At 43.1% G+C, this 217,316-nt stretch carries 154 protein-coding genes and 1 pseudogene (1 of these 155 only partly in view); 85 read left to right on the top strand and 70 right to left on the bottom strand.

Annotated elements, in window-relative coordinates; translation table 11 throughout:
- From tssD to BUC20_RS28850, 10 genes are all read left to right on the top strand, one after another.
- Nucleotides 1-399: type VI secretion system tube protein TssD (gene tssD, locus BUC20_RS28895; RefSeq protein ID WP_262497440.1), on the top strand; the 399-nt coding region annotated here is incomplete at its 5' end.
- A 192-nt stretch (nt 400-591) separates the two neighbouring features.
- Nucleotides 592-2,427 (top strand): beta-N-acetylhexosaminidase, encoded by a 1,836-nt coding sequence (locus tag BUC20_RS28890; protein WP_073236647.1) that lies wholly within the window; start codon nt 592-594, stop codon nt 2,425-2,427.
- A gap of 286 nt (nt 2,428-2,713) precedes the next feature.
- Nucleotides 2,714-5,815: a SusC/RagA family TonB-linked outer membrane protein gene (locus BUC20_RS28885; RefSeq protein ID WP_084529392.1), complete on the top strand. Its 3,102-nt coding sequence runs from the start codon at nt 2,714-2,716 to the stop codon at nt 5,813-5,815.
- A 35-nt stretch (nt 5,816-5,850) separates the two neighbouring features.
- Nucleotides 5,851-7,497, top strand: a complete 1,647-nt coding sequence (locus tag BUC20_RS28880) for a RagB/SusD family nutrient uptake outer membrane protein (RefSeq protein ID WP_073236644.1) — start codon at nt 5,851-5,853, stop codon at nt 7,495-7,497.
- A gap of 682 nt (nt 7,498-8,179) precedes the next feature.
- A complete protein-coding gene (locus BUC20_RS28875; protein WP_073236641.1) occupies nt 8,180-13,381 on the top strand; it encodes a beta strand repeat-containing protein in 5,202 nt (1,733 codons plus the stop codon).
- Nucleotides 13,382-13,429: 48 nt separating this feature from the next.
- Nucleotides 13,430-16,516, top strand: coding sequence for a tail fiber domain-containing protein (locus BUC20_RS28870; RefSeq protein WP_073236638.1), 3,087 nt, complete (start codon nt 13,430-13,432; stop codon nt 16,514-16,516).
- Nucleotides 16,513-17,946, top strand: a complete 1,434-nt coding sequence (locus tag BUC20_RS28865; RefSeq protein WP_084529390.1) for a redoxin domain-containing protein — start codon at nt 16,513-16,515, stop codon at nt 17,944-17,946. Before BUC20_RS28870 ends, BUC20_RS28865 begins: the two co-directional genes overlap by 4 nt.
- Before the next feature lie 81 nt (nt 17,947-18,027).
- A complete protein-coding gene (locus tag BUC20_RS28860) occupies nt 18,028-18,786 on the top strand; it encodes a T9SS type B sorting domain-containing protein (RefSeq protein WP_084529388.1) in 759 nt (252 codons plus the stop codon).
- A 10-nt stretch (nt 18,787-18,796) separates the two neighbouring features.
- The gene (locus BUC20_RS28855; protein ID WP_234994617.1) at nt 18,797-19,705 is read left to right on the top strand and encodes a PorP/SprF family type IX secretion system membrane protein; all 909 of its coding nucleotides are present in this window, start codon (nt 18,797-18,799) and stop codon (nt 19,703-19,705) included.
- A gap of 41 nt (nt 19,706-19,746) precedes the next feature.
- The gene (locus BUC20_RS28850; protein WP_073236633.1) at nt 19,747-33,810 is read left to right on the top strand and encodes a fibrobacter succinogenes major paralogous domain-containing protein; all 14,064 of its coding nucleotides are present in this window, start codon (nt 19,747-19,749) and stop codon (nt 33,808-33,810) included.
- Between the two features lie 59 nt (nt 33,811-33,869).
- Here BUC20_RS28850 and BUC20_RS28845 read toward each other — a convergent pair whose 3' ends face one another.
- Entirely contained in the window at nt 33,870-35,606 is a 1,737-nt protein-coding gene (locus BUC20_RS28845) for a peptidase domain-containing ABC transporter (RefSeq protein WP_073236631.1), read from the bottom strand.
- Nucleotides 35,607-35,714: 108 nt separating this feature from the next.
- Between BUC20_RS28845 and BUC20_RS28840 the strand changes: the two genes are divergently transcribed.
- The 3 genes from BUC20_RS28840 to BUC20_RS28830 all read left to right on the top strand — a co-directional run bounded on the left by BUC20_RS28840 (nt 35,715) and on the right by BUC20_RS28830 (nt 37,944).
- Nucleotides 35,715-36,350: a rhomboid family intramembrane serine protease gene (locus tag BUC20_RS28840; protein WP_073236628.1), complete on the top strand. Its 636-nt coding sequence runs from the start codon at nt 35,715-35,717 to the stop codon at nt 36,348-36,350.
- 210 nt (nt 36,351-36,560) lie between these two features.
- Complete coding sequence (locus BUC20_RS28835; protein WP_073236626.1) at nt 36,561-36,839, top strand: helix-turn-helix domain-containing protein; 279 nt, start codon at nt 36,561-36,563, stop codon at nt 36,837-36,839.
- 457 nt (nt 36,840-37,296) lie between these two features.
- Nucleotides 37,297-37,944 carry a TetR/AcrR family transcriptional regulator gene (locus BUC20_RS28830; RefSeq protein WP_073236623.1) on the top strand — a complete coding sequence of 216 codons (648 nt, stop codon included), beginning with the start codon at nt 37,297-37,299 and terminating at the stop codon, nt 37,942-37,944.
- A 1-nt stretch (nt 37,945) separates the two neighbouring features.
- On the opposite strand, the gene BUC20_RS28825 is transcribed toward BUC20_RS28830, so the two are convergent.
- From BUC20_RS28825 to BUC20_RS28805, 5 genes are all read right to left on the bottom strand, one after another.
- Nucleotides 37,946-38,629, bottom strand: coding sequence for a Crp/Fnr family transcriptional regulator (locus tag BUC20_RS28825; RefSeq protein WP_073236621.1), 684 nt, complete (start codon nt 38,627-38,629; stop codon nt 37,946-37,948).
- An 81-nt stretch (nt 38,630-38,710) separates the two neighbouring features.
- Nucleotides 38,711-38,923 carry a hypothetical protein gene (locus BUC20_RS33830; protein WP_143166959.1) on the bottom strand — a complete coding sequence of 71 codons (213 nt, stop codon included), beginning with the start codon at nt 38,921-38,923 and terminating at the stop codon, nt 38,711-38,713.
- Nucleotides 38,924-39,244: 321 nt separating this feature from the next.
- Nucleotides 39,245-39,544 carry a hypothetical protein gene (locus BUC20_RS28815; RefSeq protein ID WP_143166958.1) on the bottom strand — a complete coding sequence of 100 codons (300 nt, stop codon included), beginning with the start codon at nt 39,542-39,544 and terminating at the stop codon, nt 39,245-39,247.
- 5 nt (nt 39,545-39,549) lie between these two features.
- Nucleotides 39,550-39,969: a MauE/DoxX family redox-associated membrane protein gene (locus BUC20_RS28810; RefSeq protein ID WP_073236612.1), complete on the bottom strand. Its 420-nt coding sequence runs from the start codon at nt 39,967-39,969 to the stop codon at nt 39,550-39,552.
- Nucleotides 39,970-40,148: 179 nt separating this feature from the next.
- Nucleotides 40,149-41,144, bottom strand: a complete 996-nt coding sequence (locus BUC20_RS28805) for a zinc-dependent alcohol dehydrogenase family protein (protein WP_073236609.1) — start codon at nt 41,142-41,144, stop codon at nt 40,149-40,151.
- 123 nt (nt 41,145-41,267) lie between these two features.
- Between BUC20_RS28805 and BUC20_RS28800 the strand changes: the two genes are divergently transcribed.
- Complete coding sequence (locus tag BUC20_RS28800; RefSeq protein WP_073236606.1) at nt 41,268-41,612, top strand: winged helix-turn-helix transcriptional regulator; 345 nt, start codon at nt 41,268-41,270, stop codon at nt 41,610-41,612.
- Here the strand turns inward: BUC20_RS28800 and BUC20_RS28795 are convergent.
- Together BUC20_RS28795 and BUC20_RS28790 are read right to left on the bottom strand one after the other, a co-directional pair.
- A complete protein-coding gene (locus BUC20_RS28795; protein ID WP_143166957.1) occupies nt 41,591-42,106 on the bottom strand; it encodes a GNAT family N-acetyltransferase in 516 nt (171 codons plus the stop codon). The two genes, BUC20_RS28800 and BUC20_RS28795, sit on opposite strands and share 22 nt — an antisense overlap.
- 11 nt (nt 42,107-42,117) lie before the next feature.
- Nucleotides 42,118-42,918 (bottom strand): PAS domain-containing protein, encoded by an 801-nt coding sequence (locus BUC20_RS28790; protein WP_143166956.1) that lies wholly within the window; start codon nt 42,916-42,918, stop codon nt 42,118-42,120.
- 216 nt (nt 42,919-43,134) lie between these two features.
- On the opposite strand from BUC20_RS28790, the gene BUC20_RS28780 reads away from it, so the two are divergent.
- Nucleotides 43,135-44,049, top strand: coding sequence for a DUF6268 family outer membrane beta-barrel protein (locus BUC20_RS28780; protein WP_073236595.1), 915 nt, complete (start codon nt 43,135-43,137; stop codon nt 44,047-44,049).
- A gap of 98 nt (nt 44,050-44,147) precedes the next feature.
- Here the strand turns inward: BUC20_RS28780 and BUC20_RS34485 are convergent.
- The 5 genes and pseudogenes from BUC20_RS34485 to BUC20_RS28755 all read right to left on the bottom strand — a co-directional run.
- Nucleotides 44,148-44,339: pseudogene (locus BUC20_RS34485) on the bottom strand (JAB domain-containing protein); the annotation flags it as partial.
- A gap of 246 nt (nt 44,340-44,585) precedes the next feature.
- A complete protein-coding gene (locus BUC20_RS28770) occupies nt 44,586-45,128 on the bottom strand; it encodes a GyrI-like domain-containing protein (RefSeq protein ID WP_234994615.1) in 543 nt (180 codons plus the stop codon).
- Between the two features lie 230 nt (nt 45,129-45,358).
- Nucleotides 45,359-46,102 carry a LytR/AlgR family response regulator transcription factor gene (locus BUC20_RS28765; RefSeq protein WP_073236592.1) on the bottom strand — a complete coding sequence of 248 codons (744 nt, stop codon included), beginning with the start codon at nt 46,100-46,102 and terminating at the stop codon, nt 45,359-45,361.
- Nucleotides 46,089-47,165 carry a sensor histidine kinase gene (locus BUC20_RS28760; protein WP_073236589.1) on the bottom strand — a complete coding sequence of 359 codons (1,077 nt, stop codon included), beginning with the start codon at nt 47,163-47,165 and terminating at the stop codon, nt 46,089-46,091. The genes BUC20_RS28765 and BUC20_RS28760 overlap by 14 nt, the downstream gene beginning before the upstream one ends.
- A gap of 28 nt (nt 47,166-47,193) precedes the next feature.
- Nucleotides 47,194-47,781 carry a porin family protein gene (locus BUC20_RS28755; RefSeq protein ID WP_073236586.1) on the bottom strand — a complete coding sequence of 196 codons (588 nt, stop codon included), beginning with the start codon at nt 47,779-47,781 and terminating at the stop codon, nt 47,194-47,196.
- Nucleotides 47,782-48,000: 219 nt separating this feature from the next.
- On the opposite strand from BUC20_RS28755, the gene BUC20_RS28750 reads away from it, so the two are divergent.
- The 8 genes from BUC20_RS28750 to BUC20_RS28715 all read left to right on the top strand — a co-directional run bounded on the left by BUC20_RS28750 (nt 48,001) and on the right by BUC20_RS28715 (nt 59,398).
- Nucleotides 48,001-48,588, top strand: coding sequence for an RNA polymerase sigma factor (locus tag BUC20_RS28750; protein ID WP_073236583.1), 588 nt, complete (start codon nt 48,001-48,003; stop codon nt 48,586-48,588).
- A gap of 146 nt (nt 48,589-48,734) precedes the next feature.
- Nucleotides 48,735-49,787: a FecR family protein gene (locus BUC20_RS28745; protein ID WP_073236581.1), complete on the top strand. Its 1,053-nt coding sequence runs from the start codon at nt 48,735-48,737 to the stop codon at nt 49,785-49,787.
- Nucleotides 49,788-49,828: 41 nt separating this feature from the next.
- Nucleotides 49,829-53,239 (top strand): SusC/RagA family TonB-linked outer membrane protein, encoded by a 3,411-nt coding sequence (locus BUC20_RS28740; RefSeq protein WP_073236578.1) that lies wholly within the window; start codon nt 49,829-49,831, stop codon nt 53,237-53,239.
- A gap of 32 nt (nt 53,240-53,271) precedes the next feature.
- The gene (locus BUC20_RS28735) at nt 53,272-54,684 is read left to right on the top strand and encodes a RagB/SusD family nutrient uptake outer membrane protein (RefSeq protein ID WP_159441180.1); all 1,413 of its coding nucleotides are present in this window, start codon (nt 53,272-53,274) and stop codon (nt 54,682-54,684) included.
- 38 nt (nt 54,685-54,722) lie between these two features.
- Nucleotides 54,723-55,493: a DUF4843 domain-containing protein gene (locus tag BUC20_RS28730; RefSeq protein ID WP_159441179.1), complete on the top strand. Its 771-nt coding sequence runs from the start codon at nt 54,723-54,725 to the stop codon at nt 55,491-55,493.
- Between the two features lie 19 nt (nt 55,494-55,512).
- Entirely contained in the window at nt 55,513-57,006 is a 1,494-nt protein-coding gene (locus BUC20_RS28725; RefSeq protein ID WP_159441178.1) for a PKD-like family lipoprotein, read from the top strand.
- A 109-nt stretch (nt 57,007-57,115) separates the two neighbouring features.
- On the top strand, nt 57,116-58,381 hold the full coding sequence (locus BUC20_RS28720; protein WP_084529384.1) for a thioredoxin family protein: 1,266 nt from the start codon (nt 57,116-57,118) through the stop codon (nt 58,379-58,381).
- A 24-nt stretch (nt 58,382-58,405) separates the two neighbouring features.
- Complete coding sequence (locus tag BUC20_RS28715) at nt 58,406-59,398, top strand: aspartyl protease family protein (RefSeq protein ID WP_084529382.1); 993 nt, start codon at nt 58,406-58,408, stop codon at nt 59,396-59,398.
- Nucleotides 59,399-59,425: 27 nt separating this feature from the next.
- On the opposite strand, the gene BUC20_RS28710 is transcribed toward BUC20_RS28715, so the two are convergent.
- The 16 genes from BUC20_RS28710 to BUC20_RS28635 all read right to left on the bottom strand — a co-directional run bounded on the left by BUC20_RS28710 (nt 59,426) and on the right by BUC20_RS28635 (nt 81,702).
- On the bottom strand, nt 59,426-60,199 hold the full coding sequence (locus BUC20_RS28710) for a polysaccharide lyase family 7 protein (protein WP_073236563.1): 774 nt from the start codon (nt 60,197-60,199) through the stop codon (nt 59,426-59,428).
- Nucleotides 60,186-62,651: a polysaccharide lyase 6 family protein gene (locus BUC20_RS28705; RefSeq protein WP_084529380.1), complete on the bottom strand. Its 2,466-nt coding sequence runs from the start codon at nt 62,649-62,651 to the stop codon at nt 60,186-60,188. The genes BUC20_RS28710 and BUC20_RS28705 overlap by 14 nt, the downstream gene beginning before the upstream one ends.
- 3 nt (nt 62,652-62,654) lie before the next feature.
- Nucleotides 62,655-63,938, bottom strand: coding sequence for a hypothetical protein (locus BUC20_RS28700; protein WP_073236560.1), 1,284 nt, complete (start codon nt 63,936-63,938; stop codon nt 62,655-62,657).
- 15 nt (nt 63,939-63,953) lie between these two features.
- Nucleotides 63,954-65,534, bottom strand: a complete 1,581-nt coding sequence (locus BUC20_RS28695) for a RagB/SusD family nutrient uptake outer membrane protein (RefSeq protein ID WP_073236745.1) — start codon at nt 65,532-65,534, stop codon at nt 63,954-63,956.
- Between the two features lie 27 nt (nt 65,535-65,561).
- Nucleotides 65,562-68,765 carry a SusC/RagA family TonB-linked outer membrane protein gene (locus tag BUC20_RS28690; RefSeq protein ID WP_073236557.1) on the bottom strand — a complete coding sequence of 1,068 codons (3,204 nt, stop codon included), beginning with the start codon at nt 68,763-68,765 and terminating at the stop codon, nt 65,562-65,564.
- Between the two features lie 60 nt (nt 68,766-68,825).
- Complete coding sequence (locus BUC20_RS28685; protein WP_159441177.1) at nt 68,826-70,220, bottom strand: RagB/SusD family nutrient uptake outer membrane protein; 1,395 nt, start codon at nt 70,218-70,220, stop codon at nt 68,826-68,828.
- Between the two features lie 16 nt (nt 70,221-70,236).
- The gene (locus BUC20_RS28680; RefSeq protein WP_084529378.1) at nt 70,237-73,284 is read right to left on the bottom strand and encodes a SusC/RagA family TonB-linked outer membrane protein; all 3,048 of its coding nucleotides are present in this window, start codon (nt 73,282-73,284) and stop codon (nt 70,237-70,239) included.
- A gap of 145 nt (nt 73,285-73,429) precedes the next feature.
- Nucleotides 73,430-74,182 carry an SDR family NAD(P)-dependent oxidoreductase gene (locus BUC20_RS28675; RefSeq protein ID WP_073236549.1) on the bottom strand — a complete coding sequence of 251 codons (753 nt, stop codon included), beginning with the start codon at nt 74,180-74,182 and terminating at the stop codon, nt 73,430-73,432.
- Nucleotides 74,183-74,192: 10 nt separating this feature from the next.
- Nucleotides 74,193-75,479 (bottom strand): MFS transporter, encoded by a 1,287-nt coding sequence (locus tag BUC20_RS28670; RefSeq protein WP_073236546.1) that lies wholly within the window; start codon nt 75,477-75,479, stop codon nt 74,193-74,195.
- Nucleotides 75,476-76,357 carry an alpha/beta hydrolase gene (locus tag BUC20_RS28665; protein ID WP_073236543.1) on the bottom strand — a complete coding sequence of 294 codons (882 nt, stop codon included), beginning with the start codon at nt 76,355-76,357 and terminating at the stop codon, nt 75,476-75,478. The genes BUC20_RS28670 and BUC20_RS28665 overlap by 4 nt, the downstream gene beginning before the upstream one ends.
- Before the next feature lie 23 nt (nt 76,358-76,380).
- On the bottom strand, nt 76,381-76,716 hold the full coding sequence (locus BUC20_RS28660; RefSeq protein WP_073236540.1) for a cupin domain-containing protein: 336 nt from the start codon (nt 76,714-76,716) through the stop codon (nt 76,381-76,383).
- Between the two features lie 5 nt (nt 76,717-76,721).
- Nucleotides 76,722-78,857, bottom strand: a complete 2,136-nt coding sequence (locus BUC20_RS28655; protein ID WP_073236537.1) for a heparinase II/III domain-containing protein — start codon at nt 78,855-78,857, stop codon at nt 76,722-76,724.
- 59 nt (nt 78,858-78,916) lie between these two features.
- Nucleotides 78,917-79,654, bottom strand: coding sequence for a FadR/GntR family transcriptional regulator (locus BUC20_RS28650; RefSeq protein WP_073236535.1), 738 nt, complete (start codon nt 79,652-79,654; stop codon nt 78,917-78,919).
- A 144-nt stretch (nt 79,655-79,798) separates the two neighbouring features.
- Nucleotides 79,799-80,887 (bottom strand): hypothetical protein, encoded by a 1,089-nt coding sequence (locus BUC20_RS28645; RefSeq protein ID WP_073236532.1) that lies wholly within the window; start codon nt 80,885-80,887, stop codon nt 79,799-79,801.
- Entirely contained in the window at nt 80,887-81,204 is a 318-nt protein-coding gene (locus tag BUC20_RS28640; protein WP_073236529.1) for a hypothetical protein, read from the bottom strand. Before BUC20_RS28640 ends, BUC20_RS28645 begins: the two co-directional genes overlap by 1 nt.
- A 249-nt stretch (nt 81,205-81,453) precedes the next feature.
- Nucleotides 81,454-81,702 (bottom strand): hypothetical protein, encoded by a 249-nt coding sequence (locus BUC20_RS28635; RefSeq protein WP_143166955.1) that lies wholly within the window; start codon nt 81,700-81,702, stop codon nt 81,454-81,456.
- Nucleotides 81,703-82,008: 306 nt separating this feature from the next.
- Here BUC20_RS28635 and BUC20_RS28630 point away from each other — a divergent pair, with 306 nt between their 5' ends.
- The 6 genes from BUC20_RS28630 to BUC20_RS28605 all read left to right on the top strand — a co-directional run bounded on the left by BUC20_RS28630 (nt 82,009) and on the right by BUC20_RS28605 (nt 87,667).
- Nucleotides 82,009-84,237, top strand: a complete 2,229-nt coding sequence (locus tag BUC20_RS28630; protein WP_073236523.1) for a heavy metal translocating P-type ATPase — start codon at nt 82,009-82,011, stop codon at nt 84,235-84,237.
- 29 nt (nt 84,238-84,266) lie between these two features.
- Nucleotides 84,267-84,479: a heavy-metal-associated domain-containing protein gene (locus BUC20_RS28625; RefSeq protein WP_073236521.1), complete on the top strand. Its 213-nt coding sequence runs from the start codon at nt 84,267-84,269 to the stop codon at nt 84,477-84,479.
- 119 nt (nt 84,480-84,598) lie between these two features.
- Nucleotides 84,599-85,057: a hypothetical protein gene (locus BUC20_RS28620; RefSeq protein WP_073236518.1), complete on the top strand. Its 459-nt coding sequence runs from the start codon at nt 84,599-84,601 to the stop codon at nt 85,055-85,057.
- 143 nt (nt 85,058-85,200) lie between these two features.
- On the top strand, nt 85,201-85,704 hold the full coding sequence (locus BUC20_RS28615) for a helix-turn-helix domain-containing protein (protein ID WP_234994614.1): 504 nt from the start codon (nt 85,201-85,203) through the stop codon (nt 85,702-85,704).
- Nucleotides 85,705-85,784: 80 nt separating this feature from the next.
- Nucleotides 85,785-86,711, top strand: coding sequence for a hypothetical protein (locus BUC20_RS28610; protein WP_073236513.1), 927 nt, complete (start codon nt 85,785-85,787; stop codon nt 86,709-86,711).
- Between the two features lie 83 nt (nt 86,712-86,794).
- Entirely contained in the window at nt 86,795-87,667 is an 873-nt protein-coding gene (locus BUC20_RS28605; protein WP_143166954.1) for a hypothetical protein, read from the top strand.
- A 73-nt stretch (nt 87,668-87,740) separates the two neighbouring features.
- Here the strand turns inward: BUC20_RS28605 and BUC20_RS28600 are convergent, their stop codons facing one another.
- Nucleotides 87,741-89,309, bottom strand: coding sequence for a SusD/RagB family nutrient-binding outer membrane lipoprotein (locus BUC20_RS28600; RefSeq protein ID WP_073236507.1), 1,569 nt, complete (start codon nt 89,307-89,309; stop codon nt 87,741-87,743).
- A 13-nt stretch (nt 89,310-89,322) separates the two neighbouring features.
- Nucleotides 89,323-92,556, bottom strand: coding sequence for a SusC/RagA family TonB-linked outer membrane protein (locus BUC20_RS28595; protein WP_073236505.1), 3,234 nt, complete (start codon nt 92,554-92,556; stop codon nt 89,323-89,325).
- Nucleotides 92,557-92,912: 356 nt separating this feature from the next.
- Here BUC20_RS28595 and BUC20_RS28590 point away from each other — a divergent pair, with 356 nt between their 5' ends.
- The 8 genes from BUC20_RS28590 (at nt 92,913) to BUC20_RS28555 (ending at nt 101,332) form a co-directional block, all read left to right on the top strand.
- Complete coding sequence (locus tag BUC20_RS28590) at nt 92,913-93,317, top strand: HYC_CC_PP family protein (protein WP_073236502.1); 405 nt, start codon at nt 92,913-92,915, stop codon at nt 93,315-93,317.
- Nucleotides 93,318-93,413: 96 nt separating this feature from the next.
- A complete protein-coding gene (locus tag BUC20_RS28585; protein ID WP_073236499.1) occupies nt 93,414-93,782 on the top strand; it encodes a heavy-metal-associated domain-containing protein in 369 nt (122 codons plus the stop codon).
- A gap of 34 nt (nt 93,783-93,816) precedes the next feature.
- On the top strand, nt 93,817-95,115 hold the full coding sequence (locus BUC20_RS34350) for an efflux RND transporter permease subunit (RefSeq protein WP_073236497.1): 1,299 nt from the start codon (nt 93,817-93,819) through the stop codon (nt 95,113-95,115).
- Nucleotides 95,112-97,049: an efflux RND transporter permease subunit gene (locus BUC20_RS34345; RefSeq protein ID WP_073236494.1), complete on the top strand. Its 1,938-nt coding sequence runs from the start codon at nt 95,112-95,114 to the stop codon at nt 97,047-97,049. The genes BUC20_RS34350 and BUC20_RS34345 overlap by 4 nt, the downstream gene beginning before the upstream one ends.
- Nucleotides 97,033-98,286 carry a TolC family protein gene (locus BUC20_RS28570; RefSeq protein ID WP_234994613.1) on the top strand — a complete coding sequence of 418 codons (1,254 nt, stop codon included), beginning with the start codon at nt 97,033-97,035 and terminating at the stop codon, nt 98,284-98,286. Before BUC20_RS34345 ends, BUC20_RS28570 begins: the two co-directional genes overlap by 17 nt.
- Nucleotides 98,264-99,502, top strand: a complete 1,239-nt coding sequence (locus tag BUC20_RS28565; RefSeq protein ID WP_073236489.1) for an efflux RND transporter periplasmic adaptor subunit — start codon at nt 98,264-98,266, stop codon at nt 99,500-99,502. The genes BUC20_RS28570 and BUC20_RS28565 overlap by 23 nt, the downstream gene beginning before the upstream one ends.
- Nucleotides 99,503-99,506: 4 nt before the next feature.
- Nucleotides 99,507-100,733 (top strand): efflux RND transporter periplasmic adaptor subunit, encoded by a 1,227-nt coding sequence (locus BUC20_RS28560; protein ID WP_073236486.1) that lies wholly within the window; start codon nt 99,507-99,509, stop codon nt 100,731-100,733.
- A 44-nt stretch (nt 100,734-100,777) separates the two neighbouring features.
- Entirely contained in the window at nt 100,778-101,332 is a 555-nt protein-coding gene (locus BUC20_RS28555) for a DUF3347 domain-containing protein (RefSeq protein ID WP_073236483.1), read from the top strand.
- A gap of 40 nt (nt 101,333-101,372) precedes the next feature.
- On the opposite strand, the gene BUC20_RS28550 is transcribed toward BUC20_RS28555, so the two are convergent.
- Genes BUC20_RS28550 through BUC20_RS28540 form a run of 3 tightly spaced genes read right to left on the bottom strand, consistent with a single transcriptional unit; the run spans nt 101,373 to nt 103,378 of the window.
- Nucleotides 101,373-102,386, bottom strand: a complete 1,014-nt coding sequence (locus BUC20_RS28550; protein WP_073236481.1) for an NAD-dependent epimerase/dehydratase family protein — start codon at nt 102,384-102,386, stop codon at nt 101,373-101,375.
- 60 nt (nt 102,387-102,446) lie between these two features.
- On the bottom strand, nt 102,447-103,028 hold the full coding sequence (locus BUC20_RS28545; RefSeq protein WP_073236478.1) for a Crp/Fnr family transcriptional regulator: 582 nt from the start codon (nt 103,026-103,028) through the stop codon (nt 102,447-102,449).
- Entirely contained in the window at nt 103,025-103,378 is a 354-nt protein-coding gene (locus BUC20_RS28540) for a winged helix-turn-helix transcriptional regulator (RefSeq protein WP_073236475.1), read from the bottom strand. The genes BUC20_RS28545 and BUC20_RS28540 overlap by 4 nt, the downstream gene beginning before the upstream one ends.
- A 71-nt stretch (nt 103,379-103,449) precedes the next feature.
- On the opposite strand from BUC20_RS28540, the gene BUC20_RS28535 reads away from it, so the two are divergent.
- The 3 genes from BUC20_RS28535 (at nt 103,450) to BUC20_RS28525 (ending at nt 108,012) form a co-directional block, all read left to right on the top strand.
- The gene (locus tag BUC20_RS28535; RefSeq protein ID WP_073236741.1) at nt 103,450-103,899 is read left to right on the top strand and encodes a VOC family protein; all 450 of its coding nucleotides are present in this window, start codon (nt 103,450-103,452) and stop codon (nt 103,897-103,899) included.
- Between the two features lie 87 nt (nt 103,900-103,986).
- Nucleotides 103,987-106,575 carry a phosphatidylglycerol lysyltransferase domain-containing protein gene (locus tag BUC20_RS28530; protein WP_084529376.1) on the top strand — a complete coding sequence of 863 codons (2,589 nt, stop codon included), beginning with the start codon at nt 103,987-103,989 and terminating at the stop codon, nt 106,573-106,575.
- Between the two features lie 3 nt (nt 106,576-106,578).
- On the top strand, nt 106,579-108,012 hold the full coding sequence (locus BUC20_RS28525) for an AcvB/VirJ family lysyl-phosphatidylglycerol hydrolase (RefSeq protein ID WP_073236473.1): 1,434 nt from the start codon (nt 106,579-106,581) through the stop codon (nt 108,010-108,012).
- Between the two features lie 66 nt (nt 108,013-108,078).
- Here BUC20_RS28525 and BUC20_RS28520 read toward each other — a convergent pair whose 3' ends face one another.
- On the bottom strand, nt 108,079-109,014 hold the full coding sequence (locus BUC20_RS28520; RefSeq protein WP_073236470.1) for a proline dehydrogenase family protein: 936 nt from the start codon (nt 109,012-109,014) through the stop codon (nt 108,079-108,081).
- A 121-nt stretch (nt 109,015-109,135) separates the two neighbouring features.
- Nucleotides 109,136-109,690: a DUF1003 domain-containing protein gene (locus tag BUC20_RS28515; RefSeq protein WP_073236467.1), complete on the bottom strand. Its 555-nt coding sequence runs from the start codon at nt 109,688-109,690 to the stop codon at nt 109,136-109,138.
- Between the two features lie 430 nt (nt 109,691-110,120).
- On the opposite strand from BUC20_RS28515, the gene BUC20_RS28510 reads away from it, so the two are divergent.
- Entirely contained in the window at nt 110,121-110,426 is a 306-nt protein-coding gene (locus BUC20_RS28510) for a hypothetical protein (RefSeq protein ID WP_073236464.1), read from the top strand.
- 206 nt (nt 110,427-110,632) lie between these two features.
- Here the strand turns inward: BUC20_RS28510 and BUC20_RS28505 are convergent, their stop codons facing one another.
- Entirely contained in the window at nt 110,633-111,361 is a 729-nt protein-coding gene (locus BUC20_RS28505; RefSeq protein ID WP_073236462.1) for a DUF4397 domain-containing protein, read from the bottom strand.
- Between the two features lie 204 nt (nt 111,362-111,565).
- Between BUC20_RS28505 and BUC20_RS28500 the strand changes: the two genes are divergently transcribed.
- From BUC20_RS28500 to BUC20_RS28485, 4 genes are all read left to right on the top strand, one after another.
- On the top strand, nt 111,566-113,743 hold the full coding sequence (locus BUC20_RS28500) for an alpha-galactosidase (RefSeq protein ID WP_073236459.1): 2,178 nt from the start codon (nt 111,566-111,568) through the stop codon (nt 113,741-113,743).
- A 104-nt stretch (nt 113,744-113,847) separates the two neighbouring features.
- On the top strand, nt 113,848-117,000 hold the full coding sequence (locus tag BUC20_RS28495) for a SusC/RagA family TonB-linked outer membrane protein (protein WP_073236456.1): 3,153 nt from the start codon (nt 113,848-113,850) through the stop codon (nt 116,998-117,000).
- A 15-nt stretch (nt 117,001-117,015) separates the two neighbouring features.
- A complete protein-coding gene (locus tag BUC20_RS28490; RefSeq protein WP_073236453.1) occupies nt 117,016-118,719 on the top strand; it encodes a RagB/SusD family nutrient uptake outer membrane protein in 1,704 nt (567 codons plus the stop codon).
- Nucleotides 118,720-118,741: 22 nt separating this feature from the next.
- Nucleotides 118,742-120,106, top strand: coding sequence for a glycoside hydrolase family 28 protein (locus BUC20_RS28485; RefSeq protein ID WP_073236450.1), 1,365 nt, complete (start codon nt 118,742-118,744; stop codon nt 120,104-120,106).
- Here the strand turns inward: BUC20_RS28485 and BUC20_RS28480 are convergent.
- Nucleotides 120,096-120,596 (bottom strand): DinB family protein, encoded by a 501-nt coding sequence (locus BUC20_RS28480; RefSeq protein ID WP_073236447.1) that lies wholly within the window; start codon nt 120,594-120,596, stop codon nt 120,096-120,098. The two genes, BUC20_RS28485 and BUC20_RS28480, sit on opposite strands and share 11 nt — an antisense overlap.
- A 160-nt stretch (nt 120,597-120,756) precedes the next feature.
- On the opposite strand from BUC20_RS28480, the gene BUC20_RS28475 reads away from it, so the two are divergent.
- The 3 genes from BUC20_RS28475 to BUC20_RS28465 are packed head-to-tail and all read left to right on the top strand — an operon-like array spanning nt 120,757 to nt 124,372.
- Complete coding sequence (locus BUC20_RS28475) at nt 120,757-121,866, top strand: sensor histidine kinase (RefSeq protein WP_073236444.1); 1,110 nt, start codon at nt 120,757-120,759, stop codon at nt 121,864-121,866.
- Nucleotides 121,863-122,582: a LytR/AlgR family response regulator transcription factor gene (locus BUC20_RS28470; protein ID WP_200801085.1), complete on the top strand. Its 720-nt coding sequence runs from the start codon at nt 121,863-121,865 to the stop codon at nt 122,580-122,582. Before BUC20_RS28475 ends, BUC20_RS28470 begins: the two co-directional genes overlap by 4 nt.
- Before the next feature lie 35 nt (nt 122,583-122,617).
- Nucleotides 122,618-124,372 (top strand): CocE/NonD family hydrolase, encoded by a 1,755-nt coding sequence (locus BUC20_RS28465; protein WP_084529374.1) that lies wholly within the window; start codon nt 122,618-122,620, stop codon nt 124,370-124,372.
- Here BUC20_RS28465 and BUC20_RS28460 read toward each other — a convergent pair.
- Nucleotides 124,369-125,058: a YdcF family protein gene (locus BUC20_RS28460; protein WP_073236441.1), complete on the bottom strand. Its 690-nt coding sequence runs from the start codon at nt 125,056-125,058 to the stop codon at nt 124,369-124,371. The genes BUC20_RS28465 and BUC20_RS28460 overlap by 4 nt on opposite strands.
- A 385-nt stretch (nt 125,059-125,443) precedes the next feature.
- Between BUC20_RS28460 and BUC20_RS28455 the strand changes: the two genes are divergently transcribed.
- Together BUC20_RS28455 and BUC20_RS28450 are read left to right on the top strand one after the other, a co-directional pair.
- Nucleotides 125,444-127,975 (top strand): BamA/TamA family outer membrane protein, encoded by a 2,532-nt coding sequence (locus BUC20_RS28455; protein ID WP_143166953.1) that lies wholly within the window; start codon nt 125,444-125,446, stop codon nt 127,973-127,975.
- Nucleotides 127,976-128,053: 78 nt separating this feature from the next.
- Nucleotides 128,054-128,245 carry a cold-shock protein gene (locus BUC20_RS28450; RefSeq protein ID WP_062549601.1) on the top strand — a complete coding sequence of 64 codons (192 nt, stop codon included), beginning with the start codon at nt 128,054-128,056 and terminating at the stop codon, nt 128,243-128,245.
- Between the two features lie 88 nt (nt 128,246-128,333).
- Here BUC20_RS28450 and BUC20_RS28445 read toward each other — a convergent pair whose 3' ends face one another.
- From BUC20_RS28445 to BUC20_RS28420, 6 genes are all read right to left on the bottom strand, one after another.
- Entirely contained in the window at nt 128,334-129,386 is a 1,053-nt protein-coding gene (locus BUC20_RS28445) for a ligand-binding sensor domain-containing protein (protein ID WP_200801084.1), read from the bottom strand.
- Nucleotides 129,387-129,389: 3 nt separating this feature from the next.
- Entirely contained in the window at nt 129,390-131,177 is a 1,788-nt protein-coding gene (locus tag BUC20_RS28440; RefSeq protein ID WP_073236435.1) for a serine hydrolase domain-containing protein, read from the bottom strand.
- A gap of 210 nt (nt 131,178-131,387) precedes the next feature.
- Complete coding sequence (locus BUC20_RS28435) at nt 131,388-132,062, bottom strand: DUF4386 domain-containing protein (RefSeq protein ID WP_073236432.1); 675 nt, start codon at nt 132,060-132,062, stop codon at nt 131,388-131,390.
- A 102-nt stretch (nt 132,063-132,164) separates the two neighbouring features.
- A complete protein-coding gene (locus BUC20_RS28430; RefSeq protein WP_073236429.1) occupies nt 132,165-133,283 on the bottom strand; it encodes a serine hydrolase domain-containing protein in 1,119 nt (372 codons plus the stop codon).
- A 265-nt stretch (nt 133,284-133,548) separates the two neighbouring features.
- Nucleotides 133,549-135,198, bottom strand: coding sequence for a L,D-transpeptidase family protein (locus tag BUC20_RS28425; RefSeq protein ID WP_073236426.1), 1,650 nt, complete (start codon nt 135,196-135,198; stop codon nt 133,549-133,551).
- A gap of 1 nt (nt 135,199) precedes the next feature.
- The gene (locus BUC20_RS28420) at nt 135,200-135,583 is read right to left on the bottom strand and encodes a hypothetical protein (RefSeq protein ID WP_073236423.1); all 384 of its coding nucleotides are present in this window, start codon (nt 135,581-135,583) and stop codon (nt 135,200-135,202) included.
- Nucleotides 135,584-135,728: 145 nt separating this feature from the next.
- Between BUC20_RS28420 and epsC the strand changes: the two genes are divergently transcribed.
- The 3 genes from epsC (at nt 135,729) to BUC20_RS28405 (ending at nt 138,626) form a co-directional block, all read left to right on the top strand.
- Nucleotides 135,729-136,541 (top strand): serine O-acetyltransferase EpsC, encoded by an 813-nt coding sequence (gene epsC, locus BUC20_RS28415; RefSeq protein ID WP_073236420.1) that lies wholly within the window; start codon nt 135,729-135,731, stop codon nt 136,539-136,541.
- 2 nt (nt 136,542-136,543) lie between these two features.
- On the top strand, nt 136,544-137,416 hold the full coding sequence (gene cysM, locus BUC20_RS28410) for a cysteine synthase CysM (protein WP_073236417.1): 873 nt from the start codon (nt 136,544-136,546) through the stop codon (nt 137,414-137,416).
- 346 nt (nt 137,417-137,762) lie between these two features.
- Nucleotides 137,763-138,626 (top strand): endonuclease/exonuclease/phosphatase family protein, encoded by an 864-nt coding sequence (locus BUC20_RS28405; RefSeq protein ID WP_073236414.1) that lies wholly within the window; start codon nt 137,763-137,765, stop codon nt 138,624-138,626.
- Here BUC20_RS28405 and BUC20_RS28400 read toward each other — a convergent pair.
- The 4 genes from BUC20_RS28400 to BUC20_RS28385 are packed head-to-tail and all read right to left on the bottom strand — an operon-like array spanning nt 138,598 to nt 145,345.
- Nucleotides 138,598-140,199: a SusD/RagB family nutrient-binding outer membrane lipoprotein gene (locus BUC20_RS28400; RefSeq protein WP_073236411.1), complete on the bottom strand. Its 1,602-nt coding sequence runs from the start codon at nt 140,197-140,199 to the stop codon at nt 138,598-138,600. The two genes, BUC20_RS28405 and BUC20_RS28400, sit on opposite strands and share 29 nt — an antisense overlap.
- Nucleotides 140,200-140,206: 7 nt before the next feature.
- The gene (locus BUC20_RS28395) at nt 140,207-143,536 is read right to left on the bottom strand and encodes a SusC/RagA family TonB-linked outer membrane protein (RefSeq protein WP_200801081.1); all 3,330 of its coding nucleotides are present in this window, start codon (nt 143,534-143,536) and stop codon (nt 140,207-140,209) included.
- Between the two features lie 54 nt (nt 143,537-143,590).
- Nucleotides 143,591-144,637 carry a FecR family protein gene (locus tag BUC20_RS28390; protein WP_073236408.1) on the bottom strand — a complete coding sequence of 349 codons (1,047 nt, stop codon included), beginning with the start codon at nt 144,635-144,637 and terminating at the stop codon, nt 143,591-143,593.
- 54 nt (nt 144,638-144,691) lie between these two features.
- Complete coding sequence (locus BUC20_RS28385) at nt 144,692-145,345, bottom strand: RNA polymerase sigma-70 factor (RefSeq protein ID WP_143166952.1); 654 nt, start codon at nt 145,343-145,345, stop codon at nt 144,692-144,694.
- 177 nt (nt 145,346-145,522) lie between these two features.
- Between BUC20_RS28385 and BUC20_RS28380 the strand changes: the two genes are divergently transcribed.
- The 9 genes from BUC20_RS28380 to BUC20_RS33825 all read left to right on the top strand — a co-directional run bounded on the left by BUC20_RS28380 (nt 145,523) and on the right by BUC20_RS33825 (nt 161,212).
- Complete coding sequence (locus BUC20_RS28380; protein WP_234994612.1) at nt 145,523-148,660, top strand: SusC/RagA family TonB-linked outer membrane protein; 3,138 nt, start codon at nt 145,523-145,525, stop codon at nt 148,658-148,660.
- 21 nt (nt 148,661-148,681) lie between these two features.
- Nucleotides 148,682-150,337, top strand: coding sequence for a RagB/SusD family nutrient uptake outer membrane protein (locus BUC20_RS28375; RefSeq protein ID WP_073236402.1), 1,656 nt, complete (start codon nt 148,682-148,684; stop codon nt 150,335-150,337).
- A 144-nt stretch (nt 150,338-150,481) separates the two neighbouring features.
- Nucleotides 150,482-152,704: a GH92 family glycosyl hydrolase gene (locus tag BUC20_RS28370; protein WP_073236400.1), complete on the top strand. Its 2,223-nt coding sequence runs from the start codon at nt 150,482-150,484 to the stop codon at nt 152,702-152,704.
- Nucleotides 152,705-152,746: 42 nt separating this feature from the next.
- A complete protein-coding gene (locus BUC20_RS28365; RefSeq protein WP_200801073.1) occupies nt 152,747-153,700 on the top strand; it encodes an endo-beta-N-acetylglucosaminidase H in 954 nt (317 codons plus the stop codon).
- Between the two features lie 42 nt (nt 153,701-153,742).
- The gene (locus BUC20_RS28360; protein ID WP_084529372.1) at nt 153,743-154,690 is read left to right on the top strand and encodes an endo-beta-N-acetylglucosaminidase family protein; all 948 of its coding nucleotides are present in this window, start codon (nt 153,743-153,745) and stop codon (nt 154,688-154,690) included.
- 116 nt (nt 154,691-154,806) lie between these two features.
- Nucleotides 154,807-155,130, top strand: coding sequence for a DUF6660 family protein (locus tag BUC20_RS28355; RefSeq protein WP_073236397.1), 324 nt, complete (start codon nt 154,807-154,809; stop codon nt 155,128-155,130).
- A 94-nt stretch (nt 155,131-155,224) separates the two neighbouring features.
- Nucleotides 155,225-159,601, top strand: a complete 4,377-nt coding sequence (locus tag BUC20_RS28350) for a CusA/CzcA family heavy metal efflux RND transporter (protein WP_073236394.1) — start codon at nt 155,225-155,227, stop codon at nt 159,599-159,601.
- A gap of 58 nt (nt 159,602-159,659) precedes the next feature.
- On the top strand, nt 159,660-160,862 hold the full coding sequence (locus tag BUC20_RS28345) for an efflux RND transporter periplasmic adaptor subunit (RefSeq protein WP_073236391.1): 1,203 nt from the start codon (nt 159,660-159,662) through the stop codon (nt 160,860-160,862).
- 26 nt (nt 160,863-160,888) lie between these two features.
- Nucleotides 160,889-161,212: a four-helix bundle copper-binding protein gene (locus tag BUC20_RS33825; RefSeq protein ID WP_073236719.1), complete on the top strand. Its 324-nt coding sequence runs from the start codon at nt 160,889-160,891 to the stop codon at nt 161,210-161,212.
- Between the two features lie 249 nt (nt 161,213-161,461).
- Here the strand turns inward: BUC20_RS33825 and BUC20_RS28335 are convergent, their stop codons facing one another.
- On the bottom strand, nt 161,462-162,193 hold the full coding sequence (locus BUC20_RS28335) for a beta propeller repeat protein (protein WP_143166951.1): 732 nt from the start codon (nt 162,191-162,193) through the stop codon (nt 161,462-161,464).
- 354 nt (nt 162,194-162,547) lie between these two features.
- Here BUC20_RS28335 and BUC20_RS28330 point away from each other — a divergent pair, with 354 nt between their 5' ends.
- Nucleotides 162,548-163,387 carry a DUF6266 family protein gene (locus tag BUC20_RS28330; RefSeq protein WP_073236385.1) on the top strand — a complete coding sequence of 280 codons (840 nt, stop codon included), beginning with the start codon at nt 162,548-162,550 and terminating at the stop codon, nt 163,385-163,387.
- A gap of 72 nt (nt 163,388-163,459) precedes the next feature.
- On the opposite strand, the gene BUC20_RS28325 is transcribed toward BUC20_RS28330, so the two are convergent.
- Complete coding sequence (locus BUC20_RS28325) at nt 163,460-164,212, bottom strand: sterol desaturase family protein (RefSeq protein WP_073236382.1); 753 nt, start codon at nt 164,210-164,212, stop codon at nt 163,460-163,462.
- A 12-nt stretch (nt 164,213-164,224) separates the two neighbouring features.
- Nucleotides 164,225-167,308 carry an AsmA family protein gene (locus BUC20_RS28320; RefSeq protein WP_073236380.1) on the bottom strand — a complete coding sequence of 1,028 codons (3,084 nt, stop codon included), beginning with the start codon at nt 167,306-167,308 and terminating at the stop codon, nt 164,225-164,227.
- A 149-nt stretch (nt 167,309-167,457) separates the two neighbouring features.
- On the opposite strand from BUC20_RS28320, the gene BUC20_RS28315 reads away from it, so the two are divergent.
- Nucleotides 167,458-167,955 (top strand): tetratricopeptide repeat protein, encoded by a 498-nt coding sequence (locus BUC20_RS28315; RefSeq protein WP_084529369.1) that lies wholly within the window; start codon nt 167,458-167,460, stop codon nt 167,953-167,955.
- A 3-nt stretch (nt 167,956-167,958) separates the two neighbouring features.
- Nucleotides 167,959-169,020, top strand: coding sequence for an NAD(P)H-dependent flavin oxidoreductase (locus BUC20_RS28310; RefSeq protein WP_073236378.1), 1,062 nt, complete (start codon nt 167,959-167,961; stop codon nt 169,018-169,020).
- Here the strand turns inward: BUC20_RS28310 and BUC20_RS28305 are convergent.
- From BUC20_RS28305 to BUC20_RS28295, 3 genes are all read right to left on the bottom strand, one after another.
- A complete protein-coding gene (locus tag BUC20_RS28305; RefSeq protein ID WP_143166950.1) occupies nt 168,995-169,942 on the bottom strand; it encodes a lysophospholipid acyltransferase family protein in 948 nt (315 codons plus the stop codon). The genes BUC20_RS28310 and BUC20_RS28305 overlap by 26 nt on opposite strands.
- 263 nt (nt 169,943-170,205) lie before the next feature.
- Nucleotides 170,206-171,546: a sensor histidine kinase gene (locus tag BUC20_RS28300; RefSeq protein ID WP_073236375.1), complete on the bottom strand. Its 1,341-nt coding sequence runs from the start codon at nt 171,544-171,546 to the stop codon at nt 170,206-170,208.
- Nucleotides 171,536-172,882, bottom strand: a complete 1,347-nt coding sequence (locus BUC20_RS28295; protein ID WP_073236373.1) for a sigma-54-dependent transcriptional regulator — start codon at nt 172,880-172,882, stop codon at nt 171,536-171,538. The genes BUC20_RS28300 and BUC20_RS28295 overlap by 11 nt, the downstream gene beginning before the upstream one ends.
- Nucleotides 172,883-173,129: 247 nt before the next feature.
- Between BUC20_RS28295 and BUC20_RS28290 the strand changes: the two genes are divergently transcribed.
- The 5 genes from BUC20_RS28290 (at nt 173,130) to BUC20_RS28270 (ending at nt 178,336) form a co-directional block, all read left to right on the top strand.
- Nucleotides 173,130-174,386 carry an efflux RND transporter periplasmic adaptor subunit gene (locus BUC20_RS28290; RefSeq protein WP_073236712.1) on the top strand — a complete coding sequence of 419 codons (1,257 nt, stop codon included), beginning with the start codon at nt 173,130-173,132 and terminating at the stop codon, nt 174,384-174,386.
- Between the two features lie 96 nt (nt 174,387-174,482).
- Complete coding sequence (locus BUC20_RS28285; RefSeq protein WP_073236371.1) at nt 174,483-175,160, top strand: ABC transporter ATP-binding protein; 678 nt, start codon at nt 174,483-174,485, stop codon at nt 175,158-175,160.
- A gap of 1 nt (nt 175,161) precedes the next feature.
- Nucleotides 175,162-177,588 (top strand): ABC transporter permease, encoded by a 2,427-nt coding sequence (locus BUC20_RS28280; RefSeq protein ID WP_073236368.1) that lies wholly within the window; start codon nt 175,162-175,164, stop codon nt 177,586-177,588.
- 63 nt (nt 177,589-177,651) lie between these two features.
- On the top strand, nt 177,652-177,843 hold the full coding sequence (locus BUC20_RS28275; protein ID WP_073236365.1) for a hypothetical protein: 192 nt from the start codon (nt 177,652-177,654) through the stop codon (nt 177,841-177,843).
- Nucleotides 177,844-177,913: 70 nt separating this feature from the next.
- A complete protein-coding gene (locus BUC20_RS28270) occupies nt 177,914-178,336 on the top strand; it encodes a DUF417 family protein (RefSeq protein ID WP_073236362.1) in 423 nt (140 codons plus the stop codon).
- Between the two features lie 31 nt (nt 178,337-178,367).
- On the opposite strand, the gene BUC20_RS28265 is transcribed toward BUC20_RS28270, so the two are convergent.
- The 6 genes from BUC20_RS28265 to BUC20_RS34005 are packed head-to-tail and all read right to left on the bottom strand — an operon-like array spanning nt 178,368 to nt 182,308.
- Nucleotides 178,368-179,054: a 2,3-bisphosphoglycerate-dependent phosphoglycerate mutase gene (locus BUC20_RS28265; protein ID WP_073236359.1), complete on the bottom strand. Its 687-nt coding sequence runs from the start codon at nt 179,052-179,054 to the stop codon at nt 178,368-178,370.
- 3 nt (nt 179,055-179,057) lie between these two features.
- Nucleotides 179,058-180,404 carry a dihydroorotase gene (locus tag BUC20_RS28260; RefSeq protein ID WP_073236356.1) on the bottom strand — a complete coding sequence of 449 codons (1,347 nt, stop codon included), beginning with the start codon at nt 180,402-180,404 and terminating at the stop codon, nt 179,058-179,060.
- A gap of 3 nt (nt 180,405-180,407) precedes the next feature.
- Nucleotides 180,408-181,028: a peroxiredoxin gene (locus tag BUC20_RS28255; RefSeq protein WP_073236353.1), complete on the bottom strand. Its 621-nt coding sequence runs from the start codon at nt 181,026-181,028 to the stop codon at nt 180,408-180,410.
- A gap of 19 nt (nt 181,029-181,047) precedes the next feature.
- Nucleotides 181,048-181,497 (bottom strand): hypothetical protein, encoded by a 450-nt coding sequence (locus tag BUC20_RS28250; protein ID WP_073236350.1) that lies wholly within the window; start codon nt 181,495-181,497, stop codon nt 181,048-181,050.
- Nucleotides 181,498-181,514: 17 nt separating this feature from the next.
- Nucleotides 181,515-182,120: a superoxide dismutase gene (locus tag BUC20_RS28245; RefSeq protein WP_073236347.1), complete on the bottom strand. Its 606-nt coding sequence runs from the start codon at nt 182,118-182,120 to the stop codon at nt 181,515-181,517.
- Between the two features lie 17 nt (nt 182,121-182,137).
- Nucleotides 182,138-182,308, bottom strand: a complete 171-nt coding sequence (locus BUC20_RS34005) for a hypothetical protein (protein ID WP_159441176.1) — start codon at nt 182,306-182,308, stop codon at nt 182,138-182,140.
- A 290-nt stretch (nt 182,309-182,598) separates the two neighbouring features.
- On the opposite strand from BUC20_RS34005, the gene BUC20_RS28240 reads away from it, so the two are divergent.
- The 4 genes from BUC20_RS28240 to BUC20_RS28225 all read left to right on the top strand — a co-directional run bounded on the left by BUC20_RS28240 (nt 182,599) and on the right by BUC20_RS28225 (nt 187,338).
- Complete coding sequence (locus tag BUC20_RS28240) at nt 182,599-183,228, top strand: TetR/AcrR family transcriptional regulator (protein WP_234994611.1); 630 nt, start codon at nt 182,599-182,601, stop codon at nt 183,226-183,228.
- 16 nt (nt 183,229-183,244) lie between these two features.
- Nucleotides 183,245-183,469: a hypothetical protein gene (locus BUC20_RS28235; RefSeq protein ID WP_073236342.1), complete on the top strand. Its 225-nt coding sequence runs from the start codon at nt 183,245-183,247 to the stop codon at nt 183,467-183,469.
- A gap of 13 nt (nt 183,470-183,482) precedes the next feature.
- Nucleotides 183,483-184,739 (top strand): MFS transporter, encoded by a 1,257-nt coding sequence (locus BUC20_RS28230; RefSeq protein ID WP_073236339.1) that lies wholly within the window; start codon nt 183,483-183,485, stop codon nt 184,737-184,739.
- Nucleotides 184,740-184,896: 157 nt separating this feature from the next.
- Nucleotides 184,897-187,338 (top strand): ABC transporter permease, encoded by a 2,442-nt coding sequence (locus BUC20_RS28225; RefSeq protein ID WP_073236337.1) that lies wholly within the window; start codon nt 184,897-184,899, stop codon nt 187,336-187,338.
- Here the strand turns inward: BUC20_RS28225 and BUC20_RS28220 are convergent, their stop codons facing one another.
- Complete coding sequence (locus BUC20_RS28220) at nt 187,339-189,252, bottom strand: ATP-dependent DNA helicase (RefSeq protein ID WP_073236334.1); 1,914 nt, start codon at nt 189,250-189,252, stop codon at nt 187,339-187,341.
- A gap of 40 nt (nt 189,253-189,292) precedes the next feature.
- A complete protein-coding gene (locus BUC20_RS28215; RefSeq protein WP_073236332.1) occupies nt 189,293-190,018 on the bottom strand; it encodes an AcvB/VirJ family lysyl-phosphatidylglycerol hydrolase in 726 nt (241 codons plus the stop codon).
- A gap of 280 nt (nt 190,019-190,298) precedes the next feature.
- On the opposite strand from BUC20_RS28215, the gene dnaA reads away from it, so the two are divergent.
- Complete coding sequence (gene dnaA, locus BUC20_RS28210; protein WP_069377393.1) at nt 190,299-191,732, top strand: chromosomal replication initiator protein DnaA; 1,434 nt, start codon at nt 190,299-190,301, stop codon at nt 191,730-191,732.
- A 73-nt stretch (nt 191,733-191,805) separates the two neighbouring features.
- Here the strand turns inward: dnaA and BUC20_RS28205 are convergent, their stop codons facing one another.
- The 6 genes from BUC20_RS28205 to BUC20_RS28180 form a co-directional block, all read right to left on the bottom strand.
- A complete protein-coding gene (locus BUC20_RS28205; RefSeq protein WP_073236710.1) occupies nt 191,806-193,080 on the bottom strand; it encodes a hypothetical protein in 1,275 nt (424 codons plus the stop codon).
- Between the two features lie 28 nt (nt 193,081-193,108).
- The gene (locus tag BUC20_RS28200; protein WP_073236329.1) at nt 193,109-193,357 is read right to left on the bottom strand and encodes a hypothetical protein; all 249 of its coding nucleotides are present in this window, start codon (nt 193,355-193,357) and stop codon (nt 193,109-193,111) included.
- 1 nt (nt 193,358) lies between these two features.
- On the bottom strand, nt 193,359-194,741 hold the full coding sequence (locus tag BUC20_RS28195) for a RagB/SusD family nutrient uptake outer membrane protein (protein ID WP_084529396.1): 1,383 nt from the start codon (nt 194,739-194,741) through the stop codon (nt 193,359-193,361).
- Between the two features lie 7 nt (nt 194,742-194,748).
- The gene (locus tag BUC20_RS28190) at nt 194,749-198,342 is read right to left on the bottom strand and encodes a SusC/RagA family TonB-linked outer membrane protein (protein WP_159441175.1); all 3,594 of its coding nucleotides are present in this window, start codon (nt 198,340-198,342) and stop codon (nt 194,749-194,751) included.
- A gap of 210 nt (nt 198,343-198,552) precedes the next feature.
- On the bottom strand, nt 198,553-199,713 hold the full coding sequence (locus tag BUC20_RS28185) for a FecR family protein (protein WP_084529361.1): 1,161 nt from the start codon (nt 199,711-199,713) through the stop codon (nt 198,553-198,555).
- Between the two features lie 95 nt (nt 199,714-199,808).
- Nucleotides 199,809-200,399, bottom strand: coding sequence for an RNA polymerase sigma factor (locus BUC20_RS28180; RefSeq protein ID WP_073236326.1), 591 nt, complete (start codon nt 200,397-200,399; stop codon nt 199,809-199,811).
- Nucleotides 200,400-200,680: 281 nt separating this feature from the next.
- Between BUC20_RS28180 and BUC20_RS28175 the strand changes: the two genes are divergently transcribed.
- Together BUC20_RS28175 and BUC20_RS28170 are read left to right on the top strand one after the other, a co-directional pair.
- A complete protein-coding gene (locus BUC20_RS28175; RefSeq protein WP_073236702.1) occupies nt 200,681-201,640 on the top strand; it encodes a sulfatase-like hydrolase/transferase in 960 nt (319 codons plus the stop codon).
- 111 nt (nt 201,641-201,751) lie between these two features.
- Nucleotides 201,752-202,441: a uracil-DNA glycosylase family protein gene (locus BUC20_RS28170; protein ID WP_073236324.1), complete on the top strand. Its 690-nt coding sequence runs from the start codon at nt 201,752-201,754 to the stop codon at nt 202,439-202,441.
- A 97-nt stretch (nt 202,442-202,538) separates the two neighbouring features.
- Here BUC20_RS28170 and BUC20_RS28165 read toward each other — a convergent pair whose 3' ends face one another.
- Nucleotides 202,539-203,261: a Crp/Fnr family transcriptional regulator gene (locus BUC20_RS28165; RefSeq protein ID WP_073236321.1), complete on the bottom strand. Its 723-nt coding sequence runs from the start codon at nt 203,259-203,261 to the stop codon at nt 202,539-202,541.
- Between the two features lie 218 nt (nt 203,262-203,479).
- On the opposite strand from BUC20_RS28165, the gene BUC20_RS28160 reads away from it, so the two are divergent.
- From BUC20_RS28160 to BUC20_RS28125, 8 genes are all read left to right on the top strand, one after another.
- Nucleotides 203,480-203,842, top strand: a complete 363-nt coding sequence (locus BUC20_RS28160; protein ID WP_073236319.1) for a DUF1508 domain-containing protein — start codon at nt 203,480-203,482, stop codon at nt 203,840-203,842.
- 415 nt (nt 203,843-204,257) lie between these two features.
- Entirely contained in the window at nt 204,258-205,220 is a 963-nt protein-coding gene (locus BUC20_RS28155) for an AraC family transcriptional regulator (RefSeq protein ID WP_073236316.1), read from the top strand.
- Nucleotides 205,221-205,451: 231 nt separating this feature from the next.
- Nucleotides 205,452-208,589: a SusC/RagA family TonB-linked outer membrane protein gene (locus tag BUC20_RS28150; RefSeq protein WP_073236314.1), complete on the top strand. Its 3,138-nt coding sequence runs from the start codon at nt 205,452-205,454 to the stop codon at nt 208,587-208,589.
- 33 nt (nt 208,590-208,622) lie between these two features.
- Nucleotides 208,623-210,137, top strand: coding sequence for a SusD/RagB family nutrient-binding outer membrane lipoprotein (locus BUC20_RS28145; protein ID WP_073236311.1), 1,515 nt, complete (start codon nt 208,623-208,625; stop codon nt 210,135-210,137).
- A 26-nt stretch (nt 210,138-210,163) separates the two neighbouring features.
- On the top strand, nt 210,164-211,693 hold the full coding sequence (locus BUC20_RS28140; RefSeq protein WP_200801066.1) for a S10 family peptidase: 1,530 nt from the start codon (nt 210,164-210,166) through the stop codon (nt 211,691-211,693).
- A gap of 2 nt (nt 211,694-211,695) precedes the next feature.
- Complete coding sequence (locus tag BUC20_RS28135) at nt 211,696-213,330, top strand: S10 family peptidase (protein WP_200801064.1); 1,635 nt, start codon at nt 211,696-211,698, stop codon at nt 213,328-213,330.
- 6 nt (nt 213,331-213,336) lie between these two features.
- Nucleotides 213,337-216,243 (top strand): tetratricopeptide repeat protein, encoded by a 2,907-nt coding sequence (locus BUC20_RS28130; RefSeq protein WP_073236309.1) that lies wholly within the window; start codon nt 213,337-213,339, stop codon nt 216,241-216,243.
- Between the two features lie 22 nt (nt 216,244-216,265).
- On the top strand, nt 216,266-217,316 hold the 5' portion of the coding sequence (locus BUC20_RS28125; RefSeq protein WP_073236306.1) for an APC family permease. The gene runs 368 nt beyond the window's last position; 1,051 of the gene's 1,419 nt are visible here — the first part of the coding sequence; its start codon is at nt 216,266-216,268; its stop codon lies beyond the right edge, outside the window.

The raw sequence follows: 217,316 nt of genomic DNA, 5'->3' as shown, positions 1-217,316 counted from the left end.
ATCATGGCATTTAAAACCAGACTGAACTTAGGTTCAAAAGAATTCGATGTGTTGCAGTGCAGCTTTTCATTGAACAGAGACGTAGACGCAAAAGGTCGTCCGTCATCAGGCGTTTACGGTGGAACAATTCACCTTGAAGTTGAATCAACAGAAGATACTTCAGTGATTGAATCTATGGTGAACAACCAGTACAAGCCACTTTCAGGCAATATTGTCTTCAAAAAAGGCGAAGAAGATGCAAAGATGAAAGAATTGTCTTTCGAAGACAGCTACATCATCCAGTACAATGAGGGTATTGCAGTTAATGACAATACGCCAATGACTTTAAGTTTTGTAATATCGGCCCGTAAATTAAAGATCGGTAATGCAGAACATGTTAACGACTGGCCAAAAGCATAAGCTCAGGTAGTTTTTAAATAGAAAAACCGCAGAATCAATATTGGTTCTGCGGTTTTTTCACTTAATGACCTTTGGTAAAATTATATAAGGTAAACAATGTTAACAAACGTTAAACATATATTTGAAATCCAGTCATAATGGTTATCTTAGGGCTTCAGTGATGACACACTAAATTAAACCTAAACAAACCGCATGAACAGATTTTTTATTCTGGCATTTCTTCTGATTTGCTCCATCAAATTATCCGCACAATCCAAAATCTCCCTCGTTCCCTTACCTGTAAAAATGGAAGAAAGAAAAGGGAGTTTTTTATTGGATAAAAATGTATACGTTAGTTATCCGAATCCGGAATTAAAAGACCTGGCGCTTTACCTGCAGTCGGCGATCCAGGAAACCAGCGGACTGAAAGCAGGATTGCGTACAGGGAAGTGGATGCAAAAAGGGGCAAGGACTATTGCCTTGCAAATCGACCCGGCTGTGGTAGCCAAGGAAGGCTATGAATTGTTGGTGAGCCCGGCAAAGATCACCATCAAAGCAAGCACAGAAAACGGCTTATTCTATGGCATTCAGACCCTTCAGCAATTGATCCCGCTGAAAGGGGCAAAAAATATACCTGCTGTTCTTATCGAAGATGAACCCCGTTTCAGCTGGAGGGGAATGATGTTCGATAATTGCCGGCATATGTTCTCCGTTCCCTTCATTAAAAAGTTTATTGATCAGCTGGCCAAACACAAGCTGAACAAATTTCACTGGCACTTAACAGAAGATCAGGGCTGGAGAATTGAGATTAAAAAATACCCCAGGTTACAGGAAGTGGCGGCCTATAGAAACGGAACGCAAATTGGTCCTGACCGTAAAAAAGATGTAGATACGATCAGGTATGGTGGTTATTATACACAAGAACAGGTGAAAGAAATTGTGGCTTATGCTACGTCCAGATATGTAGAAGTGATTCCGGAAATCGAAATGCCGGGGCATTCTGTGGCGGCAATTACTGCCTATCCTTACCTGGCTTGTGGTGCAGTAAGTTTTGAAAACGGAAAACCATTTGAAGTGAGGAGGGTTTGGGGCGTATCAAAAGATTTATACTGTGCCGGTAATGAGCAGGTATTTACTTTTCTGGAAGATGTGCTCTCCGAAATTATGCCTTTATTCCCTTCCCAATACATCCACATTGGGGGAGATGAAGCGCCGCATGATGCCTGGAAGACCTGCCCTAAATGTCAGGCCAGAATGAAAACAGAAGGATTAACGGATGAGGCTGCTTTGCAAAGCTGGTTCATCAGAAGGATGGAGAAATTCATCAATAAAAAAGGAAAGAAAATTATTGGTTGGGAAGAGATTATGCAGGGAGGCCTTGCTGATAATGCAACGGTGCATTCCTGGTTAGGCGTAGAAAGTGGATTGAAAGCCGCAAAAAGTGGTCATGATGCCATCATGTCTCCGTATTCTCACCTTTATTTTGATGGTTATCAGGCAGATTCAAAAATAGAGCCGATGGCAATCGGTTATTGGGTGCCTTTAGATAGTGTGTATGCATTTGAACCCGTACATCCGGCACTGAATGAAAAAGAAGCGAAACATATTCTTGGCGCACAGGCAAATTTATGGACGGAGTTTATTGGTACAGAAGATTATTTCCAATACATGGTATTCCCGAGGATTGCCGCTTTATCAGAGATCGACTGGTCGCCGAAAGCATCCAGGAATTTTGAAGATTTTAACAACAGGCTCGTGGCTCAATACCAACGGTATGATCAGCAGGGAATTCAGTTCCGTGTTCCGGTGCCAAAATTGGCTGTAATCCGGACTTCAGGGATTACTTCTACCGTTGCTTTAACCGATCCTACAAAAAGTGGGAGCATCAGGTTTACCCTGGATGGTGGAGAAGTGACTGCAGCATCACCGCTTTATAAAGCACCGGTAACTTTAGAGAAAGATCAGGTGATCCGTTATGCTTTGTTTTTTAAGGATCAGCGAAAAGGATCAACAGACTCCTTTCCTAAAGTGAAGAAAACCAAAAAATAAGAGGGAATTCCTATTCCTGAAAAGCATCAGACCATTATGGCCTGGTGCTTTTTTTTTGTATCTGTTTTTATTTTATTGTAAATGAGTTTGTTAGGCTTGTTTTGGGTTAAGTAGGATCTCTTATAAACGAATTTATGCGTATAAAACTCAATAGTGGATATATCGGATAATATAGTGTCACTATTAGACAATCGATGTAGAGCCAGGGTCCGTTAATGGCTTTAACTTTAGTTTACCATCCCCCTCAACTTTTTATAAGCAATAACCTAAACTAAACCAACCAAGTATGATTCGTTTACATTTACTATTATTATTTGTTTTTTTAACCTGTGGCTATGCACAAGCTCAGGTAAACAACATTTCAGGGAAGACATTGGATAAAGCAGACAATTCCCCTCTGCCCGGCGTTACGATTATGATCAAAGGGACCAAAAAAGGCGCACAATCGGATGTCAACGGGAACTTTAAGCTGGATATTGGATCAGCGACTTCGGTCGTATTGCTCGTCAATTATGTCGGTTATGCCAGTCAGGAGGTCGTATTGGGCAATAAAACACAGCTGGACATCTATCTGGTTCAGGCAGACCGGGGACTGAATGAAGTCGTGGTGGTCGGCTATGGAACTCAGAAAAAAGTAAATCTGACCGGATCGGTAGCCAGTATCAGCTCTGCGCAGATTACCAACAGGCCCGTCACGTCTATGCAGAATGCCTTGCAGGGAATAACTCCTGGCTTAACGGTAAAGTCCAGAACAGGCGATGTGGGGAGTTTTAACTCCACTACCGGAGAAGGCGGTGCTGGTGGCGATATCGGTAGTTTATCCCTGAGGGGAAGTAACCAGATCACGCTTTCTGGTCAGGCTCCGGTATCTAAAGAGCCATTGATTGTGGTGGATGGAATTCCTGCAAGCCCTGCCGATTTTGCCCGGATTAATCCTAACGATGTAGAAAGTATTTCCGTGCTTAAAGATGCGGCTTCTGCCTCTATTTATGGTAACAGGGCCGCAAATGGAGTAATTCTGGTGACCACCAAAAAAGGAAAGGACGGCAGAATGAGCATTGAATATAATGGCTATTACGGACAGCAGTCGCCAACCAATATTCCTAAATATCTGGGCTCTCCACAGTACGCACGTTTGTTAAATGAAGCCTTAACCAACGCAGGCAGACCAGTTCGTTTTACAGAAGAAGAGATCCGGAAATTTGAGACCGGCGAAGACCCGGACAGGTATCCGAATACCGACTGGTACAAGGCATCGTTGTTAAAGAATGCTCCATTACAGGATCATCAGATCAGTGTGAGCGGGGGAGAGAAGATTAAATTCTATTCCGGTTTTGGTTATATGAATCAGGAGTCCCTGAAAAAGGGAAAAGATATGGACCGTTATTCCTTTCGCTTGAATACCAATGCGGCTGTCAACAAACGACTCAACCTAAGTACCACCAGCTCCTTTACGCAGGAGGCCTACCAAATGGATGGAGGTGATTATTCATTTACTACCCTGAACAGAAATGTACCTACCATTCCCATTCGCCATACGGACGGAACCTGGGGAAGTTTGAGTGGAGGGGTATTCGATCCTTTGGTGACCGGAAATACCGTTCGGACGCTGGAAGAAGGTGGGCGTAGCAGTTCAAAAGAACAAAGAATCAATACTGCTGTAAATGCAGACCTGACCCTGACAGAAGGATTGGTTTTGCGTGGAACAGCTTCTTATAATGCTTATAACAAAACGGGTTCTGTTTTTACAAATGATTTGGCTCCGATCATTAATTTTTTAACCAAACAACCGGTAGCGAGTACTGCGGTTACGCCAAACGCACTGGATGAACGTTGGGACCGGAACAACAGGCTGCTTTTGCAGGGAGTGGCGGAATATGAAAAAACGATTGGAAAACATTATGGTAAAATATTAGGAGGTACATCTTATGAAGAATTCCAGTCCAGGTTTATCCGTGCCGGACGTAAAGACTTTCCGAACAATGATCTTGGGGTGATTGATGCTGGTGCTAATAATCCAAATTTTAATACCAACGAGGGAAATTTGGGAGAATGGGCTATCCAGTCATTCTTTGGAAGGATGAATTATGCCTATAACGACAGGTATCTATTGGAAGCCAACATCAGATTTGACAAATCTTCCAGGTTCGGACCGGCTAACAGGCTGGCTGTCTTCCCTGGTTTTTCTGCCGGATGGAGAATCAGTCAGGAAAAGTTTATGAAACAGATCAAATGGATCGACGACCTGAAAATGCGTGCTTCATGGGGTAAACTCGGGAATCAGGACAATGTAGGGAATTACGATTATCTGGATCTGCTGGTTTCTAAGTTTGCTTATTCATTTGCAGACCAGACACAAAATGGCGTATGGCAGGAAAAAGGCTCAAATTCAAAAGTGAGCTGGGAAAAGACTACGGTTTCGAACCTTGGAATGGACTTAACCATGTTTAATGGGAAGTTGAATCTTACCGCCGACTATTACCTCAGAAATACCAATGATATCCTGCTTTCTTTACAAAGTGCACTGGAGTATGGTTTATTTGCACCGGCACAAAATGCAGGTTCGGTTCAGAATAAGGGATTAGAGTTACAATTGGGCTATAAGAATAACATTGGCGGCTTTACTTACGGGATTGGAGCCAATATGTCTAAGGTATGGAACAAAATTACTTCCTTGTCCAGTGCTGATGGAAACATCAATGATAAATACATTTATCAGGTAGGCAAGCCATTGGGCTCCTTCTTTATGTATCAGTCACAAGGTTTATTTGCCAGCGATGCAGAAGCAGCAGCTTCGCCGAAAATCAATTCAGCCTCCAAAGGTGGTGATATTAAATATGCAGACCTGAATGGTGACAATAAAATTGACGCAAATGACCGCACAATCGTAGGGAATGACCAGCCTTTTTTTAATTATGGTTTTAACCTCAATATGAGCTATAAAGGTTTTGATTTTTCAATGCTGGCACAAGGAGTGACGAATGTTAAAGTTTATTTAGGTGAGGAGGCTTCTCTGGCCTTCTTTAACGGATCAGGAGTGAAACCGATTCATGAACAACGCTGGACGATAGCCAATCCGGATCCTAATGCGGCATATCCAAGGTTATTGAAATCGGAAAACAATACTCAAAATACGGTATTCTCTGATTTTTGGTTATTTAATGCGGCCTATTTAAGAATCAAATCACTTTCTCTGGGTTATACATTTAATGATCCTCTGCTTTCGAAAATGCATCTTGGAGGACTAAGGATATACCTGAGTGCTACGAATCCTTTTACCATAAGAGGAGATAAACGTCTTAAGGATTTTGATCCTGAGGTACCTTCATTAAGGTCTTCCTATCCGGGATTGAAATCTTATGTAATGGGTTTAAGTGTTCGTTTTTAATTGTTGGTCATTCGTTTAATTTAGAAAATACAGAGATGAAAAGATTTAAATATATCCTATATCTGGGGCTGTTTGCCGCAGTGTTGTCAGGTTGTAAGAAAGACCTGCTGAATAAAATTCCACAAGACAGTGTTTCCAGTGAAACTTTTTGGAAAACAAGTAATGATGCCTTCCTCGCTGTGAACGGTTGTTATCAAAACCTTCCCGGCGATGCTTATCAATCCTATTTTGATGCTTATGCGGATAATGCTTATGCACAATACCCATGGGAAAGCATTGCCACGGTAGTGAGTTCAGGCGATGTGAACCTAACCGTAGATTTTGGTTGGGAAGCAGGATACAAGGCGATCAGGAGGTTTAATTATTTGCTGGAAAATATCGATAAAACACCAGAGGATAAAAATTTGCTGGAACGATATAAAGCGGAAGTCAGGTTTCTGAGAGCTTATCAGTATCTGAATATGATCTTACAGGTGGGGGATGTCCCTCTGGTGACGAAGACCCTTGCTTTTGGAGAGGAATTACCAAGAACAAAAGAAGCAGAAGTATTGGGCTTTGTCATCAAAGAACTTGCGGATGCGGCTTCGGTATTGCCTGTTTCGTATGCAGGTGGTAAAAAGACGGAAAAGGGAAGGGTAACCAAAGGTGCTGCCCTGTCGTTGAAAGCGAGAGCGCATTTGTATTACAGGCAATGGGCGGAAGCGGTAGCTGCGGCGAAAGAAGTAAAAGCTTTGGGCTATAGTCTGTTTAAGGTGACTGCAGAGACCAATGGCCAGGATTTAAAGGACGATTATAGTAAATGGGTGAATTTTGCCGATGCGGCAGCTGAGAAAAAATTCAGATTGGGTTTGCGCAGCTATGAAAAGCTGTTCTATACCGAGAATGAAGGGAATTCTGAAGTGATTTTGGAGCGTGAGTATACTCCTGAAAAGGATACCCATGGTCTGAATACCTTACTGTTGCCTGCTCAGGTTGGAGGTTGGGCATCGATCAGTCCGACACAGACCTTGGTAGATGATTATTGGATGAGCAATGGCCAGCCTCATGTGCCAGTGGCAGTGGCAACCCGTGCAGCCTTGTACAACGCGAAAGACCCAAAGTATATGGATGAATATAAAAACAGGGATCCCCGATTTTATGCTTCCATTGAATTTGATGGAAATCCATGGAATCTTCTCGTTAATGGTTATAGTTATGATTGGGGGGTGAATGAAAGTGCCTCTAAAACAGGTTATGGGTTCCGTAAACTGGTAGATCCCAATGAGCAAAGAGAGTATAAAGCGTTCAATAATACGATTTTGATTCGCTATGCGGAGGTCTTGCTGACCCAGGCAGAAGCGCAGAATGAGCTGACCGGACCAACTACGGAGGTTTATGATGCTTTAGACGAGATCAGAACCCGGGTGGGTATGCCGGTTATTGACCGGAGTACCTATAACAATCAGGATAAGGTTCGTTTACTGATTCAGCAAGAGAGACGAATAGAGCTGGCCGGAGAAGGACACCGCTATTTTGACATCAGGCGTTGGGGAATTGCCTCTGCAGTGATGAAAGATCTGGTAGACCTGAAAAATTCGCTGGTTCAAAAAAGATCATGGAGCAGCAAACTGATGAAGTTACCGGTTCCACAGGCTGCTGTAGATAAAAACACGAAGCTAAATCCGAATAATCCCGGATATTAAAGATCGTTAGGTCTGATATTAACCATTAGGCCCGATCTCATAAGTTACAATGGCTCTCCCATACAGGGAGAGCCATTTTTTTTGATTTAATCGTCTTATATCCAGTTTGTTTGATTCCTGTGTAACGCACAGGACTGCTGAACCGTGTTTTATAATTGAAAGTCAATGTTTTCATGTATGTCTGCTGTTTATGTTCTTCCCAGTTCAAAAAGTTTACTGTTTTTACTAAAATAATTTTAAATTAATCATTCTGATTTACAGTATGTTATGTCAATTAGTTGACTGTTTACGCAAATATTTTACTATGAACACAATAATATTGTGATTATGTATGTTAGCTTTGCTTCCAAATTGATAATTTTTTGTACCAACTGGCTTACCTATGCGCCTAAAAAAAGCAAATGCTCAATTGTTCACGATTGTTCCTATAATATGTTTCCAGAGAAGAAAAACCATCGACAGCGCTACAAAAACAGTATTAGTCCAGGGCTAATTATACCACCTAAGTGGTTAAATATCTTTAAACTACGAAAATTAGTACTCATTTAATTATTGAAATTCAGCCTGTAACGGAAAAGAAATAAATGGTTGATGCGTTGCTTTTTGCAGCCCGTCCTACTGTTTCATTTTGTTTTTGGCTCAAACGATATTATCAAGATCCAATCATCAATACAGTAATCTCATGAATAAAACAGTTAAGCAATATATTATGCTTATTGGGTTGCTATTTGCATTCGGTGCAAAAGCTCAGGTAGGAATAGGTACCAGCACTCCGGATGCAAGTGCACAACTGGAAATTCTTTCCAGTTCGAAAGGTTTACTTATCCCAAGATTGTCACTTATACAACGTGATGGTATCAATAATCCTGCCAATGGATTGTTAATTTATCAAACTAATAATTCTCCGGGTTTCTATTTCTACAATAATGGACAATGGCAACGTTTGGTTAATCATGCCGAATTGGGTGCCGGGGGGAATGGTTCAAACGGGAATACCATTCTCAGTGGGAATTCAAGCCCTTCTGCAACGGTCGGAAATAATGGGGATTTTTATCTGAATTTAGGGAATAATAGTCTGTATGGCCCAAAAACATCGGGCAACTGGCCTGTAAACGGGATCTTGCTGGTTGGTCCGAAAGGAGAAAAAGGGGATACGGGAGCTAAAGGTGATGCTGGCACAAAGGGTGATCAGGGCTTAAAAGGGGATTCAGGACCCAAAGGAGAGCCTGGATTGAAGGGAGACATTGGATTCAGAGGGGAAACCGGTGCTAAAGGCGATCCTGGTGCAAAAGGAGAAAATGGATTAAAAGGAGATATAGGGCCAAAAGGCGATAAGGGTGACATAGGTCCAAAAGGCGAGCCGGGAACTCCGGGGAATTCCCTTCCAGGTGTGGGGAAATCAGTCACATCTTCGGGAACGATTGCTATTGGAAACGGGAAAGAGGCAGTATTGACGAATCTGACACTTGATCTTGCAGATAACGCAGTAACTTCTGAAAAGATTGCCGATGGTTCCATTGCGAATGTGGATTTGAATAAGAGTAAAATTCCTTTAAGCGGATTTGGCCTGCCTTTAAAAAATATTTCCATGGGTGGCTTCAAGCTGACGAACCTGGGCGTTCCAACCAATAATCTTGATGCAGCAACGAAAAAATATGTAGATGATAAACTGATTGGAGGAGGGGGACAGCGCCCGGTGCTTAGCTTTGATAATGCCTATAACCTATCCATAAAAGGAAGCAACTCCGTAAGCCTTTCAGACCTTAACCAATCTTTAAGTCTGGCAGGAACCGTACTTTCTATCTCAGGTCCAAGACAAAGTCATGTAGACCTGCGTGGGATTTTAGGGAACGGACCCGGAGGTAATGGTATTGTGATTCATGACCACACGCTTGAAGGAGAAGGAACAACAACATTACCTTTAAAACTTTCCAATACAACGGTAACTCCCGGGAGTTATACTGCTGCGAATATTACCATAGATGCAAAAGGCAGGATTACTGCTGCTTCAAATGGTACAGGTGGCGGACCAGGTGCCGGGAACGGAACCGTGACCTCCGTAGAAGTCGTTTCTGCGCAGGGATTCACCGGATCTGTAGCCAATTCCAGTACCACACCGTCTATCATCCTGGGTACTTCGGTAACCGGGATTTTAGAAGGAAAAGGAGGGGCCATTACTGCTGCAACTACCACGGGAAGCGGTGCGATTGTCCTGGACAACAAGCCGACGATCAAAGATCCGATCATTACAGGAGTAGCAAAAGGAAATATCGATGGAACAGCCACAAATGTAACCGGAGTAATTGCTATTGTAAACGGAGGAACCGGGGCAACTACTGCAGCCGGAGCGAAACTGAACCTCGGACTGGACAAAGTAGACAATACCAGTGATGCAGAAAAACCATTGAGTGATGCTGCAAAAGCTGCTTTCCTTGGAAAGGTAGATGCAAATGCTACAATTACCGCAGGAACCCATACTAAAATTACTTATGATGCAAAGGGCTTGGTGCTTAAAGGTGAAGATGCGACCACTGCCGACATCAAAGAATCTGCGGATAAAAAATATATAACTGATGCACAGTTAATCTTAATTAATAATACCAGTAATATCAATACCGGGGATCAAATTGCTGTTACCGTTCCGGTAACGCCTAATGGTGCTTTAGTCTCCAGAAATGTACAGGCGGCACTGGAAGAATTGCAGGCAAAAATTACCAGTTCAGCAGGAGGAGGGATGACTGCAGTTAAGCATGATGCTACTTTAACCGGAGACGGAAATGCAACAGACTTAAGCTTAAATAATAAAGCCGTGACATTTGCAAAGATGGCTGATCTGGCATCCGGTTCCTTGATCGGAAGAAGCACTGCAGGTTCAGGAAGCCCTGAGCCAATCAATATTGGCGAGGGAATTTCTCTGGCAGGAGGAACGTTGTCGGCCAACATTCCTGTAGCAACCGGTGGAACAGGGGGGATTGGGGGAAAACCTGGTTTAATGGATCCGGCTGATAAAGCTAAACTTGATGGATTAACGAATTATACTTTACCCATAGCCTCTGATACCAAATTGGGAGGTGTTAAAATTGGCGCCAACCTGAGTGTGGATGTAAACGGAATCTTATCTGCAGCTTCGGGTACTGTGGCGGATGCAACAACAACTGATAAAGGTAAAATACAATTGGCTGGTGATTTAACCGGAACCGCTATTGAACCAAGAGTTGCTGACAACGCGATTACCACTGGGAAAATAAAAGATGGCAGCATTACTGATGCGAAAATCGTTGGGGTAAGCGGATCTAAAATTACAGGAGATATTCCCGGAAATGCAGGGAATGTAACAGGGGTTATCGGAGTTGCTAATGGAGGAACCGGTGCAACAGATGCTGCAGGAGCCAAACTAAACCTGGATCTGGATAAAGTAGACAATACCTCAGATCTGAGTAAACCTGTAAGTACAGCCACAGCATTGGCCCTGAATTCAAAACAAGATAAATCAAATTTAAGTTCGGATATCGTTACAGACTACAATTCGAAGGTGAAATATCCATCAGTAGAGGCAATTAAACTCTATGTTGATGATAAAGTAAATAAAGCGGTAATCGGTGCAGGAGGTGTTCCGGATGCAACAACAGTGGATAAGGGTAAAATACAACTTGCAGGCGACTTAACAGGAACGGCTTCCAATCCACTGATTGCAAATAATGCGGTGATCACAATTAAAATTCTGGATAAAAATGTGACCGATGCTAAAATAGAATCACTAACCGGTGCTAAAGTAACCGGTGATATTCCGGGCAAAGCGGCCAACGTGACGGGGACGGTTGCAATCGGTAATGGTGGTACAGGAGCGATCACCGCTGATGCGGCGAGACAGAACCTTGGGCTGGGCAATGTAGACAACACTAAGGACGTAGATAAACCGGTTAGCAATGCTGTAAAAACGGCCCTGGATGGAAAAATCAGCCTGACAGAAAAAGCGGCCGTAAATGGTGTGGCTACCCTGGATGGAGCTGGAAAAATTCCAAGCAGTCAGATTCCTGCCCTGTCTTTCTCTTCTGTAGATGTGGTCAGTACCCAGGCCGAAATGCTGGCCTTATCGGCTGCGGTAGTAGGTAGTACTGTGGTCAGAACAGATGAACGCAGGAGTTACGTATTGAGGACACTACCTTCTAATGTACTGGCAAACTGGGTGGAAATTCTTACGCCTACCTCTGCATCCGTACAATCTGTTAACGGAAAGAACGGTGCGGTCACGATTACGAAAGCTGATCTTGGATTGGGAAATCTGGACAATACCAGTGATGCGAATAAGCCATTGAGTACGGCGGCAACCACTGCGTTGAATGGAAAGGAAGACAAATCGAACAAAAGTACCGACATCAGTGCGGATGCCTCAATGGTCAATAAATATCCTAACGTTCCGGCTGTGGTTGATTATGTAGGTAAAGCGGTAACTGCTGCAAGCGTAGCTCCGGCGACAGGGTTAGCGAAAGGAATTCTTAAGCTTAGTAATGATTTAGGAGGTACTGCAGATGCTCCGGTAGTTACTGCGATTAATGGCACTCCTGCAGCAAACATTATTACAGCGATCGCTGCAGTAACAGCGGCGACCAATGCAAATACTCCAAATACGATTGTTAAAAGAGATGCTTCAGGAAACTTTTCAGCAGGTACGATCACCGGAAGTTTAAGTGGTAATGCGACCACTGCCACCACAGCCGGTGCTGCGTCAAAACTAAGTCCGGGAGCAACAATTAATGGTGAACCGTTTGATGGAACGAAAAATATTGTAATTCCTGTGACCGCTGATCCGGGCAAACAGGACAAATCAGCGATGCTGACTGCAGTTGCAGGTTTGCCAACGAATGGAATTATCGTTAAAACAGGTGTCGGTACAGCAACAACCCGCGCAATTGTAGCCGGTACAGGATTAACATTGACAAATGGAGACGGCATTGCCGGAAATCCAACGATTGCTATGCAAAGCGTATTTACAGGAAGTCCGGGAACTTATACTTCAGCGAATGTGAGCGTGGATGGAACCGGCCGAATCATTACGGTGACTAACGGTACAGGTGGAGGAAGTTCCTATACTTTACCTCCGGCAGCGGCAGGTACGTTAGGAGGGGTTAAAGTTGGTGCCGGACTTAGTGTGGTCGCAGACGGAACCCTTTCTACAAAAACAGACCTGGCTTATACAGCGAGTGCCACAGATGGTAAGGTAAATAGTAGTACAGGTTCACAAGCTATTATTCCGGTCGCTTCAAATTCAATTGCGGGGCTGATGAGCAACACCGATAAAAGTAAGCTGGATAAAATACCGGCTATTGCAGGTTCTGCAGACGCCAATAAGGTGCTGACCGTAAATAGTACCGGAACAACTGCCATGTGGGCTACTGCTACAACAGGTGGCGGCGGCGGCGGAGGAGAAACGGTTCAGTCTTATCACCCAAGCGGACACAGTGCAGTCATTGTCCGGGCAACGGGCCCCGGAGTTACTGTGCTTCAAAAACCTGGACGTAAATCAGATGGAACTCCATCAGGATTTCCTAGTTTATTTGAGATTACAGTCCCTGCAAACGTCTCTTTAAAATCTTTCCAGATCATTGGAGATAATGCCCTGTTAGGGGAATCAAATCCTCAGGGAAATACACCGAATATAACATTAGATATCATTTATGGCGACAAGACCATCAACAACAGTTTTGATGATTGTATTATGCCTACAAATGTGATGTTGTCGGATCGGGCAAATCCAGGCAAAAGCAGGTTTGTAGCTTTTGGGGCAGGAACGGTACAGATACTTATTGACGACCCGGCAAATAATACCATGAAGAGCCATGCCACGATCGGTTTTAAAAAATGGGCATTCGGGATGAGCTTTTAAGAAGGAGAATTCCGCAAATGATTATAAAAGATATTAAGGAGGAAGTAAATGAAAGTAGCTAAATACTTTGTTTTGATTTTTACAATGGGACTTTTTGCTTTGCAAAGTTCTGCGCAGACCCCCTTGAATGGTCGTTTTTTTATACGTGGGGTAAGTGACGCTCCTTCTTCGCCAACTTCAAATTTCTCTATTGAAGGAACATTTACTGATCCAAACTTTATTCATACAGCTGACGGGATTCTGAAAGGGGATATCATTGTCGATTTTGAAGGTAAATTGTATAGGATTGACAAGCTGACCAAAGAGGCAGGAGGAGGGTCGGATATCATTGCAGATGTGACCTATATGTCGGGAGCGGTTTCAGAATGGAATACAGCTCCTGCGGTATTTCAAACGGGAGCATTGTTTCATCCTACACCAAATGGCTATCCATTAATGACTTATGATCCGGAAAATAGCAATGATAACCTAAGGGTAGCCATTCAGAACTCAGCGGTGAAAGACATTGACCGGGATATCCGGGGTTTCAAATCCGGTACTGAAGGAGAGATTCCTAAAACACCCAAATTCGGAGATATCTTCTATAACGTAACAGAGAAAAAACTTTATGCATACACCGCGAATGGCTGGGTTCCTCTTGGAAGTGGGGTCATCGCCACGGGCACAAGCTCAGAATTTCCTAACCCTGCAAAAGCAGGGGAAATGTTCTACAATAACGACAACGACAATACTTTTATCTACAACGGAGTAGTATGGTTTAAGATTGCGACCAATGGCTCTACCCCGAGCGGAACGGTTAACCCTGATCCTTTGAAAACAAAGGTCAGAGAAGGGGATTTGTTTCATAACACCTCAGACCATAAGCTCTATGTTTACAATGGGAGCATCTGGGTAGCCACAGATAATTCCTTACCCAAGGGACAGATTTTTATTGGAAATGCTTCAAATGTAGCCGTACCGGTTACGCTGGGTGGCGATGCCACATTGAATGAGGTTGGAAAATTAACGATTAAAGACCTTGCGGTCAACAATGATAAACTGGATAAAAAGAATATTCCCTTAAGTGGTTTCGGCAGACCTATTGATGACGTTGAAATGGGGGATCCTATTACTAAATTCAGAATTAAAAACCTGAATTATCCTCAGGAGGCATCTGATGCTGCAACAATGGGGTATGTAGATGGCTTGTTCAAAGATCCTGCGGCCATGTTAAAGCTGAAGAATAATCACTTCTTCGTTGGAAATGGTTCCGATATGGCGATAGAAACGGCGAAAAATTTAATTCCCGTCTCTGGTTTCGACAAAGCGATGGATCACCTGAAAATGGGCGTAGATGGCCCTACGGGTTTAAAATATAAAATTATAAATATGGCCGATCCTGATGCGCCTCAGGATGCGGCTACCAGAAACTATGTAGATACAAAAAGCATTGCTCCGGGACAACTTAACCTCTTAAAGGGCAATCTTTTTATGGGTAATATCTCCAATAAAGCGAGTGCTACATTACCCGCTGACATCTCCTTAAGTGTATTTGGACTGCCCGCAAAAGAACTTTCCATGGGAGGATTTAAGCTGATCAACCTTAAAGATCCGGAAGTTCCACAGGATGCGGCTACAAAAATCTATGTAGATAACAAAGTGATTGTCCCTTCAAATCTTAGCTTAACTGCCGGAAATATTTTTGTTGGAGACATCAATGGAAAAGCAGCAGATGTGTTAGCAAGCACAGTTCCGCTAAATGGCTTTGGCGCACCAATGGCTGATATTTTAATGTCGGGCTTTACCTTTAAAAACCTTAAAGATCCAGAAGCAGATCTGGATGCGGTAACTAAAAAATATGTGGATCATCTGTTTAAGACCCCTTCCACACTACTTGCCCTTCCTGATCAGAACATGTTTGTTGGTGATCTTAATGGAAAGGCCATAGCGACCCACAAAAATAAGATCCCATTGAGTGGCTTTTCAAAAGCTCTGGGAGATATTGAGATGGGGGATGGGATGAAAAAAAACAGGATCGTCTTTTTGGCAGAACCTAAGGATGATACTGATGCAGCTACCAAAAAGTATGTAGACACCCAGACTTCTAAAACAGGATCTTTGATCTTACCTTCGGATCACCTCCTGGTAGGAGATCAGAACAATAAAGCAGAAGCAGTTGCAAAAGGAGCAATCCCCATCACTGATTTCGGTTCTCCGGCGAGAGATTTGTCTTTCAGGAACGGACTTAAAAACTTCAAAATCGTCAACCTTAAAAACCCTGAAGAAGCGCAGGACGCCGCGACTAAACATTATGTGGATTCCCTGGCTTCAAAAACGCAGGTCGGCCCAAACCCACCAGCAAACCCTGCAATAGGAGATACTTATTTCAATACCACAGATAAACGCTTATATGTTTACAATGGAACGGATTGGGTTCCTGTAGGAAATGATAAACTTGCAACAGGAAATTTATTTGTAGGGAATACATCAGGAGTAGCTACTGCAACTCCCAAAAACGAAGTCTCGCTGACTGGATTTGGAGTGCCTGTTGCACCTCTTCCAATGAATAATCAAAAGATCACCAATCTGGCTATACCAACGCTGGATATGGATGCAACCAATAAAAAATATGTAGACGATGGCCTGGCCATTGCAACCGCCGGAGGAAAGGATAACCTTGGAAATCATCAGGCCACTAAAAATCTGATGCTCTCGGTAAATTCCATCAGCAATGATGGCCTGAACGGAAAGGGCTTAAGCTTTGATGTTCCCGGAAACGCAACATTAGGACAAGACCTGACCATCAACGGAAATCTTTTTACCCCTTCAGACCGAAGGTTAAAAGACCATATCGAGACCCTGGGCAATGTATTGCAAAAGATTGATCAGATCAGAGGGGTAAGCTTCGAATATAAGAACAAACACAAATACCTGAGTGGTTCTAAAATCGGAGTCATTGCTCAGGAATTACAAAAAGTATATCCTGAAATGGTTACACAGGGAAAAGACGGCTTTTTGAAAGTCGACTATACCCAGTTGACAGGCATGTTGATTCAGGCAGTAAAAGAACAACAAAAAGAAATCGAAGCCTTGAAAATCCGCATGGACCGTCAACAGGAACAAATCAATCACATTCTAGAAAAAATGAAGAAATGATGCTTCAGCCAATAAAAAATATACTACTGACCAATGCCATTCTTGGATTCCTGAATTTCACGACACAGGCACAGGATGTCAGTTTGAAAATACATCTTTCAGGAGTCGCAAAAAGTAAAATTTCTGTGCTTTCTCTCTCCGGAGCTTCCATTAAAACGATTGTAGAAAATCCGGGAATAAATAATGGGGAAACCGCAGTGTTGAATATTCCTGCGGCGGAGTTGCCGGGAGAGTTTGTACTCCGGTTTGATTATCAGGAAAAAAAAGACAGCAATCCTTATCCTTCTGAAAAGCGGATTTTTGTGAACAAACAGCACCTGGAACTTTGGGCAAAACCGAAAGCTTTGGGCAACCCGGACAGCACTTATTTTCAAAAAGAAGAAACTGAAAATACCTTGTTTTCCCGTTTCTCGGCAGAGAATTTTAAGAAGAGGGAGCAACTGGGCCTGCTACAGAATTTCCTGATGAACTACGACCAGCCTGTGTCTAAGTTTTTCAGTTTAGGAACAGAAGAATACGAAAGCAGAAGACAACAATACAATAAATGGGTTACTGAACAGGTAAATGCCCATCAACGGTTTTTTGTAAGTAATGGTTTTGTCTTTCAGCACATTTCTCCCATCGTTTGGAAGGGAACGGAAGCAGAGCGGATGAACAGTGTCATCGCTCATTATTTTGATGGCATGGACTTTAAAAATCCAGCGATCATCAGGACTACAGAAATCAAGGAATGGATGAATAAGTACGTAAATATTTATGGAGCCATGTCTACTACCATTGCCCTTCGGGATTCTTTGTTTACGCTTGCCGGAAAACGGGCGATAGAAAAAGCAAAGCTTGGTCATCCGCAGGTATATGGCTGGATGGTGGACTATTTCTATAACGGATTTGAGAGTTTCAATATGACTGCCGGAATCAAAATGCTGGAGCCATACCTGAATGATCCGCTTTGTCTGACGGTAAAAAGAAAAGCAATTGAGCAAAGGTTGAAAGGGATGGAAACCCTGGTAGTGGGGACGATAGCTCCGGATTTTAAATGGAAACTCGGCTCGGGAAAAACGGTACCCTTTCATGAGTTTAAGACAGAGGCTAAATATAAGCTGGTGTTGTTCTGGTCTGCCGACTGCCAGCATTGCAAGGAGCTGATGGAGCAGTTACATCCCTGGTATCAGCAATCTTCAAGATCGGAAATGACGGATGTTTTTGCCATTAGTCTGGATGAGACAGAAACGGAAATCCCGGCATGGGAAAAGGCAAAACTGAAGCTTCCGGCGTTCAAACATAAGAGAGCAGATCAGGGCATCAGAAGTCCGGAGGCTGCGGCTTATTTCGTGCTTTCTACACCAACAATGGTTTTGGTAGATGCCAAAAGCAATAAGATCGTAGCGATGCCGGAAACAGTTGCCCAGCTGGAATCATCCATGAAATAAGGAGCTGAATCAGGAGAACTTACCGGATTCAAAAAAAGGACTAACGAGTCAATAAAAAAGCGAATAAAACAATAAATACTAATGAAACTAATCGCATCACTTTCCTTTGGCCTTTTGCTGTTTGGCAGCACGAGCCTGCAGGCGCAGTTAAGGATCAACTCCGAAGGTCTTTTCATTCAGAGCGGAACAGTTTTCAGTTCAGAAGGGTTAACACTTGTACCTGCCAATAACTGGGTGTTGAATAACCTGAGCCTGAACAGACAGCTTTCAGTAGTGATTTTTCCCAAGTTCAACAGCATCCAACGCATGTACCGGTTCAGCAGACCGGCGGTGTTCCAGGGAGAGCTGGCGATGAGTTATGAAGATATTGAACTGAATGGAAATGAGGCTAAAAATTTAGTGCTCACCTATTCAAAAATGTCTGGGGCAACGGCTAAGGATTTTACGCTGGTAAAGGAAAGTGTAGTGAATCCGGAAGAGCGCTTTGTTGGTCAGCTGTTCTCCAAGACGATCACTTTTTCCGATCTGACAGCAGTGAGTACAGAAGGTTCGGAGATTACCCCTTACGTGGATCTGGTAGCCAATAACATGATCACCCCGAATGGCGATGGGGTCAATGACACCTGGATCGTTAAAAATATCAACCTGTATCCGAACAATGAACTGAAAATTTTCGATAGGGAAGGAAGGGTGGTCTTCAGCATGTTTGGGTACGACAATTCCTGGGATGGCATGTTCAACGGAAACCCGCTAAAGGAAGATACCTATTATTACATCCTGACCATCGACTCAGGGAAATCGAGAAAAACAGGGTTTATCTCCATAGTAAAAGAAAAATAATCAAAGATTAATGATGATGAAATTAATGGGACGGAAGATTTTGATGATCGGCTTTCTGACAACAGGTTTGCTTACAAATGTGGTTTCCTTAAAAGCGCAGATCAGGCCAATGGGGAATCAGTATTATGAAAACCAATATTTAACAAATCCAGCATTTGCCGGGATCAGCCAGGGTTTGAATGTCAATATTGGCTACCGCAATCAATGGCGGTCCATTCCGGGTTCGCCGGTAACGATGGCGGCAACCGCCGATTATCAGTACGGTAAAGTGGGCCTGGGGGTGTCTGTGTATAACGATAAAGCAGGACTCATCGGAAGAACGCGGGTGATGGGAACTTATGCTTATCACTTACCACTGAACGGAGACAGCAGAAGTTTACATTTCGGGATTTCCCTGGGAATAATGAAAGAACGTCTGGATAACAATAAGATTATTGCTGCCCCCGATGATCTGCCAGCAGAACGTTTTAACCAGCGTAAGGGCTTTGTAGACGGGGATTTCGGGATTGCCTACACAGATCAGAGGTTTACCCTGCAGGCCGCCTTACCCAACTTAAAGAAATTCCTGCAAAAGGACGATCAGAATATGGTGGATGGATCTACCTATTTTGCTGCCGTTTCCTACAAAATAGGAACAGCGCTGGATGTGGTTTCTATAGAGCCTAAGATCAGTTTCAGGGGAGCAAAAGACATTGATAATATCTGGGACCTGGGCACTAACCTTAAGTTGGAGAACAACATCCTCTCTTTTATGGGTATGTACCATAGTGATAAGAGCAGCACTTTTGGCATTGGACTGAGTTATGATAAGTTTTTTATTCAAGGCCTTTACACGAGTCAGTTTGCAGGAGAGCGGCAGAACACAGGAGCTGATTTTGAGCTCAACCTCAAGATCAATCTGTTCAATCCTCAAAAATAAAATTACCCTTATAAATTAACGATCACCAATCGCGCACCATATTGAAAAGTCTCCTTTACTCTGCTTTTTTATGCTTACTGTTCATTGGGAATTCCGTTTCCGGGCAACGCTATTTTAGTGTGTTAAACGGTGTGCCTCAACTGGCAGTGCTGGACCATACCACCATCAGTAACCCAAAAACAGGAATGCTCATTTATAGCACTGTTGCCGGAAAACCACTGATCTATACAGGGATTTCCTGGGAAAACTTATGTACAAATACCAGCGGGACAGTAAGTGCAGAGGATTATTTTATGGTGAAGGAGGGGATTTCTTATCTGCCGGTTCTGGGCAGTCATCCGGAACAATCTAAACAGGCAGGTACGCTTTATTACTCTTCCACGAACAAGTCTACCATGATCTATGATGGCAGTGGATGGGTAAAGATTAAAGACCTTCAAAAAAGTAATTTTTCAGAAAATAAGGGGTTTACAGCAGGAAAGGATGCTAAAGCTTTTAAGCTTCCGGTATTGAATTCAGATCCCTCAGGAGCAAATAAAGGCGCTTTTTACATCAGTTCTTTGTCGGGATTAATCCGGTATTACGATGGTGCGGTATGGCAGGATCTAAGGTGTGGTGCTGAGGTGCTTACCCTTGCAGTAACAGATATTAAGGGGAGTACAGCAATTGGAAATGGAAATGTGATCAGCAATGGCGGCTCTGGAATTACCATGGTGGGTTTATGTTGGAGTACGAATGCCAATCCGGATATTTCCTTGTCTACCAAAACAGGTACAGCGCCAACTGGTGATGGTTTGGGTGCTTTTACGGGCATCCTGAAAGACCTGATGCCAAATACCATTTACCACGTCCGCGCCTATGCAACCAATACAGAAGGGACTGTGTATGGGGAAGACCTGATTTTTAAAACGGTCTTTGATCTTCCAACCATCATTACACTTCCGATATCAGACATTACCAGTATCACTGCTTTGAGTGGCGGAGACATTACCGATGATGGGGGAAGCCCTGTTTCTGCCCGCGGCATCCGCTGGAGCGTGAAAGGAGATCCGCTATTGGATAAGGATGCGGTCATTACCAACGATGGTGATGGTGTAGGTCTTTTCCCGAGTTCGGTGGTGGGCTTGCTGGGAAATACCACATATTATGTAAGGGCTTATGCGGTAAACAGTCAGGGTACTGCCTATGGCAATTTATTACAATTTACCACTCTTCCGGCAGTACCTCCGGTACTGAGTTCTGCAACGGTCAGCGTCACCGATGTGACCAATAATTCGGCAAAGGGTAGGGTCAATATTCTGAACAATGGTGGTGCCATCGTGACCGCCAGGGGTTTTGCCTGGAGCACCGACCGGAGCAACTGGATTCATGGCACATCGGCAACGGTAAATCCAACAGATGTTGGTGTCTTTATCGGAAACCTGACCGATCTTTTCCCCGGAACAACTTATTATGCCAAAGGATATGCGACCAATAGCGCAGGTACCTCATATACCAGTGAAACGAGCTTTACAACAAATTCACTGGCAAGGATGACCACGGCAAAAGTGACCAATGTCACAGGGATTTCTGCCATCGGTGGCGGACAAATCATCCATAACGGCGGTTCATTGATCAGCGTCCGGGGGATTTGCTGGAGCACAGCTGAAAATCCTACAATGGACCTTCCTACAAAAACAGAACAGGTCATTTCCGGAGATGGAATCGGTCATTTTGGGCTAGTCCTGAAAGATCTTGTTCCCGGAACTACCTATTATGTAAGGGCCTACGCGGTAAATGATGTCGGAATATCCTATGGAAACCAGGAGGTGTTCAGTACCGCAGGGTATCCACAGGTGCGGACGCTATCCGCAGGCTCATTCTTTAATAATACTGCAAAAGCAGGCGGACAGGTGCTTCGGGACGGAGGCGCAACAGTTACTTCGAGAGGAATCTGTTGGGGCACCGAAGCAAATCCATCTATAGGAAATGGGGCGGTCAGTTCCAACGGAAGCGGAATGGGAATTTATACCACCACACTCAGTGGCTTGTTGCCGGATGTGGTATACCATATGAGGGCTTATGCAACCAATGTGGTCGGTACGGTTTATGGAGAGGATGTTACGTTCAGCCTGATTCCAGGATTGCCTTCGGTGAGCACACAGGCCATAACGGCGATTACCAATATGACTGCAACAGGTGGTGGCATCGTGAGCAGCAATGGCATTGCGGATATTACTTCCAGAGGAATTCATTGGAGCATAACGGGTGATCCTGCAGATGATCCTTCAGCAGGAATGACCAATGATGGACCGGGTACAGGAAACTTCCAGAGTTTCATGAAAAACCTGTTGGGAAATACCACTTATTATGTCCGCGCTTATGCGACAAACAGGTTCGGAACGGCTTATGGTGACCTCATTGAATTCAATACCAGAGCTCCTCAACCGCCGGTTCTGGCTTCTTCTTCACTTTCAATTTACAACATCACTGATACCAAAGCAACAGGAGATGTGAGTATGCTGAACAATGGAGGGGCAAAAATCCTTTCCAAAGGAATTGCCTATAGCATCGACAGGATCAGTTACCTGAATGCAGAATCTGCGACGATAAACCCTGCAGACATAGGGAACTTCAGAACAGAACTGACCGGATTAATTCCTGGGACAGTATATTGCGCAAAAGGTTATGCTACGAATAGCGAAGGCACTGCCTTCACCGTGGAAACGAGTTTCATCACTCCATTAAACATCAGCCTGACCACCAAGCCGGTTACATTGGTCACCAGCAGTACGGCCGAAAGTGGTGGGATAATCCTCAATACCGGAAGCTCAGGAGTTACACATCGCGGTATTTGCTGGAGTACCAGTCCAAATCCGACCACCTCAGACTTCATCAGCAGTAGTGGTACATCAGCAGAAAACTTTACAGTCCGCATGACCGGGCTAAGCGGAAGTACCAAATATTATGTACGTGCCTATGCAGGAAATAATTCAGTAACCACTTATGGAAATACAGAAAGCTTTATCACCGCGCCTCCGGGGCTTGCCACAGTAAGTACCTTGTCGGTCGATCAGATTGGTGGAGTAACGGCATCTGCTTCCGGCGAGATTTCGGATGAAGGAGGAAGTCCGGTGAATGCAAGAGGAATTTGCTGGAATACCAGCCCTGATCCTACGATTACCAATGGTGCTAAAGAAAGTGGTTCAGGTAAAGGACTGTTCTCGGCTCCTTTGACCGGCTTAACACCATTGACCAAATATTACGTCCGTGCTTATGCAGTAAATGAAGTAGGTGTGGTTTATGGTAATGAGCTGATCTTCACTACAGCAACCACAGCCACCTTGACGACTTTACCGGCAACGGCAATCACTGCAAATACAGCAAGCAGCGGTGGAAATATTACCAGTGATGGTGGCACAGCAGTAACTGCCAGCGGAATCTGCTGGAGCACTGCAGGCTTGCCAACAATCGAAGACCCGCATACCAGCAGCGGGCCGGGAATCGGAAACTTTATTCATTCGCTGAAAGATTTATTTGGAAGCACAACTTATTATATCCGCGCTTATGCGATCAACAGTGCGGGAGTAGTTTACGGACAGGTAGAATCCTTTACCACAGCTCCGCCGGTACTGGCAAAATTGATCACAACTGCTCCCTATAGTGGGGCGAAAGGTGTCACGGGAATTAGTGGAGGTAGTATTCAACACAATGGAGGGGCTGTCATTACAGACCGTGGTTTGGTATGGAGTACGAACAGTGGTTTCGATCCTGAAGCAGCATCTACCAGGAAAATCACCGAACAGGGAAGTGGCAGTTTTGCCATGACCATGCCGGATCTGTTGCCTGGTACGACCTATTATGTACGGGCTTTCGCCACGAATAGCGTGGGAATCAGTTATGCCAACGAAGAAAGGTTTAACACTTTTAACCTGCCTTTGGTGAGTACCAGCCCAATTCAGCCTGCTACAATTACGAGTACAGAAGCCATTGCAGGTGGGAATATTTCTGATAACGGAGGAACTGAGGTGACCAGCAACGGGCTTTGCTGGAGTACTTCCACAAATCCGGTATTGACAGATGAACATACTTCAAACGCAACAGGTATGGGCAGCTTTGCAAACAGAATCGGAGAACTGCTGGGAAGTACCAGGTATTATGTCCGCGCTTATGCGACAAATGCCGTGGGAACAGCATATGGGGAAGTAGAAAGCTTTACCACACTTCCACCGGTTCTGGCTACCTTAATTACTACGGATGCTGAAGCTACTTCTACGACCACCGCTAAAAGCGGAGGCACAATTTTAACTCATGGCGGTGCAGTAGTCACTACCAGAGGGGTATACTGGAGCACACAGCCGGACTTTAATCCGGATACAATTACGTTAAACAAAACTGCGGAGACGGGATATTTTACAGGTAGTTTTACCGCTCAGCTGAAAGGATTAACACAACATACCACTTATTATGTAAGGGCTTATGTTGTCAATAGTGTAGGCATCGCCTATGGCAATACCGTAAGTTTCATTACCCCGCAGTTACCGACATTGACTACCGCATTTTCTAAAGCTACGGGAAGCACATCCGGACTTAGCGGCGGCGACATTTCTGATGAAGGTGGCTCTAACGTTTATAGTCGTGGGGTGGTCTGGAGTCTGGACCGTAACTTTAATCCGGATACCGTTACGATAAACAGAACCACGAATGGCAACAGAGGAGGTGCTTTTGCAAGTATCCTTAAAAACCTGAAAGCAAACAGTACGTATTACGTACAGGCTTATGCCAGGAATGTGGCGGGAACAAGCTATGGCAACCTGCTTAACTTTATCACCGATCCTCCGGTACTGGCTACTTTAACAACAAGAGGTATTTCAGGACTTGGAGGCACTACGGCCTGGTCTGGTGGTGACATTTCCGACAATGGTGGAGATGTGGTCAGCACAAGAGGACTGGTATGGAGTACACAACCAGGATTCAGACCGGATACATTGGTTGGAAATAAAACGATCATTTCAGGAAGCGGAAATGGAGGGTTTAACAGCAATATGACCGGTCTGTTGCCTGGAACAACCTATTATGTGAGGGCTTATGCCATCAACACGGTAGGTGTGGCTTATGGAAATGAACAACACTTTACCACCTTGATCATTCCAAGCCTGACGACCAATCCGGTCGCCGTTTCTTCTTCGGGAATCACGGCCACTGGTGGTGGAACCTTGTTAAGCAATGGAGGAACTACCATTACCAATCAGGGATTGGTATGGAGCACGCGTCCAAATCCGGCTTTAGGTAGCCCTCAGCAAACTGCAAATGACAGCTGGACAGGAAATACTTTCAGAAGTGTGCTGACCAGACTGGAACCGGTAACTTTATATTATGTAAGGGCATATGCTCAGAACAGCCAGGGAACAGCTTATGGAAATGAACAAACCTTTACCACACCTGCCATACTGCCTTCGCTGACCACAACTTATATCACCCCTTCTTCCAAATCTTCTGCCACCACAGGCGGTAACATCAGTAAAGATGGTGGAGCAGCAATCACGGCAAGGGGTGTGGTATGGAGTCTGGACCGCAATTTTAATCCGGAAGCTGAAACCCTGAAAAGGACCAGTAACGGCACCGGAACAGGCATCTTTACCAGCGAAGTGACCAATTTAAATTTAAGCATGGCTTATTATGTACGTGCTTATGCTACAAATAGTGTCGGGACTGCCTATGGAAATCAGGTCACAGTTACCTTGTTTCCTACTGCACCAATCCTGACCACAACCGAAGTCACAGACCTGACCGGATATGCTGCAAAAAGTGGCGGGATCATTACGAGTGACGGAGGGGCAGACATTACCCTTAAAGGCTTATGCTGGAGTACTCGTACCAATCCGACCATTAAAGACAGCAGAACAAACCTGGGTGTAGGTTTAGATCCGTTTACGGGTTCAATGACCGGCCTGGCACCAAATACCTTGTATTATGTAAGGGCTTATGCACAAAATAAAATAGGGGTAGCCTATGGCGTGGAGCACAGCTTCCTGACCAATGCTTTTCCTACACTTACCGTAACGGCTACGGTTACGAACATACTGGCCACCACTGCAACCAGTGGAGGAGACATTACGGATGACGGAAGAACAGCAATCCTCAGCAGGGGGATCACCTGGAATACAACGGGCAACCCAACAATTGCTTTGGGTACTAAAACCATAGACAATACCACCACAGGTATCGGTCAATTCGTTGCCAATTTAAAAGGACTGGCCGATAAAACCACTTATTATGTGCGTGCTTATGCCACCAATGCAGTGGGGACAACTTACGGTTCGGAGGTCGCATTTACCACATTGGAGGTGATGCTGCCAACCATCTTTACCAGTCCGGTTAAGGAGCTGACTGCCAATAGCGTATTGGCCGGAGGAGACATTACCGATGATGGAGGGATGCCGGTAACCAATCGTGGAATCTGCTGGAGCCTCAATCCAAATCCGGTGATCGTTGCAGGATCTTATCTTAATCATGCAACAGCGGGTACAGGGAATTTCCAGATCCCGATTACAGGATTGTTGCCAGGAACAAGGTATTATGTCCGCGCTTATGCCATCAACTCAAAGGGGACCGCTTTTGGCGCTGAGCAGAGTTTTGTAACGCTTGCCATTCCACCTGCGGTAACGATGGTGACCTTGAGTAATCCAACGATGACAGGCACAGACGGATCAGCAAGCGTAACGAAAAACGGCGGGGATGAAGTTACCGATCGTGGGTTCTACTGGAGTAAATTTTCTAAAACACCAGTGTTCCCTTTAGCTGCAGACAGCGTGATTTCTGTTGGAACCACCGCGCCTTTTACGATGAGCATTAATAACCTGACCCAAGGTACCAGGTATTATTTCTGGGCTTATGCAACCAATGCTGCAGGCACAGGCTTTAGTCCGGCCCCAGCGAGTCTGACCACGCCAACGCTGCCAACTGTGACCACTAATAAACCGACCGGAATCTTAAGTAATTCTGCGGTTTCAGGCGGATTTGTGGGGAGCGATGGCGGATTACCGGTAACAGCAAGAGGGCTTTGCTGGAGCACAGAAACTAATCCGACAACCGCGGTGCCGACAAAATCTGTTGATGGTGCAGGGCTTTCCGGCTTCGTCACAAACATTAAAGGCTTAGCCAATGGCACTAAATATTATATCCGTGCTTACGCCACAAACAGCCTGGGCACAAGTTATGGAAACCTGGATAGTCTGACCACACTGGATCTTCCAACACTAACCACGACTCCGGCAACTTCAATCCTGACTTCTTCGGCCGTTACCGGCGGGGAGATTACCAGTGATGGCGGTACAACCGTATATGCACGCGGAATCTGCTGGAGTACTGTAAAAGATCCAACCATTTTGCTGACCACCAAAACAAGCAATGGCCAGGGCACTGGAGTCTTTACAAGTAACATGACCGGACTGGTGATCGCAACAAAATATTATTTCAGGGCCTATGCCACGAATAGTGTGGGGACTGCTTATGGCGCATTGGACAGTTTAAATACTCCTGCAATTCCTCCTACAGTAGGGAATGTTAAGATTTCCAATATGACGGATGTTGCAGCCGATGGATCAGCAGAAGTGACTTCGGATGGAAAGGCCGAAATCACAGAACGTGGCCTGGTATGGAGTACAAAAAATCCGGTGCCAACGATCAATGATCAGAAAGTTAAAGATGCAACTGCCGGCCTGGGAATTTTTACTCTTTCTATGAAGGATTTGATAGAGGGGCCAACTTATTATGTCCGTGCCTATGCCACAAATAGTGCAGGTACGGGTTATAGTCCGGAAGTGATGAGCTTCAAGATTTGCCTTCCATTTAACATCATTCATAAGGCAGGACTGAATGGGGCACCTGTAGATAAAACCATTACCTATAAAACAGTGGCTACAAATATTTCAGGAGCGGCGCGTTGCTGGATTGCCCAGAATCTGGGTGCAGACCAGCAGGCAGTATCAGTTTCTGATGCAAGCCCGGCTGCTGCAGGTTGGTACTTCCAGTTTAACCGTGCTCAGGGATATGAATTTACTGATGCAAGGAATCCTGCAACCAATGCCTGGACGCCATGGAAAACAGATATCTCTGAAAATTCTGACTGGGCTGCAGCTACTGATCCATGTAACCTGCTTTTAGGTGGTGGATGGCGGATTCCTACAGGTACAGAATGGACTGCAGCAGATGGTGCTCCGCAAAACTGGAATAAGGATGTTGATGCTTACAATTCTGAACTGAAATTACATAATGCAGGATACCTGTCGCAGGGAGCTGGCTTATTGCTGGATACCCGCGGGAAAGCAGGTAGTTACTGGGCCAGAAATCAATATACTTCAAGTAATTATACTTTCGGAATGACTTTTATGATGGGGCCTAATACCAGTTCGGTGATCAACGGTGCTACAGGCAACAGTTACAAAGCACTTGGAATGCCTTTACGTTGTATCCGCGATACCGTAGTGCTGACCAAAGCAATCGTAAGCAATGTGAATGTTCCTGTTTCAGAAATGAAGGTTAGTTCTGCAGAAGGTCTGGCCACGGTAGTTTCTGATGGAGGAACAACAGTGACGGCACGTGGTCTGGTATGGAGCACTACAAATACGACACCAACACTTGCCGACGGGGTTATAGCGGCCGGACAGGGAGTAGGTAACTTTAAAAGCACACTCAGCAGTCTATCTGAAGGACCAACCTATTATGTACGGGCTTATGCCACGAATAAAGGTGGTACCGCTTACAGTACAGAGGTGAGCAGCTTTAAAATCTGTAATCCGTTTACCGTAGTGCATGTGGCGGGACTGAATGGTGCTCCTGTGAGTAAAACCGTGACTTATGGGACAGTGAGCAGCAACATTTCCGGTGCTGCACGTTGCTGGATTACACAAAACCTCGGTGCTGACGGTCAGGCAAAAAATGGCACGGACAAAGGGAATGATGTTTCCGGTTGGTACTGGCAGTTTAACCAGGTTCAGGGCTATCAGCATGATGGAACTACACGGACCCCATCCAATGCATGGACTCCTTGGATTAGCCAGATTAGTGAGTACCTCGGCTGGCTTCCTGCAAAAGATCCTTGTATGTTGTTGCTGGGTTCAGGCTGGAGGTTACCTACAATAGCAGAGTGGGCCGCGGCAGAAGCACCACCTCAGAACTGGGAGACGCCTGCGGATACCTACAACTCGGCATTGAAAATACATGCAGCGGGTTATATCAGCAACTCCTCAGTAACTGCCCCTTTAGCAGGGCGGGGTACTCAGGGATATTATTGGAGCAGCACGATGGGACCCTCTCCAACGATTGCAAAGGGACTTTATAACAATATGTCAGTAACCGTGGGCGACCTCGATAAGGCATCTGCATTGGCGGTACGTTGTATCCGTGATGAGATCACCGAAACGCTGCCTTCCGTGAGCAATGTGGAAGTTCCGGTTTCCGGGATGACTGCCGCTACCGCCAGTGGAACAGCTGGAGTAGGTATAGAAGGATCTGCCCCTGTGACTGAACGTGGTTTAGTTTGGAGTGATACCGAAACAGTTCCAACAATAGCAGATCACAAAGTGATGGACAATGGAAAAGGAATGGGCACATTTACTGGAATTCTTAATGGTTTAATAGAAGGGCCAACTTATTATGTCCGCGCTTATGCCGTAAGTGCTGTGGGAACAGTTTATAGTCCGCAGGTGAGCAGCTTTAAAATCTGTAACTCATTTACCATGATTCATAAAGCAGGATTGAATGGTGCGCCGGTCGACAAAACCGTTACTTATAAGACAGTGAGCACCAGTATTTCTGGTGCGCCGCGTTGCTGGATCACCCAAAACTTAGGAGCAGAACAGGAGGCCATATCGGTTGCTGATGCAAGCCCGGCTGCAGCAGGCTGGTACTTCCAGTTTAACCGTGCTCAGGGCTACGAATTTAAAGAGGCAAGGGTTCCTGCAGCCAATGCCTGGACTCCATGGAAGGTAGAGATTGCTGAAAACATAGACTGGACAGCTGCTAACGATCCATGTAACCTGCTTTTAGGAGGAGGATGGCGGATTCCAACGGCTACAGAATGGACTACAGCAGATGCAGCTCCTCAATTCTGGGCAAAAGATGCAGAGGCCTATAACTCTGTACTGAAATTACACAATGCCGGATACTTGTCGCAGGCAACTGGCTTATTGGCCGATACCCGCGGTAAAGCAGGTACTTACTGGACCAGCAATCAATATCCTGGAAGTGGTTATAGCTTTGGTACTACTTTTTTAATGGGTGCTACTGCCAGTTCGGTAGTTACCGGACCCACTGGAAACACTTATAAAGCACTGGCCATGCCTTTGCGTTGTATCCGCGATGCGGTGGTGCTGACCAAACCGATATTGAACAATGCGAGTATCCCTGTTCCGGCGATGAAAGAGACAACTGCCGAAGTATTGGCTACGGTTGTTTCTGATGGGGGATCAACCGTGACTGCACGAGGTCTGGTATGGAGTACCAGCAATTTGGTTCCAACACTTGATGACCATGTCCTGACCAATGGCCTGGACACCGGAAGTTTTAAAATTACGATGACCGGTCTGGAAGAAGGGCCTACTTATTATGTTCGTGCTTATGCGACAAATAAAGGTGGTACGGCTTACAGTGCAGAGGTCAGCAGTTTTAAAATCTGTAACCCTTTTACAGTAGTTCATAAAGCAGGCTTAAACGGTGCAGCTGTGAGTAAAACGGTTACTTACACAACTGTGAGCAGTAACATTTCGGGTGCTGCACGTTGCTGGATCGCACAAAATCTGGGTGCGGATCGTCAGGCAACAAGCGCCACTGATGCCAGCACTGAAGCGGCGGGCTGGAACTGGCAGTTTAACCAGGTTCAGGGCTATCAGCATGATGGAACCACACGGACGCCATCCAATGCATGGACTTCATGGATTATGCAGATTAATGAGAGCATTGGCTGGCTTCCTGCAAAAGATCCTTGTATGTTGTTGCTGGGTTCAGGCTGGAGGTTACCTACAGCGGCAGAATGGACCATGGCAGATGCCCCACCTCAGAACTGGATGACACAGGCCGATACTTATAACTCGGCATTGAAATTACATGGTTCAGGATACATCGGTAACACCACAGCAGCAGCTCCTTTAATAGGACGGGGTGTTAGTGGGTATTACTGGAGCAGTACGATGGGGCCTCATCCAACGCAGGGCAAAGGCTTGTTTAACAATGGCTCAGTAACTGTTGGTGATTTGGATAAGTCATTTGCACAGGCGATACGTTGTATCCGTGATGAAATTATAGAAACCTTGCCTTCGGTGAGTAATGTGGAAGTTCCGGTTTCCGGGATGACTGCAACTACTGCAAGCGGAACAGTTACGGTGGCTCCGGAAGGAACAGCTCCGGTGACCGAGCGTGGCCTGGTTTGGAGTAGTACGGAAAAGATTCCTACAATCGCCGATAACAAGGTGATGGATAAGGGTAAAGGAATGGGTGAGTTTACCGGAGTTCTTAATGGCTTAACGGAAGGACCAACGTATTATGTCCGCGCTTATGCCATCAGTGCAGTGGGAACCGTTTACAGTCCGCAGGTGAGCAGTTTTAAAATCTGTAATCCATTTACCATGATTCATAAAGCAGGATTAAATGGTGCACCGGTCGATAAAACGATTACTTATAAAACCGTGAGTAGCAGTATTTCCGGTGCGCCACGCTGCTGGATCACCCAGAACTTAGGAGCAGAACAGGAGGCCACATCCGTGTCTGATAACAGCGCTGCTGCGGCAGGCTGGTATTTCCAGTTTAACCGTGCTCAGGGCTACGAATTTAAAGAGGCAAGGGTTCCTGCAGCCAATGCCTGGACCCCATGGAAGGTAGAGATTACTGAAAACATAGACTGGACAGCTGCCAACGATCCATGTAACCTGCTTTTAGGTGGGGGATGGCGGATTCCAACAGCTACAGAATGGACCACAACAGATGCAGCTCCTCAATTCTGGGCAAAAGATGCAGATGCCTATAACTCTGTACTGAAATTACATAATGCCGGATACTTGTCGCAGGCAACTGGCTTATTGGCCGATACCCGCGGTAAAACAGGTACTTACTGGACCAGCAATCAATTCGCTGGAAGTGGTTATAGCTTTGGTACTACCTTTTTAATGGGCGCTGCTGCCAGTTCAGTAGTTACCGGACCCACTGGAAACACTTATAAAGCACTGGCCATGCCTTTGCGTTGTATCCGTGATGCGGTGGTGTTGACCAAACCGATATTGAACAATGCGAGTATCCCTGTTCCGGCGATGAAAGAAACGACTGCCGAAGTATTGGCTACGGTTGCTTCGGGCGGAGGATCAACCGTAACTGCACGTGGTCTGGTATGGAGTACCGGTAATTCGGTTCCAACACTTGATGATCATGTCCTGAGCAATGGGCTGGACACCGGAAGTTTTAAAATTACGATGACCGGTCTGGAAGAAGGACCTACTTATTATGTTCGTGCTTATGCAACCAATAGCAGCGGAACAGCTTATAGTCCGGAGGTCAGCAGTTTTAAGATCTGTAATCCTTTTACGGTGATTCATAAAGCAGGCTTAAACGGTGCACCTGTGAGTAAAACGGTTACTTATACAACCGTGAGCAGTAACATTTCGGGGGCTGCACGTTGCTGGATCGCACAAAATCTGGGTGCCGATCGTCAGGCAACAAGTGCCACTGATGCCAGCACTGAAGCGGCTGGATGGAACTGGCAGTTTAACCAGGTTCAGGGCTATCAGCATGATGGAACTACACGGACGCCATCCAATGCATGGACTTCATGGATTATGCAGATTAATGAGAGCATTGGCTGGCTTCCTGCAAAAGATCCTTGTATGTTGTTACTGGGTTCAGGCTGGAGGTTACCTACAGCGGCAGAATGGACCATGGCAGATGCCCCACCTCAGAACTGGATGACACAGACCGATACTTATAACTCGGCATTGAAATTACATGGTTCAGGATACATCGGTAACACCACAGCAGCAGCTCCTTTAATAGGACGGGGTGTTAGTGGGTATTACTGGAGCAGTACGATGGGGCCTCATCCAACGCAAGGGAAAGGGCTGTTCAACAATGGCTCAGTAACTGTTGGTGATTTGGATAAGGCATTTGCGCAGGCAGTACGTTGTATCCGTGATGAAATCATAGAAACCCTGCCCTCAGTGAGTAATGTGGAAGTTCCGGTTTCCGGGATGACTGCCACTTCTGCTGCCGGAACCGCTACAGTAGCTCCTGCAGGAACTGCCCCGGTGACCGAGCGTGGCCTGGTTTGGAGCAGTACGGAAACCATTCCTACAATTGCCCATAACAAAGTAATGGATAGTGGAAAAGGCGTTGGAGAATTTACCGGAACTCTTGCCGGTTTAACCGAAGGGCCAACGTATTATGTCCGCGCCTATGCCATCAGTGCAGTGGGAACCGTTTACAGTCAGCAGGTGAGCAGCTTTAAAATCTGTAACCCATTTACGATAGTCCATAAGGCTGGGGTAAATGGTGCACCAGTCGATAAAACTGTTACCTATAAAACCGTGAGTAGCAGTATTTCCGGTGCGCCACGCTGTTGGATCACCCAGAATTTAGGTGCAGAACAACAGGCAATATCTGCTTCTGATAACAGCGTTGCTGCTGCAGGCTGGTATTTCCAGTTTAACCGTGCCCAGGGTTATGAATTTGCTGCAAGCCGGATACCGTCTACACCGGCATGGAAAGTAGATATTCCTGAAAATCAGGATTGGATAGTTGCGAATGATCCATGTAACCTGCTTTTGGGTTCCGGATGGCGGATTCCGACAGCTACAGAGTGGACTACAGCAGATGCTGCTCCCCAATTCTGGGCAAAAGATGCAGATGCCTATAACTCCGTGCTGAAATTACACAATGCAGGGTATCTTGCACAAACGAATGGCTTATTGGCCGATACCCGTGGGAAAGCAGGCAGCTACTGGACCAGTAATCAATTTCCTGGAAGTGGCTATAGCTTCGGTACTACTTTTTTGATGGGGCCTGCTGCCAGTTCAGTAATTACCGGAGCTACGGGCAATACCTATAAAGCGCTTGGGATGCCCTTGCGTTGTTTGAAAAACTAATTTGAAAGAAAGAAAGAAAGAAAGAAAGAAAGAAAGAAAGAAAGAAAATTGTATTTAACTCAGGAACTAAAAGTAATGAACTTGTGAGGATCTTCCAGTAGACCCTCTCTGATCACATAAATCCGGTCTGCCAGTCTGATGGTTTCCGTTTTGTGGGTGATTAGGATGATAGCTGTATTCCTTTTGAACCGGGCGAGTAGTTCATGAGTGAATTTTTCCATACTGCTGTCCATAAAAGCCGTTACTTCATCTAATAGGAGCAATTGTGGTCTTCGGTAGAGCGCTCTTGCAATGCCTACCAGTTGTTTCTGACCTGAAGAGAGTTTTGATTTTCCTTCTCCGATCTGGGTGAGGTAACCTTGAGGCAGCGATTGAAAAAAGCGGTGAAGCCCGGTATTCAGGCAAAATTCTATAATAGAAGAAGGGCTTTTATGAGGGCTATCGAGTGCAATATTATCCATTAGTGTTCCATTAAAGATTTTCACTTCTTGTGGTACGATGGCCATTATATTGCGTAATGAAGGGGTAGAGATGTGTTTGATGGATTGCTCATTTAAGGCAATAGAGCCGGATTTCGGGGTGTAAAGCTTTTGTAATATCGAGAATACGGTGCTTTTTCCGGAACCACTTTCGCCCAGCAAAGCGATGCTTTCTCCGGCAGCTATCCGGAAAGAAATATCCCTTAAGATCGGGGGACTACCAGGAAAAGAGAAGTTTAGGTTTTTCACATGGAGGGATTGAAAATTGATCCACTGCAATTCTTCTTTTTCCTGTTGATGGTATTCCTTTTTTGTAGTGGAAAAATGATAGATGCGATCTGTTATGAGGTTAAAGTTTCCAAGTTTTGACTTGATTTGTGAAGAACGGTAAATGGTGGGGAATAAAGAAATGCAGAGGATGATGATGGCGGTCAGTTCCCCGGTTTTCAGTTCATGCCGGGAAACCAGTAAATAGGAAAGTCCGGTAATGACTATGGTAAATATGGCGGTCAGAAGATCAGCAATCAGTGCGCGGCAATTTTTTGATTGCAACAGGCTTTCTTCTTTGTGATGAAGTTGGTGTTGTATTTCTTCATTTCTGGCCATGAAATAGGTTTCCGCATTGTTGTTTTTAATGGTTTCTATATGCTGAAACAGTTCAATGTATTGCTCCTGTTCAGAATTGTCCGCATTGATAACATCCTGATGCCTGGCCTTTGACGGAGAGATGAAATTTAAAATGACAAAAAAGAAGATGGCGATTTCTATAAAAAAGGCAGCAGCGATTGCGGTAGAATACCAGCTGAGCAGGATGGCTGTTGATAAAATCAGCAGCACGTCCATGAAAAGCTGGTCGGTCAGATATGAAATGGTCTTTTGAAGGTCCTTATGTTCGTTGAGCCGGGAATAAAGTTGAGCAGTACTATGGGCATCAAAAAAGGATTTGGGCAAGTGTAATACGAGTCCAAGGAAGGCGGAGGTGATTTTACGGCTAATGCGCTTATGCTGTGAAAAAAGAAGCTTTCTGCGGATAAAGACCAGGCCTGTACGAAGGCTAAGGCAAATAAATAAAGAGATAAACCCTATAATAAGAAACTGAGGGTTTCCTTTTGGAAGCAACTCGTCAATTAATATTTGTGAAAAGATGGCAATAGAAAAACTGAGTATGGTGATGAACAATCCAATGGCCATATTGGCTACTATGATACCAATATCATTTTTTAATAATTTTGAGAGCCATATCCATTTAGCTGTACTTTTTTTAAGAGAGAAACAGTTAAATGTTCCGGCAGCGTTTAGAGATGGATTTCTGCTCATGATCTATACAAAAATCTGTCAATCGTTATCAAAATACTAAACCATCATGTTTTAATTTAGAGCTATAGGTTTTAAATTAGAAGTTATTTTTTTGTCATTATTGTCCTTATGTTATCATCCCTTAACGCACCTCTTTCTCCAGCCCCTGGAATCCTCCTGATTATACTTTCCACAGCGGTTGTGAGCATTTACGCCTTCTATCACCAGAAAGTTTATTTTTCATTTATTCTCCATCCATACAGCATTGTCAGAAAGAAAAAGCTATACACTTTAATTACCGCTGCACTGGTCCACACGGGCTGGTTTCATTTAGCCTTCAACCTGGCCATTATATATATTTTAGGTTCAATGGTGGAGCATGAGTTTGTCCGCCACCATCTCTTTGGACATCTTCAGTTTGTATTGCTATATATCTTTAGCACGGTGATTGGAAATTTTGGTTCCGCCTTCGTTCATAGAAAAGATTTTTCCTTTCGAAGTGCTGGTGCTTCGACAGGAGCACTGGCAATTCTGGGCAGTTTCTGCGTGATAAATGCCAATGAAAGTTACATTAGCCTTCCTTATCTCGGATCGGTTCTTAATATTCACTTTATATTGATTTTCATTCTGGGCTTATGTTCTGAGATCCGGTTTGGTAAGAAAGACCATATTGATCAATATGCTCATTTGTTCGGAGTCCTTTCCGGTATCATCATTACGATTTTGCTTTATCCTGATTTACTGAAGCTTATTCTGCTGTTTTAAGCGGAAAATATATTGAATTTCTGTTTATCATTTAACTATAATTTTCTCATTAGAATAAATTCACTTCGTTGTTTATTTTACATTTTATGTTATTGAGCTGTATTATTTTGTTTGACTAAATGTTTGTTGAAGACTAAACCGGATTTTTTATAATTGGTCTGGTATGTTTAACGTAATTCTTGTTATATTCGTAAAGATTGAAATGAAAATATGCAATTTGGTAACGCTATTAGGATACAGAGAGTGATTAAAGGTTACAGTCAGGAATATATGGCTTCAAGGCTTAATATTTCCCAAAATGCCTATTCCAAAATAGAGCGGGAAGAGACTGAACTAAGTGTTAGAAGGATTTATGAGATCGCGGAAATTTTAGAAGTTTCTGTTTATCAATTACTTCCTGAAGTCAGATCCAGTAGTGTGCTTAATCTTTCAGGTATTGGAAGATTGGTTACAAAAAGCAGAACCTTCCTCTACGGTTTATTCGGTTAAGCCTCAAAAGACAGGGATATTCCCTGATCTGCCAGTTTCTTTATGCTTATAGGTTAAAATGTTTAATCGTCCTTCTGATGCATTAACCTTTTGAGTCCTTTTCTCTTCAAAGGTTATTTTAAACGTTTAGGCTATAACTTAAAACCAAAGGTTTTAATGAATTAATAAATTACGATTTAATTTTACCTGAGTTCGGATTTTTGCTTAACGAAGACTTTAAGAGTTGGTTGTTTAAACGAAATGACAGCGTTAACCTATTGTCCCTAAACAATTAACACCCTCACTATGAAAATTAATTTACAATACCTCATCCTTCGGATTTTTGATAACAGTTTAGGTTTTAGGCTCTTCTAACCGTTTTTTGTCTGTTTCATCTTTATCAGCAATTGCTGTTTAATGGAATGGCCAGATTCGTAATTATTTGTCCGGTTTAATGAAAATCTAATAGGTTGTTTCAATGAATAATGAAAAAGAAACTGAAAAGTTAAGAGATAGTCGGAGGACTAAACGTAAACTTTATGATGCAGTAGGAGATATTTTAAAAGCTGAAGGCTTTAGTGGTCTGGGGCCTAATAACATCGCCAGGTATGCAGACGTCCATAAAAAATTGATTTACAGGTATTTTGTCGGACCTCAGGAATTGATTGAATCTTATATTCTGGAGAAAGATTACTGGACCAGGTCTTATAAGCAGATCCCCGAAATTGTAGCTGCTAACCGCCATGACTTTGGCCGGAATCTCGCGGGGAATATGCTGGCAGAAAATCTGGAGTATTTTTCCGATAGCCCTGAATTGCAAAACATCATTTTATGGGAGATCAACGGAAGAAGTCAGATGATGAATAAAATAGCCCGTTTCAGGGAAAGCATTAAAGCAGAATTATTTGAATTAACTGATCCTCATTTTGAAGGTTCATCGGTAAACTTCAGGGCAGTAGAAGCTTTGTTGATTTCGGGAATCAACTATCTGGTCTTACATTCGAAAAATAGTGGCAGCAATTTCTGTGACTTGGATATCAAGAAGGAGTCCGACAGAAGGGAGGTCGTTAAAGCGATTAAGCAGCTGGTTGGCTGGGCATTTGATGCAGCCGATAAAAAAGGATAGTCTATTTTCTGGAGGTCTTAATTTTAATGCGCTCCAAATGCCGCCGGGTGACATTCATGTAGGAAGCAAGGATGTCATCCTTCACGTTCTTATGCAGCGCAGGCATCAGTTTAATCATGCTTAGATACCTTTTTTCGGCATTGGGAATCCTGAGCATTCTTTCTCTCCCATCAGACAGCAGTTGTTTTTCTTCCAGTAATTTGAAGAATATCTTTGCAATATCATTGGATTCCAAAGCCATCTTTAAGCAGGAATGGTGACTGATCGATAGCAAAGAACAATCTTCCAGAGACTGAATGTATTCATTGCAGGGTTCCTGTGAGAAAAAGTTATTCGGAATGATAAACTGGTCTGCGCCTGCGAACCAGGTGGTAACAGGCTCTTTTTCTCCCATATAATATCCCCTTAGCAAGCCTTTCTGAATAAAAAATATGCGGTCAGGTATCTGTTCTGCACTAAAAAGCAATTGATTTACGGATAAGTTCAGGGGTTTAAAGTCTCTGTTTAGCGTATGAAAGATTTCGTCACTGACCGGACACAGTGATCCTATTTTTCTTCTCAACGCAGTATGTATCATAGGCAATTTTGTGGCAGGTAAGGGCGGGTGAACACTATTTAAATCGATTGGGGGTAATTTGGTACTGCTGTACATCATGTCGCCGAAATAGGGGATTTGTTCTTTCATGAGTATTTAAATTTTTTATTCTATATACTCAAACTTAAATATCGGTTTCTTGTAAAGCGGTGACATAAATAAATTATTTTTTTAATCCCTTAAAATTACTTTCTCATTACTGCTATGACTACTTAGTGCCAGGACCATATGACAAATGATTTCGTAATCTATATAAGGATAGACATCTCCGGAGGTAAAAATGGCACAAATGGTGCGGCTTCCTGAGCAACCAGGTGCTTCGGGTCTGATTTTATAATGAGTCGGATTTAAGGAATCTGTTCCTATAAAAGAATACCACTGCATAATCATTGTTTTTTTTAATTCCCATATACTCTTTAATAAACACAGGAGGGCTCCTCCTGTGTTCGTTCCCAATGGTTTCATGTTTGTAATGGTGAGTATGGTTCTTAATTTAAAATCATGCTTACTCTGATCAGGGTTTTCAGCATTTCCCCTTTGCCTGCTTTTCCGGGTATCGGGCATCTCCCGTTCTTAAATACCAAGTTAATTAGGAAATGAGGGGTATTGCCGGACAATTGTCACTTTTTTCTTGGACAATTGTCACAATTTTTTCAGACAATTGTCCAAATCGGTAAAAGATTGAAATCAGGTAACAGGCAGGGCTCAGGCATGAACCAGGGTGTTGAACAGGTAGTTATGGCATACAATGCTCAGCGATTGTTGTTCCCGTCCTGAATAATGCAGGCGCACATTAGGCGTTTCACTATTGTTCCATAGTGCAGAAATCATTTCAAATTTGAGCTGTTCAGAAATTAAGGGGTGGTTGTGTCCGTCATCAAAGGCCCTGATGGCACAGATGGCTTCTGTTCCACAACAGGTTGGTGCGGCATATACTTTTTCATAGTTGTATTTCGTAGTTGGGTCGTTGCCCAGGCTTAAGATGTACCAGGATAGCATAGTCATGTTTTTTAGTTTGTCCCGAATTCCATTAAGAGCAGCCCTGAAATTGCAATACAGCTGAGGATGAAGTTGACCTTTAAGTGGGTATTCCATCGCATTCCCCTGAATATTCCGCCGCAGGGGCAAGGGTACCGGTCGTAAAAGCCATAAACGGCACCTCCAACATAAATCGTAAAAGACAGCATTAGAAAGGCAGAAATGTACATTCCCAGTAATCTGGTATCTGGCAGCCATAGGAGCATAATGAGCATTAATTCTGTAACAGGGAGTGTCCAGAATAATATTTCCCCCATCCATTTGGGGAATACCTGGTTTTTTAAACCTCTTCTGAACCTGCTCAGGTCCCGGAATTTAGAGATGGAAGAATACGCCCAGAGCAGGATAAGAATTGCAGTGATCAGCAGAATAATTGCAGGTATGATGTCCATAAACAGATTCAATTTCGTATGAATGCTAAGTTACGGCCGGAAGAGTGGCGTTGATTTCGACAATTGTCACATATTTCGTAGACAATTGTCACAATTTTCCCGGACAATTGTCTGGAAACAAAGCACAAAGGGGGCGTGGTCAGACTGCGCCCCCTTTGTGCTTTGTTCATCAGCTGCTTTTAATCAAGTTTCAGAACTACTTTACCAAAATGTTTTCCTGCGGCGACGTATTCAAAGGCTTCTCTGGCCTCAGCAAAAGGAAAGACCTGATCAACTACCGGATGAAGATCGGCACTTTCAATTGTCCTGTTCATTTCTTCAAACCTCTCTTTTGAGCTGACTAAAACGCCTTTGATGCTGAGTTTCTTTTGTAAGATGTCAAAGATATTCAGGTTGCTTTCTGCACCTGCCAATGCGCCAATGACCATGATCCGTCCGGCAAATGCAGCGGCCTGTACCGATTCCCGGAGTCCGGTTCCCATCACCTCTAAAGTAAGATCTGCACCTCCCAGTGCTTTTACTTTTTCCAGCCAGTCGGGTTGTGTTTTATAATTGAAAGTATGATCCGCACCCATTTGTCTGGCCCGTTCCAGCTTTTGGTCTGAACCGGAGGTGATGATCACCCTGGCACCGGCCAGTTTTGCAAATTGTAAGGCAAAAATGGATACCCCTCCGGTTCCCTGAAGCAGAACGGTTTCGCCCGCTTTAAGACCACCGGTATGGTGCAGGGCTTCCCAGGCCGTTAATGCGGCAATAGGGAGGCTTGCTGCTTCAGAAAAGTTCAGGTTAACCGGGTTTTTGATCAGCGCAGTTTCCGGCAGGCAGATATAACCTGAAAATACACCCGCTGCGCCAGTTCCCAACCTGTTTTCCAATCCTTCAGGCTTTAAATCACCAGATTGCCATCCTGGCATAAAATGAGTGGAAACGGCATCTCCCGGCAGGAACTGACTTACTTCCGCACCAACTTTTATGACTGTACCCGAGGCATCTGAACCGGGAACATGGGGAAGCTTATGGCTAAAATCTCCGTTGATGACCATCAGGTCCAGGTAGTTCAATGAGATTGCGGAAACTTTAACCAGAACTTCATTTGCTTCCGGTTCGGGTATTGCCCTTTCTTCTATAAAAAGGTTGTCAATCCCATATTTTTCATTTACAATTAAAGTGTTCATCTTCTTTGATATTTAATTTCATCAAAGCTAGTTTAGTGATATCTTTGTGTCAAGTATGCACTTTTTAGTATCCTACGTACTAAATGTATACCATGTTGATTATCAGTAATCAAAATATCTAAAATGACAAAAAAACTAAATTCAGATCCGGTTTGTGCGGTAGATTATGCTTTTCAAAGGATCGGAGGGAAATATAAAGGCAGGATCATCTGGTACCTCCACACGTATACGGTGCTTCGCTACGGAGAGCTTAAGAGGAGCATTGTAGGCATTACCCCAAAGATGCTGACCCAAACCCTTCGTGAGCTGGAAGAAGATGACCTGGTGATCCGGAGGGTGTACAGTGAAGTTCCCCCAAAGGTGGAGTATACGCTAACCGAATCGGCAAAAGAACTGATCCCTTTTATCGATCATTTACGGGAATGGGGAGATAAGCGGATGGGGAATTACAAAATCATTTGCCAGTAGCTGACATCGATCCATTTGTTGAATTTGTAACCAATCTGGCTCAGGTGGGCAACTTTGCTGAATCCAAGGCGTTCATGCATTCTGGTGCTTTTTTCATTGGGCATCAGAATCCCGGCTACAATGGAATGCATTTTCATTTCCTTAAGTTCTTCGATCAGCTTGCGGTACAGAGCGGTGCCTGTCCCTTTATCCATCGCTTCAGGATCCAGATATATGGAGCTGCTCACAGTAAAACGATACGCAGGATTTTCCTTCCATTCCGTAGCATAAGCAAAGCCCATCACCTTTCCTTCTTTCTCGTACACCATGCAGGGAAATTTAGAAAGAACAGGACTGAGTTTATCCGAAAATTCGGTCTCTGTCAACGCTACTTCGTCAAAAGTTAGTAGCGTATTTTCCACATAGTGATTATAGATCTCCCTCATCGGGTTAAGATCGGATGGTTTAAACTGCCGGATCATTTTAAGGAAATTGGTTATTGGTAGTGTGCTCAAAGGTACATAATTTATTTTACTGCGGCCTCCTCATTGATCTGATGAATGATAAGGTCCAGTGCCATAGTGCTTTGGTGCAAATATTTGACCAATTCTTTTTGTTCTTCCGGACAAGTTTCTTCTAAAATCAGTTCTGTAAGTGCCATTATGGAAGCAACAGGCTTCCTGATTTCATGCGAATTGAGCCAGGAAACGGCCTTTAGTTTTTGGTGCTGCTGTACAATCACGTCTTCTTTTTGCTTGCTGTCGTCGATGTTGTTTTCTATAGAAATATAACCTTCCAGTCCGCCTTTTGCATTGAACATCGGCGACAGGTTAAATTGCGACCAGTATTCTTTTCCTCCTTTTGCATAGTTGACCAGTTCTCCGCTAAAGAATTCCTTGTTGTTTATCGCCTGGCTCAGCGTTTTTACCACTTCGAGGTCAGTTTTAGGACCATAGAGCAATTCTCCATGCGTTTTTCCCAGGACTTCCTGCATGGTATAGCCGGTGATGTTTACAAATGCACGGTTTACCCAGGTAATGTTGCCTTCGATATCAGAGATGATGACCAGGTTGTTCATCTTGTCTACAATTTCAGCCATTCTTTTGTTATCGCCCTCAGTAAGTCTTTTTCGTTCTTTTTTAATCAGAAAATACAGCAGAAAGCCTGTAGCAACGACATAAAATATGCCTTTTAAAGAAGCCGTATACTTTGCCATTTCCGGGGTAAAATACGACTCCATTGATTTTAAGAAACTGTCGCTAAGTGTGATCCATAACACTCCTAACACGATATAAATTATTGGAATTCTATAGTCTCTTGCCTTCAAACTGTTGATGTTTCATAGAATAAATCAGGATATTCCGCTTAGCTGCAAATGTATTAAAAAAATGAAATTGAACTTAATTTCTCTAAATCTTATTGATAGTGCAGAAATCTGCCTTTTGTCAACACGAGCTTACCAGTGGTCAATAATATTTCAGCAGGGAATGGAACATGCCGTAATTCGCCGAAAAATATATTTAATCATTGATTTTAAGAAAATATGAAAATTTCAACCTACTGCCTTGTGGTCATGGCAGCATTTTTTACCCTAAATAGCAAAGCACAAATGGAACCGGGAATAAGGCTGAAAGGCGAATATATTCCTTTTTCCAATTACAGTCCAAATGGCAATGGAGATAGCAATAGTGGAAAGAGTGATATGAGAAGAATTGAAGGGGGAATAGGAATTCCATTATCTGTAAAGGTGGATTCCATGGGCAGGCCAAAGATCTGGGGGCTGATGCTTGAAGGTTCATATGCTTCTATAAAAAACCGGGATTATGAAAAAAGCCTGTTTCCAAATGAATTGTTAAATGCCAGTATTGGTTTGATGCACCTGCGGCCAATGAGTAAAAGCTGGAACATCATGTTTATGGCTTCGGCAGGGGTGTATACAAATATGAAAAAGTTCAATTCCAAGGATGTTCTGGCAATGGGGGGAGTGATCTTTATTAAACAATTCAACCCGAGAACTGCCCTGGGATTTGGCCCTGTAGTATCGAATACTTTTGGGGTACCGATGATATTGCCGGCTATATATTTTACCTGGAAGACAGAAGGGAAATTCCAGGTACTCGTGAATTTCCCGCAGAGAGTTGAAGTGGGAATGAAAGTAAATGAGGCCATCAATTTGAAAGCAGTTGGAGAGATCAGCTCGATGACGGCTGATGTAGACAGGGACGATAAATTCCAGTTGTCGTATCTGCAGGTGGTGACCGGCTTAAGGCCAGAATTTAAAATCGGTAAGTCGCTGAGTGTTGAGCTGACCGCAGGTTACTCTGTATATCGCTCCATGACTTTTACCAGCAGAAAGCTATCCGACTTTTTTAAAGATAAAAAAGACGAAAAAATATCTTCTTTTAAACCAGCACCTTACGGAGCAGTAGGTTTAAAATGGAACTTTGGAAAGAAATAGTTGAAAATAACAAAGTGCTGTCCTCAATTGAACTGTTGATTTCAAGGGAGGGCAGCATTTTTTATAAAAGCTGATGTTCGGAAAAACTGAAATAACCTTCAGGACTGATGATCTACAATTTTTAAGCCCGGTAGCCAGGCAGATCTTTTCAGATTTTCGGTTACTTTAAGGTCATTCAGAGCTGGTTTAAGCGATCCTGAGGGATGATTATACGCAAGTAAGATTCCGCTTGCCGCCCCTCTTAAAGCGATGGCAAAAACTACTTTCGCATCAGCAATAACGCAGCTAAAATTCCCTTTACTCTTGGCCGGTCTGCGGCTTTAACTTAAAAGTATAACAACAATAATTTAAATTAGAGTTCTGTTGATAAGGATGGCGTAACGAATCATCGTCCATTCCGCTTCATTAATATTCCTGATAATTGATTGAACTATGAGTTTTTCTTTGCTTCGTCTTGAATAGGGAATGGCTGGAACGGAAAATAAGTATAGGTGTTCTCCTGTTCAAATAGCAAAGAGAAGGTGTATCAAAAGACTTTATTCTTTTACGGATATATAAGTTTCCACCTCGGCATGATCTCCCAGGTAATATTTTTTTCCGTGAACAGTGAAATCAGCTTGATAGGCCCGGTTTAATTTGTCATTTTGCCATATTTCCAGCCAGGTATTGAAAACTGCTGCTGGCATTTTACCTTTAGAAATAAATTTTTGGTATTTCGCAGTTTCAATTGTTATTCCGACGAAGCCCTGAGGAATATTTTCCAGCGAACTTACCACACCTCCAATAATGGTGGTGTATGGACCGTTGAAGTCGGTTTTGTAATCTGTGTAAACTGCGTAAATATCATCATTGACTTTGTTTGGAATTTGTTTTTGTACTTCTTCAGTCCAAAATTTACTCCATAATTTTTCAATATCCTTAGCGGATTGTCCGTTTTCATTCGTTGTTCTTGTTGAAATTCCAATTACGTTAAATTTTTGAATGTTCATTGCTGTAGATTTTTTGGTTTGCGATTGAGTGGTGAAAGAGCATAGTAGGAATGGAATAAGCATCCAATACTGAAGGTTCTTTATTTTCATTTTTATTATATTTTGTTAGAGGGTAAATCTAGAACGTCCCGGTGACAACCCTATGGCAGTGTAAAATGAATCGAAAATAAAAAAGGCAAGCGACCGTTTTTGGTCGCTTGCCTTTTTTATACCCTGAGTGGGCAATTCTTGAACCAAATCATGGCTTGTTTAATTAAACCAGCTTAGATGATGATAGACTTCAGTAATGAGTAGCTTTAATAACAATATTGGGCAACTGCTTATCGGCTGATGAGTTTATTGTAAACTACTTCTTTCAGCAGTTCTTCTTTGCGGTGCCGGGATATTGGTAATTCATGACCATCAATGAATATCCGTCCACCTGATACCACATCTATATGGGCGATATTGACCAGGTAAGACTTATGGATCCTGAAAAACTGATCAGCAGGTAGGATTTCTTCCAGGGACACTAAAGTCTGATGGATAATCAGCTCCTGATCTTTGAACTTTAACTTAGCATAGTTCTGCATACCTTCTACATATAAAATATCAGCCCAGAGAATTTTCTTAAAGCTATCTTTCTGACGAACAAAAAGGAAAGGATCTATGGTCGGTGCTTGCTTTGACAAGCGCTGCATCTGATGTAATTGCCTTGCTTTTGTTGCCGCCTGATGAAAGCGCTGAAAAGTGATGGGCTTTAACAGGTAATCTACAATCTGCAATCGGTATCCTTCCAGTGCATGTTCCGAATAGGCAGTAGTAAGGATGGTTAATGGAGGATTTTCCATAGACTCCAATAGCTCCAGACCAGTAAGATAAGGCATGTTAATGTCCAGAAACAACAAATCCACTGGATTACTATGGATGAAGTCTGATGCTTCCATGGCAGTGGAGCAGGAGCCGGCCACCTGAAGAAAATCAACCTGATCAATAAAATCTATGATCCCTGTTCTTGCAATCGGTTCATCATCAATGACCAGACATTGCAGGGGTAATTCTGTAGTGGTTTTATTGCTCTGCATAGCTTGCTTTCTTTTCTAAATTAATATGGAGTGCAACTTTAAACGTTGTACCGGTGTTTGTAATTTCCAGTTCGTGATGTTCCGGATAAAGAATCTCCAGGCGTTGACGAACATTTTCCAGGCCAAGTCCGCTATTGCTGCTGTTTTTTCTGGAAGGTTGTGTAGAATTTGAATTTTCAATGATCAACCGGAGGTTTTCCTCATGCTGGTGTAATTCCAGATGAACATAACCTTTGGAAGAGGGCAAACGGGAGACATGTTTAAATGCATTTTCTACAAACGGAACCAACAAAAGAGGGACGATGTCCCTCTTTCCGTTAGCAATATTCCATTCGCATTTGACATCCAGTTCCTCTCCCCATCGGATTTTTTCAACCGAAACCAGGTCCTTAAGGTACTTTACATCTTTTTCCAGTGTCACGGTTTCCCTGTTACATTCATAGATCTGATATCTGAGGATATCCGAAAACCTAACCAGCAATACCGAGGCTAAATCAACATCCTTTTTCATCAGGATATGGATGTGGTTCAGTACATTAAACATAAGGTGCGGATTGATCTGATCCTGTAAAATCCGGACATGCGCTTCCATGTGTGCCTGTTTTAACAAATTATGCTGCTGTTCAATCTGGCTGTGTCTCTGATAAAATTTGAATCCACAAACTGCTCCTAAGATCAATAAAGACGCGGGAGAGCTGGTGAAAAAAATAAACCAAAATGAGTTGGTTGATTTTATTAATGACAAATCAGAAGGTGTATAATTAGCTCCATACTTGAGAAAGGTCAGATAATTTACCGCGGCGATGACAAAAGTGAGTAAAACAATGGCCAGGAAACTTTGCAGCGCAAATAAAGGCGTCTTTCCTTTTTCAAAAGCATTGGGAAGAATCTTATTGCTGAAAACAGAAGAAATCAAAATGGCACAGCCTATAATTACCATACATGGAAACACAACATAGGCTGTAGGATAATCACGGCTGATTTGTGCGATGAGGGTAACGGTAAGGAGGAACCAAAATCCGGCGATAAAAAAAAAGTGTTTGTCAAATACGGGTTTCTTCATGCTGATGAAATAAGTTAGATCAAAGGTTTTAGAAAATCATAAATCCTACACTTGCCTGAAAGGAGTTAGGACGGGATTTAAACTGTTTGCTAACGCTTGATAATCCACCTTCATATCTAAGGTCAAAAGTAAGCTTTCCTACGTCAATTCCTGCACCAACCTGGTAACCGATATTTGATTTGTCGAATTTGTTAAAAGAATTGTCTATCTGTTTGAAAAGAGATGCTTTTTCACTGATGGTATAAGAATAAACACCACCACCAAAGATTCTTACATTCAGCAGATCCATGTTGAGCAGTTTATAACCTACCAATACCGGTACGTCAATACTTGACCAGCTTACTTTCTGATCGTTTAACAGGTCGGAGTTAAACTTACTTGCTTTTTTGCTGAACAACAGCTCTCCCTGAACGTAAACTTTAGAAATGTCGATTCTGGTAAAAGCACCGGCTGAAAAGCCTGTTGCATATTTGGAAGTAACGCCTTCAGAAGAAATAGGTAACTTACTGAAATTAGCTCCTCCTTTAAGACCGATATGGAAAGGATTTTTTTGAGCAGAGGCTGCAGTAGCCATCATTGTAAATGCAATCAGGGGTAAAAGAAATTGTTTTTTCATTTTTTTAATGTTGCTGGCAGTTCCAGGGAACCACCGGTGTTATTGATTTTTATTTGTTGGCCGCAAAGGGGCGAATAATCCCCGATGATGGGAAAAGTATTTGACGAAAGGCATGATCCTGATGACGGCAGGTAAAATGATGATGACGGTTAAGAAAATATTTCATGTTAAAGGATTAGAATGGTAGATTGCGATTTTATTTTAAGGAGGATCGCATAAATGTCTGAGCTAGATGGGAGCATACCAGAATTGGCAATGCCTGATGATATATACGGGTTATATCAGCAGCATTACAACTACCTTGTTTTTGTAGGCCTTAAAAGTGGAATGGACCTGGCTGGTGTCAAAGACAATATCAACCAGACCTTCCTTTCCTTTCTTGAAAAAAAAACAGATTTCACAAAGGTGAGCAATGTGAAATCCTATATTCTTACTTCATTTAAACGGAAGTTGATCGATACCCACCGGATAGAGAAAAAATATAAAATGGAACCTTTGGACGACTTCACCGACACCTGGTCGGAGCCCTCCACAGAGGAAAACATGCTCAATGCCCAGTCTCTGGAAGCGCTTAAGAACAAACTCTCCGAAATCTTTGAAACCCTGCCCAGGCGTTGTCAGACGGTAATCTTTCTGAAGTATTATGAAGGATTGAACAATGAAGAGATTGCGGAACGGACCTCATTGACCATCAGAAGTGTTTATAATAATCTTTTTGAGGGGATCAAGCGCATGCGCGAAGAGTTGAATAAGCAGAACTTTAACCCTAAAGACCTGAATGTTTTCCTCACACTGATCTTTGTTTAGGCTTTCCCTTCTTTCGGTTTACAATAGATTTATTTGTGTTTTTCTTGTTCATTTACAGTGTTTTGTGTTTTTTATTCAGAATTTCTGAAATTTTCATGGTAAAAAAAACACCTTATTCCGTCTGGTATAAAAAGAGATAGACCCGGATGTACACACTTGAAGAAATCATATTAGACCAGAGCTTTGTCAACTATTGCCATAAAAGCAATGAGGCAGATGTGCTTCGCTGGCAAAATTACGCAGAAGAATCAGCAGAACATGCCGCTCAGGTTGCTGAGGCCGGCAGAATGGTGATGGCTTTAAACCTGATGTTGAAAAGCAGGGAAGAGAAAGTTGCGCTGGAAGAGTTTAAAGCATTGGTCCGTGCGGGTCAGGGAGAAAACGCAGCTGATATTGTTGTGGCAGAAAAAAGAGCGCGCTTTACTTTAAACCGGATGTGGTATGCCGCAGCGGCTTCAGTGTTACTGGTTGCAGGGGCAATCTTATTTTATCAATACCGGAACGAAGCGAAAGTGGAGCTGGCTCTTCAGCAGGAACAACAACAATACCGCATTTACAAATCGCCGCTGGGAGAAAGATTAAACATCACTTTACCAGACCGGTCCAAAGTAGTCCTCAATGCAAATACGGTTCTTAAAGTTCCCCATAGTTACAATAAAGACAACCGTAAGATTGTCCTCCTGGGGGCGGCTTATTTTGAAGTCAGCCCGAATGCTTCCCTTCCTTTTGTGATTGAATCCAATGACATGAAGGCAACAGTACTGGGAACTTCATTTTATATGCGTGCTTATCCTCATGAATCCGGACAACAAATTGAATTGCTGACAGGAAAACTGAAAGTTCAGAAATCGTATACATCGGAAACAGACAATAAACCAGAGATCCTGGGACCGGGAGAAATGGTGATGCTCAACAGGTCTGTAGACCTGATGGAGAAGGAAACTTTCGATGTCCAGACACGTGAAGCCTGGATCAAAGGGCAGCTTAAATTTAACAATACCAGTTTCAATGGCGTGGTCAGCGCCCTGGAAGACTGGTATGGTGTTCCCTTTGAAATCCGCGGAAAGCAAAAATCCGCTGGGAAATTCTCCGGAACCTATGAAAATGAATCTTTGGAACGTGTCCTGAATATCTTCTGCTTTGCTACCGATTGCAGTTTCAAAATTGAAAAGGATAAAGTCGTTATAGATTTCAATTAATCCACATTATAAACCAAACACACAACCACCACTAACCATTTATGACTAAAAACTTACTGGACCTGCTGCGGCAAGGGGTAAAGACCTGCTGCAGGATAGGTGTGATCTTTATTGCCGTATTTTTTATTTCTTCATACGGTTTAAGGGCACAGGAAAAGAAATCCATCGCCTTTAAAAAACAAACCATAGAAAATGCTTTTAAGCAAATAGAACGTGTTTATAAAGTGAAGTTCTATTACAATGCCGTACAACTCAATTCCCGTGAACTGATCAGCTTTGAAAAGAAAGACCGTACCATTCAGGAGGTCCTTGCAGAGCTGGAGCTTAATCTTTTCCTCCAATTTAAGCAGGATGGGACGATGATCGCCGTAAAGGCAAAAGTTGCAACAATAGAAAAAGAAACAGGGGCGGTAAGCCTGAATCTGATTTCAGGAACCGTAATAGATCATTTGAAAAAGCCCTTGCCTGGTGTCTCTGTTCATGTAAAAGGACATCCGGGGCGTTCTGCAATGTCTGATACAGAAGGAAAATACCGGATCAGTGCTGCAGACCGGGAAATCCTGATTTTATCTTACATCGGTTTTATGCGGACCGAAATACAGATCGGTAAAAATACCAGTATAACCACAGTCCTGAAAGAAGAAATTTCTGAGTTGAATCAGGTCGTGGTGACCGGGATTTCGGAACGTAAAAAAGATACTTATACGGGAAGCTCGACTACCTTTACCGGGCAGGAGCTGATGAAATTAAGTTCGTCAAACGTGCTTCAGGGATTGGGACTGCTGGACCCTTCCTTCCGGATTATAGACAACAACCTGCTCGGATCAGATCCCAATTCAATGCCCAATATTGAGATTCGGGGAGGAAATAACCTGTCTGAGAGTTATGCCAGTGGTGATCTTCGCAATGCCTTTTATGGCAATCCAAACCTGCCTTTATTTATTCTGGATGGTTTTGAAACTTCTCTGGAAAGAATTATAGACCTGGACATGAACAGAATTGAATCGCTGACCTTGTTAAAAGATGGTTCTGCCTCTGCAATTTATGGTACCCGATCGGCAAATGGAGTAGTGGTTATCGTGACTAAATCTCCTGCCTCAGGTAAACTCAGGGCCACTTATGCACTGAGCGCTAATATGGTAATCCCGGATTTAAGAGATTATAATATGCTCGACGCGGCAAGGTTGCTGGAGTTCGAAGACCGGGTTGGTCTGTACACACGTTCTTCACCTGCTGAGCACATCCTACAACAAAAACTTTATAACGACCGGCTTTCTTTATTGAAAAGTGGTGCAGATACTTACTGGCTGTCCCAGCCTTTAAAAACAGCGCTGGAACAACGCCATTCCCTCACCTTAGATGGTGGTGAGCAGTCCTTTAAATACAGCATAGGATTTTCTGCAGCACTTAACCCGGGGATTATGAAAGGTTCTTCCAGAAATAATTACCAGGGAAATATGTTGTTCAATTACATTACCGGAGATTTTTTGTTTAGGAATGACCTTCAGGTAGCCAATACGAAAGGAACAGCTACGCCATATGGCAGCTTCCAGTCGTTCGTGAATGCAAAGCCTTATTTTCCTATTCCGGGAGTGGGAGGAGGGGATTCTCCTTTTCTTTATGAGCAAACCTCCACAAATGGAGAACGGGCATCCTATATCATCAACCCTTTGTATGATGGAACGATCAATACCCAGAGTATCAGTAAATATACGGAGATCATCAATAACCTCTCTGCGGAGTGGAAGATGAATGATGAGTTTCGCTTAAGGGCAACCCTTGGGCTCTCTAAGCGGTACTCCGATACAAAGGATTTCTTGCCGGCTAATCATTCCAGCTTTCTGAACGTTTCCCCTTCGGAGGCAGCCTACGCATTGCGTGGAAGTCTTGACATCTCCAATACGAATTCTTTTGGGTATGAGGGAGCTCTTTTTGCAACCTTTAGTAAGCTGGTTGCGGATAAGCACAGTTTCTTCCTTCAATCTGGTTTCAATATTAAGGAGTCTGTTTCCAGTGTCAGCAGGGTGCAGGCACAGGGATTTCCAAATCCAAAAATGGATGAGCTGGCTTTTGCCAAGCAGTACAGGGAGAATTCCCGTCCCGGAGGACTGGACAATACCAGTCGTCTGGCAGGACTCCTTGCCACCTTTAATTATGCTTATGACGGCAAGTATTTTGTAGATCTTTCCTTTAAACTCGATGGCTCCTCGCAGTTTGGGTCGAATGAAAAATATGCACCGGTCTGGTCGGCTGGATTGGGTTGGAACCTCCATAGGGAATCCTTTATTCAAAGTTTAAATTTCTTTAGTTCATTGAGGCTAACAGGAGCAATCGCGGAAACGGCAAGCCAGAATTTTGCGCCTTACCAGGCAATGACGAAATACCAGTACAATACCGATAATATTTACGACCGCGATTTCGGTGCGTTGATTCAGGGACTTGGAAATTCAGACCTGAAATGGCAAACCACACGTCAGAAAAAGGTGGCCCTGGACATGGGTTTATTTGGTTCCCTTTTGACTATTAATGCGGAATACTATTTGAAAAATACTTCTAACCTATTGCAAAGCATTACACTCGCCCCATCCACAGGATTTTCAAGTTTTACCGATAACATCGGAGAGCTGACGAATAATGGGTTTGATATCCGGCTAAACCTGAGGTTACTTCCTGGAGGTGCCAATAAAGTCAGACTGGGAATGTGGGGAAATATCGGTGCGAATAAAAACAAAATATCCAAAATATCTGATGCCATGAAACAGCGGAACAAGGTGATTCTGGATGCCATGCAATACAGCTTTGACAGTGATGAAAAGTCGACTTTACCACCAAATATTTTTACTGAAGGAAGTTCAAGATCCGCCATTTATGCCCTGCCTTCGCTGGGGATAGATCCGGCAACAGGAAATGAAATTTTCCGGTATCGCGATGGAAGTATTGGCAGTGATTGGAGAGCGGCAGATCAGATCGCCGTTGCAGATGAACGGCCGGTAGTTTCCGGAGGTTTTGGAACCAATTTCAGCTATAAAGGATGGGATGCCGTAATTGCTGCCAGTTATTCGGCAGGTGGATATCTGTACAATTCGACCTTACTTTCTAAAGTGGAAGACATTGACATCAGCGCGAACAATGTGGATGTAAGAGCTTATGAATCCAAATGGGCAAGACCTGGCGACGAAGCGAAATACAGTACTTTCGCCCTAAACAGAGTAGCAAACAGGGTCGGATCTACTTCCCGTTTTGTTCAGAAAAACAACTATGTGACGATCTCGGCAGTTACCCTGGGTTATACGTTGAACAATACTCCGCTGATGAAACGCCTGCATATGCAAAACCTTCGGCTCAGCCTGAGCATGAATGATGTGGCCCGCTTCTCCACCATCAGGATTGAGCGTGGTACACAATATCCTTTTGCACAAAGGATCTCATTCGGGGCAAATGTTACTTTCTAATGGTCTTATCAATCACAAAATATTTTAACAAAATGAAGTTATTAAAAAACAGATGCCTTCCTGTATTCCTGCTGGCAGTACTGACCCTCAGCTCCTGTAAGAAATGGCTGGATGTACAGCCTAAAACAGACCTGAAACAAGAGGAGCTTTTTTCCACAGAGCAGGGTTTCAATGAGGCCATGACCGGTGCTTATGTATCTATGACTAAAGAAGCAACCTATGGCAGGGAACTTACTTTTGGAATGATGAGTGTGATGGCTTCTGATTATTCTGTGGGCAGTTCTTCGGAGCAGGCAACAAGGCTGCTGAAACCGGTAGAAAACCTGGATTATGAAACTGAACAATTCCGGTCAATGATCGATAGGGTATGGTTACAGCAGTTTAATACCATTGCTCAGGTCAATGCCATCCTGGAGTATATAGACGAAAAGAAAGGCGTCTTTTCCGGAAATAAATACGGACTGATCAAAGGAGAGGCCCTGGCGCTCAGGGCTTATATTCATTTTGATCTGTTGCGCCTGTTCGCACCGGCTTATCTGAGCAAAGACAATCAAAAGTACATGCCTTATGTGACTGCCTATGGAAGGACAGTTACCCCATTCTCTACAGTAGAAGAAATTCTGAGCAAGGCACTCGCAGATCTGGATCAGGCGGAAAGTCTGATGACAGGGGACCTTATCGGAGTAAAGGGAGCTGCTGACCGTAAGGTGAGAATGAATTTGTATGCCGCAAAAGGACTTAAGGCCAGGATTTATCTTTACATGGGGAATAAAATACAGGCCTTTGCCAAAGCAAAAGAGGTGATCGACGCAAAGCAGGTCTTTCTGATGCTACCAGGAACAGTCATCAATACGGACCGTAGTTTTCATACTGAGCACCTGTTTTCCTTGTATAGCGAACCTTTCGAAGCAAGAGCCCTTACGGTATTGGAGCCTAAAACCAATCTGACCACCACTGCCCCTTATTATTTTACCCAGGAAGCTAAACTCAAAGGGAATATTTTTGGAGACCAGCCTACAGACATCCGGTATAAGTCGCCGATGATGCAACAGATTAAAGGCTTTCTGATTTCGCATAAGTTCCTGTATCCTGATCTTGCCGATGAGAGCACTACGCTCAATCTGCAAAGGAATTATATCCCCTTGATGCGCTTAACAGAAATGTATTATATCGCTGCGGAATCAGCTGCAGACCCGGCAACAGCCTTAAGCTACCTCAATACTGTACTGGGCAACAGAGGACTTCTACCGATTCTGGCAAATGCCGATCTGCAGACAGAGATCAGAAAGGAATACCGTAAAGAGTTTTTTATGGAAGGTCAGCTCTTTTACTATTACAAAAGGATAAACGCAAGTCATATTGAAGACAGTCCTGTTGCGCAGATGTCTGCCAAAAGTTATGTACTTCCCTTGCCGGAAAATGAAAAAATATATGGCGCAAGGTAAGCGCTTCTTTGATCACGATGAACCAAAAACAAACGACAATGAAACAACCAATATATATTACCACAGTGATTTTGCTCTTGCTGTCTTCCTGTAAGAAGGAGGAGGTAAAGCTTTATGACGGAGGAGACCGTGTACAATTTTCCAGGTTAAATGTTCCCAATCCGCCAGCCTATATTGACAGTTTGGATTTCTCTTTTGCCTCAAAAGGAAACCTGGAAAGCGATACGCTGTTTCTCCCGGTCGATGTAACCGGAAGAACGGCAGACAGAGACCGTGAATTTAAAGTAGCCGCCATTTCCGAAGAGTCTTCTGCAGTAGAAGGCATTGATTTTGATTTCGGAAAAGGCATCATTAAAGCCGGACAATTTAAAGGCATTTTTAAGCTTATCCTTCGTAAAACCAAAGATCTGGAAACCATCAGGAAGAAGGTTTCATTTAAAATTGTGGCTTCTGAGGATTTTCAGCCAGGTCTGGCCAAACAATTGAAATGTAAAGTAGCCTTTTTCAATTTCATGGTGAAACCGATAGATTGGGATACTAAAATGTTGCGTTTCTTTGGGGCTTATTCTAAAACCAAACACCGCTTTGTGCTATATCAGCTTGGTTTTCCAGAGATCAATTTTGCTGCTACCGCTGCACTGGAAGATCCTTCCAGGTATATTTTTTCGGGAGTAAAATTCGCCAATTTTCAATTGAGATTAAGATCAGTCCTGGACGATTTGAATGCCGGTGTTTTGAAGCCTGCAGCCAATGATCCTTTCACTTATCCGCTAAAAGATGAGAACGGTTTAAATGTCATATTCCCTTAACCTGTTAATTGATAAAAAAATGAAACGATTTCATTACTCATTTATATTGCTTTCCCTGATCGGGATTCTGTTTTCTTCCTGTTATAAGGACAAGGGGAACTATGACCTCAGACCAATGGATCAGCTCAGTACCAAGGGGCCTGAGTTTAACCAGGATAATTTCGTGTTCTCTCAGCTGGATAGCCTGAAGATCAACCCTGAGGTTACGTTTACCGGGGATAGTACACATCTGGAATTCAGCTGGAAGCTGATTCCGCAACAGGCGAGGGTAGGGGATACTACGATAAAGAAGATCTCTTCGCTGAAAAATCTCTTGTATGTAGTTCGGGTGCCAATCGGGCTTTATACCGTTCTTCTGGAAGTAAAAGATGTAAAAACTGATATCATCAGAAGCAGGACCTATGGGCTTAACGTAAAAGCAAAAGCTTCACAAGGATTTCTGGTACTGAATGATAAGGAGGGAGGCGTTCAGGATATCGACGTTATACTGGACAATACAAAACCAGAGGTGTTTTGGGGTGCCTTCTCAGCAAACAATACCATTAGCCTCAGGGAAGCTACCGGGATGTCCATGATCCAGTCTGCGGCCAATCCCAGTGGATTGCTATATATATTCAGAAAAAGCGGTGGTTATACACTATTGCCAAGTTTTGGTTTTTTACAAGATGTTAAAGCCTGGTTTTTTGATGCCCAAAGTACTTATGCACCAACGCTCATCTATCAGGATTTCTTTGGTGCAAATAATTACATGATCAATAACGGGAGTGTACATACAACCACTTTAATCACCCCTCCATTGTTGTTCGGTTACCGGGCTTCAGGTGATTATAAGGCCACAAAATCGTTGATCATGAGTGCTAATGTGTTCGTGTACGATGACCTGCATCACCGTTTTTTAAAGTTCAATAAGTCTGCCGGGAAAATGCAGTCCATCATCAAGAATCCTGCAGATGCTTTTGATGTAGAAGATATAGGGAATAAATCCTGTCTGCTTTTCGATCATAATATGGCTTCCACAGTGAGTCCCGGAGCTGCAAATTTCAATTCTTTAAAACCTTTGGCTTATTGTAAAGACAATCAGACCGGCAAAACCTTTGTTTATAAATTTGGTTTTTATAAGTCGCTGGCCAGCTATTGCGAAAGTGTAAAAGAGGTAACTGCCCCAGGCTTTTCTATGGCAACGGCTTATGTAAATGCTTCTAATAATCCACTCACCTATTATGCGTCAGAAAATAAAATCTATGCCTATGATTTTACAAATGATGTAGCCAGGGTGGTCTATACTTTTGATCAGACAAATGTATCTATTGATCAGTTAATGACTAACGGAACGCAGTTTTTTGCTGTGGTAAACAGCAAGTCCGGAAATTCAGGTGCTGTTTTCTTCTTTAAAATAGATCCAACGGGTTCATTCAATGGTGGTACTTACTTTTCTAAGTATGAAAAATTTGGGAAAATCAGGGAGGTGAAATATAAATACAATACACTCAATCCAGCGATACCCTGGAAATAACGAGAATTTCTGCTAAACACTGTGCTTTTTTTTAACCACCCTGGGGGAATTCCCCTTCCTCCGGGGATGGTTTTTTTATCCGAAACACACACACATAAATTATAACCTCATGAAACGAATACTCGTAGTGATTTTTAGTATGGTCACAGGTCTTACTTTTGGCCAGGGCATTAACTTCGAAGATGTACCTCGCTGGAAAGACGTTCTGGCTAAGGCCAAAAAGGAAAAGAAGGCCATTTTTGTTGACAGTTATACCACCTGGTGTGGTCCCTGTAAACAAATGGACAAAGATGTTTTTCCGGTAAAGGAAGTAGGCGATTTCTTCAACGCCAATTTCATCAGTTTTAAACTCCAGATGGATAAAACACCAAACGATGATGCGATTAAAAAAGGCCGGTATGCGGATGCGGCAATGTTTGAAAAAACTTATCAGATCAATTCTTATCCATGTTATTTGTTTTTCGATGAAAATGGAAACCTGGTTCATAAAGCGGGTGGTGGAGGTTTGAAACCAGCGGACTTTATTGCGATAGGAAAAGAAGCACTGGACCCTGCTCAACAAATGTTGTCTTTCAAAAACCGCTATATTAAAGGGGAAAGATCTGCCGAATTTATACTGGCCTATGTTCGAAAACTGGCTGCCGCCGGAGATGCCCAGCTTACTGCTGTTGCGGATGATTTTCTGAGCCTTCAAAAGGATAAGTTTTCTTTGGAAAGTATTCAGTTGATGATGTTCATGACCACCGGAAGCAGTAGTAAATATTTCATGAGCTTGTTGAAAAACAAAGAAAAATTAGCAACAGTAATCGGGAAGGAAAAAGCAGCAAACTATTTAAAAAAGGTGATTGATGCAGAGGTCATGTCTAAAGCGATTAAAGTGGAAGCCGGAAAAGACAACCAGAGAAATTATAAGGTTGATGAACTGGGATTGCTGAACTATTTCAATCAGTTTTACAGCCCGGATACCGCAGGATTTTTAACCGCATATCATGCAGCAACGATCCTGAAGATGATGGATGAAAATCAGTCTTACCTGAAGGCGAAAGAAGTATTGGCAACTCACCGGTCAAAACTGGACAGGCAGCAGGCTGCGCAACTGGCACTGATCGTCGCCAGAAAAGGAGCAGTGAAGGAAGACAATGAACTGGCCTTATCGGCTTTAAGTCCATATCAGCAAAGTGATGATCATTTAGTGAACCTGACCCTGGGTAAGTTGTATGCCTATAATGGCCAGCAAGCCCTTGCATTGGAATATGCGGCGAAAGCATTGCAGATGATCCGTAAAAGCAAACCAAACTATCCGGATATCAGTGCAGAAGAATATTTGAAGAGATCCTTATCCACTAATCCTACTCCAAAAATTATCAGTAACTAATCACAAAATCGTCAGTAATTAATCATGTATATATCAAGACCTGCAATGTTGCGTAAAATTGTTTTTTTAAGTCTGGTACTCAGTCCTGCATCATCACTATTCGCTGCCCATGATCATTTAAACTCCTTTAGAACTCCAGCGACAATCAGTCAGTTTACCGGATCGGTGGTTTCCACTAAACTTCCTGATCAGATCATCTCAAAGTTTAAATTTGTAGGCGGATTGATGTTTGTTGAGGCAACAGTCAATGGCATAAAAGGATTGTTGTTGGTCGATACCGGAAGTAATGGCTTTATCCTCTTGAATTCAGAACACTTTAAAACAGAATCCAGCGGACAAAAGATGACCGGAATGGGAGGAGCAATGGCAATGGAAAAGGTTCGGCTGGAGTCATTCGAATGGCAGAACCTGAAACTGGACAATCAGAGCCTTCCTGCTTTTAAACTTAGTCAGCTCAACAGCGGAACGGAAGATAAAGTACTTGGACTGATTGGAAGTGCTTTTTTTAAGGAATACCAGCTTTCCATGAATTTCGCAACAAGGGAGCTGGAGCTCCATAAGAAAGCTGTAATGTCTCCTTTAATTCAGGGAATCCCTGCTTTGATCAATTTGCCATTTGTAATGATCAATGGCTTTCCCGTTGTTAAAGCAAGTATAGGAGGGAAGACTTATCAGTTTATTATGGATACAGGGTCTACCGATAATGTAATGGACCATAGTTTAGAAAATGAGCTGAGTGCCATCTGGAAACAAACGAAAGAAGTCAGCATGACCGAAGGAAGTGGCAATGGAGGGAAAGTACGTCGTGGGATCCTGGGCAATATGCTCATTGGGGGATTAAATATGGAGAAAATAGAAATGGGCTTAAATGTGATGCCAGACTTTGATAAAAAACTCAATGTTTCAGGTATTCTGGGCTTTCAGTTTCTGAAATACTTTTATGTTCAGATCAATTACCTGGATCAGACCATGAGTTTTTACGATATGGCTGCGGTATTGCCAAGGTTAAAGAAATGAGTCCAGGACTCATTTCTTATTCATCCTTTAAGGCTCATGTTTTACAGTTACCCGGTAAATTTCCACTTCCCCGTAAGCATCACAGGATTCCCCCTTCACTTGTCTCTTCCCCTGACAGGATGATTGGACATAAGCTCCTGTTTTGAAATAAGCGTTACGAAAGACTTTCGGATAGCTGAACTTTAGCAGCCCATTGTAATAACAATCTGTCTGGTCTTTCCGTACAATAAAGGAAACGGTAAACCGTGTTCCCAGTTGATAATTTTCATCCAGCACCGGACCATTCTCATCGTCCATCCTGATAAATAGTTTGTTCTTTTCCAACCGGAAAACAATGATGTCGTCCTGGTCATCATGAATCTGACCGATCACCATATGTGGTTTTTTATCCGGGAGATGGGTGATGCGCTGGTCGATAAATAAGGTGTGAGTTCCTTCTGAAGAAGACCAGGAAGCATTTTTCTTTCCATCAGCAGTCATCTCTCTCAACTCCGATCTGGGATAACCAGATCCGCTGGTGGTGGTCCCGCCTGTATTGGCGCGGAACACCACAGCATCTCCTTTAGTATTGGCGTGGAACCATTGCGGGTGTTGGTAAGCATTTAACTCTGGTTGTCTGTACTCATCTGATCTTCCCGGTGTTTTAATGCCCTCAGGAAGGTTTAATTTCCAGTTTTTCAGGTCTAATATACCCGACGGTAATTGCTGTGCAGAAACCGGCTTCGATGCATTCCATAGCAACATCAAAGCAAAGGAAATACCTGTGCGGAAAAATCTGCATGTCGTGTTATTCAGGATCATAAGCAATAATTCCAACAGGAGTTTGATGATTGGATAAAGGAGCGTTTCCCGACCATTCGAAATTTAACTGTTCCGGGTTTTTATATTCCGGTTTCAGCTGGTAAATATGAGCACCGGAAGCTTTATGATAAAAGGATTCTACCTTTCCCGACTCGTAGAAATTGCAGTAATCTACCAGAATATTGTCCCAGCGGTATTCCTGAAATAAAACCGATCTTCCGCCTTGTCCGGAATAAGAAAAATTGCTGTTGGTCACAGCAGCCTGTTGTGCACCAATGAGCCTGACCACCGTTCCCTGCTCCCTGTTTTCGACCTCATTGAAGGTACAGTGGTCTATCGTCACAAAGGGGCCCAAAGTACTTTCGTCATTTCCTCCGCGGTAGATATTGATTGCAGCACCAAGTAAATTGCTGAATGTACAGTTTTTGATCACTGTATATTCTGCATTGTACATCCCCTTATCCTCTTTCTCAGAGGAAAGGTCAATCCCGGCACCAGACATATGGTGGAAAATCGAGTTCAGTACTACCAGACTGTCTGCCAGGGTGCTTTTAGATGCTTTAAATCCTGCATTCGAACTTTCATTATAATCATAGAACTCACAGTTGTTGATTTCCAGACGGTAAGGTCTGTTCATGGGCCGGTCTGTAGAACGGATGCCGGCATCAACAGCGGGAAAACTTTCATAAGTACCTTTGAAGGCAATGCCTTTGACCAGCAGGTCTCCTCCATTTTCAATGCTGATAAAAGCATCCATTGATTTTGCAGAGGTACCGATCAATACTGGTCTGCTTTTTAAGCCGGGTGCTGCCATGATGATTAAAGGTTTGCTCACTAAAAGTTCTGCTGATATCTTATAGTTTGCTGCTTCTGAAAGGACAATGGTATCGCCTGCAATGGCTTGCTTAAGCAGCGCAGGTAAAGTCTGACTCTGATCGGATCTGACCTGGAAGCTCATTGCTTTCCTGATGGTTTTCTCCGGTTCAGGATGGTACCAGGAAGCACCGGTGTTTTCTTTTTTAATCAAGGGTAATTTCTTTACATCAGCGCCGTAATCCGGGTGGTAAGGCAATGAAAATCCATTGACTTTTATGCTGCTGGTTTTCATGACCTTGAAGCCTTGAGGCACTTCTCCTTTGAAACTTTTCTCCAGGCCATTATCTGAAAATAGAATCCCATTTCCGGTATTGGCATTGGTGTACACTTCTGTGCCGCTGCTCAGAATAAGGTTGTGTTTAAAGGATACATTTTCCGGAGCGAGGGTACGTTCTGCATCTTTACCGGCGCCAAACAGGATGCTGGCACTATTGATAAAGGTGTTATGCTCGATCAGCGCATCTTTTACCTGATAATACCTGTTGATTAAGGAGTTGGGAACACCATTCAATACCGCCAGTGCGGCCCTGAAGTTTACTCCCTGAAGGTCGGAAAACACATTGTTAACCACCTTTTGGTTGGGATTGATGACACGGACACCTCCGGTAAAAGGTTTATTGTTGCCCAGGAAAAAATTCCCTTCCACTACATTGCCGGAACCATGTCTTAAAACCAGTCCTCCTTCGCATTCCAGAAAGGTATTGAAACTGACGTTGTTTTCTCCGGATTTAATCGACACAATCTCTACTTCACCATTACATCGCTCAAAGAAATTGCGGACAATATTGGTTCTGGAAGCAGTTAAGGAATACCTGGAAACACCAATCCTGATGGTCTCTCCACCGTTAGAACCAAACCGCTGCCGGCCCTTGAAATAATTGCTGTCTATGCTGTGCTCGTTTTGCTGACTACGTTCATCATCGAGTTCGGCAATGATCAGCGGTCCGGAATTGAGCTTATTGACGAAAGTAGAATGGTCAATGCGGTTATGTTTGCCGTACAAAGTAATCCAGCTGTCGGATTTAAACCTTTCCGGCTGACTATAATTTTCGATCACAATTCCTGTAACCCTGCAATGATTGGCCAGAACCTCATTGTTGATGCGGAAAGAAATTACCTCTCTTTTTGGGCTGTATCCATTCCTGAAATGAAAGTCTTTAAATACCAGATAAGAACCTCCCATTTGTACAAATGACTGCCCCGTAAAAGTAACTCCACCGGGAGTCTGAGGCATGATCAGTATGGGCTTTCCGGCTGTTCCATTTCCCTGAAGACGGAGCCCCGAATTGTTCCATTCTTTGTCTTTTAACAGGATGATGTCTCCAGGGCTGGCCTTTGCTACAGCTGCTTTTAAAGCTTCAGGATTATCTACAACCAAAGGGCTGTTTGCCGTCACATGACTATTTACTATCGCAGGGCTATTTACTATTGCATTGCTGTTTACAAACAACGCAACAGTATTATTCCCGGACCTAAGGAAAGCACTTGCCGTCGGGGAAGACGCTCCTGCTATCCCCGGACCAGGAAATAAGCTTAGACTATAACACAACAAAAAAGATAAAGGATATGTTTTCATGGCTTATTTAGAAACTAAAATGTCAAACTTGATCGTTGATAATGCAGGTGTAGAACCGATCACTACCTCTTTCGGTCTTAGCAATTGGTTCACAAAACTTCCGTCAGCTTTAGGCACACGGATCCAAAGGAGATAGGCCGTGGTCAGGTTAAAGGTATTTGCTGCCTGGTTGGCAACTGCAGCGTCAAACTTGGCTGTGCTGCTGCCCGGAACGGCAATTCCTTCAAAAAACTGATCGTTAAGATCGGTGATCGTATTGCCATTATAAGCGGCGTAAATCCGGTCTGCTGCAGCGGTTCCCGGAATCAGGACCCTGAACCTGGTGGCTTTGAGATCTGTTGCATTCGGCTCCCAGATCACTGCCCCACATTTATAGTTTTTAGCAATTGTGGTCGTATTTCCAGGGCTGTAAAAAGTAAATACAGGAGTCGTGCTGGAACAATAGGTTACAAAATCAAGCTTTTGTTCCTGTCCGCTGATGTTACAGCTGCCCAGAATGGAACCCGTTTCCCCAATAAAGAAACTGCTGTTGGACGGGGCAGAAGCGGTGCCGTTGGCCATCATACTCAGGTCCTGATAAAGGGCATATGATTTTAATGGAATACTGATCAAAGCTTCGGCTTTTAATCCAAAATTATCCGTAGCGACTACTTTGAGCTTCCCTGCATTTTTACGATAGGTATACTCATAATTTAGTTGGTAAACTTTCTCATTCTGACTGAGGTCGACTTTTCCGGCCAGTGCAAATGTCCCTTCAAAATCATCAAAGACCTCTATGAGTTTTAGTCCGTTTTCGGAGCTGGCCTTTCCTGTGATTTTGATCTTTCCATTGGCGTCGGGAACGAGGCTCAGCGGTGTCTCTTCCAGTTTAGGAAGAGGAGGTGTGAACGCGGTTACCTTGATGAACGCTTCGAAGGAAGTATTGTCCAGGTGTTTTACCATCATTTTTATCCCCGATGCCTGCGTCATTTTTACGCTTCCAAAACTGGCAGTAGGAATATTGAACTTATAGTTGTTTCTGCTTTCCTCCGCAGGAGTTCCGATATGGACCAGGGAATCAGGAATGTTGTTCCGGACCAGGTAATAGTAAACCAGTTTTATTCCTGCAGGGGAATTCAGTTCCCCGTTAATTTCTGCATCGGGGCTGATCTGTTTGGTCGCCATATTATAGCTGAAATCCCTGGTATTGATCGTATCCGGGCTACTCACTGCCGTTTTATCTTTTTTGCAACCATAAAGCAGCATACCGCTCAAAAGTGCAATGGTTAAAAAGCTATGCTTCATCATCAATTTTGTTAAAGGTTAATACCCTGGGTTCTGAATGATTTTAATCTGATCGTTGGCATCCAGTTCCCGCTGAGGGATGGGCAGCAACAATTTCTCGTCGGTCAGGTTGGCCTGTAATTCTGCAAGGGTAAATGCCGGACGGTAGGCTTTATAATGACTGTCAAATTCTAAGGCATAGTGGTTTTTGATCACTTTTATGGTCTGCCCGGTTCTCAAAAGATCGAAGAACCGCTGATTTTCAAAAGCAAATTCCAGTCTTCTTTCGTTGAGTAAGGCATTTACAAAACGGGGCTCATCTGTCAATGAATTTGGGCTGCTGCCATCCAGGGGATATTTATAAAATCCGGTAGAAAAATCACCTGAAACATAATCAACCGCACCGGCTCTTTCCCTTACCTGATTGATCAGGTTGACAGCAGCGTTTCCAAAACCCAGAGCTTCCGCTTTCATGAGCAATACATCCGAAAACCGGAGTACAGGAAAATCATTTTCTGCATCAAACTTGACCAATACCGGAGAAATGAATTTTTTGACGTACAATTTCGAGGAATACTTTGCCATCGTAACTGCCTTTCTATTGTCTGCAGCTCCCGTAGCCGGAGTTTTATAAGTCTGGTCCAACTCATTGGTGGGGAAGTTATAGCCACTGCCATCTCCGTTTACAATGGCGCTTCCACTGGACGTTGGCGCAAAGTTATTGGCCATCAGATTGCCCAGACCAAAACCTCCGGCTTTAAACCTCACTGCGAAAACAATTTCTTTGTTCATCTCATTATTGATGGAAAAGACATCTGCAAAAGATGGGAGTAATGCATGGCCGCTATTGCTGATGACCTCATCCAGTAAAGGAAGGGCTGCCGCGGGTTGTTTAGTGGTAAGGTATACTTTGGCGAGCAAGGCTCTTGCTGCCCATGAACTGACCCGCCCAACATCTGTATTGGCCGTAGGAGTGTAGGGAGTTTGAGGAAGCAGATCTTTAGCAGCAAGCAGGTCTGCAACGATCAATTGATAACATGCTGCTACAGGTGTCCGGGTGATCCGTTTTGATTGCTCCGGATCTACAGGTTCAGTAACGAGGAATACATCTCCATATAACCTGACCAGGTTAAAATAATGGTAAGCGCGTAAAAATAAGGCTTCGCCGGCAAGCTGGTTTTTCTGTGCTGCGCTCATGGTGGCTGTTCCTTCTCCCAGACTGGTTTTTCCGGCAGCATAGCTGGCACCAAGGCTCTTCAATACATAATTCACAGACCTGATGTTTTTGTAGGTCTGTAACCAGTATTGGTAAACTTTATCATGTGCCGAATTCAGGGTAAACATGTCCAGCTCATTAAATTCAAAATTGATGGAAGCAGAGCTGTTCGCTACCCCTTGTTTTGAATTGTCTGTCCGCAGGTCTGTTAACATCCATTCGTATTCCAAAGGTTTTTGCAATCCATAATAACAGCCGGTTAGTCCTGCCTTTGTTTCCTCATAATTCCTATAGAAAGCATTTACCCCAACATTAGAAATGGGGTCAATGTTGATGATCTTTTTGCAAGCCATTGTGCTCATGATCAGTAAAATTCCTGCTCCGATATGGGTTAGCTTTTTCATCTTAAATGTGCTTAAGTTTTTCATAATCTAGAAATTAACGTCTATCCCAAAAGTGTAAGTCCTGGAAATCGGGAAAGCTCCACGCTGATACCCATCAACCAAAGGAGAAGAGTATTGAGAAGAAGTAGCCCTTGCTTCCGGGTTAATGCCCCTGTAGGATTTGCCCATCAGGTACAACAGGTTATCTGCAGAGCTGTACAACCTGATCCCTGTAACCCCTAATTTTTTAGTAAATCTGGAAGGAATGGTATAACCCAAAATCACATTTCTGATCGCTGCATAAGAACCATCTTCAATCACATAATCCGTTAACAGCCAGTTTTCTCCATTGGTATAATAAGGCGTTTTTCCGTCTCCCGGATTTGCGGCACTGATCCACCTGTTTTTATTGAAGTTTTCGTTATACCTTCTGGATTCGTTGTAGTTGGCATCTCCGTTGATCAGCTTCACACCCTGCACTCCCTGAATCAGAATGTTCAGGTCAAAGCCTTTGTATTTAAAAGAGTTGTTGATGCCCCAGGTGAAATCCGGAAAAGGACTGCCCAATGAAGTTCTGTCGTTTACATCGATCTTGTTATCCCCATTAACATCTACAAATTTTAAACCTCCGGGTGCATAATACTTTGCCAGGGTAGAGGTTTGTCCACCTGCTTTGGCCTCATCGATCTGAGCCTGTGAAGTCCATACCCCATCGGTTTTATAGCCAAAAAACTGGATGGCCGGTTGTCCTACAATGGCGGCGTAGATTTCATTTCGTTCCCCGTAATTGTACTGAAATGGTTCTCCGCCAAGCTCCAGTAATTTGTTTCTGTTGGCAGAGAAGTTCAGGGAAGTAGACCATTGAAAATGGTCATTTTTGATGTTGTGTGAACTAAGTTCTATCTCTATACCCTGGTTTTTGATTCTTCCTGAATTGTCAAAGTACTCAAAAGATCCACTGAAAGATTGCGTAGAGCGTTTGTAAAGTAATTTATCCGTATTTGAGTTGTAGTATTCCAGGGTAAGTCCGAAACGGTCTTTCATAAAACCGAGGTCCAATCCTGCATTAAATTCAAAAGTACGTTCCCAGGTGATGTTCGGATTGGCCAGCACATCAGAGTTGGGGGCAAGCCCCAGGTTTACCGATCCTGTTCCGCTGCCAAAAGAATAATTGCCCGGATATAGCAGGTTCTGGAAGGCAAAACTTTGAATTTTATTGTTTCCTGTAGCTCCATAACTCGCCCTGAGTTTCATATTGCTAACCCAGGAAACGTTCTTCATGAACGCTTCTTTTCCGATTCCCCATCCGGCAGATACCGCAGGAAAGGAACCATATTTTTGTCCTTCAGCAAAATAGGAACTGCCATCCATCCTGTAGCTGAGGGCCAGCAGGTATTTGTTCTTGTAATCATAAGTAAAACGGCCGAGGTAAGAGATCAGGCCGATGCGGTCTTTGAGTGTATTGGTTAAAGCCTGGTCAATTTGAGCGGCCTGATTTAAGGTTTCAAAGTTTTCGGTAGGGAAGTTCCTTCCCACCATATTAGATTCCTTGATCTGTGTTTGCTGAGTGGTAAAACCCAGTAAACCGCTGAAACTATGGTTGCCCTTAGTGAGGTTATAGTTCAGTGTGTTTTCCAGTAGGAGGTCTAGATAGGTTTTGGTATAAATGGTTGCTTCATTAACATCCCCATCTTTTCTGGCGCTTGATTTCGTGAAAGTATTGTTTTCCTGTTGGGAGTAATAACCACCAATGGAACTCTTAAAGATCAGGTTGGGCAGGAATTTGATGCTGACATCCCCACCACCCAGCATCCGGTAAGTCTGCTGATCGCGGTTTTCTCTGGCGGCAATTGATACCGGGGTATTGTTACTTGTGGCAAAAGGTTCAACCGGGCCGGTACTTGTCCAGATGCTGCCATCGGGCATGGTCCCTGAATATTGCAATCCGTTAAAATGTCTTGCCTGTACAAAATCACCGGGAAGGATATTGGCCCATTGTGAATTCTGACGTACATAAGCAGCAGTAAATTCATTGTGATTTACCGGAAGGAAAGAACCGAACCTGAAATAATCCGTGAAATTTACCGCAGGTCTTTGTGTTTTGATATAGGACGGATTGAAGTTGATGCTGAAATCTACTTTTTTGCTCAATGCACCATCCACTTTTGCTTTGACATTGATCCTGCTGTTGTCGCTGTATTTCAGGACCGCTTCATCTTTTTGTCCGCTGGCGGAAATGTAATATCGAAGGTCTTTTTTACCTCCGGAGATGCCGAGTTGTATGTTTTTAATGCCTGCGCTTTGCAAGGCTTCCTGCTGCCAGTCGGTGGGTACACCACTGATCTGGTCTTCGATGATATAGGCCGCACGTTCAGGACCAGTGATCAGGTTTTTTCCATTGGCAGGAACTGTAGGGTCATTTTCCCTTAAGGCTGCTTCTGCAAAAAGCATTTTTGTATAGTCGGTAATGCTCATGATCGGGTTGAGCTCATAAGGCTTTTTAAACCCATAATAAGATTTCAGGCTGTACCTGGGTTTGTCCGAATTGCCGCTCTTTGTGGTGATCAGAATCACCCCATTGGCAGCTCTTGAGCCATAAATGGCGGCAGAGGCGGCATCTTTCAATACTTCTATAGATTCTACATCCTGTGGGTTCACGAAGGATAAACCATCGGGAACGGGGTATCCATCCACTACCACAAGAGGTTGAGAACCTGCACTGATGGAACTGAATCCGCGGACCCTCACAATGGGTTCTGCGCCGGATTCAGAACTGACATTCTGAATGGTTACCCCGGCAATCTTTCCGATCAATGCATTGTCCAGACGGGAGGTTGGGATTTCATCAAGGTTTTCATTTTTCAATTTACTCACCGCACCTGTTACTGCGGATTTCTTTTGGGTACCATATCCGATCACCACCACTTCGTTCATGGTATTCGGAATTTCCTGGAGGGTGATGGTGATGTTTTCAGCTGCTTTCACCACATAGGCCTGCGGCTGAAAGCCGAGGTAGTTGAAAAGCAATAGTTTTCCGGTCTCTGCAGTGATGCTAAACTCTCCTTTGTTATTCGTGACCGTACCTTGCTTGCTGTCTTTTACCGTCACAGATGCCCCTGGTAGAGTCTCGCCGGATGCGGATTTTACCACACCCTGCACTTTTACCTTGCTTTGTGACCAGCCTGTGTTTGCGAACAGGAAACAGGAGATCATCACCATCCCTATGCTTCGTAACAAAACTTTAAAATTCATATCTGGTTAATTTATTTGGTTCAGGTTGCTCGTTTTTGGCTAATTATAGCCGGTATTCTGTTAATTATAACCCGTATTCTGCGTCAGGTTTCCCTTGCTCAGGTCTATTTCTGTTTGTGGAATCGGAAAGACCAGACGGAAAACCGGAACGGTAATCGTTGGGTTACCGGTTGCACTGAGGTAGGCATTCAGGATAGAAATGGTGTTGCTTTCCTCCATTCTTACCAGGTCGTACCAGCGTTGGTTTTCAAAGCCAAATTCCAGTTTGCGTTCTTTGAAAATGGCTGCTCTGGCTGTTTCCCTGCTATTGAGGGTACTGCTGGTATACACACTTGCCGAAGCTCTGTTTCTTACTTCATTTAAAGGATCAATCACTTCATTTGTTGGGGTGGGAAGGAGTTCATTGCTTACTTCGGCATACATCAGCAACACATCCGCAAAACGCAGAACCGGGAAATCGTTTCCTGCATCGCGTTGGGGGGCGGTAGGGTCTAAGAATTTTGTACACAGCCCGTTTGTTGCATTAAAGGTGCTGGCCTTTCTCACATCTGCTGTTTCAAATAAAGCCTGATAAGGAGCGGAGGCTTTCACATTCCTGGCATCGCCATTATTGGAATATTCATAAGAGAAGGAGTTTCCTTCACCATTGGCACTGGCTTTATAGCGGACGGCAAAAAGAATCTCTTTGCTCATTTCTGAACTGCTGCTGAATATCGCTGCATAGGACGGGTTCAGCTGATAAGTATTGCCTTTAAAATTGCTGCCTACCAAAGGATCCAGCTGTAATTTTGCGTTTGGATAATCTCTTAAAGTCAGGTATACTTTAGCCAGTAATGCCTGAGACGCACCTTTTGTTGCTCTGGCCAATTGGTTGTTTGGCCAGGAAGGAGGGCAGGAAGCAACTGCGGTTTGCAGGTCTGTTTTCAGCTGGTTGTAAATTTCCGTTTTAGAAATCCGCTTAAATTTTTCAAAATCGTCGAATTTTATCGCTGCGGTTAGGAGTGGAACATCACCATATAACCTCACCAGGTTGAAATACATCAAAGACCGTATAAATTTCGCTTCTCCTTCAAATGATTTCTTTTTTACCGGATCCGACACATTGTCCAGGTATTTTAAGACGAGGTTACAGCGGGCAATGGTGTTGTAGGTCCGTTGCCAGTAATCCAGGATAAAGAAATTCGAAGGGGCATCCCTGAAAAATTTGATGGCTCCCCAGTCTCCTTCCAGTGAAACACCGGAAGTATTGTCGGCCCTGATTTCGGTCAGTTTAAATTCTATATCATATACTTTTTGAAGTCCGTCATAACAGGCGATCACACCTGCTTCCACCTCTTCGGTATTCCGGTAATAATTTTGTTCGATCAGGTTGGAAACCGGTTGCTCATTGAGGAATTTTTTGCAGCTGCTAAAACTTAAGATCAGGATCAGCGCCAGGAATATTTGATGTCTCATTGGAGTAAGTTTTAATTTAAAAATTAGCATTGATACCAAATGTGATGTTTCTTGTAATCGGTGCCGAACCGCGTTGATACCCGTTTTTTAAAGGGTCGTCGGTATATTCGTTGACGCCCTCAGGATTGTAGCTCGAGTATCCTTTGGCAAATTTGTACCATAGGTTTGCGGCAGAGGCATAGATCCTCAGGTTACTTGCTTTGATGGCGCTCAGCCATTTTGCATTTAAGGTATACCCCAGGTTCAGACTTCGCAGGGCGATAAAAGAAGCGTCTTCAATGGAATACCGGCTCTCCGTTTTGTATTTGGTTTTTGCCTGTATGTCTTTTGGCAGGTTCAGGTAAGCCGAAGTCCCTGTGGCCGAAAACTGGGTTTCATAATAGTTCGGATCTGCATTAAATACACTTGCTCCATGCGATCCCTGCAGCACAAAGCTCAGGTCGAAATCTTTGTATTTGAGGTTACTCGTTAAGCCCCAGGTAAATTTAGGGGTAGGCTGTCCGAGCACTACGCGGTCTTGCTCGTTAACGACGCCATCTCCGTTCATGTCCCGGGCAATGATCCTGTCGGAATGCACATTGGTGGGCCAGTAGTTTCCGGCAACTTCAATGTCGCTGTCGTACTCATATCCGTAAAACTGAACCAGTGGCTGGCCAACCTGGGCAAGGAAATAATTCAGTCTTTTAGGATCGCCGATACTGATGATCGAGCTGCTGTTCCCTAAAGCTTTAACCTTGTTTTTATTGGTTGCTGCATTGGCACTCAGGCTCCATTTAAAACTTTCATTGTCGATGATTTTAGCACCCAATTCTATCTCCAGACCTTGATTTTGCACTTCTCCGACATTGGTCCATACGCCATTGCTTCCGGTGATGGTATTGATTGGGAGGAAGAACAGCAGGTCTTTTGTCGTTGAGCGGTAAGCATCTATGGTCAGGGTAAACCTGTTTTTCAGAAAAGCCATATCTACCCCTGCATTTAAGCTGAAACTGCGTTCCCATCCCAGATCAGGATTGTCGTAAAAGCTGGAATTGAACCCAAGACTGGTCGCATCGCCAAGTATGGCTCCAACGGGACTTACATTTGCAAATGCGCGGTAGTTTCCGATATTGTTATTTCCCGTAGCGCCATAACTCGTCCTGATTTTCAGGTCGTTTACAAAAGCATCCCTGTCATAGAAATTCTCGTTGCTTACTCTCCATCCTATGGAAGCAGAAGGGAAATATCCCCATCGGTTATCTGCCCCGAATCTGGAACTTCCGTCCCATCTGGAACCGATGGAAACCAGGTATTTATTGTCGTACGCATAGTTGGCCCTGAAGAGCACAGAGGCCAATGCGCTTTTTTCTATGTTAGAGGTCAAGGAACTCATGGTCCCTGCGTTTAAGGTCGGAATCTCGTCTGTGGAGAAATTGGTAGCCGAGGCACTGCTGCTGGTGATTTTTGTCGTTTGTGCGGTGAAACCAGCGATCACATTCAGGTCGTGTTTACCAAAACTTTTGGTATAGTTCAGGATGTTCTCATTTAGTAAATCTATGGTTTCGCTATTGGCCAGACTTCCTTTTGTGGAGGCTTGTGCTACTGCAGCACCTTGTAAAAAAGGATCTCTGGTAGCCCATGATTTTTGAAAAAAGTCGTTTCTGGAATTGCTGATAAAGGCACCTCCGGATACTTTTAGGGAAAGCGCTTCACTGAAGTTATATTGAACATTGGCATTGGCCAGTGTTTTGGAAGTGGAGATGCGGTTGTTGATGCCATACAGATTGGTATAGCCGTTGTTGTTCGCTGTGGCGGATAAGTTGATCCCTTTGTAACGGGGATTGGTGGCGGGGTCGAAAGCCCTTTGATGAACGATATTGCCAACTGGTAATCCCGTTGCATCAGAAATATTTTGTGTGGCATAAAGTGGAAGCCAGGTAGCAAAGCTCCTGAGCAGGTCGTGCACTTTATATACGGGAGCATCCTGTAGCGTATAAGAAGGGGTGATGCTCAAACCGATCTTCCATTTTTTATTGGGTGTGATGTCAATATTTGCTTGTCCGCCATAACGTTTGTAATTGTTGGTGGCGATCACGCCTTTATCAAAAAGGGCTTCACCTGAAACGTAATATTTTACCTTTTCCGTTCCTCCGCTCACATTGACCTGTGCATTTTGAAAAGATCCGTTTCTGAACACCATGTCTTGTGGATCAGTTGGTACATCAAATTTCTGAGCAGCAAGAAGTTCCGGAGATAAGACCCCATTGTTTACTGATTTTACATGCTCAGACCATTGGGAAAGGGTAGGGAAGTCCAGCCTTCTGTACACCTCTTTAAATCCTGCTGAGGTATTTAAACCCACTACAGTTTTTCCGTTTTTACCGGATTTGGAAGTGATCAGGATGACCCCGTTTGCACCTCTGGACCCATAAATTGCTGCAGAAGCCGCATCTTTTAAGACTTCAATACTTTCTACGTTGTTCATGTCTACAGAAGAGAGGTCGGTAGGCACAGGATAGCCATCAATAACAATCAGTGGGTTGGTGCCTGCGGTGATCGAGGCCGCACCACGGATGCGGATCACCGGTGCGGCACCTGCAGTGGCATCGGTGGTTTGAATTTGTACACCTGCCAGTTTTCCTGCCAATGCCTGATCGGCTCTGGATACCGGAATCTGATTCAGGTTATCATTGCTCAGCCTCGCTACTGAGCCTGTTACTGACGATTTCTTTTGTGTACCATAGCCAATCACCACCACGGTATTCATCGTGTTTTCCTGTGCGGCAAGGACGATGGTAATGGTTTCGTTTTTGCTAACGGTATAAGTTTTTGGCTGATAGCCGAGGTAATTGATCAGGAGGTTTTTTCCGGCATCTACGGAAATTGAAAAGGCACCTTTATCGTCTGCAACTGTTCCTTGTTTGCTATCGGCAACGGTAACAGAGGCACCTGGCAATATTCCGCCTTGTTCATCTTTTACAATACCCTGGACGGTTACTTTGGTCTGAGAAAATGCCGGTTTCAAAATCAGAAAACAGGAAATGACAAGGAGGAGCATACCTCGTAAGTAAACTTTCGAATTCATATTTAGTCGATTTATATTTGGTTCAGGTGGTATCCTACAGGTAAAATCCCCATTTACTGTAGAAAGTAGCTTTTTCTGTAGCAGCGTAAAGCCAGGTATTGGTTTAATTACGGGAGACCGCAGTCTCCCGTATGGTTATTCTGGTTTAAGAAAAGTTTAAACCGCCATTGATGTCGATGTTCGTTCCGGTGATATAACTCGCCTGGTCTGAAGCTAAGTAAACGATCAGGTCGGCAACTTCCGAAGCTTGTCCTTCTCTCTTTAAGAGGGTCGCATTGGCCACATTTACCCGCACTTCAGGCTTGCTGAACGTATCATGGAAAGTGGTTGCAATCATTCCCGGTAATACCGCATTTACGCGGATGTTTTTCGGTCCAAGTTCCTTTGCCAAAGCTCTGGTGTAAGTGGTTACTCCACCTTTGGCTGTTGCATAAGCACTAGCTCCCGGGCCACCTCCGTCTCTGCCCGCAAGGGAAGATAAGTTGATGATCGAAGCTCCGGAACCCATGTAAGGGATGGTGGCTTTACTCACCAGGTAGACACTTTTCAGGTTGAGGTCCATTACGGCATCCCAGAAGTCTTCATCGAGCTCTGCGGTTGGCTTTCTGGCCATCATACCTCCGGCCACATTCACCAGGATATGGATTTCTTCCCCAAAGGCAGCTCTTGCCTGTTCGATCAGTTGCGTTACTTCGGCAGATTTGGTCACATCGCCTTTTACAATGATGGCTTCGCCACCATTTTCTTTAATCAGATTTAAAGTTTCCTCTGCATTGGCCAGGTTGCTCAGGTAGTTGATCACTACTTTGGCGCCTTCCTGTGCCAGCTGTAAGGAAACAGCTCTTCCGATATCTCTTGAACCACCGGTTACAATTGCCACTTTATTTTTTAAACGCATATTAAAATATTTATGAATGAATGATTTTTTTAGAAGTAATGTATTTAATGCAGATCCAGGTAATTGGAACCAGGACTGCCGCCAGGACGAAGAAAGAAACGTAACTTGTTTTCGTCATTGCGGGAACGGCCCAGGTGGTGATCAGGGTGCCTACTACCGCTGCAGTACCGCCCATACCCGCTACCGTTCCTACGTTTTTCCCGTTGAAATAATCGCTGGGTAAAGTTTGCAGATTGCCGATCAGGAATTGAAAACCGAAAAGGGTGGTGCCAATCAGGACCATGGCCAGGGACGGATTTGCCTTTAGTCCGTCCAGGTTATACACGATGGCAACGAGCGACACCAGCATAAAGCCACAACCAACAGCCACAGAATTTTTCCTCGCTTTAACCGCATCTACTCCCCGTTTTACCTGCCATGAAGAATGGTAACCGCCAAGCAAACTGCCGATCGCGGCAAAAAGATAAGGTAGCCAGGTAAAGGCACCGATCTGTTTGATGTCAAAGAGAAATTGTTCTTTTAAAAAGGTAGGCAGCCAGGTCACAAATAACCACCATACCGGGTCGATAAAGAACCTGGCCATGATGATGCCCCAGGTATTTCTGAACTTCAGCAATTCCTTCCAGCTCAGGACGGGGGCCACTTCTACAGAACTGTTGCTTTCAGGATCAGTATCGAGGATGTAGTTTCTTTCTTTTTCTGTCAGCCATGGATGCTTTTCAGGAGCTGCTTTATTGATGATCAGCCATGGGATGATCCAGATTAAACCTAATGCTGCAATGAGCACAAAAGTCATCTTCCAGCCAAAAACGATGTACAGGAAGGCGATGATAGGGGCGGAAACCACAGATCCCAATGAGGCCCCTGCGCCAAATATGCCTTGTGCAATGGCCCGTTCTTTTGCCGGAAACCATTCTGCGTTGCTCTTCGTTGCTCCCGGCCAGTTGCCTGCTTCAGAAAAACCCAGCATAAACCGGAAGATGTTGAAAGACATCAGCGATCTTGCAAAGGAATGCAGGGCGATGGAAATGCTCCAGCCAATGATAGAAATGGTCATCCCCAGCCTTGTTCCTACCGCATCCATTAGTTTACCTGTAAAGGTCTGACCCAATGCATAGGCAATCATGAAGAAGGTGGTGATCAGGGCCAGTGCATTTTTATTGTCTGCATCGGCAATCCCAAATTCCTTATAAATATAAGGCCACATGATGTTAATGGCACTTCTGTCGATATAATTGATCACTGTTGCCAGGGCAATCAGCGCCACAATGTACCACCTTAATCCTCTGATCTTCATAAGCCCAGTCCTTTCAGGAATTCCATGATCTTTGCATTCACCATGGCATTGTCTTCCGCAGGAAACTTCCCATGTAAACCACCTTTTACGGTGATGAATTCATTTTTAACCCCCATTTCGTCCAGCTTCGCCTTTAAGGCTACGGATTGCTCATAAGGAACAATCGGATCGGCATCACCATGAACAATAAATACAGGCGGACTGCTTTTCTTTACCTGATACAGCGGAGAAACGGATTTTGTGAAATCTTTATCGTCGGCTTTGGCACCCAGCCAGCTGGTCGCTGATTTGCTGGTTTTTAATTTGCCATATCCCCAGTCCCAGACATCCGTGATCCCGTATTTATCAATAATTGCAGCCACTTTGATGTTTTCTGTGCCTTTGCAATTGCCATCAAAAAGATGATCGTTTTCCATCAGACCACCCATTAATGCCAGATGGCCTCCAGCAGAACCACCCATGATGACGATTTTGTTGACGTCAATATTGAATTTTTTTGCATTGCTGATCAGGTAGATCAGCGCACAGCGGGTATCTTCCACTGCTGCAGGAGCGGTAGCCACACCGGTTAAACGATAGGCAATGTTTGCCACAGCATACCCCCTTTTAAAGAAGGCACTAAAGCCACCCTGGGATTCTTTGTTTCCTTTGTTCCAGCCACCGCCATGAATATTGATGACCAAAGGGGAAGCAGCTCCTCCGGTAGGGGGCAGGTATAAATCCAGTTTCCCTTCCCAACCATTTACTTTGGTATACACCAGGTTGAGTTGTTCGCTGAACCCTTTCGGATATTGCACTTTTTTTACGGTTGCGGTGTCTTGTGCGCTGAGACTGAATGTGGTCCATAGCAAAGCGCAGAGTATCATGAGTTTCTTCATTTGAATAAGTTTTAGGTAATTGTTTACAAGAAATCTTCCCGGTGTGGGGAGAACACATCAATGAGGATACCGGGTTCCAGGCATACACATCCATGGATTTCATGAGGAGGAGCATAGAAGCCATCTCCTTTTTTCAGGATTCTTTTCTCTTCACCAATCCTCATTTCAAAGACCCCGCTGTCTACATAGGTCACCTGCGAATGGTGGTGTTCATGAAGTACGCCTATGGCTTCAGCTTCAAATTTTGCTTTCACTAACATGATCTTGTCGTCGTATCCATAAACCTGTCTTTTGACGCCGTTTTTTAGATCCTGCCATTCCACTTGTTCTTCTATTTGAAATAAATTGCTCTGTAACATGTTGCTTAGTTGATTTTTATGAAGTTTTCTTTGTCGTTGTAATTGATCTGATATTGATAAGTTTTACCCTTCACTTTAAAGGAAAGGGAAGCCTGGTTGGGAGCACTTTCTACGATCTTCAGATCGCTGATCTGGCTTTTTGCTCCGGTGGTGGTTTCGCTTACCGGATTGGTTTGTCCATGTGTTTCGGTAATGCTGAAAAATAGCTGGTCTTTACTGTTTGCGGAAGAAAGCATAAAAGCTTTGCTTTCCAGCAGATTTGAATCGGGATCATTGGCACCCAATGACAATAACTTTAAACTCAGATCGGCATTGCTTGCAAAATGAACGGTATAAAAGCGCTTGTTGTTTAAGATGCTGAGGTATCCGCTTTTTTCAGGAACAGCTTGTTCAGCGTTAAGCCAGATGTGTTCGTAGCCATATTTACTACCCAATGGCTTCAGCTGATCGGTAAATCCTTTGGTTTTTGGAGCAGCATCCACCAGATGACCTTTATACCAGAAGGGAAGGTCATATTGATGTGCTTTATCTGAATTCACCCTGAATACGTCGATTAATAATGGTTTTTGAAGTTCTTTGACCTTAAGCAAAGCCGTGGTCCGGTTCATTTGAACTCCCGGATAAGCATGGTTTTCATCGGCACTGAAAACCTGCAGGTCTTTATCAACCTTAAAATAGCTAACCGATGCCGCGGTTTGCTGGGCAAGGTCTGCATTGGCTTTAAAATTTGAAGTCTGGTCGACCGTTAACGTATTATGGGCAATGGTTTGCTTGGCCCAGGATTTGTTTTCAGGAAGGTAATCCCCGCCTTTTTTAGATTCAATGTTGATGAACCTGGCAGAGCCATAATCAGGGAATATTTCGACCCCATTGTCGTAATACAATAGGTTTAAACGGTCGAAATGACCATGCCCCATTCCCTGCGAAGCAGCCTTAACCAGTACGGCCTGCTGATCTTCATTGCTGCCATACCTCAGGATCCCAAGACCACCTTCCTTGCCCGAAGCCCCATCTTTAATCAGTTGGCTCTGATAGGCAAAGGGTTTCGACTTGCCCGCACTCAGGTCCATGGCAATTTTTAAACCTGCATCAGAAATCACCACTTCTCCTTGTTTCTCTGCAATGTCCAGAAGATCAGGCGAAGCCTTAATGTCTGCATAGGCAATGTCTACTCCATAAACGAGTTCCGAAGATTCATAGGTTTTACCTTTAATGGCATCGTTGATCGGGAAGAAAGTTCCGTCGGTATAGGTCAGCTGCAAAGAGGTTTGGATGGCTTTTGCCAGTAGCTGGTCGCGGTATTGGAAGATCTTAAGTTCTGGTTGATAGTTGTTGATGGTCTTCGCAAAGATGACAAAAGGAAGTAAGGCATAGCGTTGATAATAAGGTCCTTCTGTATAATACCCATCCGGAGAAAAGAGCTGGTCGATCTGAGCGAGGTAACCGGTCTTACCATCTTTAGCTGAACCTTTTAAGGCCATTTGTACATATTCCGGTTTGTTGATCACATAACCCGTCATGCCTACTGCTGCCACATCCCAGGTGGCATGGTTATGAATTTTGTCAAAAGTTTCTGCACAGTCTACCGTGAAAAATTTGAGGATAGGTTCAAACAGCTTTGTTTCAATGGTTTTTCTGTTAGTGGCAGAGAGGGCATCATGAACCAGATCATAACTTTGGATGGTATATACCTGCCATACAAAATCATTGAGGCTCTGCCAGAAAATTCTTCCGCCCTGGTGACCTTCTTTTCTTTTCGGGTGTAAGGGCCATTTTTCATATTCTGCTGCATACTTTAACAGCATTTGTTCTACGTAAGCAGCATATTTTTTATCTCCGGTAACCTGATAAGCGATTCCGCAGTTGAGCATACTGATGTAGTTCTTTTTGTGCTGCTCATGGCTTTTTCCGCCTCCGGCTTCTTTGGGAACAGGTACTTCAATGGCTTCCAGGATGGCTTTGTCGGCATCGGACTTCACTTTCTTATAAGACTTTTTAAGCAGGGGATATGTCTGTATACCTTTTCTTAAAGCACCTATGTTTTGCTTGCTGAGCATGATCGAAGGATGCTCCTGCGAGAAGCAAGGGAGGGTGAAAAAAAGGCAAATAAGCGCCCATACCAACTTTTTTAAGTAGTTCATAATGATGTTAAGAAGATTAAAATTTACGGCTTATGCCATATTTCTGAGGGCGTTTTTATTTAGTTACCATGTACAATCTTTTGTGCGGCAAATCCCGCTTTGCTAATCTGGAACATGTCATTTAAATGTGCAGCTACCGCATTTTCGGCTGCATCAATGTCCTGATCCTGTATTGCTTTTAAAATTTTTCTATGTTCGTCAATGGCCAGTACCCCACGGTTATCCCCACATATTTTATTCTCGACAATGCTTTTGATCAGGTCGGGAATAAGAATCAGGATCATGGATTCGATGACTGAGTTTTTGGAAGCCTTGGCAATGCAGATGTGAAAAATCATGTCTTCTTCCACCGCATTCTGGTTGGCATTTACTTTTGCTTCATACTCTAACAAAGCTTCATTCAGACTAATCAGGTCCTGTGCTGTTCTTCTTTCTGCGGCGAGTTTTACGGCATCAAGTTCCAGGTAATACCTGGCTTCAAGAAGGGCATTGAAATCTTCCTTATTGAATTTTATGATATCGGTAATGATGCTGTCCAGAACTTTGATGCTTAAGCCGGAAACATAAGTGCCACTTTGAGGATTGGTTTTGAGCAGGCCATAAAACTCCAGTTTTAAAATCGCTTCACGAACATAACTGCGGCCTACACCAAACTTCTCTGCAAGAAGTCTTTCCGCAGGAAGGCGGTCGCCGGGTTGAAGCTGTCCTGAGGTAATGAGTTGTTTGAGCTGCCCGATGATTTTATCTACGGGAGTCTCCACCTCTATAGATCTGATCGTTTCTATAAATGATTTCATACGATATATTTGGTTTACCAATAATTGGTTTACCAAATCTATAAAATAAAACCATTAATCAAAAATTATTTGAAAGGCATCTATAAATGCCAATAGAAATGTCATGCTTGTTAACGAAAGCATTGACATTTCTAATAGGCTCGTTTATCCCTTCTTTCTAAATAGTAAAGGGAAAATATTGAAGACCAATCCAACATTCAGCTTACTAATAGCTTTTTTATCATCATCTGTCTGGTCTGCATTACCTACGTCTTTGTAGTCTATATTAATACCAAATACCGGGTCAAACATGTCATTTTTGCGCAAAAGATAGAAACCGACACCAAGTTTGGTTTGTGCTTTCTGGTCGCCCTTATAAAATTCTGTTCTGCTAAAAGCCAGAAAAGCGACATTGTCAAATTTCTGTGGTTTGAAATACAGATCTATGTTCAGGGGGTATGTCCAGACTTCATTATACTTCCCTTTGTAAACGGTATTTTTTTCAGTCACTTTTCTGCTACTTCCGCTAGCTGCATCTGTTTTGGTGATTACATCTTCAGCTGTGCTTTCTACCAGATCGTCAAAATTGTTGGTTTGTTTAATCCCCAGGGTCGCTCCAAGCAGCACCGTACAGTTGGCAATTTTTGCGTTCCAATAGTTAAATCCGATGTTAAATTCGGGCGAAGAAAAATTGATCTTTTTAAACTGGGAAGCATAGGCCGAATCGGGGGAAAACAATTTGAACTTGGAGCCAGAGAAACCGGCATTGGTCACAAGCCAAAGGTCTGATGCTGTTGGCATGTCTTTAATAAATTTTCCTATTTCTTCGTTGGATGGATCTCTTCCATTTTTACTTTTAAATTCTTCCTCCCAATCGTTAAAGTTGGGAATACTTCTGCTAAAAAGCCGCTTACCATATTTGATTTTGACATTAGCGCCTGGCTCCAGATTGCCTGTTGAGAAAACAGATCCAATACTGTTTTTAATTTCACCGGAAGCAGAAACGCTCAAAAAAGAGGGGTTTAGGGGCCTAAAATACTGATAGTAATTTAGCTCGATTTTTTTTTCGATGGTACTGAACTTAATCAAGCCGGCACCAAATGGAATGGAATCAACCTTGGTTTTATCAGCTGCATCTGCTTTCGCAGGTTTGAGATCGACAGAAGTTTGCCCTTTATTATCCTGGATAATCGTTTGTGCAAATGCATGTTGAACACTCATGCAAATCAGAAGGACAAGTAATTGCTTTTTCATCAGGGCAGCTGAATATTTTGTTTAAAAAAGGTATGACCATTCGGTGCGAAAGGAAAATACGGTGCGAATTTTTTAATGACTCCCTGATCTGCTTTTACCGTTAATTCACAGGTAGTCCCCGGATTTCCGCGAACAATGATCATCAGGTCAAGTATGTTGTCAATGCTGACCGGGAAATTTTTGTGATCTGCTACCCATTTCCCATTTTTAAAATTGAACGAAGCGATGTGCGGTTCGAATGTCACATTTTCCAGGCGACAGAATTCTACTGCATGAACCTTGCTATCCAAGGTCAGTGTGATGTTGAAATTACTCATTATGATTTGGATTATGTTTACTGGGATAATTGAATTATACTAATCCACGATGGTATCGACCAACGAAAAGAGAGAGGTTTTTGAGCGCCATAGTGTCATTAATTTTATAACTAAATTTAGCTATAAGGTCCAACACAAAGAATACCTAATACTAAGTATTTTTTCAATTATCTGATGGTTAAAAGAAATCACAATGCTGTTTAATAAGAGAGCGTTCTGGACAGGCTGTGGGTTGAATGTTGTTGCTGGTTAAAATGCAGTCTTTTCGGCGACAGGTATGATGATGTCTTTCACGAGTGAATAGTCTTTCTCTTCGTAGTTCCATTCCAGGGTCATCTTCCATTTTCCTTTTTTCAATCCATCTAGTGAAATCTCCAAAATGCCTTCAGGATCGCTCCTGAGGTATTTTATGATCGCAGGATCCTTTATTTTATCTCTGTTAACAAAGAAAGCTTTCACTGCAACCTGATGCTCAAAACACATATTAATCTTTGTCATAATATTGATCATTAGAATTGGTTGAATTTCAAGAAGAAAGCGTAATTAATAAACGATAAAAACCCTGAAATGTTTGATGATTTGATTAATTTTCAGTCTGTTACCGGTAGGTATGTAAGGTTGTTTTTATGGGATTTATCCGGAATCATGGGGAAGTTACGCTGCATCAGGTCTTGTCCTCCTTCGGATAGTCCTGCATGTGCTTATGGTACGCTTCGCTGATATTATGTAAATCTTTCCCGAAATCCTGTAAAATAGTAGAGGACCCCTTACGGTACCTTTGTCTTAGAATCTAAACCATACGTCATGAAAGAAAATATAGAAACCCTGACCTTGCCCGTTTTAGGAATGACCTGTGCTTCCTGTGCTACGAGTGTCCAATCTATGATTGGTGCTCAGGAAGGGGTGGATCATGCGGAAGTGAATTATGCCACTCAATCTGTAAAAGTAACTTTTCACCCAGACCAGATACAGCCTGCAGCCTTTCAGAAAGTAGTTCAGTCTATCGGGTATGACCTGATCCTGGAAAGCGAAGGGGCAAAAGAGAAACAGGAAGAGCTGCAAAAGAACAATTATGAGTCTTTAAAAAAGAGAATGATTGCTTCTTCGATCCTGGCGTTGCCAGTGGTGATCATTGGAATGTTGTTCATGGACATGCCGAATGGCAATTATTATATGCTGGCATTGACCACGCCTATCCTGTTTATTTTTGGAAGGAACTTTTTTATCAATGCCTGGAAACAGGCCCGGCACGGGAAGGCCAATATGGATACCCTGGTTGCTCTGAGTACAGGGATTGCCTATATCTTTAGTGTGTTCAACACCTTTTATCCGGAATTCTGGCATTCCAGAGGTTTGCATCCCCATGTATATTTTGAAGCTGCTGCGGTAGTGATTGTCTTTATCATGTTAGGGAAACTACTCGAAGAAAAGGCAAAATCCAATACCTCTTCGGCCATTAAAAAGCTCGTTGGCTTACAGCCGAAAACAGTACTTCTGGTTACAGAAGATGGAGAAAAAGAGATTCCGGTATCGGATGTGCATATCGGGGATCAGCTGATGGTCCGTTCAGGAGAGAAAATTCCTGTAGATGGGATCGTTTATTCCGGAAGTTCATACGTGGACGAAAGCATGATTACCGGAGAGCCTGTAGCGGTTTCTAAAACGGAAGGAGATAAAGTCTTTGCCGGAACGATCAATCAAAAAGGAAGTTTCCGCTTTAAAGCAGAAAAGGTAGGCGGGGAAACCATGCTTGCACAAATCATAAAATTGGTTCAGGATGCACAGGGCTCAAAAGCTCCTGTACAGAAACTGGTTGATAAAATTGCAGGAATCTTTGTTCCTATAGTGATGCTGATTGCCGTACTGACTTTAGGTGCATGGTTGCTCTTTGGAGGGGAACATGCCTTTACTCATGGCCTTTTGGCAATGGTGACTGTACTTGTGATTGCCTGTCCTTGTGCGTTAGGATTGGCAACACCTACAGCCATTATGGTGGGGATAGGGAAAGGCGCCGAAAGTGGCATCCTGATTAAAGATGCAGAAGCATTGGAGCTGGGTTATAAAGTAAATGCGGTGATCCTCGATAAAACAGGAACCATTACTGCCGGAAAACCAGAAGTGACCATGGTCGAATGGGCAGCAGATCTCCCTAAAGAAAAAGATGAATTATCTGGAATTCTGCTGGCATTGGAACATGCCTCCGAGCATCCGCTTGCGGAAGCAATTGTAAACCACCTGAAAGAAGCGGGTATAAAAGCGGCACAGATCAGTAATTTCGAAAGCTTAACAGGAAAAGGGGTTGAGGGTGTTTTTAATGGTGATAAGTACTGGGCAGGAAGCCATAAAATTTTGAAAGAACAACAGATTTCAGTTTCCAGGGAATTGGAAAGCCGGGTTTTGCAATTGCAGGAACAGGCACAAACGGTAATTTATCTGGCCAATGCCACACAGGTTTTAGCCATCGTAGCGATTGCAGATAAGATCAAAGAAGGTTCTGCTAAAGCGGTAGCTGCTTTAAAAGCACAGGGAATAGAAGTTTATATGTTGACCGGTGACAATCAGCAGACAGCGGCTTCAGTAGCCAAACATGCTGGGATTGACCATTTCAAAGCTGAGGTTTTGCCTTCTGATAAATCAGATTTTGTGAAAGAACTGCAGGTTCAGGGAAAAGTAGTGGCCATGGTAGGTGATGGCATCAATGACAGTCAGGCATTGGCCCAGGCAGATGTTTCTATTGCCATGGGGAAAGGCTCTGATATTGCCATCGATGTGGCGAAGATCACCCTGGTTTCCTCAGACCTGCAACAGGTGCCTAAAGCATTGAGACTTTCTAAACTTACGGTACGTGCTATCCGTCAGAACCTGTTCTGGGCATTTATCTATAACCTGATCGGGATTCCCATTGCAGCGGGCTTACTCTATCCGTTCAATGGATTTTTACTCAACCCAATGATCGCTGGTGCAGCAATGGCCCTGAGTTCTGTATCCGTAGTAGGAAATAGTCTGAGACTAAAACTCTCCAAATTAAGTTAATCAATATCAATCATAATTAAATAATTCAAATGGAAACGTTAAAATTCAAAACCAATATCAAATGTAGTGGCTGTGTGGCAACTGTAACCCCGCACTTAAATGGCCTTTCAGAAGTTTCTAAATGGGAAGTGGATACCGATAACCTGGATAAAATCCTTACCATAGAAGGAAATGAATCTCTGGATGCACAGGTGATTAAAGATACCTTAAGCAAAGCTGGATTTGTAGCTGAGAAAATATAAGCTATTGATAATTAGTAATATAATGATGTGAATTTAAATGGAGAAGCCTGAAGCTCAGGTTTCTCCTGATTTATTTAGCATATTTGCAGGGAACACAATAACCGTTTGTTATTTCTGCAATGAAGAAAATTGGAGCCTTAAGTTTTGCCACATTTTACCTGATGTTAACCACAGGTTTATTTGTGTGTATGCTGCATTGTTCCGGTCAATCTTTGTTCGTTCCGGAAAAGGCTCATGCTGCTGCCGCTAAGGATACTTCAGCAGCACACGAAAGAACAGCACAGCAAAAAACAGCAAGCCACCAGAAAACTGCAACACATCCCAAATCCTGTGCGAAGGATAAAGATTGCAATTGCTGTGATGAACATGGCGAATATGTGATCAAAGAAAACATCAAAAGAGGGACATTAGAAGAATTGACCGTACCCAGCATTGTGCTTGCTGTTAAACCCTCTTTCTTTCCTGATTTACTGATTTCTGAAAACCTGATCAGTGCCGGAAAATGGTGCCTGGATTTCAGTCCTCCTCCAAACGTAAAAACACCACTTTACATTTCAAACAGGGTACTCTTGATTTGATTCAATCCTGATGATTCGGGGAGCTGACCATAAGTTATGCGACCATCATTTGGAATTGAATTTTAACTCAAGCTAGAATACTCATGTTATTACATATTAAAAATATGGTGTGCGACCGTTGTATTATGGCGGTCCGCCAACAAATGGAAAAACTGAATTTTCAGATTTCTCATCTGACTTTAGGGACCGTAAAGATCCAGCCCGATCCGGAAGGACAGCAATTGCAACAGATTGCTGATGCTCTGAAAATGATGGGCTTTGAGCTGATCGATAAAGAAAAAGACCAGCTGGTAGAACGGGTCAGGACAGTCATCATTGAACTCGTTCATTATTCTGATCTGGCCAACCTGGATCAAAGTATGGCTGGTGTGATTGCTTCCCGTGTAAACAAGGATTATACTTATCTGAGCAGGCTGTTTTCCGACTCAGAATCCTTAACCATAGAAAAGTTTATCATCCATCAGAAAATTGAAAAGGTGAAGGAACTGATCGAATATGGAGAAATGAACCTCAATGAGATTTCCGTGAAAATGGCTTATAGCAGCAGTGCACACCTTTCTGCTCAGTTTAAGGCCGTTACCGGCATTTCCCCAAGCAAATTCAAATCTGCAGGAAGTTGTGGCCGCATTGCTATAGATAAAATATAAAAGTATAGTCTGAAGAATTTTTCATACCATCGTTTTAATTTTAGATGCCATATCGCGTTAAAGAAATAAATCCTATTGTAATGAAACATAAATTATACCTCCCGTTAATCGCGTTGCTTTTCATCGGAAGCTGTACTCAGGCTAAAGAGGAACAACAGGTTAAGCAGGATCAACAGCTTCAGCAGAAACAGCAGGCTAAGCAGAAACAAGAGGCCAGTCATTACAAATACACAGGCAAAATAAAAAGAACTTATTTTGCCAGCTATAATTTTAGTGGTCATTTCGATGTGATTTTTAATGGGGTAATCATGACCAGAAATAGAAAAGATGGGGTAACCAGTGGCATTGAAGATCTAAATCCATATATAGCAAAGAAAGGTCTTCAAAAAGTAACACTGATGCTGAGGCCTCTGGATGCTAAATCGAAAATAGCACCTGAAGATGTAAAAAATTATTTTATTGATATCGTCTATACTGAGGATAATGATCCATCAGCAGTACACAAGGTAAAAAGATGTAGTTTTCCGGCGGTGTATAAACCCGTGGATTCATTGGTTTATACATGGACATTTGATGCGGATGTAGCCTATGAATTAACAGGTTTTACAAATTCCTCAGACCTTAGTAAAGAGGATCCTAAGCAGCTGTTGGCCGAAGTTTTGGAGTACTATAAGCATGTCCATGAGGTCATCAATAAGGGAGATGCTAAAGATTATCTTCAGCTGTATCAAAAATCCAGGGAAAGAGAAATGATTTCAATGTACATGGATGAGCAGAAACAGAAGGAATACCTGCAAAAACTGGAAAAAAGGATCTTATCTTCTAAAGGGTTTATGCAGCCTTTAGAAGATTATCGGTTACTTATTCATCCGAACGGGAAATTGATCAGTTTGATTAAACCGGATGGAACAAGCCCTTTGTATTCCAAAGATTCAGAAGGGAAATGGAAACGATATGGCCTGGATTTACATCGTGTAAAAGGAAGTCATAAATTTGAGGTATATTAACTGTAGCGTATAAATGCAATTATAAAAAGAGAAGAAGTCAAATGAAATTTCGATTGATAATTTTAGTGTTTACCATGTTCTTTTTGAACGATACATCAGCCCGGGAATATAAGAAACCTGCTCAGAAAAATATCAGCACCAGGTATATGTTAAATTTTGAGTTTTCTTATCCCGCTGAAATTTTAGTAAACGATATGGTCGCTGAAATCAATCTGGAAAATGCACCTTTTAGCCCGTGTAACTTAAATGCTTATCTTCTTGATCAGAAAGAGCAGAAAATAAAAATTAAGATATTTCATCCGGATTACCTTAAAGGAGGCCTTATTCAACCTGAAATCATTCAGAAACTAAATAAAGAGCTGGCCATTTATAAGTATAAAATTCAGGGGGAAGATATCCTCCATATGGAAGAGCTGAAGAAGATTGATTTTCCTGATATCAAAGCAGCTGTCCCTTATCTGGAATATGAATGGACTTTCCATATCGATACTGCCTTTAAAACATCAGGATGGAGCAATGCTGCGGACCTGAGTAAAATGGATAAAAACCTTTTAAAAAAGGAAGTTCTGAATAAGTATGAGGATTTAAGAGCGATGTTAAACAAAGGGGAAGGAGCTCGTTTTTTAAAAGAGATTTCTACGGCAAATGACGACTTTTTTATGTCCAATTCATTTTCAGATGCAGAAAAGAAAGCATTTGTTCAGCATCAGTTGAAAACCTATCATAGCCTTAAAGGTTTGTTGCTTCCTATTGAGCATTACAGGATAAGGATGATGGGCGAAGGGAAAGTGGTTGCCTTAGAACGTGTTTCCAGATATAAAGGTCAGGGGGTACTTGTTGCAGCGGATAAAAAGGGTAAAAAACTATATTTTAATTACGTTATGCTTTGCAAACCTTTAAACTCAACATCGTTTAAAGTGATCAGAATAAATTCATTTATTCAGGATAAGATCTGAATTTTTAAAAAGTAAACACTAATCCGTTTAGAGGATTAGTGTTTACAGGGGAATTGTTATTTAATAAGAAACCTTATTTAGTGATCCATGGAGACAGATTGATGTCGTCTTTGCCTCCGTACTGTGCATTGAGTGCCTGACTCAGATTTTCTGCATTAGTGGTTCTTTCCAGATCAGGATACTGAAAACGCATTGGGATCCTTTCGCTGTTACCCACACCCGGTCCGGTCAGAAACATAGGGATCTGAGTCCGGCGGTACTGATAGTAAGCTTCAAACCCTGAGTTTCTGAAAAAAGCAAGGTATTTTTGAGTCAGGATTTGTTTCAGGCCTTCAGGAGTATTTCCTGCATATTTTACTGCCGGCTGCACATAGTATACGTTTTCAAAATCGAATTTAATCGTATGCGTCTCGTAATCACCTAGTTTTCCGCCTTTTTTTAGAAAAGTTACGGTATTGTCTCCATCACGGAAGCCATAGAATGAAATTGAAGCCTGAATTCCTTTTTTATACCATAACTCTGCATTCTCTGTACTGATCCAGCCGCGGTTTGCTGCTTCTGCGATGGTAAAACATAATTCAGGATAACTGATGATAAACGTGTTTTCTGCCGTATATCCATTGTAATATCTGGCACGATTGATCAACGAATATAGTCCCTTTTGTACTTTGTCTAACATTACCCCCTGATCTTCTCCGGTACTGGCACCAACAAAGTTTCTGTAATCTGTAATCGCATATCCTTTGGACTCTGCAATTCCCCTTGCCGGCTCAGCTGCGGCATAAGCCCGGGGATCCTGTAATTCAGAAAGGGTATTCAGATAGGTTGCCGCCATATTGTAACGGAGTGCATCATTTCCGAAGTTATCCTTATTGTTCGGGTACTTGTTCATATTTTCATTATAAACATATTGCAGGTTATCAGACATGCCGGTCATTATCGGATATTGATCCGGCGTACTTAAGATCATTGCAAACTGTTGTTTGATCTGTAAATCCGGATCGTTCACCTGTTTACTCAATTGGATCAGCGTTCTCAACCTGAAGGTGTTGATCACTTTTTGCCAGGCCAGCAAGTTATTTTTCAGGTAGATGTCTCCTTTCAGTTCAGTGTTTCCTGTTTTTACAAGTGCTGCGATCTCCTTGTTGGCTTCTTCAAGCCAGTTGAGAGATTGCCTGAAGATCGTCTTCTGACTATCGTATTTAGGTTTAAGGTTAGCCGAGCCTTTCAGGGCTTCAGTCATCGGAAGATCGCCGACTTTCAAACTCATCCGGATAAAGAAATAAGCTTTAAAAAACTTCGCCATGGCCAGATATGGAGCAGCACCCTGGCCACCCTGTAAGCTGGCCTCTTCTTCCATCTTTACCACATTCTTTAGGGTAGTAAAGTTAAAATCCGCCCCTTTCCAGTCATAGTTGTTGGTGCTGTAATAGGAGTAATTGGCCGCTGTATACTGATTCCAGCGTTCTGCGGATGAGAATGGGGCTTCAAACATATCGTTCAGAACCCCGTTGAACAAAAGACCGGGTGGAATATGCTCCGCCTGATTTGGATTTTTAAAATTGTCTGCAAATTCTTTTTTACAGCCGGTGGCTATGATGATGCTAAACGCAATTATTGCTAAGCTATATAATTTTTTCATGGTGATATTGAATCTAGAAACGAACATTTAAATTGAAACCGATACTCCTGGTTGTTGGTGTCTGCAGGGTAGAGGTAGCTTCTCTTCCTGAATACTGATCTACATCTACGTCATTGTATTTCGAATTGATGAAATACAACAGGTTACGCCCAACAAGGGTGATCTGTGCTGATTTGATGAAAGTCTTTTCCAATACCTTTTTAGGCAGCTGATAGCCCAGGGTAACCTCACGCAGTTTTGCATAAGTACGACTCATCATGGTATTCTCTTTTATGCCATAGAATACACCGAGGTAATCCTGCAATAACTGAGGAGTGGTATTTGGACTGAACTGAAGGGCATCATAATTGGTGATGACACCGGTAACAGGATCAAAATTTATCGCTGTATTGTTAGACACAACTACACCTTCGCCAACCCATGTTCCCTTGTAATCTTTATCATTAACATGAAGGTAATCCTGGTACCTTGCTTCTCCCATTTTGCCCTGGATAGTTTCTATCTGACGGCCTCCCTGGAAAGATTTAAGACGAACATAATCCTGCATTACGCCACCCACTTTTCCATCCAGCTGAATGCTCAATGTAAAGTTTTCATACCTGAATTTATTCACAAAGCTCCATACCCAATCCGGGCTTGCATGTCCCAGTAATTGATCTTCCTTTAGTTTCAGTGGTGCTCCTCCTGAATTGTGAATCACCTGTCCGGAAGGAGTTCTTGCTAAAACAGCACCATAAACATTGTCTATCCGGTCGCCTTTTTTGTAGAATTTATCTACTGCATCTTCTCCTGGTGCAAGTTCTTTATAAACCTGTTTGTAGGTAGACCAGTTGACCAATACATCCCAGCCGAATTTTTGGTTTGTGACCGGGCTTCCGCTGAAGCTGAGTTCAAGACCTGTATTTTGTGTCTTCCGTCCGTTGATGATATTGGTCGTATATCCTGTTGAAGAAGAAATCCCCTGTTTGATGATTTTAGGACCGTCGATATATTTGAAATAGGTGGCGTCAAATCCCATTCTGTTGTTTAAGAATTTCAGGTCTATCCCGGCTTCATAATTGGTTCTGCTTTGCGCTCTGATCGCATTCAGATCTATTAATGCATCTGTATAACTACCCGAAGTCTGGTTGTTGTACCTGATCGGGGTTTTGTAAGTGGAGGATAAATTGTATCCGGGACCGCCATATGATGAGTAATACTCTGCACCATAGCTCACCGGATTGTCCTGCAAAGGAGAGGCGTTGATGTACTCCAGAGTTCCCAGTCCAGGGTCTTTTACGTTTGCATAAGATGCCCTTAGTTTCACAAAGGATAAGAACTCCGGAAACTGAGCATAATCAGAGAGTACCGTACTTAAAGAGGCGGATGGATAAAATGCGGAATTGTTGTTCACAGGTAATGCTGAATTCTTGTCAAACCTTCCGGTGGTATTGATGTTCAGGTATTTGCTGATCCCCAGGTCGACAGAGTAAAAGGCACTCATCACGAGCATTTTTGAGTTGAAGTTGAGTGCTTTTACAGGGTTTTTAGAATTGGAGAAGTTATATACGTTGGGAACAATTAAATAATCGGTAGTGGTGAATCCTGAATTATATCCAAAGTTTCTGATGTTTCCACCACCAAAGGCACTGATGTTAAATAGTTTGTCTATGTTTTTGTTGAATTTCAGAATCAACTGGGTATTGTTCTCGAACATGCTTCTGCGGTCTTCGCGGTAATCACCTAATCCTTCTTCGCGGCCATAAGGATGGGCAGAAAACGGCATTTTTTCAGTGCGAAGCTGGTCGTAGGTGCTGATTTGTGTTTTCAAGGCAAGCTCAAGCTCTTTCGTGAAGCTGTAGTTTAAGGCAGCATAACCATTGATGTCATTTTTCTTGTGCCCTCTCAGCCATTCATAAGCCATAAAATAGGGGTTATGGTATCTTTTGTATTCCGCATAAATAGACTGGATACCTTCTTTTCCCGGTTGCCAGTAGTTTCTCATGTCGTCGATATTCCAATCTGCACCTCCCCAAAGTGTCATGTTGTAAATGATACTTCCCGGACCATAGGTTACATCGGGCAGGTTATCAGAAAACTGTCTGCTGTAGTTAATGCTGGCTTCTGCCTTTAACTTTGGACTGAGGTTATATCCTCCACTGATATTGAAGTTATTGATGTTCAGCTGTGTATTTGGAACAAGTCCTTTTTGATAGTTGTTGGATACTGATATCCTGAGGTTATGTTTATCTGAAGCCGAGGATAATGCGATGTTATTTGCCGAAAGCAAACCAGTCTGGATGAAACGTGAAAGGTTGTCTTTACCTCTGGCCACCCATGGGGTACCCTGACGGACACCGGCAGCATTCACCGGGCTATCGTATTGGGGGATGAGCTGTCCCTCAAACTTTGGCCCCCAGATGTCGTAATCTGCATCATTTAATCCACCGCCATTACCGTCCACAAAAGCATAGGCACTGTGTTCACCCGGTCCGTATTCGTCCTGGCTTTTTGGCAAGGCAATAAAACCCTTATTGAATTGTGTGCTGGAATTAACTTCTACCGAAACCGCGCCATCTTTGCTGGTTCCTTTTTTTGTGGTAATCAATAAAGCTCCGTTGTAAGCCTGGTAACCGTATAATGCAGCAGCGGCAGGGCCTTTTAGCACAGTATAGGTTTCAATATCATCAGGATTAATGTTCCAGGTGTCTGAATTGATCGGAATTCCATCTACCACAACAAGGTTTACTTCGTTACCTCTCAGGTAAACAGAGGAGCGGCCCATGAGTTCTGAGGATACGCCAATGGTAAGACCGGCAACTTTACCGACAAGACCATTCACGGGATTGCCTTCCCTGGCCTTAACCAGGTCTGCGCCCTTAACTTCCTGTATCGCATAGCCAAGATTCCTTTTGTCTTTACGGATTCCCAGAGCGGTTACGACAACTTCAGATAAGTTTTTGGAATCGGCTTTCAGGGTGATGTTGAGGTCTTGAGTGTCGGTCAGGTTTATTTCCTGGGTGATGAATCCAACAGAACTGATCACCAGGATGTCTTTAGCGCGTGCATTGAGGCTAAAATATCCTGAACTATTGGTGGATGCCGCCTGGCTTGTACCCTTGATACGGACACTTACCCCAGGCAGGGGCTGTTGACTGTCATCTCTGACTGTTCCACTGATCTTTGTTTGTGCCATACTCAGGTATGGCGTCAGGCATAAAAACAAGATGGTGATGATAGATCTTGTTGCAATGTAAAAATGTTTCATGTAGGTCTGGTTTTTTGAACGATTACGTTGCAATACTACCAAGTGCTTGTTAATAAGCTGAGAAGTAATTGTAAACAAATGAGGCTTTTTGTTTAGTATTTGTATATAAATTATTTTTACAGTAGCGATAATGTTACATTTGAGCCCGCGCTATTTTTTTTACAATGCGATCATGTTTTTCTCCTGAATGTTGTTTTTCAAAATCAGACTTAAAAAATGGCTCTTCCTTCCGGAATATTTTTAGGGAAACAACTTTGTTAAACTTCTTGCAAGTGTCTGACTTCTCCGAATTTTATAAAATAATCCCATAATTATATAATAATATCAACGGATAATTTCGAAACTTTGAAGCTTAAATGAAAAGAACTCTGCTAACCATACTTGCTGTCTTCTACCTGGGTGTTTCCAGTGGGGCGACGCTGCACTTCCATTATTGCATGGGGGAGTTGGTGAGCTGGGGTTTGGATCAGCAGGATAAAGAGATCTGTGGTTTTTGCGGAATGCCTAAAGGAACGCCAAAAGCCAAGGCGAAATCCTGCTGTGAGGATGAAAAACAACAGCCAAAGGTGGACAAATCTCAAAAGGCAAATGTGCCGGTGTATGAGTTTAACGCGGCTTCGTCTGCGGTCATTCTCCCTTCTCTATTTGTAAATTATAAGCTGGAGATCCCTGTTAAAATTACCAGGGAAGCATTGAGTAATGCACCTCCGGACGGCAATAAAATTCCCGTCTTCCTGAAAAACTGTACCTACAGAATATAATACCCTTTTCTTTTGTTTCCTGACGCGATCGCGTCCTGGTTATGACTTTGTCGTAATCCATGTTTATTAAACCCATTTTCTTAAATAACCATTATTATGAAATCATTGAGATTCTTTTCGGTGGTCGTATTGACCTTCCTGAGCATTACTGTATTTGCACAATCTAAAATTGACAGTATTAAAGTGCGTGGTAACTGTACCATGTGTAAAAAAAAGATAGAAACCGCACTGAAAGTGCCTGGTGTAAGTGCCGCAAGCTGGAGCCCGGAAACAAAAGTATTAAAGGTAAGCTATGATTCTACCGTCATCAGCAATGATCAGATACAGCAAAAAGTAGCGGCTGCAGGTTATGATACCCAGAAGTTTAAAGCCACAGACGAAGCCTACAACAAGCTTCACAGCTGTTGCCAGTACGAGCGCGAAGGAGAAGAAAAACTTCCGGTTAAAGGTCAGAAAAAACACTAGTCCGAATCGATATCACCATCATTAACACAAAGAAATGGTACATAAAATTATAGAATGGTCAATGCGCAACCGGTTTATTGTGCTGGTACTATCTCTGGGACTTTTTGTCTGGGGCATTTATGCTGTCAAGAAAAATCCCATAGATGCGATTCCTGACCTGTCAGAAAACCAGGTGATTGTATTTACAGAATGGATGGGCCGCTCACCGCAACTGATCGAAGATCAGGTCACCTATCCGCTGGTCACCAATTTGCAGGGGATCCCTAAGATCAAATATGTCCGCGGTTCTTCTATGTTTGGTATGAGCTTTATCTATGTCATCTTTGAAGATGATGTAGATGTATACTGGGCAAGGGAAAGGGTGCTGGAAAGAATCAGTACCATCTCCAAAACTTTACCCGATGGCGTTGCGCCACAACTGGGGCCTGATGGAACGGGGGTAGGCCATGTTTTATGGTATACCCTGGATGCTCCGGATATGGACCTCGGGGAACAAAGGGCCATCCAGGACTGGTATGTGAAGTTTGCTTTGCAAACTGTTCCCGGAGTAAGTGAGATCGCTTCCTTTGGTGGATTTCAGAAACAATATCAGATCTCTATAGATCCGAATAAACTGCTTTACTATAAGCTGTCTGCCCCGGAGGTGATTGCAGCGGTCCGCAGTAACAACAATGAATCAGGGGGGAGGAAGTTTGAGATGAGTGATATGGGCTATATCATCAAGACCTCCGGATACCTCAAATCCATTAAAGAAATCTCGGATATTCCGGTAAAAAATCAGAACGGAACACCGATCAGGATTTCCGACCTGGCCACAGTACAGATGACCGGTGAAACTAGGCTTGGGATCTTTGACCAGAACGGTGAAGGGGAACGTGCAGGCGGAATTGTGGTGATGCGCTATGGCGAAAATGCCGCAGAGGTAATTGAAAAAGTGAAAGCCAAAATGAAAGAGGTCTCCAAAGGTTTGCCTAAAGGTGTCAAATTTGACATCGTTTACGACCGTGGGGAGCTGATCAGTGAGGCGGTAGATTCCATCACCCATACCCTGATCGAAGAGATGATCGTCGTATCGATCATTGTGATCATTTTCCTTTTCCACTGGAGAAGTGCATTGAGCATCATCATTCAGATTCCGATCACCATTGCAGCGAGTTTTATCCTGCTGAATGCTTTTAATATTTCCTCTAATATCATGTCACTCACCGGGATTGCCCTGGCCATCGGGGTGATCGTAGACAATGGGATTATCATGAGTGAAAACGCGTACAAACATCTTGCAGAGCGCTATGCGCTTTGGGAACAGGACCAACAAAAAACAACTGAATCATGATCAAGTGGATAAAAAATAAATTCCGTAAATCTCCGGATTGGATTACGGAAGAAGATCGCCTTGCGGTGATCACCAAATCCAGTAAACAGGTGTCCAGAGGCGTATTCTTTGCCACGGTCATCATCATTACTTCTTTCCTTCCGGTATTTATGCTGACCGGGCAGGAGGGTAAATTATTCCATCCCCTGGCCTTTACCAAGACCTTCATCATGATTGTCGATGCCTTGCTGGTGATTACCCTTGCCCCGGTATTGATTTCCTTTTTTATGAAAGGGAAGTTCAGACCGGACAATGCGAACCCGGTAAACCGGGTGCTGGAAAAGGTATATGAGCCGGTGATCCGGGTGGTGCTGAACTGGAGAAAAACTACATTGGCAGTCAATATCATTGCTTTATTGATTACGATCCCTTTATTGAAAAACCTGGGGACAGAATTTATTCCTCCTCTGGATGAGCAAAGCATACTTTTTATGCCGGTGACTTTACCTGATGTTTCCAATGCGGAAGCGAAAAGGATTTTGCAGGTGCAGGATAAGATCATTAAATCCGTGCCCGAAGTAGATAAAGTTTTAGGAAAAGCAGGAAGGGCGAGTACGGCAACAGACAATTCCCCGATCAGTATGATCGAAACGATCATTACCCTGAAACCTAAAAAAGAATGGAGGGAAGGGGTGACCAAAAAAGACATCATCAATGAACTGGATGCGAAACTGCAAATCCCGGGCGTGGTGAATGGCTGGACACAGCCCATCATCAACAGGATCAATATGCTGGCAACAGGGATCCGTACAGACGTCGGGATAAAGGTTTTCGGACAAAACCTGGATACCATTGCTTCAGTTTCTGAGCGTGTGAAAGCGGCTCTGGAAGGAACTGCAGGAGTAAGCGATCTTTTTGTAGAACCGATTACGGGAGGTAAATACCTTTCTATTGATGTGAAACGGGAAGAACTGGCACGTTATGGTCTGAATGTAGATGATGTGAACCAGATCGTGGAAACGGCGTTGGGTGGAGCTACGATTGGCAATACCATTGAAGGGCGGCAACGCTTTTCGATCAGTGTCCGCCTGGCTCAGGAATACAGAAATAGTGTAGAAAGAATCAAGCGGATCCCGGTACAATCCAAAGGATTTGGGGAAGTGCCACTTTCGGCAGTTGCTGATGTGAAGTTCGAAGATGGTCCGCCAATGATCAGTTCCGACAATGCCATCCTTCGCGGAGCGGTGATGTTTAATGTGAGGGACAGGGATTTGGGAAGTACCGTTCAGGATGCGATGGAAAAACTGAACAAAGAAAAAGGGATCCTTCCGGAAGGTTATTTTCTGGAATGGAGCGGTCAGTATGAGAACCTGATCAGGGGTAAACAAACCCTGATGTGGATTGCACCGGTAGTGCTGGTGATCATTTTCTTCTCTTTATATTTTGCTTTTCATTCTATAAGGGAAGCTTTCCTGAGTCTGATCACCGTGCCTTTTGCTTTGATTGGCGGGGCATATATGATCTGGTTCTGGGATGTGAACCTTTCTGTAGGAGTGGCGGTAGGTTTTATTGCCCTCTTTGGGATTGCCGTGGAGACGGGAATTGTGATGGTCATCTACCTCAATGATGCCATGCAGCAACTGATCAAACTAAAAGGAAATTCCAGTGAAACGATTACTAAAGCAGATTTAAGAGAGTATGTGATTTTTGGAGCAGCGAGAAGGTTAAGACCAAAACTGATGACGGTCTGCGTTTCCCTCTTTGGCCTGGTGCCGGTATTATGGGCCACAGGAGTAGGGGTAGATGTGATGCAGCCGATCGTGTTGCCAATGATCGGAGGGGTGTTGACCTCTTCCACACATATCCTGCTGGTGACCCCGCTGATCTTTTTAATGTCTAAAGAATACGAATTGAGAAAATATGGAAAACTGGAGGTGCATGATGTACAACATTAAGAGAATGGTCTGGCTGATTTGCCTGCTTCCCTTTTATTCGGTGGCACAGCAAAAACCGGTACTTTCACTGGATACCATCCTGAACAGGATAGACCAGAACAATTTACTGCTGCAGTCGTACGGACTGAAAGCAGAAAGCTATAAACACCTGGGTAAAGCTGCTACCGCATGGATGGCACCGATGATTGGTGTAGGGACCTTTATGACCCCATACCCCGGGCAGGTGCTGATGAACGACAGCGACAAAGGTTCTGTGATGGTTCAGTTTGAGCAGGACATCCCGAATCCGGTAAAGCTAAACGCAAACCGGAAGTTCATCGAGTCTAAAGGCAATGTAGAAAATGCAACCAGAGGGGTCACCTTAAACGAGTATAAAGCACAGGCCAAACGCCTGTACTTTACCTGGCTGGTCGCGCTGCAAAAGATCTCCATTTTACAGAAAAATGAGAAGATCATGCAAACGATGAAAAAGATCGAAGAGATCAGGTATCCCTATAACCAGTCGAAACTGGGAAGCGTTTATAAAGCATCGGCAAAGATTGAAGAAAACAGGAACATGATCAGAATGCAGGAAGGCGATATGGCCAAATCCCGCGCCTGGTTAAACAGTTTGATGAACAATCCCGGAAATATGGACTTTGCGATTGATTCAACTTATCAACCCAAATATGTACCGGCCCCGATGATTGATACGGCCAGTCTGGCTATGGTAAGAAAGGACATCAAAAAAATGGATTACAGTATTCATTCTATGAAGTTGAACATTGAGGCGATGAAGAAACAAAGTCGGCCGGATTTTAAATTAAGGTTCGACCACATGTCGCCCTTAACTAAAATGATGCCCAAAGCTTTCAGTGTGATGGGAATGATCAGCATTCCTATTGCGCCATGGTCCTCAAAGATGTATAAATCTGAAGCCAAAGGAATGGCTTATGAGGTACTGGCGATGGAAAAGGAAAAATCAGCCATGCTGCAGGAAACTCAGGGGATGCTGTACGGGATGCAGTTTGAAATTAAATCGATGCAACAGCGCATTGAAGCCATGGAAGATAAAATCATTCCTACGCTTCAGAAAACAATGGATGTAAGTTTCCTCAGTTACCGGGAGAACAAAATGGAACTCCCTGAGGTGATCGGTACCTGGGAAGCATTGACCATGATGCAGACTAGTGTACTGGATGAGAAACTTAAACTTTATTTAATGATCGTAGATTATGAGAAAGAATTATATCGTTAGGCGCGGAGCTTTGGCCTTCCGGGGATTTATGATATTGGGGGCAGCCGGAATGCTATTGATCAGTGCCTGCAAAGAGAAAAAAGGCGAACACCATGATCCCGGTGCTGTAAAAATTGACAGTAACCTTTCTCATTTGCTGAAACCATCAAATGAACAGGTGGTTTCTCCTTTGCCAATGATTAAGGCCGAATATGGGGCTAAAATCTTTACGGAAGAGGTACAGGGGATCATCAATTACGATGCAAGAAATCAAAATAACATTTCCAGCAAAGTGAGCGGAAGGATAGAGCGTTTATGGATCAAATACAACTATCAGCCGGTTAAAAAAGGACAGCTGATCATGGAGATTTATTCGCCGGACCTTGCGGCTGCGCAGCAGGAGCTGTTATTTATCTACCGGAGCGGCAATGATCCGGTAATGCTTGCCCAGGGAAAACAACGGTTGATCCTTTTGGGAATGACTCCTTCAGGAATCAGCAATTTATTAAAAACAGGAAAACCAAGTTACGGGATTCCGGTATACAGCAATACCTCAGGATACATTCTGGAGAAAACAGCAGCAGCTACAGCCTCTTCCCCCCCAGCTTCGTCGGCTGCTGCGGCTTCAGGAGGTGATGGCATGACTGAGATGGGTGGTGCTTCTTCTGCGGCGGCATCAAGTCCTGTTGCAGTGCCTGTGGCTTCACCTGTATTGTTAAGGGAAGGACAGTATGTAAGTGCTGGTGCTTCGCTTTTTACGATCTACAGTTCAGATCGTCTGGTGGCCGAATTTTCCCTGAAAGCAGCTTTTGCCGCACACATCAAAAAAGGCAAAAAGTTCATCTTTTACAAGACTGCGGATAAGTCGGAAAGCCAGACGGCAGAGATCGGCCTGATCCAGCCTACGTTTAAAAACGGAGAGAATTTTACCATTGCCAGGGCATATCTGGGCAACCCAACAATTAAGCCAGGACAGCTGGTGACGGCGAGGATCCCGGTTTTACTGGCTGCTTCCTGGTGGTTACCGGAGCCGGCAGTATTATCGGTAGGAAATAAGCGGGTGGTCTTTAAGAAAGAAGGCAATGTCTTCGTTCCGAAAATGGTGGATGCAGGGATTACCATCGGAGGGATGGTACAGATCAACGAAGACATCAGCAGCTGGAACATCAGCAAAAATGCCGCTTATCTGGTAGACAGTGAAAGCTTTATTAAAATGACAGAAAACATTCAGCATTAAGGATATGGAACGGAAACAATTTATACAAAAATTCGCTTTACTAGCCCTGGTTCCATCGGTATTTGTTGCCGCCTGCAGCAGTGAAGAGAAAAAAAACGGAGGAGCAAAAGCGGCAAAGAAACAGACCTTTACCTGCCCGATGCACCCACAGGTGATCAAGGAAGAAATGTCAACCTGCCCGATTTGCGGGATGGATTTAGTGCCTTTTGAAAAGAACAGCAATGAAAAAGCATTGACCGTGGACGAGAAACGCCAGGCTTTGGCCAATATCACCACGATGGTGATTGGCGTAAATAACTTGTCGGGCACAAAACAACTCAATGGCCGTTTAACCGTAAATCCGGAGCAAAGCAGTTACATCTCCAGCCGGATTGCCGGCAGGATAGAACAGCTGTACATCAGGGAAACAGGGGTGTCGGTTAAAAAAGGACAGCCTTTATATCAGTTGTACTCTGAACAGCTGGCTACGTTACAACAGGAATACCTGATGGCCATTGCTCAGGAAAAACAATTCCCGGGAGAAAAAATAGAGAAGCAGATTGTGGAATCTGCGAAACAAAAGCTGTTGTTGTACGGGCAGTCTGCCACACAGGTACAGCAATTGCAACATACACAGAAAAAAAATCCTTACATCACTTTCTTTGCTCCTGAAGGTGGTGTGGTAGCGGAACTTTCCGTGAATCAGGGTCAGTATGTGACCGAGGGAGGTCCGATTCTTCGACTGGAGGGTTACGGGAATTTATGGGTGGAAGCCGATGTATATCCCAACGAAGCAAAAGGAATTAAAGAAGGACAACGGGTAAAGGTAGTGATCCCGGGTTGGGAAGACCAGCCTCAGGAGATGACCATCAGTTTCATTACCCCTGCCTTACAATCCGGTACACAACTGACCCAGATCCGGGGAAGTATTCCAAATCCAAATCATCAGTGGCAGCCAGGTGCGCAGGCCAATGTATTCCTTCCTTCAGGAAGCAAGTCTGAGGTATTGACTTTGCCGGTAGATGCAGTGATCAGAGATGGAAAAGGGATGCATGTCTGGATCAGGAAAGGGAAGGACAGCTTTGAACCCAAATTGGTGATTACAGGTCAGGAGAATTACAATCAGGTAGAAATTACCAAAGGCTTGCAAAATGGTGAGCAGGTAGTGATTACAGGAGCTTACCTGTTGTATAGCGAGTACATCCTGAAGAAAGGAAAGAACCCTGTTGAGGGCCTTAAATTAAGTACATAAATGATAATAAGCACATAAATTATAAACCATTAAACAATTTAAAAATGAAAACAGTTAGAAATTTAGCATTTACCATCGCCACAGTAACGCTATTTGCAGCATGCGGGGATACACAGAAAACGGCGGAAGCATCCCATGAAGGTCATGATCATGCTAAAGAAGCTAAGGCCGGAACGGCAACTGAAGCAGCTGGGGTAAGCCTGAAAGATGATAAACTAAATGCAGTATATCCTCATTACCTGAAACTGAGCACCGCATTGATCGCTGGTGATGTAGCAGAGGCAAAAGTAGCTGCCCAGGCGGTTGAACTGGGAGCAAAAGAGCTTGGAAACGGAGCCGCTTTGCAGGCATTAACTGCTAAAATCAGCAATGCTTCAGATGTTGAAGTTCAAAGAACAGCTTTTGCCGCATTGAGCGCTGATTTTATAACAAGAGTGAAGGCTTCAGGAGTTAATTCAGGTGAAATATATGTGGAGTATTGCCCTATGGCGATGAATGATAAAGGTGCTTCCTGGTTGAGCAATGAGAAAGACATTAAGAACCCTTATTACGGGGAATCGATGTTGACTTGCGGAGAAGTTAAAGAAACGATCAAATAAAATTGTAGCCAATTGCGGTCCCCTTAGGGGGACCGCAATATTATAAAAATAAGGCCTTGTTGTTCATCAGGTATTGCAAAGACTCCACTACGATTTGTCGTGGTGGTTTTGGATTAAAGCCCAATTCTGTACGCGCCTTACTGATGTCGAAATTCTGCTGTAAACCAGAAAACATAGAGAGGTCGGTTACTGACAATAAAGGGGCCTGTCCTTTAATTTTTCCATTGATCTCCATCAGCCAGGCAATCAGATATAATAAACTTTTAGGAACGGATGCGGGCATTTTTATCTTCAGTTCAGGATATAATTCTTTTGCGATGGCCGTTACTTCCTGAATCCCCATACATTGCTCATTTGCCAGGATGTACCGTTCTCCATTTCTTCCTTTTTGTGCAGCCTGATAGAGTCCTTCAGCCACGTCTTTAACATCTACCCAGTTCAGGGTGATTTTGGTATCTACCGGAATTTCTTTGTTCAACACCAGTTTCAAAATGCCATAAGAGACGCTCAATGGTGGGGTTGCCACCTCACCAATCATCGCAGAAGGCATCACAGAAACCAATTCTATTCCATGTTTTGCGGAGAGTTCAAAAGCGAGTTGCTCCCCATCATTTTTTGAATTGTAATACCAGTTGCGGCGGTCGGGGTTATAGCCATTGCTTTCCCGGGTTGGAAGCTGCGTATAGTCTAATGCAGCAATAGAACTGACATAAACGATCTTTTTGACTCCGGCTTCTTTTGCCGCTTCAATACAAAGCCGGGTGCCTTGCATATTGACCTCATAGATTTCCTTTATGGGATTTTTAGCCCATAGCTTAAAGGAAGCGCCAACAGCGTAAAAGGTCTGCACCCCTTCGAGCGCCTGGACCATAGATTTTTTATCGGTAATGTCTGCCTTTACAATTTCCGCATTTAGTCCCTGAAAAGGATTGGTGTTAGAAAGGTCTCGTACAGATGCGCGGACGTTGATCCCTTTATTTAGTAACATCCTGACCAGGTTATTTCCCAAATGCCCGTTGGCACCGGTAACCAGAGAAAGTGTTGAATTTTCCATTTGTTTTATCTTTTATAAAACAAAGGTCGGATGCCGGATTGCTAATCTACCTAACCTGTGTTAGGAAATGAGCTGTCTCCTGATTCTGCTTAAACTTTCCGGTTTGATGCCAATAAAGGAGGCGATGATCTGAAGGGGAACCTGCTGAATCAGTTCCGGGGATTCTTTTAACAATTTTAAATACCGCTGATCTGCAGAAAGTGTCAGGATATCCCTTGTGCGCTGCTCGTTGTAAATGATCGACTGATCGTAGATCTTCCGGCCTGCTTCTGCCCATTTCGGGCTCAGTTCATATAAATGGTCGAGGTCTTTTTTATTGATCCGGAGTAAAGAACAGGCGGTAATACATTCCACGATTTCAGCCGACCTTGTTTCGGTCATGAAGCTGCCAAAGGAAGTGATGAATCCATTCGGGCAATTCAGGTGACAGGTGATGGCTTCTCCATCATGGTAATAATATACCCTGACAAATCCTGAATTTGTAAAATATAAATATTTCGGAATGGTATTTTCTGCTACCAGTACCGTTCCTTTTTTTACCTCAACAGGCTCAAACAGCCTTTCTATAAGGGCTTTGTCGGTATCTTCTGCATCGGAGTACTCCGGGAAGAGGTTTAATATTTTATGGTAAGGATCTTTCATTTTGCGCTTGGGACAGGTTGGTGTACAGCCCCCCAGCCGGACAGGCTATTGATGACCCCTTCCAGACTTCTGCCGGTAGGAGAAAGACGATATAAATGTCCATTTGGTTCATCGGCAACTTTCAGAATGAGCTGATCCCGTTCCAGGTTTTTAAGCTGTAAGGCCAGTACCCTTTCTGTAATTCCCGGAATGGCTTGTTTTAACTCCCCAAACTTCAAATCCTGATCCAGTAATTTCACCAGAATGGTCAGTTTCCATCTTCCGCTAATGACCGATAAGGTAAATGCCGCAGTACACCATTCGTGGAGCTGCTGTTCGTTTTCGAAGTTGGTAGAAGTGGTTTTTCTCATTTGCTTACAATTTTGTAAGTATCGTCTTCTGCGCAAAGCAGGCTGTAAATTTGGGTAAAAATATCAGATATATGACAAGCAGCACTAAAATTAAAGGAATACACCACCTGGCCATTCGTGCCAGAGATTTTGATCAGACCCTGAAGTTCTATACCGGAGCACTGGATTTCTCGGTCAGCCATACCTGGTCATTACCGGAATTTAATATCCGTCAGGCGGCAATGTTGAAATCTTCGGATGGCCATACTTTTATAGAAATTTTTGACGGACAGGCCAATGCACCCAGAGAAGGACTTGCAGTAAAAGAAGGAGAGGAAGTCCGCACCGGGGCTTTGCTACACCTGGCCATGAGTGTCGAAAATGCCAAAGCCGCTTATGAGCGCTGCCTGGAGGCAGGGGCAAAATCCTGTATTGAACCCATGCGCCTTTCTTTAGGGAATCCTCCGGTCATCGTCAACAATGCTTTGGTTTACAGTCCCAACGGAGAAGTGATCGAATTTATAGAAGGCGCTCCCTTTTAAGGATTTACATGAAGATTTCTTCATATAGTTTATCTTGATAAGGCGTACCTTTATCTAAAATCAGGTACTGGTTATCCTATAAAATAAATGAAGCGATTTAAATTCTTTGTCCCATTCCTACGGGAAAACGGAAAAATTATATCCAGCTATGTGTTTAGCCTGTTCTTCATAGGACTCATCATATGGTTCATTAAACAGCAACGTGGAGAGCTGCATCAGGTAAAGGAATTACTCGTTACTGCCCAATGGCTTTGGTTGTCGATCGGAATTTTACTGAGCGTGGTTTACGTTTTTATCCATGGAATGATGTACCGTTCCTCATTTGCTGCGGTATCCAGTAAAATTTCCATTGCCGATGGAACAATATTATATTTAAAACGCAATTTCGTTAGTGTATTCTTACCTGCCGGAGGAGTTTCTTCTCTGGCCTTTTTCAGCTCTGCGATAGAACAGAAGGGCGTGAGTAAATCTCAGATCAACTTTGCCTCTTCAATTTATGGCTTTGTGGGGATCCTGTCTGTACTGGTGATTGCCATTCCTGTTTTCATCTATGCGATTTTACAGGGAAGTATCGGTTATGGGGAATGGTTTGGGTTGATTGCAGCCATTTTATTGATCGGCGGAATTTACTTGCTGTACCGTTCTGTGATTCATAAAGGTAGTTTTTACCGTTTTATTGTTAAATATATTCCGGTAATTGAGGTCTATGCTGCTGAATTCAGAAGCAACCAGATTGAACGTAAACATTTCATTTCTACCTTTCTTTACAGCAGTCTGATTGAAATCGTGGGGATTGTACATATTTATATTGCCATGCTGGCATTGAATATTCCCGCTTCCTGGATCATTGCCGTCATCAGCTATATTGTTGCAGTGGTATTCCTCATCATTTCGCCTTTTTTAAGGGGCTTGGGGGCGGTGGAAGCTTCCATGACCTTCATTCTTACCCGTCTGGGATATTCGGCCCCGGAAGCAGTATCTATTACCTTCCTTTACCGTTTTATGGAATTCTGGATTCCTATGGCGCTGGGGGCATTAAGTTTTCTTTTCCGGATCAATAAACTGTTGATGCGGGTAGTCCCTGCCTTATTCCTTTTATTGCTGGGGGTGGTCAATGTGGTGTCGGTACTGACTCCTGCAATTCATGAACGGCTGAGGTTTTTGAAGGATTTTATCCCTATGGAAGCGATTACTGCCTCCAATTATTTTGTATTGGTAGTGGGATTATTTCTGTTGGTCACCGCGGCATTTATGCTGAAAGGCTTACGCATGGCCTGGTATTTTGGTTTAACACTTTGTCTTTTTTCTTTATTCGGGCACATCGCCAAAGCGATTGACTATGAGGAGGCGATCTTCTCACTATTGGTCATCCTGATCCTGATCGGCTCCAGAAAAGAGTATTATGTGAAACACAATTCCAGGTTAAGGTCTTTTGGGATTCAAACGACTTTACTGAGTATTTTAGGAATCCTGATTTATGGCACTTTAGGCTTTTATTTTCTGGATAAGAACCATTTTGGCATTGATTTCAGCTGGTCACAATCCATTCGTTATACTTTAGAAAATTTTGTGCTCATAGGGAGTGATGACCTTGAACCGCTGGATCATTTTGCCAAAGGTTTTCTGTATTCGATTAACATCAGCGGCTTTTTGTCGATCGCTTTTTTAATCTATACCCTCATCAGGCCATACATGATGAAAAGCAGTACGGAAGAAGAAGAATTTTACCAGGCAAAGCTGTTACTGGATAAATACGGAAACTCGGCGGTAGACTATTTTAAGACTTATCGCGATAAGCTGATTTATACGGCTGAGGATTTGGAAGGTTTTGTGGCTTATCGCATTGCTGGCAACTTTGCGGTAGTGCTGGAATGTCCGGTTTGTGATCCTGTACTAAGAAAGAACCTGATCAAAGATTTTGACCGTTATTGTTTTGAGAGTGGAATGAAGAGCCTGTATTACCGGGTTCCTGAAGAAAGCCTGGAAGATTTTATCGCTGCAGGAAAGAAAAAACTTTTTCTCGGGCAGGAGGGAGTGGTAGATTTGCTGGGCTTTTCATTGGAGGGGGGCAGCAAAAAATCCATTCGCAATGCCTTAAAGAAAGTAGCTGATCAGGGCTTTCAGAGCCGGGTATATGAAGCGCCGGTTAAAGACGGACTGCTGCAAAAGCTTAAATCTGTTTCAGACGAATGGCTGGAAGATACAGAAAGAGCCGAAATTGTCTTCTCTCAGGGGATGTTTAGCTGGGAAGAGTTGAAGGAACAGACGATCATTACCGTGGAGAATGAAGAAGAAAAGATTGTTGCTTTCCTGAACATCATTCCCGACTATGTGAAAAATGAAGGCACCTATGATCTGATCCGGAAAACGGCTGATGCGCCAAACGGCATCATTGATTTTATTATGGTAGCTTTATTTACGCACCTGAAAGAAAAAGGCTATGCGGCCATCAACCTGGGATTTGCGCCCATGTCCGGCCTGATTGACCCTCATAATTTTCCGGAAAGGTCTATGAAATTCGCCTATGAAAAGATCAGGTCATTCTCTCATTATAAAGGCTTACGAGCGGCAAAGGAGAAGTTTTCTCCGGAATGGCACAACCGGTATTTGATTTATGACCATGATTTTGACTTGTTGCAGGTTCCTGTTGCGCTAACCAAAGTCATTAAACCTTAGAAGATGAGAAAATTTATAAAGGTAATCTTATTGCTGATGCTGATTTATCGGCCAGCATCTGCCAGGCAACAGACCGATCATTTTTCTTATGGGAAGTTTGGCAGAATTACGGTTTATCATCCTGAAAATACCCCCGGTTCGGTAGTTCTTTTTGTTTCCGGTGATGGGGGATGGAAAGATGCAGTTGTGCTGATGGCTAAAAATATGGCCGCTGAAGGAGCACTGGTCCTGGGAATTGATGCCCGGCATTATGGTTATGCTTTGTCTAAATCTGCGGCAGCCTGTCTGTATCCGGCAGCAGATTTTGAAGACCTGAGTTTAACCGTTCAGAAAAAATACAAGCTGAAAGACTATCATAAGCCGGTTTTGGTGGGTTATTCTTATGGGGCAGTGTTGATTTACGGAACGCTGGTACAGGCTCCTCCAAATACGTTCAGGGGTGGTATTGCCCTGGGCTTCTCTCCGGATATCAACCTTAAAAAACCATTATGCAAGGGGAATGGGCTGAATCAGCATGTGCTGAAAAAAGGAATTTCTTATTACCTGGAAAGCACAAAAAGTCTGACCGCACCGTTTATTGTATTAAACGGGGAAAAAGACCTGAGCTGTCCATTTGCCGCTACTGCTACTTTCCTGAAAGGGATGCCGATGACCGAACTGATCGCGTTACCTGATGTTGGCCATGGCTTTTTAAATGCGGCAGACTGGCAGCCGGAGCTAAAAACTGCCTGTCAAAAGATACTCGCAAGCCCAACCTTTAGCGAACAGAAATTAGCAGCACATCAGTTGGGTAATACTGAACAGGTTAAACCTTATACAGGAAACATGCCTTTGATCCTGGTGCCTTCTCCAAAAAAGAACAACCTGCCCATGGTATTCATGATTTCCGGAGATGGAGGCTGGACCGGATTTGACCAGTCTGTGGCAGAGTCGCTGGCTTCCAAAGGGCTTTCTGTTCTTGGTCTGGATGCACAAAAATATTTCTGGAATGCCAAAACCCCGGAAAGCAGTACCCTTGATATCAGTAAGGCTTTAGCACATTATAAGGAGGAATTGGGGAAAGAAGACTTCATTCTGGCAGGTTATTCTTTCGGGGCGTCGATTGTTCCCTTTGTAGCCAACCGGCTGCCTTCCGAATTGAGAAAAGACCTGAAAGCGGTGGTTTCCCTTTCTCCGGATGTAAGTGCTGACTTTGAGATTCACCTGATCGACCTCCTGAATTTTGGAAGTGCTAAAGAGAAATATGATGTCATCACTGAAATTAAACGTATAAAAGCCACAGATCAGGTATCCATTTTTGGAACAGGAGAGGGGAATGCCGTCAGGAGTCAATTTGTGAAAAATGGATTAAAGGTGATCACCATTGCCGGAGACCACCATTTTAATAAAGACTATGCCGCTATTTCTGCGGCTTTCTTAAAACAGGTTGCTGAATAAAATTAACTTTTACCTTAGCTGACCAGCCCGGCATAGCTTTGCAAAGCCCGAACTGATTTATAAAGCCTATTGTATCATGTCGTTTAAAGCCTGAAATATATTCATTGGATATTCTGCTATCCTGTTGCATAGATATAAGTACCACTCTTTTCCATAAACAAAATACAGTTTAGTCTCATAGCCTTCATCCTTAAGCGAGAAAAGTTGTTCATTGCAAATGCCATACAGACTTTCAAATTCGTAAATCTCTTTTGAAGACTTATAGTTCTGTATTAATAACTTCGCATTTGCTTGTATTTTTGGGTCATGTGTAGCAATTGAACACTTATGGTTTTCTGCGAGCAGTTGATCAATATAACCTAAATAGGCATCGTCAAGTTTTTCACCTCTGGGCATAGACTGCCCATTGGCCGTTTCAAATGCGCCTTTCACAATTCTGATTCTTCCGGTTTCTTTTCTGATCTCAGCAAAGTCATCTTTCGTCCTATAGAGATATGCTTGCAGCGTTATTGCGAGATGATCGTAATTTTTTATTGCTTTTTTATAAGTATCAATGATATCGTCCGTCCTTTCAGTTCCTTCTGCACTTATGATAATTTCAATATCTGATAGAGAAGCTTCTTTACAAATGGCATTTAAATTGTTTAAGCAGAGCTCTTTGGATACCGCTAATCCGATATGGGATAAGTCAAGAGATACTGTAGCATTTAAATGCTGCAACCTGATTTGTTCACAAATATGGATGAATTCCTTAGTGGACTCATTTGATTCCTGCTCCGTTCTGGTGCTTTCGCCCATAAACTCTATTGAAGTCTTCAGGTGATTAAAAGACTTAATTTTAACGATGGTTTCTTCCAGGGTTTCACCTCCAATATATCTGTCAGCAGCCTTCTTGAAAAGTTGAAATAAGGCGGGATTAGCCAATATATATGTTTTTGCATCTTCACTTAGTGCTGCTTTTCTTAATGCCTGAGCACCCATCTGTAGTAAGCCTTTATCCATTGTGGTTTTTCTTTTTGAGGAGTGACAATGATAAGTTGTAAGGTGGATATTTATTTCATTTTAAAGTAAATTTCTATATTAACAATAGATGGTTCAGTATGACAATTCCTTAAAAACAAATCTAAGGGGCATCTGTGAGTTTGTTCAGTTTCTCACAGATCTCTTCCAGCAGGATAAATTGTTTGGATTGGGTGTCATAGATCGTTTTGATCTGTTCTTCCAGCAATAAATCCATTTTTAAATGGAGTTTGCGGATCTCCATTTCTGCTTTCAGGTTGATCAGGTAATCATTTTCTCCCCTCATCCGGTCTTTTTCCTCCTGTCTGTTCTGACTCATCATAATGATCGGTGCCTGTAGTGCAGCAATGCAGGAAAGAATGAGGTTCATCAGGATAAAAGGATAAGGATCGAAAGCGGCTTTGCTACCGGCAGAGGAGTTGTAGGTAATCCAAACCACAAGTACAATTAAAAACCAGATGATGAATACCCAGCTTCCCCCGAAACGGGCTACTTTATCGGAGATCTTCTGCCCCTTGCTGATCATCTCCTCCGGTGGGTTCAGCAGGTTATTTACGATCAGCTGCTCTTCCTCAATGGTATCTTTTACGATCTGGTGTAACTTTTTCAGGTGGGCATTTTCATCAGACATCAGCTGATTGATTTCTTTGTTTTCCATGGATAAATGTGTATTGATGAGGCCTTTTATGCTTTGGCTGTAGTTTAAAGATAGACAATGTCAAATCTTTTAGGGGAATTGTTAAAATTTTATTTTCCTATTGCATTTTCAAAGATAACTGCTTAGTTTTGAGGTAAGAGGGGGTTAATTGCAAGGGGCGGCAAAATGCTGTCTTAATCTTTCTCTTCCGTTCGCCCGGACGGTTACCTAAATTTTGTACGATGGAGTGTTGCTGAGCCCGGCAAACTTATACACAGCTGATGAAAGCTGAGTGTAGGGTGGGGACGTAATGTGGTTTTTGAATCAGAATGTTTAATTAACCATAAAAAAACAATGATGTCAAAACAGTGCTTATTTTTTGCGGAAGAACGCAACTGTACCAGTACAAAGCGGAAGCTTGAAAATGATCTGTTCACCTTAATTCAGGACTATGGACAAGTATAAGATCAATGAATGTATGGACAAACTGACCTATAATCAGCATAAGCTGATTAAGAGGCTGATTCCTGGAATCATCAGGGCTTCTATTAACACTTTTCACAATTACCGGAAACTCCAGATGGGTGATGATAAGGATATTCCTTATGAAACCGTCAGGATACTGGAAGTATTGTTTGGGTTGGAAGTAGGAGAATTGGCAAATTTCGAGGTTAAAGCTAAAAGTGCAAGAGCTTTATTTAAAGAACATCAGGTTGCTTTGACGCAGCCAATGGACCCTTATGAGATGGAATCTTAACACAAAACAAAAGGCATCTGGAAACAGATGCCTTTTGTTTTGTTTAGAATGGAGCCGTCCTTGCTCATATTTTACGCTCTCATCCGTAAATTCTTATGATGTTCATCATCCTTTTTTTCGTAGCCCTGGGGAAGATCTAATAGATTGAGGATGAAGGAAAGCATCACAAGCATGAGGTTTGGACAGCCCCAATAACTTTGCTTTATTTATTTCTGCACACCAGGTGTGTTGTTCATTACAGAGAGCTTCAATGCTTTTACATCTTCTTTTGTCGCAGCTTTTAATCCTCTTGCCCAGATGGTATAGATCTTTCCTTTTTCAATTTTCACTTTAGGAAGTGTGGCTAAAACATCTGTTTTACCATTTTCTTTGATCTCGAAATTGATTTCATCACCTGCAGCAGTTTCCACAAAAGCGCTGGCTTTTTTGTATTCTATTTTAGAAACAACAGCCTCTGCTTTTCCAGTAATGGCAAGGTCAAGGATTCCTGCATCAGCACCTAAATTAACCAAACGGATTTTTGCTTTATCAGCTGCAGGAGGAGTTAAATCATCTTCTACAAAAATAATAGTGTTGGCGGTTACGTCGGTTACAAAAGCAGAATAAGCTTTGTTGGTTTTGAATTCAGCTTTCTCTAGTTTTCCTAGTTTTTCTGCTAATCCTTTTTTAGTCACACTCAATTCATAGGTGCCTGGAGCTACACCACCATAAATAAGTGCAGTATTATAGCTGAAGTCTACTTTATTTGCTTTTTGATTAACTACGTAAAAGTCAAGCTCAGCAACACCTGGAGCAGCATGGATCAAAGCCAGTCCGGCAGGAAGTACAAGAGGTGGACCTGGATTGCCTTCATTTTTTGAACATGAACTGAAAAGGGAAGTAATGGTTAAGGCACATACTAACGTTTTAGCTATCGGGGAAAAATACTTAGTCATTGTTTTTGTTTTAAGGTTTATATAAAAATTAGTAATTGGTTAATGGCCATTAACACTTTTTCTTTTAAAACGAACCTTTCTTTCAAAACGCAACAGTAACCATGAAATTTATTTCATAATTGCTAAAATAACTGATTAACTGGCTAAGATTCACCAGTTATAATTTTCCGGGAATCCTCAAATTGCCAGATAATCTCTTCAAAAATGAAATTCAAGATTTGCCTGGTATTTTTCCTGCTCTATGGTACAGTTTCCAAGGCGCAACTGCCATCTGAAGCTAAGACCAACCCACAGTTGTTTGTGGAAACGAAGAACAGTTTACTTGTTTTCAGTGTCGCTGGAAACGGGAAGTTGTATCAGAGTTACTTCGGGCAAAAGCCCGGCAACCAGGCAGATTATTCCTTACTGCAATCTACCCGGCATGAGGCTTATATTGGCGCCGGTATGGGCGACCTGTTTGAACCCGCCGTCCGTATGGTACATGCCGATGGTAACCCCTCTTTGGACCTGGTATATGTGCGGCATCAAACCGAAAAAAAAGGTGCTGATCTTAGCCTGACTTCCATTACTCTTAAAGATCCGAAATATCCGGTAGAGGTGATCCTTCATTTTTCAGCTTATTTCAATGAGGATGTGCTGAAAACATGGACAGAGATCAGGCATCAGGAAAAAAAAACCGTAACCCTGAGCAATTATGCCTCCTCCATGCTTCATTTTGAAGCCTCAAAATATTGGCTCAGTCAGTTTGACGGGGATTATATGACCGAAATGAGAATGAAAGAAAGCCAGCTGACCACGGGAATAAAAGTGCTGGACAGTAAACTGGGAACGAGAGCTCAGATGTACCGTGCACCTGCTTTTTTTCTGTCTTTTAATAAACCCTCGGATGAAAATACCGGAGAGCTGATAGCAGGTACACTGGCCTGGTCCGGCAATTTTCAGTGTGCTTTTGAAATTGATCAGCAAAACTCTCTGAGGGTCATCAATGGCATGAATCCCTATGCTTCTGAATACAAATTGCCCGCCGGAAAAACCTTTGAAACTCCTGCTTTTATCTTTACCTATAGCAATAAAGGAAAAGGACAGGCCAGCAGAAACCTGCACCGCTGGGCAAGAAAATATGAAATCCCGGATGGTGATCAGGGCCGTTTAACGTTATTAAACAATTGGGAAGCTACCCATATGGATTTCAACGAAAATGTGCTCGTTGAACTGTTCGATGGGGCACAGCAGCTCGGTGTGGACCTGTTCCTGCTGGATGATGGCTGGTTTGGCAATAAATACCCCAGAGATGGTGATAAAACTGCTTTGGGCGACTGGCAGGTGGATCGTAAGAAACTACCCAGCGGATTAGGACACCTGGTGAAGGAAGCGGGAAGCCGTAACCTGAAGTTCGGAATATGGCTGGAACCGGAAATGATCAGCCCTAAAAGCGAACTCTATGAGCAACATCCCGATTGGATTCTGAAGCTGCCAAACCGGGAGGAATCCTATTCCAGAAATCAGCTGGTCCTGGATCTGGTGAATCCTAAAGTTCAGGATTTTGTATTTAACCTGGTCAACGACCTGTTAAAAGAAAATCCGGGTATTGCCTTTATCAAATGGGATTGCAACAGAATGCTCACCAATACCTATTCTCCTTTTCTGAAAGAAAATCAGGGGAACCTGTTTATTGACTATACTAAAAGCCTGTATCAGGTAATGGAACGTTTAAGAGCGAAACACCCACATCTTCCGATCATGCTTTGTGCAGGAGGAGGAGGCCGTGTAGATTATGGAGGGTTGAAATATTTTACTGAATTCTGGCCCAGCGACAATACGGACGGACTGGAAAGGGTGTTTATCCAATGGGGATACCTGAACTTCTTTCCATCACTGACGGTATCCAGCCATGTAACCTCGATGGGAAAACAGTCTTTGAAATTCCGTACAGATGTGGCCATGATGGGGAAGCTGGGTTATGATATCCGCGTAAAAAACCTGACACCGGAAGAAATCCGGTTCAGCAAATCGGCGGTACAAACCTATAAAAGCATCAGTAAGGTGATTTGGTTTGGTGATTTATACCGTCTGGTTTCTCCTTATGAAGAGAACAGGGCGGTATTGATGTATGTGGATGAGGCTAAAAATAAAGCCGTACTGTTCAACTACCTGCTCAATTTCAGAAGAAAAGAGTATATGGGGAAAGTCTTATTATCAGGACTGGATCCGGAAAAGAAATATAAAATCAGGGAGATCAATCTTTTGCCCGATGCGGTTTCCACACATCCTGATCATGGGAAAACCTATTCCGGCGATTACCTGATGAAGGTGGGCTTAAACTTGTCACCAGGAAAAATCAGTCCGCTCAGTAGCGCTGTGTTTGAGCTGGTTGCAGAATAACGAAGGACAATAACGGCGATATATAGGCTAATCAGAGAGATAAATATCTGGCGGTTTTTTTTTCAATTAGAAGATCAAATATAAACCGAACAAACCTTTAAATCATGATTAACCGAGCATTTTCATTACATGGATACCTCCTGGTATTTATTTGGTGCTGTTGTACGCTGCATGTGCTGGCAAAGCACCCTCTTACTGATCGTCCATTTTACGGAAAGGTTCCCGAACGGAACAGTTTTGTAGTGAAAGGGAAAGTGGGGGATGCGGATGGAACATTACCCAGTGTAATGGTCAAATTAAAGGGAACCGACATCAGAACCAGCACAGATGAAAACGGAAATTATAGCCTGACAATCCCCGAGGGGTCGGGAACACTGGTTTACAGTTCAATAGGCTACCTGGTTCAGGAAGTTCCTGTAAACAACAGAAATACCATCAACGTGACACTCGTTGCCGAAAACAAAACACTGACCGAAGTGATTGTAGTTGGCTATGGAACACAGCGTAAATCCGACATTACCGGCTCTATTGTTTCTGTTAATGAAAAGGCTTTAAGGGAAGTGCCTGTCGCCAATTTATCTCAGGCTTTACAGGGAAAAGGAGCTGGTATTGACATTCAAAAAGGAGGAGGAAACAGTAAACCTGGTGCTTCACCGGTGATCAGGATCCGGGGAGTAAGGTCCATCAGTGCAGACAACGGGCCGCTGTTCGTGGTAGATGGAATTCCCTTTAACGGAAATATAAACGATTTAAACCCGGATGATGTTGTTTCCCTGGAAGTGCTTAAAGATGCTTCTTCTACCGCAATCTATGGCTCCAGAGGGGCAAATGGTGTGATTCTGGTGAGCACAAAAAGGGGAGCTTTGGGCACTCCGGTGGTTACCTATAGCGGGTATGCAGGATTTACCAAAAATCTGGGTGAAGTGAATGTGATGAACGGCCCTCAGTTTACAGACCTGAAAAAATGGGCAGTGGTGAATGGAAATTATGTAGATGGCAAACCTAAATATACCGGAATTGATGATCCCAGATTGCTGACGGATGGCATTTTTGCTGCCGAGGAACTGGAAGGGATCAAATCGGGAAGGAGTACCAACTGGCAGGACCTGATCTATAAAACAGGACTCAATACCAATCATCAGGTAGGTGTTTCCGGTGGAGTGGAAAAAACGCAATACGCGGTATCCGCAGGGTACCATAATGAAACAGGAATTTACCCCGGACAAGCATTTGAGCGTTTTAGTGTAAAGGCCAGTTTCGACCAGCAACTGGGGAAGATCGTGAAAGTAGGGCTGAGTAGTTTGAATACCTATAATACCACCCGTGGAGAAGGAGCAAATCCAATGGGACAGGTGTTGCGTGCCAGTCCGCTGACCATTCCTTACGATAAAAACGGAACCTTGCTGGGCTTTGTACCCGGAAGTGCAAACCAGGTCTGGAACCCGCTTGCAGATTTTGTACCCGGTGCAAAAGAAGAAAACAGAAAAAGATTCGGAACGTTTACCACCTTATATGTGGATGTGAAACTTGCCGAAGGATTTAAATATAAGTTTAATGCCGGTACAGAGATCAAATCTGATAACTATGGCAACTTTTACGGAAGCGCAACTTCCAATAACCTCGGTGGCTTGTCGACTTCCAGCAACCGGAATAGTTTCAGGAGCAATTATACACTGGAAAATATCCTGACTTATGATAAAACATTTGCCACCCACCACCGGCTAAACCTGACAGGTTTATTCAGTTTTCAGGAATCCCTGTCGCAGTCTAACCGCTTTAACAACAGTGATATCGCCAGCGAATTGTTGTACTATAACCCTACTTTCGGCGCCAACCTGACCGGGAGCGGAGATTACGAAAAATGGGCCATCGTTTCCTATATGGGGCGTTTGAATTATGGGTATAAAAATAAATACCTGATGACGCTGACCATGCGCTCTGATGGTTCTTCCCGCCTTGCACCAGGAAGCAAATACCAGCTTTTCCCTTCTGCGGCATTGGCCTGGAATGTGTTGGAAGAGTCTTTTATGAAGGGAGTGAAGGCGGTTTCCAATCTAAAGATCCGGGGGAGTTACGGAAGGGTAGGGAATACCGCGATTGATGCTTATCAGACCCTGGGGAGTCTGGGTTCTGCGGTCTACAACTTTGGTGATCAGACGACTACAGGGGTGTACCTTGCAAATGTGGTGAATCCTGGTTTAAAATGGGAATACACTACAACAGCCAATATTGGTGTAGATTTCGGTCTTTTTGATAACCGGATTTCGGGATCAGTTGAAGCCTACAAGTCTTTCACTGAAGACCTGTTGTTGCCTCAGAATTTACCGGCTACTTCAGGAATCCCTAATGCCATTCTGACCAATGTTGGAAAGACCGAAAATAAAGGACTGGAATTCCAGATCAGTACAGTGAACATTAAAGGGGATGGAAAAAAGGAGTTCTCCTGGACTTCGGATGTAAATGTTTTCATCAACCGGGGAAAGATTACTGCCTTACAGGAAAACGTCATCAACGACATTACCAACAGCAGGTTTGTGGGACAACCGATAGGCACGATCTATGATTACCGCCGTTTGGGCATCTGGCAAAATACACCTGCCGATTCGGCATTGGCCAGAAGCCTGGGCTTGTCTCTGAGCGGAACAGGCTCTGTGATTGGAAACATCAAAGTAGACAATGCCAATACCACACCTACTGCAGCAGGAGATCAAAGGATCAATGCAGACGACCGCGTGTTTATTGGCTCCAGTCAGCCGAAATGGTCTGGTGGTTTCACCAACCGCATTGCCTATAAAAACTTTGATTTTACGGTAGTGGCCTTTGGCCGCTTTGGCAGTACGATTGTCAGCAGGGTGCACAATAGCGGCTTTGCCAATACTTTTCAGGGAAATTACAACAACCTGAATGTGAATTACTGGACACCGACAAATAACGAAAACTACTGGCCAAAGCCAAATGCGGCCTCCACAAATACCCCAAACAACTCTACACTGGGATACTTTGATGGCACCTTTGTAAAGATCAGGAGTTTAACACTGGGTTATGTATTGCCCAGCTCGGTGCTCACCAGAATCGGTGGGAAATCCTTACGTATTTATGCGACGGCCAATGATGCCTTTATCCTGTTTTCAAAATACCGGAATAAATACAGTGGCATCGATCCGGAGGCCATTGGCAGTGACAACAACCGGGGGGATGTAAACGTGGATACCCCTGCGGCTTATTCCATTATTTTCGGACTTAATATGACGCTTTAATTCAATCAGAAGAACATGAGAAATTTCGCTATATTGTTATTTACCTGCTTTATGATTGCAGGAATTACAGGTTGTAAAAAACAACTTACTGAAGAACCACATTCAATTCTTACCCCCGAATTTTTCCGTACCACACAGGGATTTAAAAAAGGACTGGACGCGGCCTATGCCGGCACAAGAATGCTCTGGGGAACTCAGAACCTGTTTACGATGACCGTGATCGGGACGGACGAATTTTATACCGGTAAAGATGGAAACAACGACATCAATAAATACAACAGCAATTACAACACTTCTAACGGGACGGTTGCCGCAGTTTGGAAAGAGTGTTATGTCCACATCAATACCTGCAATGGAATTATCGAAAATGCTCCTCAGGTAACCGGAATTGATGAGCAGTTAAAGAGCCGTATGGTGGCTGAAGCTAAATTTTTAAGGGCCAATTATTATTTTCTCCTGGTACAGTTCTGGGGCGATGTAACCCTGAACAAAACTTTTCAGACCGCTGCAACTACAGCTGCCAGCAGAAATTCCCTGGCCGAAGTGTATGAGTTTATCATTAATGATTTAAAAGAAGTGATCGCTACACCGGCTTTATTTGTCGGCCCTAAGGCGGCAGGTGTACGCCCGGGGCAAGCGAATAAAGCGGCAGCATTGCATGTGCTGGCTAAGGTTTACCTGACCAGGGCAGGTTCTGCTGCAAAGAAAGCAACGGATTATACCGATGCGTATACCAATGCAATGGAGGTGATCAATAACAGCGGCCTTTCCCTGCTTCCTGATTTCGGACAGGTATATGCAGAAGGAAATGAAGGCAGTAATGAAGTGTTATGGAGCGTACAACATACACCAAACCTGGCGTATAACGGACCGAACAATAGTGGTGGGGCAGACAATGTATTGAACCACATGTGGGTTCCTCAATATGAATTACAACCGGGAATGATGCGGGATGTGTTTTATGGAAGGCCTTATATCCGTTGTGTGCCTACACCATGGCTTACCAATACCGCTTTCCAGGAAAGGGTAAATGACACCCGATATAAAAAGACCTTTCAGACCGTCTGGTATTGCAATAACGCTGCTTCTATTCCCGTATGGACAGCACCACTTCCGGCAGGAGCACCTGCAAGTGCAGTAGTCGGAAAACCAAAATTTGCACTGGGCGATACAGCGATTTTTATGCCTGGAAAAGACGTGACCAATGCACAGATTGCCGCTTCCAGATACCTCCTGATTCCGCCAAGAAATTATACAACGAGTCTTTCTCCATACATGCAGAAATATAACGATACCAAAAGGGCGGATTTGAATTACCCTTCCATCAGGTCTGTGATCGTGTACCGTCTTGGAGAAACTTACCTGATTGCTGCGGAAGCCGCATTTATGGGAGGGGCGAGTGCTGCCGATGCGGTAAACAACCTGAACATGATCCGTAGAAGGGCAGCATTTCCAAACCCTAACCCTGAGCTGATGAATGTAAGCAGTATTCCTTCGCTGGATTTTATCCTGGATGAGCGTTCCAGGGAATTATGTGGGGAGCTGACGCGCTGGCTGGATCTGGTTAGAACGGGTAAACTGGAGGAAAGGGTGAAATTGTACAACAATGAAGCAAAGGGGAATATCAAACCTTTCCATGTGTTGAGGCCCATCCCTCAGTCGCAAATAGATGCGACGACAACAGGAGCCGCATATCCTCAAAATGCCGGATGGTTTTAAGCTTAAGATGAGGGGAATCCATATGAAAAAGATCTTAATGTGCGGCCTGGTTTTTATGGCTTTTATCGCTGTTGTGCAGGCTGCGGATATCAATATTTTGAACAAGGGTGCTGTCGCAGATGGCAGCACCCTGAATACGCTATCCATTCAAAAAGCCATAGATGAATGTCATCAGACGGGAGGGGGCAAAGTTATTTTTCCTGCCGGAAGGTTTCTTTCCGGTACGATTGTTTTAAAAGATAAAGTGACACTTTATCTGGAAAAGGATGCCGTTTTGCTTGGAAGTACGGAGCTTAAAGATTATAAAAATATGGATCCTTTTACCGAAGGGCTGGGAATTGATGTAGGTTGGGCCTTGCTGGTAGCGATTGATGCCCGGAACATCGGCATTGAAGGAGCCGGCGTAATTGATGGGCAGGGATCAGCGATCAAAGCAAAACACATTTTAACGGATACACGTCCGGAAGGACAAAGATGGGGCTTAAGACCTTTTCTAATTCGCATTGTGCGTTGTACAGGTGTAAAGGTAAGCGGTGTTACCCTGAAGTATGCCGGTGCCTGGACTTCTCATTATTTTCAGAGCAAAGAAATACACATTGAAGGGATAAAGATTGAGAGTGTAGGGGTAGCCCATAATGACGGAATCGGGATTGATGGTTGTCAGCAGGTAAGGATTAAGGATTGTGATATTGTGAGCGGAGATGATGCACTCGTTTTTAAAACAACCTCGGCCAAAATGGCTTGTAAGGATATTGTCGTGTCCGGGCTGCGCTTAAAAAGCAACCAGGCGGGTATAAAAATCGGCACCGAGTCTATGGCGGCTTTTGAAAACATTAAGATCTCGGATTGCCATATCTACGATACCAGAAATGGAGGGATCAAGTTGCTCACGGTAGATGGGGCAAGGGTAAGAAATATTGAGGTCTCAGACATCACAATGGAAAATGTAAGAACGTCGATGTTATTCCGGCTGGGTTCAAGGCTCAGCGTTTTCCGCAAAGAGGAAAGCAGACAGCAAACAGGAATCCTGGACCGGGTGACGATTAAAAATGTAAAAGCCGTTGCCGCTGATGATGCGCAGCTGACGCCGCCCAGCGGGATCCTGATCACGGGTGTTCCCGGGCATGACATTACCAGCCTGAGCCTGGAAAATATAGAAATTACCCTCGCGGGAGGAGGTACTGAAGAAGATGCTAAGGTACTGGTGCCTGAAGCCATAGATCAATACCCCGAAATAAAAACCTTTGGCCCTAAAATACCTGCTTATGGCTTATGGGCCAGGCATGTAAAAGGGCTAAAGGTCGTTAATGTAAAGTTTATTCTTAAAGCTAAAGACTTACGTCCGCCATTCGTTTATGAAGATGTTAAGGAATTAATTAATCCATAGGAGGCATGCCGAAAGCAATCCATTCTTCTTTAGACGGGCCATAGATTCCCGGAACAGGTAAACCCAACATACGCATGACAATGGTCATCTGGCTGCGGTGGTGGCTTTCATGGGCAATCAGGATGGAAAGGATCTTTCCTTTTTTCCATTCCTCACCATACATGTTCACCAGGTCGTCAAGATTGGAATCTGTCCACTTTAATCGTACAGTACGCATCAATAAAGTATTGTAATTGATATAGGTTTCGATCAGTTCAGGCAGGGTTGCCGGAACAGGAAGTTCATGCAGCAGGTCGGTCTCAAATAAGCCTGCATTTTTACCCATTTCTGTAAGCGTTTGGGTGATGTGCCAGGCCAGACGCTCCAGTGAACGTACATTTTCATGAATTTTTACTGACTTTGTTTCCTCAGTAAGATTGGAAAACAGTTTAACGGTATTTGACTCTTCTTCTTTACGCGTGGTCAGGAAATCTTCAATACTACGGTACATAATTCTCAGGTTTTGTGTGATACGAAGGTGCAAAGATTTCCTCAAACCCTCAAATAAGAATTGATTTCTTAATATATAATCTGCGTTTATCCCCATTTATCGGCACTCCTGTATTTTTTATTCCTTAGCGTTTTCGGATTGGTATATTTGTTCAGGAATTATGGAAAAGCATTACAATCATAGCAACAAACTTAGCCTTTACTGGAAATGTCAGCTCATCGGCTGGTCTCTTGCTTCGTTGTACTGGTTGTTCACCGCCTTGTTCATGAGCCGTGTATTTGACCTGACCGCCGGACTGATCCATTTTATATTCGATGTTGTTATAGGGATAGCATTGACGCATATTTACCGGAGCATTGCTAAAAAGAACCAATGGGGAGAGCTGGCAACGAGCCGCCTGATCTGGTACATCATTCCGGCAATTGTGCTGATGGCATTTTTATACATGATCCTGATTTGTGGGAAGCTGTACCTCATCAATGCGTATTATTTCTTTCCAAAAGATAGCTCTGTAAAAATATATCCTGCAGAGATGACAGTTTCCTTCAAAATGTTTTTGACTTATAATGGCCTGAACATTTTTATGACAGGCTTGCGTCTGATGTCGATCTGGGTGTTGGCCTACCATCTTTATTTATATGCGAAACGGGAAATCCGGGCCACAAAAGAAAATGCTGCACTTGTTCTTGCGGCGAAAGAAACACAGCTGATCAACCTCTCTGCACAACTCAACCCGCATTTCTTATTTAATTCGTTGAACAACATCAAAGCATTGGTCATCGATGATCCTAAAGCGGCCAGGCGTGGAATTGACCTGCTGTCGGAGTTGTTGCGGATCTCTCTTTACCGGAACCAGGTACTCCTGATCCCGATAAAAGACGAACTGAGTCTGGTGAAGGATTACCTGGAACTGGAGAAACTCAGGTTTGGAGCGCGGATGGAAAGCCGGATTGAGTCAGATCAGGAACTGGATGAGGTGATGATTCCGCCGCTATCTATCCATACGCTGGTCGAAAATGCGATCAAACATGGCATCGCAAATGAAAAGGACGGGGGGATCATCAGGATAGGCGTAAAGAAAGCAGGCGAAGAGTTACAGATCAGTGTGTTGAGTCCGGGGACTTTAGATCCTGAAAAAGGATGTAAAGGATTGGGGCTCCGCAATCTGGAAGAAAGGTTAGCGCTTCAGTATGAGGGTAAGGCAAGCGTTGCATTGATGCCTTTCGACCATCAGATTGTATTGGCAAATATTATAATTCCTTTAGCATGAAAGTAATGAGAGTCCTGATTATCGATGATGAACGCGCTGCAAGGGAGGAGCTAAAACGGGCATTGCTGAATTACCCCTTGTTTCAAGTAGTTGGGGAAGCGCAAAATGCGGATGAGGCGAGGATGGAGATACAAAGCAGGAAACCGGACCTGATCTTTTTAGATATCCAGATGCCGGGAGAATCCGGATTTGAGTTGCTGGCTTCTTTACCTGAAGTGCCGGAAGTGATTTTTACCACTGCTTTTGATCAGTACGCGGTGCAGGCCTTCGAAGTCAATGCCCTGGATTACCTGATGAAACCGATCCGTGATGAACGTTTTGCAAAGGCATTGGAACGGGTTACTGAACATAGAAAGAAGAAAGAAGCGGAAAATGCCAGCCTGAGTTCAGACCGGACTATCTTTATCAAAGATGGAGAACGTTGTCATTTTGTGAAGCTAAAAGAGGTCTATCTGATCGAGTCAATGGACAACTATGCCCGGTTGTATTTTGGTGATCAGAAAGCCTTCCTGAAAACATCCCTGAATCAACTGAATGAAAGGCTGGATGAAACAATGTTTTTCAGAATCAGCAGGACCCATATCATTAACCTCAATTACATTAAAGAAATCTTTCCAATGCCAAAAGGAAAACTCCGGATCGGCCTGAGTACCGGCGAAATACTGGATGTATCCGACAGGCAGTCTGTTAAATTCAAACTTATCAATGGGGTTTAAGCCCTCAATGTCGTAAATTTTATTGTATCAAAAAGATGAAAACAATCCATTTAATTTTGGTTTGCATGGGGCTCTGTGCCTATGCTTTCGGGCAGGAACCAAAAGCTCTTGCCCCTGGAAAAACACCTGACGCAGGTGTTCAAGCGTATGATATCCAGGATAGTGTGCTGATCAAAACCAAGGAGGCGATCAGCCTCTCGGCGATGGTCGTCCGTAAAAAAGGGCTGAACAGTACAGCGCCTGCGGCTTTATTTTTTACCATTTATGCAGATCATGACGATAACCTTGCAGAGGCAAAACGCTCGGCAGACCATGGTTATATCGGGGTAGTGGTCAATTCCAGAGGGAAAGCATTGAGCCCGGATGTCATCAATCCTTATGAAAAAGAATCAACAGATGTGAACGGAGCAGTTGATTGGATCAGTAAACACCCCTGGACGGATGGCCGGGTGGCCATCTATGGTGGCAGTTATTCCGGATTTGCCGCATGGGCGGCTACCAAACAGCTGCACCCTGCGCTAAAAACAATTGTGCCATACGTGGCTGCCATCCCCGGATTCGGGTTGCCGATGGAAAACAACGTGTTCCTGAATGCAAATTATGGATGGGGATTTTATGTCGGCAATAATAAATACCTGGACGAGACCGGATATTATGATAGAAAACACTGGAACGACATGCAGTTCAACTGGTACCATAGCGGTGTTGCTTACCGTAAAATAGACAGCATTGAGGGACGACAAAACCCATTGTTACAGCGCTGGCTCCAGCATCCTTCTTACGATGAATACTGGCAGAACATGGTGCCCTGGCAAGAGGATTTTGCCAAAATCAATATCCCGGTATTGTCGGTAACCGGATATTATGACGATGGACAAATCTCTGCGCTTCGTTATTTTAAAGAACATTACAAGTACAATAAGAATGCAAATCACTACCTGATCATTGGCCCCTATGATCATTTTGGTGCACAGAAGGGCGGTTTTCCGGAATTGCGGGATTATAAGGTAGATCCTGTGGCGCTGATCAATACGCGTCAGATCACGTATGAATGGATGGATTATGTCTTAAAAGGAGGGCCCAAACCCGCTTTGCTGAAAGATAAAATCAATTATGAAGTGATGGGCGCCAATAAATGGAAACATGCTCCGGCCATTGATAAAATGAACAACCAGGTGCTCCGCTTATACCTGACTGGCCAGAAATCAGGAGAAAACCAGGTGCTCAGTAAACAAAAGATGAAAAGTAAGGGCTTCTTATCCCAGGAAGTAGATTTTGCAGACAGAAAAGGAACCAACAACGATTATTATCCTTATCCGATTGTCCGTAAGGAACTGGATCGGTCTACGGGTTTGTATTTTATTTCTGATCCTTTTGAAGAAGAGGTATCTGTAGACGGGATATTCAGTGGATTGCTGAAAGCGAGTATCAATAAAAAAGACATGGATGTTGGTCTGGTGCTGTATGAACTCCTGCCTGATGGGACCTATTTTCACTTGTCTTACTTTTTAGGACGTGCCAGCTATGCCAAAGATATGACCCACAGAAACCTGCTGAAAGAAGGGGAAATCAGTTCCATCCCCTTTTCCAGTACACGTATGTTTAGCAGGCATTTGAGCAAAGGGAGCCGTTTGCTGGTGATGCTCGACATCAATAAAAATCCTTTTGCCCAAATCAATTATGGTACAGGAAAGGACGTCAGTGAAGAAAGCATTACCGATGCAAAAGTCCCTTTAAAGATCAAATGGTACAATGACAGTTATGTAGACATTCCGGTCTGGAAATACTAACTGTCTTTAATCATCAGATGGTCATGAACCTGGTTCAAAAGGGCCTGTATATCTTCAATAGGGAATTCTCCTCGTTTACCATAGGTAATCAGGCGGAGGTATTCCCCCAGTACCAGGCTCTGTCCGTACTTGGTTTTGGACCATAACTGCCTGTTGACGGGGAATTCCTGCTGATCAGAAGGTAAAGGAAAGGGGATACAATAAAGGGTGACCTCCGGAAAGAACCGCTTTAAGGTTAGGGCTGCCCTGGTAGAAGCATAGGAATGTGAAATAAAAGTGATCGTCTTTACCTGATCAAAACAAAAGACTTTCCTTGCTTCTACTACATTTTCCAGTGTGTTTTTGGAAACAGTTTCGAGAACAATCTGCTTGTCTTTGTATTTTTTCTCAGGAATGAAAGACATGATGCTTTCAGATTCCGGTTTATGGTGGTAGTAAGAACCGCCAAAATTTGCCACTCCACCCGTAATAATTACCTTATCGATGATCTCTGTATCTAAAAGATCAGCGATGATACCCGCAATTTCTTTATGTTTCACGTTGGATCCAAAAACGAAAAGGAGGTCGGAGGGATTGATGTTTTCTTTCTGAAAACAAAGGTCGGTAAGTACCGATACCAATTCGGGGTCCATAATTGGACAATGTGGAGTTTTTGAAATCTCCCGGTGCAGTTCTTCTGGTTCCATATCCTGAAATTGTTGGTGTTAAACAAGACAAAGGATCTCCCTGTTAGTCCTATCTTATGCCTGTAACATATTTTGCCCCTACAAATTTTTAGTCCCCCCGAACTACTTGTTTAATATAACTACGTTTATGGAAATAAACAAGTGCTTATTTCATATCCCACAACAATATCGTAAAGTCCCGGGACGCTTCAATTGTTTTTTTTGTTCATTCTCAGACAGCTGGTATTCAGTAGCTGATTTTAATAAACAAATTGCTATATTTCTTACCATATATCAATGGGGTTTTCGGGCTTTATGGATTACCTTTATCATTGATAAAAAGAAGGAGTAAATATGGAATGGATCATTGCTGTCTGGATCTCCAGACAATTTAAAAAGGTATAAGATGAATAAGTATATGCTCTTTCCTGCTTTATTATTATGGGGCCTGACCACTCAGGCGCAGGATTCCCTGAAAATCAGGATCTATCCTGATTATGATAAAGTAGGTAAGTTTCACCGTTTTCTTTTTGGCGAAAATTACCGCAAAGAATATGCAGCCGAAACCAAAGTGCCGGTCATCAGGCTCTCGCAGATCAAAGGCGGTTTAACGCCGATTAAAAGAGGAGGAGGAAATCAGACCCATTCATTAAGGCTGGAAGACAAACAAGGAAAAGAATGGGTATTGAGAACAGTAGAAAAATACCCGGAAGTCCTTTTGCCGGTAGAACTCAGACAGACTTTTGCAAAAGACATCATCAAAGATAACATGTCTGCACAGCAACCATTTTCTGCGTTGGTGGTGCCTGTCTTTGCCAAAGCTGCAGGAATTCCCCATAGTGAGCCGATGATTGGATGGGTAGTTCCGGATGCGGTACTCGGTGAATATGCAGAAGTATTTGAGAACAGCCTTTGTCTGCTGGAAGAAAGAGAGCCCGCCGGCGATACCGACAATACGGAAAAGATGCTGAAGAAGTTAAACGACAATAACGACAACAGCGTAAATGCGCCTTTATTATTAAAAGCAAAAGCATTAGACGCCCTGCTTGGCGATTGGGACAGACACGAAGACCAGTGGAGGTGGATTCCTCAGAAAACAGATACCGGCTTAAAATATGTGGTCGTACCAAGAGACCGTGATCAGGTCTTTTATTTATCACAGGGACTGATCCCGAAATTTGCGCAGGCTTCCTGGTTGTTACCAATGATCCAGGGCTATGAGCGGAACCTTCAGAACATCAACTGGTTTTTCTGGGAAGGAAGAAGTACTTATAACCGGATCTTCGGACAGATCGATGAGGCGCAATGGAATGCCATTGTAAAAGAATTCTGCGCTTCCATGACCGATGAAGTTTTTGAAAAAGCTTTGAAAAAATTACCGGAGCCGGGTTACTCCCTCCGCCATGATCAGTTGCTTGCTCAATTGAAAGAAAGAAGAACACACTTGCCTGAAATGATGAATACCTATTACCATTTCATCAACAGGATCGTAGACATTCAGGGAAGCAATAAAAATGAACTGATCAACGTAAGTGATAACGAAAATAAAGGATTGACGGTGACGATGCATAAGATCGCCAAAGATGGCAAACTGAAAGACCTGATCTTCAGCAGGGCCTATGATCCTTCGGTAACCAAAGAAATCAGGTTGTATGTGAGAGATGGAAATGACAGCCTTACGCTGAACAACAAAACATCCGATATCAAACTGCGCATCGTCGGCGGAGAGGGAAACAAACATTATGATGTCCTGAATTCGAAACGGGTGGTGCCATTTTATGGAATGGAAAGCGGAATTACCTATTCAGGAGCAGAATCCAGGTTAAGCAAACATATTGACAACGATACCAATAATACCCATTACGTAGCGACAGACCTTTACAGGAGGAAAATGACCTTACTCAATGCAGGGTTTAATGCTGATGACGGGCTTTCTCTTGGTTTATCCTTTAAAATGATGAGTCCGGGCTTCAGGAAATTGCCTTTTGGAAATATCCATTCCTTTTCTTTCCTTCATTCTTTTAAAAGCAATGCCTTTAGTTTCAGGTATTCCGGCGAATGGTTCCAGGCATTGGGAAAGGCCGATATCGTTTTACAGGCTACTGCCTTTGCACCTGAAAATTCCCAAAACTTCTTTGGACTTGGAAATGAAACACCTTATAATAAAGATGGGGAACACATTAAGTATTACAGGGCCAGATTCAGTTTGTATGAACTGGATCCGGCATTGAGGTGGAGGGGAAGCAAAACCGTCTGGACAGCAGGACCATCGTTTCAGTATTACCGCTTCAACAGGCATGACAATGCGGACCGCTTCATTAGCAATACCGCACTGTTACATTCTCCGGATAGTGCCTCCATTGATCAGGATAAGTTATATGCCGGACTGGCGCTGGGTTTTACCCGGAATACAAGGAATAATGATGTGCTGCCCTCTTCAGGAAGTTTTTTAGAAACAAAATTAAAGGCTTATACGGGATTGAATAACGCTTCGGAAGCATCCGTTCAGTTGCAGGGAAGTTATGCGGTTTATCACCGTTTAGGTGGAGGCAGGCGATTCACCCTGACCGACCGCATCGGTGGGGGACTGACCTTTGGAAAGCAGGCTTTTTATCAATCTCATTTTCTCGGCGGACAAGGAAATATGCTTGGTTTCCGTTCTTTCCGTTATGGCGGACAACACATGTTGTATAATAACCTGGAGCTGAGGGCGAAGGTGGCGAATGTTGGTGGATACATTTTGCCGGGTCAGTTTGGCCTGACCGCCTTCTTTGATACGGGAAGGGTTTGGGAAAAGAACGACCATTCTGATGTCTGGCATTACAGCTATGGGGGAGGACTTTACTATGCTCCGGCCATTCTTACCGTAATCCAGGCGCAATTGGCGCATTCAAAAGAAGGCTATTACCCTTATATCACGATGAAGTTCAGGTACTAAAGAAATTATATTTTTTGAAATAACTGAATTGCAATTATTTATAATTACATTTGTACTTTAATTATAATAAAAAATACAATGCAAGAAGGAGTAGTAAAATTTTTTAATGAAACTAAAGGTTTCGGATTCATCGTTCCAAACTCGGGCGAAAGTGAAATCTTTGTTCATTCAACTGGCTTATTAGCCGACATCCGTGAGAACGATAAAGTTTCTTATGATGTTGAAGAAGGCCGTAAAGGTCTTAATGCAGTAAATGTTAAGGTGATTTAAATTTCCTCAATATAAATTGTGAAAACTGCCCTCTCTCAAGAAGGCAGTTTTTTTTTGCCTCTGTTTTTTGGATTTTGCACTTTACCTGTTAGTTTTTGTCCTTTCCTGATTTAAAATCCGTGATGGTTTTCCCATCATAACGATGCACTCCGCCTCCAGATCCAAACCAGATACTTCCATCATTAGCTTCCAAAAGTCCCAAAAAATCCATTGGTCCTCCTGAGGTAATTTCTGTAACCCCGGGAATTTTATGATATAGGGAGCTTGCCTCATAACGTGAAAGTGCCCAGAGTTGCTGCGTTACTGCACCAGTGGTCCAGATATTCCCTTTTTTATCCTGGATAATACCATAAGCGCCCCTCTGGGAAACCTTGGTGAAAGTTCTGCCGTCATAGCGCCAAAGACCATTGGTGTCGCCGAACCAAATGCTTCCATTTTTGTCTTCGATGATCGACCAAACGTTTCTAAACGTCTTGCCGTCTTTGTTTTTTAAAACGGTAAATGTTTTTCCATCATGAACGAACATATCTTCTCCTTGTGCACCAAACCAAAGCTTACCGGTTTTGTCTTCAAGGAGCAAACGGATATTGTTACTGGGAAATCGATCTTTGGTAGTAAAATTCCGGAAAGATTTCCCATCGTAACGGCTTGCGCCGATCCAGATATTGCCGGTTTTATCTTCATAAATATGGGTAGCTGTATTACTTGCAAGCCCATTCTTTGTGCTAAGATGCTGAAAGGATTTTCCATCATAATGATAAACACCCGAATCCCTGCTGCCGAACCAAAGATTCCCTTTTCTATCTTCCAGCACATCCCAGAAGCTGGAGAAGCGAGCTGGACTTATTCTGCTTGTCAGATTGGTAAAAGATGTTCCATCGTATCGAAACACGCCCAGGTAAGAAGCAATCAAAATGTCTCCGTTTCTGGCTGGTTTGACATTTCGGACCATACTTACCGGCACCCTGGAGGTGGTCGCCAGTCTTACCGCTAGCTCTCCTGCACTATTCTCTTTAGGTTGAGACCTGGGGTAATGTCCCTTACTGATGCTATCTTGTGGTACATTTGTTCTGTTTTGGCCACAACCGGTGGAGAAAACGGACATCAGGCACAAAGCATATACATGAAAATACTTCATCATTTTTTATTTATTGGTCCTAAATAAAAGTATATCGCCTGCCTTTTTTATTACGGAATGGTCAAACCCCGCATTGCGCAAATATTGAAAATCATTTTTCAAACTTTTCCTAAGGTCATGCTCAGTTTTTCCTGACTTTAAATATCGCCGGTACAGCTCAATCGATTGTTCGAGATCACCTTTGAACAGGTACGAATGCGCCAAGTTTCTTACCAGTGAGGAGTCTGAAGGTTCGCTGGCCAAACCCTTTGATAAAAAACCAACCGCCTTGTCGTAATTTTTAGTCTCCAGCAAATGACGGCCCAAAACACCCCATTGCCCGGGCTTGGCCTTCAAAGTATCTAAAGCATTTATCTTTTGTCCTTTTGCACGCAGCCGGCCATTGATCGTATTCGAATAACCGGTTACTGTCCCGGCGTTATCGAAAGTAAAAGCCTTTGCACCCCCTAATTCAAGGTTTCGAAATTCGGTTGACGAGGTAAAATACATTTTGCTGCTGATGCCATTGGTCCACAGGTAAAGTCCGTCTTTCTGTTTTTTGATTTCTGAAAGAAAGCCGTCCAGGATATATTCTCCGATGTATTTCGAGGTGATCGTGTCGTTTACCGGTACAGTAGTGATTTGCTCCGGCTTTCTAAAACCTTCCCAGTTGTATTCCAACGTTACGCTGTTGAGTAGCTCGAGTAAAACCTCGCCATCTTCGGAGTTCACAAACAACGCCACCCCTTTTCCATTGGTCAGTCCGCCAAGGAAATAACCCGTGAACCCCTCATTGCTCGCCGAATGGACAAAATATTTTTCGCCATTCCTGTTCTGGATGTAGGTGCCCAATGCAACATCATCCTTGTACGGCGTTAAATGTAATTTCACCATTTCCTGGTTCAATACTTTTGATGATTTTCCCTGATAGGCCTGCTGTATTTCAATAATGTATTTGGAGATATCTGTGGGCGTCGTCCATAGTCCGGCCGCGGCTTTTTCCGGATAGATGAAATACTTTCCCGGTACTTCATCCCCATTGGTTTTATATCCGGTTGCCAGCTTTTTCCTTAGGCTGGTTGAAGGTGGCTGATGGAAAGAACTGTTGGTCATTCCCAATGGCCCGAGCACATGCTCGTTCATGTATTGTTCATATGGTTGTTTGCTAAGGTCGGTAAGCATTTGTTGGGTGATAAGGATGCCTCCGCCGGAATATCGGACCTCCTTACCAGGTTCTGTTAACGATCGTACGGCTTCTGTATTGGAAGGTGGGCGGCCATCCAGAATATCGGTAACCGATGCGATTGGGCTATCCCTGTGGTAACCCGGGAAACCATGAACCCCAAGCCCTGCGGTGTGGCTGAGCAACTGGGCAGTTGTGATCTTCTTGCCATGAGAAACGGTGTCATAAGGGAATTTCCAGTTGAGAAGGTACTGATTGATGTCCTGGTAAAGATCCAGTTTTCCCTGCTGGGCAAGTTGCAGAATACCAACAGCATTTAGTGACTTACTGATCGATCCGGGTTCGAACATGGTATTAGTGGTGACTTTCCTGTTCTCTTCTTTGTCAGCATAACCATATGCTTTTGCCCACACCATCTTGTAATTGTCGATAACAGCGACACTTACTCCCGCCACATTGTAATGTTTCATCCGCTCCTCAAGGGTAAAGGGTTTACCGTCGATAACAATGCTTCCAGATAGATTGGTTTCCACCCGGGCGATCTGTTCATTTACGGCTTTATCATATTGCTGTTGTGCGTTGACCGTAATCAGGCAATGGCATAAAAAGATTATTAAACTTATTTTTTTCATCTTATCAAAATTGGTTCAGCGAAATTACTTTGAGAGATGCCCCTGAGGGGAATTTGGATTGTAAATAAAAATGTAAATTTTGTAAATAAAATGTTGATACGCTGCAGAGGTGTGTGAGCTGTTAATTTTTTGTTGGGTTAAATCGTACATGAAATCCGTCTACAGAAGCAATGGAAGTCTTTTAATTCCTTGTTTTTCAGGTAATGAAAACTACAGCTTATTAATTCTTTTGTTAAAACCCTTTACGGTTAGCCATAAGCCGAAAACCAATTCATGGATAGCTGTTGGAACGTTTAAAGCCAGATATTCGTAAGTAATGATATCTACTTGCCGGAACAAAACCAATATGCTGGCACTCACAGACAAAAAAGCACTTGTCATTCCCCACACAGACAACCACTGAGGGATTAATTTTGCGCTGTACAGTAATGAGTAGCACAAATAGTTTCCGGTACATAAGACTAAAACCATGAATACATGATTTATATAATCACGTGAGGTTTTGAGCACATTTCCTAAAAGCTCAGGGGCTGATGAGGTTCGTAAAGGATTTTGTAAATGTTCCTGACTTACGGCCAGGATAGATAACAACAGCACTGTGCCAATAATTGAAAGCGTTGCAGCTACAATTCTGAAACTTAAAAAACCGATAGAGAGGCTCTGGCTGAACTTTTTGATAATTGGGTACAACAAAATGGCGGTTCCCATATAAGTTAAGCACATCACAAATTGAAAAACAGCAGCAAAAATTACCTGATTGGAATTTTTGGATGCTATGGTGATGTAGTCCCTGGAATCAATTGCTGGTGCAACACTGAAAATGCCCGCACACATGCCTGTCAATATAAGTACCCCCGCTATTCTGATTTCTTTTCCGGACTCCATAAATCTATCTTTTATGATGTGTTATATTTGATTTGCGCTGATGTATATTATACGGAGATCCTGGGAGGACTAGCGGGAAGGTTACTTCAGATGTACTGTGGATCATCTGGCTAGTTTTATCAGGTTGTTTGCGATAGCTTCGGCCGAGATATTTTCATTAACTGAAACAGCGACAATGATTCCGGTTTGCTGGTCTAAAATAACTAGGGATTTATAATCAGGTATGCCACCGCTGTGTCCTATCCATTTGCCAGGTGAGCCGTCTATTTCGGGAAAATTGTAACACATGATACCTTGTCCGTAATACATACCTTTTTCAAACATCGGATACATCTTCGCAAATAAGGCTGAGGTTATCGGCCTGTCAAAGAGTTTATTGGACAAAAGCGCGATCTGAAACTTTACCATGTCTGCAGCATTCCCGACCAGGTTACCTGCACCAAGGGGCACGGAATAATCACGCGATAGTACATCGCCGTCTTTATGAGCCTGGGCCAGATTTGAAAGTTGCTCTTTAGGTGCAAGGATTTTTACACTTGTTAATCCAAGGGGATTTACGATGCGTTCCTGTACAATCTGCGCAAATGGTTTATGTGCTATCGCCTCAGCGATCAGGGCCAGCAACAAATAATTTGTATTTGAATATGACCAGTATTCCCCGGGTTTGAAATGTGGTTTTGCTTTCTGTGCAATAGTGATCAGTTGATCTGGGGAGTAGTAGAGATTTGGGTTGCTATTGAAAGACTCATCGTAATTAAAACTGTATATTCCGCTGGTATGGACCAGCAAGTCCTGTATGGTTATTTTATCTGAATATTTGAATGCAGGAAACCATTTAGAAAGAGCTGAATCCATTCCCAGCTTTTGCTCTTTTATCAGTTGGTTAATCACTACTGATGTAAACATTTTACCTACACTGGCCCAGTAAAACAATGTTTGCCGATCGATTTTGATCTCCAGCTTTTTATTTACAAAACCTTCCTGATAGTTCCAGGTACCCTTACCCGGTATCGCGATAGATACGCTCACACCATTGGGTTTTAATTTTGTTATAAATTCATCAAAGCGTTGCGCAAGCTTGCTATCCACAGCGATGTCTTGATAAGACTTTTCATCTATGATTACCGAAGACAAATCTGCCTGGAGCAGTGCTTTTCCCTTGTATTTTTCGATATGGTCTGACTGGGCTTTGCAGGAACTTAGCGCCAGACAGCATATCATTAAAAGGCCCAGGGATTTTAATTTAATGTTTATCAATTAATTTATAATTTCTTGATATCTATAAGTTTTTTTGTTATAAACTGGTGTATATCATATATACAACCGGGAATCCGGAGAGGACTGGTTTATATTATTCGAAATTACACACTGTTAAATAACCGGCACAATGAATCAGCGATTAATATGTTCGGATGGATAAATGCGAACAAAGGCAATATCGGTTGACCTGTTTCGGTGTAATGTGAATACCTCGATACGGAGGCGACTACTTCGATTTAAGCTGTGCGATTGCAGCTGCCTTGGCGGCTAGTCCTTTTGTAGAAGAGAGGAACATTTGTTCGGCCATTTTCTGATCATGACCATAGATGTCGTCCCTGAAATTTAAACGCCCGTTCTGATCTATCCAGGCCGTGAAATAGGTAATGAATACCGGAACTGGTTTTTTCATCCCCACCCAGATTTCTTTTGTAGACTTCATCGCCTTTGCGATTTTATCCGGAGTCCATTGTTTTTGATCTGTCAAAAGATACTCTGCCAGTTTCACTGGTTGAGACAATCTGATGCAACCATGGCTAAAAGCCCGTCTCTCTTCGGCAAACAGTGATTTTGCAGGCGTGTCATGGAAATAGATGTCGTAGGTATTCGGGAAAAGGAATTTTACCCGGCCTAAAGAATTGTTATCTCCCGGTTTTTGGCGAACCTGAGGAAGTCCGTTACTGGTTCCGGTCTGCTCCATATTTTTACTGGCCAGGTAGTTGCGGTTTCTTCTCATGGCAGGAAGGACTTCTGCTTTTACAATGCTTGCAGGAACGTTCCAGTAAGGGCTGAATACAATATTTCTCAGCTTATTGCTAAAGATCACCGTTTTATTGGCTGCCTTACCCACAACAATGCCCATGCTCAGGGCAATTTCCTGATCTTCAAAAACATGTAGTTGATAATCCGGGATATTGACCAGGATTCTTCTGCCCGCAGGCATTGCCGGCATCCAGCGCATGCGCTCCAGGTTGATCAGTAATTTTTCTATTCTTTGTTGAACAGGGGTGTTCAGTTCCTTGATCAGTGAGGCATCTATAATTCCTGTGGCCCGATATCCAAATTGTTGTTGTGCCTGTTTTACTGCTGTTTTTAAGGCCAGATCAAACTCGGGTAGGGTATCACTTAAACTGCTGTCTCCAAGCGCAATGAAACGCTGTCTGACCGTCCTTACGGTAAGGCCGGTATCGCCAAGTTTATATCTTTTCTGTTTCCCCAGTGTGATCTTTTCCAAATCCCCTTTTTTCTGCAGGGTATAATAGCGGAGCAATTCTTTTTTAAGGAGTTTATACTGTTGATTTACGGGTTCCCAATCGTCTATTTTTGTGTTTTTATTGGCCATCAGCGAATCCAGAAGCAGCGTTGCATTCAGCTTTTTCCGGGGAATGTGCCATTGGATCACTTCCGGATCTACTTTTCCGGCATAGGCATTGGCCACATAATTGAAAAAGTGACGGGTTAACTGCAAGTCCAGGCTCGCCAGACTGCTGTCAGCTTTTTTGAAAATGGTATCCTGTTTCATCAGTAATTCCATTTTCTGATGCAGGGCAGAATCGAGCATGGAACTGTCCTGAAAATCGGCAACATAGTCCTTGTTCAGTGCATAAAAGACCCTGGCCTGCTCTGTTAATCCTTTTTCGCCTACCCAGGCAAACTGAAAGTTCCTGCTGTTGTAAAAGTTCCTTAAATACTGTGCGGCACTATCTGTGAGCTGCTGACCCGCAATATAGCGCTCCATCTGCATGGAATCCAGCTCCAGTTTGGTCACCGCATTCTTTGGCGTAATGGTAATGTCTCTCTCAATTTTTACAATTTTCTTTCTGTTGCAGGCCATAAATGCAATGGGAAGAACGAGAATTAACACAAGCCATGGTTTCATATTACAGCAGTTTTTCTAATTGTTTTTCTGTTTGTTTATCAATCAGAAGGAGAAATTCATCAATCCTGATTTTTAATAATTTTGTCATGGTAGATGGGGGCATTCTTTTCAGGACCATCTTTGCTTTATCACTACTGTTCAATAAGGTGCCTTCCTGTTCATTGAAGAAAAACGTACCTTGTTTAAAAACGCGTTCCTGTTCTAAAAGGTCACCTTTCATCGAGATGAACTGTAATGGATAGATTCTATGTGTCTTTTTTTCGTAAAGGATCCAGAAAAATACTTTGGAAGGATCGGCTTCAAAGTCAAAATTACGTCGTTTGATCTCGACCAGTGAATTATAAGGGGTATTAAAGAAATATAGAATTTCAAATGTTTCGGGCATCTTTCTGCGAAATGGCTTTAAGGTAAATTGTTAACAGGCGAATATAGCTTTAAATATTCAGTCTTAAAATTGCCGGGCTTCTGTTTTTATTTGTAATAATTTTCATTCCTTTACAATTTCAAACAAAATAGTAATCAAACCTAAGATGAGCGAAGACTTCTATCTTCATATTTACGATAAACAACAAGGGGTGGAAGCGGTGCCTTCCAACCAGGTATTGGCTACATGGGCCTTAAACCTGATGGACCTGATTTACCCGGAACGCAGCACCAATCCCAAATATACCCTTACTGAAATCCGGCGCTTATTTATGGATATGGAAAGGCAGCTGACCCAAATCCTGGATGCAACAAAGGCCTGTAAGAATTGTAATAATGAATCGGTCTCCAGCAAATTCTTTAAAGGTCTTCCGGAGCTGTACCGTAAAATGAATACGGATATCGCTTCTATTTTAAGCGGAGATCCGGCAGCAAGAAGCGAGTTTGAAATTATTCGCACCTATCCAGGCTTCCTGGCGATTTCCCTGTACCGCATTGCACATGCTTTGTTAAAGGCTGATGTTCCGTTCATTCCGAGAATATTAACGGAATATGCACATTCACAGACCGGAATTGACATCCATCCCGGAGCAGAGATTGGCGAATATTTATATATAGATCATGGGACCGGAATTGTGATCGGGGAGACTACCGTAATCGGGAACCATGTAAAATTATACCAGGGGGTTACATTAGGAGCCCTGAGTGTAGAAAAGTATATGGCCAATACCAAGCGCCATCCTACGATAGAAGACCATGTGATCATCTATTCCGGAGCAACTATTTTAGGGGGAGAAACCGTGATCGGCGACAATTCCATCATCGGAGGAAACGTATGGCTGACCAAGAGTGTGCCGCCACATTCTACCGTATACCACCAGTCGGCCATTAAAGTTATTGAAACAAAACACAGAGATTAATTATGGGAAATATTGTAGAGTTCGTCGGAAATACCCCTTTAGTAGAGATTCAGCGGTTACATTCCAATCCTGATGTGAAAATATTTGCAAAGCTGGAAGGTAATAATCCCGGTGGAAGTGTAAAAGACAGGGCTGCTTTAAATATGATCCGTTCTGCAATAGAACGTGGTGATATCAAAAAAGGAACCAAACTGATTGAAGCTACAAGCGGAAATACCGGGATTGCACTGGCCATGATTGCCAGCATTTATGACCTGGAAATTGAACTCGTAATGCCTTCAAATTCGACAAGGGAACGTACCCTGACGATGGAGGCTTATGGTGCTAAAGTGACTTTGCTGGATTCCATTGAGATCTGTCGTGATTATGCGGAAGAGAAAGGTACACATGAAGGATATTTCCTGTTGAACCAGTTTTCGAACCCGGACAATTATCTTGCCCATTATAAAACTACCGGACCCGAGATCTGGCGGGATACGCATCAGCAGATTACGCATTTTGTGAGTTCTATGGGGACTACAGGGAGCATCATGGGGAATTCCATGTTTCTGAAAGAGCAGAATCCGCAGATTCAGATTGTCGGCTGTCAGCCAACAGAAGAGTCTTCTATTCCCGGAATCCGCAGATGGCCGATCGAATACCTGCCTAAGATCTTTGATCCTTCAAGAGTAGACCGTATTATGGATGTTTCGCAGAAAGAAGCCACAGAGATGACTCGTAAACTGGCTAAAACAGAAGGCATTTTTGCCGGAATGAGCAGTGGAGGTGCATTGGCCTGTTCCCTGAGACTGGCAGAAGAGCTGAGTTCAGGATTGATTGTATTTATTGCCTGCGATAGGGGAGACCGATACCTGAGCAGCGACTTATTCGGATAAAGCATATTAAGATTGGGCAGCGAGTCCTCACTCCCTATTTTTGTTGAATTATAATTCCCTCTCTCAAAAATTATAATTACTGCCCAATCTTATTTGTTTCCAAAATTAAATCATCCCTAATGATGTTTAATATTAGTAAGACCACATATTGATGCGGTCATATTTTATTAAACGCATTTTTTTTTCTGATATTTCTTTATGGGTTAAATTGTTGCTTTTGTTACACAAAGATGAGGTTCCGGCGATTCCCGTTTACGGTTCCTTTCTGGTTTTGCGCAATAAGCATAACGAAAGGACAAAAAAACATTACAAACCATAACGCTTAATCTTTAATTTGGCGGTCATCATGAAAAAAGCCCTTTTCCTCTTTCCTTTTTTTCTCTGTAGCCAATATTTATTAGCGCAGAAGGCGTTAAAAATCATCTCTTATAATGTCTATAATTATTTTGAAGCGGAACAGGAGCGGAAGCAACGGTTCATTTCATGGGCAACAACCCAGCAGGCAGATGTGATTGCTTATCAGGAACTCGTCAATATCAATGAACAGGAACTGGCACAGTTGGGGAAATCAATTGGCCATCCTTTCACTGCTCTGGCTAAAGAGAAAGGTTATGCGGTTGGCATTTCTTCTAAATATCCGATTGAAAAAGTAAAGAAGGTGATCAAAGGAATGCACCATGGTTTTATGGCGGTCAGCATTCAGGACCTGAACTTTATCATTGTCCATTTATCGCCTTTTAGTCATGAGAAGAGAGGGGAAGAAATAGCCACCATTACAGACAGTTTAACGCGCTGGTCTATCGCAAAGAACACCATTATTCTGGGTGATATGAACAGCCTTGCAGCTGCCGATAGCCTGGAGTATAACCGCAACGGGCGTTTAATTCCTATGTTAAAAAGTGATGAGCGCAGTAAACTCAGCAATGCCAGACAAGGGCATCTGGATTATAGTGTGACTGATGCCTTGCTGAAAAAAGGCTTCATCGATACCTGGTCAAGGAAAGACCATGCTTTTGATTTCAGCTATCCTACGCTGGAATTTGGCCCTGTTCCCGATTCTTCTAAAGAACGGATTGATTATATTTTCATTTCCAAAGATCTGAAAAAGAAGACTTCGAAATCCGGTATCCTGAAAGATCCGCTTACCGACCATTTGTCTGATCATTATCCGATCCGTATTATTATTGGTCCCACCACACCCTTGAGGTGAGGGCATCACCTCCTGAAAGACGTGCCACTGCCGCTTTATACTGGTCAGGATTGTTTAAAATTTCCGTTGATAAATAGATCATTCTTCTTGGGATTGTTCCGTTCGTTACGTTTCCGGAGTAATTCACAGGAACCAGTTCCGGGTATCCCGACCTTTTCCAGTTCAGCCAGGATTCGATAAAGTTGAACGTTGTTCCCGTACTGATCCAGTATTGTGTATTGATCATCTTTAACGATCGGGCAGTAGATGATTCGTCCAGTGCCTGAGCTTTGACATAAGTATTGATCTGTTCCATTGGGATATTGGCCTGTGCATCTATTTGGGCAAGGGATTGTAAAGCAGCTTTAACCCCATTGCTGAAATGACTGGCGGCAGTGCCTTTCACGTTCCAGTTTCTTACGGCCGCTTCTGCAAGGAGCAGCTCAATTTCCCCATAGGTCATTAAAAATACAGGGCCTCCGAGTTTTAAATACACGGAAGTTCTGGGGCGGGAATATTTGCCCAAAGGGGCAATATCTGTTCCGGTTCCCGTTCCACCAGGATATTCAGGATGTTGGCGGATATCTGTTGTACCGCCCAACAGGTCATAACCATTTGGCAATCCTCTTTGAACCACAGGATCCGCATTACCGGATAGGTTTTGGTTGTTGTTATTGGCAAAGCCGTCGGCCGGAATTTCACCAATTACCGATAAACGGGGATCAGCTGTGTTTTTAAGCTGATCGATCAGCGTTTTGCTCCAGCGTACTTCTCTATAATCTGAAAGCGTACGCAAAGCCAGTGAGGTTCCATTCTGACTATTGTAATTGGAGGCATCCATGATGATGAAGGTATTGTCGTTGTTGTCTGAGAAGGTTCCTCCGGCAGCTGCTTTCTCTGCCCAGGTTCTGGCGGTCTCAGGAGCAACTTTTGTCAGCTTCATGGCGATCCTGAGCATGAGGGAATAACCAAACCTGCGCCATTTTTCTATATCTCCCTTATAAAACAGGTCTGCTGTGGCTTTGGGGCTTGCAGGATCGAGGTTCTTTATGGCGGTTTCCAGATCGGTTAACATGGATTTATAGATGTCTTCCTGGGTATCGTAAACCGGATATTTAATTCCTTCTCTTGCCTGTCCGGCCTGATGATAAGGGACATCTCCATAAGTATCAGTGATTCTGGAGAGGATCATGACAAACATGATGTCTCCGATATTGATCAGGTTGTGGTAAGCCAGCGGATCCTTTAGTTTAGCCAGTCGTTGCATTTCCCGGATGCCCGAAGCCTCTGCATATCCTTCGTCAAAGATCCTGCCCTGATAGTCTGTGAAATTGGCCACATTAATATATTTATCCCCATTATTATAGTAATAATAAGTAGAAGCCAGGAGTTGCATCATCGTACTCTGGTAGAGCAACTGATAATAACCTTTATTGGCAAATTTCAATTGTGCATTAGAGAGCAGGAAGTTCGGATCGAAATTCTCCGGAGTAGATTTTGTGGGATCGGTATTGATCTGGTCCAGCTGTGCCTTGGTACAGCCATAGAGAGTAGCGATTCCACAAATTAAGCAAAGAAGAAAAGTCCGTTTCATTTGATCCCTATTTAAATTTAAAATTCAGATTGATGCCAAAAGTTCTTGTAGAGGGCAACGATGCGCCTTCAATTCCCGCATAGTTGAGCTTTGGCGAAAACTCCGATTCCGGGTCTATATTTTTAGTGTATTTGAGTATCGTAAATAAATTTCTGCCTACCAGATCAAGATTAATGCTGCTAAATGGTGTATTCCTCATCCATTTTGTGGGGATAGCATAACCCAATGTGGCCTGTCTGAATTTTATAAAGCTTCCGTTTAATACAGAAAGTGCAGAGATATTGGTGGCCAGCTTCGGATAGTAATTATAGGCCGGAACATTGATGGTGTTGATACTGCCATCTTCCAGTACTCCGGTGGCAATTACCCCGGTTTCTCTGCCTTCGAGTGTCGCTTTGTTCAGGCCGGAAACATAGGAATAGTTTTCTGTTGCAGAGAGGATTTTGTTCCCGAATTTAAAGTCTACCAGGAAGGAAAGGCTGAAGTTTTTATAAAAGAAGCTGTTGCTGAATCCTCCGTAAATTTTAGGTAGTGTTGATCCCATGGGCTTCAGGTCTCCACGTTTTGGAATGCCATCACTTCCGATAATGACGTTTCCATTCCCATCTCTTTTATAGTCGTAAGCCATGATCTGTGTGATCGGCTGGCCTACCACCATTGCTGTATTTGCATTCAGGGGGCGATAGGTCCCGGTAAGGGAGTACTGGCTGCTTCCATCAATTGATAAGAGTACATTGTGGATATGGCTAAAGTTAAAACCTGATTTCCATTTGAAATTTTCGCCACTGATGGGAATCCCCTGAACCGTAATTTCTGTACCTGTATTCCTTGTTTTTCCAAGGTTCACATAGGCGGTGCTGAAACCGGTGGTAATCGATTGAATGGCATTTACAATTTCATTATGTGTGGTCCGGTGAAACCAGGTCAGATCGAGGTCTAATCTGTTGTTGAAGAACCTGAGGTTGATGCCTGTTTCAAATTCGTTTAAGGTAAAGGGCTTTAAATTGTAGTTCGGCAGATTTCTGTCGTAAGTTCCCAATGGTGTTCCGTTTACAGAGCTTTCCGTGGCGTAATATGTTCTTGTGACATAGGGCTGGGCAGGTTCGCCACTGGTCTTGGCGAAGCTCGCCCTGAATTTTCCATAATTCAGGTATTTTGTCTTGAGGAGGTCGGAGAAGATAAAACTCCCTGAAATACCGGGTACGAAAAGCCCTCTGTTGTTACCGGGTAGGGTAGAATAGACATCGTATCTTCCTGTGGAGGAAAGGTGCAGGAATTTTTTATAATTGAGGTCAAAGGTATAATAGGCAGATTGGGTGACGAGCCTGGCCAGGGTATAAATATCAGTTCTGGTCACCAGATTAGAGGGGGTATAGAGGTATGGTGTATTAAACTGGTTTCCTTTGGAATCAGAAAACTCTCCTTCTCTGTTCCGGTAATTTGCACCTATGGAAACATCCAGGTTAAGGTCTTCCATGATGTTTTTATTGGCTGCCAGGAGGAAGTCGCTGTTTAATTCTGAGGTTTGAATCTTTTGAAAAGCATTTAATCCACCTTGCCCATTGATGGAAAATGACGCGCCTGTAGGAATGATGCTGATGATCTGATCATGGCTGATGTCGTATCCCAATCTTCCCTGAAGATACAGCCAGTCTGTAAATTTATATTTAACAGAAGTGGAGGTAATAAAACGGTTTCTTTTCGAAAGGTCCTTTCCTTTATTGAGCATAAAATAAGGGTTGGTTTTATACTCATCATCATTCCACCTCATTTCCCGGCCGGTTAGGGGATCAAATCCGGGCGACAAGGCGATTTGGTCCGCACTGCTGGCCAGAGTGGCAATTCCATAATTCGGATTCAGGGTTCCATCGCTTAGATAAGACCTGTTTTTATTGTTTTCATTAATGTAATTTCCATTGAAAACTACCGTCAGTTGTTTGCTCAGTTCATAAGAGCTAAAGAGGTTTACTGTCTTTCTGTTCAGGTGTCCGTTTTTCAATATAGAATTGTAATCCAGATTGGCTGCAGAAAGCCGGAACATGCTTTTTTCATTTGCTCCACTCAGGGAAATGGTGTTGGTAAAAGCAGGAGCGGTACGGTAGAAATTTTTTATGTTGTCTTTTACCGCACTGTAAGGATATTCTTTTCCATCAAACTGGATCGTAGGGGCGCCATCCATTTTTTCACCCCAGCTGGAAGAGCCGGAAGCAATGGCGGAAGATAGGTTTTGAGGCCTTTTGTTTTGCGTTCCTTGTCCGTAGACGTATTGAAAGTCGGTGTTTTTATAGGGACTGTCGAAAGAGAGATTGGTATTGTATTCTATGTTCCCGGAGTTTTTTGCTGCTTTTTTGATGGTGATAATGATCACGCCATTCGCAGCACGCGCACCATAAAGGGCAGAGGCTGCGGAACCTTTTAAGACGGTAATGGTTTCCACATCATCGGGATTGATGTTACTGATTCCATCCCCGTAATCGGCACCACCATATTCTGTCACATTTCCCCTTTGGCTATTGTCTATAGGCACTCCATTGACTACAAACAGCGGTGAACCTGCGGTCATACTCGCTGCTCCACGCAGTAAAATCCTTGCAGAAGAAGAGGGGCCTCCATATACGCCACTGATATTTAATCCGGCAACCTGTCCTTCTAATGCATAGATCAGATTTGATTCTCTTGCTTTACTGAGTTCCGGCCCGGAAATGCTGGAAATGGAATAACCGATTTTCCGCTCTTCCTTTTTAATGTCCAGCGCTGTCACCACCACCTCATCCAGTTCAGTTGTTTTGGCAATCAGGTTAAACTGCAGGTGATTGAGCGCCCCAACAGGGAGCTCTTTTTTAAAATAGCCAATCTGGGAAGCCTGAATAGTGGTATGAGGAAATACGGGGATAGAAAAATCTCCATTCGCATCAGTGGTGCTGGAAAAATCAGTTCCTTTTACCTTTATGGAGCTGCCGGGAAGAGGTTGTCCGCTTTCATTCAGCACTTTTCCGCTGATCATTCTGGTGTTTAGCTCTGTATTCCCCGCACGGATCACAATTAAATGGTTCGGAAGGAGTTTATAGGTATAGGCTGAGCCGGCCAGTACCCGGTCAAGTACCTTGCTGACTTCCTCATTGCTGACCTGAATATTGATCTTGTTCAGTGGAATCTTTTTCTCGCTAAAAATAAAGTGATAAGGGCTTTGTTTTTGGATGGCATCAATCAGCTTTTTGAAATCTGCTGATTTAAAGTTGAGGCTAACCCTGTATTGCGTCCCGTTTTCGGTCTGCGGATATCCATTCAAGGAGCCAACAAGCGTCAAAAAAATGACCATCCACCCAATTAGCTTCATTCTAAATTTATATTTGATCTCCCGGTATACAGACTTTACAGTCCGTAGGCCAAATTAGTAAATATAAACAGTTTTGTCTTGTATTTTATACTGAAAAGGTTCAATAAGTTGCAGTGCTTTCAAGGCCTGAGAGATATTTTCTTTTTCGAAAAATCCGGTAAACCTGGTGTTCTTTAAACTTTCATTTTTAAAAACGAGCTTCAGTCCATACCATCTGGAAATGCTATTGGCCAGTGTTTCAAAAGTTTCGTTTTTGAAAGCCAGTTTGCGATTCATCCAGGCTGTTTCTGTATCATTGAATGGAAGCACGCTATACATCACTGAATCTTTGCCATTTGTGGCTTTGTTCTGAAGGCTGAACTTTTCCTGGGGTTTAATGGTGATTTGTGCTCTGGATTGATCTTTCAGATTGATTTGAATGGCACCGGTAATTAAAGTAGCCTCAGTATTCGGATCATTTTTATAGGCCTTCACATCGAAAGTAGTCCCCAGAACCTTGATGCTCATCTTTTCTGTATGGATGATAAAAGGGTGTTGTGCATCTTTTTTGACCTCAAAAAAGGCCTCTCCGGAAAGGTAAACTTCTCTGTTGTTCCCCTTAAATTCTGCAGGGTATTTTAGTTGGGTTTCCGCATTTAAGGTGACTACAGACCCGTCAGCAAGGGTTAGTTTTGAAGTCAGTCTGCTGGGTGTCTGTTGTTCTTTCCAGACCAGTTCAGGCTGGTTTGAAAGCTCAGGTTTTTGATAAAGAAACTGGTAAGCGGCCACACTGCAAATACATAACGCCAGAACTGCTGCAATACGGGACCAGGTGCCGAAACTGCTTTTTGAAACGGGACTTTCCAGAGGTTCATAACTTTCCAAAGGTTCAGAACGCTGCACAGATTCAGGACTTTCTATTCTTGCTTTGATGTGCTGAAAAAGTGGTGCTATATCTTCCTGATCGGTTTCCTGTTGCTGGAAATAATGGCTTAAAGATTTATACTCTTGCCTGTAGGCAGCATTTCCTTCCAGCAGCAACATAAATTCTTTATGCTCTTCCATGGAAATTTCATCAGCCAGTTTTCTGCCAAGCAATTCTGTAAATCTTTGATCAGTCATTTTTACCGTATTATCTGTTCTTTTTGTGTGTTAAATATAAGGTTCCCGTTTTTTTTAAAATTGCCTACAAAAGACTAAAAAATAATGTATTATCCCCAAAAACATCACCAGGTTAACCAGATCGTTGCTGCTGCTTTTCCGATGATCCAGTTCATGGTAGGAGCCCAGAACAATCCGGAGTTTGGTAATTGCCCGGAAAAGCTGCGTTTGTACCGTTCTTGGAGAGATCTTTAAAATTTCAGCCACCTCTTTATATTTCATCCCGTTCTCTTTGATCAGTTTGAAAACAATCCTTGCCTGAGGAGGAAGGGTATCTATCGCTGCATCAAGTTTCAGGTGGAGTTCTTTTCGCTCCAGTTCTTTTGAAGGATCAGTGCCATCCTGAAATTGAAACTCCTGCTGGTCTTCCAGTTCTACCAGATGAACATTGGTATATTTCCGGATGTGTTTTAAGGATTGGTTCTTTACGGCCACAAAAAGATAGGTTTCCGGGTTGAGCACATGGGTGCTTTCCTTCCTGTTGTGCCAGCATTTTACAAATACTTCAGAAACAATTTCCTCTGCCACTTCTTTCTGCGATACATAATACACCGAAAACTTTAGAAGCTTAGCCCCCAGGGCATGGTATAAAGCCTCGAAAGATTTCATATCATCTTCGACGCAAATCTTTGTCCACAGACCAGATAAGTCAGGCTTTACGAGTTTCAATTGTAATTGATTTGGAGGTAATTATCACCTGCAAGATAGGGGATTAAAAATAATCTTCAAAAAAAATGAATTGCTTGTAGGCAATTTGATCAGGAATAGGGTCTCTACCATTACACCGGCCTTTTATTATTAAGGTAAAACGGTATAGCTAACCAATTATAAAACCTAACCGTATCAATGGAGATGAGAAAACCATTACAACTGACGTGTTTATTGCTTTATGCTTCAGCAAATCTTTTTGCTGGTGTGAAGTCGGATAAATTAAAGAGCTTCCCTACGCTCAGAATTTCTTCCTATAGTGAAATGGGATTCAGATCCCCTTTTCAGGAAGTGATTAAGGGAACAGTGAAAGACGATGCCGGAGTGACCATTCCCGGCGTATCCATTAAGGTCAAAGGATCACAACTGGCCACTCAGACCAATACTTCCGGACAATATGCGATACAGGCCAAAGCAGGTGATGTATTGGTGTTTTCTTATGTGGGATATGCGGTAAAAGAGGTGACAGTAGGTGGACAGTCTACGATTGATGTGGTGCTGAACAGCAACTCACAAAATCTGGAAACAGTAGTCGTAACCGCCCTTGGTATCAAAAAATCCAGCCGTGCAACTACTTATGCTACTCAGCAGGTGGATGGGACTGAGCTGACGAAATCAAAAGAAACGAATTTAGTGAACTCGTTAAACGGTAAGGTTGCCGGTCTGACCATTTCCCGCAGTTCATCTGGTGTGGGTGGTTCTGCAAAGGTAATCCTGAGAGGAAGTAAATCAGCTGCGGGTAGTAACCAGGCGCTTTATGTGATTGACGGAGTTCCAATGAATAACAATACTTCAGGTGAGCCTATGTCGAATACCGGAGGTGCCTCAACAGGACAACCTAATTCTGCTTTTGGTGGAAGTAATTCATATGATGGAGGAGATCCGATTTCTAATCTAAATCCTGAAGATATTGCCAGCATATCCATTTTGAAAGGAGCTTCTGCAGCTGCATTGTATGGAAGCCAGGCTGCAAATGGAGTAATTATCGTTACTACAAAATCAGGCGAAGCAGGGAAAGCAAAGGTTAATTTCTCTTCGTCTTTCAGTTTGGATGAAGCGGCTTACACACCGGAATTCCAATCAAATTACGGTCAGAGTACCGCTGGTGCTGCACAAAGCTGGGGACCGGCTGTTTCAGGGCCTTCAAATAATAAGAAAGCTTATTTTCAAACAGGAAAAAACTGGACCAATTCGATCAGTTTATCCGCAGGTTCTGAAAAACTGCAGACTTATTTTTCTTATGCAAACACCAACGCAACAGGAATTCAGCCAAAGAATGAGCTGAGCCGTCATAATGTGAATTTAAAAGAAACAGGTAGTTTCTTTGATGATAAGTTAACGGTAACTGGTAATGTTAATTATGTAAAACAACAAATTAACAATACTCCGAATCCAGGTCTTTATTTTAACCCATTGACAGGATTATATCTTTTTCCCTCAGGACTGGATCTGAACTCTTATAAAACAGGTTTTGAGGTGTTTGACCCGGCCCGTAACCTAAATACTCAAAACTGGCCATTTAAAGATGACATTCAGCAAAACCCATGGTGGATAGCAAATAGAAATCAGAATGTGTTGAACAGGGATCGTCTGATGTTAAGCGTGAGTGCAAAGTACAAAGTAAATCCATGGTTAGATGTTCAGGCGCGTGGAAGCATGGATAATTATACGGATAAATATGAACACCGCCTTTATGCTGGTACTTCTACAGTCCTGACTGGTGCAAACGGAGGGTTGAACTTTAGAAATAATACTTCTAAGCAACAGTATGCGGATGTAATTGCCAATATTAATGTTCCTTTGGAGAGGTTTAAAATTTCTGGTACAATAGGTAGCAGTATTCAGGATTTTAACGATCAGGGGACGATCTTTAACTCAGGATCTACAGGCCTTAACATTCCAAATAAATTTTCAATCCAGAATTTTGCGGTGTTTGATCCGTTAAGTTCTGGAAATAGCGCCAAACATAAACAGTTACGCTCTGTATTTGCCAGTGCAAGTTTTGCTTTTGACAATTGGATCAATCTGGACCTGACGGCCCGTAATGACTGGTCTTCTGCTTTAGCATTTACAAATAACATGTCTTTCTTTTATCCATCTGCAGGGATTAACTTCATTATCAATGAGAAGTTAAAATTACCGGAATGGGTGAGTTTTGCCAAGATCCGTGGTTCTTACGCGGAGGTGGGGAATGATGTACCTGAATATGTAACCAATATTATGAATTCTTACGGTGCAGGTGGTGCTGTCAATACACCAACCGCATCTTCATTTAATACTTTAAAACCAGAAAATACCAAATCAATTGAATTGGGTACGGAATGGAGATTTTTAAATAACCGGTTGAATTTTGATTTTACTTATTATAAAACAAATACTAAAAACCAGTTCCTGATTGCGAATGCATCTCAGGTGTCTTTGTTTGATAAATACTATTTTAATGCAGGAGATATCCAAAACCAAGGGGTAGAAGTGATTTTAGGTTACGATGTATTGGGTGAATCAGAATTGAAATGGAAAACGGGAATCAACTATTCGATGAACAAAAATAAAGTGCTGAAGCTTGCGACGAACATTACTGAATTTACTTTAAGTGGTTCTTCAGGAGCAAGTTTTGTGTCCAAATTTAAAGAAGGAGGATCTTATGGAGATATCTACGGTTCTTCGTTGCAATATGATGGACAGGGAAGAGTAATGATTGATGCGGGAGGAAACCCTATTGTTAAAGAGGGTGGAAATGCTACTTTTCTTGGAAATGCCAATCCTAAATGGCAGTTAGGATGGAACAACAGTTTCAATTACAAAGATTTCTCTTTGAGCTTCCTGTTTGATGGTAAATTCGGAGGTAAAGTGATGTCGGTAACGGAATCTACTATGGAAGGTTACGGTGTAGCCAAAGTTACCGGAACAGCACGCGATCAGGGTGGTGTTAGTGTCAACGGTGTAGATCCTTCAGGAAATCCGGTTTCAAAAGTAGATGCTGCAAAATGGTATAATAAAGTAGGCGGAAGAGATGGTGTTTCAAGCGAACACATGTACAATGCGACGGTGGTTCGTCTCAGAGAATTGTCTTTTGGCTATACGGTACCAATGAAACAAGGCTTTATTAAAAGTTTAAAGTTATCTCTTACAGGTAGAAATCTCTTTTATGTGTATAAGAAAGCCCCATTCGATCCGGAGCTGAGCATGTCCACTTCAAATGGACTATCCGGTGTAGATGTTTTCATGCCACCAGCGACCAGAAACTACGGTTTCTCTCTAAATGCTAACTTTTAATCACATTCTAAGATCAAGAAAATGAAAACGAAATTCAATAGATCAATTCATACAAATAAAATGCGTTTGCTGGGAGCGGTATGTCTGGCGGTTTTGACAACCAGTTCCTGCAAAAAGAATTTTGAAGACATCAATACCAATCCAATTGGTGTTTCCGATAAAGACCTGATTTCTGATTATAATGACCTTAAGTTCTTCTTTCAACAGGAACAACGTGCCATTATAAATTTCTCTGGTGGTGGTGATCCAAACTCTTATCAACTTCAGCAAAACCTGAATGCTGATGTTTTTTCCGGCTATTTTATGGCTCCTAATGCATTTGGCGGAGGTGGAAATAATACAAATTATTTCATGAAAACAGGCTGGAACGGAGAAGCTTTTAAAGTGGCTTATCTGAATGTAATGGCCAATGTGGTTAAATTGAAAAACAATGGGATCGACCAAACTTATCCTTCGGTATGGGCAGTGTCTCAATTGATAAAAGTAACTGCAATGAGCAGGTTAACTGATATTTATGGCCCTATTCCTTACAGCACAGTAGGTTTAAAAACTGATAATCCTTACGATAACCAAAAGGATATTTACACTAAGTTTTTTGCTGAACTTGATGATGCTCAGGCTAAGATTAATACCTTCCTTAGCGCAGGTAAACCACTTCCTTTTAAATTCAATGAATTTGATCTGGTATATGGTGGTGATTTTAGTGCATGGATGAAATATTCAAATTCCCTGCGTCTTCGTCTGGCCTTACGTATTGTAAAAGTTGATGAGGCCAAAGCACGGTTAGAGGCAGAAAAAGCAATGAATCCTGCGAATGGTGGTTTATTGAGCACGGCAGCAGAGAACATGTCTGTTAAAGTGGTTGGAGCTGGTTTTACGAATCCATTGGTGTATATCGCTTCCAAGTGGAATGACATCAGGATGGGAGCTGCAATAGAATCTTACTTGTCGGGATATGCCGATCCGAGGTTACCTAAATACTTTGATAAGGCTACTGGTAAAGATGTGGCCGGTACTTATAAAGGCATTCGTATCGGATCTGATATGTCTGACAGAGAGACGTATCAAGGCTATTCCGTAATAAATGTTAGTAATGGTTCAAGTCCTTCTTTTTCATTAAACAGCCCGGTTCAGTTGATGACGGCTGCGGAGGTTCATTTTCTGCGTGCGGAGGCTGCATTAAGAGGATGGTCAGCGGGAGGTACTGCTCAGGGTTTTTATGAGTCAGGAATCAAAACTTCATTTGAGCAATGGAAGGCAGGTGATGCAAGCAGTTACATAGGAAATAGCACAAATAAGCCATCTGGATATGTGGATCCAAGAAACACTGCAAATAATGCTGCTGCAATGGCTACGGTTACCGTGAAATGGAATGAAGCAGCTTCGATGGAAGAAAAACTGGAAAAAATCATTACTCAGAAATGGCTGGCAATTTTTCCCGAAGGACTGGAAGCCTGGTCTGAATTCCGTCGCACTGGTTACCCGAAACTATTTCCTGTAGTTACAAATAGCAGCGGAGGAACTATCGATACAGATATCCAGATTCGCAGACTCCCATATCCTCAGAATGAGTATGATACGAATGCGGCTGAATTAAATAAAGGAATCCAGCTATTGGGAGGCCAGGACAACGGCGGTACCAGATTATGGTGGGATGTAAAAAAAGGTAATTTTTAATTAACAGATCAAAACATTTGTCATGCAGCTAAGTACACCTTTGTACCCTTCCTGCCCCCGCTGATTGGGCTGCATGACAATTTTTAAATTTTAGCCGTATCCGTACCTTAGGTGCCAATAATGAAACCCATATTTTAAAATCTGATGAAGCTTAAACACCTTTTATGCCTCGGCATACTGTTTTCTGTGGAGCAAGTCCTTGCTCAAAAACAACTTACCAAATATGTAGATCCATATATTGGTTCTGCTGCACATGGCCATGTGTTTGTAGGAGCCAATGTCCCGTTTGGAGCCGTGCAACTGGGGCCAACGAACGTTTTCGAAGGCTGGGACTGGTGCAGTGGTTACAATTACGCAAGCAATACCATTATTGGTTTTGCCCATACCCATTTGAGTGGAACCGGAATAGGCGACCTGAACGACATTCTGGTAATGCCAGCAACGGGCCCTTCACAACTGGATTACGTATCTACTTTTTCGCATGATAAAGAGGTGGTAAAAGCAGGATATTATAGTGTGATCCTGGATAAATATAAAATTAAAGCAGAGCTGACCACTTCAGAAAGAGTAGGTTTTCACCGTTACACTTTCGAAAAAGGAGCTAAGAACCCGCATGTCATGCTTGACCTTAATGCAGGAGTAGGATGGGACAGCCCGGTAGAAACTTATGTGAAACAGGTAGATGCAACGACTATAGTGGGCTATCGTCTTTCCAAAGGATGGGCTAACGATCAACGCCTTTATTTTGCAGTTAAGCTTTCTCAGCCATTAAACAGCCTTTCCCTTTCTGATAGCACCAGCTTCAGCAGCAATGGCAAAGAATTGAAAGGCAAACGTGTTAAAGCGGTTTTAAACTTCAAATCCATCAATCAGGACATTTTAAAGCTTAAAGTAGGTCTTTCTCCGGTAAGTTATGAAAATGCAATGACCAACCTCATCGCTGAAATTCCGGCATGGGATTTTGATAAAGTGGCCCGCCTTGCCGACCAGAAATGGGAAAAGGAGCTTTCGAAAGTGAAAATCGAAGCGGATGAAGAAACAAAGAAAACTTTTTATACCTCATTGTACCATACCATGATTGCTCCATCAGTGTTTGATGATGTGAATGGTGATTACAGAGGTACCGACAAAAAGGTGTATCACAAACCAGGATTCACCAATTATACGACTTTCTCCCTATGGGATACCTACCGCGCTTATCACCCCTTGTTTACCTTTTTACATCAGGACAAAGTATCAGACGTGGTGAATTCGTTTTTAGCGATTTACAAACAACAGGGAAAACTTCCGGTATGGCACCTGATGGGCAATGAAACCAATACCATGATCGGTTACCATGCGGTTCCGATTATTGTGGATGCCTACCTGAAAGGGTTCAAAGGCTTTGATGCCAACCTTGCTTATGAAGCCATGAAACATTCTGCCATGCAAAAAGTAGAAGGCATTGAATATGCACAGGAGATTAAATATATCCCTTCCGATAAAATAATCGAATCGGTAGCCAAAGGATTGGAATATGCCATCGATGACTGGTGTATCGCCCAGATGGCAAAAGCGATGAACAAAACTGAAGACTACAACTACTTTAGCAAAAGAGCAAAACTATATAGCGAATATTTTGACAAACAAAGTCAGTTTATGCGTGGCAAGCTGCAGGATGGAAACTGGCGTACGCCTTTCAATCCGATCGCTTCCAAACACCGTGAAGATGATTATACCGAAGGTAATGCCTGGCAGTATACCTGGTTGGTTCCTCAGGATCCTGAAGGACTGATCAGTCTGTTTGGTGGTGATGCTCCATTCACAAAAAAACTGGATACTTTATTTAGCATGAGCTCAGCAATGGATGCTGGCAGTTCTCCGGACATCAGTGGCCTGGTAGGTCAGTATGCACAAGGGAATGAGCCGAACCACCACATCCCTTATCTGTATGCTTATGCCGGACAACCCTGGAAAACCGCCGATCTGGTACGTCAGATTACGGATTCTTTGTATACCAATAAACCTGATGGTTTGTGTGGAAACGAAGATTTAGGACAGATGTCTTCCTGGTATGTGTTTTCTGCAATGGGTTTCTATCCGGTTAACCCGGCCAATGGCGCTTATGTGTTCGGTTCCCCGATCATCAATGATGCGGTCATCTCCCTTCCGGGAAACAAGAAGTTCCACATTAAAGTAAACGCAAACAGCAAAGAGAACAAATACATCCAGAAGATTCTGTTGAACGGGAAACCGTATACAAAATCTTACTTACGCCATAAAGACCTGGTAGCAGGAGGGGAGCTGACCCTGTTTATGGGAAATAAACCTTCAGCAACCTGGGGAGTAAACCCGGCAGACCGACCTCGTTCGGTAGCCATCGAATGATGAATTAATCCTTATTACATAACCCTATCTAACCAAAAACCTATGAAAATGAACACAAAAAACATGTTAAACGGCCTTGTAGGCTTAATGACAGCAGGTCTGCTTTTGTCGGCCTGTAAAAAAGACGGACCTGTGGATGGAACAGATGTAACTGCTCCATCCGCGGTTACGGCTAAAACCGGACCACTTAGCGTCTGTTACGTGGAAGTAAACAACAACAACATCCTCAATGTTGGGGCTTACACCCTGAAAAATGGTGGTCAGCAACTTTTCGACATTGCCATCATTTTTGCTGCCAACATCAATTACAACACGACCACCAAAAAAGCAGTTTTGTTTAACAACGACAAAGTGACGAAAGTGCTGAGCAACAAAGCAACCTATATCAAACCTTTACAGGATAAAGGGATTAAGGTGTTGTTGTCCATCCTTGGAAATCACCAGGGTGCAGGATTCACTAATTTTACCAGTCGTGCATCAGCAAAAGAATTTGCACAACAATTGAGTGATGCGGTAACCACTTATAACCTGGACGGAATTGACTTCGATGACGAATATGCAGGATATGGGACCAACGGAACTACTCAGCCTAACGACAGTTCTTTTGTGATGCTGGTACAGGAGTTAAGAAAACTAATGCCAACAAAACTGATCACTTTCTACTATTACGGACCAGCGGCTTCAAGAGTAGAGTGGAACGGACAAAGAGTAGGAGACAATGTGAACTATAGCTGGAATGCCAATTATGGTACCTTCTCTGCTCCTAATGTTCCGCCAATGGGCAAAACAGTGTTAGGTCCTGCAGCAGTATGGATCAATAACACCAGTGCAAGCACGGCTAAATCTTTGGCGCAATCAACCAAAAATCAAGGTTATGGGGTTTACCTGACCTACGACCTTCCGGGAACAAATATGGCCACTTATCTTTCTTCATTCTCTACGGTATTATATGGGGATAGTGTGAAATTAAGCTCGCCATTACAAAGCTGGCCTTAAGCGCATTTAATTAAATTTTATCCATATATCAATCCCTGAGAAATGAAAAATCTGAAAATTTGTTTAATCGGCCTTGCCTTACTGAGCTTTGCAACGGCCTGCAAGAAGAACCCACCTGTAACGGGTGAAGAAGTGGTAACCACCGGAAGTTTAATTGACTACAAAAACAGCAAACATCAGCTGAGTGTTGGTTATTACCGCACCTGGCGTGATAGTGTAACCGAAAGTGGAAATAAGACGAGCATGCGCCGTTTACCAGACAGTCTGGACATGGTGATGGTATTCCCTGATTATACCCCGCCGGAAAATGCATATTGGAATGTATTGAAAACCAATTATGTCCCTTATTTACATACCAAAGGAACAAAGGTGATCATCACCATCGGAGACCTGAACAGCGCCACCACTACCGGCGGACAGGATTCTACAGGTTATGCAGCATGGGCGAAAACGATCAATGATAAATGGGTAACGGAATATAACCTGGACGGAATTGATATCGATGTGGAGAGCAATCCAACCGGAACCACCTTAACGAAAAAGGTAGCCGCGGTAAAAGCCTTGTCTAAGTATTTTGGTCCAAGATCAGGAACAGGTAAAAAGTTCATCTACGATACGAACCAGAACCCGACAACCTTCTTTACCTCCATCTATAAACTCATCGATTATACCTTCTTACAGGCTTATGGAAGAAGCACCAGTAACTTAACGAGCACGTTCAATTTATATGCTCCTTACATTACACCTGATAAGTTCTTGCCTGGATTCTCTTTCTACGAAGAGAATGGTGCAAACTGGGGAGATGTGTTGTATCCGGATCCAAACCTGCAAAGCAGGTGCTATAATTATGCACGTTGGCAACCTGCACAGGGAACCAAAGGCGGTGTGTTCTCTTATGCAATAGATCGCGATATTCCATCTAAAACAGATCAGATCATTGCTGCCGATTATGCCGTAACAAAACGCCTGATTAAGATCATGAATCCTTAATTATTTATATTCACAGCAGGCCATTAATTTAATAATGGCCTGCTTTTTGTTTAATTAAATTGGAGAAGGGTTTTTCTTTTCTCTGGTTTATCCTACTTTTGCATAAAATAAATCGAATGAGATTCGCAAATTGGTTTTTAAGTCTGGTCATCCTCGCATTGTGTATCACACCTTGTGCTGATGTTTTGGGCAATAATTTACAGGCCAATACAACAAGTATCTCTAATATCTCCAGCAATAAAGACAATACAGAACATCAGGGTTTAGATACCTGTTCTCCTTTCTGTGTTTGTGCCTGCTGTAGTACACCTACCTTTACCAAGGTTCAGGTGACCTTTTTATACCTTCCTTTACCCGCACAAAGAACGTATGCTGAATTTGTAGACGGGAACATCAAAACAGCTTCAATATCGATCTGGCAGCCGCCACAATTAGGTTAATAGAAATCTTCAAAATTATGCACTAACGGTTATTCTTTCAGAATAGCCTGCATCTGCAATTTTCATTTTTATTCATAACCTAATTTTATATTCGATGCTGAAAAAAATCATTCAGTTTTCTATAAATAACAAGTTGGTTATCGGACTATTTACCCTGGCATTGATTGCCTGGGGTGTATATTCCCTTAAACAGTTACCTATAGATGCCGTTCCTGATATTACCAATAATCAGGTTCAAGTAATTACCCTAAGCCCATCCCTGGCTACACAGGAGGTGGAGCGTTTAATCTCTTATCCTGTAGAACAAACCATGGCCACCATTCCGGAAATTGAACAGGTACGTTCGATCTCCAGGTTCGGTCTTTCTGTGGTTACCATTGTGTTTCATGACGATGTCGATATTTACTGGGCGCGTCAGCAGGTAAACGAGAAACTGGCGGAAGCCAAAAATAACATTCCCGGAGAGTTGGGGAATCCGGAAATATCACCAATATCCACTGGTTTAGGGGAGATCTATCAATATGTTATCCATGCAAAACCTGGCTTTGAAAGTAAATACGATGCTCGGGAACTGAGAAGTATTCAGGACTGGATTGTACGGAAACAATTGCTGGGAACACCCGGAATTGCAGAGGTGAACAGCTTTGGCGGTTTGCTGAAACAATATGAAATCGCCCTTAATCCGGACAAGCTGAGAAGTTTTGGATTGAGCATCAGCGAGGTCTTCAATGCGCTCGAAAAGAACAACAAAAACACAGGGGGTGCCTATATTGATAAAAAACCAAATGCCTATTTTATCAGGAGTGAAGGTTTAGTGGGAAGTCTGGACGACATCAGAAAGATTGTCGTAAAAAATAACAGCAATGGGATTCCGGTCTTAATCCGCGATATCGCAGAGGTCAATATTGGCAACGCAATCCGGTATGGCGCTTTAACAAGGGCCTCAAAAGACAGTCAGAGGGAAGCCGTTGGGGGAATTGTGATGATGTTGAAAGGCGCAAATGCCAATAATGTGGTGCAGCAGGTAAAGGCAAAAATCGACAGGATCAATAAAACCCTTCCTGAAGGAGTGGTTATCGAACCTTTCCTTGACCGGAGTTCCCTGGTAGATCGTGCCATTGGTACGGTAGCTAAAAATCTGATCGAGGGGGCCTTGATTGTCATCTTTGTGCTCGTGCTGTTCCTTGGGAATTTCAGGGCTGGCTTGGTGGTTGCTTCAGTGATCCCTTTGGCAATGTTGTTTGCAATTTCCCTGATGAATGTATTTGGGGTTTCAGGAAACCTGATGAGCCTTGGGGCAATCGACTTCGGCTTAATTGTAGATGGTGCCGTAATTATTGTGGAAGCCACGATGCACATGCTGGGGGGCTCTAAGCTGGGCAGACCTTATACGCAGGCAGAGATGGACCAGCAAGTGGAAAAATCAGCTGTACGTATGATGAGTGCTGCGGCATTCGGACAGATCATTATCCTGATTGTATACCTGCCGATACTGGCCCTGGTTGGAATTGAAGGAAAGATGTTCGGACCAATGGCACAAACCGTTTCATTTGCCATTATCGGTGCATTTATCCTGTCATTAACCTATGTGCCGATGGTTTCTTCACTGATACTCAGTAAAAAAGTATCTGAAAAAAAGAACTTCTCGGATAAGATGATGGATTTCTTCCTTCGTTATTATACCCCGGTTATCCGTGGTGCATTGAAAAAGAGGATGCTCGTGATTGTGAGTTCCGTGGTATTGCTGGTGATCAGTATCGGATTGTTTATGAGAATGGGAGGAGAGTTTATTCCAACCCTGGAAGAAGGTGATTTTGCAGTAGAAACAAGATTGCTTACCGGAAGTTCATTAAATCAAAGTATTGAAAAGATTAATCAGGCTTCCGGCATTCTGGTAAATAAATTTCCTGAAGTAAAAGAGGTAATTGGAAAGATTGGATCAGCAGAGATCCCTACCGACCCGATGCCTATGGAAGCCACCGATTTAACGGTGATCCTGAAAGATAAAAAGGAATGGACCAGCGCCACAACCAGAGAAGAACTGGCAGAAAAAATGGGAGCAGCGCTGGAACAGATTCCAGGGGTTAGTTTTGGTTTTTCCCAACCCATTCAATTGAGGTCAAATGAGTTGATCTCTGGAGTAAGACAGGATATCGGCATCAAGATTTTTGGTGATGACCTGGATGAGTTAACGACTTTATCTCAAAAGGTAGGTAAAATAGTATCTTCTGTGAGTGGTGCAAAAGATTTGTACCTGGAGCAGGCGACAGGCTTACCTCAGATTGTGGTAAAGATCAACAGAGACCGCATTGCACAATATGGCATTAGCATTGAAACCGTAAACCAGGCCCTGAATGCGGCATTTGCCGGGCAGTCTGCCGGTCTGGTGTATGAAGGAGAGCAAAGGTATGACCTGGTGGTGCGCCTGGCTCAGGCCAACAGACAGGACATCAATGATGTCAAAAATGTATATGTAACTGCCCCTAATGGAAATCAGGTGACCCTGGATCAATTGGCGGATGTTGAATTTAAGATCGGGCCTAATCAGATCCAAAGGGAAGATACGAAACGCAGGATTATTGTTGGTCTGAATGTAAGAGGTAGGGATATTGCCAGTGTAGTGACGGAGATTGAGCAAAAAATCAATCAGCAGATCAAACTTCCGGCAGGGTATTACATTACTTATGGAGGTCAGTTTGAGAACCTGAAAGAAGCACAGCAAAGGCTGTCTATCGCAGTTCCGGTAGCTTTACTGCTGATCTTGCTATTACTTTATTTCTCTTTCGGATCTGTCAAACAATCGGTGCTCATTTTCTCTGCTATTCCTATGGCTGCCATAGGCGGTATTTTTGCTCTTTTATTGCGTGGAATGCCTTTCAGCATCTCTGCAGGGGTAGGCTTTATCGCTTTATTTGGGGTAGCCGTTCTGAATGGAATTGTATTGATCACGGAGTTTAACCGCTTGAAGAAAAACGGGCTGGAAGACCTGAACGAAATCGTGTTGCAAGGAACCGCCATCAGGTTAAGACCAGTACTCATGACAGCCGCTGTGGCCTCTTTAGGGTTCTTACCTATGGCCATTTCTGCTGCTGCGGGTGCAGAGGTCCAAAAGCCATTGGCAACTGTTGTCATCGGGGGATTGATCACTTCCACAATCCTCACGTTGATTGTACTTCCAGTACTGTACACTTATTTTGAACGCTTTAAACCGAAAGGAAAAAGCAATGTTCCGGTAACTGTGATTGCCTTAATTGCGGCATTGTTGTTCTTCGCTCCCGGAGTAAAAGCACAATCTAAAGGAGATCCGGTAACGATGGATCAGGCAATTGCAACTGCCATAAGGAACAACCAGTCGGTGAGGGCTTCTGCTTTGGAAATTGATCAGCAAAAAGCCTTAAAAGGAAGTTCCTTTGATCCCGGAAAAACAAATGTGACGCTCCAGTATGGGCAGTACAACTCCATCAAAAGAGATAACGGCATTAATATCCAGCAGGGAATTCCTTATCCTGGCCTCGCGAAGAACCAGAAAAGAGTATATGATGCCCAGATTAAAGGGGCAGAGATTAACCTTTCTGTAACGCAGAATGAGTTGAAGTATCAGGTGAAAACAGCTTATACCCAACTGGCATATTTGCTGGCACTGAGAAAGCTGTATCAAAGCCAGGATTCTGTATACAGCAATTTTAAAAAAGCATCAACTTTCCGTTATCAGGCAGGGGAAACAAATCTGCTGGAGAAAACGACTGCTGAAACGCAATATTTTGAGATGCAAAACCAGATGACCAGGAATGAATCCAGTATTGAAGTTTATACTGCTGAATTGCAGAAACTCATGAATACTACTGAGCCGGTTGTTCTTCCGGTACAGCCCTTCCGTAAAGACGATTGGAAGGAAGTGCTGAACGACAGTACGATGCTGAAAAACCCATTGCTGGCCTTTCAGCTGCAAAGGGTACATATTGCAGACAGATCCATCGGATTGGAAAAAGCAAAAGCAGGCCCTGATTTTACGCTGGGTTATCTTAACCAGTCGATCATCGGAACGCAGAATGTAAATGGACAGGACCGGCTTTATGATGCCGGAAAGCGTTTTCAGGGTGTCCAGGTAGGGATTTCTTTACCACTGTTTTTTAAACCTTTTTCTGCAAGGATTAAAGCCGCGAAAATAGAAAAAGAAGTGGCACAAAGTCAGTTTGATGGTTTTAAAACCGGACTTCAGGCACAGTACAAACAAGCCGATCAGGATTTGCTGAAAAATGCAAAAAGCATTACTTACTATGAGAAGAATGCCTTGCCAAATGTGAACCTGATCCTGAAACAAAGTCAGATTGCCTTTAAAAACGGAGAGATTGGTTATGTAGAGCATTTACAGGCTTTGCGTACCTATTCTGACATTCAGTTCAGCTATCTCCAGGCCATCAATCAATACAATCAATCCGTTTACACCTTACAATACCTTATCGGTTTATAATCTCAATGGTTTATGAAACCTGTTTTAAAGATTTCATAAGCCTATAAAATGACAGAAAATGAAAATACAAATTAAAAATATCAGCAGAATGGCCATGGTTGTAATACTGGCCTTATTCCTCTCTGCCTGCGGAAATAATAAAGCAGCAGAAAGTACTGCCGCGGCGGCCACAGAAGCGAAGCCGAAGGAGGATGAAAACAAGGTAGAAATCAGTCCGGAGCAATTTAAATCTGTAGGCATTGTTTTAGGATCTCCGGAAATGAAATCGATGAGCGGCCTTTTGAAAGTAAATGGTTTCATTGATGTGCCACCACAAAATCTGGTGAGCATCACCACACAAATGGGAGGGATCGTAAGGTCCTCTCCATTATTGCCCGGAACGGCGGTAAGAAAAGGACAACTGGTAGCGGTGTTGGAAAACCAGGACTATGTTCAGTTGCAACAGGATTACCTGGAAAGTAAAAGTCAGTTGGAGTTAACCGATTCAGAATACAAACGTCAGCAGACTTTGGCTTTACAAAATGTAAATGCACAAAAAGTGTTGCAACAGGCGAGATCTCAATATCAGGTCACGCTGGCACGGGAAAATGCATTGAAGCAACGGTTGAGACTGATCAATATCAATCCAGCCAGTTTAACCGCAGGAAACATTAGGAGTCAGGTGAGCATTTTTTCTCCGATTAATGGTTATGTAACTAAGGTAAATGTGAATACCGGAAAGTTCGTGAACCCTAATGACATTATGTTCGAAATTGTAGACAATTCTAACCTGCATGTGGAACTGAATGTCTTTGAGAAAGATGCGGCTACGGTAAAAAAGGGACAGAAGGTGAGGTTTACACTGACCAATGACGATGCTGAAAGAACTGCAGTTATTCAGCTGGTGGGAGGAGAAATTAATACCGATAAAACGGTAACCGTACATGCCATCGCAAAAGGAAGTACAGGTTTTATTCCAGGTACCTACCTGAAGGCTTTTATTGAAACCGGAAGCCATGAAGTATTGGCTCTGCCGGAAGGCGGAGTGGTAGATTTCCAGGGTAAGAAATACATTTTTATTTCGGTTTCTGCACCTAAGGAAGGAAATGCACAGGGAGAAAGTGGGGCTAAGCATTATCAAATGATTCCTGTAGAAACAGGCGTTAGTGATGCCGGTTATGTAGAAGTAAAAATCCCTGGTGATATCGATACTAAAGGTAAAGTGGTATTGAAAGGAGCGTACGACCTGCTTTCAAAAATGAAAAATAGTGAAGAGGAGTAACCGTTATGTTGAGACCACAGGAAATCATGGATTTAAAACAAACACTGGCCTTTTGTGCCGGTGTTTGTGAGGATTGTGCAGCAGTTGGCTATTCCAGAATTCAGTATGGGACACTAAGGAAATGGCATCCTACAGGTACGGATTACGCGGATATCTGCGCGCTTACTGCCAGTTTATTAATGTCGCCTGAAGCGCTGGATTCAGAGCACCTTCTGAATTGTGAAAGGGCCTGTCGGTTATGCGCAGAGGTCTGTGCAGGTTATGATCAGGAACATTGCAGGATATGTGCAAAAATCTGTTTGAAATGTGCCGTACACTGTCGCATTTCTTATCAGAAACTAAGCAATTAACTGATGCCAGTAAGGGAGGAATTGACGCTGAATGGAGTTGCTTTATTAGTGAATATAAAACTGTGGTGATGAAAAAACGGCCATTTTCTCATATCGGATGGACTAGAATGCTGTTCTTTTGGATATTATGCATTTTTATGTTAATCGCGGTGGTGATGAAATTATGGCATTATTGTGCTGCGCATTGGTTTAACTAACAAAGAAGGCGTTTGATTGACGCCTTCTTTGTTAGTTTGCTTTTTTGACGGATTAGTTTATCAACTGCTTTACCTTCTGCTTTGAGATAAAAATAATTGCCGGACGATTTTTTTCAGTGGATAAATATTTACCCGTTTTTTTATCATGTATGTCGTTGGTTGCAGAAACATACAATCTCCCTGATTTATCTAGGTGCAAATTTGTGATTTGGTTATCGAATGGGACCTGAAGTATTTTTGAAGAGCCGTTTTTAACAACCTCAATCTCACTCTTTAAAACATAATTATGATTTGGATTCCCCCCGATTGGCTCTAAGTTTTCCTTCAATTTAATTTCTGTCTGGTTATCTAAAGAAACTGTTGCATATGCTTTGGATCTTTTCTCAGAAATGTTGAATTTACTACACCAATCCCAGGTAAATCCCTTATCCAGACTGAAATATGAGCCGAATGTAGCTAATCTTTGGTTATTCATATCTTTCATGGTAATTGCCTGTAATGCAAAGATGGTATCCTTTACAGACAAGAAACCGTAAACAGGCTGGTGGTTTGTTTTTGTTTTAAGCCATGTTTTACCTTTGTCTGTGGTTAGATAAATTTCGGTCAAAGTGGATACCATCAGCGTATCATCAATGCTCCCATAAACAGCATGAGCTTCCTTTCCATCTGCAATTTCAATCTTTGTCCAATTTGGGTCATCAAGTGATAACGGTTGATCCGGTACTTCTTTTTTTGCACAAGATGACAAGAACGCTATCATCAGCATAGTTTTAAATAATTTCATAATATTCATTTTTGTGTGTAATGCAAGATAAATATTTTTTTAAAATGAATATTAAAATAATTAAGGAATATCATGAACTAATGGTATGCATTCGTTCCTATTCTGTGGTGTCCGATTTGACGAGAAATTCTATCGGGTTTTGCTTAACTTCCTCTAAAGGGTTGATAGGGCTTTATCAGGCCTGTAGCCCCTTAGAGGGCAGGTCATGGCTGGATTTATTCTTTGATCGCGGAGTCCTATAAGTTTACGCATTAAAAAGCGGTCACAAAAAAAAATGCCTTTCAAATATAGTCAACTTGCTGCAATTCTGTGGATTATGCGTATCTTAAGGTTAAATAAATTAATCTTATCACTATGGCAATCTCTAAAAACGGCCCATATGGCCATCCGAATGGAAAAATTGGAAAACTGGTACACTACATGTTAAAAGGTCAGCCTGTTACGCGAATGGTGGGCAGAAGAACCAAATCGAGTCCGGCGCAATTGGTCAATTGTCAGTCAATGGCGGTCACCATGGCCTTTTTTAAGCCCGATTGTGTCCTGAAGTTCATCAATCTAGGTTTCGAACTGGAGGCGAGGGGAACGGTAAAAAATCCTCATAACCTGGCCACTTCTTACAATAAAAAATTTGCGTTAAAAGGAGCCTATCCCAACCTCAAGATGGATTACAGCAAGGTGAAGCTGAGCCAGGGGACTTTACCGGCTCCAAAAGGGACCACATTAGTTAAAACACCGACAGGACTGGACATCAGCTGGAATACCACTGAAGCAGGCCTGGAGCATCATGAAGACGATATTGTGATGATCCTGATTTATCTTCCAGGTTTGAAAAACGGAAAATCTCATTTGAATGCTTCAAAAAGAGAAACCGGAAAATACAGTGTAGAGCTGAGTGAAGACGTCATTGACGAGCCCATAGAGGCCTATATGTGTTTTAAATCTGCCGATGGAACACAGATCTCTGAAAGTGTATATCTTGGAAATTTGAATGGCGAAGCAGAGACTCAGGAGGAAAAAACTAAAAGGGAAGCCTATGCAGCCTTAAAAGCGAGATTTGATCAGGTTTCGGATGCTTACCTGAAGTATATAGAACCAGGAGGATCGGTTATTTTAACAAAGGCCTTCAGGAATCTGGAGACGGAATACCGCGCCCTGAAGAGCAAACTGGATCATCTTCCCGGAAAACCCAGCTGATCTGAAGCTTTCTCTGGTTAAAGAGTAGTATTTATTGTTCATTTTGAAGATTTGTAAGATTGAATTTCAGGTTCAATGGGGATGCTTTGTGCCTGTAAATCCGGGCTTGGACATCGGTTTATAAGTGCCAAACAACCTGTCCCAGATGCTGGTGTAAAACCCGAAATTACGGGTGATATCCTGGTGATGATCGTGATGGAAACTTGAGGTTCCAAGATACTTCAATATGGGTTTATTCCGCAGTTTAACACTTAAAGGTTCCATGCCCAGGTGCCCGGTCATGCCAAATAATACATTGATCACCAGGTAAACGACAATGGCGTAAATGTTAAATGAGACTGCACATAACAAGAGTAGCCACAGGGAGCCAAAACCAATGGTTTCCAGCGGATGCAGGACAAACAAGTCAATGGGCTTAGGGTCTGTTGACTCGTGGTGGAGACCATGTATGGCTTTATACAACCATGTTTTGTGAATGATATAGTGAAAGACATACATCAGCAGGTCCATGGCCAGAAACAAGATCAGGATGTCACTTAAAATCAATAAGGAAAGGTCTGTACTGATCAGAATAAAACCATGTTTCCACAACCAATAGCCCAGATAGGTGATTACGGTATTCAGGATATTTGTGATTCCGCAGATCCACCATTCTCTGGGGGTATAGGAATAAGCGGGCATCATCTCAGGAGCATAGTGTCGCTGGATAAGTCTTCCCAACCAAAGCACCATCAGGGTAATCAAAACATTTTCCAACAAAAATACCGGCCATAAATAAATGGCCGGTAATTCCAGTAAATAAGTTAATCCTTCATTTACATCCATATGGGGGATATGCTATTTATCTTCGTCTTCCGTTTCTTCCAGTTTTCCTTCTTTATTTCTTTTTAAAGAAACTTTCGGGTTGTCCTGGGTTCCCGTGATGCTCAATGGGATTCCGATCAAACCAAAAGGAGGTAAACCAAGCCTGCCACTGATGTTAAGTCTGCCGTCAAAACTCACCTGACCTTCAAAGCGCGGACGGAATCCGGCCACCCTCATTTTAAACCTTTCCATCGTGATGATGTTGTTTTTGATCGTGCTCTTGATGTTCACTTCAGAAAGGTCCGGATTGGTTAAGCTATCCCTGCGGGTTGCTTTACTTACTGCATTCATGAATTTAAAGCCCATCAGGCTGATTTTTTTAAGGGAAAGCGTTCCAGCACCTTTTAAGGAAGGAAAAACAGGGAACATGTCTTTATTCAGTTTTCCTGAAAGCTGGTAATCCAGTCCTACAACCCCTTTGACCTTTGAGGCAGAAGTAGCCAGTTCGCGGAAGAGTTTGATCTCTTTATAAGCTTTGGAAATGTCGAACTCTTTAGCCGTAATGTGGTAGTCGAAACTGGCAGATTTAGGACTTAAGCTTTTATAAGTTGCTTCCATACTCATCGGTGCATCGATCAGGTTAAAGCTCGTCTGGCTCAGGGTCATGGTTCCGTTATTTAAACCCAGGGTTCCTTTTGCATCTTTAATTTTCAGGCCGTTATAATAAACTGAACCTGCATCTGTACTTACAGAAACGTTTAAATTAGTTGGAATGATGATTACGCCGCTTCCTGCTGCTGCTTTCCCCGGCTGGGCAGGAGCAGAGTTATAAACCATAAATTCATCAGCAAAAAGCTGTTTCGTTTGCAGGTTGAAATTTCCGGTCAGCATTGCCTTATCCGACAATACATAGTTGATGATATTGCTCAGGTGACCGTTCATGGTAAAATCTGATTTTCCATAACTGGCATTGAAGCGCTCGAATTTCATTTGATCCTGTGCAAAAGAGAACAATCCGTTTTTGATCAGGAATGATTTCGGGAACAAATCAGATTCCAGGGTAAGTTCCTTCACCACCACACGGCCTTTGTTGTTTAATTTCTGATACCTGCCATTCATCGCATCGCTTTGCAATCCTTTAAAAGAGACATCCGTAAATACCGATCCTTTAACATTGTAACCTTTGATGGCAAATAACTGGTACATTTTGCCAATGTCTATTGTTCCTTTGGAGCTGACGCTATAAGAGAGGTTATCGAAGTTTTTAAGGTCTGCTTTCAACATAAAAGGCTGTCCGGCCATCTGGAAGGAGATGGGTTTGATGTTCAGTTGAGTGCCCCTTAGTTTGCCGTCCTTGTTGATCAGGTCGCCATCTATTACAATCTGTTCCAGTGCCTGGTCAAAATGTGCTGTTTTAATCCGCCCGTTTGCCAGTTTAATACTTGCTGAAGTGACAGGGAACAGCTTTTTAAGTTTATGATATCCTCCTTTACTTTGTACATCCAGGTGCAGTTCCCCACTCAGTTCCAGGTCTTTTAGCGGATAGAAGTTTTTGATCTCTGCAAAGTTGATCATCGATTTCAGCTGTACATCTATAGGGTTGTTCTCTGCCGTCCGCAATTTCGCAAAACCACGGATATAATTGCTCAAAGCCTGTATGTTAATGTCGCTGATCTCCAGTTTGGTGTTTTTGTAATTGCCATCAGGATTATCACCGTTCATGCTGAAATTGATCTTGTCGATCGCTGCAGGCAATGAAGCGTATTTAAAATAACCGTTGCTCACCGAAGATTTTAAGCTGAATTTGGGGATGGTTGCAATCACGGTATCTATTTGTCTGATTCCACTACGGACCACTTTTCTGGTATACTTGCCATCGGCATTCAGGTCAAGCACATAATGCCCTCTGATCTGCTCTACACCGAAAATCTTTCCCCATTTGCCCAAATCTATCGAAGCACGGGTTTTAATGAATATTTTAGGCTCTTTTAGCCCATTCAGCTTCAATATTGAGCTGACATAATCCTTACCCATGTTGAAATGCAGGCTATCCATATTGATGGATAAACTATCCATATTTAAGCTGGGCAGTTTTGTTTGCAGGTTCAGGTATAAATTGCTGATCGGCTCTGGTGCTTTCGGATTGGAAATCTGTCCTTCGCGGATTTTCATATTGAAGGATAGGGTAGGCATGGTTTTACTTTTTGCCAGGTATTTTCCGATCAGTGAAGCATCAATCTCTGCATAACCTTTGATATTGGTCTCTTCCATTCGTCTGGCCAAAGCAGGTGGCATGGCTGAGAATATATTGTGAAGGTCGGTCTCCTTGGCTTTTGTTTTAAAATTGATATCGTAGCCATCTTTCAGGAAAGAGAAACGGCCCACAAAATGGATTGGTAAGGAGTTGATCTTTAAATCGTTTTCGTCAAACATCAAATCCAGGGAATTGGTGTTTATTTTGGTGAGGAGTTTGGCATTTACCTTTTTGTTCAGTAAATAAGGAGTGCCATTATAGTAAAGGTTCAGGGTGTCAATCTCTGCCTGACTTTTAAGATCGAAGATCGCCTTGCTCAAATCTCCTTGTCCGGAATAGTTCAGCCCTTTCGCACTGATCATCATCGGTACAGAGCGGTCATTATAACTCAGGTTACTCTTTTTGATAAAGATCCCTTCGATTTTTATTCCTGTGGAGCTGCTGTCTGTTTTCTTAGTGGTATCTGTTTTACTCTGGTATACGTTGTAATTCGCATTTCCTTTCTCATCTACTTCAATCTGGATATTGGCCTGATCGAGATAAATCTGGTCTATCTTGATCTGGTCGGAAAATACGGTGCGTAAATCTACCCGGAATGACAATTCTTTAGTAAACAGCAGGGTGTCCTGTTGAAATGGGGCCGCACCTTTTAAAGAGAAATTATGAAGACTGAAAGTTAAAGAGGGGAAATTCTTGAAAAAGGATAAGCTGCTGCTGTCAAATCGGGCTTCTCCTTTGATGTTCCCATTGATCCATTTTTCCACTTCTTTAGAAATGGTTTTTGGGAGCAGATAAGGACTGACCAGCAATAGCAGTACAATAGAAACGAGTGTTATTCCGGTAATTTTAAGAACTTTTTTCAATGTGATGTGTGTATTAATATATATTAGGACAAAGGTAATTCTTTAAAAACTAAAAATGCATAGATATGAAATTGGTATCACGGAACATTTGAATTGTTTTAAGAAAACTAAAACCCGATTATTGTATTTATATAAACGGCATTGATGAAATGCTACAAGAACTTAAATATCAGATCATGAATGAAGATGAAATAACAGGTGCTTTTCCTGAGCTTTCCAATGAGGTAACAGCTAAAATAGATGAGCTTTCAGAAAGCGGAAATGATTGCATGGATGAAGAGGACTTTGACGGTGCGGTAGCCACCTGGGAAGAGGCATTGTCTCTGATTCCTGAACCTCAGAATCATTATGTACAAAGTGTCTGGCTGAATGCTTCTATAGGTGATGCTTATTTTCTGCAAGACGATTTTGAAACGGCATTAACCTATTTTCTGACTGCAAAAAGCAATGTGGAAGAAAATGTTTATTCCAATCCTTTCATCATGTTACGGCTTGGAGAGTGTTACCTTGAGCAGGCGGATCAGGAAAGAGCAAAAGAGTTCCTTCTGAGGGCTTATCTGTTGGATCCGGAAGAAATTTTTGAAGGAGAAGATGATAAATATCTGGAGTTTTTAAGTGCCAATGTAAACCTTAAAGAACAGCCTTAAGCTATGTCTGCTACTCCCGGCATCACTCCATTGCTCCAAATCACTTATCCCGTTGTTCAGGGAGCGATGCTGGGCGTTTCTACTCCTGAAATGGCTGCTGCGGTTTCGAATGCAGGTGGCCTGGGTTCATTGCCCGTTGGTGGTTTATCTCCCGATGAGGTAAAAAAACTGATTCAGGCTACGAAAGAAAAGACCGCCCGTACTTTTGCGGTTAACCTGTTTGTTCATGAGGTTCCGGAACAAAGAGCGGCAGTGGCTTTTAATAAAATGCAGGATTTTCTGGAAAGTACTTGTCGGCAGGAAGGATTTCCTTTTGAACGAAGAACACCCGAATCTCTGAAATTATATAGTTATCTGGATCAGGTAGAAGTTCTCCTGGCCGAAAAAATTCCTGTACTGAGTTTTACTTTCGGCTGTATGAATGATGAAGTCATCAGGGCGCTGAAAAAGAATGGAACGGTGTTGATCGGGACAGCAACCTGTCTGGAAGAAGCCCAATACCTGGAAAGCAAAGGCATTGATGCGATCACGCTGCAAGGTGTCGAAGCAGGCGGACACCGGGGAAGTTTTCTCTCTAAAGCAACATTACCACAAATCGGACTGATGTCCTTGCTATCTGCCTGCAGGAACGTTATTCAGGTTCCGCTGCTTGCCGCTGGTGGGATAGCAGACGGGGAATCTGTAAAAGGAGCACTGATCATGGGAGCCTCAGGGGTACAGATCGGAACGCTCTTTATTCCTGCAGATGAAAGTATCGCCATCCCTGCTTATAAAGAGGCGGTCTTAAACGCCCGTGACGTAGATACGGTCTTGACTAAATCCATTTCCGGACGCTGGGCAAGAGGAATAAATAATAAGCTGATCAGGCTGATTACTGATTCGGGAATTGAAATACCTGATTATACACTACAAAACAGCCTGACTGGTCCGATCAGGAAACACGCACAGCAAATAAATGATAAAGAATTTGTTGCGATGTGGGCCGGACAATCCGCAGGAAAATCTAAAAAGGGAAGCACCACCGCTATATTTCATCAACTCATTGCAGCGGCTGGACTAGGCTAGGATCTGGTTTATGTTTCCATCGTTTATGGCTCCATAACCAATATGGAGGTTCTTCAATGAGGGTGCTCTGGAGTTTCTCGGCATAGGAATGCGTAATTTCCTTAGGCAGGGCTTCCTCCGGATGCAAGGAAATCGGGATAAATTCCATTTCATAATAACCTTTCCGGATGCTTTTCATAGAGGCATAAAATACCGGCCGTTTGGTTTTCTGTGCAATTTTTTCTACCCCTAAATGAAAAGAAGTGGGCTGGTTGAGGAAGTCTACCCAATAATGAGATTCTTCTTTCGGCGGGGCCTGATCGTTTGCAAAGCAAAATATCGTTGTTTCATTTTCGCTGCTTTTGATGGCCCGAAGGGTGTTTCTCATGGGAACCATGGTATTCCCATAACGGTTTCTCATCTGATAGAACCACCTGTCAAATATGTTGTTGTTTAGTGGCTTGTAAATGGTGTAGATGTGGTTTTTTACCTGTAAGCCTAATGCCATGACCGACCATTCCCAATTACCATAATGAGGGGAGCAGAGCATGATACTCTGGTCCTGATCGAGGTAAGCCCTGATCAGATCAATGTTTTTGAAGCGGACGCGTTCCCCGAGTTCTTTTGGAGTAATGGTCCGCATCTTGAAAATTTCTACAATGATCCTGGACAGGTGTCTGAAATAGGCTTTCTCTATCTGCTTCAATTCATTTGGCTTTTTATCAGGGAAAGCATTTTTCAAATTCTCCCTGACCACCTTTTTGCGGTAACCAAGTACATAGTAAATCAGAATATAAATGAAACCTGCGAAAAAGTAAAGCAGGGAAAGAGGAAGTCTGGATAAGGTATTCAGTATAAATATGCCGGCTTTTGAAGCCATTCTGGAAGCGAAACTGAGATGGCCTGATGCCGTTTCACTGGGGTTTCCTTGTTGCTCAATCATGATATGAAAATTTAATCAGGACCTAACGTTTTTTGATATGACAGTACAAAATTAAAAAGAGGTGAATTTTTTTACAAAAAAACTGATTCATTATATCGTCATATTCACTTTCGGGGGAAAGCATGGATACTTAATACCAGGCGGGGAAGAAGTAATACCAGTTCAGGAATAAGTAATGCTGGTCCATGAAGAAAGCAATATCAGGCCAGAAGGGCGACAGGATCAGAAGTGTGTGAAGTGTAAATAAAACGGGGATGAAACATTTATAGCAGCAGGATAAAGCTGGAGCCTGTATTTTCCACGGAATGAAACTGGATCTGTCCGTGATGGAGCATCACAATTTGCTTGCATAAGGGAAGTCCGATTCCTCCACCTGATTTTTTTGTGCTGAAGAAGGGGACAAATATGCGGTCTGTCATTTCCGGAGGAATTCCACAGCCATTGTCGGTTACCTTAATGGCCACTTTACCTTTGTCACTGCGCTCCGCGGAAAGCACGATCCTTGGATTTGGTCTGTCTTTCAGTGCAGCTACCGCATTCAACAATAAATTGATCAGGACCTGCTCCATCAGTGCATGATCTGCCCTGATCAACAGATTTGACTCTGCAAGGATGAGTTCCAGTTCGATGTCTTTTTGTGATAAGCTGGGTTGCATGAGCTGGTAAATGCTTTCCAGCAGGTGTCTGACCTGGATCGGCTCCATCACAGGGGCGCTGGTCTTGTTCAGGTTTCTATAGGTTTCTGCAAACCTCAGTAGCCCCTGACTTCTTCTCTGTATGGCTTCTATCCCAGTTTCCAGATCTTCGAAGGGGGCGGTATGAGTGGCAGTTTGCGCTAAAGAAGAGAGACGGTTTTTAAGGGTTTCGGCCAGCGAAGAGATCGGAGCGATAGAATTCATGAGCTCATGGGTAAGTACCCCCAACAGTTTTTGCCAGGCCTTTGCTTCTGTTTCATCCAGGACTTCGTTGATGTTCTGAAAGGCGATCACCTGGAATTTTACCGGGCCGGTTTGGAAAGCGGTGGCAGAAAGCAGCACTTTTAACGTCTGATCTCCATTTCGGATCCCGGATACCTTAGACTCCCCGGAGGTTAGAGAGATGATCTCCTGATATAATTTTTCGTCCCGCTGAGCTAGGGAAGTTATGGTTTTTAAATAGGGGAGCTGAAGCATGTTCTTTAATGATTCATTCATCCAGATCACCTCTCCGTTTTCGGTCTGATAAGACAAGATGCCCGTATCGATCAGTTCCAGGATTTTCTTTAAATATTGGTATTGGGTTTCCTTTTCGCGGGAAACCTGCTTAAAGGCATCATTGATGTCATTAAACCCTTTCCTGAGTTGCTTCAACTCCGGTGGAGCATGTTTGACATCGAAATGAAGAGAAAAATCCCGGTACCTTACGGATTCCACAAAATGTCCGAATTCCCGATACATCTTTAACTGTGATTTATAGCCCTCCACTACCTGATAAATGAGGATGAACGACAAGGGGATCAACCAGGAATACCAGCCTTGTACCAGGCAATAAGATGTGGCAGAAAGGGTGACAAACAGAAAGGTGATCCGCCAGATTGCCCGCCGGATGATCGGCTTAAATGTCATATTTATTGAGTCTGCGGTATAGCGCGTTTCGGGTAATGCCCAGTTCTTTAGCGGCCCAGGTGATGTTTCCTTTATTTCTCTCGATGACCTGGAGGATGGCATTCTTTTCCAGCGACTTCAGGCTGAGGTCTTCATTGGCCATCACGGTAGCATTCTCCATCGGAGAAAAAACCAGGTCGCTGTGCTTCAATACCGGCCCTTCGGCCATGATGACCGCACGTTCTATGGTGTATTGTAATTCCCTCACGTTTCCGGGGAAAGGATATTGTAACAATTTATCCATGGCAGCTTCTTCAAAGTCCATGGCAGATTTGAAATATTTATCAGTGTAGACCTTACTGAAATGTCTGGCGAGCAGCAGCACGTCTTTTCCTCGTTTTCTCAAAGGAGGAACCATGATTTCGACCGTATTGATGCGGTAAATCAGGTCTTTACGGAAGCGTTCATCACTGGCAAGTTCGCTCAGCGGTACATTGGTGGCACAAATGAGCCTGATGTCTACAGGAACCGCATCATTACTACCTATTTTGATGACTTGCCTGTTTTGTAACACAGTCAATAATTTAGCTTGTTGCGTCAGGCTGATGTTTCCTATCTCATCCAGAAATAAGGTTCCTGTATCTGCCGCTTCAAAACGTCCTGTCCGGTCTTCCTTTGCATCAGTATAAGCTCCCTTTTTATGGCCAAAGAGTTCGCTTTCAAAGAGTCCTTCTGTAAGGGAGCCAATGTCTACCTTAACGAATGGTTTTTCGGCCCTTAAGGATTGCTGATGAATGGCTTTTGCGATGAGGTCTTTACCGGTCCCGTTTTCTCCAAGGATCAGGATATTCGCATCGGTAGGGGCCACCCGGCTGATTTTGTAAAATATATCCTGCATCACATCAGAGCGGCCGATCAGTTCTGAACTGATGCCCTGACTATGGTCTACTGCCTTTGCCTTAGGTTTTTCTTTTTTATCCAGTGCTTCTGCGATGGTTTTCAGTAATTTCTCATTGTGCCAGGGCTTAACGACAAAGTCGGCCGCCCCGTTTTTTAAAGATTGAATGGCCAGGTCTATGTCGCCATATGCGGTGATCATGATGACCTTGCTTTCCGGAGTCATCGCCTTTATTTTGCTGAGCCAGAAAAATCCTTCATTGCCATTGTTAATGGCACTTTTGAAATTCATGTCTAAAAGGATCAGGTCAAATGTTTTTGCAGACAGTAAAGAAGGGAGTTGCTCGGGGTTCTTTTCTGTGACCACTTCCCTGACTTCCGTATTCAATAAAAGCCTTACCGCCGTAAGCACATCGGGATCATCATCAACCACTAAAATAGACACGTTTTTCAGCTGCATAAAAAATATAAATTGCGTTAAAAAGGGCGATTACAAGTATAGGATTTAATGGTCTGCTTATCAATGTTATTCTTTGAAAAAATAAGGATAACAACTGTACCGAAACCGAACAGCGTTTGTTCGGATGCGAACGGCTAATGTTTTTCTTGTTTCTATTAAGTTGTTGTTGTACAGTTGTTTGTTTTGTTGGTATGGCTTTTATGAAGGAAAGAACAGTAGGTTTTTCCTTTTCATAAATTATAAGATCTTGGATACAGTTTTAGAAAAAAAGCGTTGGAATTTTAAACGGAAGGCTTTCCTGGGAGGGGGGATTCTGATCGTCGGATTGATGGCTTACGGATACCTGATGAAGTCTGGTAAAAGCAGAATGAAAGCAGGGCTTTCCAACCTGGTTATTGCCGACATCAGGAAAGGAGCTTTTCAGGAGTTTATTCCGGTGAACGGAGTGGTGATGCCCATTACTTCCATTTATCTGGATGCTGCTGAAGGAGGGAGACTGGAAGAGAAGTTTGTGGAAGACGGGGCTTTTCTTAAAAAAGGGGATCCCATTTTAAGGTTGTCGAATACCGACCTGGAGCTGAACCTTGCCAATCAGGAAACAGCGGTGTTTAACCTGCTGACCCAGATGCAGATTTCCAGAAATGCCGCTCAGCAAAATACCATAGGGAAGTTAAACCAGATGGCCGATGTGGAGAGTTCCTGGGAGGAAGCAGAAAGAGCCTATCTCCTGAATAAGAAACTTTTCGATCAAAAGATCATCGCCTCGCAGGAGTTTAAGCAAAGTCAGATTGCCTACAATTATCAGGTGAAAAAGAAAAAGCTCACTGCACAGATCCTGAAACAGGATTCTACGCTGACCAAACAGGAGGTTTATCAGAGTGCACAGTCTTTCCAGCGGACACAAAATGCCCTGGCTGTGATGCGTAAAAAAGTAGAAGACCTGACCGTAAGGGCTCCGGTATCCGGACAGCTGACTTCACTGGATGCTGAAATTGGCCAGAATAAAAATAAAGGAGAAAGACTCGGGCAGATCGATGTAATCAGCGGATTTAAAGTCCGTGCAGAGATTGATGAACATTATATCTCCAGGATTTTTCCCGGATTGCAGGCGGAGTTTAGCTTCAACAATAAAAAGACCATGCTGAGGGTGAAGAAGATCTTTACACAGGTGCTGAATGGGAAGTTTCAGGTGGATATGGAGTTTGTTGGCGATACACCTGAGGGCATCCGGAGAGGGCAGACCTTACAGGTACGCCTGGCATTGAGCGATGCTACAAATGCATTGCTGCTACCCCGGGGAGGATTCTACCAGAAAACCGGTGGAAACTGGATTTTCAAATTGAGTAAAGATGGCAAAACGGCCCAGCGCACAGACCTGAGGATCGGTCGGCAGAATCCGGACTTTTATGAATTGAAACAAGGACTTGCGGAGGGCGACAGGGTGATCATTTCCGGCTACGAAGCTTATGGAGAGATGCAGGAACTGGTCCTGAAAGAAGATTAATCAAAGGAATTGAACAAACCGGGTTAAAATACCATAAAAGAGTTAAAATAATATAAAATTGTAAATCCAAATTAGCCACACAAAGAAACCTGAACCGTGATTAAAATAACTGAACTTAAAAAGATCTATCGCTCTGAGGAGCTGGAAACTACGGCTTTAAATGACCTTTCATTTGAAGTGAAAAAAGGAGAGTTTGTTGCCGTAATGGGACCTTCCGGTTGCGGAAAATCTACCTTACTGAATATTTTGGGCCTGCTGGACGACCTGGATGGAGGAAGTTTCCTCTTCAATGGTACAGAAGTGGCGAAGTTTAACGACTATAAACGGTCAGACCTGCGGACAGAAAACATAGGTTTCGTATTCCAGAGTTTTAACCTGATCGATGAGCTGACCGTTTTTGAAAATGTGGAACTCCCATTGATCTATACCAAACTGAAAGAGAAAGAAAGGAAAAAGAGAGTAGATGAGGTATTGGAGAGAATGCAGCTGATGCACAGGAGAAATCATTTTCCTCAGCAATTGTCCGGAGGGCAGCAGCAAAGGGTTGCCGTAGCACGCGCAGTAGTCAATGAACCTAAACTGATCCTTGCCGATGAGCCAACAGGAAACCTGGACTCTGTGAATGGCAATGAGGTAATGCAACTGATGACTGACCTGAATGCCCAGGGAACTACGATTATTATGGTAACCCACTCTGAGCACGATGCCAAATATAGTCACCGGATCATCAGAATGCTGGACGGACAAGTGGTTACAGAAAACATATTGGCATAAGATGATCAAGCATTATATAAAAATTGCCCTCCGTAACCTTCGGAAAAACATGTTTTACACCCTGATCAGTCTGATTGGCCTGGTGATTTCTATGGGGGCCTGCGTGATCCTGATGAATTATGTGGATTTTGAAAGCCATTATGATGACTTCCATAAGGATAGTGATAAAATATACCGGGCAGAATCCTATTTTACCCTGAATGGAGCCGTCGCAGATTCCTGGGCAACGAGTTCCTTTGGTTATGCCGGAGCGATGAAAGCCGAGTTTTCGGAAGTAAAGGCCATTACAAGGGTCAACTTTAATGACAATGAACGGATCGTTCGTTATCAGGATAAGATTTACAGGGAACCGATGGTCGTGATTGCAGACAGTAATTTCTTCTCTTTCTTTTCCTTTCCTTTGTTGAAAGGCGATCCTCAAAAGGTCTTGCTGGAACCAAATACCATTGCCATTTCCGCCTCTGCGGCAAAAAAATATTTTGGGGATGCCGATCCCATGGGTAAGGTATTGGACATCACGACCCGGAAAACAGTATACCATTGTGCGGTTAGTGGCGTTTTTGAAGATTTTCCACCTCAGTCTCACCTGAAGCTGGACATGATCATTTCTTATGCCAGCACCTCGCCTTTTCAGCGGGATAGCTGGTATACCCACTCTGCTTATACCTATGTGAAAGCAGATAGTGAAGCTGATGCAAGAATGATTGAAAAGAAATTTCCCGCCCTGGCAGAGAAATTCAAAACTGCAGATGCGATGAGGGATAAAAGCTGGGAAATCCATATGGTACCTCTTGCAGACATCCACCTGAATCCACTAAAGCCAATGGAATATGAGGTAAAAGGAAGCAAACAGAACATCCGTTTCATCTTTGTATTTGCCTTCATTATCCTGATCGTAGGCTGGGTAAACTTTATCAATATCATGACCTCCAAATCTATTGAAAGGGCCGGAGAGATCGGAGTGCGGAAGCTGGTGGGCAGTAAGATGAAACACATGATGATACAGTTCTTTATTGAGTCTTTTATCATCAACTTCCTGGCAGTTTCCATTTTTCTGATCCTGATGGTGATCGCCCTTCCTTTTTTAACGCATTTGTATTACTCCCCAATGTTTAATCAGTTCTGGCAGCGCCCGTTGGTGTGGGGCCTGTTGGTGCTGATTTTTATGCTGAGTACCTTCATTACCGGAGCGGTTCCAATCCTGATTCTGAGAAAGGTAAAGATTGCCGTAGTGTTAAAAAACAGGATGTCTTTCCGGGTTGGAATGGGTAAAGGCCTGCGTCATGGGCTGATTATTTTCCAGTTTACCGCGGCAATTGTACTGATCGTCTCTACCGTTACGATCAGAAGGCAAATGGATTTTATGCAGGGTAAGGACCTGGGCGTGGATGTTGCTCAGACCCTTGTTTTTAAAACACCGGCCAAGACGGATGGTTATGAGGAGAAGCTGGAAATGATTACAGAGAAGATGAAAACCATAGGAGGCGTAAAGTCGGTCACGAGATCCAGCGCTGTTCCGGGAGAAATGGTCAGTTTCTTTATTGCCAATCAACGGGACAATGATCCGGAAAAGGTATCGGTGCTGACCGAAATGTACCGGGTAGATTATGATTTTATTGATGCTTATCAATTGAAAATTGTAAAAGGCAGGAATTTCTCAAAGAGTTTTGGTGCCGATAAGGATAATTCCCTGATCCTGACCCAAAGTGCGATGAAACTTTTTGGATTTAAAAACGAAGAAGAGGCTGTTGGTGGTTTTATAAATCTGGAAGGGCAGGGGAACAAGAAGTATGAAGTGATTGGGGTGCTCAAAGATTATCACCACCTCTCCCTGAAAGAAAACTTTCGTCCGGTAGTGCTCCTGATGTTTAGTCCATGGAATGCCCTGGATTTCCAGTATGTATCTGTGAAGGTTCAGGGGGCTAATGCGAAGGCGATTGCAGGAATGTTGGAAACAGAATATAAAAGCGTGTTTCCGGATTCGTCTTTTGACTCCTTTTTTCTGGATGAATTTTTCGACCGGCAGTATAAGGAAGATGTGACCTATGGGGTGATCATCATGATCTTTACCTGGCTGACGATCTTTATTGTATGTCTGGGGATTTTAGGGATAGCGAGTCTGATGTTGCTCCGGAGAACAAAAGAAATTGCTATTCGTAAGATCTCTGGCGCAAAGCCATGGCAGATCCTGAAGCTGATCAATATGGAATTTATCCGCTGGGTAGGACTGGCAATCGTAATCGGTACGCCATTATCCTGGTGGATCATGAACAACTGGCTGGAGAATTTTCCTTACCGGATCGAGGTAGAATGGTGGATATTTGTGATTGCAGGACTACTGACCATATTGGTGACCGGAATTACGGTAAGCTTTCAAACAGTGAAGAGTGCTTTGGAAAACCCGGTGAAAAGCTTAAGAAATGAATAACAGGAATTTAACGGTTGAATTTGTACCTTGTAAGATATAATTCTCACCTATAAAAAAGCAGTTATGAATCAGAAAGAAGTAAACGATGAATATGTAAATGCGGTAAATAAAATTGAAACGATCTTAAAGTTCGATAAAACTGTTTATCCCAATGCCACTGATTTTATCAGTCATTTATTAGCTCTGGCTAAAGAAAATCATTTTCAGGTGCTGACCAAAGATGGGTCCAGCCTGGAAGATGCGATTAAAGGATAAAAAAGAATTTTAAAATTTATTGTAAGGATTTCGGTTTACCTCCGACAAGGAGGTAAACAAATCTTTACAAATGAAAAATTATTCAAAATTTGGTTATGGCATTAGTGTCATCGGAGTTGCCCTTGTCCTGATCTGGATTGGGATTTTTAAATTTACCCAGGCGGAAGCAAATGCCATTAAAGGGCTGGTAGAACATAGTTTTTTAATGAGCTGGATGCTCAAAATCTCTTCTCTTCAGGGGGTCTCTAATTTTATCGGGGTGTTTGAGATTGGTACAGGCCTGTTGCTGGTCGCCTCTTTTTGGAACAAAAACCTGGGTAAAATCGGAGCGGCTTTATCGGTTCTCATCTTTTTAACCACCATTTCTTTCCTGTTTACCACACCTGGAGTCTGGCGTTCGGTAGAAGGCGTACCGATTACAGATTTCTTTATCCTGAAAGACCTGACCTTATTGGGGGTGTCTTTACAGGTGCTGGACAGGAGCATTCCGTAAAAATCGTTGAGGTCGATCTTGAAAATAAACGTTAATCAGTAAACTGGTCATGTTTATTTTCAAGATTCCTCAAATCATAAGTTGTTTTTTTATCAGGGACTTTAAACTGATCACCTTTTGGTCTCAGAGAATGGAGTTGTTCATCAGAGAAGTCATAAATTTGAGGAACACCTGTTGGAAGTTCTGTTAACTGGATCTGTTCAGGAGTAAGGTCTTCCAGAAACATGATCAGTGACCTTAAGCTATTTCCATGCGCAACAACAAGTACATGCTCTCCCATTTCCAAAAGAGGAAGGATTCGATTTAAAAAATAGGGGATGACCCTGTCAAACGTGTTTTTCAGACTTTCTCCTCCCGGAGGAGAAACATCATAAGACCTTCGCCAGGTAAGAACTTGTTCTTCTCCATACTTTAATGCAGTTTCTGCCTTATCAAGACCTTCGAGTTCACCATAGCAACGCTCGTTTAATGCTTTATTACTCATGATGGTAAGGGATTGAAAATGGAGCTCTTCAAGTATAATGTCCAGTGTTTTTTGTGCTCTTAAAAGTGTAGAAGTAAAGGCAATATCGATTTTCTCTCCTTTGAGTTGTATTCCTGCCAAATGTGCTTCTTCTTCTCCCTTTTCTGTAAGGCCGACATTTTGCCAGCCGGTAAACCTGTTCTCCAGATTCCATTGAGACTGACCATGACGGATCAATATTAATTTTGCATTCATAATTTATCTCTTAACTGTTAATGTTAAGGCCATTCCTTTTTGACTTTCATTAAACTGCCCGTTGTCGTAAACCAGATTACCATTGACAAATGTGTGCGTTACTTTTGTCTGAAACCTGTGCCCTGTAAGGGGAGACCAGCCACATTTATACCTGATGTTTTCCTTGCCAACTGTCCATCCCGAATGGAGATCAACTAAAGTTAAATCAGCAAAATAACCTTCTCTTATGAAACCTCTTTTGTTGATTTTATAAAGTATGGCCACATTGTGACACATTTTTTCTGCTATTTTTTCCAGAGAAATAAGCCCTTGTTTATAGAATTCAAGCATGATGTATAAAGCGTGCTGAACCATGGGGCCTCCTGAAGGAGATTTGAAGTAAGACTGTTGCTTTTCTTCCCACAGATGTGGGGCATGATCTGTCGTGACAATATCAATCCTGTCATCGATTAAAGCCTGGAGAAGTCCCTTTCTGTCTTTCTCTGATTTGATTGCAGGATTCCATTTAATCAAAGGACCCAAACGTTCATAATCCTGGTCTGAGAACCACAGGTGCTGAACTGACACTTCTGTTGTCACTCTTTTTTCGCATAGTGGAATATCGTTGCGGAATAAGTGGGTTTCAGCCTCGGTTGACAGATGGAGTACATGAAGATAAGCCTCATGTTTAACCGCAAGTTCAATCATTCTTTTTGTAGACTGATAGCAGGCTGTTTCACTGCGGATCAGAGGATGGCAGCTAAAAGGGATTTCTTCTCCATATTTTTCTCTCATTCTTTTTTCATTGGCTTCAATGAGTTGTTCATCTTCAGAATGCACTGCGATAATGGATTTGCACCGGGAAAAGAGTTGCTCCATGATTTCCGGCTGGTCTGCCAGAAGGTTTCCTTTTTTTGTGAAATATAGGCCATCATCAGAGAGCCCAATAAAAGCGGAAGTATCGATGCTGAGGATTTCCTCAATGTTGTCTGCATTTATGCCCATAAAAAAAGAATAGTTGGCCAGGGATCTCTCTGATGCAAGCACATACTTCTCTTTAAGGTTTTTTATGCTGAGCACATTTGGTATGGTATTGGGCATATCAATAAAAGAAGTAACCCCACCGGCAACCGCCGCTTTGCTTTCCGTATACAGGTCTCCCTTATGGGTTAATCCCGGTTCTCTGAAATGGACCTGTCCATCAATAATACCGGGAAATAAGTATTTACCGGTTCCGTTGATTACCTTGTCAGCGGGTTTGGAATCAATCTGACCTATTTTTTTGATCATGCCATTTTCCATCATCAGATCGGCTATAATGATTTTCCCTTCATTCACAATGGATACATTTTTTATGATCATACCTTTCATGCCTTAGGACATTTTTTGCATTAACCGGGTTGTTAAGGTTTGTTCTCCGGGTGTCCAGCCGCATGCGGTCAGTTCTTCTGTTTGTAAGGCATCAAGCACACGAAGGACTTCAGCTACGTTCCTGCCAACATTCATGGGGTAGATACTTACCCATTGAATAATTCCTGAAGGATCAATAATAAAAGTGGCTCTGTATGCCACTTTTTCGCCGGGATTCAGAATACCCATTTCTGTTGCCAATGATTTTGAGGTGTCTGCGAGCATAGGTATACTCAACTGAGCCAGCTGAGGTTCGTGCTGCCTCCATCCGAGATGGACGTATTCTGAATCGGTAGAAGCACCAATCACTACGGCATTCCGCTGAGAAAATGCCTGGGCATTTTTATCAAAATCAACGATTTCAGTCGGACACACAAAAGTGAAGTCCTTAGGCCACCAGAACAGGATAGTCCATTTGCTATTTCCGGAAGCATAATTCTGCTCAAGATCGATAATCTCCATTCCATCTTCAGTGGTAATGACTGCCTTTTTGCAAAAAACCGGAAGTTTGTCGCCTATCGTTAAAGGCCCCTGACGCTCGTTGTTGTTTTGTTCTTTTATTAATGTTTTTATTGAATTGCACATGTTCTTTATAGTTTGTTTTTTAATTAATCGGAAACTTCCTGGTTTTTAAAATTTGAAACAGATCTTCTAAATTCTTTTTATTGCCATTGTTGGCTTCAATGAAACTGACGTACTCAATTGTTGCCCGCTTTAGTTCATTCAATAGCTCAACTATACTTATATCAGGTTGCTTTCGAAGATTCAGCAGGTAACGGAGGACCTGCCGGAACATACTTTCTGCCTGATCTTTTAGCCCCATCGCTACATAAGTATGAGCGATATTATTACAGGAAATCACATAAACCTGTATAAAAGGAATGTCTTTTTTGATACATTCTGCCATGTTATTGTTTAAAGATTCTGCCAATTGAAAAGCAGTTTTATACCCTGAAAGCGCATCTTCTAAGATTCCTTCATTGAACAGCTTGCAGGAAGCAAGGGTATTTGTTTTCCAACTGATTTCTATGTTCTGGATATCGGCTGCAGTCATTTTTATATGTTTGTTTATCAGATGTTACACAGCAGGTTTTTGTTGGCAAAATCCCAGTTTACTACTTCCCAAAAGCCATCAATAAATTTATTTCGCTCATTTCGATAGTCAATATAATAGGCATGTTCCCAGACATCCAGCGTTAGAATAGGTGTTTTGTTCTCAGTTAGTGGTGTAGATGCATCTTTTAAAGGAATAATCTCCAGTTTACCTGCCTCGTTCTGAGCCAGCCATGTCCAGCCTGCTCCAAAGAGTTTTAATGCAGTCGTTGAAAATTGATTCCTGAAGGTGTCAAAATCTCCAAAATCCCGATCTATCAATTGTTTGATGTCGTTTTGTGGAAGGCCTCCTCCATTGGGGGAAAGACAATGCCAGAAGAAACTATGGTTCCAGTGCTGTGCGGCATTATTGAAGAGAAGCGTGTTGTTATTGTGGTGACTTTCCAGTAGAATTTGCTCAACTGTTGTTTCTGACAGAGGGTCGTCCTTTGTCAGGTTCTTCAGGTTATTTACATAGGTAGCATGGTGTTTACCATAATGATAATCGAAGGTTTCTTCAGTAATTATTGGAGCCATTGAATCTTTTTGATAAGGCAATTCCGGTAATTGTAGTGTAATGTCCATATGTTATCAGGTTGTAATCAGCTGCGGTTTATTTTTACTTTCAGCACTTTAACCGCTCTTTTTATTTCAGCGATTTTTTTTAGATTTTGTGTCGCCTGATTCATGTTCTTGTGCATCAGGTCTTCTTCACGTAAGGTGTATTCCAGCATTTTCCTTTCTTTTTCCAGTAGTTGAATGACGTAGTCCATATAAATTTTGTTAGTCTGACAGCCGACCGGATTTTGTAGTAAACCGGATTGCAGTTTTGGTATTATGGGGGCTTGAATTGGTGGTTTTCATTTAATGTATCATTGCTCTAATGATGCAAATATAGTAAAGTTAGTTATATCTAATAATTATATTAGATTAATATAACTTATAATTTAGAGTTATCTAAATTTGAATGTGCTGTAAATAGTGCTCCCAGGGCAGATTAATGAGGGGAAAGCTTATGGTTAAGCGAATTGAAAAAAATATTTTACAAAAAGCCTATAAGTAAATGAATATTCATTTATATTTGAACTTCAATTGTAAAGCGATGCGTATCAGAGATGTAAATAAAGTAGAGTTGGTAAAAGAAAAGGCGATCGAGTTGCTCGTTAAGGTCGGTTTTGAAGGTTTTACCATGGGTAAATTAGCCAAAGAATGTGACATTTCAGTAGCCACACTTTACATTTATTACAAAGATAAGGACGACCTGATCCTCCAGGTTGGGATGGAAGAAACGGAAAGAATGGGCGCCTTGATGCTGGAAGATTTCGATCCGGATGCCCCTTTTGCCATTGGCTTGCGGCAACAATGGAAAAACAGGGCTAACTGTATGTTGGAAAATCCATTGTCTGTACAGATGATTGAACAACTGCGGACCTCCACCTATCAGGAAAAGATTTTTGAGCGCCTGATAGAAACCTTTAAATCCACTTTAGGCAGATTCATGCACAATGCCGTACAAAGAGGAGAGATAGAAGCGATGCCATTGGAAACCTACTGGTCTGTAGCTTTCGCCCCCTTGTATAACCTGATCCGGTTCCACAATGAAGGACGGAGTCTGGGCGGCAAACCATTTGTGTTAACCGATGAAGTTCTCTGGGGAACCTTTGATCTCGTATTAAAAGCTTTAAAAAAATAACCTAAAATCCGGCCCTATGGAACTTAATATGAACGATATCCTGCTCTTTAAGACGGACATCCGTACAGAAGGAGATAAGCGCTTAATCGCTAAAGTGATGCAGGAGTATAAAATTGCCAATTGGACAGTAGACCAGGACGACATTGACTGTGTCCTGAGGATCGTCTCCTCCCAGTTGAAACTGAATGATGTCATCAATCTGGTGGTCCATAACGGCTATCAGTGCGAAGAATTAACTTAATTAAAAATTTCTAATGGAACAAACAATCCCTAATCCCAATATTAACATTACCGCCCCTTTTTCGGGCTATCAAAAGCTGGTGATCGCCCTGTTGGCCTTACTCCAGTTTACCATTGTGCTCGACTTTATGGTCCTTGCACCTCTTGGTGACTTTCTGATGAAATCCTTGTCAATCACGCCAAAAGGCTTTGGACTCGTGGTTTCTGCTTATGCTTTTAGTGCCGGCGCATCGGGAATCCTTGCCGCTGGTTTTGCTGATAAATTTGACCGTAAACAGCTCCTGTTGTTCTTTTACAGCGGATTCATTATCGGTACGTTATGCTGTGCCATGTCTACCACTTATGAAATGCTGCTCGGTGCCAGAATTGTAACGGGTTTATTCGGTGGGGTTATCGGAGCCATCTCCATGACCATCGTGACCGATCTTTTTGCCGTTCATCAACGTGGACGCGTGATGGGCTTTGTGCAAATGGCTTTTGCCGCAAGTCAGGTCCTGGGTATTCCGGTAGGACTTTACCTGGCCAATATCTGGGGCTGGCATGCTGCTTTCTTCATGATTGTTGGCCTGGCCATTCTGATCGGCCTGACCATTCTGATCAAGGTAAAACCAATTGACCAGCACCTTGCCGTTCAGTCGGACAAAAATGCCTTTTTACACTTATGGCATGCCGTTTCTAACCGCTCTTACCAGACCGGCTTTCTGGCTACTGCTTTTTTAAGCGTAGGAGGATTTATGCTGATGCCCTTTGGCAGTGCTTACCTGATCAATAACATTAAGATCACCCAGGCAGAGCTGCCGGTGGTATTTATGCTGACGGGAGTGGCGTCTATCATTATGATGCCTTTGATTGGCAAGTTAAGTGATAAAGTAGATAAGTTCATGATCTTTGCTGCCGGGTCGGTCCTGGCTGTCGTATTGATCCTGATCTATACCAACCTGAGCCCGGTGCCATTATGGGAAGTGGTGGTGCTGAACATGATTCTTTTTATGGGGATCATGAGCCGGATGATTCCTGCAACAACACTGACCATGAGTATTCCGGACATGAAAGACAGAGGTGCTTTTATGAGTGTCAATTCTTCCTTACAGCAAGTTGCTGGTGGTATTGCCGCTTTATGTGCCGGACTGATCGTGACTCAGGAAACCAAGAGCAGTCCGCTGCAACATTACGACACCCTTGGTCTGGTCGTTTCTGTCATGGTTTTAATCTGTGGGATTTTCGTCTACAGAGTGAGCGTGATGGTTAAAAAGAAAGAACAGGAAGGCTAATTGCAAAGCGTTCAATATGGAACAATGATTGTTCGATATTGAACGCTTTTTTATAGGATACCCGCCTGATGATGGGTTTGCGGGGCGTTTTTGATTTGGCATTGAAATGGTTTCAAAAGGGTGCTGACAAAGTTTTTGCCCATAAATACTTAACCTGATGTTTAAACTCAACTTAAAGATTGCCTTCCGTAATATCTGGAAAAACAGAAGTGCTTCATTTATCAATGTTGCCGGATTGTCTTTTGGCCTTGCCGGTTTTATCCTGATTTTATTGTACCTGAACTACGAAACAGGCTATGATAAATGGTCTCCAAAATTGAAGAACGTCTTTAAAGTAGGGGTGCATTTTCGCATGGGTTCTGCAGATGAATGGTGGGAAACCATGCCTGCAAGTTTTATTTCGCTGATCAGGGAGAAGTCTCCCGACGTAGAGAGTGCAAGCATTACCGGTTGGGGGAATGAAGTCATTGAGCATGACCGGCAGTTTTATTATGAATTGAGCGCCAGGCAGGCTGACAGTACCTTTTTCAGAACTTTTCCATTTTCTTTCCTCCAGGGAGACATCAATACCGTACTTAATCAACCTAAGAGCGTTGTGGTCAATAAGAAAACCGCACTGATGTTATTTGGGACAGAACAGGTATTGGGAAAGACCATAAAGCTGGGTTTAAAGAAAGAGACACACACCATCACCGGGGTGTGGGACGATGAAAAGAGCAGGACCCATTTCCGCGCAGATGTCATCACGCCTATTTTCATGCCTAAAGAAGAGCATTGGGGCAATTTCAGTCACAATTCTTACATCCGTTTAAAAGAAGGGGTAGATCCGAAAGTGGCTCTTCCTAAACTTACGCGTTTATTTTTGGATGCCAAGGCCCGGTGGTCTGCTAAGAATGACAATAAGGTCGTGACGACTAAAGGACTGCTTACCGAAGCCGAAGCCATGGCAATTTTGGGAGAAGGAAAGGGCAATAAGATGGAATTGATCTATGAGCCGGTAGGCAGTGTACATACCAGTTCTGTTTTTAACGGAAAGAGTAAAATGACCACGATGTATGTTTTGTCTGCATTAGCGGTATTTTTACTGGTTATTGCTTGTATTAATTTTACCAATCTGGCCATTGCTCATGCCGGGAAACGTGCCCGTGAAATCGGGGTGAAGAAGGTATTGGGTGTAGAAAAAAGAATGCTGGTAGTTCAGTTTCTGTTCGAAACTTTTCTGCAGACTACCTGTGCTTTTTTATTGGGATTAACATTAGTGGAGCTGTTCCTGCCATATTTCAATAGTTTACTAGATGCCCGGCTCAGTTTTTTTGGTGCCGGGAATGCATTAACCCTGTTCTTTCAGGTGGGTATTGTATTTATTCTGGTGACGCTTTGTGCCGGTCTGTATCCGGCAGTTTATTTTTCCGGATTTCTACCTGTTAAAGTGCTGAAGGGAAATTTCGACCGTAGTGCAAAAGGTGTACTCATCAGAAAGGTGCTGGTGGTTAGCCAGTTTGTCATTACCTGTACTTTTATCATCTGTTTTGCAGTGATGTTTAGTCAGCTTAAGTATATGCGCAACAAAGATATTGGGCTGCAAAGGGCTCAGGTTTTGTCTGTCAATGTACAAACAGATCGGATCAAAGATATGCCTGCTGATAAATTTGAACAAATCCGCGAAAGACTGAAACATATTGAAGGCGTAAAACAGGTGACACTTTCCAGTCGCTCTCCCTGGGGTAGCGGGGGCAGTTCGGGGGATTTGAATTACCTTGGACAAAGCCTGATGGTACAGGATTATTACATTGGTTTTGATTATTTTGAAACGCTCGGCGCTGTTTTAAAAAGTGGCAGAAGCTTTTCCAGTACAAAATTCAGTGCAGATACAACGAACATAAGCTCGGTAGTTAATGAAGCGCTGGTAAAGGCACTTGGCCTCAAAAAGCCGATTGGAGCTGTTTACGAACGCGGAAGTATCAACTACCGGATTATTGGTGTCGTAAAAGATTTTAATGACCAGGGCTTTGAGACGGAGGTAAAACCATCGCATTTCATTGTGAGTCAGCGCTGGTATCAATACGGAAACCTGCTGTTAAGTATTCATGCTGAAAATCCCCAGGAAACTTTAAAAAAGATTTCTGAAGAGTGGGCAAAGATCGAACCTGGCTTGCCATTCAGGTCACAATGGCTCGACGATTCTTTTGCCGGAAGGATGAAAGATTACCAGCGTCAGGGAGTGTTGATGCAGGTGTTTAGCATCGCTACGCTGTGCATTGCTTTACTCGGGCTTTTTGCTTTAGCTACTTATAATGCCAAGGTTAGAACGCGGGAAATTGCTGTCAGAAGGGTCCTGGGGGCTTCCACTTCCGGAATTTTAAGGCTCCTGAACAAAGAGTTTGTGGCATTGGTTGCTGTGGCAAATGTCATTGCTTTTGTGATCGCTTACCTGTTGATGAACAAATGGCTGAATGGTTTTGCGTATCGCATAGATGTGCCTATCCTCTTGTTTATCCTGACCGGATTCCTCTCCATGTCATTAACCATTCTTACCGTAAGCTGGCAAGCTTATAAAGCAGCAATGACCAATCCTGTGGATGCCCTGAAATATGAATAATTAGAATAGCTGGATCGTAGTGGCATTTTGTGCCGCTGCGGGCGTGCTCATTTTCTTTTTCAGCAGTTCATGGATCTTCTTCATTAATAAATGAGGATCTTCCCAATTGCCGGCTTCCGCTGCGATTTCTGTAGCGGTACGCATTTTATACAACTTGTTCTCTGCAGACAGGCGGTGTTGCTGAAATAAATGAACCAGTTTCTGATCCGATTTACTTTTAGGTTTACCACGGATCTGTTTATTCAGGGGATTGATCACCTGCAGGCTGATCTCTTTTGCAAAGTAATTGAAGGCAGCTTCAATTCTTGCATGAATGGCTTTATGGTCCTTCAGGCCGCTGTCTTTCTGTAACTGACGAAGCTGAGACTGGAAACGTAAGGAAAGTTCCTGAAGGGCTTCTTCTGACCTGTTCAGGCTTCCGATCATTGACCTCAGTTCTGCATCGTTGGACTTCATGATCTCATGGTCTGAGGTGACCGTATTCAAAGACTCAATGACATCCTGGAAAGAGAATACATTGGTAAACAAATGAATGATATACCTTTCCTGACTTAAAGCTAAAAGCTCGCTGAGTGCCCCCTCATTTCCGGTATTCATGTAATTCAATACTTCGATGTTGGAACGCAGGCTTTCCTTATTGATTTTGGAACGCAGGATTAACCCGTTTAAGGTACGGACCCTGCTTAAGGCCACATAGACCTGCCCGGAGACAAAGGAGTTTCCGGCATCGATGATGGCACTGTCAAAGGTTAAACCCTGACTTTTATGAATCGTTACTGCCCAGGCCAGTTTGATCGGGAACTGATAAAATTCTCCTACCTGTTGCTGGACAATGGCCTGGTTTTCGTTGGCTTTGTATTCAAAGGATTGCCAGGAAGCCCTTTCTAAAAGTAAATCTTCCTCATCAGGGAATGAAATATAGATCTCTTCGCCTGCGATGGATTTTACTTTTCCAATTTTACCATTGTAAAACTTTCTGTTTTCACCGGTATCGTTCTTGATGAACATCACCTGGGCACCTATTTTTAAGCGCAGGGATTGTTCTACAGGCAGGGTCTGGATATTGAGTGTCCCGTCTACCTGTCCTTCAAAAATATAATCTTCCCCTTCCAGCTCGTCCAGTTTCTCGTTGTTAACCGCATTGGCCTCTGCATTATGGGAAGTAATGATAATATGGTTAGATCCTTCAGCCTGTTTGAAATCAGGATCGAAGCGTTGGTTCAGAATATCCAGTCTGGCATCAGCAATCTGGTTGTTCCTGATGTCGTTCAGAATGTCTACAAATTCCGGTTCCGTTTGCCGGAATACTTTTTTAAGCTCTACCTGTAGTAAAGGATGTTGTTTCACTACCGTAGCTTCAAAGAAATAAGGGGAGGGGTACACTTTGCTGAGCAGGTCCCAGTCTTCTCTTTTTGTGACGGGAGGGAGCTGGAACAAATCTCCGATCAGCAATAGCTGAACCCCGCCAAATGGCGCATCATTTTTTCTGACCATCCTGAGGATGGCATCCACGGCATCAATCACGTCACAGCGAACCATAGAGACCTCGTCAATGATCATCAGTTCCAGTTCTGTTAACAGGCTTTTTCTTTCTCTGGAATAGTTGAGTTCTGTGAGCAGGGTCTTGATCGAGACTACGCCAGCCCTTAAGCTCGCCAGGTTTACATCTCCCGGGAAAAAAGATCCCGGAGGAAGCTGGAACAGGGAGTTGATGGTTACTCCCTTGGCATTCATGGCTGCAACGCCTGTCGGGGCAACAATAACGGTCTTCTTTGCAGTGGTTTCTTTTATTTTTCTGAGTAAAGTGGTCTTTCCCGTTCCGGCTTTTCCGGTAAGGAAGATACTTTGATTGGTATATTCAATAAAGGAGATGACTTTCTCAAAAATTTCATTAGAAGTGTCCACAGTGCTCATATCTGCAAATTTAACCTAAATTTTCTAATGAATAAGGAAGTTATGGCAATGATTTGAGGGCTTGCGACACAATTGTTTGACTGGCAGGGAATTCATATTGATGATCACCGGGAAGGAGCTGGATTTTAAAGTTTTTAAGCTGAAGTTCGTGTAAAGGTTTGGGGTTTTCGTCGATGCCATAATAACAATAGATGGGAATTTTGATCTTTTCCACTTCGGGAGCCACCTTATAGGCTTTATCATCTCCGGCCAGGTTGAGCAGATCGGAAGTGTGTACTTTAAAAGCGGTGCTGGCAAAAGGGGAGAGCATTTGCAGCGACATCACCCTTCTCTTTGCACGGAAGGGAAGGCGGTTGTAAATAAAGGGCAGCACATCCGCACCAAAAGAATAACCACAGATATAGATTTCTGTTGCCTTGTATTTTCTGCGGTAGCTGCGGAGGAGCAACAGGAAATCTTTAGTCAGCTCTTCCGGGCTTCTCTGGTTCCAGAAGTAGTTTCTGGAATTAAAGCCTATGGTATGGAAACCCTTTTCTGAAAATTGACTGGCCAGCTCATCTTCGAAGTCCAGCCAGCCTCCATCACCGGAAAGAATAAAAACCATTTTCTTTGAATTTGGTTCGGCAGAAGGGTAGAGGATAACGGGGAGGTCATAGTCGTAACGCTCGAGTCCGGCATGGTTGGTTTTTCTATTCCGGAGAAATATTCCACAACCGGAAAATAAAAGCACAATAACCATAGCGATACCAATTTTCCAGTGACCCATTCTCTTTTTTATACTTTATTTTTTTGCTGCTGCAGATCTCAAATTAAAATTGTAAATTACGGAAAAATCATCCTATCTGCCCCTTACGAATTCCACATTTTTTGAGTTATCCACAGCAAAGAAAAGTTATCCATCCCGTATGGATTTAGGAATGAGCGAGTTAGGAAAAAGGTGAGATTTTCCATCCGAATGTTAGTAAATTTTATGATCTTCGCACTCCCAAAACAACGGGCCCATCCGCTGTTTGAAAATTGTAAACCGTAAAAATTAAAGAAGAACTATGCAAAACACTTGTACTCAAGTATGGAATAACTGTCTCCAAATTATAAAGGATAATATCCCGGCCCAGAGCTTTAAAACCTGGTTCGAGCCGATATCTGCCCTTAAGCTGGATGGTAGCGTTTTAACCGTACAGGTACCTAGTTTATTCTTTTATGAATGGCTTGAGGAGCACTATGTAGCGTTATTGCGCAAGACCGTTAAACAACAGCTTGGCACAGAAGGAAGATTGGAGTATAATATTGTGGTGGATAAGTCTACCAATGGGGCTTTACCGTACACCACTAATATGCCATCAAACGGAAGTATGTCTTCCACGAACAGGAAGCAGTCAATGCCTGTTCCGGTAAATGTTAACAGAGATATTAAGAACCCATTTGTGATTCCGGGATTGAAGAAGATGAATGTAGACCCACAACTGAATTCGAATTATACCTTTGATACTTTTGTTGAGGGTGACTGTAACCGCCTTGCCCGTTCGGCAGGACATGCGGTATCCGCAAAACCAGGAGCGACCTCCTTTAACCCGCTAATGATCTATGGAGCTTCAGGTCTAGGCAAAACTCACCTTGCACAGGCGATTGGAAATGAGATCAGACAAAATCTTCCTGATAAACTGGTGATCTACCTTTCCTGCGAAAAGTTCTGTCAGCAGTTTGTGGAATCTTTGAAAAACAATACGATCAATGATTTTGTGAATTTCTATCAGGCCATGGACGTGATCATCATGGATGATATCCACAACTTCGCCGGTAAAGAGAAAACACAGGATATTTTCTTCCACATCTTTAACCATTTACACCAGTCTGGTAAGCAGATCATCATTACTTCAGATAAATCGCCTAAAGACCTTACCGGTCTGGAAGAGCGCTTGCTGAGCCGTTTCAAATGGGGACTTTCTGCGGATCTTCAGATCCCTGAGCTGGAAACCAGAATCGCGATCTTAAGAAAGAAAATGTATGCTGATGGCATCGATCTTCCTGATGAAGTAGTGGAGTATGTAGCACACAATATTGACAACAACGTTCGTGAGCTGGAAGGTGCAATGGTTTCGCTATTGGCACAGTCTACGATGAACAAAAAGGAAATCGATTTGCAACTGGCCAAGTCAATGCTGAAGAACTTTATCAAGAACACCAGCAAAGAGGTTTCTATGGATTATATCCAGAAACTGGTTTGTGATTACTTTGAGGTTCCGGTGCATTTATTGAAAGCGCCTACCCGTAAAAGGGAAATCGTGCAGGCACGTCAGATTTCGATGTACCTGTCTAAAGGAATGACCAAATCTTCACTGAAAACGATCGGTGCATTTTTTGGGGGCAGGGATCACTCTACAGTAATTTATGCCTGTCAGACAGTAGAAGATCTGATCCAGACAGATAAGACCTTCAGGGCTTATGTGAATGACATTGAGAAGAAACTAAAAATGAGCTAGCCGGCCATTATACATAAACAAAAAAGGGGCAGTTTTCATATCGGAAACTGCCCCTTTTTGTTGGTGTTGTTACTTATTCTTTTACCCTGGTAAATTTATAGGTGATTCCATAATAAGGCGTATAATCTGGTCTTGGCCAGCCCTCAGCTTTGTAGAATTTCGCGAAAAAGTCGGTGGGGATGTATTCATGAAAATAAATGAGCATGTTGTCGTCGTCCAGTTTTTCCAAACCAATAAATACATTGCCTGTTTTTATTTTTGAAGCAGAAAAGAGGGTATTTACCCCGTTTACCATAAAATAAGGAATATCAAAGGTCGTGAAGGTGGAGTAATCCTCGAAATCGCGTTCAATATGATCAAATACTATGCTGTGTTCCGGGCCGCTAAAGAAGTTCTTAAGACTGCCTTTTAAATGGGGGATGATTTTATTGGTGTTTCCATCTTCGATGAATTCAATCACATCAGAGAGGTCGTTTTTATCAGGCAGGGAATTGATGTACTCCGAAGCCTCAAATATTAGCGGGAATACGTCTCCATTGGTAATCCCAACTGGTTTCCATTTTCCAAGCAGGTCCTGGAATTTCAACTGCGTGACATTACAGCTGAAGGTTTTGAAAGCACCGACATAGTATAATTCAGGTTCTACGGTTGGAACGCCAAGCTCCAGGTATGCCTTTTTGGAACCATCAGCACCCAGTGCCAGGAAATCCAGCACAATGCTTCCCCGCCTTTCCCCGGCTTTGATTTTTATACTTTTAACATTGCCCTCTATGTTGAAATTTTTTCCAGGTATGGCGGTGCTTTTGGCCAATATTGAGAAGGGGATTTCAATGTCTTTGGAAGCCCTGAAGTCAATTCCGCTGATTTCTCCTTTCAACTCCACAGTAACGTTCATTTTGCCAAGTAATGAGCCTGTGGAGCGGCTAAAGGAGTACATAATTTTCTCTTTAGGCTCTATAATGATTATGGTTTGTTTCTTATCACCAGTGCCATATCCGCTAACTGCCGGTAGTTCTATTTTTATCTCTCTGCCGGGGTTTAAATTGGATTTTGGGATGGCTGTGATTTTAGCACTCGTTTGTCCCGCCTCAAAAACAAATTCTTTGACCGGAAGTTCATAATCTTCGCCCAATACCGCCGAACCTGAAATTACCGCCGGAACTACCAGCCTTGAACCGGGAGCCACCGAAGCTTTCAATTCGATTTCCAAAGGTGCTGAGGCCTTCATCACATAAATTGATCTCCCAAAATTAAGTTTCGCAGCGGAGGGGTCATTGTCTTTCTTTTTACAGGAAAACAAGACACAAACTGTCAGAAGCAGGGTAAATAAGTAAGTTGATTTTCTCATTTTCTTTTGAATTTTATGTGCTGTCCTGTTATAATCCTGTTGCATCATTGTACTCTTCCAGGCGTTTGTTGATCAGTTCTCTGTCGTCATTTGACAATAGTGGCCCTTTTTGCAGCAGGTATTCCGAATTGTTGTCGCCGGTTTTTGGGACCAGCTCATTGCTTTTGCTGCAAGCGCAAAAGGTCGTGCCGGTAATCAATAGTAGCAGCAGGAAACTTGTTTTGATCCGTTTATTCGTATTCAGGCGCGTAGCGTGATAAACATTTCTCTTTTTCATATTAATAGCCCTCATTTTGAATGATTAAACCAGGATTCAGATTGACGTCTTTTTTATAAATAGGGTAGGTATACAGGAATTTTTGAGTGGTATATTTCCGGCCTTCATAGGGCGCCCAGAATTCCGGTCGTCCATTTCGTTTTAACTCAAACCAACGGTCGCCCTCCATGTAAAGCTCTTTTCTGCGTTCACAAAGGATCGCAGAGATCAGTTTACTCAATGGTTTTCCGGTTGCATCTACTTTGATCAATTGGGGATATACATTTGGGAGATTGGCTTCAGTATACGCGATATAGTCTTTTGTGATGCGTTTGGAGCGCAGGCGGTTCAGGTAGTTTAAAGCCTGTGCATTGTCGTTCTTATGGGCATAAGCTTCGGCGAGAATCAGGCACATTTCCTCACTTTTGAGGTTTGCTGTAATGGTTTTGGTATTGATTCTTTTCTTATTAATTACATTCGGATACCGGATGTCGTTCCCCTTTTCTGTGAACGTTTCTACAAACTCCTTGCTTACCGGACGGGTCACCATATCGCTTTTTACGGAAGCGATTATGAAAGTTCCATCCTCAGAATCAGTTGTATAAGACCTGATGATGATGTTTTCAGTGGGCGTTAATTTGGAATTGATCATGGCCACATAACGGTCTGCAGAAACCATGGGATAGGCGTTGAGTACTTCATCGGCATATTTGATGGCATTGTCCCAGTCCTGAGTCCAGAAATATAGTTTCGCGAGATAGGCCTTTACTACTTTTGTGGTAAAGAGGTAGTCTTTATCCTCCACATTGTAGCTTAACGCTTCCCGAAGGCTTTTGGCAATGAAATCTACGGTTGCTTTTAAATTAGCCCTTGCCGGTTTGGCTTCCATATTGAACTCATCTATGAGGGGTAAGCCTAAAGTGGCTTCGGCATTGCCAGTCTCATAAGGGGGGCAAAAGCGGATCATGAGGTTGTAATAATTTGCAGCCCGCATGGCATAGGCCGTTCCCAATACTTTTTTTGCCAGGGCAGATTCTTTATCTGCCATATTCCCGATGATGACGTTATAATCCCTGATTTTCTCAAAGGCAACTGCATACTCCATTTGGGTGGTATTCACTTTTGCCCCGACATAATAGGGTGTACCGGCATTAATCGTACTGGAAAGTGCCACATCCAGGTTGTCGGAGAAAAACTCCAGCTGCATGAGTGTGTTTGCATTGCCGATAACGGTTTCATCCACTCCCTTATCGATCATGTCCAGTTGGGTATGCAAAAGGATGGCATATTGCTCAGGTGTTTCGGGAATGACATTTCCCTTTGGTTTTACATCAAGGTATCGTTTACAAGAGCTGAAGAGGACCAGCAGGCACATCAGACAGCAAATTCCTATTTTATTCATCATTTTAAAATTAAAGACCAACATTAACACCAAAGCTTACAGAACGGGAGATCGGATAAGTTGCTCCCGGTGTTTCGGGATCCATACCATCATAATTCGTGAACGTAAAAAAGTTGTTCATCGAGAGGGAGAAAGCTACACTGGATAGTTTTATCGGTTGCAGCATTTTAGCCGGCAAATTATAGCTCAGTGTTATGCTCCTGATTCTCAGATAAGACAAGTTTTTCAGATAGGCCCCTCTGGTAATATCGGGATCCATTGGGTTGTAATATTCGAAATCGTATTGTTTTCCGAATGGGTCCCAGATCCTTGGATAACTTGCGGCATCTGTATTTTGCGGGGTCCAGCGGTTGGAGGCATTTTTTCTCACATTCAGGTGTTGTGCATACAAATCATTCTGGAATACCTGTGTAGATTGGTTGACTGTTCCTTTTCTTGCTCCGACATATGATGCCGGAGGAGGAAGGTATTCAAAGCTCTTCGCTCCCCAGGAATAGTTTCCGCCAACATTCAATGCAAACGATTTGTAGTTTATTCCTACATTAAAGCCTCCGGTATAGGGGGCAGTTTCAGTGCCCAGATAGTACCGGTAGTTGTCGGCCTTATTCAGGTCTGTAGATTTGTTGATTACTGCATCCGGGCGGAGCTGATAGAGGTATAGCCCGGTTTCTGGATCGATACCTGTATGTTTTCCGCTAAACACCGGGTTCAGGGGATAGCCCTCCCAGATGTTTGACCGGCCCATGCTGGAATACGGTGCATTAAAGTGTGTGACTTTATTCAGGTTGTAGTTAAAGTTAACCGATAGATTGAGCTTAAAATCCTTTGTTACAATTGGCCTTCCGCTTAAGGTAAACTCCAGACCTCTGTTTTCCAGGCTTGCTGCATTGTATTCCTGGTTCTCGAATCCTGTGGTAGATAAGGTTTGTGTAGTCGTGACCAAATCATCGCTCTTGCGGTAATAGGCTTCAAATAATCCGTTCAGACGGTCGTTAAACAATCCGAAGTCGAGGGAAGCTTTTACATCATATGTTTTTTCCCATCTCAATAGAGGATTCGGGGCTGAAAGCACATCACCCATCCGGTAAGTGTTGCCGTTGATGTTTCTGACCTGATCTAAATATTTCAGAATGAGCTGTGGGCTAACGACTTTACTGATGTTTCCAGTATAACCTGTAGAGAGGCGGAGTGTTGCCCTGCTCAGGATAGGTTTTAGTGTAGCCATAAAGCCTTCTTCCGCCAGGTGCCATCCAAAACCTGCAGCCCAGGTTGGGTTGAACTGTTTATCGTTGCCAAAATACGAGCTCCCGTCTGCACGGAAAGAGAGGTTGAAGATGTATTTTTCATGAAGCCCAAGTTCTGTTGCGGCATAAAAGGATACAAAACGGTTTTCCGCGAACAGATCTCCTGAAGCCCGGTCAATTGCGGCCAGGTAACGCTGCAAAACATCGTAATCTATGGTTTTATTGTCTGTTGGCGGGGGTAAAGGCGTATTTGTGTTTCCTGTGATGGGATCATAACCATATCTTTTGCTATAGCCACCTTTGGTATCAGAGGCCTTCATCTCAGAACCAACGTAGGCCGTCAGGCTGTTGTTTTTACCAAACTGATCTCTATAGGCAAGTTGTCCCCTCAGCAAATATTCATTGCTGTTGGTATGGGTCTGATTGATACTGGCATATTGTTTCTTGTTGTACTCATCCAGCGAAAGACGGTTGTCAAAGGCAGCTTTGGTATTGATGCCAAAGATTTCATTTAGTGTGTTACTGATGAATTTATAAGATCCAAGGGATTCAAAAGTAAATTTGTTGCTCAGTTTTACATCTACGCCTGCAGAGATTAAGGTCTGGTTTTTCCTGGTCAGACTACTGGTTTCATCCATCTCACGCATGATGTTAAAACCGGTTTCCGGGATCACAGGCTTAGTAGCAACAGAAAGAGGATCATTCAGCTGGTTGAGTGAATAATACGTTTCATCATTGCGATAACTGCCATCTGCATGGTAAGGACTTTCATAGGTGTTCGCGAAATAGGCATACTTGAATGGATCCACCCGGTTCAATGCAGGTGATTTCGATTTGAGGGCATAGTAGTCAATACCAATTTTAATTTTTACCGATTCAACAGGATTGATGTCCAGATTGGTTTTGAAATTGTACCGGTTGTAATCGTTTTTTTTCACCAGTCCGGCATTATCAACATACCCAAAAGAGGTATAATACCCATACTTATCACCACCACCACTCAGAGATAAATGTTGGGTATTGGACAATGAGTTGCGAAAAAGCAAGTCATATCCGTTTTCATTGATCTGTGCATATCTGGCCAGTTCAGCATCTTGTTGTGCAGCATTCATGCCTGCAAATTGTCCTTTTCCGGAACGGACCATGCCCGTAATCCCGATGACGGGGTATTTGACCATTGGATTGGTTTTAGACTCCAGAAAGGCTTTTGCAGAAAACTCATCCCATAATCCTTGTTCAAAAGCTATTTTCTCCGCAGAATTCATCAGACCGGCATCACGCTGAGGAGCAGTACCTACGGTCAGCAGGCTGGAATAATTTAAGCGCATTTTTCCCGCTTTACCCCGCTTGGTAGTCACCACAATTACGCCACCAGCAGCACGGGAACCATAAATGGCAGCTGCAGAGGCATCTTTTAGTACAGTGATGCTTTCAATATCGTTGGGGTTAATCCCCGCAACTCCTGTCAGGAAAATGTTGTCCAGACTTCCTGATTTGATCTCGGATGAAGAGGGAATATTAGGCGGATTGTCCTGTAATGGAATACCGTCAATCACCCATAGTGGTTCAGCATCTCCGGAAATTGTACTGGTTCCTCTGATCCTTATTTTTTGTGCAGTTCCCGGTTGTCCGGATTGCGCGGAAACAACCACTCCTGGAATTTGTCCCTTGAATATGTCATCTACGTTAGGGAATGGCTTATTGGCAAATACTGTTGAATCCAGGGTGCTGGTAGATCCGGTCATCATCTTTTTGCTGGTTTTGGTATAACCGGTAATCACGACATCGCTTGCCAGAATACTTTTGGAAACCATTTTAACGTTGATGAACTTCATACCGGACTGAACCTGTACTTCCTGACTTTCCATCCCTATATAGCTAAACAGGAGTATTCCGCCACTTTCGGGAAGGCTGATGCTGAAACTTCCATCTCCATTGGTAGAGGCAAGTACCTTGTTTTGTGATTTTAGCAGAACATTGACTCCCGCCAGTGGATTGTTATACTCATCTACAACTTTACCTTTAATATCCATGAGTACAAACCGTTGATTTCCGGTAAGTGTACTGGCCTTCCTTTTAACGAGGACGGTGGTATGGTCTATGGTATATTCCAGGGGTTGATTTCTGAATACCTGATCCAGGACTTCTTTTAAATCTGCATTTTTTACATGTACACTTACTGTAGTGGCATGCTGTAAAATAGAGTTGGTGAATACAAAGCCATATCCGGTCTGATCACTGATCTGATCAAAAACGGTAGCCAGCCTGGCATCCCTGAGGGACAACGAGATTTTCTGTCCATAGCCTGCCGCACTGACCTGCATGATCAGGGCGAATAAGAGCAGAGTGGTTAACTTCATAACTCTCCATATTTTATACTGCACATGCGGGGCGCATAGCATTTGGGTGCATAATTTGTACATTTGTTTAGGTTCGGTAGGCGCTGATTGCCTTGTATTTTCCAGATCGCGGCTTTCAGCAGTTTGTTGATAGTTTATATGATTTACAGACATCCGTACTCGCCAGTTCGATGGCAATCGAACTGGTTTATTTTTGGATTTCAGGTAGCATTATTGCATCACGATTACCCTCCTTCCTTCAATTTTAAACTGAACGTCACCGGAATAACTCAACATCTTCAATACTCCTTTAAGGTTGATCTGACGGGAGATATTCGCAGAAAATTTTTCTTCAGATATGGGGCCCTGGTAAGTGATTTCAACGTTATACCAGCGACTTAACTTAGTCATAACTTCATCTATGCGTTCTGCGTCAAAACGGAAATAACCATTTTTCCAGGCTACAGCGGTTTTTAAATTTGCAGACTGAATCCTGAACTGACTGGTCCTGGTATCCAGGACAGATTGTTCTCCGGGTTTGAGGTATTCATGGATTCCCTTCCCGGAAATGCGGACACTTCCTTCTAAAAGGGTAGTGGTGTTGCGGTGTTCCTCCGGATAACTGTTGATATTGAAATGCGTACCCAGCACCTCTACATTTTGATCCTTGGTTTGTACAATAAAAGGGAGGTGCTGGTCTTTTTTAACTTCAAAATAGGCCTCTCCGCTGAGTTTAACAGTCCGGTTGTGTCCTGTGCCTGAAAAAGTAGCAGGGAAACTGACTGAGCTGGCCGAATTGAGCCATACTTTGGTCCCGTCGGAGAGCATCACCTGGTAGGTTCCGCCTGCGGGAGTCTGGATGCTCAGCTCCTGAGCACCTCTTGATCCGGGAGCGCTAAGGGCAGTCCCATCGTTATAGGCAAGTTTTCCGGCATGGATGACGAGGCCTGTTTTTGTTTCACTCAGCTGGATCTGCCCGCCACCGGCCAGTTTCAATATGGCTGTATTTTTTCCCGGGCCAATGTCATTAAGGGATTCAGGATTGCCTGTCCGTACTTTCTTTGTCTGGTACGCATAAAAACCAATCCCTGCACCAAGGGCAAGAAAGAGGATCGCTGCAGCAGCAATACTTCGCCAAAGGATGTTTTTTACCCTGGGACGTTCCGGCTGGCTACTGATTTGATTGAAAATACCTGTTGCACGGGCCAGGTCCATATCCTGAAGTTCGTGCTCAGGAATGGCATAGTAACTGGCATGCATCAGTTCCTTAAGGGTATCCTGCAGGGATTCATCAGCCAGTATTTCCGTCCAGGCCAATTGTTCTTCATCGCTTAAATTATTGTTCAGGTATTGCTGGTATAAATAGGCGACCTTATCTTTTTTTATGCTCATGCGCTTTTTTTCGGCCTTTACTGATCATCAGCAAGCGGCTTTATGATAAAGACGAACAAGAGCATAGCTCCGGAGTAGTGGAAATGAAAAAATAATTACAGGAGCTTCAAAATGATGAGGGCAACGGCAAGATCAGTATGCGTATTCATATAAACACGCAGGGATCGCAATGCCTGCTGCATATGGGTTTTAACGGTAAGGGGAGATATGTTCATTTCGGCTGCGGCCTCTTCATACTTCAGGCCTTGCTGACGGCAAAGCTGGTAAACGCGTTTTTGTTGTGTGGGCAAGCGCTCAATACCCGCCTGAAGCAAGTCGTTGGTGTCCTGCAACAAGATCAGTTCCTCCGTTTCATTATGGCTTTCCGACCAGTTTTGTGTCCTGATGTGGTTGCTTTTAAGCGCTTTTGCCGTTTGCCGGAGTACATCGAGACACTTGTTCCGGCATATGGTCACCAAATAAGGTTCCAGATGACTGACCTTATTGAGTTCATCTTCCATGAGCCAGATTTTCAGAAAGGTTTCCTGCACGATTTCTTCCGCCAGCTCTGCCGATTTTAACAGCCGCAGGGAAAATGTGTAAATCCGCTTTCGATACTTGTCGTACACCAGCCTGAATGCAGCCTGATCCCTTTCCGAAATCCTACGCAACAACTCAGCTTCAAGGTGGAGGGGGCTAACTGACATGTAGTTTTAATCCTATGATTCTAAAAATGTGGACATTATTAGAGTAATAATAGTTAAAAAATTCAATACTAAATGAAATGGCGTCATCCGGAAGAAGTCTCTGATTTATCTGATGGAGGAAGATCTGGTTTTTATTTGTTCCGTTTTCAGGTTGTAAAAGGGCCTTTTCAGCCTTGTAATTAATGATATGGTAACAGCTGCTTAATGTTTCCCGGTCCCTGTAAACCTACCTTTGCGGCACATTACTAAAACAAAAATCCCTAAGAAAAATGAACAAACAGATGAAAAACTTTCTTTATCTAATGATTGCAGTTGCTTCGATGTCCTGCAGTAAAGATGACAAAACCGGAACACCCGTTGAGGTGCTGCCAGAAGGCTACAAAACTGAAAACGTAGTGATTGTAGTGATCGACGGGCCAAGGTATTCAGAGACCTGGGGAGAAGCGAACCGGATTTACATCCCAAACCGCAACCAGATGTTAAAGGACGGTGGAGTGATGATCTCTGATTTCAGTAACAACGGACAAACGAAAACGAATCCGGGACATGCAGCCGTGTTAACCGGTAAATATCATGATATTGACAACAGCGGAATTGCCAACCCGAATACGCCTTCAATTTTGCAACAATGGTTAAAGTTTACCGGCAAACCGAGCTCGAAAGCATGGATCATTGCAAGTAAAGACAAATTGAATGTATTGAGTAATACTTCTAATGCAGAGTGGAAAGATAAATTCCGTCCAAGTTTTGATTGTGGTAGCGTGGATAGCAAAGGAAAAACGGGTTACCGTACGGATGAGGAAACGATGGAGGTGATCAAAACCGTAGTGAAAAGGGACCAGCCAAACCTGTTGTTTGTGAACCTGCTGGGACCTGATTCCAGAGGGCATGAAAACAATAAGCCAGGATATCTTGCTGCGATCAAAAGCACCGATGTCCAGCTTAAAGAAATCTGGGATCTGTTTCAAAATGATGCGCGTTATAAAGGTAAAACAACCCTGATTGTAACCAACGATCATGGTCGTCACTTAGATGGCGTAGCAGATGGATTTGTAAGCCACGGTGATCAATGTGCAGGTTGCAAGCACATTGAGTTCTTTGCCATTGGCCCTGATTTCAAGCAAAACTTAACCTTAAATAAGCCTTACGAGCAAAAAGACATTGCCAGCACTGCCGCTAAATTATTGAATTTGCCTTTAGTGCTCAACGAAGGTAAAGTGATTACCGATATTTTTAAATAAGCCCTTTTACAAAGGAATTTTGTAAGCCTCATTGCTGTGCAGTATCAACTGTCTGGCAATGGGGCTTTGTTCTATCTGGTCTTTTAAGCATAGAATAGCTATATTTAGTTTATGAGTACATTTGCCGACAGAATCATTGCGTTTAATAAAAGCCTGGAATTTACAGGAAGTTTGCCGGAGGGGATCAGAATTATGAACCCCTTTAAAGAAAGCCCTGTTGCTTTAGCCTCTTCTTCTGCTTTTTACCGCAAATATTACAGTGATGAGTTGCCCCGGCATTTGATTTTGGGGATCAACCCCGGACGTTTTGGTTCCGGCCTGACTGGTATTTCCTTTACAGATCCCAAGCGGCTGGTGGCCAATTGTGGGATTGATTTTCCGGGGCCGATGACCCATGAGCCTTCCTCAGAATATATTTATGAAATGATCAAAGCCTTTGGCGGCGTAGAAAAGTTCTATCAACAGTTCTATATCCATTCCATCTGCCCTTTGGGCTTTACCATCATGGGGGAGAACGGAAAAGAGACCAATTACAACTACTATGACAATAAGGCTTTATCAACCGCGGTCTATCCTTTTATTGTAAAGAATATCCAGACCCAGATTGCGATGGGCTTTGAAACAGATGTTTGCCTTTGTTTTGGAACAGGGAAAAATGAAGCCTTTTTTAGAAAGCTGAATGAGGAGTATCGTTTTTTTAAGAAAATCATCGCCCTGGAACACCCAAGATATATTATGCAATATAAATCGAAGTCCAAACCCGAATATATTGATAAATATCTACAGGCTTTTAAATTATAAAGTTGCCGGTTTGGAAATCACAGCATGTGATATCCGATAAGGAAAAAACGGGCTTGAGAAAACTGCCAAAAGTTTTTACTGAACAGGGGGGGAGCCCTTAGCGAAGTTTCAGGGTTTTGTTACTGTAACTGGAGATTTCTGCCAGCATTCTGATGTCTGTAATCATGATCTTCCTACCCTCAGTATAAAGGATACCCAGTGTTTTAAATTCCTTCAGGATGCGGACCAGGTTTTCTTTGGCAATACCCGCCATATTGGAAAGGTCACTTCTGGAGATGTTAATGGTATCTTCATTGGCTTCCTCATTTTTATATTTCTCTCTTAATACGATCAAAGTGATGGCTACCCGTTCCCGGGCTGTTCTTTGGGTAAATACAGAAATGTTATTAGTTAAGACGGCATATTCATGGCTCATATTCTTCAACAGGCGTTGAGATAAGATCACCGAACTGTGTAATACCTCCAGGAAATCTTCTTTAGGAATAAAGGCAATAATGCAGTCTTCTATTGCAGTTGCAGAGTCGGGGTAACGATCTTCGGCAAGGATGGCGTGATATCCAATCAGCTCAGAACTACCTGCTACATAAATGATCTGTTCCCTGCCATCGCGGTCTACCTTATACTTTTTTACGATTCCTTTTTGGATGTAAAAGATCCCGGAAGGAACAGCACCTTCCTTAAAGATGACATCTCCTTTATTGTAGCTCTCTACAGTCATGTTGACGCAAAGGCGGTCATGATCTTCTGTAGGAATACTTTTCAGTATAGATTGTGATTTAAAGTTCCACTGATCAATTGGAAAAATTCCGGATAGGCTCATATTCTCGTTCTCTGTACTTTACTATTGAATCCAATGATCAATACTTTTTGATGCTGCAAAGTTACTTCTATTTTTTTTGCATTCTTTAACTATTAAAGGTCATGTTGAGGTAATAACTTTTAAATAAAATTGATATTTATCAGTTTTTAGACTGACACTGTTACGTGTTTTTTATTTCCTGCGATCTTAAATTTGCAGTCGTAAACTTTAAATGAGTTATGGCAAAATTTCAGATTATAAAAGACTTTGACAACAAGTACCATTTTAACCTAAAGTTGAAATCCGGCGATATCGTATTGCGGAGTTCGGACCGGACGATTGCGAAAATCGCTTGCGAAAAGCAAATTGACCTTGTTAGGACAAATTCAAAATTCGCTCAGCGTTTCAGCCGCCAGTCGGACGAGCAGGGTTCTTATTTTATTTTGAAGGATGCGGACAACCAGGTATTGGGACGCAGTGGTTATTATACTTACTGGCTCGATATGGAACGTAGCATCGCAGCAGTAAGAAGTTATACCCACGATGCAGAATTGGAAGACCTGAGCAGCCTTGCCCAGAAAGAAGTTGAGATGAGCTTGTAAGCAAATCATACTCAGCACATCCCTATCCTTATATATACAAAGCAATACCTGGCAGAGCGCCAAAGTATTGCTTTGTTGTTTTACAGCGATTCTTATTTCTGTAACTTCTTTGATAGTGACCAGGCAATTGAACATGGCCTTTGGGTCTGATCTGATCACCTGTGTGCTTAGTTGATTAACTGTTTCTATCCTGATTGTCTGTAAGCACCTGCCTCTTGCTGATTCTGATAAAAAGTTTATACTTCAGACTTAATGAATTGATGCTTTTGGATAGTTTATCGTTTTTTTTCTGTTAAGTATTTTATAAGCAGTTTCTTATGGTTTTCATTTGAGCAGCGGTGCGGGAAAAGTATGATTCTTGTTACGGAGGTTAAAAGGCTATAAAAATTATTCTTTTTATGGTAATATTGATTGTATGAAAGTACTTCAATTCACCGTCCCCGTTGCAAATGAATACTCGATCGTAGTACAGGAAGACATATTGCCTTATTTTTACAATTACCTGCACCGTCATAAAGAAGTACAGATCACCTTAATCATAAAGGGCGAGGGGACATTGATTGCAGGAAATTATACCCAGCCCTGCAAACCGGGAGATCTCTATTTTATTGGTAGTGACCAACCCCATCTCTTCCGTTCCAATGCCAGTCATTTCGGAGAAAGTTACCGCAATAACATACATGCCATCCATATCTTTTTTGACCATAAACATAATTTAGCCAGCCTGCTGGAACTGCCGGAAATGGAACCGGTGAAAAGGTTCCTGGAAGCCACTGTATTTGGGTTACAGGTGCCCTCATCAGCGGTCTTACAACTTTCCGGAATGGTGAAAGAGGTGAGGGATTCAGAAGGGTTAGACCGGCTCCTGAACCTGATCAAACTCCTGCAGTGTTGTGCCAATAATGTGAAAGACTGGAAATCTCTTTCCACCGGCTTTTCAAACCACTCCTTTACCGATTCTGAAGGAGAGCGGATGAATGATGTCTACCAATATACCATTGATCATTATTCAGAAGACATCTCGCTCCACAAAATTGCCGCGATCGCCTGTATTACGCCCCATGCTTTCTGTAAGTATTTTAAAAGGCATACCCGAAAAACCTATTTGTCATTTTTGCACGAAATCCGCGTAAACGAAGCCTGTAAAAAAATCATCAGCGGTGATTTTGATTGTATTTCTTCCGTTGCTTATACCACAGGATTCAACAGCATCATCACTTTTAACCGGGTGTTTAAGAAGATTACTTCTATGGCTCCAAAAGATTACATCAGGAAGTACAAGTTTAAAAGCGCAGAAGTGCCAATTAATAAAGCAATTGGTTCTTTCTTTGTCTCTTTCTATCTCCTGTTGATGAATGATTTTCTTTTGTTGTTTTAGTGCCGGGAATAAAAACCAACCTTTCCAAATGCATCAATTAAAACCTCCTGATTTTCAGGGATTAGGCCTGTTTTTGCATTTGCATCAATTTTTGAGAATATTAGACAATTTTTGATAAGTAGTAGACAATAATAGCCTACAATTTACAGGCTTGCTGTATTAAATTTGGTTAACCAGGAAGGCCAACCACCTTCTAACTAACCTTTTCACTAAACCCAAGCAAGCCGAATTATGAAAAAAGTATTACTTCTTTTTTCTGTGCTTTTATGTTGCTATTCCATAGCGCATGCGCAGAACAAAACGATTACCGGAACTGTAACCGCTAAGGAAGACCAACAGCCAATTCCGGGTGTCTCTATCAAGGTAGAAGGTACATCTATTGGCACAGTAACAAGTGGCAATGGTAAATTCAGTATCCAGGTACCCAACAATTCAACGCTTCTCATTAGTTTTATCGGTTATACGACCCAGAAGGTGCTGGTAGGAGCACAAAATGATTATCAGATCATGCTGACTGAAGACCCCAGGAGCCTGGAAGAAGTGGTGGTCACCTCATTTGGAATTCAAAGAGATAAGAAAACCCTGGGGTATGGCGTGAGCAAAGTCAGTGCGGAAAGCCTGACTAAAGCACCAACATCAGACCTAACCAACGCACTGGCAGGAAAAGTGGCCGGTGTCCAGATTTCCGGATCGGGTGGAGGTTTTACCAGTTCCAACGTGACCATCAGAGGTTTTTCCAGCATCACCAGAAGTAACCAGCCTTTATATGTGATTGATGGGGTGCCCATCGACAATGGTGGCGGCTCAAATAGTGTGAATGCAGGGGTGGCCAGCTCCAGCAGGGCCGCAGATGTGAATCCTGAAGATATCGAAAGCATCAGTGTCTTAAAAGGAGCTGCAGCAACGGTTCTTTATGGTTCCAGGGCTGCTTCAGGGGTGATTCTCATCACCACTAAAAAAGGTAAGCAAGGATCAAAGAGTGAAGTTTCCTTTACTTCTAACACCTCATGGGGAAGCATCAACAGGTTTCCTGAGTATCAGAATGAATATGCAATGGGATCCAAAGGGATTTATGGAAAAGATGCGACTCCTGCGCAGATTAACAAATGGGATCCTAAACCGACTTCATGGGGGCCACGGTTTGCCGGACAACAGGTGACCGATATTCTCGGAAATACAGTCACCTTACAAGCTTATCCGAACAATGTACGGGACATTCTTCAGTCGCAACTGGCTTTAGACAACACGGTTAGTTTCTCGGGTGCCACTGATAAATATAACTACCGGGTTTCTTATGGAAATAACACCCAGGACGCATTGGTCCCTGGAAATAAGCTGTATAAAAATACCTTCAGTGGAAATATGGGGGCAACGCTCAGTGATAAACTGAAGATGAATACTTCCTTCTCTTTTATCAATAATAAATCCAACCGGACTCAGGCAGGTAACCAGGGTGCGAATCCTTTATGGCGTGCAATTTATGCCCCAAGGAGTTATGACATCTCCGGACTTCCTGTGACCGATGCTACAGGCGCACAGGTCTGGTATTCCAGCTCAGAAGAAAACCCTTACTGGTCTATAGACCACATTACCAGCAATCAGGAACTGAACCGGTTTTTTGGAAACCTGAACCTGAAATATGATTTTACCTCCTGGTTGCAGGCGGATCTGAAAGTCGGGGTAGATGTATTCAACAATACGTTTACCGGATTTGATGATAAAGGGGTAAGAAGTAATGGAAACACGGGCTCAGCAGGAGCGGGCGGAATTATAGAAAGGCAAAGCATGAGCCGGAACCTCAGTAGTTATTTTACGCTGACGGCCAATAAAACTTATGGGGACATTAACCTTTCCGCCACCCTTGGAAATGAAATTCTGTCGGGTTATGATAAAAGCATCATTGCCACAGGGACAGGGATTACCATTCCCGGCTTTGCAAACCTGAAGAACTTTACGACCTACAGGGCAGAGGATAGCTTTACCAAAACAAGACTAATGGGTTTTTTTGGAGACCTTTCTATCGGATATAAGTCTTATCTGAACCTGAATGTTAAAGCACGTAACGATTTTTCTTCTACACTGGCTAAGAAAAACAGGTCGATCTTTTATCCTGCTGTGGCTGTTAGTTTTGTCCCTACAGAAGCTTTTCCGGAGCTGAAAGGCAAAGTGTTGAGCTCGGCAAAAATCAGGGCCAATATCGGGGAAGTAGGTAAAGGGGCTAATGCCTATGATACTTCTACTTCTTACGGACTTGCCGGAGCAGCAGATGGGTTTAGCTCAACAGCGGTTAATTTCCCATTTAATGGCCTGGCGGGATATACTTATGCCAATACTTATGGAAATATGGATATCCTCCCTGAGTTTACCCGGGAGATAGAACTGGGAACAGAGCTGAGTTTCTTCGATAACAGGTTAGCGCTTGATTTATCAGTTTATAAACGCGATTCCAGAAATCTGATCTTCAATGTTCCTGTACCTGGAAGCTCTGGTTTTACCGGGCAGACTAAAAATGCAGGAAAGCTCTCTACCAAAGGGCTGGAATTCCTGCTTAGCGGTACACCCATAAAAACGGAAAACTTTACCTGGGATGCCATGCTGAATTTCACCACGTTTAAGTCGGTGGTTAAAGAGCTGGCTCCTGGCGTGAGCCTGATTTCTTTAGGCGGCTTTACCTCACCAAACGTTCAGGCGGTTGCGGGGCAACCTTATGGTTTGATCTATTCCAATATGTACCTGAGGGATGCTGAGGGACGGATGATCATCAAGGCAAACGGTTTGCCTCAAGCCACCAATGAGGTCGGACCGGTAGGAAACCCGAACCCTAAGTTCACCGCAGGTTTAACAAACACCTTCACTTATAAAGCATTCAGTTTCTCTTTCCTGCTTGATTTCAAGTATAAGGGAGACCTTCTTTCCAGAACGGTTGGAGATTTGAGAATCAATGGTGTGGCTAAGGAAACTGCCGAATTTGATCGTTTCAATGCGGATGGATCAGTATCTACCCCTTACTTGTTTGAAGGTGTACGTGCCGATGGGAGCCCGAATACGACCAGGGTATCTGCACAGGATTACTGGGGGCTTCAGGGTAAATATGTGGCCTGGGAGGGCTATGTGCTGGACGCGACCTTCCTGAAATTAAGGGAAGCGACCTTCACTTATTCCCTGCCTAAAGAACTGTTGGCAAGAACCAAATTCATCAGCCGTTTACAATTGTCGGTTTATGGACGTAACCTGTTGACCTATGCGCCTAATTTCCCGCATCTGGATCCTGAGCAGAATGTATTGGGGGTAGGAAATGCCAGGGGGCTGGAATTTGGAATACAGCCGGTAGCAAGAATCTTTGGGGCAACTTTAAGGGCTACATTTTAATTAACTGATTTAAGAAATTTTCAAATAAGCGTTATGAAACCGAATAAAACCCTGATATGCACAAGCCTGTTGCTTTTTGGAAGCTTGTTCCATTCCTGTAAAAAATTCTATGATGTCAATGTAGATCCTAACAATGCAGCCGATGTTCCGGTAGCACAACTGTTGCCTTCCATCACCGTGAATGTAGGATACCTGGGTACCAGTGACCTCTTCCGTTACAGCGGATTAATGATGCAGCAATTTTCCGGTCAAACGACCAATACTTCGCAAACTTTTAAAGAATACGAACGCTATAACATCAACAATTCAGATGTCAACAATCAATGGAGCTCTATTTTTGCGACGCTCCTGGCAGATATTGCCAAACTCATCCCCAAAGCAGAAAAGGAAGGAAGCCCGCATTATGCAGGGGTTGCCAAAATACTTAAAGCCTATGTATATCAGGTTACGGTAGATGGCTGGGGAGATGTACCCTATAGTGAAGCTACGATGTTTCAGGATAATTTTTATCCTAAATACGATGATGATGAAGCCATCTATAAGGACCTGATTAAAGTCATTGATGCCGGAATTGCGGATATTAATGCACCCTCTTCTGTATTTGAACCGGATCGGAATACCACTATTTATCCGGGGGTCTGGGCAGAGGTAAAGAACAATTGGATCAGGTTTGCCAATACCTTAAAACTGCGGATTTATTTACATTACAGTCAGAAAGATCCTGGATTTGCCTCAGCCCAGCTGACTACATTAATCAATAGCGGAGCGCAGTTCATGACCTCGAATGCCGACAATTTTCAGATGAAATTTCTTTCAGAATCAGGGAGACAAAATCCAACGACCAGTATCGAAGGCGGACAGTTCAGAAACTCCTTCTTCCCAAACCGGACAATTGTAGATATGATGAACGTCAAATCTGATCCCCGCAGGCCATCTTACTTTGTTTCTTTTCCTTACAATAGCGGGAATTACAAAGGGGCAAGTGTGCTGGATAACTCTTCCGTAGCTTATTCAAGGTTGAATACCTTTCTGAAAGGAGATGCCAAAATAAATACCGTTGTGGTCAATTCTGATGGAACGATTACTGATGCTTCCATCACCTGGTCTGGTAATTCCCCGGCAAGGTTGCTTACCTTTTCGGAGTATAATTTTATCAGAGCGGAAGCCGCATTAAACCTGAGTGCTCCCGGAAATGCACAAACCTTTTTCGAAGCAGGAATCCGTTCTTCTATGGCAGAATCCGGGGTAGCTGCAGGTGCAATTGATGCATATGTTGCTGCCAATGGTACCCTAAACGGAACCAATGCACAAAAACTGGAACAAATCATCAATGAAAAGTACATCGCCAACTTCGGGGTATTGATGGAACCCTGGAACGATTGGAGAAGAACAGGTTATCCTGCGATTACCCCATTGCCGATTTCGGTAGCTGTATACGATAAGATCCCAAGGGTACTGATCTATCCGCTTTCTGAAAGAAGCAGTAATCCGAATACACCGGCAAGAGCTGATATGCTGCAACGTGTATTCTGGGATACCCGTCCGTAATTAAGTTTTAATCCAGGTACATCAACATGAAAAGAGTATTCTTATTTATAGTGGCAATGGGCATTCAGTTGTCCATTGCCCAAACCAAACCCGCATCCGCCACTGCGGAATCCCAGGATCTGAAGACAAAAACGGGAGATGCGGAAACCGTGAAAACGAAGGGTTCGGTAACCATCAACGGAAAAGTGATCAGTTATACCGCTACTACCGGATACATGCCGTTAAAGACTGAAGATGGAAAACTGAGGGCCAATATTTTCTATGTGGCGTATACAAAAGATGATGGAGGTGACCTGACCAAAAGGCCGGTGACCTACACTTTTAATGGTGGGCCAGGCTCTGCTTCTGTCTGGTTACACATGGGGGTAATCGGGCCTAAAAGAATCGTGATGTCTGATAAAGGCGAGGCGCTGACTCCCCCTTATTCCTATACCAACAATGAATTTTCCTGGCTGGACCAAAGCGACCTGGTATTTATCGATCCTGTAGGAACGGGATTCAGCCGGGCAGCTCCTGGTGTGGATAAAAGTGAATTTCAAGGCTACAATGAAGACATCCAGTCGGTAGGAGAGTTCATTAAACTGTATACTACCCAGAACAAACGCTGGGGTTCTCCTAAATTCCTTGCTGGTGAAAGCTATGGAACCACCAGGGCTGCAGGATTATCCAGTTATCTGCAAAGTGCTTTCAAGATGTACGTCAACGGAATTGTGCTGATCTCTGCGGTATTAAATTTTCAGACCATCAATTTTGCGATAGGGAATGACCTTCCTTATCCGCTATACCTTCCAAGTTATGCCGCAACCTCCTGGTATTACAAGCAGCTGAGCCCGGAAATGCAGGCAAAAGACCTGAAAACCCTGACTGCCGAAGCGGAATCTTTTGCGCTCAATGCCTACAGTACCGCGTTAATGAAGGGCGACAAGCTGCCGGAAGCCGAGTATACCAAAGTAGTTCAGCAGCTGAGCCGGTACACCGGCCTGTCGGAAAGTTTTATCAGACAGACCAATTTGCGGATCAATCTTCCTCAGTACAATAAGGAACTGCTGCGTAAGGAGGGACGAACAGTAGGCCGTCTGGATTCCCGATTTACCGGGATTGATTACGATGACACAGGTTCTTCCACAGAATATGATCCCAGCAATACCGGTACCATTTCGGGTCCCTACACTGCAGGTGTACTCAGCTATTTTGGTAAAGAGCTCAATTATACGAACAACCTGACCTATTATATTCTTGGTGGTGGTGTTGGGCGCTGGAATTACAGCAATGTGCAGAACAAGTACCTGAATGTGGCGGAGTACATGAGACAGGCGATGTCGGTAAATCCATCTATGAAAGTATGGGTACTGGGTGGTTATTACGATTTTGCGACACCTTATTTTGCTTCTAAATATGTGATTAACCATATGGGCTTAAGACCGGAACAGGCAAAAAACATCAATTTCACCTATTACGAAGCCGGTCATATGCTGTATATCCATATGCCTTCTTTAAAACAGATGAAAGTAGATGCGGATTCTTTTTATAAAAATACCTTACAAGAAATTAAATAGTTATGAAGAGGAGATCACTTATTCGATGCGCTATTTTAACCGGAATCATGACCGGAACGGCATTATTATGTCAGGCACAACCAAGGGGAGGGAGAGGAGCTGAAAACGTTGCGCCCCCTCCGGTAAATCCAGCCACAGAAAGCAAGGCTGCGGTGGTCGCTTTGCCGCTGGATCCTACAGGATATATCATTTCAAATTCCCCGAATATTCCGGCCCCTGTATCCACTAAACACAGCATCAGCATTAAAGGACAGCTGATCAGTTATACGGCTACTACAGGGTATCTGCAACTGGTTACAGAAGATGGAAAACCCAAAGCCAATATTTTCTTTGTGGCTTATACGAAAGATGGGGTTGCTGACCGGACAAAGAGGCCAATGACTTATACTTTTAACGGAGGGCCGGGTTCTTCTTCGGTATGGTTACATATGGGGATAATTGGCCCTAAAAGAGTATTAATGTCTGATAAAGGAGATGTACTTCCACCGCCTTACCGTTATGTAGACAATGAATATTCCTGGCTGGACAAAACGGATATGGTTTTCCTGGACCCGGTCACTACCGGCTATAGCAGGGCAGTTACGGGAGAAAGTGATAAACAATTCCATGGTTATGAAGAAGACATTCAAAGTATGGGAGAGGCGATCCGTTTATATGCCACAAAATACGACAGGTGGCAGTCGCCAAAGTTTCTTGCCGGAGAGAGTTATGGAACCACCCGTGCGGCAGGATTGTCGGAATACCTGCAAAGCAAGTATAAGTTTTACCTGAACGGAGTAGTGCTGATCAGCTCCATCCTGAACATGCAGACGGCACGTTTTGATATTGGCAATGACCTTCCTTTTCCGCTTTTCCTGCCAACGTATACGGCAACGGCCTGGTACCATAAAAAATTAGATGCGGATTTGCAGCGGGACCTGAAAAGTACCCTGAAAGAAGTGGAGGCATTTGCCCTTGGCGAATACCATACGGCATTGATGAAAGGGAGCGAGCTGAGCGAAGCAGAATATACGGGCATTGTGAATAAATTAAGTCGCTATACCGGGCTTTCAAAAGAATACATCCGTCAGACCAATCTGAGGATAGACATCCATAAATTCGATAAAGAACTACGCAGAACGGATGGACTTACAGTTGGGCGGTTGGACAGCCGTTTTACAGGTCGTGATTATAATGATGTGGGTGTTAGTCCGGAGTTTGATCCCAGCAATGATGGTACGATATCAGGCCCCTACAGTGCGGCCATGAATCACTATGTGAGGGCAGAACTGAAGTTTAAAAATGACCTGCCTTATGAAATTCTCGGAGGAAGGGTGCAGCCATGGAACTATAACAATGTACAAAACCGTTACCTGAATGTTGCGGAATCATTGAGGAAAGCCATGGCTGTAAACCCTTACTTAAAAGTTTGGGTGCTATGTGGGTATTATGATCTTGCTACCCCTTATTTTGCCGCCGAATACACTTTTAGTACAATGGGATTGCGTCCGGAACAAAAGAAAAATGTAAATTTTACCTTTTATGAAGCGGGGCACATGTTATATGTACATAAACCATCATTGGTACAGGTAAAGAAAGATGCAGACCGGTTATATGATGAAGTGATGAAAGAAATTAATGCCGCTCCCTTAAATTAGTATGTTATGAAAAGAATCAATTTTTATTTGTCCTGTCTCTTTTGTCTGAGTGTAAGTAGTCTTGCTGCACAAACAAATAGTCCGGATAGTGCCCGGCAGGCCTTAAAGGATTTAACGGTCCTGAAGGCTAAAGTGTTAAAGGAATTCTCTACTTCCGGAAAGCCTGTTGAAGGGATTGAACGGATGCTGGCACTGGGGATGTGGAAAGAAGCCAGTCAGGCAATCAAGGCACATCAAAAACCTGCAGCAGATTATCAGTTATTGATGGCGGATTATCTCATTCTCACCAATGAGTTGAAAAAAGCAGAAGTGCTGGTGAACGAACTGAGGAAAACCCAACCTAAAAATGAAAAGGCAATTCTTTTAAAAGCATTTCTTGAAATCCAGGCCTGGCGGTTACCACAGGCAGCAATCCTATGTGAACAAGCGTTAAAAAACCAACCTTCGGAGAAATTATGGTTGATGCTGGGGAGAACGAGGTTGTTGCAAAAGAATTATAAAGAAGCGATGAATATCGCTAAAAAGGTAATGCAGGATCATCCTAAAAGTGCGGGTGCTTACCTTTTGGAGGCGGATGTTTATTTCTGGGATCAGCAACCCGACCTTGCTGTAGCTCCCTTAAAGAAATCCCTGGAAATTGATCCTTATAATGCGGATGCCCGCTTTAGCTATGGTTATGCGATTTGGAGAAGGGTGGATGCCAGACAATTGAACGCAATGGCTGCCCAATGGGAACTTGCACTGGCCATCAATCCGCTGCATTTTCAAACCCATTGGCATTGGGGCAACGGACATACCAATCTGACTTATGCGGATTATGCCGAAAAAGATGATGATGTAGTGAGAAAGACATTGGAGAAAGCGGATGAGCAGGTGCGTCAGAATAAGGTGAAGGAAGCCATTGAAACGACAAGAGCTGTAGGGAAACAATACCCGGGATCAGTACTTCCGCTGATGCACAGGGCTTCGATCTATTACATCGCTTTTGATATGGATCGTAAAGCCAGACTGGACTCTGCAGAGCAAATCTTCAGAGAAGTTCTGGCCAGAAAGAAACATTACGGGCCGGCTCATAATGGGCTGTCAGCAGTGATCAAATCGAAGAGAATTCCGTATCTGGCAGTTTATGATTCTATCTCCAATAACCTGAATACCACCAAAATTACGGATATGGCGAATTTTCAAAAGGTATTTCCTGATGTAAATTATTATCCGGGGGAGACCGTAAAGGCGATGGCCTGGAACCAGTTGTTTACCGCTGTGGTTTATTTCCCTTTTCTCTCTAAACAAGACAATGCCTTCAGGATTCCACCCTTGCACAATGACCTGGCGATTACCATGAACTCACCTTCTTTCCGGTACATGACTACTTTTGATAACCGTCAGTGGATGGACATCAGGGGAGTAGGCAGTGGAGCTGCGGCGATAGAATATGTGGAACGGGGGGCTTTTCTGGAAAGAAATGTAATCCTCCACGAATATGTACACCTTTTCCATGGTCGTGTGCTCACCGATGCAGAAAACCGGAAAATCAGGTTCTTGTATTATCAGGCAATGAAGGAAAAGCGGACACTGGATTATTACTCTCAAAACAATGAGAGTGAATATTTTGCACAGACCTATCCTGCGTATTTTGAGCCGGTAAAAGTGCATCCGTTGGATTTTAAATCTATGAATACCACCTCTGACCTCAAATCTAAAGATCCGGACATGTATCAGTTTCTGGATCAGCTGGTCAAAAAGGAAAGGGCTTACCTGGCCGGAGATAAAAAAGTAATGGCCAGCAACTGGTCTGAGGTTTACCTGAACCTGAGCACTAAAGTGAAACAAAGAAATCCTGCACTGGCAGCTGCATACATTGATACTGCATTGGTGTATGATCAGAAATACCTGCCTGCCTATCTGGATTATGCCCAGCTCAGAATAGAACAAAAAGATTTTAAAGGGGCAGAGGACTGGATCAAAAAAGCAGAAGATATTGATCCGAAATATGCACCTACTTATTCTGCCTATGCAGGTTTGTCTGCTGCAAAGTTTGCAGCGAATGAACTGGACCAGAAAACAGCCGTTCAGCAGCAGGCCGAATACCTTAAGAAATCTTTCCAGCTCGAAGATGACAATCAGGAACTGGCAAGGGTCAATATGCAGTTGAGAGAGATGTATAAGCGAAACGGGATGATTCCGGAATCGATTGAAACTGCGCTTGAATATGGAAAAAGCGGAGCAACGGTATCTACTTACCTCAGAGACCGCAGGGATGACGCTGTGGCCTATGCTGCAACACTTCAATCGGGCTTAGGTTATAAAGAGCCGGTTGCGGTCTTGAAGGAGCTGGTAGAACAAAAGCCTCAGAATTTTGAATACAGAAACCTGTATGCGGATGCACTGGCCGTAAATAAACAATATGACGCAGCCATTCAGACGCTTAAAGAAGCACAGCGGATCCTCGCTGCTTCGGGAAATGCGAGGTCAGATTATAGCCTCCGGATTGCTGCATTTTATGCAGCCCAGGGCAATAAGGCGGGGACGGAAGAATACCTTCAGCCTTTCTTAACCGGAAAGACCCCGGTAAGAGATGGAGATAAGTTAAGGTATGTGACGCTGCTTGCTGTTACGGGACATCCACAGGAAGCCGAAACGATCTTTAAAGGACTCTCGGGTAAAGGAGAGCCCTTTTATCAGGCCGATTATTTTTATACCAAAGGCAAACTAATGGCTGCCACTGGAAATAAAGCCGAAGCGCTGAGCAGTTATGAGCAAGCTATCGGATTCAATCCGTATTTGTTTACTGCTTATGCTGAATTGATCCCTGCTTATGCTGCGGCAGGTCAGCAAGCAAAAGCGAATACTTTAAAGTCAACCCTTTCCGGCCTGAAGATGAAACCAGGGCCGGCATTTGAAAACCAAAACTAAACCAGGCCTAACCAGCGCAAATATGGAAAACCAAACTGAAAATCATGAAATGAAGCGGGAACTCGGTCTGCTGGATGCCACGATGTTGGTGGTCGGCTCTATGATCGGATCCGGAATCTTCATTGTTAGTGCCGATATTACCAGAAACGTAGGAAGCGCAGGCTGGCTCATCATCATCTGGATCCTGACCGGTGTGATCACCCTGATGGCAGCGTTAAGCTATGGGGAGCTTTCTGCAATGTATCCAAAAGCAGGTGGACAATACATTTATCTGAGAGAGTCTTACAATAAACTGGTGGCCTTTTTATATGGCTGGTCCTTTTTCATGGTGATCCAGACCGGAACAATTGCCGCTGTTGGTGTGGCCTTTGCCAAATTTGCCGCTTACCTGTATGAACCCCTTGGTGATCAGCATATTTTGTATGATTTTGGGAGCTTTAAAATCAATGCTGCCCAGTTGGTAGCGATTGTAACGATTATCCTGCTCACCTGGATCAATAGCAGGGGAGTGAAAAATGGCAAAATCATTCAAACGCTGTTGACAGTGATCAAGATCCTGTCGCTCTTTGGATTGATCATCATGGGCTTACTGTTTGCCTTCAGATCTGAAGTGTGGAATGCGAACTGGGAAAATGTATTTACGCCATTTAACTGGAACCCTGAAACGCAAACTGCGGTTAACATCGGCGGAGCCACCCTATTTGCAGCGGTAGTTTCTGCGATGGTGGGTTCTTTGTTCTCCAGCGATGCCTGGAACAATGTAACTTTCATTGCCGGGGAAATCAAAAATCCCCGTAAGAATATCGGTTTAAGTCTTTTTCTGGGTACATTGATCGTAACGGTCATCTATGTTTCTACAAACATCATGTATACCGCTGTATTGTCTATGCAGGAAATTGCAGGTGCTCCGGCTGATCGTGTGGCTGTTGCCGCATCACAATATATTTTCGGAACAGCGGGAACATTGGTGATCGCGGTGATGATCATGATTTCTACTTTTGGCTGTAATAATGGACTGATCCTTTCGGGGGCAAGAGTCTATTATACCATGGCTCAGGATGGTTTATTTTTTA

The organism is Pedobacter caeni (genome assembly GCF_900129215.1).
GTDB classification, from domain to species: Bacteria; Bacteroidota; Bacteroidia; order Sphingobacteriales; family Sphingobacteriaceae; genus Pedobacter; species Pedobacter caeni.
This window is presented reverse-complemented; position numbering and strand designations above follow the sequence as displayed.

What these genes read in the sequence shown, in the direction of transcription:
- dnaA (WP_069377393.1), top strand. Translation starts at nt 190,299, where the DNA reads ATGCAAAACACTTGTACTCAAGTATGGAATAACTGTCTCCAAATTATA.
- BUC20_RS28305 (WP_143166950.1), bottom strand. Translation starts at nt 169,942, where the DNA reads ATGATTGAGCAACAAGGAAACCCCAGTGAAACGGCATCAGGCCATCTC.
- BUC20_RS28200 (WP_073236329.1), bottom strand. Translation starts at nt 193,357, where the DNA reads ATGAAAAAGAGAAATGTTTATCACGCTACGCGCCTGAATACGAATAAA.
- BUC20_RS28875 (WP_073236641.1), top strand. Translation starts at nt 8,180, where the DNA reads ATGAATAAAACAGTTAAGCAATATATTATGCTTATTGGGTTGCTATTT.
- BUC20_RS28880 (WP_073236644.1), top strand. Translation starts at nt 5,851, where the DNA reads ATGAAAAGATTTAAATATATCCTATATCTGGGGCTGTTTGCCGCAGTG.
- BUC20_RS28470 (WP_200801085.1), top strand. Translation starts at nt 121,863, where the DNA reads ATGAAAGTAATGAGAGTCCTGATTATCGATGATGAACGCGCTGCAAGG.
- BUC20_RS28715 (WP_084529382.1), top strand. Translation starts at nt 58,406, where the DNA reads ATGTATATATCAAGACCTGCAATGTTGCGTAAAATTGTTTTTTTAAGT.
- BUC20_RS28565 (WP_073236489.1), top strand. Translation starts at nt 98,264, where the DNA reads ATGAGAAAGAATTATATCGTTAGGCGCGGAGCTTTGGCCTTCCGGGGA.
- cysM (WP_073236417.1), top strand. Translation starts at nt 136,544, where the DNA reads ATGGGAAATATTGTAGAGTTCGTCGGAAATACCCCTTTAGTAGAGATT.
- BUC20_RS28170 (WP_073236324.1), top strand. Translation starts at nt 201,752, where the DNA reads ATGAGTACATTTGCCGACAGAATCATTGCGTTTAATAAAAGCCTGGAA.
- BUC20_RS28550 (WP_073236481.1), bottom strand. Translation starts at nt 102,386, where the DNA reads ATGGAAAATTCAACACTTTCTCTGGTTACCGGTGCCAACGGGCATTTG.
- BUC20_RS28660 (WP_073236540.1), bottom strand. Translation starts at nt 76,716, where the DNA reads ATGTTACAGAGCAATTTATTTCAAATAGAAGAACAAGTGGAATGGCAG.
- BUC20_RS34350 (WP_073236497.1), top strand. Translation starts at nt 93,817, where the DNA reads ATGGTACATAAAATTATAGAATGGTCAATGCGCAACCGGTTTATTGTG.
- BUC20_RS28750 (WP_073236583.1), top strand. Translation starts at nt 48,001, where the DNA reads ATGTCTGAGCTAGATGGGAGCATACCAGAATTGGCAATGCCTGATGAT.
- BUC20_RS28480 (WP_073236447.1), bottom strand. Translation starts at nt 120,596, where the DNA reads ATGTACCGTAGTATTGAAGATTTCCTGACCACGCGTAAAGAAGAAGAG.
- BUC20_RS28495 (WP_073236456.1), top strand. Translation starts at nt 113,848, where the DNA reads ATGATTAACCGAGCATTTTCATTACATGGATACCTCCTGGTATTTATT.
- BUC20_RS28890 (WP_073236647.1), top strand. Translation starts at nt 592, where the DNA reads ATGAACAGATTTTTTATTCTGGCATTTCTTCTGATTTGCTCCATCAAA.
- BUC20_RS28280 (WP_073236368.1), top strand. Translation starts at nt 175,162, where the DNA reads ATGATCAAGCATTATATAAAAATTGCCCTCCGTAACCTTCGGAAAAAC.
- BUC20_RS28670 (WP_073236546.1), bottom strand. Translation starts at nt 75,479, where the DNA reads ATGAAGATCAGAGGATTAAGGTGGTACATTGTGGCGCTGATTGCCCTG.
- BUC20_RS28505 (WP_073236462.1), bottom strand. Translation starts at nt 111,361, where the DNA reads ATGACTAAGTATTTTTCCCCGATAGCTAAAACGTTAGTATGTGCCTTA.
- BUC20_RS28150 (WP_073236314.1), top strand. Translation starts at nt 205,452, where the DNA reads ATGAAAAAAGTATTACTTCTTTTTTCTGTGCTTTTATGTTGCTATTCC.
- BUC20_RS28740 (WP_073236578.1), top strand. Translation starts at nt 49,829, where the DNA reads ATGACTAAAAACTTACTGGACCTGCTGCGGCAAGGGGTAAAGACCTGC.
- BUC20_RS28245 (WP_073236347.1), bottom strand. Translation starts at nt 182,120, where the DNA reads ATGGACATTACACTACAATTACCGGAATTGCCTTATCAAAAAGATTCA.
- BUC20_RS28535 (WP_073236741.1), top strand. Translation starts at nt 103,450, where the DNA reads ATGACAAGCAGCACTAAAATTAAAGGAATACACCACCTGGCCATTCGT.
- BUC20_RS28155 (WP_073236316.1), top strand. Translation starts at nt 204,258, where the DNA reads ATGAAAGTACTTCAATTCACCGTCCCCGTTGCAAATGAATACTCGATC.
- BUC20_RS28720 (WP_084529384.1), top strand. Translation starts at nt 57,116, where the DNA reads ATGAAACGAATACTCGTAGTGATTTTTAGTATGGTCACAGGTCTTACT.
- BUC20_RS28735 (WP_159441180.1), top strand. Translation starts at nt 53,272, where the DNA reads ATGAAGTTATTAAAAAACAGATGCCTTCCTGTATTCCTGCTGGCAGTA.
- BUC20_RS28690 (WP_073236557.1), bottom strand. Translation starts at nt 68,765, where the DNA reads ATGAATTTTAAAGTTTTGTTACGAAGCATAGGGATGGTGATGATCTCC.
- BUC20_RS28370 (WP_073236400.1), top strand. Translation starts at nt 150,482, where the DNA reads ATGAAGCTTAAACACCTTTTATGCCTCGGCATACTGTTTTCTGTGGAG.
- BUC20_RS28540 (WP_073236475.1), bottom strand. Translation starts at nt 103,378, where the DNA reads ATGAGAAAAACCACTTCTACCAACTTCGAAAACGAACAGCAGCTCCAC.
- BUC20_RS28855 (WP_234994617.1), top strand. Translation starts at nt 18,797, where the DNA reads ATGATGATGAAATTAATGGGACGGAAGATTTTGATGATCGGCTTTCTG.
- BUC20_RS28330 (WP_073236385.1), top strand. Translation starts at nt 162,548, where the DNA reads ATGGCAATCTCTAAAAACGGCCCATATGGCCATCCGAATGGAAAAATT.
- BUC20_RS28375 (WP_073236402.1), top strand. Translation starts at nt 148,682, where the DNA reads ATGAAAACGAAATTCAATAGATCAATTCATACAAATAAAATGCGTTTG.
- BUC20_RS28615 (WP_234994614.1), top strand. Translation starts at nt 85,201, where the DNA reads ATGGAAAAACTGAATTTTCAGATTTCTCATCTGACTTTAGGGACCGTA.
- BUC20_RS28870 (WP_073236638.1), top strand. Translation starts at nt 13,430, where the DNA reads ATGAAAGTAGCTAAATACTTTGTTTTGATTTTTACAATGGGACTTTTT.
- BUC20_RS28770 (WP_234994615.1), bottom strand. Translation starts at nt 45,128, where the DNA reads ATGAAAATAAAGAACCTTCAGTATTGGATGCTTATTCCATTCCTACTA.
- BUC20_RS28695 (WP_073236745.1), bottom strand. Translation starts at nt 65,534, where the DNA reads ATGAAAAAGCTAACCCATATCGGAGCAGGAATTTTACTGATCATGAGC.
- BUC20_RS28635 (WP_143166955.1), bottom strand. Translation starts at nt 81,702, where the DNA reads ATGACAAAGATTAATATGTGTTTTGAGCATCAGGTTGCAGTGAAAGCT.
- BUC20_RS28745 (WP_073236581.1), top strand. Translation starts at nt 48,735, where the DNA reads ATGTACACACTTGAAGAAATCATATTAGACCAGAGCTTTGTCAACTAT.
- BUC20_RS28685 (WP_159441177.1), bottom strand. Translation starts at nt 70,220, where the DNA reads ATGAGACATCAAATATTCCTGGCGCTGATCCTGATCTTAAGTTTTAGC.
- BUC20_RS28625 (WP_073236521.1), top strand. Translation starts at nt 84,267, where the DNA reads ATGGAAACGTTAAAATTCAAAACCAATATCAAATGTAGTGGCTGTGTG.
- BUC20_RS28655 (WP_073236537.1), bottom strand. Translation starts at nt 78,857, where the DNA reads ATGAACTACTTAAAAAAGTTGGTATGGGCGCTTATTTGCCTTTTTTTC.
- BUC20_RS28675 (WP_073236549.1), bottom strand. Translation starts at nt 74,182, where the DNA reads ATGCGTTTAAAAAATAAAGTGGCAATTGTAACCGGTGGTTCAAGAGAT.
- BUC20_RS28825 (WP_073236621.1), bottom strand. Translation starts at nt 38,629, where the DNA reads ATGAAAGAACAAATCCCCTATTTCGGCGACATGATGTACAGCAGTACC.
- BUC20_RS28440 (WP_073236435.1), bottom strand. Translation starts at nt 131,177, where the DNA reads ATGAAAAAAATAAGTTTAATAATCTTTTTATGCCATTGCCTGATTACG.
- BUC20_RS28475 (WP_073236444.1), top strand. Translation starts at nt 120,757, where the DNA reads ATGGAAAAGCATTACAATCATAGCAACAAACTTAGCCTTTACTGGAAA.
- BUC20_RS28260 (WP_073236356.1), bottom strand. Translation starts at nt 180,404, where the DNA reads ATGAAAGGTATGATCATAAAAAATGTATCCATTGTGAATGAAGGGAAA.
- BUC20_RS28840 (WP_073236628.1), top strand. Translation starts at nt 35,715, where the DNA reads ATGTTATCATCCCTTAACGCACCTCTTTCTCCAGCCCCTGGAATCCTC.
- BUC20_RS28800 (WP_073236606.1), top strand. Translation starts at nt 41,268, where the DNA reads ATGACAAAAAAACTAAATTCAGATCCGGTTTGTGCGGTAGATTATGCT.
- BUC20_RS28180 (WP_073236326.1), bottom strand. Translation starts at nt 200,399, where the DNA reads ATGTCAGTTAGCCCCCTCCACCTTGAAGCTGAGTTGTTGCGTAGGATT.
- BUC20_RS28190 (WP_159441175.1), bottom strand. Translation starts at nt 198,342, where the DNA reads ATGAAGTTAACCACTCTGCTCTTATTCGCCCTGATCATGCAGGTCAGT.
- BUC20_RS28365 (WP_200801073.1), top strand. Translation starts at nt 152,747, where the DNA reads ATGAAAATGAACACAAAAAACATGTTAAACGGCCTTGTAGGCTTAATG.
- BUC20_RS28680 (WP_084529378.1), bottom strand. Translation starts at nt 73,284, where the DNA reads ATGAATTCGAAAGTTTACTTACGAGGTATGCTCCTCCTTGTCATTTCC.
- BUC20_RS28700 (WP_073236560.1), bottom strand. Translation starts at nt 63,938, where the DNA reads ATGATGAAGCATAGCTTTTTAACCATTGCACTTTTGAGCGGTATGCTG.
- BUC20_RS28560 (WP_073236486.1), top strand. Translation starts at nt 99,507, where the DNA reads ATGGAACGGAAACAATTTATACAAAAATTCGCTTTACTAGCCCTGGTT.
- BUC20_RS28300 (WP_073236375.1), bottom strand. Translation starts at nt 171,546, where the DNA reads ATGACATTTAAGCCGATCATCCGGCGGGCAATCTGGCGGATCACCTTT.
- BUC20_RS28250 (WP_073236350.1), bottom strand. Translation starts at nt 181,497, where the DNA reads ATGACTGCAGCCGATATCCAGAACATAGAAATCAGTTGGAAAACAAAT.
- BUC20_RS28295 (WP_073236373.1), bottom strand. Translation starts at nt 172,882, where the DNA reads ATGCAGCTGAAAAACGTGTCTATTTTAGTGGTTGATGATGATCCCGAT.
- BUC20_RS28325 (WP_073236382.1), bottom strand. Translation starts at nt 164,212, where the DNA reads ATGGATGTAAATGAAGGATTAACTTATTTACTGGAATTACCGGCCATT.
- BUC20_RS28525 (WP_073236473.1), top strand. Translation starts at nt 106,579, where the DNA reads ATGAGAAAATTTATAAAGGTAATCTTATTGCTGATGCTGATTTATCGG.
- BUC20_RS28345 (WP_073236391.1), top strand. Translation starts at nt 159,660, where the DNA reads ATGAAAATACAAATTAAAAATATCAGCAGAATGGCCATGGTTGTAATA.
- BUC20_RS28425 (WP_073236426.1), bottom strand. Translation starts at nt 135,198, where the DNA reads ATGAAACCATGGCTTGTGTTAATTCTCGTTCTTCCCATTGCATTTATG.
- BUC20_RS28445 (WP_200801084.1), bottom strand. Translation starts at nt 129,386, where the DNA reads ATGATGAAGTATTTTCATGTATATGCTTTGTGCCTGATGTCCGTTTTC.
- BUC20_RS33830 (WP_143166959.1), bottom strand. Translation starts at nt 38,923, where the DNA reads ATGCAGTGGTATTCTTTTATAGGAACAGATTCCTTAAATCCGACTCAT.
- BUC20_RS28780 (WP_073236595.1), top strand. Translation starts at nt 43,135, where the DNA reads ATGAAAATTTCAACCTACTGCCTTGTGGTCATGGCAGCATTTTTTACC.
- BUC20_RS28885 (WP_084529392.1), top strand. Translation starts at nt 2,714, where the DNA reads ATGATTCGTTTACATTTACTATTATTATTTGTTTTTTTAACCTGTGGC.
- BUC20_RS28195 (WP_084529396.1), bottom strand. Translation starts at nt 194,741, where the DNA reads ATGATGAATAAAATAGGAATTTGCTGTCTGATGTGCCTGCTGGTCCTC.
- BUC20_RS28355 (WP_073236397.1), top strand. Translation starts at nt 154,807, where the DNA reads ATGAGATTCGCAAATTGGTTTTTAAGTCTGGTCATCCTCGCATTGTGT.
- epsC (WP_073236420.1), top strand. Translation starts at nt 135,729, where the DNA reads ATGAGCGAAGACTTCTATCTTCATATTTACGATAAACAACAAGGGGTG.
- BUC20_RS28160 (WP_073236319.1), top strand. Translation starts at nt 203,480, where the DNA reads ATGGCAAAATTTCAGATTATAAAAGACTTTGACAACAAGTACCATTTT.
- BUC20_RS28545 (WP_073236478.1), bottom strand. Translation starts at nt 103,028, where the DNA reads ATGAAAGATCCTTACCATAAAATATTAAACCTCTTCCCGGAGTACTCC.
- BUC20_RS28630 (WP_073236523.1), top strand. Translation starts at nt 82,009, where the DNA reads ATGAAAGAAAATATAGAAACCCTGACCTTGCCCGTTTTAGGAATGACC.
- BUC20_RS28710 (WP_073236563.1), bottom strand. Translation starts at nt 60,199, where the DNA reads ATGATCCTGAATAACACGACATGCAGATTTTTCCGCACAGGTATTTCC.
- BUC20_RS28455 (WP_143166953.1), top strand. Translation starts at nt 125,444, where the DNA reads ATGAATAAGTATATGCTCTTTCCTGCTTTATTATTATGGGGCCTGACC.
- BUC20_RS28420 (WP_073236423.1), bottom strand. Translation starts at nt 135,583, where the DNA reads ATGCCCGAAACATTTGAAATTCTATATTTCTTTAATACCCCTTATAAT.
- BUC20_RS34345 (WP_073236494.1), top strand. Translation starts at nt 95,112, where the DNA reads ATGATCAAGTGGATAAAAAATAAATTCCGTAAATCTCCGGATTGGATT.
- BUC20_RS28460 (WP_073236441.1), bottom strand. Translation starts at nt 125,058, where the DNA reads ATGGAACCAGAAGAACTGCACCGGGAGATTTCAAAAACTCCACATTGT.
- BUC20_RS28485 (WP_073236450.1), top strand. Translation starts at nt 118,742, where the DNA reads ATGAAAAAGATCTTAATGTGCGGCCTGGTTTTTATGGCTTTTATCGCT.
- BUC20_RS28515 (WP_073236467.1), bottom strand. Translation starts at nt 109,690, where the DNA reads ATGGAAAACAAAGAAATCAATCAGCTGATGTCTGATGAAAATGCCCAC.
- BUC20_RS28465 (WP_084529374.1), top strand. Translation starts at nt 122,618, where the DNA reads ATGAAAACAATCCATTTAATTTTGGTTTGCATGGGGCTCTGTGCCTAT.
- BUC20_RS28555 (WP_073236483.1), top strand. Translation starts at nt 100,778, where the DNA reads ATGAAAACAGTTAGAAATTTAGCATTTACCATCGCCACAGTAACGCTA.
- BUC20_RS28225 (WP_073236337.1), top strand. Translation starts at nt 184,897, where the DNA reads ATGTTTAAACTCAACTTAAAGATTGCCTTCCGTAATATCTGGAAAAAC.
- BUC20_RS28270 (WP_073236362.1), top strand. Translation starts at nt 177,914, where the DNA reads ATGAAAAATTATTCAAAATTTGGTTATGGCATTAGTGTCATCGGAGTT.
- BUC20_RS28235 (WP_073236342.1), top strand. Translation starts at nt 183,245, where the DNA reads ATGGAACTTAATATGAACGATATCCTGCTCTTTAAGACGGACATCCGT.
- BUC20_RS28610 (WP_073236513.1), top strand. Translation starts at nt 85,785, where the DNA reads ATGAAACATAAATTATACCTCCCGTTAATCGCGTTGCTTTTCATCGGA.
- BUC20_RS28640 (WP_073236529.1), bottom strand. Translation starts at nt 81,204, where the DNA reads ATGAGTAATTTCAACATCACACTGACCTTGGATAGCAAGGTTCATGCA.
- BUC20_RS28135 (WP_200801064.1), top strand. Translation starts at nt 211,696, where the DNA reads ATGAAGAGGAGATCACTTATTCGATGCGCTATTTTAACCGGAATCATG.
- BUC20_RS28765 (WP_073236592.1), bottom strand. Translation starts at nt 46,102, where the DNA reads ATGCAGAGCAATAAAACCACTACAGAATTACCCCTGCAATGTCTGGTC.
- BUC20_RS28185 (WP_084529361.1), bottom strand. Translation starts at nt 199,713, where the DNA reads ATGAGCATAAAAAAAGATAAGGTCGCCTATTTATACCAGCAATACCTG.
- BUC20_RS28755 (WP_073236586.1), bottom strand. Translation starts at nt 47,781, where the DNA reads ATGAAAAAACAATTTCTTTTACCCCTGATTGCATTTACAATGATGGCT.
- BUC20_RS28240 (WP_234994611.1), top strand. Translation starts at nt 182,599, where the DNA reads ATGAATATTCATTTATATTTGAACTTCAATTGTAAAGCGATGCGTATC.
- BUC20_RS28595 (WP_073236505.1), bottom strand. Translation starts at nt 92,556, where the DNA reads ATGAAACATTTTTACATTGCAACAAGATCTATCATCACCATCTTGTTT.
- BUC20_RS28810 (WP_073236612.1), bottom strand. Translation starts at nt 39,969, where the DNA reads ATGGACATCATACCTGCAATTATTCTGCTGATCACTGCAATTCTTATC.
- BUC20_RS28395 (WP_200801081.1), bottom strand. Translation starts at nt 143,536, where the DNA reads ATGAAGCTAATTGGGTGGATGGTCATTTTTTTGACGCTTGTTGGCTCC.
- BUC20_RS28590 (WP_073236502.1), top strand. Translation starts at nt 92,913, where the DNA reads ATGAAAAGAACTCTGCTAACCATACTTGCTGTCTTCTACCTGGGTGTT.
- BUC20_RS28315 (WP_084529369.1), top strand. Translation starts at nt 167,458, where the DNA reads ATGCTACAAGAACTTAAATATCAGATCATGAATGAAGATGAAATAACA.
- BUC20_RS28360 (WP_084529372.1), top strand. Translation starts at nt 153,743, where the DNA reads ATGAAAAATCTGAAAATTTGTTTAATCGGCCTTGCCTTACTGAGCTTT.
- BUC20_RS28650 (WP_073236535.1), bottom strand. Translation starts at nt 79,654, where the DNA reads ATGAAATCATTTATAGAAACGATCAGATCTATAGAGGTGGAGACTCCC.
- BUC20_RS28600 (WP_073236507.1), bottom strand. Translation starts at nt 89,309, where the DNA reads ATGAAAAAATTATATAGCTTAGCAATAATTGCGTTTAGCATCATCATA.
- BUC20_RS28335 (WP_143166951.1), bottom strand. Translation starts at nt 162,193, where the DNA reads ATGAAATTATTTAAAACTATGCTGATGATAGCGTTCTTGTCATCTTGT.
- BUC20_RS28130 (WP_073236309.1), top strand. Translation starts at nt 213,337, where the DNA reads ATGAAAAGAATCAATTTTTATTTGTCCTGTCTCTTTTGTCTGAGTGTA.
- BUC20_RS28430 (WP_073236429.1), bottom strand. Translation starts at nt 133,283, where the DNA reads ATGATATGCTGTCTGGCGCTAAGTTCCTGCAAAGCCCAGTCAGACCAT.
- BUC20_RS34005 (WP_159441176.1), bottom strand. Translation starts at nt 182,308, where the DNA reads ATGGACTACGTCATTCAACTACTGGAAAAAGAAAGGAAAATGCTGGAA.
- BUC20_RS28510 (WP_073236464.1), top strand. Translation starts at nt 110,121, where the DNA reads ATGGACAAGTATAAGATCAATGAATGTATGGACAAACTGACCTATAAT.
- BUC20_RS28405 (WP_073236414.1), top strand. Translation starts at nt 137,763, where the DNA reads ATGAAAAAAGCCCTTTTCCTCTTTCCTTTTTTTCTCTGTAGCCAATAT.
- BUC20_RS28175 (WP_073236702.1), top strand. Translation starts at nt 200,681, where the DNA reads ATGAAAAACTTTCTTTATCTAATGATTGCAGTTGCTTCGATGTCCTGC.
- BUC20_RS28205 (WP_073236710.1), bottom strand. Translation starts at nt 193,080, where the DNA reads ATGAGAAAATCAACTTACTTATTTACCCTGCTTCTGACAGTTTGTGTC.
- BUC20_RS28805 (WP_073236609.1), bottom strand. Translation starts at nt 41,144, where the DNA reads ATGAACACTTTAATTGTAAATGAAAAATATGGGATTGACAACCTTTTT.
- BUC20_RS28620 (WP_073236518.1), top strand. Translation starts at nt 84,599, where the DNA reads ATGAAGAAAATTGGAGCCTTAAGTTTTGCCACATTTTACCTGATGTTA.
- BUC20_RS28860 (WP_084529388.1), top strand. Translation starts at nt 18,028, where the DNA reads ATGAAACTAATCGCATCACTTTCCTTTGGCCTTTTGCTGTTTGGCAGC.
- BUC20_RS28645 (WP_073236532.1), bottom strand. Translation starts at nt 80,887, where the DNA reads ATGAAAAAGCAATTACTTGTCCTTCTGATTTGCATGAGTGTTCAACAT.
- BUC20_RS28830 (WP_073236623.1), top strand. Translation starts at nt 37,297, where the DNA reads ATGAATAATGAAAAAGAAACTGAAAAGTTAAGAGATAGTCGGAGGACT.
- BUC20_RS28220 (WP_073236334.1), bottom strand. Translation starts at nt 189,252, where the DNA reads ATGAGCACTGTGGACACTTCTAATGAAATTTTTGAGAAAGTCATCTCC.
- BUC20_RS28380 (WP_234994612.1), top strand. Translation starts at nt 145,523, where the DNA reads ATGGAGATGAGAAAACCATTACAACTGACGTGTTTATTGCTTTATGCT.
- BUC20_RS28530 (WP_084529376.1), top strand. Translation starts at nt 103,987, where the DNA reads ATGAAGCGATTTAAATTCTTTGTCCCATTCCTACGGGAAAACGGAAAA.
- BUC20_RS28435 (WP_073236432.1), bottom strand. Translation starts at nt 132,062, where the DNA reads ATGGAGTCCGGAAAAGAAATCAGAATAGCGGGGGTACTTATATTGACA.
- BUC20_RS28400 (WP_073236411.1), bottom strand. Translation starts at nt 140,199, where the DNA reads ATGAAACGGACTTTTCTTCTTTGCTTAATTTGTGGAATCGCTACTCTC.
- BUC20_RS28845 (WP_073236631.1), bottom strand. Translation starts at nt 35,606, where the DNA reads ATGAGCAGAAATCCATCTCTAAACGCTGCCGGAACATTTAACTGTTTC.
- BUC20_RS28865 (WP_084529390.1), top strand. Translation starts at nt 16,513, where the DNA reads ATGATGCTTCAGCCAATAAAAAATATACTACTGACCAATGCCATTCTT.
- BUC20_RS33825 (WP_073236719.1), top strand. Translation starts at nt 160,889, where the DNA reads ATGGATTTAAAACAAACACTGGCCTTTTGTGCCGGTGTTTGTGAGGAT.
- BUC20_RS28665 (WP_073236543.1), bottom strand. Translation starts at nt 76,357, where the DNA reads ATGAAGAAACTCATGATACTCTGCGCTTTGCTATGGACCACATTCAGT.
- BUC20_RS28760 (WP_073236589.1), bottom strand. Translation starts at nt 47,165, where the DNA reads ATGAAGAAACCCGTATTTGACAAACACTTTTTTTTTATCGCCGGATTT.
- BUC20_RS28165 (WP_073236321.1), bottom strand. Translation starts at nt 203,261, where the DNA reads ATGAGCCTATCCGGAATTTTTCCAATTGATCAGTGGAACTTTAAATCA.
- BUC20_RS28730 (WP_159441179.1), top strand. Translation starts at nt 54,723, where the DNA reads ATGAAACAACCAATATATATTACCACAGTGATTTTGCTCTTGCTGTCT.
- BUC20_RS28815 (WP_143166958.1), bottom strand. Translation starts at nt 39,544, where the DNA reads ATGACTATGCTATCCTGGTACATCTTAAGCCTGGGCAACGACCCAACT.
- BUC20_RS28350 (WP_073236394.1), top strand. Translation starts at nt 155,225, where the DNA reads ATGCTGAAAAAAATCATTCAGTTTTCTATAAATAACAAGTTGGTTATC.
- BUC20_RS28520 (WP_073236470.1), bottom strand. Translation starts at nt 109,014, where the DNA reads ATGGATAAAGGCTTACTACAGATGGGTGCTCAGGCATTAAGAAAAGCA.
- BUC20_RS28725 (WP_159441178.1), top strand. Translation starts at nt 55,513, where the DNA reads ATGAAACGATTTCATTACTCATTTATATTGCTTTCCCTGATCGGGATT.
- BUC20_RS28310 (WP_073236378.1), top strand. Translation starts at nt 167,959, where the DNA reads ATGTCTGCTACTCCCGGCATCACTCCATTGCTCCAAATCACTTATCCC.
- BUC20_RS28215 (WP_073236332.1), bottom strand. Translation starts at nt 190,018, where the DNA reads ATGGGTCACTGGAAAATTGGTATCGCTATGGTTATTGTGCTTTTATTT.
- BUC20_RS28585 (WP_073236499.1), top strand. Translation starts at nt 93,414, where the DNA reads ATGAAATCATTGAGATTCTTTTCGGTGGTCGTATTGACCTTCCTGAGC.
- BUC20_RS28390 (WP_073236408.1), bottom strand. Translation starts at nt 144,637, where the DNA reads ATGACTGATCAAAGATTTACAGAATTGCTTGGCAGAAAACTGGCTGAT.
- BUC20_RS28275 (WP_073236365.1), top strand. Translation starts at nt 177,652, where the DNA reads ATGAATCAGAAAGAAGTAAACGATGAATATGTAAATGCGGTAAATAAA.
- BUC20_RS28140 (WP_200801066.1), top strand. Translation starts at nt 210,164, where the DNA reads ATGAAAAGAGTATTCTTATTTATAGTGGCAATGGGCATTCAGTTGTCC.
- BUC20_RS28265 (WP_073236359.1), bottom strand. Translation starts at nt 179,054, where the DNA reads ATGAATGCAAAATTAATATTGATCCGTCATGGTCAGTCTCAATGGAAT.
- BUC20_RS28230 (WP_073236339.1), top strand. Translation starts at nt 183,483, where the DNA reads ATGGAACAAACAATCCCTAATCCCAATATTAACATTACCGCCCCTTTT.
- BUC20_RS28500 (WP_073236459.1), top strand. Translation starts at nt 111,566, where the DNA reads ATGAAATTCAAGATTTGCCTGGTATTTTTCCTGCTCTATGGTACAGTT.
- BUC20_RS28255 (WP_073236353.1), bottom strand. Translation starts at nt 181,028, where the DNA reads ATGTGCAATTCAATAAAAACATTAATAAAAGAACAAAACAACAACGAG.
- BUC20_RS28450 (WP_062549601.1), top strand. Translation starts at nt 128,054, where the DNA reads ATGCAAGAAGGAGTAGTAAAATTTTTTAATGAAACTAAAGGTTTCGGA.
- BUC20_RS28705 (WP_084529380.1), bottom strand. Translation starts at nt 62,651, where the DNA reads ATGAAAACATATCCTTTATCTTTTTTGTTGTGTTATAGTCTAAGCTTA.
- BUC20_RS28835 (WP_073236626.1), top strand. Translation starts at nt 36,561, where the DNA reads ATGCAATTTGGTAACGCTATTAGGATACAGAGAGTGATTAAAGGTTAC.
- BUC20_RS28490 (WP_073236453.1), top strand. Translation starts at nt 117,016, where the DNA reads ATGAGAAATTTCGCTATATTGTTATTTACCTGCTTTATGATTGCAGGA.
- BUC20_RS28570 (WP_234994613.1), top strand. Translation starts at nt 97,033, where the DNA reads ATGATGTACAACATTAAGAGAATGGTCTGGCTGATTTGCCTGCTTCCC.
- BUC20_RS28145 (WP_073236311.1), top strand. Translation starts at nt 208,623, where the DNA reads ATGAAACCGAATAAAACCCTGATATGCACAAGCCTGTTGCTTTTTGGA.